Genomic DNA, 230,686 nt, shown 5'->3' on the forward strand with positions numbered 1-230,686 from the left:
GCGAAGATGGCGTTGAGCCGTTCGGTATAGTCCGCGAGATGCGGCAGCGGAACCGCGCAATCCTCGACAAAGGAGACCGGCTTGCCTTCCTGCTTCATCGACATCATGACGTTAAGGCCGGAGGTGCGGAAATCCGCGATTGCCGTCTGCGTCGCGGGTTCTATGACGTCGACCACACCACCCCATTTGCGCTGCGGATGGTTCCAGCCGAAGCCAAGGTCTGCCATCAATTCGGAAAGCCGCTTTAGCTTTTGCAGATTGTCGAGCTGATCCTCTTCCGCAAATTCGACGATCAGCAGCGCATCCGGATCGCCGCGCACGGTCGCCTCGATTACGGGCCGGAACAGCGCGATGTCACGCCCGAGCGCGATCATGGTGCGATCAACCAGTTCCACCGCGATCGGACGCAGCTTCACCAGATGTTGTGCCGCATCCATCGCTTCGTAAAAACTGCCGAAATGGCAGACACCCAGCACCTTGTTGCGGATCACAGGCCACAGCTTGAGTTCGACCTGCGTGGTGAAGGCCAGCGTCCCCTCGGAGCCGACCAGCAGATGCGCCATGTTGTTCGGCGCGTTGCGCGGCACCAGCGCATCGAGATTGTAGCCGCCGACGCGGCGCTGCACCTTTGGAAACCGCTCCGATATCTCGGCGGCCTCGCGCTCGCCGAGATCGAGCATGTCACGGAATAGCGCAAGCCCGCTCTGGGACGAGTTCACCCGCGCCAGATCCCGCGGGACCTCGCCGAAATGCAGAAGCGTGCCGTCGGCCAGCGCCGCATCCATCGATAGCGTGTTGTCGCGCATGGTGCCGTAGCGCAGCGAACGGCCGCCGCAGGAATTGTTGCCGGCCATGCCGCCGATGGTGGCGCGCGAGGCGGTGGAGACGTCGACCGGAAACCAGAGCCCGTGCTTTTTGAGCTGGCGATTGAGGTCGTCGAGCACGATGCCGGGCTCGACCACGCAGGTACGGTTCTCGACATCTAGCGAGAGGATGCGGTTCAGGTGCTTGGAGAAGTCGACGACAATCCCGCCGTTGACCGTCTGGCCGCACTGCGAAGTGCCGCCGCCGCGCGGGGTGACCATCAGGCCGTCATCGCGGGTGATCGCAAGCGCGCGCAGCGCCTCATCGATGGTACGGGGGATCACGACCCCGAGTGGCATGATCTGGTAAAACGACGCGTCGGTGGCGTAGCGGCCGCGGTCGATGGCGTCGAAAAGGACGTCGCCGGTCAGATCTGACCGCAGGCGTCGCTCGAGCATTGAGGCGTTTTTCATCCCAAATCCAAAGCGATCCAAGAGGGCTGTTGTAACCCCTCAACGGGATTATGCACTTTTTACAGGACGAATTACATTATGAATTCATAATCGGCAAGCTAGCTGCCCGCAGTCGCGGCTGCGGTGGCATCCCGTGCCACGGCCAGATGTTCAATGGCTGCGGCTCGCTTGTTGCGCAAGTGCTGGAACAGGATGTCGCTCAGCTCGCTTGCGGCGCGACGACGCAGCGCATCCAGGATCGCTTCGTGCTCGCGCATCGCTTCGCCCCAGCGCTGCCGCTTGCGCGCGAAATTGGCAGAATAGCGGACGCGGCGGATCCGGCCGGCAAAACTGGCGTAGGCCGCGCGCAGGGTCTCGTTGCGGGCGGCAGCAACGATACTCTCATGGATGCGCTGGTTGACCTGAAAATAGCCGGGCATGTCGCTATTGAGGTAGTGGCCGTACATCTCATAGTGCAGCCGCTCGATCGCGACGATTTCCTCGTTTGTGATGGCTTCGCAGGCAAGGCGTCCGGCGAGGCTTTCCAGGCCAGCCATCACGTCGAAAAGCTCCTCCAGATCCCGCTCGCTAAGCTGGCGCACGCGTGCGCCGCGGTTGGGAAGGAGTTCGATCAGGCCCTCCGCGGCCAGGACCTTGAGCGCCTCGCGCAGCGGCGTCCTGGAGATTCCAAGCATCTCGCAGAGCTGCCGTTCCGGAACACGTGCACCCTCTGGAATGTTGCCTTCGACGACGTAATCGCGAAGCCGCAGCAGGATTTCGCCGTGAAGCGAGGCCTCCTGGCGGTCGGACTGGGCGATCGGCACCCCGGCTTCGGGAATCGTGGATTTCATTTGCATAACAGTAGTTTGCGGAATCTGCGGCGTCGACGATCCAAATCGAATACCAAAATTAGATTGAAAAGACAAAAAATGAATGCAAAATGAGCTGCCCGTTGATCGAAACGGGCTTCCTGGGAGGTTATCATGCGGCAAGGACGGCATTTTCTGCAGATTCCAGGGCCGAGTCCGGTCCCGGACCGGGTTCTTCGCGCGATGGACATGCCCGTGATCGATCACCGCAGCGCCCAATTCGCCGAACTCGGGCGGGCGGTGCTGGAGGGTAGCCAGCGGATTTTCCAGACCGCTGGACCGGTGATGATCTTCCCGTCGTCAGGGACCGGCGCCTGGGAGGCCGCGATCGTCAATACGCTTTCGCCGGGCGACAAGGTCCTGATGGCGGAGACCGGCCACTTTGCGACCCTGTGGTGCCAGATGGCGGGCCGCTTCGGGATCGAGGTCGATTTCATTGCCGGGGATTGGCGTCGCGGCGCCGACCCCGCCCAGATCGAGGCGAGACTCACAGATGACGCCGAACACGCGATCAAGGCGGTGATGGTCGTCCATAACGAGACGTCGACCGGCGCCACAAGTCGTATCGCCAACATACGCGCCGCGATCGACCGGACCGGACATCCCGCTTTGTTGATGGTCGACACCATCTCCTCGCTCGGGTCGGTCGACTACCGGCATGACGAATGGAAGGTCGATGTCAGCGTCAGTTGTTCGCAAAAGGGTTTCATGCTGCCGCCCGGCCTCGGCTTCAACGCGATCTCGGAGAAGGCCCGCGCCGCTGCCAGGACCAACCGGATGCCGCGCTCCTATTTCGACTGGGAGGAAATGCTGAAGCCGAACGCGAAGGGCTTCTTCCCGTACACGCCGGCGACAAACCTGCTTTACGGGCTGCGCGAGGCGATTGCGATGCTGCTCGAAGAGGGGCTCGATAATGTGTTTGCGCGTCACCAGCGGCTCGCCGCAGCGACGCGAGCGGCGGTCAATCATTGGGGGCTGGAGGTGTTGTGCCAAGAGCCCCAGGAATATTCGCCTGTACTGACCGCCGTGCTGATGCCGCCGGGGCATGACGCCGATCAATTCCGTCAGGTCGTTCTCGACAACTACAACATGTCGCTCGGCTCAGGCCTGTCGAAGGTCGCAGGCAAGGTGTTTCGCATCGGCCATCTCGGTGAATGCAACGAGCTCACGCTGCTCGGTGCGTTGACCGGTGTGGAGATGGGCTTGTCGGTCGCAGGCGTACCGCACCGCTCCGGAGGCGTCGATGCCGCGATGAAGTATCTGGAGCGGCGTCCGCAAGGCAATTCCCCGGCGCATCTCAAGGTCGTCGGCAGCTAGCCGGCAGCTCGCGCCTGCCCGGGTGGGCGCCGCTCCAGCCCTGCTCCTTATGCATTGACGTGCTGCGTCCGGCGGGCGACAAGCCCGCCAAATGGTGATATTCGAGCGGCTCGAAACGCCAAGGTAATACCGGGAAGGACGCCCATGACCGTGCATACTGGAAGGCATTTTCTGCAGATTCCGGGACCGACCAACGTGCCGGACCGGGTGCTGCGGGCCATGGATATGCCGACCATGGACCATCGGGGTCCCGAGTTCGCCGAGGTCGGCCACGCCGTGCTGGCGGCCATGCAGCGGGTGTTTCGCACCAGGCAGCCGGTGATCATCTACCCGTCGTCCGGCACTGGCGCCTGGGAGGCGGCCCTCGTCAATACGCTGCAGCCCGGCGACAAGGTTCTGATGGCGGAGACCGGGCAGTTTGCCGTGCTGTGGCGCGGTATCGCCGAGAAGTTCAAGGTCGATGTCGATTTCCTGCCCGGTGACTGGCGTCACGGCGCCGACCTCGAGCAGATCGAGGCGCGGCTGTCGGCCGACAAGGCGCACAAGATCAAGGCCGTGTGCGTGGTTCACAACGAGACCTCGACCGGCTGCGTCACCCATCCGCAGGAAGTTCGCAAGATTCTCGATCGCGTCAATCATCCGGCGCTGCTGATGGTCGACACCATCTCCGGCCTCGGATCGCTGGAATATGAGCACGATGCCTGGGGCATCGACGTGTCGGTCGCGGGATCGCAGAAGGGCCTGATGCTGCCGCCGGGTCTCGGCTTCAACGCCATCTCGGAAAAGGCGCTCGCCGTGGCGAAGGCAAACCCCGCCATGCGCTCCTACTGGGACTGGCAGGAGGTCATCGCGATCAACAAGGCGGGCACCTGGCCCTACACGCCCGCGACCAACCTGCTGTTCGGGTTGCGCGAGGCGGTCAACATGCTCGAGGAAGAGGGCCTGGAGAACGTCTTCGCCCGGCACAAGCGCCACAGCGCCGCGACGCGCGCCGCCGCCAAGGTGTGGGGCCTCGAAACGCAATGCCAGGAGCAGGGCGCGCACTCGCCTGCGCTGACCGGCGTCGTCATGCCGGAAGGCCATGACGCCGATAATTTCCGCAAGGTCGTGCTGGAAAACTTCGACATGTCGCTCGGCACCGGCCTGAACAAGATCAAGGGCAAGGTGTTCCGGATCGGCCATATCGGGCACTTCAACGATCTGATGTTGATGGGCACGCTGTCGGGCGTCGAGATGGGCCTCGATCTCGCCAAGGTGCCGCACCGCGGCGGCGGCGTGCTGGCGGCGATGGAAGTGCTCAAGGGACGCGACGTCGTATCGATGCCGAAGGCCGCCGTCGCCTGAGACCATTTGACCGAAACAAAAACAGAGAGAGCTGCGATGAACGCTCCGGTAGCTGCGACCGAAGACCTGATTTATTCCGTCGAGGACGGTATCGCCCGGCTGACGTTCAACCGTCCGCAGGCGCGCAATGCGCTGACCTTTGCCATGTACGAACAGATGGCGGCGATCTGCGAAACCGTCAACAATGATCGCTCGATCAAGGCGATGATCCTGACCGGCGCCGGCGACAAGGCGTTCGCGTCGGGCACCGACATCTCGCAGTTCCGCGCCTTCAAGACCGCGCAGGATGCGCTCGACTACGAGGCGCGGATCGATCGTGTGCTCGGTGCATTGGAAGCATGCCGGGTGCCGACGATCGCGGCCATTGCCGGCGCCTGCACCGGCGGCGGCGCCGGGATCGCGGCGTGCTGCGACATTCGCATCGGCACCGAGGCGACGCGCATCGGCTTTCCGATTGCGCGCACGCTCGGCAATTGCCTGTCGATGTCGAATATTTCCAGGCTGGTTTCGCTGGTCGGCCCGGCGCGGACCAAGGACCTGATCTTCAAGGCGCGGCTGGTCGAGGCGCCGGAAGCGCTAGCGCTCGGGCTGCTCAATGAGGTGGTGCCTGATGTCGCGACGCTGCAGCGCCGCGCCGATGAAACCGCGAAGCTCGTCGCCAGCCATGCGCCGATCACGCTCGAAGTCACCAAGGAAGCGGTGCGCCGCATCCGGCGGACGCTGACGCGCGACGAAGGCGAAGACCTGATCCTGCGCGCCTATATGAGCGAGGATTTCCGCGAAGGAATGGACGCGTTCCTCAACAAGCGCACGCCGAACTGGAAGGGCAAGTAGCCGAACGGGGCGACAAGCGGTCAGAACCGCTCACTATGGTCTGGCAGCCTTTTTTGCCAGTTCCATGCCCAGGTCGAGCGCCGCGATACCTATTCTGTCTGAAGGGGTTGTGAGGCAACGTTGATCCATCCACGCAATGATCGCGTCGAAGTCGCCGCCACCAACCATGTCCCGTTCGCCGCTGATGTTCAGGCCGCTGATGAATCCAACCAGCCAGGATTCAAAGCTTCCTTTGACGACCGCATTCTTTTTGCGGTTGGTCCACGCCGTGCAGGTTTGAGAACCCGCGCCGATGATTGAAGAACCGGCGTCCGCGGCGGTGGCAAGACAGGCCAGGAGCAAACCAATCGCGAACGCCTTCATGCTTCCTCGCCGGCGCGTCATTCGTCGGTTCGCAGCATGGCAGGACGGCTACGGCTTCTTGAGGCAAAGACCGACGGCCGGACCGGTGCCGCACTTAGCGCCATCGGGTGCACCGCCAGACGGGCAGAACACCGACACCAGGTTTTCATTTGCATCGCAACTGACCTCGCCGCTCGCCTGAACCGATCTGATGGAAGCGCTAGCCGGTCCGGGATCGCCTTTTGCGCCGGGGGCGCCCTGCGGTCCTTGTGGCCCTTGGGGACCCTGTGGCCCTTGAGCGCCCTGTTGTCCTTGAGGGCCCGGCACGCCTTGCAAGCCCTGCGCGCCCTGCGGCCCGGCTGGTCCTTGAGGGCCGGCATCCCCCTTCGGTCCCGGATCCCGTCCGCACCCGGCGAGGGCTATCGTCGCGCCCACGAGGACGGTTATCAAAATCCTTCTCATTCAGCTTCTCCCCCTGATTTACCTTGTAGCGTGCATTAAATGGGCCCACTCACAGCCATGCAACGGAAAAGCGGCGAGATTGAATCGGCTGTACGTAGCTACGAACCTCCTGCGGGAAAGGTTTGCGCCTCATGCGAAAGTCATAGGGCGGTACATTGCGGTGCAGCTTGAACTCTCGTCGGTTCGCTCGCAAGATGTGGCAAGCAACCAGCCAAGTCTGATTTTACAAAGTCTTGCAAATACATAGGGAAGAAACCTCGTGGGACAGATGCTGAAAGCCGCGGCCGCCTTGACGGCCATGATCGCAAGTACCCCGGCGCTTGCCGCCTGGGAGCCGACCAAGCCGGTTGAAATCGTGGTCGCGGCCGGCGCGGGCGGTGCGTCCGACCAGATGGCGCGGATGATGCAGGCGGCCATCCAGAAGAACAACCTGATGAAGCAGCCGATGGTTGTATCGCTCAAGGGCGGGGCGTCGGGCGCCGAGGCGCTGATGTACATGAAGTCGAGCGACGGCGATCCCAACAAGGTCCTGATCGCCTATTCGCTGATCTACATGCTGCCGCTGTCGGCGAAGATCCCCTTCAACTGGCGAGACCTGACGCCGGTGTCGGTCGTTGCGATGGATCAATTCGTGCTGTGGGACAATGCCGAGGGACCGAAGACGGTGAAGGACTTCATCGCGGCCGCCAAGGCGGCAGGCTCGCCGTTCAAGATGGGCGGCACCGGCTCCAAGCGCGAGGACCACGTGCTCACCGTGTTCATGGAGCAGAAGACCGGCGCGAAATTCTCCTATCTGCCGTACAAGTCGGGCGGCGAGGCGGCGACGCAACTTGTCGGCAAGCACACCGAGGCCAACGTCAACAATCCATCCGAAAATCTCGAGGTCTGGCGCGCCGGCCAGGTCCGCGCGCTGTGCGTGTTCGACAAGGAGCGCATCGCCTACAAGACCAAAGTCACCGAGACGCAATCCTGGAACGACGTCCCGACCTGCAAGGAGGAGGGGCTCGACGTGCAATATCTGATGCTGCGCGCGATGTTTCTGCCCGGCAAGGTGACGCCGGAGCAGCAGGCGTTCTACGTCGACCTGTTCCAGAAGGTGACGCAGACGGCGGAGTACAAGGAGTATATGGAGAAGCAGGCGCTCAAGCCGATCTTCCTCACCGGCAAGGACATGCTGAAGTTCCTTGAGGAGGACGACAAGCTCAACACAGCGCTGATGAACGAAGCGGGCTTCGTCGCGAAATAGGCCGATCGTTATTTGTCGGCAGGACCGTATCCCGCGATCCTGCCGAGAACGTTTTCGATCTCGGCCTTCGGCAGCAGGCGCGGTGTTCCGATCTGCAGGCAGCCGTGATATTGCCGGGCCAGCGTTTCGACTTCGACGGCAAGCCACATCGCTTTCGAAAGCGATGCGCCGACCGCAATCATGCCATGGTGTTCCAGCAGGCAGGCCAGCCGGCCTTCCAGCGCGCGCACGGCGTGCTCCGAAAGTTCCTGCGTGCCGAAGGTCGCATAGGGCGCGACGCGGATGGTGTCGCCGCCGGCACACGCGATCATGTAGTGGATCGGTGGAATTTCCAGGCCCATGATGGCGAGGATCGTCGAATAGATCGGGTGGGCATGGACTACCGCATTGATTTCTGGCCGGGCTCTCAGGATGTCGAGGTGAAATCGCCACTCGCTCGACGGCCGCTGGGCGGCATCGTGCGAGCCATCCAGGCCCATGAATACGATCTGCTCGGGCTGCATCGCCTCGTAGGGCGTGCTGGTCGGCGTGATCAGCAGGCCCTCGCCATGGCGCAGGCTGATATTCCCTGATGTCCCCTGGTTGATGCCGAGCGCATTCATGCTGCGGCAGGCATCGATGATCGACTGGCGTTTTTCCCGGTCCTTCATGGTCGGCATTTGAAGACCCCTTGCAACCGCGCGACAATGCTTGATTATTGCGCCGCAGTATAGTCGAACATCTTGCGTGAAATCCTGACTGGGAGAAGTCATGACGCGTGCCGTGCTTGGCATCATCGGCGGATCCGGCATCTACGACCTGCCGGGGCTGGAGGACGTCCGCGAGGAGACCATCAAGAGCCCCTGGGGCGAGCCGTCCGCAGCGCTGACGCGCGGCGTGATCGGAGGCTTGCCGATCGTGTTCCTGCCGCGGCACGGCAAGGGGCACGTGCTGTCGCCCTCCGACATCAACTACCGCGCCAATATCGACGTGCTGAAGCGGGCGGGAGTTACCGACCTGGTTTCGCTGTCGGCCTGCGGCTCGTTCAGGGAGGAACTGCCGCCCGGCACATTTGTCCTCGTCGATCAGTTCGTCGACCGCACCTACCGGCGCGAGAGTTCGTTTTTCGGCAGGGGCTGTGTTGCCCATGTCTCGATGGCGCATCCGGTGTCGCCACGGCTGCATGTGCATCTGGCGGCGGCCGCCAAGGCCGAAGGTATCGCCGCGGTGCAGGGCGGCACCTATGTGTGCATGGAAGGCCCGCAGTTCTCCAGCCTCGCCGAGAGCCTGACCTACAAGGCGCAAGGCTATTCGGTGATCGGCATGACCAACATGCCCGAGGCCAAACTCGCCCGCGAGGCCGAGATCTGTTACGCCAGCGTGGCGATGGTCACCGATTTCGATTGCTGGCATCCCGATCACGACGCCGTCACCGTGCAGGATATCATTCGCGTGCTGAACTCGAATGCCAGCAAGGCCAAGGGGCTCGTCGCGCGTCTCGCCAGGGATTTTCCGCGCGAGCATGAGCCGTGTCCTGTTGGATCGGACAAGGCGCTCGACACCGCCTTGATCACGGCGCCGGAAGCGCGCGATCCGCGGCTACTCGCCAGGCTCGATGCGGTGGCGGGGAGGGTGTTGAACTCATGAAGGTCGACGGCCGACATTTTCGCAGCATCTGGCTCGAGGACGACGGCTGGACGGTCGGCGCGATCGACCAGCGGCGATTGCCGCATGAATTCGTGGTGGCGCGCATCGCAAGCGCGGAGGACGCGACCGAGGCCATCCGTTCCATGCTGGTGCGTGGCGCGCCGCTGATCGGCGCTACGGCGGCTTACGGCATGGCGCTCGCCATGCGTACCGACGCTTCCGATGCGGCGCTAGACCGCGCCCATGCCATGCTGCTGGCGGCGCGGCCGACGGCGATCAACCTGAGATGGGCGCTGGATGGGATGGCGCGCATGCTCCGGCCATTGCCGACGTCCGAGCGGGTCGCGGCGGCCTACGGGCGCGCTGTCGAAATCGCCGAGGAGGATGTCGCAATCAACCAGGAGATCGGCCGGCACGGTTTGGCGCTGATCGAGCAGATCACGGCGACGAAGCGGCCCGGCGAGCCCGTCAACGTCCTGACCCATTGCAACGCCGGCTGGCTTGCGACGGTCGACTGGGGCACGGCGACGGCACCGATTTATCTGGCGCATGATCGCGGCCTGAAGGTTCATGTCTGGGTCGACGAGACCCGGCCGCGCAATCAGGGCGCTTCGCTGACCGCCTGGGAACTCGGCCACCACGGCGTGCCGCATACGGTGATCCCGGACAACACCGGCGGCCATCTGATGCAGCACCGCATGGTCGATCTCGCGATCGTTGGCACCGACCGGGTGGCCGCCAATGGCGATGTCTGCAACAAGATCGGGACCTACCTGAAGGCGCTCGCCGCGCGCGACAATGGCGTGCCGTTCTATGTTGCACTGCCATCGCCCACCATCGACTTTAGTATCGATGACGGCATCAGGCAGATTCCGATTGAGCAGCGCAGCGCCGACGAAGTGGCGAACATGACCGGCCGCACCGCCGATGGGCGCGTCGAGACCGTGCGCGTGGTTCCCGAAGGCTCGCCTGTGGCCAACTACGCCTTCGACGTCACGCCGGCACGGCTGGTGACGGGATTGATCACCGAACGCGGCCTGCTGCGCCCGGAGCGTGCTGCACTTGCGAGCGCATTCCCGGAGCGCAGCGCGGGACATTGACGCCGGCGACGTCGGCACGTATCCCCGTTCGGGTCTGTCGTATCGGGGGTCACCGTCGCCATGTCCAATACCGACATCGAAATCGTCGTCGAGGATCCGACCGCACCCGAAGCCGACTCGCCTGCGGTGACGAGCGTTCGCGCGGCCGACGTCGTCATCTGCCTCCTGTTGCTCGCGCTCGCAACGACACTCGGGTACGACAACTGGCGGACGGGAGCCGGTTGGGAATCGACCGGCCCGCAGTCCGGCTACTTTCCGTTTTATCTCTCGATCATCCTCGCCGGCGCCAGCCTCTATGGTCTGGTCGCCGCGTTCCTGTCGCGCAGGGAGGCTTCCGAGGTCTTCGTGACGCGGGCGCAGCTTCGCCGCGTGATGGCGGTGTTCGTGCCTACGGTGCTGTTCTGCCTCGCCATGCAGTTCCTCGGGCTCTATGTCGCGAGCTTCCTCCTGATCGCCGGCTTCATGCGGATGGTCGGCAAGATCGCGCTGTGGAAATCGTTGCTCACCGCCTTCGTGTTCACCGCCGTGATGTTCGTCACCTTCGACATCGCCTTCGACGTCATCATGCCAAAGGGTCCGCTCGAAGCGGCGCTCGGCCGCTAACGGGTCGGTAGGACGCATCTGATGGAAGCCTTGTAATGGAAGCCTTGTAATGGAAGCCTTGTAATGGAAGCCTTGGGCCTCTTGATGCATGGCTTCGCCGTGCTGCTGACCTGGAAAACACTGCTGCTGATGATGCTCGGCCTCGTGCTCGGCATTTTCGTCGGCGTGCTGCCCGGCCTCGGCGGCCCGAACGGCGTGGCGATCCTGCTGCCGCTGACATTCACGATGGATCCGACGTCGGCGATCGTGATGCTGTCCTGCATCTATTGGGGCGCGCTGTTCGGCGGCGCCATTACCTCGATCCTGTTCAACATCCCCGGCGAGGCCTGGTCGGTCGCGACCACCTTCGACGGCTATCCGATGGCGCAGCAGGGCAGGGCGGCGGAAGCGCTGACCGCGGCCTTCACCTCGTCGTTCATCGGCTCGCTGGTCGCGGTGATGCTGATCACGTTCCTGGCGCCGATGATTTCCTCCTTCGCGCTGAAATTCGGGCCGCCTGAATTCTTCGCGGTGTATCTGCTCACCTTCTGCTCTTTCGTCGGCCTCGGCCGCGAAGCCAAGCACAAGACTGTGATTTCGATGTCGCTTGGCCTCTTGCTCGCCGGCATCGGCATGGACACCGTGTCCGGGCAGTTGCGCATGACCTTTGGTTCGGCGGAGCTCTTGCGCGGCGTCAACTTCCTGGTCGCCGTCATCGGCCTGTTCGGCATCAGCGAAATCCTGCTCACCATGGAGGAGCGCCTCGCGCTGCGCGGCCACGCCGCCGGCATCTCCCTGCGCGTGGTGCTGTCGGTGTGGAAGGATTTGCCGAAATACTGGGTGACGCTGTTTCGTTCTTCCTTCATCGGCTGCTGGCTCGGCATCACCCCGGGTGGCGCGATTGCCGCGTCCTTCATGGGCTACAACCTCGCCAAGCGCTTCTCCAAGGACCAGGACAGCTTTGGCAAGGGCCGCATCGAAGGCGTGTTCGCGCCGGAAACCGCGGCCCATGCTTCGGGCACCGCGGCGCTGCTGCCGATGCTCGCGCTCGGTATTCCCGGCTCCGGCACCGCGGCGATCCTGCTCGGTGGGTTGATGGTGTGGGGTCTCAATCCGGGTCCGTTGCTGTTCGTCGAGCACAAGGATTTCGTCTGGGGCCTGATTGCGTCGATGTATCTCGGCAATGTCGTCGGTCTCGTGCTGGTGCTGACGACGGTGCCGATCTTCGCCTCGATCCTGCGCGTGCCGTTCGCAGCGGTCGCACCGATGATCGTGGTGTCCTGCGCGATCGGCGCCTACGCGATCCAGAACGCGATGTTCGATATCTGGCTGATGCTGGGCTTCGGCGTCGTCGGCTACGTATTCAAAAAAATCGGCATTCCTCTGGCGCCGTTCACGCTGGCGCTGGTGCTCGGCAACCGCGCCGAGGATGCGTTCCGCCTGTCGATGATCGGCTCCGGCGGCGACATGAAGGTGTTCTGGTCGAACGGTCTCGTCGGTTCGATCACGACACTGGCGATCGTGCTGCTGTTCTGGCCCGTCATCGATTGGGCGTTCGGCAGCGTCACGCGCATGTTGCGGCCGGCGAAGGCGTAGCGGTCCGGACGGACATTTCGCCGTCATTGCGAGCGAAGGGAAGCAATCCATAGCGCCGCGTGGGATAGATGGATTGCTTCGCTGCGCTCGCAATGACGTGGATACAGTTTCGCGTTCTCGCGGCGCGATGCGCCCGGAGTTTTGCATCTCGGTTAGCCCTCCTGAACTTAGAGGGCGCAGGGAAGACCGGGGGCACGCTGCGCCCGCGGTCTCGCGTGCAATTGCGCACAGAGAACGCGCACACGGGCATACAGGTTCAGCGGAAACACTCCGGCCTTCCGTGCGCAGTGGCTTTACGGCTTATAGCGAGCTCCCCGGTGAACGGCTCTTTCGCTACCGTCGCCCGCGAGAGGCGTGCCTCTCGCGAACTTGACGCACGGCAAAAGCCAAGCTTCTCAAGGTCCAGCGCATCGACAAAAGCGTCTCGACAAAAGCGTCAATGGCCCGAACCGGATTGTCGCGATCCACGTAGTCTTCAACACGCGCAGGAAGAAGGCTCGGCTGGTTCCGGTCAACACCGGTCTTGAAGGTATGATTCGTCATCAGTCGAATCGTACACTCGTTTGCCCAGCCGGCCGGGATTCTTGCCCAGTCTCGAAGCGAAACCCATCAATTATTGCGCGGAGGCGTGATGGGTTTCGCTGCGCTCTACCCATCCTACGCACGGTCCATTTGTGACAATGCGATGACATCACGATTCATCTGACAGAAAGACGAATCTATGATGTCTGGGGTAACCACTGACACTCGACACCCGCCGGACATGGTTTCATCCAAGCATATGAATCGTCACATTCCATTTTCATCTCATCGCGAATACCGGTTTTACCAGGGCCTGTTGGCCATCGGTGTCGCCAACGGTATTCAGGCCCTAAATTTTCTCGGTGATCGATTCCTGAGAAAATCTCACGCATCGGGTGGGATCGACGAGTTGTACAGGCACTCGGTCAACAGTGCCTTTTCTCCCAAAGAAGCCTTTCTGGTCACGGGGGCGCCGCACGCCTCCGCCTATTATCCTCGGGATTTTGCCTGGTTTTATCCCGATGTTCTCGATCCCGAGACCATCATGGGTTCCGAGGATGCCGTCCGCCGGGTTCGCTTGCTCGAAAAAGGCGTCCGGCTGCTGGTGGAGGCTGTCCGCGCCAATGTCGTCACGACGACCATCGTTCCCGCGGGAGGCGACCGGTACATCGGCGTCAATTACTTCTCGCTGCCGTCGGACACGCTGTTGGGCATCCTCGCAGGCCTGGAACAAATCGTGCGTGCGGACCAAAGGGCATCGCCGTTTTTGGCGATGTCACAGGGCGCTCATGCCGGCCGCTTGTTGCTTGCCGAATATCGCGAGGATCTGAAGAACGCGATATTTCAACTCGCGGAAGCGTTGGAGCCGTTCGAGGACGGCGGCGTCGCGGCTTTGCTGTGCGACGTCACCGCACCGCGTTCCGCGGCAACCGATACCCGTGCCGAACGCAGGCGCTTTGTCACCAATGCATGCGTCTACGCGACCTTTGTGCGCGGCATACGGTTGGGGGTGATCGACCGGATCGAGCTGGAAGGGCTGCTCGGACGCGAGCTTTCGCAATACAAGACGGAGCTGCTCGGGTTGTTCGGCAAGCCTGGCTATGTCAGGCATGCTCTGGACTTAAGGAGCGAACCGGCGGCGTCTTGCATTGCGCTGGATTTCGTCAATGTGCATCAGGGATTTTGGGATCTGAGCGAAGCGGGCGAACGCGCGCTGTTCGCAGCCACGACGGATCTGATACTTGGCGAGCCGCGGTTTCGAATCCCGGATACATCTCACTTCCTGGTATCGGTGGATAATCCGCAGAACAAGATGATCCACAAGATTGCGGCTCCGGCCTACCAGGGGCGTTCTTGCTGGCCGACATTCAACGTCGAATTTGCCGATCGCATGCTGGACTACGATGAATGTTCTGGCACCGACAAGTACCGGTCCTGTGCCCGCGATATATTGAGGGACATTCGTAGCGCGACCGAAACGCACGGCGGGTATCAGGAACTGCTGTCGGAAAAGGGACAAAAATATCGCACTTGGGCCTATCAGAGCGCAGACGCCCACTCCTGGTTTCCGCGTTTTCTGTCGGTCTGGCGGCGGGCATTCGGGACGTCGCTACTTGACGGGAGCTAGACCGCCTCATTTCTTGTCGAGATTTGCGCCGCGCGCCAGCGAGGCCGCAGTCTCAAGCCCGACGTGGCGCACGAGCGGGTCGGCATGGCGATGAACCAGCCACCATTGCCCGCCTTGCCTGCGATAGACTTGCGTCACACGAAGGGACCAATCCTGGTCTGGCAAACCGCCGACCTCGCCGTGTTGACGCTCAATCATCGCAAGAACGACCAGATCGTCCGACGTATAGGACTGGACAAGTTCGAGCTTGGCGTCGCCGTTCCCAAAGTAGCTGGCGAGCCGCGCCAGCCGCTCGGGACTCATGTCGAAGCCCCGGCTGGCTTCACCGCCAAATGGCTGCATCAGTGTAAAATCTCCTGCGATGCGCACCAGACCGGACCATTTGTCCATGTCGCCACGCATGAAAGCCGAAGCCTGGGCTTCGGTCTTCCTGACCAGATCGACAAGTTCCTGCTCCGAACCTGCCGACGTCGGCTCCTGCGCGGCGCTGGCCGACAGCGGCATTGCGAGTGCGGCCTTCAGCGCCAAGCGCCTCCAGCAGTTCAGTTTGAACATTCGGTATCTTTCCATTCGGGTTGGGCCGGCAACCGGCCGGCGGTGCTGCCCAAATCCCATTTCAATGATACTGAATCCAGTGATATGATTTCAGCATTATGCTGAACCAGACTGACCTTTCCCGGATCGATCTCAACCTGCTCGTGCTGTTCGAGATCGTCTTTCAGGAGCGGCATGTCGGCCGATCGGCTGAGCGGCTGCATCTTTCGCCGTCCGCCATCAGCCATGGACTCGGCCGCCTGCGCGCGCTGCTTGGCGATCCCTTGTTTCTCAAGACTCCGAAGGGCGTTGTTCCAACGGAGCGTGCCTCCCAGCTCGCCGCGTCGGTGGCTGAAATTCTCGCGCGTGTCCGCGGGGTCGTCTCGACAGCTACGCCGTTTGATCAGCGGCATTCGACGCGCCGTTTCGTCATCGGCGCGCCGGATGGAATTTCGTCGGTCATCCTGCCTTCGCTGTTGGAGACGTTGCGGGAGGTGGCGCCGGGCGTCGACGTGGGTATCCGGCAGCTATTACCGACGCAAGGCTTCACCGCGCTTCATCTGGCGTGGAGGGATGCGTTGAAGGAGCTCGAAGACCGGACGATGGATATCGCGATCATTCCGTTCGACGATATTCCGGTCCGTTTCCATAAGCAGAAGCTCTACGAGGAGGAGTTCGTCATCGCCGTCAGAAAGGGGCATTCGTTCCAGCGAAATCCGACCCTCAAGCGCTACTGCGAGATGGAGCATCTCGTCGTTTCGCATACCGGTGATGTTACCGGATTCGTGGATGTTGAACTCGCCAAGAAAAGCCTGACGCGGCGCGTCGCCCTGACCGTGCCAAACTTCATTTTCGCGCTTTCGGTGCTGGCCGAAACCGAGATGGTCTCCGCGCTGCCGCGACGGTTTATCGAGATCCATGGCGCCCGGTTCAATGTCTTCGCCGTCAAGGCGCCGCTGCCGCTGCCGCGTTTCTCGATCAATGTCGTCCTTCCGAAAGTGGCGATGATGGATGCGGGCCTTGCGTGGCTGGTCCAGTTGTTGGGACAGGTGCGAACGGGAAATGACAGGTCGTTCGTTCTTCGGTCGGGCAAGCGCAATCGCAGCATGCACAGCTAATGGGCAACTGCTCGCTAGTGGTGCGTTCGATAAAGGCGTGCCGTGATCCGCATCGGCGAATAACGGGCTGACAATACGACTGATTTTCTGCAGACCGATCGCCAGCCGGCATTGTACACAATGGCACGCGCCTTGCTTGACTTCTCTTTAAGAGTTCTCTCGTTCGGGGCGCGTACGTCATGGCGAACTCAGCAAAGCTCAGAGCGGAGCCGGGACCGATCGAGCTCGACTGGGCGGCGACCGCGCTTCTCATCATCGACATGCAGCGCGATTTCATGGAGCCGGGCGGCTTCGGCGAGACGCTCGGCAATGACGTCAGCCAGCTCGCGCGGGCGGTGCAGCCGATCGCAGCGGTGCTGGCTGCGGCGCGCGCGGCCGGCATGTTGGTCGTTCATACCCGCGAGGGCCATCTGCCCGATCTGTCGGACGCGCCGCCGGTCAAGGTCGAGCGCGGCCCGCCGTCCTTGCGTATCGGCGATCCCGGGCCGATGGGGCGCATTCTCATTCGCGGCGAGGCCGGCCACGACATCATTCCCGAATTGTATCCGCTCGACAGCGAGATCGTGATCGACAAGCCGGGCAAGGGCGCGTTCTACGCCACCGAGCTCGGCGAGGTGCTGCAGCGCTACGGCATCGAGAATTTGCTGGTCTGCGGCGTCACGACAGAGGTCTGCGTCAACACCACCGTGCGCGAAGCCAACGACCGCGGCTATCGCTGCGTGGTGCTGGCGGATGGTTGCGCATCCTACTTTCCTGAGTTTCACGAGATGGGCCTGAAAATGATCAAGGCCCAGGGCGGCATTTTTGGCTGGGTCTCCGACTCGGCCGCGGTGCTGGAGGCGCTTTCACTGGAGATTCCAAGAACGGCAGCAGCGGGGGCATAACGATGAGCACGAGTGCGACAGGAACATCAGGCACATCCACTTTCAAGCCGGTATTGTGGACACCCGGCGACTGGAACGCGCTGTTCGGCTTCGGCACCAACATTCTCGTCAACATGCTGGTGCTGACCGGGCTGTTGCGCTTCGTACTGAAGATGCCTGACTCGATCGTCTTCGGCCGCATCCTGCCGGCGCTCGGCCTGATGATGTGCCTCTCGACGTTCTATTACGCGTATCTCGCCTACAAACTGGCGCAGAAGACCGGCCGCAGCGACGTCTGCGCGCTGCCATCAGGCGTCAGCGTCCCGCACATGTTCATCGTCACCTTCGTGATCATGCTGCCGATCACGCTGAAGACCGGCGATCCCGTCAAGGGGTGGTCGGCCGGCCTGGTCTGGGTGTTCTTCCAGAGCTTTATCCTGATGATCGGCGGCTTCATCGCGCCCTATATCAGAAAGATCACCCCGCGCGCGGCGCTGCTCGGCACGCTCGCGGGTGTCTCAGTCACCTTCATCTCGATGCGCCCGGCGCTCGAAATGTACATGACGCCGCAGATCGGGCTGGTGTGTTTTGCCATCATCCTGGTGAGCTGGTTCGGCGGCGTGAAATACTGGAGGGGTATGCCGGCCGGCCTCGTCGCCATTGCGGTGGGTATGATCATCGCCTGGGGTTCGAATCTGTTCGGTCTCGGCCTCGGCAGTTTGAGCCTGAAGGGCGTCGGCGATGCCTTTGCGAACTTCGGCTTCTCGGTGCCGTTGCCGGCCATCGGCCACGTCTTCTCCGGCTTCGAATTCCTCGGCATCGTCCTGGTCACGGCAATTCCGTTCGGCATCTATGACCTCGTCGAAGCCATGGATAATGTCGAAAGCGCGGAAGCGGCCGGCGACGAATATCCGACCACGCGCGTGCTCACTGCCGACGGCGTTGTCAGCCTGATCGGCTGCCTGATGGGTAATCCCTTCATCAACGCGGTCTATATCGGCCATCCCGGCTGGAAGGCGATGGGCGGGCGGATCGGCTATTCGGCGGCGACCGGCCTGATGGTGGTGCTGCTGTCGTGGTTCGGTATCATCTCGGTCTTGCTGGCGCTGGTGCCCGTGGTCGCGATCTCGCCGATCCTGCTCTATATCGGCATGCTGATCGGCGCGCAGGCGTTCCAGACCACGCCGGTCAAGCATGCGCCGGCGATCGTGCTGGCGCTGACGCCGCATCTCGCTGCCTGGGCGAAACTGCAGATCGACACCATGCTCGGCTCGACGATCACGGCGGCGCAGGCGGTCGGCGGTCTCGCTGCCGACAAGGTCGACGCGGTCAAGTCCGCCGCAATATCAGCGCTGCCGCAGCAGGGCGTGCTCTATCACGGCCTCGAAGTGATGGGCGGCGGCTCGATCCTCGCCGGCCTGGTGCTCGGCGCGATCGGCGTGTTCGTGATCGAGCGTGATTTTCTTAAAGCATCCGCGTTTGCGCTGGCCGGTGCGGTCATGACCTATTTCGGTTTCATGCACGGCGAAGCCATCGGCATCGGCGGCGGCCTCGGCGTCACGCCGGGCGTCGCGCTGGCCTATGCGGTCATGGCGGCAGGTCTGTTCGCGCTGGCGAAGACCAGTCCAGGTGTCGACTACTCGCATGCGGAGGTCGCAGCAGCCCCGGCCGAATGAGGCGTGGTGGGCGGCCTCGTAAAGATACGCGCACCATATGGTCTGACATGAGACCTGGTCTCGAGGCGCGCCAGCGTGCGTTTCGAAGGCCGCAACAATGCGGTTGCAATCTCATCCAAATAATGTACGATTTGTACATTAAAGGTTGCGCCGGTTACGCGCGCCGACAAGGGTGACGATATGGCGACCAGCGGTGATTATCAGGTCTTCCACGCCGGAGACGTTTTGCTGCAGTCGGGCGTCGTATTCCCCTCGTTGCGTCTTGCCTACAAGACCTATGGCACGCTGAACGCGCGGAAGGACAACGTGATTGTGTATCCGACGTCCTTCAGCGCGCAGCACACCGACACGGAATGGCTGGTGCAGCGCGGCGGCATCCTGGATCCGGAACGCTTCTTCATCGTCATTCCAAACCTGTTCGGCAACGGCCTGTCCTCGTCGCCATCCAATTCGGAAGTGACGCCGTTTCCAGCCATCAGCTATCACGACGCGGTGGCGGTCCAGCGCCGCCTTCTGGTCGAGCAGTTCGGGATTTCGACGATCGCGCTGGTCTACGGCTGGTCCATGGGCGGCATGCAGGCGTACCATTGGGCGGCGTGCCATCCCGACATGGTGGAGCGGGCGGCCATTGTGTGCGGCAGCGCCAGATGCTCGCCCTATAATCACGTATTCCTCGAGGGCGTGAAGGCCGCGCTCACCGCCGATCCCGCGTTCAGGGACAGTCGTTTCGTCGCCAGGCCTGCCGCTGGCCTGCGCGCTATGGGGCGCGTCTATGCCGGATGGGCGATGTCGCACGCCTATTACCGGGACGAGGTGTGGCGCGATTACGGCTTCAGCTCGCTGGAAGATTACCTGGCGCGTTCCTGGGATGAAGCCTTCTCGCGCCGTGATGCCAACGATCTGCTGGCGCAGATCGGCATCTGGCAGCGCGGTGATATCAGCCAATGTCCGGAATTCGGCGGCGACATGGTCCGTGCGCTCGCGGCGATCAAGGCACGGGTTCTGCTGATGCCGGGGCAGACGGACCGCTACTTCGATGTCAGCGACAACGAGGAAGAGATCGGCCGGCTCGTCAACGCGAGGTCAGCCGAACTGCATCCGATTCCCTCGATCCACGGACACCGCGCCGGAAATCCTGTCAACAATCCCGCGGATCGCGGGTTCATCACTGCCGAAATATCGACGCTGCTGCAGAGTTGAAATCCTGGGAGGCGATTGCGACCATGAGCACTGCCATCACTGCAACGGGAGAGAAGCCGCTGAATTCGGCCGCGCTCCGCGAGCTATCGGCGCGATCCGACCTTCAAGGTATCGTTCGCGCGGTCAGCCACTACGGCGCCATCGGCATTTTCGGTACGCTGATCTGGCTGGTGTCCTCGACCTACGGCCTGGCCTGGGCGTTGCCGCTCATCGTCGTGCAAGGTTATTTCGTCGCCTTCCTGTTCATGGTCGTGCACGAGACCGCCCACAAGACGGCGTTTCGGAGCCGCGCGCTCAATCTCGCATTCGGTCATCTGTCTTCATTCGCGATCGGACTGCCTTACGAATATTATTGCCTGTTCCACTGGGACCACCATCGCTACACGCAGGATCCGGATCGGGATCCGGAACTGCTTGTTGGCCCGATCCCCGCCTCGGATACGCAACTCGCAGTCGCCTATACCGGTCTTCGACAGGTCGCTTTCCGGGTAGGGCTGATGCTTCACCATGCCTTTACCGGCAAGGCCTCCGCTCCCTGGATCCCGGAAGGCAAGCGCCACATCGTCGTGAAGGAAGCGCGCCTCTATGTCGCCTTCTATGTCGTGCTGCTGCTCGCGTCGCTCACGCTGCATACGGCGCTTCTGCTCTGGGTGTGGATCGTCCCGCTGATCGTCGGCCAGCTATTCCTGCGACCTTATCTCTACGCCGAGCACACCGGATGTGAACGGACGCGCAGCGCCTTTCAGAACACCCGCACCACCTACACCGGCATGCTCATGAGATGGTTTGCGTGGAACATGCCCTATCACGTCGAGCACCACGCTTATCCTTCGATCCCGTTTCATGCGCTGCCGAAGCTGAACCGGATCGTCGATGATCAGATCGTTTTCCGGGGGCAGGGCTATCGGGCCGTGACGCGGGAGACGTGGGCGTGGTTCCGCCGCGCGCGAGCTGACGCGGCCGGCGGCGTCAGCGGTTCTTGATCATCAGCAGGGTGTCGACGAGATTGCGGGCATGTGCCGGCGAGATCGGCTTGATTCCGAAGATGTAGCGGTAGAACAGGCTGCCATAGATCGCGTCGTACAGGTCCTCCGGCGTCCCGGTCGCGCCAATGCTTCTGTCCTGCTGGCCGGCGGCGATCAATTCGACCAGGGCGGTTCTTCGATACCCGAGATAGCGCTCGTAGAAAATCTCCGCGGACCCTGTGTTCGAGATGCATTCGGAGATCACCGCGAGCTGTACCCTGCCGAACTCGCCCAGCAGCGCCTTCGCATAAGCCGCGGCGTGGCTTCTCAGGCGTTCCGCCGGCGCGCCGGTGGCCGGCAGCGGCAGCATCAGCGAGGCATGGTTCAGGAACGCATCTATCAGCAAGGCCTCTCGCGATGGCCACCATTTGTAGATGGTCATCTTCGAGACGTTGGAATGCCGCGCAACAGCATCGATACTGGTGGCGGCGAGACCCGTAGTCGCCATCAGCGTGTAGGCGCTTTGCAGAATGGCGTTGGTGGTCTCGGCAGAACGGGGGCGACCACGGCGGGTTGCCGCCGTATCGCTGTCTGCTTCGCTTCTGCCCTTCGCCATGTTCCGGCTTCCCCGATGCAGCACGACTGGCGCTGCCGGCTACGCCGCGACAAACGCCAGCATCGTGCCGTTGCCCTCGGCTGGTGGCACCACAATGCCGCCTGCGCTTTTCACGCCGGCTGTACCCAGCGCCTTCTCCGCCGCGGCGACATCGGCCACGATCACAAGGCCTGCGCCGCCGCGTTCCGGCAGGCCGGCCAGCGAAACGCCGGGATAGCGCTTGCCGAGCTGACCTTTCGTCAGAAATACGAAGTCCGCGCGGTCGCCACCCGAGGGCACCGCGATCGCGCCATCGGACTCGTTGCGTACCTCGCGGTCGATCAGCTTCGACAGATGAGCGGCCTCCTTGGCCGGCTCCGGCGCAACCATCAGCACCTGCTTCAAGCGCTTCGCGCCGTTGGCATGCTTCATCAGTTCAGGAATCCAGACCGTCTCGCGCGTCTTGTGCTGGCAGGCAAAGATACGCACGCCGCCCGGCGCTTCCACCGTCGGCCATTGAAAGGTCCGGAACCTGGCTTCGGATTCCGTGCCATCAGGCAGCGTCACCGGCCGCTCGAAATCCGTCGGGCCAACGGGGACATAACCACGCGCGAGAATTTCTTCCGCGCCCCGCGCCGAATCCACGGCGGTGAAGGCGATACGCTCGATGCCTTCGCCGTTCTTCTCGATGAACGCCCGCGCCGGCTCATTATGTTCCGTCGGCCGGAGCACGCCGAGCAATTCCATATAATCAGGGTCGAACATGATGGTGTAGTTGCCCGATCCCATATGCGCGCTGTGGGTGCCGCGCGGTGACACGGTGAAGCCCAGCCGCTTGTAGTTCTCGGCTGATTTGTCGAGGTCCTTCACCATGACCACGGCGTGATCGATTCCGATGACGTTTTTGAGTGCCACTTCTTGTTTCCTTGAGCTTGATTAGCTGACTTAAACTAAGCAGAACGATCAGTTGCCTGCAAGAAAGGATCTTCCTCCAAGAGCGGGCCTCGCTCGTCTCGACCCTGCGAAGAGCGGGGATGCGGAGCTGCTACACCGCCGCCGTCTCGTGCTCCCTTGCAAACTCCCCGCCCGGGATGGAGTCGAGCAGCGCCCGCGTGTATGCGTGCTGCGGATTGCCAAACACTTCGCCCGCCAGCCCGTGTTCCACCACTTCACCATCCTTCATGACGGCCACGAGGTCGCAGATTTGCGCGGCAACACGCAGGTCGTGCGTGATGAAGACGATCGACAGCCCGAGCCGTGCGCGCAATTCCGCAAGCAGCTTCAGCACCTGCGCCTGCACGGAGACATCGAGCGCCGAGACCGGCTCGTCGGCGACCAGTACGTCCGGCTTCAGCGCCAGTGCCCGCGCAAGGCCGATGCGCTGGCGCTGGCCGCCGGAGAATTCATGCGGATAACGGTCGGCGGAGGAAGGATCTAGTCCGACGAGCGCGAACAGTTCCTTCGCATCCGCAATCGCCTGCGCGCGCGGCGCGCCGTGCACGATCGGGCCCTGCGCCACCAGCTCGGCCGCCTTGCGGCGCGGATTGAGGGAGGCGAACGGGTCCTGAAACACCATCTGTATATGGCGCGTCTCGCGGCGGACTTTTTCACGCGGCATCTTCGCCCAGTCGCTGCCATCGAGCACGATCGACCCGGCATCTGGATCGATCAGCCGCACGATGCAGCGCGCCAGCGTCGATTTGCCCGAGCCGGATTCGCCGACGATGCCGAGCGTGGCGCCGCGCGGCAGCTTGAGCGATACGTTCTTCACGGCCGGCGTCACCCGCGTGCCGCGCCCGAGAAAGCCGCCGGTGCGATAGGTCTTCGAGACATCCGTGATCGTCAGGATGTTGTCGGCGGCCAGCGGGCGCGGCGGCGGCGCCTTCAGCGGCGGAACGGCGGCGATGAGCTGTTTGGTGTAGGCGTGCCGCGGGCGGTGCAGCACGTCCGCCGTCGTGCCCTGTTCGACGATGACGCCGTGCTGCATCACCACGACGCGGTCGGCGATCTCGGCGACGACCCCGAAATCATGGGTGATGAACATGACCGCGGTTTTTCGGCGCTGCTGCAGGTCGCGGATCAGTTTTAGAATTTGCGCCTGCGTCGTGACATCGAGGGCAGTCGTAGGCTCGTCGGCAATCAGCAGCTTCGGATCGAGCGCCAGCGCCATCGCGATCATGGCACGCTGGCGTTGGCCTCCCGACAGCTCATGCGGATAGGCCTTTGCCGCCACCTTGGGATCGGGAATGCGGACGTCGGCGAGCAGGGCGAGTACCTTGGCGCCGATCTCCGCCTTCGACAGTTCGGTGTGAATCGAAAACATTTCCGCGATCTGGTCGCCGATGGTGCGCAGCGGATTGAGCGCCGTCATCGGCTCCTGAAAAATCATCGCAATGCCGGCGCCGCGCACCTCACGCATGTCGGCAATTGTTGCCGCGCAGAGGTCGCGGCCCTCGAACATCACCCGGCCGCCGTCGATCGTCACCTCGTTGGGCAACAGCCGCATGACGGCGTTGGCCATCATCGACTTGCCGGAGCCGGATTCGCCGACCACGCAGAGGATCTCGTTCGATGCGATCTCCAGCGACACGTCCCTGAGCGCATGTGTCCGGTCCGCGCCGCGGGGCAGGCGGACGCTCAGGCGATCCAGCGAGAGGATGGCTTCGGTCCCGCTCATCGGCCCTTCAGCCTCGGATTAAGCGCATCGTTGAGCCCCTGGCCGACCAGCGACACCGCGAGCACGGTGACGAGGATGGCGATGCCGGGGATCGCCGAGACATACCATTGCACCCGCAGCACGTCGCGGCCGAGGCCGATCAGGTTGCCCCATGACGCCACATTGGGGTCGGACAGCCGCAGGAAGGCCAGCGCGCTTTCGAGGAGTATCGCGACCGCCATCACCACGCTGGCGTAGACGATGACCGGAGGCAGAGCATTGGGCAGGATTTCGCCAAAGATGAGCTGGATGTTTTTCATGCCGAGCGTTCGTCCGGCCTGGACGAATTCGCGGTTGCGCAAGGACAAAAATTCCGCGCGGGTCAGCCGCGCCGGCGCCGGCCACGACACCACGCCGACTGCGATGGTGACGGTGGTGAGCGTCGAGCCGAACACGGCGACCAGCACCAGCAGCAGCACGAAGTTCGGTAGCGTCTGGAACGCCTCGGTAACCCGCATCAGTACATTGTCGACCCAGCCGCCGTAATAGCCGGCGAAGGCGCCGACCAGGATGCCGATCAGGATCGCAATCGCGGTAGCGACGCCGCCGATCAAAAGCGATATCCGCGCGCCGTAGAAAATTTGCGCGGCGATATCGCGCCCCGAATTATCGGTGCCGAGCAGGAAGCGCGGATTGGCGAACGGCCAGATCAGCGGGCGGCCGGCGAGCGCGAGCGGATCGCGCGGATAGAGAAAGCCGGCGGAGATCGCCATGGCGATCACGATTAACAGCAGGATCAGGCCGGCGACGGCGGCGGGGCTTCGGAAATAGCGCTTGACCGCATCCATCGCTTCAACCCGCCGTAATGCGCGGATCGAGCCGCGCATAAATGAGGTCGACGACGAAGTTCACGATGATGACGAGCAGCGCGGAGACGAACACGATTCCGAGCAGTGTATTGAGGTCGCGCTGCACCACCGATTCATAGGCGAGGCGCCCGAGACCCGGCAGTGAGAACACGCTTTCGACCACTACCGATCCGCCCAGCATGGTGCCCGCCTGCAGCCCGATCAGCGTCACCATCGGCAACAGCGCATTGCGCAGCACGTGCCGCGTCACCACGCGCGTCTCGTCGAGGCCCTTTGCACGTGCGGTCCGGACATAATCGAGGTTGAGCACTTCCAGCATCGAGGCGCGCATGATGCGCAGGTAAATCGCCAGAAAGATCAGCCCCAGCGTCAGCGTTGGCAGCACCAGATGGCTGGCGATATCGAAGACGCGCCAGATCCCGGTCCGCACCGTGCCGATGTCCTCGAAACCGCCCGGCGGCAGCCATTGCAGGTAGACCGAGAACACGACAATGGCCATCAATCCAAACCAGAACGAGGGCGTGGCGTAGAAGATCAGGCCGAGCGTCGAGATCAGCGTATCCGGCCAGCGGTTGACGCCGCGGGCGGCGATCACGCCGAACACGAGCCCGAAGAAGAACGCGAACGACAGCGACGCCGTCATCAAGAGGATCGTCGGCGGCAGCCGTTCCAGAATGACCGAGGCCACCGGCTTGCCGTAGATCGAGGAGAAGCCGAGATCGAGCCGCACCAGCCGCCACAGATAATTGCCGAGCTGGGCCGGGATCGAGAGGTCGAGCCCATAGAATTTTCGCAGCTCCTTGGCGGTCGCGGCGTCGCCGCCGCCCATCTGCGCCATCATGGCGTCGACGGTATCGCCCGGCGCGAACTGCAGCAGCAGAAACACGCCGATCAGGATCAGTATTAGGGTCGGGATCGAGGCGGCCAGCCGCCGCCCCGCAAGGCCAAGGATGCGCATACACCTATCTTGTCGGATATCGGGTTAAGCCGAAAGCCAAAGATCGTGCCAGCTCGTCGAGCCCCAGCGCGGGGTGTTGGAGTGGTTGCGTGCCTTCGCCGTAATCGTGGTGACGAAGATCTGCTCGATCGGCATCCAGACCGGGAGCTCCGTATTCACTTCCTTGACGAACTGGGCGTAGAGCGCCTTGCGCTTGGCCGGATCGACTTCGGTCGCGGCGTCGTCGATGGTCTTGTCGACCGCCTTGTCTTCCCAGCCCCACTGGTTGGTCCAGGGCGCGCCCTTGGGCTGGCCCGAGCGATACCAGACCGTGGTCGAGACGGCGGGATCGTTGCGGTACTGGTGCCAGCCGGTGGCGAGATCGAAGGCATGTTCGTCATAGACCTGCTTGAGGAAGCCGCCGCCGTCGTTGCGCACGATATCGACGGGGATGCCGATTTCACCCAGTGACTGCTGGATGAAGGTCGACCACAGCGAGATGTCCTCACCCCATGGCGCGGGAAGCAGTTTGACTGAGAAGCGCGTGCCGCCACGGGCTGCCTTGAAGCCGGCTTCGTCCAGCAGCGCTGCGGCCTTGGCCTTGTCGTACGGGTATTGCGGCGTGTTCGCACCCGGATAGAAGTCGGCCGAGGTCGAGGGGATCGGCCCGGTGCCGAGCTTGGCGAAATCGCCGAGAAAATTGTCGATGAAGAACGGCACGTTGATCGCATGCGCGATCGCGCGGCGAACCCGGATGTCGGACATTTCCTTGCGGCGGAAGTTGAACTCGAGTGTATTGGTGCGCGCGTTGCCTTCATTGCCCTTGGTGGAGACGATGAAGCGCTTGTCCTTGCCGAGCCGCGCGAGATCCGAGATCGTCAGCCCGGAGAACGGCGAGTAATGCAGTTCGCCGGCCTCCATCTGTGCCGCAGCCGCAGCGCGATCGGTGATCACGCGCCAGACGATCCGGTCGAGATAGGGCGCATTGGGGCGCCAATAGTCCGGGTTACGGTCGGCGATGACATATTGCCCGCGCTCATATTTGACGAACTTGAACGGGCCGGTGCCGACGGGAGCGAGGTTGGTCGGGTTCTGGCGGATATCGCCGCTCTCATAAAGGTGCTTGGCCGAGATGTAGCCGAGGTCGGGCAGGGCGCGGAGCAGCAGGTTCAGCGGCATCGGCCGCTCATACCTGAAGATCGCGGTCTCGGCGTCCGGCGTTTCGACCGCGGTCAGGAAGAGCTGCAGCGTCGATCCGTAATTGAGGATCTTCTTCCACATGTTCATGGCGGTGAATTCGACGTCGGCCGAGGTGAACGGCTTGCCGTCGTGCCAAGTGATGCCCTTGCGCAGCTTGAACGTCACCGTCTTGCCGTCGGGCGAGGCCTCCCAGCTTTCCGCGAGCACGCCGACCGGCTGGCCGTTGGCGTCGAGATCGACGAGGTTTTCCTGGATCTTGCCGCCAATGATGTAGACGCCGGTGGAAGCCTGGATGCTCGGATTGAGCTGGCGCTGCTCGGCGCCGTAATGGACGTTGAACACGCCGCCCTTGCGCGGGGTTTCCTGGGCAAAGGCCCGCATCGGATTGATCACGTTGGCCGCGATGGCCGCCGACGTCAGCAGCGCGGTGCGGCGATTGATCTCAAGGCGCGTCAAATCCATGCGAAGTCTCCAGACACACTATTGATGGCGAACCGTTCACGCGTCCGCCTTGCGAGGGATGTTACGATGGAACGGGAACGCGAGTCATTTTCTAATCGCGATGTGAAGCGGAAAATCCTTCCTGAAAACAACGTGCTCAGCGCGTCATCGGCCTGCTCGTTTTCTCGCTAGGGTGCGAAATCAAGGCCCGTCAGAATAGAGGCACGGGCTGCCCGGCAGTCTGAGATTGTCCGGAAAGGGGCCCTCAGGAGTGGCGGAATCCCCCTAAAATAAGGCTCCGCACGGCTTCGGAGGCCTAAAAACCAGCCAAAATTGGACGAATCAGTGCAACTCGATTAGCGAGATAGTTGTGCAGAATGTCGGAAACCCTGTTTTTTAGGCGGTTTCCGCCATATCGTCGCCTGTGCCAGAATCAATGGAGCAACCATGGCTACCCAAATGTCTAAGTCGCAGCTGATCGAGAAGATCGCGACCACCACCGAAGTTTCGAAGAAAGAGGTCAAGGGCGTGATGGAAGCGCTCGTTGACGTCGGCCACAAGGAGCTCAAGAAGAACGGGGTATTCCTCGTCCCCGGCTTCGCAAAGTTCGTCGTGGTCAAGAAGCCCGCGACCAAGGCTCGGAAGGGCACCAACCCCTTCACGGGCGAGGAAATGATGTTCAAGGCCAAGCCGGCCCGCAAGATCGTCCGGGCCCGCCCGGTCAAGGCCGCCAAGGACGCGGTTTAAGAATCTCTCTCTCCCCGTTCTTCACGGGGTCGAGACGAGCGAAAGCTCGCTCTTAGAGGGTTGGGGTGAGGGGCTGCCTCCGCAACTTCGCTAGCAGAGGTGCTCGCGGAGAGTCCCCCTCACCCGAAATTCGCTAGCGCGAATTCGACCTCTCCCCGCACGCGGGGCGAGGTAACCTCAGTGTGCCGCGCCGTTTGCGCCCGGTCCCGCTACACCACCGGCGAACGGCCGCCATCGACATTGATGGCCGTGCCGGTGATGAACGATCCCTGCTCGGAGGCGAGGAAGCAGGCCAAATTGGCGAATTCCTCCGCCGTGCCGATGCGCCCCAGCGGGATACCCTTGGCGAGGTTTTTGGCGAACACCTCAAAATCCATGTCGGCGCCTGCGCCGCGTGCCGCTTCACCCACTGATCGCTCATGATCAGGCCGACCAGCATGGCATTGACCAGGATGTTGTGCTCGCCGCCTTCGCCAGCCATCACCTTGGTCAGCGCCATGCCGGCCGCCCGCGATACCGAGGTAGGCGCCGAGGATGCCACCGGCGCCTTGGCGTAGGTGTTGAGCACGTTGATGATGCGGCCCCATTTGCGCGCCTTCATGCCCGGCCAGACCAGCCTGGAGAAACGGATCGCAGCAAACAGTTTGAGGTCGAGGTCTTCCTGCCAGGCTTCGTCAGAGATGTTTTCGAACGCCATCGTCCGCGCCGTGCCGGCGTTGTTGACGAGAATATCGACCGGGCCGAGATCGGTTGTGATCTTCTCATGCGCCTTGGCAATATCTGATGCCTTCGAGACATCGCAGATATAGTCGCGAACCGCGAGGCCTTCCTTGGCCAGCAATTCCCGCGCGGCTTTCAGGTCCTGCGCGCCGCGCGCCAGCATCGCGACCTTGGCGCCCGAGGCGGCGAACTGCCGTGCGACGGCGAGCCCGATTCCCTTGCTGCCACCGGTGACGACGGCGACGCGATCTTTCATCGTGACTTGCATGGTGTTCTCCCGGTCGCGGTCTTCCCTGCCGCTGGTTGAGCCGACGCCGATGATCGGCCGATAATGCCATCTTGGTTCCGCGGGCCGGCATGATCAAGCGGCCTGCGGGTGAGGGCAGGTTCGCGCTTCACGCATCGAAGGGCCGGATCGCGCCGCTCGCGGGCGATGACGAGCCCGTGAGTGCCGGAAATACCATCCGGTTCGGAAGGCGTCTTGAAAAAGGATTTTTCCCGTTTGCCACCGCCGGGAATGGCATCGTTGCTATTTTCGGAAACGTCTTGCGGGCCGAGGTGGCCGGGCCGAGATCAAACAGAACAAACAATGGAGTCCAGGAGACCACCATGGGCCTGCAACAAGCAAAACTCGAATCGCTTCCCTTCGTCACCGCCGAGCTGAACTATCTCGCGCCGACCCCGGGAAAGCCCCGCACGTACGCCTTCGATCCGCCGCCGGGCGAACCCAAATCCACCGCGCTGCCTGAACCGCATAACGTCCCGATCTTCGATGCTCGCCTGATCGCCGGCAACCTCTCCTTGGACCGCGAAGGCTTTGCGTTGGTGCGCCATCCCACCATCGTCAAGGATTTCTACGACGACAAGGAAGTGAGGAGCGTCTACTACCCCGCCGTGGAGGCCTTCCTGAAGGCGACGCTCAAAGCCGACCGCGTCTTCATCTTCGACCACACCGTGCGCAAGCGCGTCGATGGCGCCGCCGATATCAGGGGCGCCGGACCGCGGCAGCCGGCCACGCGGGTCCATGTCGACCAGACCGACATCTCGGGTGCCAACCGCGTTCGCGAGCACCTTCCCGACGAGGCCGACGAACTCCTGAAGGGGCGCGTGCAGGTCATCAATGTCTGGCGGCCGATCCGCGGTCCCTTGCGCGATACGCCGCTTGCGATGTGCGACGGCCAGACGGTGGAGGCGGGCGATCTCATAGCCTCCGACCTGATCTATCCGAACCGCAGCGGCGAAACCTATTCCGTAAAATACAACCCGAACCATCGCTGGTACTACATCCCGGAAATGAGGACCGACGAGGCGTTGCTGCTGAAGTGCTACGATTCCGCAACCGACGGCCGCACGCGGTTCGGGCCGCATACCGCTTTCACCGATCCGACCACGCCCGCCGACGCGGCCCCCCGCGAGAGCATCGAGCTGCGGACACTGGTGTTCCACAAGAGTTGATCGGGCAGTCTCGCCGGATTCGCGTTCCCACCCTGTTGGTGATACCTCGCGCCCCCAAGACAATTTTGGGCGAGACGGCTTATGGACGGCAAGGCCGATGACGCGGATAGCAACATCCGCGCGCTGATTCGGCGGTGGCGATGGCGGTATCGCGCTGGTCCCGAAACAGCCGGCGGCGCCTGCCGACCCGTCTTCGCGGCCTGATCGCGCTGTCGCTGGTGTCGCTCGCGGCCTCGCTGGTGCTGCGGGGATTGTGGGGCGGCCCATGGCTGATGGAGATCAAGGCGCTCAGTCGCATCGAGGCGGGCAATATGCTCGGCCCGTTTACGCTCGCGCTGATCGCAGGCCCCGTGCTGACGGGGATTCTCGATCGCTGCATCGGCCATCGCCGTGAAGTGTTGGCCGCCACGCATTGCCTTGCCGCGTTGCTGCTCGCGCTGATGGCCGCCGGCGCGCCCCATTATCCGCTGTCCGAACTGCTCGGCGTGAAGGCCGTGCCGGTACAAATCGACGGCGCGCTGTTCGTCCTGATCGGCATCGCCATCTCGACGCAACCCTTGCTCTACGGCATGACGCGGCAACTCGTGGACGCGCAGAATGCCGGCAAGGCCTTGTCTGCGATCAATCTCGCCTTCTTCCTCGGCGCCGCGCTGATGCAATCGACGATCGGCATTGTTGCGAGGATCTTCGGGCTCCCCGCCGTGCTGCTATTCATGGCCGCGACCTTGATCGTCGGAACGATCGTGTTTCTGATATATACTAGGACGGGTAGAGCCAACGGGTCGCGCGAATGCGCGCCCCGTTGGCTCTACTCGTCCTGCCGGCTATGGGTCTGCCCCAACATTTGAGTTCAACAACCGGATTTTGCGCGCTATCATCACTTCCGCTGGGTTGGCGTCACAAGCTTCCGCGAGCTTGGCTTTCGAGGCCATGTCGATGCAAACAACAACAAAAGCCAGACGTATTGTATCGTTTCTCGCCGCCGCGCTGGTATGGGCTTCAGCGGCCACGCAGCCGGTCCACGGCGCTGGCGTTACCGACACCGAAATCCGCATCGGCAACATCATGCCCTATACCGGGCCGCTGGCCGCTTTCGCTTCGATCGGAAGGGCGGAGGCCGCCTATTTCGACATGATCAATGAGCGCGGCGGCATCAATGGGCGCAAGATCAGGTTCATCTCCCGCGACGACAGCTCAAATCCGAGAACGGCGGTCGAGCACACCAGTGAACTGGTCGAGCAGGAGCGCGTGCACCTGATGTTCGGATCGTTCGGCACGCCGAGCAACCTGGCGACGCGAACCTATCTCAACGAGCGGAGCATCCCGCAGCTCTTTGTCGCTTCCGGCGACGAAGAGTGGGCGCACCCGAAGCGATTTCCGTGGACGATGGGCTGGCAGCCGACCTTTCGGGCCGAGGGGCGGATTTATGCCAATTACATCCAGGCCGCCTATCCAAGCAAGAAGATCGCCGTGCTGTGGCAGAACGATCAGTTCGGCCGCGATCTGTTCCGGGGATTGCAGGAGGGGCTCGGCCTCACCGCCAACATGATCGTGGCCGACATCGCCATTGATGCGGACATGTCAATCGATAGCCAGGTTGACATCCTCAAGAACTCCGGGGCCGACGTGCTTGTGCTCAATTGCGCGCCGCCGATCTCGGCGCGTGCCATCCGCAGAGCGGCCGAGCTGGATTGGCATCCCGTCCTACTGCTGGTCAATGCGGCAGCTTCGATCGCCAACGCGCTGCGACCGGCGGGGCTTCAGAACGCCGTCGGCGTAATCTCCACCTCGTTTCTGAAGGATGCCAGCGACACCGCCTGGAAGGAAGATCCCGCCATCAAGGGGTGGCTCGCGTTCATGGACAAATATTATCCCGACGGCGACAAGGAGGATAGCTACGCCATCTTCGGCTACGCGGCGGCCGAAACCCTGGTCCAGGTGTTGACCCAGTGCGGCGACGACCTGTCGCGCGAGAACATCATGCGGCAGGCGGCGTCGCTGAGGAATTACCAGAGTCCGGTCGTGCTTCCGGGAATTGTGATCAACACCGGTCCGGCCGACTTCCACCCGATCAAGCAGATGCGGCTGGTGCAGTTCGACGGCAACACCTGGCAGCCGATCGGCGACGTGATCGAGAGCGCGTTCGCGAGCGCGCCGAATGATAACTGAGCGCGGGCATCGTTCCTTCCCAGCCCTGAGAGCGTAGGGTAGGCAAAGGCGCGTTTGCGCCGTGCCCACCATCTATCCACACGCGTTGCCGGGAATGGTGGGCACGCTTCGCTTTGCCCACCCTACGAAGTCTGAGCGCGCGCCTACTTCTTCTGCCCGTAATTCAGCAGCCCACCCTGGCTCTTCGGCGGATGGGCGCGCAGGCCTTCCTCGTTGGGTTCGGTGCCCCAGCCCGGGCGGTCCGGCATGATGAGATGGCCGTCGACGATCTCAGGCACGTGCGTGAACAGCTCGTGGTCCCACGCGAGCCGGTCGATGTCGGTTTCCATGATGCGCAAGTTCGGCACGGCGGCCGAGAAATGTGCGTTCATCATGGTGCAGAGATGGCCGTAGAAATTATGCGGGGCGACGTTGACCTCAAAGTGCTCGGCGGCGGCGGCGATCTTCATCGATTGCCAGACCCCGTTCCAGGGCGTGTCGATGATGGCGACGTCCATTGCCTGTTCGTTGAAGTAGGGCAGGAACTCGCGCAGGCCCAGCAGCGTCTCGCAGGATGATATGGGGTGCGGGCTCTGGCGGCGGATGTAGCCGAGCGCCTGCGGGTTGAAGGTGTCGATCTCCACCCAGAACATATCCATGTCCTTGATGGTGCGCAGGATCTTCAGATAACCCTCGGTCCTGGCGTTGAAGTTGAGGTCGAGCAGCAAATCGACATCGGGCCCGGCGCCGTCGCGGATCGCTTCCAGATGCATGCAGAGGTTTCGCAGCACCGTGCGATCGACGTTGATCTCGGGCTCGAACGGCGAGCCGAAGCCCGGCCGCCAGCCCTGCGGCTTGCCGTCGGTGTAGACGAAGATGTTGGTCTTCATCGCCGTAAAGCCTTTTTCGCGCACCTCGTTGCCGATGGATTTGACGCCGTCGAGATCGGTAATCGCAGGCTTGAACCAATCGGGATGATTGATGCGCCAGGTCGCGCAATGCGACCAGTAGACCCGGATGCGGTCGCGGATCTTGCCGCCGAGCAGCTCGTAGCAGGGCACGCCCAGCGCCTTGGCCTTGACGTCGAGCAGCGCGTTCTCGATCGCCCCTAACGCCAGCGCCACCACGCCGCCGGCGGCCGGCCGCGTCGCGGCAAACAGTTCCGCGTAAATCCGCTCGTGCTGGAAGGCGTTCTTGCCGACCACGCGCGCCCCGAGACGCTCGATCGCCGCGGTCACGCCCGGCGCGCCAAAGCCCTCGTCGTACTCGCTCCAGCCGACGATGCCGTCCTCGGTCAGGATCTTGACGAAGTGATAGTTGCGCCAGCCGGCGTCGCAGGCGAGCGTTTCGACGCTTCTTATGGTGGTGGCCTTTTTCATGTTTCCTGCCCTAGGCTTGTTGTTGTCGTTGGCCGATAACAACAATGATTGGCGGGGCCCGTCAATCGCAGGACAGCGCATAAGGCAGAGCATGGCCTGCATGGTTCGAGACGCGCGGCGTTGCCGCGCTCCTCACCATGAGGGTTTAACCTTCCGCCCAGTCCCAGACCTCATCCTGAGGAGCGGCGCTTGCGCCGCGTCTCGAAGGATGAAGCCACCGACGGTGCAGGAGGCTAAGCCGCCGGCGGAAACAACGTGGGCTTCCGCCGCTCGAACACCTGCCGCCCGTTCTTGAAGCCCATCAGCATGTCGGGCAGTTCCGCAATCGCGTTTGCGCCGCTGTCCGTATCGAGAATGATCAGGTCCGCCGGGTTGCCCGGCCCGATGCCGTAATCCCGCAAGTTCATCAGCCGCGCCGGCAGCTCGGTGACGAGGTCGAGGCAGGCGTCGAATTCGCTGATACCGGCATGTGCGACATTGGCGTAGAAATTCGCCATCCGCAGCAGCGAGGCGTCGCCGAACGGCGTGAACGGATTGAGCACATTGTTGGTCGCGACCGAACACAGCACGCCACTTTCGACGAGCTTGTGCGCTACCGTCAGCCCGCGTGGCGCATTATGCGTGGCGTCGCGGCCCATCAGATAGAGATCGGTCGCGGGCAGCACGGTGACGGCGACCCCCGATTTGACCAGCCGCACAGCGGCGGCCTTCAGGCGCTCCGGCGGCAGCGCCGACAATTTGGTGGCGTGACCGATCGCTACGCGGCCCTGGTAATTGCGCCGTTCGGTCAGCCGGCAGACCTCTTCGAGATGCCACCACGACGGATCGAGATCGAAGTCGAGATGCAAATCGATATCGACGTCGAACTCCTGCGCCAGACCGAAGATTTTTTCGAGATGCGCGTTCGGATCGGTGTCCATATAGGGACAGCCGCCGATCGCCTCGCCGCCGTCGCGCAAGGCCGCAATCAACAGCGCTTCGGCGCCGGGATCGTTGGTCAGCCCTTCCTGTGGAAACACGCAGACCGAGAGATCGAGCGCCCAGGCATAGTCGCGCTTCAGCGCCTTCACCGCCTCGAAGCCGCGCAAGCCGATGCGCGGATCGATCTCGACATGGGTGCGCATCCGGGTGGTGCCGTGCACGATGGCGCGCTCGATCACTTTTGCGCCGCGTGCGTAGACGTCCTCGACCGTGAATTCGCGCTTCATGGCCGCGACCGCGGCGATGGCCTCAGCCACGCTGCCATGGTCGTGGCCGCAGCGGCCGAGCAGGCAGGCTTTATCCAGATGGATATGGGTATCGACGAAGCCGGGCAGGGTGAGCTTGCCGCCGACCTCGATCTCGGCCGCTTCGCAGGCGAGCCGGGGTTCGATGGCGGCGATCCGCCCGCCGGCCACGCCGATATCGACCGGGGTGGCCGAAAACCGGGTCCTGGCGTTGCGGAAGATCAGATCAAAGGCGGTTTTTGTGTTCATCGCGCAGCGGGGTTGGAGGATTCCTCACCCTAACGGAAGGGCGTTCCCGAGGCAGCTCCAGATTGTGTGCAGTTTTGAGGCCGTATTGTTCAAAATATATGCATGCAATTTAGAGGCTCGATTGTAGAGTCCGGCCGTCAGGAGAGATCGCCATGTCCATTGCCGCCAAAGCCGACCCCAAGAACGACGTCAAGGAAATGTCTGATGCCGAGGTGGTCGAGGCCTATCTCACGGCGTCGATGATCCCGGACCCCGAGGCGGCCGCCGCCTACATGAAGCCCGGCACGATCATCACCTTCACCGGCGGACGCGCGTTCGATCATCCGCGCGGGCCGACCGGCTTCAACGCGCGGCGCTATCGCTGGGTCAAGAAGCAGATGGACCGTTTCGACGTCTGCCCCGGCGCGGACGAGACGATCGTCTACAGCATCGGCACGCTCTATGGCGAGTGGCTTGACGGCACGCCGTTCGAAGGCAACCGCTACGTCGACCGCTTCGTGGTCAAGGGCGGCCAGATCGTGAAGATGGACGTCTGGAACGACAGCGCCGAGCGCATTCTGGTGCAGATGGGGATCGAGGCGTGAGGCTTGCCATCGGGGCTTTCATCCTTCGAGACGCGCGCTATGCGCGCTCCTCAGGATGAGGTTTTGGATCCTCATGGTGAGGAGCGCGGCAACGCCGCGCGTCTCGAACCACGAGGCCACCGGCGTTGCCACAGGGAAATGCTACCTCGCCCTGACCACCTTCGGCATCTTCACCACGCGACCACCGTCGCCTTCCTCCGCATAAGGCGCCAGAATATCCAGCAGATCGCGGCCGCGCTGCGGGGCAGGGGCTACCAGTGCGCGATTGGCCACCGAATCCAGGTGGCTGTGCATCAGGCTCATCACCTTGGCTTCGTCGCCCTTGACGAGTGCGGCGATGATCGCGCGGTGCTCGTTGATCGCGCACTCCGATGAATGCGGGCGGCTGTAGAGCGACAGCGTCAGGCAGCAGCGGTAGGCGACCTCGCTGACGTAACGCACCAGGATCGGGCTGTTCGTCATATTGGCGAGCAGGATGTGAAATTCCGTCGCGAGCCTGATCGATACCGCGTCCGAACCGTCGCGGGCGCGGTCCTCGGCGTCGACATGGGCGTTCAATTCGGCGACCTGGCTCTTGGTCAGCTTGCCGGCGAGCTGGCGCACGACGAGGCGCTCGAGCTCGATCCGGATGTCAAAAGCATCGCGCGCTTCCTGCCAGCTCGGCGTCGCCACCACGGCAATCCGGTTGCGGCGAAGCTCGACGAGGCCTTCCGCCGCCAGTTGTCCCAGCGCATGGCGGGCGATGGTGCGGCTGACGCCGAAGCGTTCGCCAAGCGAATCCTCGGGCAGCTTCGCGCCGGGCTCCAGCGCCTGCTCGATGATGGCGCGGCGAAGCGCGCGGCAGATCATGCCGACCTTGTCGGACGGTACGGCTGACTTGCTGGCGGAGCGAGGCGCCATCGGCGAATCCCTGAGACGTGCTTCGAATGGCGCTCTCTTATCACAATTGTGTAGCAATTGAGCGCCTCAATTGCATGCAGTTTGAGGGCGAATTGCACAAAAGGAATCCGGCAGTTTCGGCAGTCATTCGCGGGATCCTTGATTTCAAAGGCAAGTTTTGCTGGCATCCGGCTTGCATGCACTTCCAGCCATGATGCGCATGCAACCAGATTCCGAGTTTCAGGGGTCGCCGGTCCCGGCTTCCGCCGCACCCGTCGCCATCGAGCTGTCCGAGGCCTCGGTCACCTTCGGCCGCGGCGCCCGCGCGGTGCCGGCCCTTGCCACGACAACGCTGCGGATGGCGGACGGCGAGTTCGTCGCCCTCGTTGGACCATCCGGATGCGGCAAGTCCACCATCCTGCGGCTCGTGAGCGGGCTGGTGCAGCCATCCACCGGTGTCGTCATCGTCGGCGGCCGGGAAGTCGCGGCGCGTGCCTTGCGGGTCGGCATGGCGTTCCAGAACCCGACCATGCTGCCGTGGATGACGATTGAGCGGAACATCATGCTGCCGCTCAAGATCGTCGAGCCGTTCCGCTCGCAATTCCGCAAGCTGCGCAAGACCGAATTCCGTGACAAGGCCAATGCGCTGCTGGAACAGGTCGGCCTCAAGGGTTTTGGCAACCGCTATCCCTGGCAACTCTCCGGCGGCATGCTTCAGCGCGCCAATCTCTGCCGGGCGCTGATCCATGAGCCGCGCATGCTGCTGCTCGACGAGCCCTTCGGCGCGCTCGACCAGTTCACGCGGGAAGAGCTGTGGTCGATCCTGCAGGACCTCTGGATCGCCCACAAGCCGACCGTGCTCCTGGTGACGCATGACCTGCGCGAGGCGGCGTTCCTCGGCAGCCGCATCTGCGTGATGAGCGCGCGCCCCGGCCGCATCCTCGACGACAGCCGCGTCACCTTCGCCCGCCCGCGCACGGTCGCGATGACCTTCGAGCCTGACTTCGTCGCGCTCAATCAAAAACTGCGCGCGTTTATCGAGGATGCCAGAACAGCATCCAAAGACGCCTCGGCAGCACAGGGAGCGGCCTGACCATGCCCGATCTCGATTATCGCCAGAAGGCCTGGTCGGCCGCATTGATCGTGCTGTTCTTTGTCGCCTGGGAATTGTTCTGCCTGATGACGGGAATGTCCGACCTGGTGTTGCCGCGCCCGTCGCAGGTGTTCGCCACCCTGTTTGAGAAGTTCCCGATCCTTTGGCCACATATCCTGCAGACGCTGGCGACCACGATGATCGGCTTCGTGCTCGGCGTTGGCCTTGGCGTCGTGCTGGGCGCTGTCATCGGCGTCTCGAAGACAGCCTATGACACCGCCTATCCGCTGCTGGTCGGCTTCTCGTCGATTCCAAAGGTCGCGGTGGTGCCGATCTTCGTGCTGTGGTTCGGCTCCGGCTCGGTGCCGGCGGTGCTGACCGCGCTCTCGATCTGCTTCTTCCCGATCGTGGTCAACATCGCGACGGGCCTCGCCACCACCGAGCCCGAACTCGAAGACGTGCTGAAGGCGCTCGGCGCCAGCAAGCTCGACATTCTCTGGAATGTCGGGTTGCCCCGCACCATGCCGTTCTTCTTTGCGTCATTGAAGGTCGCGATTTCTTACGCCTTTGTCGGCGCGGTGCTGTCGGAAACCGTCGCCTCGAACCGCGGCATCGGCAACGTCATGATGACCGCGTCCTCCAACTTCAACGTGCCGCTGGTGTTCGCCGGCCTGTTCGTGCTCGCCGGCCTCGGCGTCGCGCTCTACGTGATCTTCTCGGCGATCGAGGGACGCGTCACCGGCTGGGCCACCCGCAAGAACGACGTGATCGCGACATGAAGAGATTTTTCGCCGACGCCATCCAACCCTTGATCCAGGAGACCATGATGTTAGCCAGAGTGAGCGCCGCGCTGTTGGGAGTTGCCTTGTTCGCCGGCACCGCCAACGCCCAGGAAACGACGATCAAGTTCACCCTCGGCTGGAAGACGCAAGGCAGCGATGCCGCGTTCTTCTATGCCAAGGACCACGGCTTCTTCAAAGCGGAAGGCCTCAATGTCGTGATCGACCAGGGCGAGGGCTCCGGCGCCACGGTGACGCGCATCATGTCGGGTGCCTATGACGCCGGCTTCGGCGACGTCAACGCCATCATCCAGAACGCCTCGACCAAGCCGCAGGATGCCCCGGTCATGGTCTACATGATCTGGAACCAGCCGCCGTTTGCGATCGTGACCAAGAAGACCAGCGGCATCAACACCATCAAGGATTTCGAGGGCCATACGCTCGGCGGCGCGCAGGGCACGCCGACCACGCGGCTGCTGCCGGTGTTTGCGCAGAAGAACAAGCTCGAAGGCGAGAAGATCAAGATCTCCAACATGGCGCCGAACCTGCAGGAGCCGATGCTGATCAAGGGCGATATCGACGCCGCCCTGGTGTTCAACATCACGAGCTACTTCAACCTTGTGCTGAACCGCCAGGATCCCGACAAGGACTACAAATGGTTCCAGTTCGGCGATTATGGCCTCGACCTTTATTCCAACGGCGTGATGGTCTCGCGCAAGCTGCTCGCGTCCAATCCGAACGCCGTCGCCGGCCTCGTCCGCGCCGTCAACAAGGGCATGATCGCGATCGCCAAGGATCAAAATGCCGGGATGAAAGCCGCTGTCAATTACGACAATCTGATCAATGTCGACGTCGAAAAGCGCCGCCTGCAATATTCCTTCGACAAGCTGATCGTCTCGCCCGAGATGAAGGAAATCGGCGTCGGCGACGTCAAGGACGACCGCATGGCCCGCGCCATCGGCATCATCGTCGAGGGTTATCAGCTCGCCCGCACGCCGACGCCCGCGGAAATCTTCTCGCGCGAATTTTTGCCGCCGCGCGCGGAGCGGGAGCTGGTCTATACGGCGAACTAAAGGGCAGATACCCTTGCCGTCATTGCGAGCGAAGCGAAGCAATCCATACCTCTGCACGGGGAAAGATGGATTGCTTCGTCGCTTCGCTCCCTTGCGCAAACGCTTCGCGTTTGTCGCAGGCAATGACGGAGTGCTATCGTGACCACGGAAGTTGCCGCACGCAGCCTGTTCTCCGGCCCTGACCGCGGCCTGCTCGAAAACGTCGTGCTGCAGTACGACAATGGAATCATCACCGATATCTCCACCGGAGCGCCTTCCGCCACAAGCCCGCGCTCCCTCGTGCTTCCGGCCTTCGTCAATGCCCACGACCATGCGCGGCCGACCGCGTCCTCGTTCGGCGCGGTCGGCATGCCGCTGGAAAGCTGGATCCTGCGCTCCGCGCTCGGCACGCCGGTCGATCCCTATCTGACCGCAGCCTCTGCCCTGGCGCGTTCGGCGCGGGCCGGCTGCGCGGCGATGATGATCCATTACACCCGCCCGAGCGGCACGATGGCGCTGGTGGAAGAGGCCGGCGCGATTGCGCGCGCAGCGTCCGACGTTGGCATCCGCATCGCGTTCGCGCTTGCGGTGCGCGATCAGAATCCTGTCGTGTATGGCGATGAAGAACCGGTTCTCTCCAACCTTTCCAAAGACGATCGCAGCACGATCGAGCAAATGTTCGTCCGCGCGCCGATGTCGCCGCAAGCCTATATAGAGCTGACGGATGCGATTGCCGCGGCCATCGCAGGGCCGAAGGTGGATGTGCAGCTCGGCCCGGCCGGCGTGCAGTGGTGCTCAAAACCGCTGCTGGAGGCGGTGGCGGAGAACTCCGCGCAGACCGGACGCCGTATCCATATGCATCTGTTGGAGACCATCTATCAGCGCGCCTGGGCGGACCGGCATTTTCCTGACGGTATCGTTCGCTACCTCCGCGACATCGGCTTCCTGTCGGACCGGCTGACGCTGGCGCATTGCATCCATGCCCGCCCCGACGAGATCGAGATGATCGCGGCCTCCGGCGCGCGCATCGTCACCAATTTCTCCTCCAATCTCCATTTGCGCTCCGGCCTCGCGCCGATCGCCGCCGCGCACAAATGCGGTTGCGCCATCGCGGTCGGCGTCGACGGGCTGGCGCTCGACGAGGACGACGACGTGCTGCGCGAGATGCGGCTGGTGCAGATGATGCACGGCGGCTTGGGCTTCCAGCGGACCTGGACCACTCCCCAATTCCTCGGCCTCGCGATCGCCAATGGCCGCAAGGCGACGGGCGCGCCCGGAACCGGCGCGCTGGTCGCCGGCGCGCCGGCCGATTTCGCCACCATCGATCTGGATCGGCTCGACCGCGACCAGATCATGCCGGTCGATCCGATCGACCTCCTGTTCGCCCGCGGCAATGCGTCGTTGCTCCGCGACGTGGTCGTGGACGGTCGGCGAATCGTCAACGAAGGTCGCTGCACCGGCGTCGATCTTCCGGCGATCGAGCACGAGTTGCGCGGAATCTACCGCGCCAACGCAAGGCATCTCACGCCCTTCCAGTGGGTCTGGCCGCCGCTGTCGGCGTCGCTGCAGAACTGGTTCGAAGCCCAGCTCGATTGCCGGTAACGCGCTAAGCACCTCATCCTGCTGTGTGAATTCCGTGATGTGGAACGAAATTCCACTTGCACAGAATCCCGGCAAAGGTTTCATGTTCAGCAACAAGAAATTGAACCGCGGCCGTATCGTGCTGCCGTTGGTGTATGGGGAAGCACGCGGGGGCGAGGTGAGCCGGTTACCCGTTCATTTCGCGCCGGTGCCTGAACGGAAACGTCGATGTCCTTCCACAAGCTGCTGATCGCCAACCGCGGCGAGATCGCCATCCGCATCGCCCGCGCGGCGGGCGACGCCGGCCTTGCTACCGTAGCGATCCATTCCGCCGACGATGCGCAATCGCTGCATGTCCGCGCCGCCGACGCGGCCTGCGAAATCCCCGGCCGCGGCGCGCGGGCCTATCTCGACATCGAGGCCGTGATATCGGCCGCCAAGGCGACCGGATGCGAGGCGGTGCACCCAGGCTATGGCTTCCTCAGCGAGAACGCCGCGCTCGCCCGGCGCTGCATCGAGGAAAGCATCGTCTTTGTCGGGCCGTCGCCGGAGGCGCTCGACCTGTTTGGCGACAAGGCGCAGGCGAAGGCGCTGGCCAAACAATGCGGCGTGCCCATCATCGAGGGCACCAGCGGGCCGACCAGCCTGGAAGAGGCAAGGGCCTTCCTGGAATCTTTAGGGCCCGGCGGCGCCGTCATGATCAAGGCGATCGCCGGCGGCGGCGGCCGCGGCATGCGCATCGTCGACGACACGGGCAAGCTGGAGGAGGCCTATGCGCGCTGCCAGTCCGAGGCGATGGCGGCCTTCGGCAGCGACGGCGTCTATGTCGAGCGCCTGATCCGCAACGCCCGCCACATCGAGGTGCAGATCATCTGCGACCACTACGGCGCCATCAGCCATCTCTGGGAGCGTGAATGCACCATCCAGCGCCGCAACCAGAAACTCATCGAGGTCGCGCCGAGCCCGTCGCTCAACGACGCCTTGCGCGGGCGCATCATCGATGCCGCCAAGGAACTCGCCGCCGCCGCCAACTACGACAATCTCGGCACCTTCGAATTCCTCGTCGATAACGACGCCAAAACCAGCGACCAGGCGTTCGCCTTCATCGAGGCCAATCCGCGGCTCCAGGTCGAGCATACCGTCACCGAGGAAGTGCTCGGCCTCGATCTCGTGCAGTCGCAGCTCGCGGTCGCGGCCGGCGCTACGCTGGGTTCGCTCGGTCTGGCGCAGGCCTATATCCCAAAGCCGCGCGGCTTTGCGATGCAGCTCCGCGTCAACATGGAGGTGATGGACGAGACCGGCGGGACAAAGCCCACCGGCGGGACGCTGGCGCTGTTCGACCTGCCGTCCGGCCCCGGCGTTCGCGTCGATACGTTTGGCTATTCCGGCTACCGGACCAGCACCGCCTTCGACTCGCTGCTCGCCAAGGTCATCGTGCATTCGCCGGGTGGCAACTGGACCGACGTCGTGCACAAGGCGACGCGGACGCTGCGCGAGTTCCGCATCGGCGGCGTTGCCACCAACATCCCCTTCCTGGCGGCGATTTTGGCGCATCCGGATTTTGTCGAGAACCGCGTCAGCACCGGCTTCATCGAGGCCCATGTCGCTGATCTCGTCGGCGAAGCCAGAGCGACCGCCGAGACGGCGCTGATCGAATCCGGCGTCGCGGCCGACGACAGCGCGCCCATATCGGAAGCCGCGGCTGCCGGATCGGGGCCGGCAGGCTCAGAGCCCGTTCCCGCGCCGCTGCAGGGCACGATCGTGGCGGTTGACGTCAGGGAAGGGGACCTCGTCCGGCCCGGGCAGCAAATCGCCGTACTCGAATCCATGAAGATGGAGCATCTGGTGACGGCGCCGCATGGCGGCAGGGTGACGAAGGTCGCGGCGGAAGCCGGCGTGACGCTGATGCAGGACGAGGCGATCCTCTATCTGGAGCCTGCCGAGATCGACGCCCACGATGTGGCAGAGGAAGAGGACGTCGATCTCGATCACATCCGGCCCGATCTCGCCGAACTGATCGAGCGCCACGCCATTACACTGGATGAAAACCGCCCCGCCTCGGTCGAGCGCCGCCGCAAGACCAACCAGCGCACCGCGCGCGAGAACATCGCCCAGCTCGTCGATGAAGGATCCTTCGTCGAATACGGCTCGCTCGCCATCGCTGCCCAGCGCCGGCGCCGCACGGTCGACGATCTCATCCGCAACACGCCGGCCGACGGCCTGATCTCCGGCGTCGCCACCGTGAACGCAGAAAAATTCGGCGCGGACGCTGCCCGCTGCATGGTGATCGCCTACGACTACACCGTGCTGGCCGGCACGCAAGGGCATATGAACCACAAGAAGATCGACCGCATGCTGGGCCTTGCCGAGCAATGGCGGATGCCGCTGGTGTTTTACGCCGAAGGTGGCGGCGGCCGCCCCGGCGATACCGACCGGCTCGGCATGACCGGCCTCGACGGGCCGTCTTTCGTGCAGTTCGCAAAGCTCTCAGGCCTGGTGCCCGTCATCGGCGTTGTGTCCGGCTATTGCTTCGCCGGCAACGCCGCGATGCTCGGCTGTTGCGATGTCATCATCGCGACGATGAACGCATCGATCGGCATGGGCGGCCCCGCGATGATCGAGGGCGGCGGCCTCGGCGTCTATCACCCGGCTGAAGTGGGGCCCGTGTCGTTCCAGTCGCCGAACGGTGTCATCGATATCCTGGTCGAGGACGAGGCGGAAGCGACAGCTGCTGCGCAAAAGTATCTGTCGTACTTCCAGGGCGCGGTTACCGACTGGAAGGCGCCGGACCAGCGCCTGTTGCGGCGGGCGATCCCGGAAAACCGCCTGCGGGTCTATGATATCAGGACCGTCATCGATCTTCTTGCGGACGAAGGTTCGGTGCTGGAAATCCGCCGGGATTTTGGCGTCGGCATGATCACCGCCTTCATCCGCATCGAAGGAAAGCCGTTCGGCCTGATCGCCAACAATCCAAAGCATCTCGGCGGCGCGATCGATGCGCCGGCCGGCGACAAGGCCGCGCGCTTCATGCAGCTCTGCGATGCCTTCGACATTCCAATACTATCGCTGTGCGATACGCCGGGCTTCATGGTCGGTCCCGAAGCCGAGAAGACCGCGATCGTGCGCCATGTCGCGCGCATGTTCGTGACCGGCGCGAGCCTCACCGTGCCGCTGTTCGGCATCGTGCTGCGCAAGGGCTATGGCCTTGGCGCGCAATCCATGATCGGCGGCGGCTTCCACGCCTCGTTCTTCACGGTGGCCTGGCCGACCGGCGAGTTCGGCGGCATGGGGCTGGAAGGCTATGTCCGGCTCGGCTTCCGCAAGGAGATGGAAGCGATCGAAGACCCCGTCGAGCGCGAGGAATACTACCAGGCCAAGGTCGACGAGCTCTACGCCAACGGCAAGGCGGTCTCGATCGCCTCCGTGCTGGAGATCGACGAAGTGATCGATCCCGCCGACACGCGGCAGTGGATCATGGCCGGCCTGCGCTCGGTGCCGAAGCCGGAAGTGCGTACGACCAAGAAGCGGCCGTGCATTGATGCGTGGTAGCGGAGCGCCGTAGGGTGGGCAAAGGCGCGTCAGCGCCGTGCCCACCATCTATCCGCAGTAATCCCTGTGAATGGTGGGCACGCTTCGCTTTGCCCACCCCACGGATTCTCGGCGTCATTGCTGTCGATGTTCACTAATTCGCTGATTGGATCGCGGTGGCCTTGGTAGCGGCGAAGGCCTTGGGAGTTTGCCCTGCCAAGGCCTGATGGGGCCTGTGGTTGTTGTAGTAGATCAGGTACTCGAACAGTTCGTTGGCGAAGTGGTCGAGATTGTCGAAGGTGGCGCCCTCGATGACGTCCTCATCGAGCGTGCGCCAGAAGCGTTCGACCTTGCCGTTGGTCTGCGGCCGATAGGGCCTGGTGTAGCGGTGTTTGATGCCGAGCTCGAGCAGCATGGCCTCGAACGGATGCTCGTCCGGCTTGGTGCGGGCGGCGAACTCGGCGCCGTTGTCGGACAGGATTTCGGTAAAGACGAGCCCGTAGGTGACGTTGAGGGTGTTGATCATTTTCAGGGTCTTGAACATGACCGGCAGCGCCTTCTTGGAGGTCAGGACCTCGGCCCAGGCCAGCCGCGAGCAACTGTCGATCAGGCTGACGATGTAGGCCGTGGCCGGGGGTGGCGCGAGAAACATATCGCGCGGCAATTGATGCAGATCGACGTGGCCGAGCTCTCCGAGCTTGTCCTTGATAATGCGGCGTTTCTCCTCGCGCATCGCCGGCGTGCGGCGGTTCAGCCCATAGCGTGTCAGCACCCGATAGATGGTCGAGGGCGAGGGTATCGTGTCGCGCCGCTCGCGCAAGACGGCATGGATCTCGTAGCGGTTCATACCCTTCTGCCGGCATGCAACGATCTCCGCCTCGATGCCCTCTGGCTCGCGCCGTTCCCGCCATTTGGGTCCACGGCGGCGCGGCAACAAATCTGCCTCATCGCCGCTCTGCAGATAGCGGTTGTAATACTTGCGGAACGTCTGCGAGCAGGTTCCGTGGTGGCGGTAGAAATCCCCAACCCGCTTGAACAGCTTCGACCGGCCCGCCTTTACCGCCTCGTACTCCGGGATCAGGAACCGCCACTTCTGCAGGTAATTGCGTTCAATCGTCCGGTCATAGCTGTTATCGCGCATTGGATCGTCCTCCAGAGGAGCGATCCAATCAGCGAATTAGTGAACATGCACAATTGCGAGCGAAGCGAAGCAATCCACGTTTCCACTTGCGGCACTATGGATTGCTTCGCTGCGCGCGCAATGACGGTGGACGGCTGCAAGGCCGTCATCCCCGCAGCCGTCATCGTCCGCCTTGTGCGCAATTGCGCACTGGGGCGGACGATCCAGCATTCCAGAGACGGCAGTGATAGAACCGATAAGCCGCGGCGTATTGAATACCCCGCCTTCGCGGGTATGACAGGGCGTTGGACGGCTAGGCCGCGCGCGTCAACCGCTACCCCAGCCGCAACTCATCATACCCCTTCGCCGCCACCTCGTCGCACCTTGCGCGATACGCCGGCGCGCTGCCGCTGTAGCGGGCGACGATGCGCGTCTGCTTGCCTTCGACGTTGGAATTTATGCCGGTCATCCAGGAGTTGACCTCGTTGGACAACAGCCCGACGCCGAGCGCTTTCACATGATCGGTCCAGGAGGCAACACCCTCCGGCGTCGCCTCCAGCCGCGTCAGCTTCCTTTCCATCGCGAAACGAATGAGCCCCGTCACCCAGTCGACGCTGTATTCAATGCTGCGTGGAATGTTGCCCAGCGCAGTGTGCGGCCCCATCAGCATCAGCATGTTCGGAAATTCATGGACCATGATGCCGAGATACGTCTCCGGCCCTTGTCTCCATTTGTCCTTCAGTCGCGCGCCGCCAGCGCCCCGAAAATCGATCTTGTCGAAGCTGCCGGTGATGGCGTCGAAGCCGGTGGCATAAATGACGATGTCGAATTCGTATTCCCTCTCGCTGGTCCTGATGCCCACAGGCGTAATGCGCTCGATCGGCGTTTCCGTGATGTCGACAAGCTCGACATTGTCCTGATTATAGACCTCATAATAAAAAGTCTCGAGCGGCAGCCGCCGGGTGCCAAAGCCGTGATTCCTGGGGATCAGTTTTTCGGCGACTGCCTGATTCTTCACCCGTTGCCGGATCTTGCGCGCGACAAAATCGGAGATCGTCGCGTTCGCCTTGCGGTCGATCAGGATGTCGCGGAAATTGCCCTGCCAGATGCCGAAGCCGCGCTCGCCGTAAAGCTTTTCATAAAACGCCTCGCGCTCCTCGTCCGACACCTCGAACGCGCCGCGCGGGTCCGGCGTATGCAGGAAGCAGGCAAAGGTCTCCTGGCACCGGGCGAACATCTCCGGATAGCCTGCCTTGATCTTCGCTTGCGTCTCGGCGTCGATCTTGCCGTTGTGCAGCGGCGCACACCAGTTCGGCGTGCGCTGGAACACGGTGAGATGGCCGACTTGGCTCGCAATGGTCTGGATGGTCTGCACGCCGGTCGCGCCGGTGCCGATCACGGCGACGCGCTTGCCGGTGAAATCGACGGGCTCCTTCGGCCATCGCGCGGTGTGAAACGACGCGCCCTTGAAATCGTCGCGTCCCTCGATCCGCGGCAATGTAGGGGTCGACAGCGGGCCGATCGCCGTGATCAGGAACCGGGTGTTGAAGCGGCTGCCGTCTTCGAGCGTAACGCTCCAGCTTCGCGAGCCCTCATCGTAAACCGCTGCCGTCACCCGGCTGCGAAACTGGATATCGCGGCGCAGGTCGAACTTGTCGGCGACATAATTGAGATAGCGCAGCGTCTCCGGCTGGCCGGCGAAATGCTCCGACCACTCCCATTCGGCCAGCAACTCCCGGGAGAACGAATAGCCGTAGGAGTAGCTTTCGGAATCGAAGCGCGCGCCGGGATAGCGGTTCCAGTACCAGGTGCCGCCGACGTCGGTCCCCGCCTCGAACACGCGCACGCGAAAACCCTGTTCGCGCAGCCGGTAGAGCTGGTACAGGCCCGACATGCCCGCGCCGATGATGATGGCGTCGTAGTCCGAAATCGGCGTCGCTCCTGTGCTCATGGTTTGGTGCAAGGCTATCCCGTCTTGCCGCCGCGAACAAACCGGTATCGAGGCGCGGCAGGGTTGCAGGTTTGTCCGACTAAGCCCGCCTCACGCAGCTTTACTGCCGGCCGCATCTGCCCCTATCGTGAAGCCGAGATCGCCCTTAGGCGACGTAGTTCAGGGAGCGAAGCGAACCACAATGAATGATCCCGTTGACGTCCTGATCATCGGCGCCGGCGCATCCGGCGCGGCGGTGGCATGGAGCCTGGCCGACACCAAGATGCACATTCTCTGCCTCGACCAGGGGGGCTGGATGAACCCGTCGGAATATCCGAGCACGGGGCGCGACTGGGAAGCAAAATTCTACGGCGATTGGTCGAGCAGCCCGAACATCCGCGGCCGGCCCGAGGACTATCCTGTTAACGACGACAACTCGCCGATCAAGGTCGTGAACTTCAACGGCGTCGGCGGCTCGACGGTGATGTACACCGCGCATTGGCCGCGGCTACACCCTTCCGATTTCAAGGTGAAGACGCTCGATGGCGTCGCTGATGACTGGCCGATCGATTACGACGCACTCACCCCGTTCTTCGAAGAGAACGACCGGATGATGGGCGTCTCGGGGCTATCAGGCGATCCGCTTTCGCCGCTGACGCACCCGCCGATGCCGCCGCAGCCGCTCGGGCTTTCCGGCCCACTGATCGGCAAGGCGATGAACAAGCTCGGCTGGCACTGGTGGCCGTCGGACACCACGGTCGCGACGATGGATTACGAGGGAAGGGCGCGCTGCATCAATCTCGGCCATTGCACGCCGGCCTGCGCGCAAGGCGCAAAGGCCTCCACCGACATCACCTATTGGCCGCACGCGATCCGCGCCGGCGTCGAGCTCAAGACCCATTGCCGCGTGCGCGAGATCCTGACCAACGAGCACGGCATGGCCTCCGGCGTCGTCTACTACGACAAGGATGGTGTTGAGCAGTTCCAGCCGGCCGAGGTCGTCATCATCGCTTGCAACGGCGTTGGCACGCCGCGGCTGCTCTTGAACTCGGTCTCCGGCCGCTTCCCGAATGGGCTCGGCAATTCATCCGGCCTGGTCGGCAAGAACCTGATGTTTCATCCCTATGCGCAGATCTACGGTTTTGTGAAGGAGCCGACCGACAGTAACCGCGCGCCGCCGACGTGCCTGTGGAGCAAGGAGTTTTACGACACCGACCTGTCGCGCGGCTTCGTCCGCGGCTACGGCATCCAGTTCGGCCGCGGCGCAGGGCCCGTGTTCGAAGCGGTGGCGAGCGAGCAGAAAGGCATTTTGCCGTGGGGCGCGGATCATCACCGCGTGTTCCGCAGGCTCAACGGCCATCGGCTTGCGGTCTCCGCGATCTGCGAGGATCTGCCCGAGGAGCATAACCGCGTCACGCTCGATCCCGTGCTGAAGGACAGCCACGGCATTCCCGCGCCGAAGATCGACTACACGATCAGCGAGAACAGCCGGAAGATGATGGAGCATGGACTGGCGCGCGGCCGCGAGATTCTCGAAACCGCCGGCGCCACCGATATCTGCATCAACAACCCGATTCCGTGGGGCGGCTGGCATCTGCTCGGCACCGCGCGGATGGGCACTGATCCCGCGCGCTCCGTGGTCAACGAATGGGGCCGCTCGCACGATGTGAAGAATCTCTTCATCGTCGATGGCAGCGTGTTCGTGACATCAGGCGGCGTGAACCCGACCTCGACCATCCAGGCGATCGCGCTCTATGTCGCCGACCAGATGAAGCAACGCCTTGCCAACCTCTTCGATTGAGACCGCCATGTCCGCAGCAAACATGTCCCCAGCAAATCAACTGACCCCGGCCCAACGCGATGATCTCCGCACCGTCGCTGCGATGATCGTTCCCGCCAGCGACGAGTACAAGGTGCCCGGCGCGGACGATCCCGCGATCCAGGCCGACATGCTGGCGACGCTCGGCCGCGACACCGCGCGGGTCAAGCAGGCGCTCGATCATCTCGCGCGTCTCGCCGGCCAGCCCCTGGCCGAACTCGATACGGCCAGGCGCGAGGCGATAGCGAACGAGTTCCGCGCCACCGGAGGCGCCGCGGCAGCGACGCTCGTCCGCGTCGTGCTGCAATGCTATTACCGTGACGACCGGGTGTTGCGCTCGCTCGGGTTGGAGCTTCGCGCACCATTCCCCAAGGGCTACACGCTGGAGGAGGGTGACTGGGCGCTGCTCGATCCGGTCAGGGCAAGGTCGGGGACGCTCAGGCGGGCGCCGTAGCAGGCCAGCCTTGCGGCGAACGCGGACATCTTGCGCATACGGTTCCCGGCCACCATCTGATGAGCCGAAGGAATCTCGCCATGTTGGATTTTACCTCAGATATCGCCGATGACGGGCCGTCATCGCGAACGGCCGAGCCTGCCCGGGACAATGACCGGGTCTTGCTCGATGCCTATTCCAATGCCGTGATCGACGTGACCGAGCGCGTCGGCCCAGCCGTCGTGCGCGTCGAGACGGGGCCGAAAGTGCGCAGCGTGCGTGAGCGTGGCGGACTTGGCTCCGGCATCGTGATCTCGCCCGATGGTCTCGTGCTGACTAACAGCCATGTGGTCGGGTCATCGAAAGAGATCAGGCTGCGCGACATCGAAGGCTTTGTCACCGACGCGCATGTGTTGGGTGTCGATCCCGATACCGACCTCGCGCTGCTGCGGGCCGATGGCGCGCGCGATCTGCGCTACGCCTCGCTGGGCAATTCCAAGAGCCTGCGCCGCGGCCAACTCGTGGTCGCGATCGGCAATCCGCTCGGATTCGAATCGACGGTGACAGCCGGCGTGGTGTCGGCGCTCGGCCGATCCATCCGCTCGGTGAGCGGACGTACCATCGAGGACGTGATCCAGACCGACGCCGCGCTCAATCCCGGCAATTCCGGCGGGCCGCTGGTGTCGTCGGCATCTGAGGTGATCGGCATCAATACTGCGATCATCAACGGCGCGCAGGGCATCTGCTTTGCGGTCGCCAGCAACACCGCGCAGTTCGTGCTGTCCGAGATCATCCGTCACGGCTACGTCCGCCGCGCCTATATCGGCGTCGCCGGACAGACCGCGCCGATCCCGCGGCGTCACGCGGTGGTCGCCGGCGTCGACAACAAGATGGGCGCGCTGCTGGCGCAGATCGAGCCGGATAGTCCGGCGGAGAAGGCGGGGCTGCTGCCCGGCGATGTCGTTGTCAGGTTGGACGGCATCGAAATCAACGGCGTCGACGATCTGATCCGCGCCCTCGACCGCGACCGCATCGGCCGCACGCTCGCGATGGACGTGCTGCGAATGGGAAGGTTGCGCGCGATCGACGTCCATCCGGTGGAGCGCAAGCCGGCGGGGAGGTAGTAAGGACTATATCAGCTGGCGCTGCTTCCCCTCTCCCCTTGTGGGAGAGGGTGGCGCCGAACGAAGTTCGGCGACGGGTGAGGGGTCTCTCTCCGCGGATAGAGACCCCTCATCCGGCGCTGCGCGCCACCTTCTCCCACAAGGGGAGAAGGAAAGAAGCGAGACTACTATTGACGCAACGCCGCCAGCAACTCGTCCGGCGCTTCGGCCATGATCATGTGGCCAGCCCCTGGAACGACAACGGTGCGCGAATTCGGCGTCGCTGCCGCGAGAGTCTTGCCGGCCTTCGCGGGCGTCATCATGTCACGCTCGCCGAGAATGAAGGTGGCGGGCACCTTCACCTGCGCGGCGGCGGCGAGCGCGTTCTGATACGAGTTGCAGGCATTGAGATCGTTGTACAGCACGCCCGGCCGCGTTTGCTGCAGCACGCGCTGCGTGCCCTGGTGCATCCACAGTCCCGGCGCGAGGCTGCCACCGAGTTCGGCCTTGAAGCCGAGACCCCAGATCGAGACCATGTCGATGGCATCGGGATTGTTGAACTCCGCGGCCTTGAGCAGATCGGGCCCCACCGTCATCGCGGCGGCGGTGCCGATCAGGCTGAGGCCGGATACCTTCTCCGGATGCCGCGCGGAAGTCTCGAGTGCGATCAGCGAGCCCATCGAATGCCCGACCAGCTTGGCCTTCGGCGCGCCGGCCGAGTCGAGCAGCGCCGCGGTCCAGTCGGCCATGTCGGCGATGGTCGGCAACGGCGCGCCGGAAGAACGGCCGTGGGCCGGCAAGTCCGGCGCCAGCACTGAATAGCCGTGATGCGCGAACCAGCGGCTGTGCAGCGCCCAGGTCGAATGATCAAAACCCGCACCATGCAGCATCATCACCGCAGGCAGCGACGGATCGAACGGACGGCCGCCGGTGGCAACGAAGACATCAGCACCATTGACGGAAAGCTGCATGGTTCAAACCTTCTGCGATGCGCGAAGCGCCTGGCCGAGATCGTCGATGATATCGGAAACGGTTTCGATTCCGACCGACAGCCGCACCAGCTCCTCGCCGACGCCTGCGGCCTTCAACTGGGCTGCGTCCATCTGCTGATGCGTGGTGCTGGCGGGGTGGATGACCAGCGTCTTGGCGTCGCCGACATTGGCAAGGTGGCTGATCATCCGCAACGATTCGATGAATCTCTTGCCCGCCGCCCGACCGCCCTTGATGCCGAAAGAGACGATCGATCCGGCGCCCCGCGGCAGCAGTCGCTTCGCGAGCTGATGGTCGGGATGATTCTCAAGCGCGGGATGCAGCACCCAGTCGACGGCCTTGTTGGCGGTCAGCGCTTCGAGCACCGCGAGCGTATTGCTCATGTGGCGCTCCATGCGGATGCCCAGCGTCTCGACGCCCTGCAACAACTGGAACGCATTGGTCGGCGACAGGCAGGCGCCAAAATCGCGCAAACCTTCCGTGCGCGCGCGCATGATGAAGGCGGCCTGGCCGAACTGCTCGTCGAAAACGATGCCGTGATAGCCGGCATAGGGTTCGGTGAGCTGGGGGAATTTGCCCGAGGCGTGCCAGTCGAACCGGCCGCCATCGACGATGACGCCGCCGATCGCGATGCCGTGGCCGCCGATCCATTTGGTCGCCGAGTTCATCACGATATCGGCGCCGAGCTCGATCGGGCGGCTAAGAAACGGCGTCGCAAAGGTGTTGTCGATCAGCAGCGGAATTTTGGCGTCATGCGCGATCTGGGCGACATCGGGAATATCCAGTACCTCCAACCCGGGATTGCCGATGGTCTCGCCGATCACGAGCCGCGTATTCGACTTTATCGCCGTGCGGAATTCATCGAGGGCACGCGGCTTGACGAAGGTGGTGGTGATGCCGAAGCGTGGCAGCGTGTGGGCGAGCAGGTTGATGGTGCCGCCGTAGAGCGAGGAGGAGGCGACGATGTGATCGCCGGCATTGAGCAGCGTCGCGATCGCCAGATGCATTGCGGCCATGCCGCTCGCCGTGCAGATCGCGCCGACGCCGGCTTCGAGCGCGGCGAGGCGCTCCTCGAGCACCGCCGTCGTGGGATTGGAAATGCGCGTGTAGATGTGGCCGGCGCGCTCGAGGTTGAACAGCGCGGCGGCATGGTCGGAATCCTGGAACACGTAGGAAGTCGTCTGATAGATCGGCACCGCACGGGCGCCGGTTGCGGGGTCCGGGCGCTGGCCGGCGTGCAGGCTCAGGGTTTCGAAAGCAGGCGGCTTGGGTGCGGGCATGCGGGGCTCGTCAAGTCGATAGGTGGCTGGAAATTGATATTTGTGGGTTCAGACGTGCACGGGAGTGCGGACGCGGCCGGCATTCCCGAACACGCGCAGATAACGCTCGACCTCGGACGCGGAGCCGGTCGCCTTCTCGGGATTGTCGGACAGCTTGACCGCCGGCCGTCCATCGACCGAGGTCACCTTGCAGACCAGCGAGATTGGATCGAGATCGGCGGAACCATCGGGCGCGCAGCCGACGAAATCATTGGTCAGGTTGGTGCCCCAGCCGAACGAGATACGGACGCGTCCCGCGAAATGGCGATAGGTCTCCTCGATCGAGTCGACGTCCATGCCGTCGGAGAAAACCAGCAGCTTCTCCCTGGGATCGCGGCCCTTCTGCTTCCACCACTTGATGATCTCCTCGCCGGCCGTGATCGGCGGCGCGCTGTCCGGGCGAAAGCCGGTCCAGTCGGCGAGCCAGTCCGGCGCGTCGCGCAAAAACACCTTGGTGCCGAAGGCGTCGGGCAGCGCAATCAAAAGATTGCCGCCATAGGTGTGTCGCCACTGATCGAGGATACGATAGGGCGCCCAGCGCAATTCCTCGTCGGAATTGGCGAGCGCGGCTGCGACCATCGGCAATTCATGCGCGTTGGTTCCGATCGCTTCGAGATCGTTGTCCATCGCCAGCAGCACGTTCGAGGTGCCGGTGAACGAAGGTCCGAGTCCCTCCTTGACCGCCTCGACGCACCAGCGCTGCCAGAGGTGGCCGTGGCGGCGGCGGGTGCCGAAGTCCGACAGCCGCAAGCCTTCGAGCTTGCGCAGCCGTTCGACCTTGGACCACAGCTTGGCCTTGGCGCGGGCATAGAGCACGTCGAGCACGAAGCGTCCCTGTCCCTTGGTCGCCTGTCGCGAACGCAGCTCGTTCATGATCGCAAGCGCCGGGATCTCCCACATCGTGGTGTGGGTCCACGGCCCATGGAAGTGCAGTTCGTACTGGCCGTCGACCTTGTTCAATTCGTATTCAGGCAGGCGAAAGCTGGCGAGCCAGTTGATGAAGTCGGGCGAGAACATCTGGGTCTTGCCGTAGAACGTATTACCCGCGAGCCAGATCAGTTCCTTCTTGGTGAAGCGGATGGTGCGGGCATGATCGAGCTGCGCGCGCAGTTCGCCCTCGTCGATGATCTCGGCAAGGCGGACCTGCTTCGTGCGGTTGATGACCGAAAAGGTAACGCGCTGATCCGGATAGAATTCGCGGATCATCTGCAGCATCAAAAGCTTGTAAAAATCGGTGTCGAGCAGGCTGCGCACGATCGGGTCGAGCCGCCAGCCATGGTTATAGGTTCGGGACGCAATGTCGGTAACTGCCATGGCGGAACTCTACCGTGCCAGGGGCCGCCCAACCAGTGGGTTTTGGCGGCGGCATGGCAGCTCAGCGCGCTATTCCTGCCGAATCCGTCCGACCGCCGCCTGGATACCGGTCCAGGCAGGCTTGTCCGGGGCGAATTGCCGCCGCAGATAAGCGGCCAGTTCCGCGACCTGGCCGTCGGTCAGGCTGTCCTTGAAGGCCGGCATATAGCCGAGGTCGGTTGCGGCCGGCTTCGCGATGCCATGCAGGATGAGCTGGATCAGATTATCAGGCACGGCGCTCTGCAGATTGCTGTTCAGCGCCAGCGACGGCCGGCTGCCGAACAGCGGCGCGCCGCCGACTTCGTGGCACACCGCGCAGGCGCCCTGATAGAGCCGGGCGCCGGTGCTGGAGGCTGCCGACGCGCGCGTGCCGGTCGAGGATTCCAGTCTCGCGGCGAGCGCTTGCTGCGCCGCGGGATCCATGGAGGTCTCATTGAACGAAGCGAGATAGACCGACATGGCGCGGATATCCGAATCCGGAAGTGCTGTGAGCTCCTTTACGACGGGCGCCATCGGCCCGGCGGCGACGCCGTGAAGCCGCGACTCGCCGGTTCGCAGGTAAGCGTAAAGCTCACCCTCACTCCACGGGATCGGCGCCTGCGACAGCGACGTCAGCGCAGGAGCTTCCCAGCCTTCCGCAAATCCGCCGGCGAGATAGGCGTTCGCCCTCTCCGCGCCCAGTGCATTGCGCGGCGAATGGCAGGCGCTGCAATGGCCGAGGCCTTCGACGAGATAGGCCCCGCGATTCCATATCTCGGATTTCGTCGGGTCGGCCTGGAATAGAGTCGGTTTGTGGAACAGCGCGTTCCACCCCGCCATCAGCGGACGAACGTTGAACGGAAACGCCAGTGCATTCTGCGGCGCCTCCGCGCGCACCGCAGGCTGCGCCATCAGATAGGCGTAGAGCGCCTGCATGTCGGCGTCAGTGGTCCTGGCGAAATGCGTGTAGGGAAATGCCGGATAGAGATGCCGGCCGTCGCGATGGATTCCCTCCCGCATCGCGCGCTCGAAGGCGGGATAGGACCACGCGCCGATTCCGGTTTCGACATCGGGCGTAATGTTGGTCGAATAGATCGTACCGAAAGGCGTAGGCAACGGCTTGCCACCGGCGTTGAGGATACCGTTCGCCGAGGTGTGGCAGACCGCGCAGTCACCGAGGGCGGCGAGTTGCTGGCCGCGGGCGATGGTCGCGGCCGAATAGACCGAGGCATCGGGCCGCACGATCGGCGCGATCGCGCGCCACGGCAAAACGGCGGCGCCGATACCGATCGCGGCGGCGCACAGGGCTGCGGCTGTCGCGAACACGCCGCGGCGTCCGGCAAAAGGATTTTGCCACCTGTTCAGGTCGGGCTGCGGCGCGGATGTCGGCGACGGCAACGCTTCCGGTGCATGCTGTTCCTCGCCGTGCAATCCCCGCAAGATACGTTCCGGCGTGAACGGCAATTCGCGAAAGCGCACACCCGTCGCATCAAAGATGGCGTTGGCGATGGCAGCCGCGCTGGGGACGGAGGCGGACTCACCGACGCCGAGCGGCGGCTGGTCCTGCCGCGGCAGCATCAGCACGTCGATCTCGGGCACCTCCGGGAATTTGATGATGGGGTAGGCGCCCCATTCTCGCGCCGTCACCGACGTGCGATCGAACGACACTTCCTCCATCAGCGCGCGGCTGGTCGACTGGATGACGTTGCCGTGGATCTGGTGGCGCACGCCTTCCGGGTTGATCATCAGGCCGGAGTCCTGTCCCGCCACGACGCGCGTCACGCTGACATCGCCGGTCGCCTTGTTGACGGCGACATCGGCGATCCACGCCGACCACGCCGCGCCATAGCCCGGAAACTTGCTGTGCACATAGAGAGCGTAGGCAAAGCCGCGCCCACGAACGATGTCGCCTTCGGCTTCCGGTTCCCGCCGTACCGGCCGTGGCTTCCAGCCGGCGCGCTCGGCGACCGCATTGACGAGATCGATCGCGCGCGGGTCCTTCAGATAGCGCAGGCGGTACTCGATCGGGTCGACGCCGGCTTCATCGGCGCATTCGTCGATCCAGGACTCATGCGCAAAGGTGTTCGGCAGCGCCGAGACGCCGCGCAGCCAGGAGGCGCGCACGATGGGCGGCATGTCGTTCGCTATTACGCGCAGGTTCTCGTAGTCGTAGGGCGGGATCGCGGTGCGGTCGCCCATCTCGAAAATTACTGGTGTGTGCGGGATGGTGCCGGTCAGCAGCAATGCCAGCGTCGGCGCACCGTTCGATGGATAGCGCGTGGCAAAATCATAACCGGCGACGCTGCCGTCGGCGTTCAACCCGCCATTGACATCCATCAACTGTGCGGTGCCCTTTGGCTCCCACGCATGTTCCTGCTCACGCGTCAATTGCACGCGAACGGGCCGGCCGACGGCGCGCGACAGCAGCACCGCGTCGGCGGAAACGTCATCGGCGCAGTTGCGCCCGTAGCAGCCTGCGGCCTCCATCCGGATCACCTCGATCTCGGCTTCGCGGCGATGGATCAGCCGTGCCAGCTCGGTGCGCAGATGGTGCGGGTTCTGCGTGCCGGACCAGACCCGCGTCAGATCCTCCTGATAATCGGCAACCGCGCAGGAAGGGCCGATCGAAGCGTGCATCTGGTACGGCCAGATGTAGGTTCGCGGCATCGGCTTCGCCGCACCGGCAATCGCCGCGTCGACATTGCCCTTGTCGATCAGCGTCCGCGGCGTCGACGGATTGGCACGCAGCGCGGTCTCGATGTCCTGCAGGTCGGGCAGCGTCGGCACCGGCTTCCAGGAAACCTTCAACTGCGCTGCGGCCTTGATCGCATTTTCCTCGCGCTCGGCGACGACGCCGACGAAGTCGCCGATCCTCACAACGGCGACAAGTCCGGGGATGTCGCGCACGGAGGACTCGTCGACCGCGATCAGGCTGTTGCCGATGAAATCACCGACATCGACGCCGGCATAGGGCGGACGAACGACGCGGCCATGCAGCATGCCGGGCACGCGCATGTCGTGAACGTAGACCAATTCGCCGGTTGCCTTCGCCGGCAGATCGACGCGTGGCACGGATTGGCCGACAATGGTGTAGGCATCGACAGACTTCACGGGAACATCATCGGCCAGTTCAAGCTGGATGGTCTCGCCCACAATCAGTTCGCCATAGCTGACGCTGCGGTTGTCCTTGCCGCGGACCAGGCCGTCCTCGATGACGAGTCCTTCGACCGGAAGCTCCAGCCGCTCCGCCGCACGTGCGATCAGGAACTGCCGTGCCTGCGCAGCGGCCTTGCGCAGCGGCACGGCGGTGATCTGGATCGTTTCGCTCGCGATCGTCGCGCCTTGATTGGGCACCAGCGACGTATCGCCCAGCACGACGACGACGCGCGCAAAGGACACGTCGAGTTCCTCCGCGACGATCTGTCCGAGCGCGGTGCGAATGCCGGTGCCGAGATCGACATGGCCGTTATAGGCGGTGACCGATCCGTCGGCGGTGATCCTGATGAAGGTCTCGAACTTGACGGCTTCGACGGGGGAGGCGGGACGAACGACGGACAGCGTGCCCTGCAGACGTTCGCGATCCTCGGTCGTGTCGGGAGCCGTCATCACGCCTGCGCCTCAACGGCACGGCCTGCGGCCCGCATCGCCGCACGCATGATCTCGACATGCGCGCCGCAGCGGCAGAGATGATGGCGCAGCGCTTCCAGCACTTCATCGTCCGACGGGTGAGGGGAACGCAACAACAAGGCCTTGGTCGCTATGATCATGCCGTTGAGGCAGTAGCCGCATTGCGCGGCCTGTTCGCGGATGAAGGCCTGCTGCACGGGATCGGGATGCTCGCGCGTGCCGAGACCTTCGAGCGTCACGATGTCGCGCCCGGTGCAGCCCTCGATCGGGATCACGCAGGAGCGCGCGACGACGCCGTCGATCAGCACCGCGCAGGCGCCGCATTCGCCGAGACCGCAGCCGTATTTCGGTCCGTTCAAGGCGAGGTCGTTGCGCAGGACGTAAAGCAATGCGGTGTCGGGCGCGGCGTCGACATCCCAGGTCTTGCCGTTGACGGTGAGGCGCATCGTGCTCTGCGTCATGCTCTCCTAAGCCTTCGTTGCGCTGCAAACTACGCGCTGGACGCTGCCGAAAGATACCGTTTGTGTACAAACGTGCAAGCCGCACGATCCGCGCTGCAGTGCGCTGCTCGCTTTATGATCAGAGCGGCGAGGCAAATGAGGTATTATGCGGCAAGTCGGGCCTTTCGCGGCAGGGGCCGCTTGACAGCGTTTCCGTCCGCGCGCAACATCATTCGTATACGAACAAAGTGATCGGGCCGCGAGGAAGCGGCTCCGATCGGCGCCTTCTCGACTGCAGGCTTGTTCATGACCGATGCGACCGTCGCCAGTGGCGACAAGATCCGCTGCGATGCCTGTCCGGTGATGTGCTACATCAAACCGGGCGCGGCCGGCGCGTGCGATCGCTATGCCAATCACAACGGTGAACTGGTGCGCGTCGATCCGCATATCGTGCTGGAACAGACGGTATCGCATGGCGGACGGTTGGTGCCGTTCCAGGCCGGCGGCGGCGATTGGGATGGCAAGATCGTCCACGAACCGAACGTGTTCGTGACCGCCATCGGCGCCGGCACCACATACCCGGATTACAAGCCCGCGCCCTTTATCGTGTCCTCGGAGATCGATGGCGTCGACATGGTCACCGTCGTGACCGAGGGCATCTTCAGCTATTGCGGCGTCAAGGTGAAGATCGACACTGACCGCTATCTCGGCCCGGAGACGGCGACCGTCCGCGCGGAAGGCGAGGCGATCGGCCATGTGACGACCAGCGAATACGGCTCGCAGATGCTCTCCCTCGGTGGCGTGCATCATCTGACCGGCGGCTCCAAGAAGGAAGGCCGTGTCACCTGCGACGCGCTAATGGACCTCTCCAACTGCAAGCCGGTGGAACTGACGATCGATGGCGGCGCTACCGTCGTGGTGCAGGCCGGTTATCCCCCCATCGTCAATGGGGTTGCCGAAGAGCGCATGCGGGTGGGCTGCGGCTCGGCGACGATCGGCATGTTCGCCAAGCAATGGCATGGCAAGGTCGATGAAGTCGTGGTTGTGGACGATCACATCACCGGCGTTCTCTCGGAACACCAGGCCGGCAAGCTGCTCGATATTCCCGATACCGGGATCAAGATGAAGGGGCGGCGCTCGACGCCGGGCCGTTATTTCCAGGTCGCCGATCCCGGCACCGGCTGGGGCGGCACCAATATTTCCGATCCGCTGTCAGTGCTGGGGCCGTTCAATCCAAAGGAAGCGCGGCCCGGCCTCACCATGCTGATGGTCTCGACCACGGGCGAGCACGCGGCCTATTACGAGCTTGATGAAGCGCTGCGTCCGATCGAAAAGCAGATGCCGCCCGACCTTCGGTTCTCGGTCGAGCGTATCCAGGAAAATTGCGAGCCGGCGCTATGCACGGTGCTGTTCATGGGCGGCGCCGGCGGCTCGCTGCGTGCTGGCGTCACCGACAATCCGGTGCGGCTGACGCGCTCGGTCAAGGATGCACTGACGCGGGTCACCAGCGGTGGCGCACCGGTCTATGTCTGGCCCGGTGGCGGCATCACCTTCATGGTCGACGTCACGCAGATGCCGGCGGGTGCGTTCGGCTATGTGCCGACGCCGGCGCTGGTGGCGCCGATCGAGTTCACGCTGCGGCTCTCGGATTACGCCGCGCTTGGCGGGCACATGGATCACGTGCGCCCGCTGGCGTCGTTGCGGGATAACACCGAGCTCCGTCCGATGCCTTACATCCCGGGACGGCGCACATGAAACGGCTGCGGCAAATCGCGCTTCTTCCTGACGGCAAGCGGCTGCATTTGCAGGACGGTCCGATCGATCTGGTCATCAAGGCGAAGGGCAGGGAAGGCGATGTGCGCGCTGCGTATGAGGCGGCGGCGCGGCGCTTTACCGGCCTGCTGGATGAACTCTGCGAGGAGTTGGTTGAGCTCCGAATGGCCGCCGATCCGATTCGATGCCCACTGAAGGGCGTCGTCGCGCGCCGCATGCATGCGGCTGTCGTGCCGTTTGCGACCGAAGAGTTCATCACGCCGATGGCAGCGGTGGCGGGGAGCGTCGCGGAGGAGATTCTCGGCGCGATGCTTGCCGCCGCACGGCTCGACCGCGCCTACGTCAACAATGGCGGTGACATCGCGCTGCATCTCGCCGGCGGCGAGCAGTTTACCGTGGGCCTGATGGATCGGCCCGACCGGCATGGCCTGATGCGAACGATTGACATCGACGCCGACGATCCGGTGCGGGGCGTCGCGACCAGCGGGCGGCACGGCCGCAGTTTTTCGCTGGGGATCGCGGATGCCGTCACCGTGCTGGCGAAAACGGCATCTCAGGCAGATGCCGCCGCCACGATCATCGCCAACACGGTCGATCTGCCCGACCATCCCGCGATCATCCGTTGCCCGGCGAACGAACTGCAGCCCGATAGCGATCTCGGCGCGCGTCTTGTTACCCGCGATGTCGGCGTGCTCGGGGAGAGCGAAATCGACGACGCATTGAGGGCAGGGGTGAGCCGGGCACAGCAATTGCTTGCGGCGGGATTGATCGAAGGTGCGGCCTTGCGTCTACTAGGCGAGACGGCCGTGGTGGGTGCAACAGGGATCAAGGCAGGCGCGCCGGCGTTTCATGGAAGCACACTGGAAGGAACAGCGCATGTTTGATCGGGAGCGAGGCTGACAATGGGTGCGATCATTCGCAAAATCGTCACGGTGGTCGAGGAGACCCATCTCGAGATGGGTCAGAAGGTTGCGCCGCCGACCCGGCGCGCAGCGGCGATCGCCGTGATTGAGAATCCCTTTGCAGGCCGCTACGTCGAGGATCTCTCGCCGTTGATCGAAATCGGTGAGGAGCTCGGCGATCTACTTTCCAAAAGAGCGGTGGCGGCGCTCGGCATCGACGGCGCCATGGCGCACAGCTACGGCAAGGCCGCAGCCGTCGGCGAAAACGGCGAACTGGAACACGCGGCCGCGATCCTGCATCCGAAGATGGGCGCGCCGGTGCGGAAAGTTTTGAGCAAGGGCGCAGCGCTGATCCCGTCGTCGAAGAAGCGCAGCGGTCCCGGAACGACGCTGGATATTCCGCTCGGTCACAAGGACGCAGCCTTCGTGCGCAGCCATTTCGACGGCATGGAGGTGCAGATCAACGATGCGCCGCGCGCCAACGAGATCATGGTGGCGGTTGCGGTTACCGACAGCGGCAGGCCGTTGCCTCGCGTCGGTGGACTGACGGTTTCGGAAGTCAAAGGCGAAGACGGTTTAAGATAGTTTCACAGTACATTGGAGGTAGGGATGCGACGTAGACACGTACTTGGAGCAGGTTTGGCGATCGCGGTTGCCGGCATGGCCGGCAGCGCCATGGCACAGAGCGAGATCAAGATCGGCGAGATCAACAGCTATTCGCTGTTGCCTGCCTTCACCGAGCCCTATCGCAAGGGCTGGCAGCTCGCGGTCGAGGAGGTCAACGCCGCGGGCGGCATTAACGGCAAGAAGCTCGTCGTCATCTCCAAGGATGACGGCGGCAAGCCGGCAGACGCGCAGACCGCGGCCAACGAACTGGCCTCGAGCGAGAACGTGGCGATGCTGACCGGCACGTTTCTCTCCAACATCGGTCTGGCCGTCAGCGATTTCGCCAACCAGAAGAAAGTATTCTTCCTGGCGGCAGAACCTTTGACCGACGCCATCACCTGGTCCAAGGGCAATCGCTACACATTCCGGCTTCGTCCTTCCAACTACATGCAGGCGGCGATGCTGGTGGAAGAAGCCGCCAAACTGCCGGCCAAGCGCTGGGCGACGATTGCGCCGAACTATGAATACGGCCAGTCGGCGGTGGCGGTATTCAAGAAGCTGATGTCGGAAAAACGTCCCGACATCCAGTGGGTCGACGAGCAGTGGCCGCCGCAGGGCAAGATCGACGCCGGTCCGGTGGTGCAGGCGGTTGCCGCAGCCAACCCTGAGGCGATCTTAAATGTCACCTTCGGCGCCGATCTGGTCAAGCTCGTGCGCGAGGGCAACACGCGCGGCCTGTTCAAGGGGCGCTCGGTGGTCTCCTTCCTCACCGGCGAGCCGGAATATCTTGATCCGCTGAAGGACGAGACGCCGGAGGGATGGATCGTCACGGGTTATCCCTGGTACGACATCAAGACGCCGGACCATGACAAGTTCCTGAAGGCCTATCAGGCCAAGTACAGCGATTATCCGCGGTTGGGTTCGATCGTCGGCTACCAGACCATCAAGGCGGCCGCGGCAATCCTTGCGAAAGCCAATTCGATCGATCCGGAGAAGCTGATTGCAGCGACCGAAGGTCTGTCGATGCCGTCGCCGTTCGGCGAAATCACCTTCCGCAAGATCGATCACCAGTCGACGCTTGGCGCCTATGTCGGCAAGACCGCGCTGAAGGACGGCAAGGGCGTGATGGTGGACTCGGTTTACCGCAAGGGGGCGGATTATCTCCCTGGTGATGCGGAGGTTGCCAAGCTGCGCCCGAAGGATTGAACTTCTCTCTCCCTCTCCCCGCCCTTCGCGGGGTCGAGACGAGCGAAGCTCGCTCTTAGAGGGTTGGGGTGAGGGGCTCTCTCCGCGAGTCCTATGCAAGTCGATAGACCTGTACCCCCTCACCCGGATCGCAGGAGCGATCCGACCTCTCCTCGCAAGCGGGGCGAGGTAAAGCGACCACCAACCCGGACCGCCCATGGCCTTTTACTTCGTTCAGTTCCTGACCGGTCTCGCCAGCGCGGCGTCGTTGTTTCTGGTCGCGTCGGGGCTGTCGATCATCTTCGGCGTGACGCGGATCGTGAATTTCGCCCATGGCGCGTTCTACATGCTCGGCGCCTATGTCGCGTTCACGCTGACCGAACGTTTCTCCGGCGCGCTCGGTTTTTGGGGCAGCATCGTCGTTGCGGCGCTAGTCGTGGCCGTCGTCGGCGTGCTAGTCGAGATGGTACTGCTGCGGCGGATCTATCATGCGCCGGAACTGTTCCAGTTGCTCGCGACCTTCGGCCTGACCTTGATGGTCCAGGATATCGTGGTGCTGATCTGGGGACCCGACGATCTGCTCGGCCGCCGCGCGCCCGGCTTCAAGGGCGCGGTCGATTTCTTCGGACAGAATATCCCGAGCTACGATCTGTTCCTGATCGGGCTCAGTCCGGTCGTGCTCGGCGTGCTCTGGTTGTTGTTCCAGCGCACGCGCTGGGGCGTGCTGGTGCGCGCGGCAACGCAGGACCGCGACATGGTGGCGGCGCTCGGCGTCAATCAGAAATGGCTGTTCACCAGCGTGTTTGCGCTCGGTGTCTTTCTCGCAGCCCTCGGCGGCGCGCTGCAGATTCCGCGCGATGCCGTGCATCACGCGCTGGACCTGCGCATCATCGTCGACGTGTTCGTGGTGGTGGTGATCGGCGGGCTCGGCAGCATCATCGGCGCCTTCGTCGCCGCCGTGCTGGTGTCCGAACTGAACGCCTTCGGCATTCTCATATTCCCGAAAATCTCCATCATCCTGGTATTCCTGGTGATGGCGGTCGTGCTGATCGTGCGGCCATGGGGCCTGTTCGGCAAGCCGGAGGCCGCCGCACGCCGCACGCCGGGGCTGACCGTCAATCCGTGGCGACCGCTGACCTCGGGCGAGCGGCTGATGTCGATCGGCGCGCTGGTCCTTGCGGCCATGCTGCCGCTGTTCGCAGGAAATTACGCGCTGACCGTCGGCTCGGAGATTGCGATCTTCGTGATCTTTGCCGCGAGCCTGCATTTCCTGATGTCGGTCGGAGGGCTCGCCTCGTTTGGACATGCGGCCTATTTCGGCCTTGGCGCCTATGGCGTTGCGTTCCTCGCCAAGGCGGCGGGACTGCCGATGATCGTATCGCTGCTGCTGGGCCCCTTGCTGGGCTTGCTCGGTGCAGCCGTGTTCGGCTTCTTCGCCGTGCAACTATCCGGCGTCTATTTCGCGATGCTGACGTTGGCCTTTGCGCAGATCGTCTGGTCGATCGCGTTCCAGTGGGTCACGGTAACCGGCGGCGACAACGGCATTTTGGGCGTCTGGCCGGACAAGTGGGCCGCGGGCCCGGCCAGTTTTTACTGGCTGTCGCTTGCGATCGCCGCGCTCGCGGTGACGGTGTTGCGGGTGATCGTATTCTCGCCGTTCGGTTTCGCGCTGCGCGCGACACGGGACTCGCCGCTGCGTAGCGAGGCAATCGGCATCAACGGCAAGCGCGTGCAATGGACGGCCTTCGTCATATCAGGCACGGTCGCAGGGATCGGCGGCGCGCTGTTCGCCTATCTGAAGGGAAGCGTCTTTCCGGACAGCCTCGGCATCTCGCTGTCGGTGGACGCGCTGGTCATGGTGCTGCTCGGCGGCGTCGAGACGGTTTCCGGCGCGGTCATCGGCGCCATCGTGTTCAAGGCGGCGAACATCTGGCTGGTCAGCCCAGACCGATCTCTCCAAGCTGGTGCTGGGTGGCTTCATCGTGCTGATGGTGGTGGCGTTCCCCAAGGGAATCGTCGGCACGCTGGAGGCGATCTGGAATCGCCGGCGATCCTCCGACGACAAGAAATCTGCACTCGCCACCTCCCGGGTAGAGGTTGCCGAATGAGCATGGTCCCCACACTGCTGTCGGTTCAAAATCTCAGCAAGTCCTATGGCGGCGTCCATGCCGTGCGCAGCGTTTCGTTCGAACTGCGCGCGGGCGAAATCCTCGCGCTGATCGGCCCCAACGGCGCCGGCAAGAGCACGTGTTTCGACATGCTCAACGGACAGAACACACCGGACAGCGGCCGGATCACGCTGCTCGGCGAGGAGACGGTCGGCCGGAAGCCGCGCGCGATCTGGCGGCTCGGAGTCGGGCGTACGTTCCAGATCACCGCGACGTTCCCGACCATGACCGTGCGCGAGAACGTGCAGGTCGCGCTGGTGTCGTATGGACGGCAATTGTTCAATCTCTGGGGCTCGACCGCGAGTTACGCGCGCGAGGAGGCCGGCCGGCTGCTCGATCTCGTCGGCATGGGCGCCTATGCCGGGCGTCCGTGCGGCGAGCTGGCCTATGGCGATCTGAAGCGGCTGGAGCTTGCCATCGCGCTCGCCAACCAGCCGAAATTATTGCTGATGGACGAACCGACCGCGGGCATGGCGCCGCGCGAGCGGATCGAGTTGATGCGGCTGACCGCGCGCATCGCCTGCGAAAAATCGATCGGCGTGCTCTTCACCGAGCACGACATGGACGTGGTGTTCGAACATGCCGACCGCATCCTGGTGCTGAACCGCGGTAGCCTGATCGCCGAAGGCTCGCCGGAAGAGGTCCGCGGCAACCCGCAGGTGCGCGCCATCTATCTCGGCGAAGGCCTGGTCTACGACGCACGTCACCGCGAGGGAGCCGGCGCATGAAGCTGCAGGTCGCCGATCTCAACAGTTTTTATGGCCCGGCGCATATCCTGTTCGATATCGCGCTCGAAGTCGGCGAGGGCGAGGTGGTGGCGCTGCTCGGGCGCAACGGCGCCGGCAAGTCGACCACGTTCCGCTCTATCGTCGGCCTGGTCGAGAATCGTTCAGGGCGGATTGTCTTCGAAGGCAAGGACGTCTCGCGCGAGCCGACGCATGCGATCGTGCGCGGCGGGCTCGGTTATGTGCCGGAGGAGCGGCGCATTTTCACCGACCTGACGGTCGAGGAAAACCTCGAAGTCGGCCGCCAGCCGAAACGGCCGAACGCGCCGCAGTGGACGCGCGAGAAATTGTTCACGCTGTTTCCAAATCTCGGCGAAATGCGCAACCGCCCGGGCGGACGCATGAGCGGCGGCGAACAGCAGATGTTGACCATCGCACGGACGCTGATGGGCAATCCGTCGCTGGTGCTGCTCGACGAGCCGTCGGAAGGGCTGTCGCCAAAAATCGTCGAGCAGATGGTAGAGGCCATCCTCGCGATGAAGCGAGAAGGCGTCAGCATCGTGGTCTCGGAGCAGAACCTGCATTTCGCGCGGCTGATCTCCGACCGCGCCTACATTATCGAGCGTGGCAAGATCTGCTTTGGCGGCACGATGGCAGAACTCGACGCGCGGCCGGACGTCCGGGACGCGCATCTGTCGCTGTAGCTGGTAGCAAGGGAAGGGGCGGCAAAATGGGGAGGAGTGTTTCGCCGAAACGAGCGGTCAAGCCTGCGCGGCCGTCTTACATTCTCGACGAGCAGATCGGTTTCATCCTGCGCCAGGTCTGGCAGCGCCACGCCACCATCTTCGCCCGCGAGATCGGCATCAACTTGACGTCGGCGCAATGGGCGGCGCTTGCAAAACTGACCGAGACCGGACCGTGCTCGCAGAACCTGCTCGGACGGCTGACGGCGATGGATGTTGCGACCATCAAGGGCGTGATCGACCGCCTCACCGCGCGCGGCCTGACCGAGACCAGCCCGGACCCTGAGGACGGCCGCCGCCTGCTGGTGAGTCTCACCCGCGCCGGCCAGCAACTCGCCGAAAAAGCCGCGCCGAACGCGCTCGCGATCTCGCGGGAGACGCTGGCCCCGCTGGATGCCAAGGAGCGCGAGACACTGATCGCGCTGCTCGAGAAGCTGCGTTGAAGGCTCTCGGCCGGCGCTAGATTACGCTGAACAGCAGCGCAATAGCGCCCACCAGGATGAGGCTGACGGCCCAGGTCGTATCCAGATTGAACCAGCTCTGCGATATGAATTTGAGACCGAGATAGCGGTAGGCGAGCCACGCGCAGCACCCGCCGGCGGCGATCATCGCGGCAGCGTGGACAATGGCAACCAGAACGGCCATGCCGAGATTGGCGTTAATGAGAGTACCGGCGGCCTGGTGGCCGCTGTCGAGTTCCGTTTCCCGGCAGAGCCCGAGATAGATCGGCACCAGCATCAGCGCCGCGCCGTGGGCGAGTGCCACGGCGAACGACCAAAGCCCCAATTGCGCCGGCGATATCCGCGCCAGGACTCTCGGATGGCGCCGGTTGGCAAGCCGGTAAAGACCGAAGGCGATGACGAGGAGGCTGGCGCCGATCTGTATCGTGCGCTGCCATTCGACGACGGCAACGAGCAGCGCGAAGGGCAGGATCACCAGCAGCATCGCGAGCAGGTGGCCGGCCGTGAGCGGCCAAAGCGCGGCCACTAGCGCCCGCGGACTCTTCTCCATCAACCCGGCCGAAACGGCGAGCGGCCACCCCATGCCCGGGTTGACGCCATGGTAGAGGCCGCTCGCGATGACAGCCAGCCAGAGCCACGCAGGTGTCCAGTCGGCTGCACTCAAATTCAAACCGACGGATAGCAGAATGAATCCGTCGAACAGTCACCACCGTCGAGCCGAACCTGGTGTGACCGGTATCCGTCGGGGAAATTGACCCAGTAATCCCTAGCCAGGTCGAGACCACCGTCCGGCTTCGCATTGGCCATCACCATGGCGCCCGGGACACCATCGGGATAGAACTGGTTGTCCCACGTCGAGTACAGCGAGTTGGTCCAGTACACCCGCTTGCCGTCGCGGCTGATCTCGACCATCTGCGGACCGCCTCCAAAGGCCTTGCCGTTCGGATGCGGCGTGCGGCGCGTGATGCCGCCAATGTGTACCGAGCCGGCAAGCTTTGGCTTTCGCGGGTCTCTGACATCGTATTGACGCATCTCGCCGGTGCCCCAGCAGGCGACGTAGAGGAATTTGTCATCCATCGACAGGTCGATGTCCGTCACCAGCGGCGGCACTGCGCCAAAGCCCTGCAGCAGCGGCGGCAATTGCTCCTTCGGCGCTGCCTCGGGCGGGATCGTCGCCGTCTTCTCGACGTGAAACTTGCCGCCCTCGCGCCACCAGGTCCAGATCGAGCCTTCGAGATTTGTGGTGTCGACCACGGTGCCCAGAAAGCCGTACTCGCGAACCGGATCATGCGCGGGACGCACTTCCAGCCCCATCTGATGATTGGCCCCGAGATCGATCGTCTGCACGTTTCGCCGGGCCCGTAGATCCCAGAAGTGAATATGGTGACCGTACTTGTTCGAGAGCAGATCCTCCGGCACGATTCCGTTCTCGAACTGCGGCGGCAACCCCCACTCGCTCGTCACCATGTAGTCGCGTGGCAGGTTCCACCAGAAATCATAGTGCATTGTCTGGGAGCCGCGATCGATCTCCCACCGTCCGAGCACCTCGAATGTCTCGCAATCCATGATGAAAACGCCGGGCGGTCCGTCGGTACCGTTCTTGCCACCGCCGCCGAGCGTAGAGACATAGATGCCTTCCGGCCCGCAATGAACGGTGTGGGGCCGCGAGTATCCGGTCTTTTTGAAGATTTCCTCCGGCTCGATGATCTTGTGGATCGCCGCCTTGGTGGGATCCGGCTTCGTATCGACGATGTAGATGCGGGAAGACCGCATGCCCGGGATGATCAGATAGCGGCGCTCGAGGAAGGCGTGTCCGGTGAGCGGCGATAGTGACGACGAGCAGGCGTTCCAGCCGAAATGGTGAAACTCGTCGCCCTTGTTCGGCATCGTCACGGTGTGAACGACCTGACTGTAGCTCTGGGAATTCGGATTGACGTCGATGACTGCGAGTGCGTCCGGCTTTGAAGAGTCCGGGCTGAGCAGCACGGTGTAGGCGAAGCTCTCCGGCGGAGCTTCCATGGCAAGCTTTGGCGAAGCGTGAAACGTGGGGTCGGGCCGAATGTTCATCGTACTGCCTCCCTGTTTGCCTCGATGAATGGCAACACGGCTCAGCGGCATGCAGCAGCCAGAAATACCCGGCGCGTTAAGTTCCTCTCGCGAGTGCCGCCGGCCGGGTTTGCGCAATCGACCATACACCCCAATACGGCAGGCGAAAATAACGATGGTGCGACCGATCCGCGCCGCGTCAGCGCGGCTTCGATCATCGCCATTCCGCTCGCGACCATTTTGCAGGACGACGCCCTGCGTCGTCCGCGCTCCTTCCCCCGCGCAATCGATCGAGCGTTGACTTGATGTGCGCCGCCATATTGGCGCGCCTTGTAAAATCATTGTTACTATTGACGTCACAGCAGCTGATTTGATAACACTGTTATCATGAGCAAACCCGCAACCGCCGCAAAGGACTGGTCGGACGTCGTGAGGGGGGCGAAGCGCGAGCTTCTGCTGCGCGCCGCGCGCGACGAATTCGCCGAGCAGGGGCTCGAAGGCGCCACCATGCGCGGCATCGCGGTTCGCGCCGGCTGCACGACGGGCGCGATCTATCCGCTGTTCGACAGCAAGGAGGCGATCTATGCCGAACTGCTGAATCAGTCGCTGGCGGCGCTCGATGCCTGCGTCGCCCAGGCCGTGGCTAAAGCGCGGACGCCGGAAGCGCAGGTCGAGGCGGCCTGCGGCGCCTTCCTGAACTACTACCTCGATCATCGCTTCGAGATAAATCTGGGCCTCTATGCGTTCCGCGGCCTCAAGCGGCTCGGCGTCGGCAAGCCGTCGGATGAGGAACTCAACCAGGCGCTTTGGAAGGTGCTGGAACGCATCGCGGTGCCGCTGACCGAAGTGCGCGGCCTCAAGCCTTCAGAGGTTCGGCCGTGGGTGGCGCTGCTGACCAGCCAGATGATCGGGGCGCTCGTGCTGCAGATCGCGGGCCGGCTGGATTTTCTGCAAACCGGCGCGCAAACGTTGCTTCGCATGATGCTGGCGCAATGCCTTGCGTCTGCGGCGCCGAAGAACGCGAAGGCCGCACGCAAATCAAAACAGTAAGGGAGTAAGCGAAATGGTCCGGATCGAAAAGCAGGGCGCGGTGTGGACCGTCATCCACAGCCGGTTTGCGGAAGCGCGTAACGCGATGGATCCCGCCAGCGCGGACGCGCTGGCGCAGGCCTTCAGAGAATTTGACGCCGACGGCTCCGCCAGCGTCGCCGTGTTGTGGGGCGAGGGTGGTGCATTCTGCGCCGGCTGGGATCTCAAATTTGCCAGCACGCTGTCCGATCGCGAGGCCTTTCAGCGCCATGTCGCCGATGGCCTGGCGTTCCCGACCGGCGCTAACCCTGCGCCGCGCGGTCCGCTAGGACCGACGCGGCTGGAATTGTCGAAGCCCGTGATCGCCGCGGTGGAGGGGCCGGCCGTGGCCGGCGGCATGGAGCTCGCGCTGTGGTGCGATATCCGCGTGATGGCCGAGAGCGCCTATTTCGGCGTCTATTGCCGCCGCTGGGGAATCCCGCTGCTGGACGGCGGCAGCGTGCGTCTGGCACGCCTGGTCGGCCAAGGCCGCGCGATGGAAATCATTTTGACAGGACGCAAGGTGCCGGCGGACGAAGCGCTGCGCATCGGCATGTGCGAGCAGGTGGTCGAGAGCGGTGGCGCCCGCGCCGCGGCGGAAGCGATGGCGCGCGAGATCGCGCGGTTTCCGCAAGCGGCGGTGCGGGCTGATCGGCGCTCCGTGGTCGAGACGTATGGTTTGTCAGTTCGCGAAGCCTTGCGTCAGGAATGGACCAACGGCGTCGAAGCCATCTTCAAGGAAGGCGCCAGCGGCGCCGCGCGCTTTGCAGCCGGCAAGGGCCGCCACGGCGACTTTGCCAAGATCTGATCTTTTTCCTGGGGAGCCGCACATGGCCAAAGTCCTCTACGAGCGCGACGGTCGCATCGCCCGCATCACGCTGAACCGGCCGGAAGTCATGAATGCGATCGACGACGAGTTGCCGGACGCGCTGGCGGACGCGGTCGCGCGCGCCGACAACGATCCGGGCGCGCATGTGATCGTGCTTGCGGGGGCGGGCCGAGCGTTCTGCGCCGGATATGACCTGACGGCCTACGCCTCCGGCGACAAGGCCAATCGCTATACGCAGGAAATGCCGTGGGATCCGATGAAGGATTACGCTGCCATGTCCGACAATACCAACAAGTTCATGAGCCTGTTCCGTTCCAAGCGGCCGGTGATCTGCAAGGTGCACGGTTTTGCGGTGGCCGGCGGCTCCGATATCGCACTCTGCTCCGACTTGATCGTGATGGCGGAGGATGCGCGCATCGGCTATCCGCCGGTTCGGGTCTGGGGCTGTCCGACCACCGCCATGTGGGTCTATCGGCTCGGCGCCGAAAAGGCCAAGCGGATGCTGTTCACCGGCGACAAGATCACCGGGGTCGAAGCGGCGGCGCTCGGCCTCGTGCTGAAAGCCGTTCCGGCCGACAGGCTCGACGACGAGGTCGACGCGCTCGCGCACCGGATGGCGACGGTGCCGCAGAACCAGCTCATGATGCAGAAGCTGATGGTCAACCAGGCGCTCTACAACATGGGGCTGATGGGGACGCAAATGATCGCGACCATGTTCGACGGCATTACCCGGCATTCCCCCGAGGGGCTGAACTTCAAGCGGCGGTCGGAGGAGATGGGCTGGAAGCGCGCCGTCGACGAGCGCGACCAAGGTACCTTCGACTGGACCACCAATCAGCCGATCACGCAAAACAGGTAATTCGAAGCGCAGCGATGCGCGATGCAAGTCGGCGGAGAGTTCTGCCCTATTTGACCGTGATGGTAATTTTCTGCGAGACCACCGGAGGAACGTGCGGGTAGTGTTCGGCATCGCCGAGCACGAGCTGAAGCGTGTACTTGCCGGGTGGAAGTTCGATCCGGGCTTCGGTCTGACCCGCCCCAAAATGAAGATGTGACTTGTCTTGCGGGATCGGCTCGTTCGGATTGAGCGGCTCGTTCACATTGACCAGAAGATGATGATGGCCGCTGTTTGGATAATTATCGCCGGCGTGGGTCACGCCCATGTTGCGCAGACCAAAGCGGCACCAAAATCCACCTTTGATGGACGCGCCGTTCTGCGGCCAAACGAAATAGAGAAGGGCATCCTTCGCTGCGGGCTTTCCCTGAGCGCACGCAGCGAACGGCAGGCCAGTGAGCGCTGCTGACAGAGCGATCCACTGCATCACCTTCATGACTGCCTCTCACGCTCCTTAGGGGGATAGTGCGACACGGAACCCGTGGGTGGGATATCGCACGTTGGTGTCATAGCTGCCGCGGCTTGACGTCCGAGCATAGTCTGAGTCTTTCCTCCATGAGCCGGAACGGATCACGTGCGAGGGACATGCATTCTCGACCCACGCTGATCCGTCCGCCGGAGCGCCTTGATAATTTCTGTGCCAGCAGTCTTCGACCCATTGATCGACGCCGCCGCCCATATCGAATAGCCCAAACGGATTTGGCTTCAGGCTGCCGACCTTGACCGGCTGATCGACGGCTGGAATGTCGCTGCAGTTCTTGCAATTGACCATGCCGGGCTGAAGCTGATCGCCCCACCAAAACTTGGTCTGCGTGCCGCCGCGCGCTGCATATTCCCATTCGGCTTCGCTCGGCAGCCGATACGGCTTGCGGGTGGTTTCCGCAAGCCACGCGACATATTGCTTGGCGTCGCTCCAACTCACGTTTGCAACCGGCGCATCGTCCTTTCCGCTCGCCGTGAATCCGCATGCCTTTGCAGCGGCGCATGCGTTCCACTCCCGCACGGAGACGGGAAATTTCCCCATCGCAAACGGCTTGACCGTCACCTGACGGACCGGCTTTTCCGAAGGATCTTCGTTGCTGCCCATCGTGAAGCTGCCACCCCTAAGTGAAACCATCTCGGGCTCTCGAACCGAGGCGGCTGCCTGCGTCGTCGGTGGGGTCTGGGGAGCGGCGGGAGATGCCGACGGCGCTGGCGGCGCCGCCTGTTGTTGAGCTGGCGCAACGGAAGGCGAGGGTTGCGGCGTCGCTCGTTGTTTTGCGGCAGGCGCAGGCGCCTTCGGCGCTTCCGCCGGAGATGAAACAGGAGCCGACGCCTGTTCTGTCGCCTTGCGAGGCTGCCCCAGCATGTACCAGAGAGTGCCGCCCGCAATGATCAGTAATGCAAGAACGAGCAGAAGGGCCAGGATCCTTTCGCGTCGCCTCCGATTCTCGTGCAGTGCGGCTGGGTCGGGAAGCACGCGATAGACCCGCACCGGGTCGGTGATGTTCTTGACATGGCGATCACCGAGCGACTCGTATCCGCAAACCAGCTTGTGCTTTATCTGCTCGTAGATGCCGCCGGAGATATAGACTTCGCCGGGCTGGGCTATGCCTTCAAGCCGCGTGGCGATATTGACGCCGTCGCCGTAAACGTCGTCGGTTTCGATGATGACATCGCCAAGATTGACGCCAATTCGATACTCGATCCAATGATGCTTCGGCAGTGCCGCGTTGCGTCCCACCAGATTTTGTTGAATCACGATGCTGCAGCGGACGGCTTCGACAGGACTATCGAAAATCGCGATGAACCCGTCGCCGGTGGTTTTAACGAGTCTGCCGTGATGTTCCAGGATGCTGGGTTCGATGAGATCGCGCTCGATGCGCTTGACACGGTTGTGCGTGCCTTCTTCGTCGATCTGCATGAGGCGGCTGTAGCCGGAGATATCGCCTGCCACGATGGCCGCAAGGCGGCGCGGCATTGGTTCGCGCGGTGGCGCGCCAAATCGACCTGACTTGATGTCACGAATCTGGGCCATGGCTCGGATTGTTCCAAGAGCTGTAAATGACAGCGTGAGGCAAACAATCTTTCCAGCGGCCAATAGGGTAGCATATTGAGGGTATGTCGCAAGCGAGCGCGCGACGGCCACGAATGCGTGGAACCGTCACTGATAGCGGTCGGACTGATTTCGACCAACCACCGGTATGTATCGATCGGATACTGTGGCACGCTTACCCGCATCGAACGAGCGGGTTTCATTCAACGCTAGCGTGCGTAGCTCAATCCCGTCCCGGCCATTTGGCGCGATAGCGGATTTCGCTGCCGTCGCCGTTGGCTCGCCATGGTCCAAGCTCCGAAGCGTGCGGCGCCTTGGCCGACAGGCCGATGAGGTAAAGCCGGTCGGGCTGGTCTTTGACCTTGATCTCCAATTGCCGGTGCGCGGTGCGGAACGCCAGTTCGACGTCGCCCGCGATCACCGGCCTGTCGCCGTCGCTACGGAACTGGTTGAAGCGGGGCTCACCCGGCATGCGGTTAATGTTGGTCTGCAGTTCGATCGCCATCTCACGGGCGGAGTTCGGCAATGCCGCTCCGGCGGGGAGGCGCACCTCGAAGACGAGAAGCGGATTGGCTGCATTCGGATTAAGCCAGGGCGTCGCCGTCGTGACGGCGTAAACATAGTAGGACGTGCCGGCTGCGATGCAGAGCGCGACGACAACGGCAAGTGCCTTCAGGCTGTTACGGAGAAGTGTGCCGGTATTTTCTCCGCCGCGCAGCCGCGTCGCCAGCGCCGTGCCGAGGACGAGACCCGCGATCGCGCCAAGGGGCGCGAGCAGCAGCAGCGCCAGAATACCCGACGTGATGGGGTCGGCGCGGTTTCCGAAGCCGACCAGCTCCAGGATCAGCAGTGTGGCGATAAAGCCTGCGACCGCACCGACGACCCCGCCGGCGACTTGCAGCGAATTCTTCACGTATCCCTCGATGACCAGAGCCAATAGACTGCCATTAAGGCAGCCCGGCTTTGTCGGGGCTGGCCGGCAATTCGTTCATCACTTTCGAGGCTTAACGTAACTTTTTCAGATACGCCCTGTGCACATCAATGCCCGATGATAATCTCCGGCACCTTTCCGGCCGGCGGCGTATTGCGGCTGCGCTGGGTGCGGACGATGCCGTCGATGATGGTCATGCCGATGCCGGGGAGGTCGCCGAGCTGAACGCTCTCGAGAATATTCTTGCCGGGCGAATGCTGCGCCTTGTCCATCAGGACGAAATCTGCGGAACGTCCGACCTCGATGATGCCGCAATCCAGCTCCCGCATGCGCGCGGTGTTGCCGGTCGCAAGGCAGAAGGCGAGTTCGGCGGGCAGGTCGCCAAGCGAGGACAGCATCGACACCATCCGCAAGATGCCGAGCGGCTGCACGCCGGAGCCGGCCGGTGCGTCGGTGCCGAGAATGACGCGATGCAGGTCACCCATCTCGCGCGCGATGCGCAGCGTGAACAGCGCCGAGCGCTCGTTGCCGTTGTGAACCAGCTCCAGCCCGCGCTTGCAGCCCTCGCAGATGCAGCGGATCTGGTCGTCGGGCAGGGCCGTGTGGCCACCATTGATATGGCCGACTACGTCGGTGTCGGCCTCCAGCACCACGTCCTTGTCGATCAGGCCGGAGCCGGGAATTGACGGCCCGCCGGTGTGGATCGTGCTCTGGATGCCGTATTTGCGCGCCCAGCCGACCATTTTGCGCGCGGTCGGGCCGTCCTTGACGCCGCCCAGGCCCACCTCGCCGAGCAGCTTGACGCCGGCCGCGGCCAACTCCTTGAAGTCGTCTTCCACCATCTCGCATTCGATGACCGGCGCGCCGGCATGAACCTTCACGCCGCCTGGGCGCAGCGTCCAGAATGCGCGCTGCGCAAAAATCGCCATCGCCTTCAGGCCCACGACATCGCGGGGACGGCCGGGCATGTGCACCTCGCCTGCCGAGATCATGGTGGTGACGCCGCCATGGAGATAGCTGTCGATCCAGTTGGTCTGGTTCTGCCGCGGCGTCCAGTCGCCGGCGACGGGATGAACGTGGCTGTCGATCAGGCCGGGCGCGACGGTGGTGCCGTTGGCATCGACCACGGTGGTGGCGCCCTCGGTGTTGACGTCCTTGAAGCGGCCGATCGCGGTGATCTTGCCGTTCTCGGCTACGATCGTGTCGCCGTCCAGGATCGGCTTCTCCAGGGCCCCCGACAGCAGCAGCCCGATATTGCGGATCACCAGCTTGCCCGGGCCGGTCGCCTGGGGTGCATCGTGGGCCATGGTTTTTCCTTTTGGTTCAATGCCTTCGCCGGACATTCTGCCCGGCTTGACGATCGGATCAAGCTGGATTATTCATTCGTATACGAATGATCGTATACAAATGATTTGAGCATCGCAATCGGCCTCCAGCGACGGGATCGGCAAGATGAGCAATTTCAACCAGGAAAGCGTGCTGAGCGTCCATCACTGGACCGACACGCTGTTCAGCTTCACCACCACGCGCGATCCCTCGTTCCGTTTCCGTAACGGCGAGTTCACCATGATCGGATTGAAGGTCGGGGAGAAGCCGTTGCTCCGCGCCTACTCGGTCGCCAGCGCCAATTACGAGGACCGGCTCGAATTCTTCTCGATCAAGGTGCCGGACGGCCCGCTGACCTCACGCCTCCAGCACTTAAAGCAGGGCGACGAGATCATCGTCAGCCGCAAGGCCACCGGCACGCTGGTCATCGACAACCTCAAAGACGGCCGCAACCTCTATTTGATCGGCACCGGCACGGGCTTGGCCCCGTTCCTTTCCGTGATCAAGGATCCCGAGACCTATGAGCGCTTCGAGAAGGTGGTGCTGCTGCACGGCTGTCGCCGCGTCGCCGAACTCGCCTATGGCGAGATGATCACCGAAAAGCTGCCGAACGACGAGTTGATCGGCGAATACATCCGCAACCAGCTGCTCTATTACCCGACCGTGACGCGCGACCCCTTCCGCAACCGCGGCCGTATCACCGATCTCATCAACTCGGGCAAGCTGTTCGCTGACATTGGCCTCGCCTCGCTCGATCCCGCGCATGACCGCGTCATGATCTGCGGCAGCCCGGCGCTGGTGACGGATACGCGTGCGCTATTGACGGGCAGGGGCTTCGTCGAAGGCAATCACGGCGAGGCCGCGCAGTTCGTGGTCGAGAAGGCGTTCGCGGAGCGCTAAGCGCTGACCGCTTGCAAAGTTACGGTCGCACTGCCGGCGTTTCCATCGGCATGCCCCGCGCGCGCGACATCAAGTACAATTCCAACTCGACCAGTTCCGGTGCGCCGTAATCATAGGCCTGCGCCCGGATGCCGGTGATGCAGGCGCGCAGGCGCCGCTGCAGCGATCCCAGCGACTGCCATTCCAGCCGGTAGAGCGGGTAGCCGGTCGGGTGTCCTTGCGTGATTGCGGAACCCGCGAGCCGCTTGTCCCAGTTATCGTCATGGCAATTGGCGCAGCCGAGATTGAGCTGGCCCTGCCGCTGCATGTAGAGCTCGCGTCCTTTGGCTATGAACGGCGCGAGCTGTGGGTCGGTGCCGGTTTCGATTCGCACGCCTTGCGACTGCCGTGCGATGAAGGCCGTGAGCGCCAGCAGCTCGCGGCTCTCGAAAGGCAACGGCGTCGCCTGCTGCTGGCTGGTGCGGCACGAATTGATACGCTGCTCCAGATCGACAGGGCGGCCAGTTGCCTTGTCGAGGGCTGGATAGCGGGCGGCCACGCCCTTCATGCTGGTGCGGGCATCGTCGTGGCAATCGGCGCAGGCCTTGTTGGCAGTGCCAGCCTTGCGCTTCCAAAGCGCCTCGCCGTCGAGCACCCAGAGCATGCCGGGATTGGCGGTATCCTCGTCCTGCATCGCTTTGGTGTCCGGCTTCATGAAGTCGTAGCCGGAGCGGCGTTCGGCTTGCGGGATTTCGGCGGCGGCAACGGCGCCCGCCATCAATAGGGCGGCGGCTATGGCGCCGACACGCCTCATTCGACGGATATCGAGGCGGAAGCGGTTTCGGAAAACCCCTGGTCGCCGGTCCATTCGAACTCGAACTTGCCGCTCTCCGTCGCGGTGGTGAAGAAGGTAATGAAGGGGTTGGCGGCGATTGCCGGAAACAGGTCGGTGCGGAAAATCTCGTTGCCGTTGAAGCGGCACGTAAAGCTCGTGATGATGTTGCGCGGCACGACTTCGCCTGAAGCTTTATGGCGATAGCCGGTTTCCATGATGTGCGACATCAGCGTCTTGATCTCGATAATGTCGCCGCGTTTGGCTTTCGCTGGAACGTTGATCAGTGCCGAGGTCATCAGATCACCTCCTCGGTGCAGGCCGCCAGCGTCACCACGACGTCAACGCTGGCCGACCAGAACGACCCGTCCGAGAGCTTTGCGATCGCCACGATCTTCTGGCTGTCGGCGAGACGGATGCGGGTCGAAACCTGCGCGCGGCCGTTATGCGGACTGAGATGGAAATTGGCGATGTTCGGCTGCGGATTCTTTTCGTTGAAGACATGGATGCTCCGGACATGATCCTCCGGGGCCATCGGGTGCGCGACGGTGACCGTCATCGGTACGGTGTTGCCGTTCTCGACCAGCGGCGGGATGTCGAGCTTGACCTTGCCGGACTGCACCGCCGCGCCGCCGGTGACGTTCTGGATCGCCGACGCCAGCATCGCGGGCGTCGCCTCGGCGGGACGGACAATCACGACCGGGAGCGCGCCGAGCACGGCCGCGCCACCGGCGAGGCCGAGGAACTGGCGGCGTGATGAATTTGGTAGTTGCTGCATCATTGCTTCCTATTCGCGCAAGCTTACGAGATACGCCACGATATCCTCGATCTGTTCGGCCGACAGGATCGGCTTGCCGCGCCACAGCGTCCCGAGGCGATCGAGGCCGTCCACGCGGTAATAGGACGGCATGATGGTCGCGGCATTGAGACGGGACGCGTCCACCAGCCGGAGCCGAAGCTGACCCTCGGACGCGCGGCTGCCGGAACCGGAAAGATCAGGCGCCAGGTCGCCCTGGAATTTCTGTTCGGGAAATGGGCCGCTGTGGCAGAGGATGCAAGTGCTGGAACGTTCGACGACGAGGGCCCGCCCGCGCGCTGCATCGCCGGCCGCGCCCGTAAGTGAAAGCGGAATGGCATCGCCGACGACCGCGTAGCTGCGAAGTTCCTGCGCGGCGGTACCGCCGGGCAGGGCAAGGAGCGCTCCAGCGAGGATCGGAGCCGTCATGCGATGCGTGCGTCTAGCCAAAGACTTCCGCCGTTACGGTCGAAAACCAGGATTGCGCATAGTCGGCCTCGCGCGCGCGGAACTCGCGTGGCGCATCCGCCGGGCTGACGCCGCCGGCACCCTCGACGTCGGCCAGCAGCCCGTTCTTCGGCTGGTAGACGCCGGCGATCGAGATGCCATAGTCCGGGGCCGCCAGGCTGTAGCAGGTATTGATCAGCTTTGGCGTGGCGGGCGATCCGCCTGATAGCAGCGTGGCAATCGCGCGAGCGCAGGCCTTGGCCTGCGCATTGGCCGAGAATGCGGATTTAGGCATGCCGCCGGCGAGGCAGGCATCGCCGACGACATGGATGTTCGGCGCCGATTTGGACTCGAAGGTAACGGGATCGATCGCGCACCAGCCGGTGTTATCGGTCGCGCCGGCGATTGTGGCGATGCGGCCGGCCCGCTGCGGCGGAATGACGTTGGCCACCTGGGCAGTGTGGTTGCCGAAATCGGTGATCAGGGTATTGGTCGCTGGATCCACCGCGTTCACCTTGCCGCCCTGCGACAGCGATACCCATTCTATCATTCCCGGATAGAGCTCCTTCCAGGCATTCTGGAACAGACGCTGTTTGGAGAAGGTGTCCTTGGCGTCGAGGATGAGCAGTTTCGAGCGCGGCTTTTTGCTCTTCAAATAATGCGCAATCAAACAGGCGCGCTCATAAGGCCCCGGCGGGCAGCGAAAGGGATTGGCGGGAGCTGCGATCACCACCAGGCCGCCATCGTCCATGGCCTCAAGCTGCTTGCGCAGCAACAGCGTTTGTTCGCCGGCTTTCCAGGCATGCGGCATCTTCGCGGTGGCGGCTTCGTCATAACCCTGCAGCGCGTCGAAACGCAGATCGACGCCGGGAGACAGCACCAGCCGGTCATAGGTGAGCGAGGTACCGTCGGCGAGCCCGACGGTCCGGGCCGCTGCATTGACGGCCGTTGCCGCCTGCGCCACCACGGTCAAGCCGCTGGCGGCGATCTTGTCATAGCCGAATTGCTGCGCCTCGAGTGAACGCAGTCCGGCAATGACATTGTTGCTGAACGGGCAGGCGGTGAAGGTCCGGTTCGGCTCGACCAGCGTGACCTGTAATTTCGGCTCAATCTGTTTCAGCGCCCGCGCACAGCTCGCGCCGCCAAAGCCGCCGCCGATCACGACCACGCGTGCCGTCGATTGCGCGAACGTCGGCGGCGGAAACGCCGCCGTCGCTGCGGCGCCCGCACCGACGCGGCAGAACTCCCGGCGGCTGATGCGATGCGTGATCTCCATGCCGGCAGCCCTCATTTCTGTGCCGCGAGCCACGCCGCAATCGCGCGCGACTCCTCGTCGGTGAAACCCTTGGCGATCCGGTTCATGACCGTGGCGGGAAGCGAGCCGTCGCGAAATTTGGTCATCGCCGTTGCGATATCGCCGGCGTCGCGGCCATACAGCCGCGAAATCGACGAGGCGGTTGCTCCCGTGGAATGGCAGCCGGAGCAGGACGCCGCGCCGGGCGGCGGGTCGGAAGCCGCAAGCAACGGCTCATACCACGCCGCGACCGTGGCAAGCGCGATGGCGACACGCAACGCTTTCATCGGCAATCTCTCGATGGGGAAAACGGCGGCCCCGGGGGCGAGGCCGCCGTCCGTTATTGTCAGGCGAACGTGATGTTCTGGTCCCGCAGCGGCACCGAACGGATGCGTTTGCCGGTGGCCGCGAAATAGGCGTTGAGCACCGCGGGTGCAGCGACACCGATGGTCGGCTCGCCGACGCCGCCCCAGAAGCCGCCGCTCGGCACCATCACGCATTCCACCTTCGGCATCTCCGCAATCCGCATCGAGTTGTAGGTGTCGAAGTTGGTTTGCTCGATCTTGCCGTCCTTCACCGTGCAGCCGCCATAGAACAGGGCGGACAGGCCATAGACAAAGGAGCCCGCGATCTGCCGCTCGACCTGCGCCGGGTTGACGACGTAGCCCGGATCGGTCGAGGCGACGATGCGATGCACCTTGATCTTGCTGCCTTCGGTGACGGAGATTTCGGCGGCGCCCGCGACATAGCTGCCATAGCCCATCACCTGCGCAATCCCGCGATAGACGCCTTGCGGCGCGGGCTTGCCCCAGCCGATCTTCTCGGCCACGGCGTTGAGCACGGCAAGGTGCTTCGGATGCTTGCTCATCAGCTTGCGACGGAATTCCACCGGATCCTGGCCGACCGACTGCGCCAGCTCATCCATGAAGCATTCCATATAGATCGCGTTCTGGTTCACGTTCACGCCGCGCCAGAAACCGGGCGGGACGTGGGGATTGCGCATGGAATGCTCAACCAGCAGATTCGGCACGGAGTAGCCGATCGCCGCGTCGCCGGAAGGACTCAGGCCCTGGAATGCGGCCGTATCCATGCCGTTTACCAGCGCCGCCGGACGCACCGTGTACAGGATCGATTGACCGGACAATCTGACGTGCAGCGCCGTGAGATTGTTGTCGGCATCGAAGGCCCCGGTCATTTTGCATTGCGTGACCGGATGAAACTTGCCTTGCGCCATGTCCTCTTCGCGCGACCACAGCAGCTTGACGGGTGTGCCCGGCATCTGCTTGGCGATCAGAACTGCCTGCCGGACGTAATCGGTCATGCCGCGCCGGCCAAAGCCACCGCCGAGGATGAGCTTGTGCACCTCGCACTTTTCGGCCGGCAACCCCGACGCTTCCAGCGTGGCGGCAAATGCCGCTTCGCCGTTCTGCGTACCGCACCAGACCTCGCATTTGTCCGGCGTATAGAGCGCCGTGGCGTTCATCGGCTCCATGGTCGCATGGTTCTGGTAGGGATAGTTGTAGACCGCCTCGACTTTCTTGACGGCGCCGGCAATCGCGGCCTTGGCGTCGCCGTTCTGGTTGCCGATATAGGCCGGCTGGGAATTATCGAGGCCTTCGGCCAGCCATTTGGCGATCGACTCGCTGGAGACTTTGGCGTTCTCGCCTTCGTCCCAGACGATAGGTAGCGCGTCGAGCGCGGTCTTGGCGTGCCACCAGGTATCGGCAACGACGGCGACACTGCTGTCGCTGACGCGCACGACCTTCTTGACGCCCTTCATGCCCATGACTTTGGCTTCGTCAAAACTCTTCAGCTTGCCGCCGAAGACGGGACAATCCTTGATCGCAGCATTGAGCATGCCGGGCAGCTTGACGTCGGCGCCGTAGATCATCGCACCCGTCGTCTTGTCGACGGTGTCGAGCCGCTTGACGCCCTTGCCAATGATCTTCCAGTCCTTCGGATCCTTCAGCTTCACCTCGGCCGGCGGCTCGAGCTTCGCGGCGGCTTCAACCACCTTGCCGTAGGTCGTGGTCTTGCCGGACGGCGTGTGGGTGATGACGCTGTTGGCCGCGGTGCAGTCCGAGGCCGGCACCTTCCACTCGTTGGCGGCGGCCTGCACCAGCATCATCCGCGCGGTGGCGCCGCCCTTGCGGACATAGTCCTGGCTGGAGCGGATGCCGCGGCTGCCGCCGGTCGAGAAGTCGCCCCAGGCGCGCTTGCGTGCGACACTTTGACCCGGCGTCGGATATTCGGTGACGACCTTCGACCAGTCGCATTCGAGTTCTTCAGCGACGAGCTGAGCGAGGCCGGTGAGGGAGCCCTGTCCCATCTCCGAGCGGGCGATGCGAATCACGGTGGTATCGTCGGGGCGGATCACCACCCAGACATTGACTTCCGGCGAGCCGTCGGCGGCGCGAACCACGGTCGGTCCGCCGAAGGGAATATCGAGGCCGATCGCGAGGCCGGCGCCGGCGGCAGCCGTGCCGATCACAAAGCCGCGGCGAGTGAGTTTGGGCATGACGTGCTTGTTCATGGTGTCCCCCTCAAGCGTTCGCGGCGGCGTGGATCGCCTCGCGGACCTGTTGGAAGGTCCCGCATCGGCAGATATTGGTGATGGCCTCGTTGATGTCCTCGTCGGTCGGCTTCGGCTTCTCCTTGAGAAGGGCGGCAACCGCCATGATCATGCCGCTCTGGCAATAGCCGCATTGCGGCACGTCGTTCGCCACCCAGGCCTGCTGCACTTTGTGCAGGGCGCCGTTGCTGGCGAGCCCTTCTATCGTGGTGATCTGCTTTCCGGCTGCTTCGCTGACCGTCATGCCGCAGGAGCGCATCGCGACTCCATCTACATGCACGGTGCAGGCACCGCATAGTGCGATGCCGCACCCGTATTTGGTGCCGGTCAGTCCAACATTTTCCCTGATCGCCCAAAGCAGTGGCGTGTCGTCTTCGACGTCCACATTGATTGTTTTGCCGTTAATTGTGAGGTTTGCCATCGCGTATCCCCTGTTCGTCTGACCCATCGGTCGAGACTCGGCGCAATCTGGCCTGCAACCTGGAATCGTTCAAATCAAGAAAATGCGTGGTTACGGTAGGGAAGAAAGCCGATCCGCCGGTGTTGCGTGTGCTCGTCGCATGGCTGTCATGTCCATTCTGCATCCACGGCCAGACGCAGGAAACCCATCAGGCTCCCAAGCGCGGCAAATCCCCGCACCGAGCATCAGCGCCACCGTCGCGCCGTCGTGACCGGCGATGGCAAAGCAACAGGGCCGTGAGCGCTGCACCGCAATCTCGAAATCGCTGGCGCCGTCGTCCAAACCGCTATGGTTTGCCGCCCTTGAAGGCGTCGAGAATCTCGGCGCAGACGGCCCCCGACCGGGTGCACCAGGCACGCTGCGCCGCCGCCGCTCCCGTTCGCAGCGCTTCAATGATCAACGGCTCGGGATTTGAATCGATCGTGACGCCGTTCTGGCGCATGCGTTGATAGTTCTCATCCAGCCGGGTCGACAAAGCGAGCCACAATTCGCTCTCGGTTTGACGGCTGGCGGCATCGACCGCGGCTCGCATGTCCGGGCTCAAACCGTCATAGGCCGCCTGATTGACGCTCGCGATCGAAAGCGGCAGCGAATAGGTGATTTTGCTGAAACGGGGCAGATATTCCCAAAGCTTGCGGCCAGCGCCGCCGTCTCCCGACGACAACACCGCATTGATGCTGCCATCGACCAGTTTCGGCATCGTGTCCGCGAAACTGATCGATGCGGCCTTGGCGCCGACGTTTAGGAATACTTCGGTTGAGGTCCTGTCATAGGTGCGAATGGCAAGCTCCGCGAGGTCGGGCGGTGACGTCAGCGCCGTCTTCGACCAAATGCCTGAGGGCGGCCAGGGCGTCAGATAAAGCAGCCGCAGGCCTTTCTTCTGCAGCGCCGCCGCAAGATGCGGCCGCGCGATGTCGGCAAGGCGCTTGGCGTCGGCGGTCGACGTCACCAGAAACGGCAGCGAGGGTAGCGCAAAGATCGGGTCTTCGGCCTCGAGCGCGCCGGCGAACGCATCGCCGGCCTGCACCCGGCCTTCCGCAATCGCGGCGAGCATGCCGGCCGATTTGATGCCGGCCTTGGCATCGAAGCTCGGCCTGATCTCGAGTTTGCCTGCGCTGGATTCGGCGACCTATTTTGTGAAGGCCGTCAGGCCAACGCCCGGCATCGCGTTTTGCGGGTATTCCGTTGGCATGTCCCAGACGGTCTGGGCTTGAAGGGCGGCCGGAAACAGCAAGAGACACGCGCCGGCCAGCATACTGAGAAGTCGCAACTCGTCCCCAAACCCATCGCGTCGGCCCGATCGCCGGGCGATGACGGTCATGTACTATGCGGAGCACCCACGGCCAAACGCAGGAAACTCATCACGCTGCCGAGTGCAGCAAACCCGGCGCCGAGTGCCAATGCAAGCGTCGCGCCATCATGGCCGGCGAGGGCAAAGCACAGGGCCGCGAGCGCAGCGCCCAGGGTTTGTCCGGTCAGGCGTGCGGTGGCGACAATGCCGCTCGCGCTTCCACTGCGGTGTGGCGGCGCGCTCGACATCAGTGCTCGCAAATTGGGCGTTTGGAAGAATCCGAATCCGATCCCGCAAATCACGGTGCGCCAGACGATGTTGGCAATGCCGGGATCCGGTGGCAGCGTTGCGAGCAGCGCCATGCCAATGCCGAGCAGCACCAGCCCGATGCCGCCGAGGATGCCGACGGGATAGCGGTCCGACAGCCGGCCTCCGATCGGCGCCATGATCGCCACCACCAGCGGCCAGGGCGTCATGAAGAAGCCGGTCTCAACCTGGGACCGGTGCAGCACGTCCTCGAAGTAGAAGGGCAGCGAGACGAAGGCCAATCCCTGTACCGCGAACGTACAGACCGAAGTGGCCGCCGACAGCGCGAACATAGGTCGTCGAAACAGATCAATCGGCAACATCGGTGCCGGATGGTTCGCATCTCTGCGGGTCATCATCCATCCGAGCAGCAATGCAGCGCCAAGCTCCAGTCCGACCAGGGCGGGATGGGCCTGATGCGCCGCGCTGCCGATGCCGATAATGAAGAGCCCGAGGCAGCTTGCGGTCAGCGCCGCGCTCGCAAAATCGAACGCGTGCTTCGCGCGCGGTGTTTTCGGCAAGGTCTTCAGGCCGATCCAGATCGCGATCACGCCGAAGGGGATGTTGATGGCAAACAGCCACGGCCATGTTCCGATCGCAAGGATTGCGGAGGCAATGGTCGGCCCGAACGTGAACGCCGTTCCGACCACCAGCGCGTTGTGGCCGAAGCCGCGGCCGAGCATATGGGTCGGGTAGACGAAGCGGACCAGCGCCGCATTTACGCTCATGATGCCGCTGGCGCCTAACCCCTGCAGCGCGCGTGCCGCCGTCAGGCCGGGCAACGACCACGCGAAGGCGCAACCGAGCGAGGCCAGCGTGAACAGCAATAGGCCGCCGAGATAGACCCGCCGATGGCCGACGATTTCGCCGAGCGCGCCGAGCGGCAGCAGCGTCGCAACCAGGGCGATCTGATAGATGTTGACCACCCAGACCACGTCGGCCGGGCTGACATGGAGGTCGGCCGCGATGGCGGGAAGGGCCACGTTGGCGATCGCCGTATCCAGCGAGGCCATCGCCAGCGCAGTAAAGATCGCCGCGACCGCCCAACGCCGGAGTTTCGGGGGCAGGCCGTCGATTGGCGCGGGGGCGGGCGGCTTTGCGGTCGTATCCAGTGACATCAGGTCGGGCTCTCCACGCCGGGGGGCGGTCGCGCCCGCTGCGGCGTGTACTACGGACGCGGCACAAGCCACAGGCACACCGCTGCATGATGCGTATGCGAAGCGATGGCGGATCTGAAAAAAGGTCCTCCGCGCCATATCCGCGCGCCGACTTTCGGATACCTTTCCGCGCGCCGCGCGATCGACTAGGCTTCCCGCGCATCGCGACCGCAATTCCATAAAAAGACGGTCGGCGGCGAGGGGAAAACGCGTTGAACGGACAGACGAGCCGGCGCAGCGAAGTCATGCATAGCGCCAGTGAGGGGCAACGCGCGTGGGCCGGCTTGTGGGTCACGCTCCTGCTGGCGATCCTCGGCTTTCTGGTTATCTATCCGATCCTGATGCTGCTGCTCGGCGCGCTCACCGACACCAATCCGGTGGTCGAGGGCATCTCGCTCGGTCACCTCTCGGTCATCAACTTCCTCACCGTGCTTGCGAACCCGAATGTCGCGGAGGCGTTGGCGAATACGTTGATCGCTTGCGGCGGCGGCACCCTGATCGCGGTTGTGATCGGATTGTTGTTTTCCTGGATCGTCGTTCGCACCAATACGCCGTTCAAGGGGGTTATCGCGGCAGCGAGCATCCTGCCGTTGTTCGCGCCGCCGCTGGTCGCGGGCGTCGCATGGGCGATCCTCGGTTCGCCAAAGACCGGCCTGATCAACACCATGTTCAAATGGATCGGGCTCGACTGGCGTGTCGATTTCTATTCGATGTGGGGCCTGGTGTTCGTGTTCGGCATCTACTACGCGCCCTATGTCTACATGTTCACCGCTTCGGCGCTGCGCAACATGGACCCCAGCCTGGAAGAGGCCGCCGAGATTTCCGGCGCTAGCGCGTTTGCGACACTGTTCACGGTGACGTTTCCGCTGATCATGCCGGCGATCGTCTCGGGAATGCTGCTGTCGTTCATCGTCATGCTCGGCATCTACGGCATCCCCGCGGTGCTGGGCGCGCCGACCAACCTTGCCGTGCTGACCACCTACATATTCAAGCTCACCAACTGGTCGCCGCCGCTCTACAATACGGCCGCCGCGGTTGCGATCATTTTGATGGTCGTCACCGGCCTGCTCGTGTTCCTGCAGCAGAAAGTGCTGAGCGGCCGCAGCTACACCACCGTCGCCGGCAAGGCATTCCGTCCGCGCAGCCTGGATCTCGGGCGCTGGCGCTGGTTCACCTTCGGCCTCGGCATCGTCTATCTCCTGATCGTGGTCGTGCTGCCGTCGCTCGCGCTGATAGTCGCAGCGTTCCGCAAATTCATGTTCATCCGCGACGTCGCCAGCCTGTTCGATGCCAGGCAGTATTCCCTGATGCATTTTCAGAGCATCTTCGACAATCCGCTGACCATGCGCTCGATCTATAACTCGGTCGAGGTCGGCATCATCACCGCCGTGGTCGGCGGCGCGCTCGCCTTCGCCATCGGCTACACCATTCACCGCACCCAGGTGACGGGCCGGCGCTGGATCGACGTGATATCGACCCTGCCGGTCGCGATTCCCGGCCTCGTGGTCGGCGTCGCCTATCTCTGGGCATGGATCGGCATTCCGGGCGGGCTCTACGGCACGATCTGGATCCTGGCGCTAGCGTTCATCGCGCGCTTCATGCCGGACACGGTCAAGGCGTTGTCGACCTCATTCCTGCAGATTCATCGCGAGCTCGAGGAAGCCGCCTGGGTCTGCGGCAAGGGCATGCTCGGCACCATCAGGACGATCGTGCTGCCGCTGGCGCGGCCGGGCGTGGTCGCCTCGATGACGCTGTTGTTCGTGCTGGCGATCCGCGAACTCGGCTCGTCGCTGTTCCTCTACACCAGCAACACCATGGTGATGTCGGTGCTGTTGCTCGACTATTACGAAGGCGGAAACCTTGGAAAGACCGCCGCGTTCAGCCTGGTGCAAACCGTTCTGCTCGGCGTTCTCATCGGCGGCGCCAACTGGCTGTCGCGCGGTGCGGCGCAGGGCAGTGTCGCCCGAACCGGATAACAAGACGAAGGGGAGGATTGGCTATGACTGGAAGGATTTTCACCAACCTTGCCGCAATCGCCGGCATCACCGGTCTTGCGCTGACTTGGAGCGCTGCGGCACAGGCGCAGGAGTTCGGCTCGCCCGAATTGATTGCCGCCGCGAAGGCCGAGGGCAAGCTGGTGTTCTACACCGCGAATTTCGCCGAAGTGGAACAGCAGGTCATCAAGGCGTTCAACAAGCGCTTCCCCGAGATCAAGGTCGAGATGGTACGCGCGCCGGGCGGACAGCTCATCACGCGCGTGAAGACCGAGGCCGCGGCCGGCAAATTGATCGCCGACGTGGTCGATCACTCGGACCGCGCGCTGATGCAGCCGATGGCGGACATGTTCCAGGATTACGCACCACCGAACGCGGCCGACTACAATCCCGACGCGCAGATCGCGCCCCAGCTCTGGCCGCGCGCTACGCTGGTATGGTCGATCGCCTACAACACCGAACTGGTCAAGAACCCGCCCAAGGCCTGGATGGACCTCACCAAGCCCGAATACAACAAATTGACCGGGCAGGTGATTGCGCCATCAGGCGGCACCACATGGACGCGGGTGATGTTCGAACGGCAAGTGCTCGGCGAAGATTATTGGGCCAAGCAAGCGGCAACCCGTCCGGTGCTGTATCCATCGGGCGCGCCGATGTCGGATTCGCTGGTTCGCGGCGAAATCGCCATGGGGCCTTTGCTCTACAACGCGATCTATCCAAAGCAGAAGGACGGCGCGCCGATCCAGATCTTCTTTCCGCCGGAAGGCGCGCCGGTCAATCCTTATGCCACGGGCATTCCGAAGACGGCCGCGCATCCCAATGCTGCAAAACTGTTTCTGAACTGGTGCCTGTCGAAGGAGGGGCAGACGTTCATGATCAAGGAACTCGGCAACCTCACATCGCTGAAGGTGCCGCCGGCCTATCCGGAAGGCTTTGATCCCAAAGTCGTCAAGGTGTGGTTTCCCAAATTCGACGAGTATGTGAAGCTCCACACGGCCTGGGTGGCCGAGTGGAATAAGACCTACGGTTACGGGCAATGATCGTCGCATCAGGGAAATCATTGAACCGATGACGGCAACCCTCGAAGTCACCGACCTGCGCAAGCAGTTTTCGATCGGCCGGCCGGCGATCGACGGCGTCAGTTTTGCCGTGCCGGCCGGCGAGATCGTGGTCCTGCTCGGCCCCTCCGGCTGCGGCAAGACCACGACGCTGCGCTGTGTTGCGGGGCTTGAGCATCCGACATCGGGCGAGATCAGCATCGCCGGCAAGGTCGTATCGTCGCCCGAACGCGGCATTCTGGTTCCGCCGCGTTTGCGCGAGCTCGGCATGGTGTTTCAGTCCTATGCAGTATGGCCGCATATGACTGTGCGGCAGAACGTGGTCTATCCGCTCAAGCACCGAAAGTTTTCGCGCGCCGACGCCCGCCGCAAGGTCAACGAGGCGCTCGAACTGGTCGGGCTGTCGGAATATGCCGAACGGCCGGCGGTCGCATTATCAGGCGGCCAGATGCAGCGCGTGGCGCTGGCGCGCAGCATCGTCTACCGGCCGCAATTGCTGCTGCTCGACGAGCCCTTGTCGAACCTCGATGCCAAGCTGCGCCTGCGGCTGCGCGACGATCTTCGCGTCATCCTCAAGCAGACCGGGATGACGGCGCTGTATGTCACCCATGACCAGGCCGAAGCGGTCGTGCTGGGTGACCGCATCGGCGTGATGCGCGACGGCAAGCTGTTGCAGATGGATACGCCTGACGCGATCTATAACCGTCCAGCGGACTTGTTCGTCGCCAATTTCACCGGCGCGACCAACGAACTGGCGGGTACGCTGGTGTCGCGCAACGGCGCGTTCGGCACGGTCGATTTTGGCGAGGGACGACGGGGCGAGGTGGCTTTGCTGCATGCACTCGGCCCAGATGAGAAGGTGCGTATCGCGCTGCGACCGGAAAACATCACCATCGGCCAGCATAACGGCGCCAATATCTTTCCCGCCCGCGTCCTCGACCGCCGTTATCAGGGCACGCAGACGGCCTATGGCATCGAGCTGTTCGGCCGGCGGCTGGAGGTGGTTGAACTCGGCACCGCGGCCCGGCATCAGGTGGGCGTCGAGACCCAGGTTTCACTGCCGAAGGAGAGTTGCTGGGCCTATCGCGATACCGGACCTGTGGCGTATGAGTAACGGGCTCAAGCGCTAGGGCTCAATCCCAGGCTCGCATAAATCCGTCGCGCATAGGCGCCGAATTCATCCGTGGTCTTGATCGGCAACGCGCGCGGGAACGGCAGCTCGATCGGGAAATATTCCGCCATCCGCGCCGGGCCTGCGGTGAGCACAGCGCAATGCGAGGCGAGGAATACGGCTTCCTGGATCGAGTGCGTCACGAACAGGATGGTCTTGCCGCTCTCGCGCCAGATCCGCAGCATTTCGAGGTTCATCTGTTCGCGGGTGAGCGCGTCGAGCGCACCGAACGGCTCGTCCATCAGGATCAGTTTTGGGTCATGGATGAAAGCGCGCGCAATCGCTGTGCGCTGCTGCATGCCGCCGGACAATTGTTGCGGGTATTTGTCCTCGTAGCCGGCGAGGCCGACCAGGTTGAGCAGATCGCGGGCGCGGGCCCGCGCGGCCTTCATGGGCAGGCCGACGATCTCGGCCGGCAGCAGCACGTTGTCCAAGATGGTACGCCATTTCAGCAGCAGCGCCTGCTGGAACACCATGCCAATGTCGCGGGCCGGGTCGAACGGAGTCTTCGAATTGCCGATCTTGATCGTGCCGCCGTCGGCGTCATGCAGCCCGGCCAGGATCTTCAGCACGGTGGTCTTGCCGCAGCCGGAGGGGCCGACCAGCGAAACCAGCTCGCCTTCCTGCACGTCCATGGTGACGTCGGAGACGGCGAGGAACTCCGCGCCCTTGGAACGATAGACCTTGCGGACGTTCTGCAGGCTGATGAAAGGCTCGTCGGCGCTCATGCCAGCCATTTCTGCAAATTGTCTTTTACGAAGGCGTCGTCGGAGAGATCGGCATGCTCGCGGCAGACGCGGTCGATCTCCTGCATCTGGCCCGGGCTAAGCCCCTCCGCGGGATCGAGACACCAGAGGCCCTGCATCAATCCTTGCCGCCGCAGGATTTCATGGCAACCGGCGATGCAGCCGTGAAAATTGTTGGCGACGTCGAAGAACGCGCCGTTGCAATCGGTCACACGTGCATCGAGCGCCAGCAGGTCCGCCGGCACGCTGTCCTTGCCGCGCGCCGCCTTGCACATCTCGAACTGCTTGATTGCACTCGCGGTCCACACCGACCAGTGCCCGAGCAAGCCGCCCTTGAAATAGGCGCGGGTGGTGACGCCCTTGTCGCGCAGGTCGAAGGGCAGCATGAGGTCGAGCAGGATGTGATCGTCATTACCGGTATAGAGCGCGACGCGGTCAAGCGCGCCGGCGGCCGTCACGCCGCGCAGCACGTCGAGCGTCCGGTAGCGGTTGAAGGGCGCGATCTTGATGGCGATGACATTGTCGATGGAAGCGAAGCGGCGCCAGAAATCAGCGCTGAGGATGACGCCGCCGACGGCCGGCTGCAGGTAGAACCCGACCAGCGGAATCTCGCGGGCCACTGCCTCGCAATGGGAGATGATCTTGTCCTCGGATGCCGATTTCATCGCGGCAAGGCTGAGCAGCCCCGCGTGATAGCCGATGCCAACAGCGGTTTGCGCCTCGGTGATGGCCTGCTGGGTCGGGCCGGCGAGGCCTGCAACCATTGCGACCGGCCGCTTGGTCCATGAGGCCGCGGTCTCGGCCGCCAGCTCCAGCACCGGCCGATACAGGCCGACGTCGCGGATGGCAAACTGCGTGGTGTGGACGCCGACAGCCAATCCTCCGGCGCCGGCATCGAGATAATAGCGCGTCAAGGCGAGTTGATGCCGGACGTCGAGTGCGCGGTTGGCATCGAGCGCGAGCGGATGCGCCGGCAACACAGTGCCGTCGGCGATCAACTTCCGAACGTCGGCTTTGATTTCGCTATGATGCATCGCTGCTATTCCTATCCAAATTCCGGTCCCGCGACGGCGAACGGCAATTCCGCCGACAGCATGGTGGCGCGGCCGAAGCGCATGCGTTGAAACGGCCGTTCGATGTTCCAGCCCGAGCGGACGAGGCCGTCCAGAAATTCGTCCTGGGAGTGAGCGGCATCGATCAGCCATGGGCCGGCCTCGGAGCTAACGATGGCATCTATCAACGCCAGCGCTTGATCGGTCCGATCGGCCAGCAGTGGCCCGATATGCCGCGCGGTGCGTCCATCCCGGATCAGGGCCATCGCCTGGGTACGGGACACAACGCAGGAGCCAGACCGCACGGCGAATTCCGACAGCAATGTGCTGCGGTCGAATCCCATGGCGCTGGCATCACGCACTATCAATGCCTCGAGGTCGCCGGCCGAAAGCTGCTCTGTCGCTTTGGCTTCGCGGGGCCTTGCCAGCCGCAGCCGCCGCAATTGCAGCGTCGGTGTGAAGCCGAGAGGACCGTAGACGGCGGCACCGGCCGGCGTCGCGTCCAGCCAGGCCGTCAGGCCGCGCCGTTTCGCCACATCGAGGCAGGCATCGACGAGCCTCGTCGCAATGCCGCGGCGGCGAAAGTCCGCGGTCACCAGCACCATGCTGATCCAGGCATTGCCCGCCGAGTAGGGCAGCAGCGCTGCAGTCGCCACCAACCGCGCGCCGTCGCGCATACCGAACACAACGCCCTTGCTCAGGAAAAACCGCCAGTCGGCCTCGTTCTGGTTCCAGCCCGCTTCGGTCGACAGCGCCAGCCCGGCCTGTGCGTCGCCGACACCGAGCTCGACGATGTCGAGTGGCTCAATAGCGGCCATCGCGCACCTCGTATTTGGTGGGCTTGCCGAGGCTCGGCATCGATCGCGATACCCAGTCGGCGGTCCAACTGATGAGTTGCTCGGTATCGACGATCGGCAGGCCGAACAGTTTTACGGCCTGTGACGTATCGGTGAGCCAGGCCGTGGGCTCTTCGTTGCCGACAATGATGGGAGCGCGGCCAAAGCGTTGGCCGAACTTCGCGGCAAGATCGCGCACGGCAAGTATTTCGTGGCCGCTGACATTGATCGGCGAGGTCGGCGTATCGCAATGCGCCAGACACCGCAGCGCCTGTGCGGAAGCGTCGCCCTGCCAGATGAAATTGACATGGCCGAGGCTGACGTCGATCGGCCTGCCCTGCAGCACCTTGCTGGCGATATCGTGCAGCACGCCGTAGCGCATGTCGATCGCGTAGTTCAGCCGGAACAGCCGTCCGGGCGTCGAATACTTCTTCGAGAAATACTCGAACATGCGCTCGCGCCCGACGCAGGATTGCGCGTACTCGCCGGGCGGATTGGGCGCCATGTCCTCGTCCGAGCCCTTGCCGCTGACTGGCACGAACGGATAGACGCAGCCGGTGGAGAACGCGACGATGCGCGAACTCGCAAAGGCTTGCGCGACCAGGGCAGGGACGTGCGAATTCATCGCCCAGGTCAGCGAGAGATCGCCCTCGGCGCCGAATTTTCGCCCGGCCATGAAGACGATATTCGGAGCCTTCGGCAGCGCCTTGATGGCGGCCTCATCGAGCAGATCGCAATTGATTGTCTCGACGCCGCGCGCCTGCAGCCACTCCTTGACGGCGGGATCGCTGAAGCGGGCGACACCGATCACGCGACGATCCGGCACTGCGGCTTTCGCGAGACCCGCCAGCGTCGGCCCCATCTTGCCGGCGACACCCAAAACCATAATGTCGCCGTCGACCTTGCGGAGATCATCAATCAGTGCCTGGCTCGGGCGGCACAGCAGTTTGTCAAGCGCGGCGATATCGGCAATCGTTGCGGGCAGGGTGTCGCGCGTCAGCAGCATGTTTCTTCCTTTGTTACTGCAGCCGGATGTCACGGACGACGAACATCCGCTCCAGGCCGAGCACGAGCCCGTACAGCGCCACGCCCAGCAATGTCAGAAGCACGACAGCCATTACCATCGCGGGCGTATCGAGCGAGGACTGCACCTGGATCATGAGATAGCCGAGCCCGCGCTCGGAGGCGATGAATTCGCCGACGATCGCACCGGCCACCGCCAGGATCGCGCCGACCTTCATTCCCGAAAACACGTAAGGCAGCGCCCCCGGCAACTGGATCTTCCGGAACAGCGTCCACCGCGAGCCGCGCAGCGATTTCACGAGATCAAGCAAATCGGGCTCGACCTCGCTCAAGCCGCGCGCGGTCGTGAGCAAAATCGGAAAGAAGCAGATCGAAAACGCGATCAGGATGTTCGGGAATATCCCGTAGGAGAACCATACGATGAACAGGGGACCGAGCGCCACTTTCGGAATCATGTTCAACGTCACGAACAGCGGCAGCAGCAACAGGCTGATCAGCGGCGACCAGGTGAACATCACGGCCAGCATGATGCCGACCAGCGCACCAAGGCAGAACCCGCCGAGAATTTCGATGGCCGTCACCGCGAGGTTGGAAAGCCACGCATAGCTGGGCGAGCCGAGCGTCGCGACGGTCGCGAGCGGCGAGGGCAGGATGAATTTCGGCACCTGGAAGGCGTCGACCAATACCTGCCACAACACGATCACAGCCAGATGCACGATCAGGATGATCGCGAAAGACCGTGCCGATCCGCCGTCACCGCTGAACACCGTGCACTCCCTTTAGACGCGCAGCCGGTTCCCGGCCGCGTGGCGGCAATCTATCGCGGCCTTTCCCGGTAATCAACCATCTGGTTGATTAGGGCCGCAGCGAATGCATCACCAGATCCACCACATGCTTGCGGCGGGCCTGCCGGGCGGCCCGGCTCGACAGGTCCTTGCCGAAGATCGCCGACAGCGTCGGCGTGTTCGAAAAGTAGAAATAGCTGAGCCCGGCAATCGAGATATAGAGGTGCACCGGGTTGATACCCTTGCGGAATATGCCGGCCCTCACGCCCTCGCCGAGAATAGTCGAAACCAGGCTGACCAGCGGTGAATGCATCGCTTCGAGCTTTTGGGAGCCGCGCACGTGCCGGGCGCCGCCGCGGTTTTCGTCGTTCAGCAGCACGATGAAGTCAGGGTGTGCCGCGAGGTGATCAAAGGAACTCTCGATCAGCTTCTTGATGGCCTGTTCGGGCGGCAAACCCTCGAGGTTGAGCTTGCGCTCCTGGGCGCGGATCTCCTCGTAGACCCATTCGAGGACCGCCAGATAAAGCGCGTCCTTGTCGCCGAAGTAGTGATAGACGAGCTGCTTGTTGACACCCGCCCGTGCGGCGATCTCGTCGACCCGGGCCCCGGCAAGGCCGCTGTTGGCGAACTCGCGTCGCGCCGCAGTAAGCAATTTTTTGCGGGTTGCGGCCGGATCGCGCCGCTGCGGCTTGGTGTCGTCGATACGTTTTTTGGGCATTTCCAACCAAATAGTTGACAAGTCGTCTGGTCCCTTGTTGCATTGGTAGCGTCACGGGAACGCGGCGACAAGATCGGGTTGCAGAACGAGGAGGGTGCAATGAAGGCTTTGCGAATTGCGGGACTGGCGCTTGCGCTGGCTCTACCGGCCGTGCCCTGCGCCGCGGCCGAATCCGTCAACCTGATCCTGAACTGGACGCCGACGGCGGATCATTCGCCTTTTTACTACGCCAAGTCGCAAGGCTGGTACGAGAAGGCCGGCATCGACCTCACGATCGAGGTCGGCAAGGGATCCGGCGTTTTCCTCGCTGAAGGTCGGCTCCGGCGGCTCGCCGTTCGGCATCGCCGATCTCGCCACCATGCTGGTGGCGAAGAGCAAGGGCGCCGATGTGGTGGCGCTGATGAGCATCTACGCCAACACCGGGCAGACCTTCTACTGGCTGAAGAGCTATGGCGTGAACGGGCCGAAGGATTTTCCGAACCACAAGATCGGCAATCCGCCGGGCGACGCCTCGCGGGTGATGTGGCCGGCCTTTGCCAAGGCCGCCGGTATCGCGCCTGACTCGGTGAGCTTCGTCAATGTCGGCCCGACCGCAAAGATCGCGGCGCTGAAGAGCCACACTGTGGATATCATCAGCGACTTCTACAATGAGCACGATCTGAAGGTGATCGAGTTCGGTGCCGATCTCGGTTACGTCAACTGGAAGGATATCGGGCTGAACCCCTACGGCAATTCGCTGATCGTCAACGGCGCTTATTTCGCGAAGAACCCGAAACTGGTCGAGGAGTTCGTCAAGATCAGCCAGAAGGCCTACGCCGCCTGCGTCGCCGACGTCGCGCCCTGCCTCAAGGCACTGCTCGACCAGGCCTCCGGCCTCGACAGGGAAAACCAGCAGCGCCAATGGGAGCGCATTAAGTTCCTGATGACGGACGATTTCACCACGACCAAAGCGCTGGGCTGGATCGACGCCGAGCGGATGAAGAAGGACTACGAGCTGGTGCAGACCTATCTCGGCATGGAAAAGCCGTTCGATGTGAACACCGCATTCTCGGTCAAGATGCTCGATACGTCGATCAAGATGGATGCCAGCAAGGTCAAGAAGTGAAAGGTGGATGGGATCTCCGCCGTCATTGCGAGCGAAGCGAAGCAATCCATCGAGCAGCGCAGGCAGTGTGGATTGCTTCCGCCTTCGCCCTGCGAGCTACGGCGGACAAGTCGTCGCCGAGCCTGTCATCGGGCGCGCATTCGCGCGACCCGTTGACTCCTCGCAATGACGTTGAGGTGCGACGATCATTGACGGCTCAGCCGTTGTCGTCGTGGCCCTTGCCCAATTCCTGATCGAGCCGTTCGCATAATGTTGCGAGAAGGCGGCGGGTCTTCGCGAACTCCTCGGCGCTGATTCCCCTGGCCAGGGCATTTGCCCATGGCGCCTGTAACCGGCTCGCGGAACCAAAGGCATCTGCTCCCCGTTTCGTCAGCGCAACGAGATGCGCGCGGCGATGGTGCGGGTTGGGGCGCAGCTCAACGAGGCCATCTTGCCGCATCTCGTTGACGATGCGCTGAACGCCTTGGCGATTGAGTCCCATGTTCCGCGCCAGCCACGCCACCGGTTGCGGGCTCGGCGCCAAAGCGATGGCGCCCAGCACCTGCCAGCGTGCGCTGGTAAGGCCGAGATCGGACACAAGGCGGTCGCCAGCCGTGAGCAGGCGCCCGTTGAGCCGGAACACCGCAAGGACCAGGCCGGTCAGGGCGTCGCCGCCGGGCGTGTGTCGTTTGGCTATCATTGACAAATAGTAGTCAAGATGACAATATATTGTCAATATGTAATGTGGAGTGAGTCATGTTTGTGGGACAGCTTGCGACGATTGTCGCCGCCGCGTTCGCCGGGGCTGCGTTTTACGTCAATTTCGCCGAGCAGCCGGCGCGTCTCGGTCTCGATGACCGAGCCCTCTTGAAGCAGTGGAAGCTAAGCTACGACCGCGGCCTTCAGATGCAGGCGAGTGGCGCGGTCATTTCAGGCGTGCTCGGGCTGATCGCCGCCTGGCTGACGCAGGATTGGCGCTGGATTGTCGGCGCTGTGCTCATTCTCGCAAACTGGCCCTATACGCTGTTGGGCATCATGCCGACCAACCGCGCGTTGAAGGCGATTGTCGAGGAGGACGCCGGCTCCCAATCACGCGCGCTGATCGTGACGTGGGGAGGCCTGCACGCAGTCAGAACGGCGCTCGGGATCGCGGCGACGCTGGCCTACCTCTGGGCACTCAATTAGCGACAGGATCGGCGGTGCCTGCCAACCCGTGTCACTGCAGCGCCATGCCCGAGGTCGCGATCACTTTCGTCAGCTTCTCGTGGTCCGCCTTCATCAGCGTGGCCAGATCGGTAAGCGGCATCGGCTTGCCCGGGATGTTGGCGACCGCCAGCTGACGCTGCACCTCCGGATTCTGCAGCGCCTTGTTGATGCCGTCGTTGATCTTGCCAACGATGGCATCGGGCGTTCCCGCCTGAACATAGATGCCGTACCAAGGTACATAGGTGGCTTCCGGAAATCCCGCTTCCGCGATCGTCGGCACGTCAGGCAGGTCGGTGACACGCTTGTCCGTCATGACGGCCAGCGGCTTCACGCTCCTGCCTTGATGTGCGGCAATGCCAGTTCGAGCGAGACGATCTCGAAATGCATCAGGTTCGTCATCAGGTCGATCAGGGCCTGCGGCTGGCCCTTGTAGCCGACATTGGTCAGCTTGATGTTGGCGGCCTGGAACAGTTTTTGCGCGCTCAGGTCGATGGAGGAACCAGTTCCGGGATTACCGAAATTGAGTTCGCCCGGCTTCCTGCGCGCGATCTCGACGAATTCCTTGATGGTGCTCGCCGGCATCGATGGGTGGACCAGCGCCACGCTCTGATTCCAGGCGGCGAGGCCAACGCATTTGAGGTCCTTCAGCGCGTCCCAGCCGGCGTCCTTGTAGAGCGTCGGGTTGACCAGCGCCGCCGGGCCGGTGACGAGCCAAGTGTAACCATCAGGTTCGCTGCGCGCCACCGAGGCCGTGCCGATATTGCTGTTGCCGCCCGGCCTTGCCTCGACGACGACCGTCTGTTTCCAGTCGCGGCCGACCTGTTCAGTCACGGTGCGCGCGACGATGTCGACGATGCCGCCGGCGGGGTAGGGCACGATGATGCGGATCGGGCGGTTCGGATAATTGCTCTGCGCCTGTGCGGCATTGGCGAGCAGCATGGCAGAACCCACGGCGAAGCCCAGCACGGTTTTGATCCGGCGCATTCTTCCCTCCCCATATTTTACGCATCGTTCGAGCGATGCGCTTGCCCCTCTGGCGGGGGTATTCAGTCGTTGGCCACCAGCGAGCGGATGCTGCGCGCCAGGCCCAGCATGCGGGGGCCGCATTCGCGCTCGATCTGTTCGGCGTTAAAACGAAACGAGGGAATGCCGCAATTGACGGAAAGGCAGTCGCCCGACGGCGTGCGGTACAGCGGCGCGGCGACGCCGAAGATTTCGCGCCGCCATTCGCCGAGCGAGATCGCAAAGCCGCGCTCCTTGCAGAGCTCGACATCCGGCAGCGTCAGTGCCTGCACATAGTCAGCTTCTTCCGGCCGCTCGGCCTTCACGTTCGCCACATAGGCGTCGAGCTCTTCCTTGGTGAACAGCGACAGCAAGGCGCGGCCGACGGCGGTAGGCGCCAGCGAACTGGCAAAGCCGACATCCGGCAAATGCGTCACGGCGTCGGTGGTGCGCAGCGTCTCGACATAGATGAAGTCGAGGCCGAACGGCATCGCGATGGAAACCGTGCCCCCGGTGTAGGCGGCGAAATCGCGCATTAGGGGCCGCGCTAGTTGCCGCACCTTCAGCGCCGACAGCACGGGATAGGCGGCGGCGAGAATGCCAAGCCCGAGCTGGAAGCGTCCTTTGGCATCGCGCTTGAGATAGCCGAGTTGCGCCAGCGTGTAGGTCAGCCGCGACACCGTCGGCCGCGACAGGCCGGTATGCAGCGCGAGGTCGGCGTTCGACAGCGAGCCGCTACGGTTGCGGAACGCCGCCAGCACGTCGAGCCCATGCGCCAGCGTAGTCGCGAAGGAGGGATCTGCCTGGTCCTCCGGCATCCGGGACCTTGGGGGATCAATACTGGAAATCGCTGCCATGGTCGAAATTTGGTCATGGTTCCCTAATTCTGTCAATATATCGAAATGAATTTGCATATCGTGTCGATATACGCTTAGGTTTCGCCTCAAAAGGACGGGAGGCGACATGGATTTCGATCTTTCCGGTCGATCGGAGGCATGGCTTAAGAAGCTGCAGGCGTTCTTCGACCACGAAGTTCTGCCGCGCCACCGCGCCTGGCTTGCTCACGTCGCCAAGGGCGAGGCCGCGCCCTTCATGGGCGACCTTCAACGCAAGGCGCGGGCGGCAGGGCTGTGGAATCTCGGCCTTCCCGAACTGTCCGACGATGAGCCCGGCACCCGGCTTTCCAATCTCGAATATGCGCCGCTGGCGGAAATCATGGGCCGGCTGTTCTGGGCGCCTGAAGTCTTCAACTGTCAGGCGCCCGACGTGCCCAACATGATCGCGCTGCAGAGTTGCGCCACTTCCAAGCAGAAGGCGCGCTGGCTGCAGCCGCTGCTGGAAGCCAAAACCCGCTCGGCCTTCGGCATGACGGAACCTGACGTGGCTTCATCCGATGCCACCAACATCGCCACGCGGATGGTCCGCGACGGCGATGACTACGTCATCAACGGACGCAAATGGTTCATCACCGGTGCGGCGCATCCGAAATGCAGCTTCCTGATCGTGATGGGCGTGACCGATTCCGGTGCCGACCGCACCGGTCGCCATTCCTGCATCATCGTGCCGATGGATACGCCGGGCGTCCGCCTGGTGCGGCGGCTGCGCTGGATGGGATGTGAGGATCATGTCGCCCCGATCGGAGAGCTTGCCTTCGATAACGTTCGCGTACCCCGCGCCAACCTGCTCGGCGCCGAGGGCGAAGGCTTCAAGGTCGCGCAAATTCGGCTGGGGCCGGCCCGCATCCATCATTGCATGCGTTCGATCGGGCTCTGCGAGCTTTTGATCGAACTGATGATGGTGCGTTCATCGGAGCGCTCGGCCTTCGGACGCGCTGTGATCCAGTACGACACCGTGCAGCGTTGGATCGCGGAGTCCCGCGTCGAACTCGAACAGGCGCGGCTACTCGCCTATCGCTGCGCGTGGCGGCTCGATCAGGCCGGCCACCAGGACGCCTGGCGCGACGTGTCGCTGATCAAAGTCGCAGTGCCTGCGATGCTGCAGCGGATCGCCGACCGCGCCATGCAGGTGTTCGGCGCGATGGGCGGTTCGGATGACACGCCAATCCATCAGGCGCTGGCCTGGGGGCGTCTGCTGCGCATCGGCGACGGCCCCGATGAAGTCCATCTGCGCCAGATCTTTCGCATGGAGCCGATGCCGTCATGGTCGATTGCAAACTCGCCCTATCTGTCCGCACATCCGTCCTGAGCGGGTGGTAAGACAGAAACGTTTCGCAATTTTTGAAAGGCGTCTTCGGATGACGATCACAGATCAACCCCGGGCCGCGCAGAACGCTTCGATCGACAAGGAACGACTGCGCCAAAAGTATCTGGAAGAGCGCAACAAGCGACTCCGCGCCGACGGCAACGACCAGTATCTCCGCGTCGCGGGGCAGCTAGCGCATTATCTCGACGACCCCTATACGCCCGTCACCCCGCGCGATCCGAAGACCGACCATGTCACCTTTGCCTTTATCGGCGGCGGCTTTGCCGGGCTCGCCACCGCCGCGCGCATGTCGGAAGCCGGCATCAAGGATGTCAGGATCATCGAAAAGGGCGGCGACTTCGGCGGCACCTGGTATTGGAACAGGTATCCGGGCGCGCAATGCGATACCGCATCGATGGTGTATATGCCGCTGCTCGAAGAAACCGGCCACATGCCGTCGGAGAAATATGCGCATGCGCCGGAAATCCTCGCGCACTGCCAGCGCATCGGCAGGCAATACGGCCTCTACGAACACGCGCTGTTTCACACCGAGGTCGTAAGCCTCGATTGGGACGAGGCAAAATCGCGCTGGACCATCCGCACCAATCGCGGCGATGCCTTCACCGCGCAGTTCGTCGGCATGGGTACCGGGCCGCTGCACGTGCCGAAACTTCCCGGCATCGAAGGCATCGAGTCCTTCAAGGGGCACTCGTTCCACACCAGCCGCTGGGATTACGATTACACCGGCGGCGACCCCAAGGGCGCGCTGATGGAAAAACTGGCCGACAAGCGCGTCGGCATCATCGGCACCGGCGCCACCTCCGTGCAGTGCGTGCCGCATCTCGCGCGCGCCTGCAAGGAGCTCTATGTGTTCCAGCGCACGCCGTCCTCCGTCGACGTCAGAGCCAATGCGCCGATCGATCCGAAATGGTTTTCGCAGATCGCGACGTCAGGCTGGCAGCAGCGCTGGCTGGAGAACTTTACCGCCAACCAGGCCGGCGGCTCCGCGGAAGAAGATCTGGTGCAGGACGGCTGGACTGATTTGTCGCGGCGTATTCGCGCCAGGGTCATGGACCTGCCGCGTGAGCAGCGCACCCCGGCAAACATGCTGGCGGCGTTCGAGGATTCCGATTTCGAGAAGATGGAGGAAATCCGCGCGCGGGTCGACGCCATCGTCGGCGACCGCGAGACGGCCGCAAAACTCAAGGCCTGGTATCGCCAGCTCTGCAAGCGGCCGTGTTTCCATGATTCGTATCTGCAGGCCTTCAACACGCCGGGCACGTATCTGGTCGATACCGACGGCAAGGGCGTCGAGCGCATCACCGAGAACGGCGTCGTGGTTGCGGGCAGAGAATACAAGCTCGACTGCATCATCTACGCTTCGGGATTTGAGGTCGGCACCGAATACAAGCGGCGTGCCGGCTTCGACCTGACCGGTCGCGGCGGAGTGAAGCTGTCGGACCACTGGGCGTCGGGCATGCGTACCAAGCACGGCATCCACGTCCATGGTTTTCCGAATGCATTCTTCGTCCAGCCGACGCAGGGCGCCAATCTCATCTCCAACGTGCCGCATAATCTGACCGAGGCGGCGAAGACGATTGCGCTGATGATCCGGCATGCACAGGCGAACGGTTTTAAGGAGATCGAAGTCACCAGGGAAGCCGAGGACCGATGGGTTGAACTGCTGCTGACCGGCGCCGGCCTCATGATCGGCTCACCCGATTGCACGCCGGGCTACTACAACAATGAAGGGCGCGAGCCCGTTCCGGCGGCCAAGCTCAATGTCGGCCATCCGGCGGGGGCCATGGCCTATTTCAAATATATCGACGGATGGCGCAACAGCGGCCAGTTCGAGGGGCTGCAGTTCCGCTGACGTCGTTTTCGATTTTTGTTTGCGCAAGGGAGTACACAACAATGAGCCAACCAGCTGCGATTGAAATGCCCAAGGAATCCCCGAAGGAGGCGTCCGCCTCCGTCATCGCCCAGCATGCGGCGACGCTGAAGGCGCTGCCGTTCTCCGACGTCAGGGATTTCGACGACGCCGCGCGCGGCTTCCTCGGCACGGTGGAGAACGCCAAGATCACATCGCCGCAGGGCAGGGTGGTCTGGACTCTGGAGCCCTACGGCTTCCTCTCTGCGGAACAAGCCCCGCCGACCGTCGATCCCAGCCTATGGCGGCAGTCTCGGCTCAACATGCATCACGGCCTGTTCGAAGTGGTGCCCGGCGTCTATCAGGTGCGTGGGCTCGACATCGCCAACATGACGCTGATCGAGGGCGACAGCGGCGTCATCGTGGTGGATACGCTGACCTCGATCGAGGGCGCGCGCGCCGCGATGGAGCTGTACTTCCAGCACCGTGGCAAGCGGCCGGTCGCCGCCGTCATCTTCACCCACACCCACACCGACCATTGGGGCGGTGCACGCGGCGTGCTCGACGACGAAACGCTGGCCGGCGGCGAGGTCCCGATCATCGCGCCCAATCTATTCATGGAGCACGCGGTCTCCGAGAACATCATCGCGGGGCCGGCGATGCTGCGTCGCGCGATGTACCAGTTCGGGCCGCTGCTGGCGAAGGGCGTACGCGGGCAGGTCGATTGCGGGCTCGGCAAGACCATGGCGGCTGGCGCTGTCGCGCTGCTGCGCCCCACCGATCTGATCATCGCGACCGGCGACAAGCGAACCATCGACGGCGTGGAATTCGAATTCCAGATGGCGCCGAACAGCGAAGCGCCGGCGGAAATGCATTTCTTCATCCCGCGTTATAAGCTTTTGAACCTCGCGGAGAACTGCACGCACAATTTCCACAATCTGCTCCCGTTCCGCGGCGCCGATGTGCGCGACGCACTGGCGTGGTCAAAATACCTCGGCGAAGCGCTGCAGATGTGGGGCGGCAAGGCGGATGCGATGTGCGGCCAGCATCACTGGCCGGTCTGGGGTCACGAGCGGATCGACACCATGATCCGCCAGCAGCGCGACCTCTACAAATTCGCGCATGACCAGACCATCCGGCTGATGAACCATGGGCTGACGGCGAGCGAAATCGCGGAGACCATCCGCTTGCCGGCGAGCCTCGAGGGCGCCTGGCACGGCCGCGGCTACTACGGGCATATCAGGCACAATGTGAAGGCTATCTACCAGAAATATCTCGGCTGGTACGACGCCAATCCGGTCAATCTCGATCCGCTGCCGCCGGTCGAGTCCGGCAGGAAATATGTCGAGTATATGGGTGGCGCGGATGCGATCCTGGCGCGCGCGGCCAAGGATTTTGCCAACGGCGAATTCCGCTTCGTCGCGCAAGCCGTGAGCCATCTGGTATTCGCTGATCCCGACAACCAGGCGGCGCGCGCGATGCTGGCCGACACCTTCGAGCAGCTCGGCTATGCCTCGGAAAGTTCGACCTGGCGCAACGCCTATCTGTTCGGCGCGCAGGAATTGCGGCAGGGCATGCCGAAAGTGCCGCCGCGTTCATCGATGCCGCGCGAAACGCTGGCCGCGCTCCGCACCGAACAGCTCTGGGACGTGCTCGGCGTGCGCCTCAACGGCCCCAAGGCTGAAGGCACGCGCATCGTGCTGAACTGGAATTTCACCGACACCAACGAGAGCTTCGTTCTCAATCTGGAGAATTGCGCGCTGACCTATGCCTCCGGCGCGCGAGCCGCCGCTGCCGACGCCAGCTTCACGCTGTCGCGCGGCGTGCTCGACGAAGTGATCGCCAAGCTGACGACGTTCCCGGAAGCGGTCGGCTCCGGCAAGATCAAGGTCGTCGGCGATCCGGCGCGACTCGGCGAACTGATGATGCTGATGGACGAATTCCCGCGGATGTTCGAGATCGTCGAGCCGAAACGGACGGCGGTGAGTTGACGGCGGCGTAGGGTGGGGCAAAGCGAAGCGTGCCCACCATTCATCGGCAAACTGCCTCGAAATGGTGGGCACGGCGCAAGTGCGCCTTTGCCCGCCCTACGGTCGTGCAATGACGGCGATCTTTGTCACGCTACTCCGCGCTGCTGACCAGCTTGATCCGCGGCTCGGCTTCCTCCATCAGGCCGCGATAGGCGGCGAGATAGTCGAGCGCCATGCGGCGCGCGGTGAAGCGGACCTCGAACTGCTTGCGGATGGCGGTGCGGTCCAGCGCGGCAAGACGGTCGACCACGGCAACCGCGCTGGTCTCGTCTTCCACGACGAAGCCGGTGAGACCGGGGTCGATGATCTCCGGCACCGATCCGCGGTTATAGGCAATCACCGGCGTGCCGCAGGCCATGGCTTCGATCATCACGAGGCCGAACGGCTCCGGCCAATCGATCGGGACAAGGAGGCCGATCGCGCCGCTGAGGAAATCGGATTTCTCGCGGTCTGAGATCTCGCCGATATATTCGACCAGCGGGTTGGCCTTGATGAGCGGGGAGATCAACTCATCGTAATAATCCTGGTCGGCGCGATCGACCTTGGCAGCGATCTTGAGCGGAATGCCGCATCGGGTCGCAATGCGGATGGCACGATCCACGCCCTTTTCCGGCGCGATCCGGCCGAGCACCGCCAGATAGGACGGCTGCACCGGCTGCGGCGTCAGCAAATTCTCCGGCAGCCCATGGTGAATGGTGCGCACCCAATTGGCCTGCGGCACCGGCCGGCGCTGCGCGTTGGAGATCGAGATCACCGGAACCTTGGAGAAGGTGCTGAATACCGGCTGATGCTCCGGCAGGTCGAGCCTGCCGTGCAGGGTGGTCAGGAATGGCGTCGGCTGCCGGTAGAACAGCGAGAATGGATAATAGTCGAGATGAAAGTGGAGAAAATCGAACTCTTCATCGTCGCATTTTTGCCGCACACGCTCCAGCATCACCATATGCAGTGCGTTGGGGTCCCGGACCGAGCCGTCGAGGCGCAGCGCCTTCGGCCACGTGGCGTCGAGTTTCGCCGAGGTGCGGGAATCGCCGCTGGCAAACAGTGTGACCTCGTGTCCCAATGCCACAAGTTCCTCGGTCAGCCAGTGCACCACCCGCTCGGTGCCGCCGTACAATTTGGGGGGGACAGCCTCCGTCAGCGGGGCGACCTGCGCGATGCGCATGTTTGCGTCTCCTGTTTGGAATGGTGGTTGAACAAAGCCCTCAGCCCACGATCGACACCGGCGTGTCATTAGCGGGAACGTTCCCGCATCTGCGAAGTTCCCTTACTCAGCACATCTTGCTTCCTCCACACGACTGTCTTGCTGATGCCATTTGACACAAACACAGTTAGGACTGTCTCGATGCTGCAGAATTGTTGCGCAGTGATGGCCATGCGCACGGAAACCCGAAGCGGCATTCTTCACGTCGTCGTGTGCGACACGCGTTAGGGATTCTCGTTCACTCTCAACAGGTTTGCGGAACTCATGGACAATCTTTCAGGATATGTGCGACGGCCGTTTCCATTCGTGCTGCGCTATCTGCGCCAGCGTCGCGCGGCCCATGTGGTCATCGTGTCTGCCGTTGTTGCAGCAGTTGCCTGCTCGGTGGGCACGCAGTATGGCGTGAAGAATCTGGTCGACAGCCTGACGGCCGGTTCGGCGCACGCGAACAGCGTATGGCTGGCATTCGGTTTTCTCATGTCGCTGATCGCGGCAGATAATTTGCTGTGGCGGGTCGCAAGCTGGACGGCGAGCTTCACCTTCGTCGGCGTCACCGGCGATCTCCGCCGCGACATGTTCCGCCATCTGACCGGTCACGCCCCCAGCTACTTCTCCGACCGGCTGCCGGGCATGCTGACGAGCCGTATCACCGCGACGTCCAACGCCGTCTTCACCGTTGAAAACATGTTCGTCTGGAACGTGTTGCCGCCGTGCATCGCGACCGTCTCGGCGATACTCCTGATCGGAACCGTCAGCCTGGCGATGTCCGCGGGGCTGATCGTCATCGCGGGTATCATGTTGATGGCGATGTTCCACCTCGCCGCGGCGGGCAAGCCGCTGCATGACGACTTCGCTGACAAGGCGGCCGCGGTGGACGGCGAGATGGTCGACGTCATCAGCAACCTGCCGCTGGTCCGCGCCTTCTGCGGCCTCAGCTACGAACACGATCGCTTCGACGCCACCGTCGAGCGGGAACTCGACGCCCGTGGCCGCAGCCTTCGCTATCTCGAGAAGCTGCGGCTGCTTCACGCCGTCGTGACAATCGCGTTGACGATCGCGCTGCTGGCGTGGGTCATCACGCTCTGGCAGCAGGGCGCAGCGACCACCGGCGATGTCGTGCTGGTCTGCACGCTCGGGATTTCGATCCTGAGCGCGACGCGCGACCTTGCGGTGGCGCTGGTCGACGTGACCCAGCACGTCGCCCGCCTGACCGAAGCGATCGCGACCCTGTTGCTGCCGCACGAGTTGAAGGATCATCCCGAGGCCGAGCCGCTGGTCCGCAGCGGCGCCGCCGTCGCCTTCAACAACGTCGCGTTCCACTATCCCGGCGGCGTCCAGGTGTTCGAAAAGTTCAACCTGCGCATTCAACCGGGCCAGCGGGTCGGACTGGTCGGTCATTCCGGTGGCGGAAAATCCAGCCTGTTCGCGCTGCTGCAGCGGTTCTACGACATCCAGCGCGGCAACGTCACGATCGACGGCCAGGACATTTCGCGGGTGACGCAGCAAAGCCTGCGCGAGGCGATCTCGGTGGTGCCGCAGGACATCTCGCTGTTCCACCGCTCGATCATGGAAAACATCCGCTACGGACGGCCGAACGCGACCGACGACGAGGTGCTGCGTGCGGCGATCGCGGCGCGTTGCGATTTCATCGAGAATCTCCCCGAGGGCATGTCGACCATGGTCGGCGATCGAGGAATCAAGGTCTCCGGCGGGCAGCGGCAGCGCATCGCCATCGCGCGTGCCTTCCTGAAGGACGCGCCGATCCTGTTGCTGGATGAAGCGACCGCTTCGCTGGACAGCGAATCCGAAGAGGCGATCCGCGAGGCGTTGTCGCGGCTGATGCGTGGGCGTACCGTGATTGCCATCGCCCATCGTCTCGCCACCTTGCGCAATTTCGACCGCGTGGTGGTGCTACAGGGCGGGCGGATCATCGAAGACGGACCGCCGGATATTCTCGTGCAGGGAAGGGGCCCCTACCGCGAATTGGTCGCGCGCGAACTGGGTCGCCTCGCCAGCCATGCGGCCTGATCTGCGGCAGTAGCGTTTGCGTCCCGATTGCGTCCATCGCCACGCACGAAAATCGCTTGAGGTGCAAATGACGGCCGAAGTCACTCAACTGATCGCCATCGAGGCTGCCGAACACGTCGCGGAATCGTCGTTCTACATTCCGATGACGGGCCCGGCGACGCGGCCGCGCTGCTCGCTCAAGCACGACGACACCTTCATCGTACTGGACAGCCATGGCGATATCGGCGCCTCTGCCGGCGGGCCCGATGGCCTGTTCAACGCCGATACGCGTTATCTCGCCCGGCTGGAGATGGTGCTCGACGAAGTCCAGCCGCTGTTGCTCGGCTCCAATCTGCGCGACGACAATTCGGCGCTGACCGTCGACCTCACCAATTCCGACGTGTACCGCAACGGCAGGCTGGCGCTGCAGAAGGATACGCTGCACATCGTGCGCTCGATTTTCCTGTGGCGCGGCACGGCCTACCAGCGCATCGCCCTGCAAAATCACGGCGACCGGCAGGCAAGCTTCGATCTAACGTTATTGTTCGACAATGATTTCGCCGATTTGTTCGAGGTGCGCGGCGAGCGCCGGCCGCGCCGGGGAGTGGGCTCCAGCCGGTTGCTCGGCCCCGCCGATGTCGTGCTGGAATATAGCGGGCTCGACGGCCAGGTCCGCATTACCGCCCTGCATTTCGAGCCGCGCCCGACACGGCTCGCCGTCCACTCGGCGACCTTTCATTTCGAGCTGGAGCCGAAGGAAGCGACCGCATTGTTCGTTGCGGTATCCTGCAACAAGCCGATCATGCACAAGCCGGCGCCGTTCTTCCGCGGCCTGTTGGCGCACCGTCGTGAGATGCGGCGCTCGACATCGGGCGCGGCCAGCATCGAGACGTCGAACGATATCTTCAACGAGGTGCTGTGCCAGGCAATGGCCGACCTCAACATGCTGATGACCGAAACGCCGCAGGGGCGGTACCCCTATGCGGGCATTCCCTGGTATTCGACCACGTTCGGCCGCGACGGATTGATCACCGCGCTGCAAATGCTGTGGGTCGATCCGCGCATTGCCCAGGGCGTGCTGCGGCGGCTTGCCTTCTTCCAGGCCAAGACCACAGATCCGCTCGCCGACGCCGAGCCCGGCAAGATCCTGCACGAGATGCGCGGCGGCGAGATGGCCGCGCTGCGCGAGGTGCCGTTCGCGCAGTATTACGGCAGCGTCGATTCCACCTCGCTGTTCGTTCTGCTGGCCGGCCTTTACGTCGAACGCACCGGCGACGACGAAACGCTGGCCGAACTGTGGCCGGCAATCGAGGCGGCGTTGCAATGGATCGACGGCCCCGGCGATCCCGACAAGGACGGATTCATCGAGTACCAGCGCGCGACCGAACAGGGGCTTGCCAACCAGGGCTGGAAGGATTCCTTCGACGCGATCTTTCATGCCGATGGGCAACTCGCCGAAGGCTATATCGCGCTGGCGGAGGTTCAGGGATATGTCTTTGCCGGCAAGCGGCTGGCGGCGCGCTGTGCCCGGCGCCTGGGAATGATCGATCGGGCGGCGCAGCTCGAATCCGCGGCGCTTCTCCTTGCCGAGCGCTTCGAGGCGGCGTTCTGGTGCGAGGAACTCGGCACCTACGCCGTGGCGCTCGACGGGGCCAAGCGGCCGTGCAAGGTGCGAACGTCGAATGCCGGCCAGCTTCTCTTCACCGGCATCGTCCGGCCCGAGCGTGCGCGGCGGGTCGCGGCCGATCTGATGAGCCAGAAATTCTTTTCGGGATGGGGCATCCGCACCGTGGCGCGCGGCGAAGCCCGTTACAACCCGATGTCCTATCACGACGGATCGGTCTGGCCGCATGACAATGCGCTGATCGCGCTCGGCTTCGCGCGCTATGGCCTGAAGCATTGCGTGGCGCATCTGTTCAAGGGCCTGTTCGATGCCGCGAGCTACATGGACCTGCGGCGGCTGCCGGAATTGTTCTGCGGATTCCCGCGCGAGCGGCGGCGCGGACCGGTGCTCTATCCCGTCGCCTGCGCGCCGCAGGCCTGGGCCAGCGCGACGCCTTTCAGCCTGCTGGAAGCGGCGCTCGGCCTCGAATTCGATGCCGCGCGCGGCGAAATCCGTCTGCGCGATCCACGGTTGCCGGAATTCCTCAACGAAGTGCTGTTGCGCGATCTGCGGCTCGGACCTTCCAGCGTCGATCTGAGGGTTCGCCGTCACGGCGATGAAGTGTCGCTCGAGGTGGTGCGGACACGCGGCCAGATCCAGGTGTCGATCGTATTGACGCATTAGAAGCCATGCGCGGGTCGTGCATCTAGGAGTCAGGAGGCCACATGCGCATTGGTATTCTCATTCTGTGTTTAATCGCTGGATTAGCCGGCGGTCCGCCAGCTTCTGCGGCGGAGGACACCGGCGCGCCGCAAGGTAGCCGCACTGCGCCACAGGACGCAGCGAAGCCGCCGGACGCCGCAAAGGAGCTCGTGCCTCCGCCGTCGGTCACCGTGATTGGCGCCAGGGATGCCCACGGCATTCTCGGCCGCGAAGTTCGCAGCGCGGCGAACGAAGATATGGGGCGCATCGTCGATGTGATCGTGGATCGTGAAGGCAACGTGCGCGCGGCCGTGATCGATTTCGGCGGTTTTCTCGGCGTCGGCAGCCGGAAGATCGTCGTCGACTGGGGCGTGCTGCGTTTCGGCCGCGTTGCCAACAAGCGTGACAGCATCTCGCTCGAGCTGACCAAGGCGCAGGTCGCGGCGGCGCCCGAATACAAGGAGGACGCACCGGTCATCGTTCTCGGTGCAGCCGGCCGTCTGCAGCCATGGGATTTCGATCACTAGCGCATGATCCGGAAAAGTGGATACCGGTTTTCCGGGAAGATCATGCGCAAATGAGAAGGAGACGTGACCTGTTCGCGCGTCCATCCCAATCGATTGAGCGGATTGACGACGATCGCCATGGGCGATCCGCCGGTGGGGGCAATGTTGTGCCGCTGCCGCCTGCGCCCGGCGGCAGGCCAAAGCCGTCGCGCGAAAGCCAGCGCGGCCTCGACTGGTTCATCTTCTTTCTCGCCGACGTTCAGACCGGCTTCGGCCCGTTCATTGCGGTCTATCTGACTACGCAGAAATGGACGCAGGTCGAGATCGGCTTTGTGCTGTCGATCGGCGGCATCATCGGCCTGCTCGGGCAGATGCCCGGCGGCGCTATCGTCGATTACGCGCGTTCCGAGCGGCTGGTGGCGGGCCTGGCGGTCGCCACCATCGGCTGCGCCGCGCTGGCCTATGCGTTGTGGCCGATCTTTCCGGTGGTGACGGCGGCGGCCATTCTGCATGCGCTGGCGAGTTGCGTGCTGGGTCCGGCGATCGCGGCGATCAGCCTCGGTCTGGTCGGGCCGTTCGCCATCGGGGAGCGGCTTGGGCGCAATGCCCGCTTTGCATCGCTGGGCAACGGCTCGGCGGCGGCGCTGATGGGCGCGACCGGTTACCTGTTGTCGAGCCAGGCAGTGTTTCTCGTGACCTTCATGCTCGCGATTCCGACATTGCTGGCGCTCTCGCGCATCCGCGAGCAGGAGATCGACGTCGCTCAAAGCCACGGCGCCGTCGTGCGGGAGGTTCCCGATAAAGAGGCCACCAGCGTTTTCCATCTGCTGCGTCAGCGTCCGCTGCTGATCTTTGCCGGCGGCGTGCTGCTGTTTCAGCTCGCGAACGCCGCCATGCTGCCGCTGATGGCCGGCGTCGTCACCATGCGGTCCAGCCAATGGGCGCCGGTGCTGATCGCAGCCTGCATCATCGTGCCGCAGGCCATCGTCGCGCTGGCTTCGCCCTCGGTCGGCCGCAAGGCGCAGGCGTGGGGCAGGCGGCCGCTGCTATTGTTGGCGTTCGGCGCGCTGGCGATCCGTGGCCTGCTGTTTGCGGTTGTCAGCGATCCTTATCTATTGGTTGCCGTGCAGGTGTTCGACGGCATCACCGCGGCCGTACTTAGCGTGATGGTGCCGCTGATCGTGGCCGATGTCGCCTTCGGAAGCGGCCACTTCAATCTGGCGCTAGGCATCGTCGGCACCGCGACCGGCATCGGCGCGTCATTGAGCACGGTGCTGGCGGGCTATATCAGCGACACGTTTGGTAGCAGCATCGCGTTCACCGGGTTGGCCGGGATCGCAGCCTCGGGCCTGACAGTGATCTGGCTGTTCATGCCGGAGACCCGGCGGGTTGAGTGAGCGTGAGGCGCGCGGTCAATAGCGCCGCGATGGCTAGCGACGCGCCGACGCCGGCGACGCAGGCGGTCCATCCGAAACGGTCAAACAATTGGCCCAGCACGGCACTGCCGACGAGGCCGCCGAGAAAATAACAGGCAAGATAGGTTCCGCTGGCAATGCCGCGGTTGTCGCGGGCCGCTTGGCCGACGAAGCCGGTGGCGCAGGCCTGTGCGAAGAACGTGCCGACGCCGACCAGTACCATGCCGGTCAGGACCGCGGGCAGATGCCAAGACAGCAACAGCGGCAGGCCCAATGCAGCGACCGCAAGCGCGCCCCAGATCGCCGGCCGCGTACCGAAGCGCGCCACCGCCCTGCCGGCGAACAGCGTGGTGACGACGGACGGCGCGAACACGAAATAGACGAAGCCGAGATCCATTCGCCCGAGCGACAGCGGCGCGCGCACCAGCACGAAATTCACGAAGGTGAAGGTGCCGATAAAGGCGAACAGGATGCAGAAGCCGATGGCAAAGGCCGAGCGCAGCGCCGGGTTGCGCCAATGCTCGAGCGTCGCAGCGAACGGCGATTGCACTGTCGGCATCGCGTGCATCGGTTTGACGCGCTGGATGGTGAAGTAGACCAGCATCGCGCCGGCGAGATTGAGCAGCGCGAAGAAATAGAAATTCGAGGCCAGCCCGAGCGTATCGACGACGGCGGCCGACACCAGCCGCCCGATCAGGTTGCTGGCGACATTGCCGGTGATATAGGCTGCGAACGCGCCGCCCGCATCCATCTGACTGCATTGCTCGCCTAGATAGGCCAGCGTCAGTGCAAAGGCCGAGGCCATGCAGAGGCCCTGCGCGACGCGAAGGACCGTGAACACGGTGAGGTCGGGCGCGCTGGCCAGCAGCAGCGTGGGGATCGCGAGCAGGACCAGGCTTGCGAGAATGCCGAAGCGGCGGTCGATATGCGGGCTCAGGACCCCGACCACGAGCCCCGCGACCGCCATGCCCATGGTGCTCGCGTTGACCGCAAAGCCCATTGCGGCGGGGCTCACGTTGTAATGCCGGGTCAGTGAGGGAAGGATCGCCTGCGTGGCGAACAGGTCGACCACGGTCAGGAACGCCGTGAGGCCGATGACGAGGGACCGCAGCACCACGCCAGGCGAATGACCCTGCATTTCCATCGCTTGAGGTTTCATCCGCGCGGAAATACCGGTCATGGCGCTTCTCACTACTACGCTTGAAAAAGAAGGATGTGACGGCTGGGGGTGTGGGGCGACACGCGGGATCCCAGGCCGTCACATCCGTTAACGAACGTCGGGTGGCGCTCGTTACAGCTCCTTACATGTTGTGGTCGTGCGGATCCTTGCGGACGTCGCCGACATAGAGAATGACGGTCTCCTTGCCGAGGTTCTTCCACCAATGCGAGGTGCCGGCGACTTCCGGCCTGATCTCGCCGGCCTTGTGCACGATCGGATCGGCGCAGTTGCTGGCGTATTCGACGATCTCGCCCTGCTGGACGTAGATCAGCGCGGGACGGTCATCATGGCTGTGCCAGGGCACGATGCCGCCCGGCTCGATCGTCAGCTTGCGGAAGCGCAGCTCGCGATCCCTGATATTGGCCGGCTGCTTCTCGAGGTTGATCGCGCCAAGCGTAACGTCGGTGACGCCGACCGGCTTGTGGTCGACCATCGGACGAACGTTGGGCTGCATCTTGCCGACCGGGCACTCGCCCGCAATGGCAGTCGAGCTGGTCGCAACCGAACCAGCAATCATTCCAGCGAGTGCGAGGCCTTGCCAGATTGTGCGTGACGCGACGTTGGATGTGGACATGCTGTGCTCCTCTGTTTTCTGTCTTGCCTTGAGATTCGCCTTGGCCTCGAACGATCTGGCCGGCTACGTCATCACCATCAGGGAAACCGCGCACGAGAGGAAATGCCGGTTGGCTCTTGACTCCATAGCGCCGCGCTATGCGGCTAACCGTGGCCGAGCATGTGCTTGATGTCGGAGGAGAACGTCGGATAGGCGTAAACATTTTCCCGGATCTGGCTAGCTGTGATGCCGAAGCGCATCGCCAGTCCGAAAATATTCACGAGCTCCTGGCCAGAATGCCCGACGAAATGCGCGCCGAGAATGTGGTCGGTCGATTGATCGACGATCACCTTCGACCACGCGACAGTCTCGGCATAGGTTTTGGCGGAGAACCAGTCGAGCATTTCGTTGGTGTGAACGTCGATGGAAAAGCCTTTCTGCCTGGCTGCAACCTCCGTCAGGCCGACGGAAGCGAGCGGCGGCACGGTGTAGACGGACGTTGCCATGCTGGCGTAGTCCGGGCTGTATTTCGGGCCTTCGACGATGTTGCGCCCGACGATGTCGCCCTCATAGGTCGCGATCGGCGACAGTTGCGGCGAGGTTGGCACCGCGTCGCCGCAGATATGGACGTTCGGGTTGGAGATCGAGCGCAAATGGCTATCGATCGCGACGCGGCCATTGGCGTGCTCGACCTGGCCCGCAGCGAGATCAAGCGTATCGACGTTGGCGACGCGGCCCGCGCCGTTGACGACGCGTTCGGCCTCGGCGGCGTGCTCGGTGCCGTTATAACAGAAGACAACGCGCAGGCGGCCGTTCGCCTTTTCAATTCGCTTGACGCTGACGGCGGTCCTGAAGCGGATGCCGATCCGCTCGCTTTCGGTCTGCAGGCGTGCGACCGCATCGGCGTCCATGGCCGGCAATAGCTGAGGCAATGCTTCGAGAATCGTCACTTGCGCGCCGGCGCGCGCATAGACGTGGCCGAATTCCAGCGCGATCACGCCGCCGCCGACGAAAATCACCGAGTCGGGTAGTTCTCGTTCGCTCAGCATCTCGTCGGAAGTGATCATCAGTTCGGCCCCCGGAATCGACAGCGGTCGCGGCTTCGATCCTGTCGCGATCACGATGTGTTTCGCCTCAAGCCTGCGTCCTCCGACGCGGACGCTGTTCGGACCAGCAAACGCGCCGTGGCCCTTGATGACCTCGACATTGCGCCTGGCCATCGAGCGGGCGAGGTTGGCCGGAATGTCCTTGATCATGTCTTTCTCACGGTCGATCAGCGCCGCCCAGTCGAGCTTCGGCTTGCCGATGGCAATGTGATGGATGGAGGCGCGTTCGATTTCGTGCAGCGCGTGGCCGGCGGCGACCAGCACCTTCTTCGGCGTGCAGCCCCGGTTCGGGCAGGTGCCGCCGAGAAGATCGGCCTCGATCATCGCGACCGACATTCCGGCGCGCCGGACCGGTCCGGTCACGCCGATGCCGGCGTTTCCCCCACCCAGAATGACCACGTCGAATTTTTCCGGCGTCATCGAATGTACCCCTCTGCTGGCAGCATTGATGCGATCAGGCCGCGCCCGCTGGCGCAACCTGATGAGGTTTACGGGAGGCGAGCCGACGCTGTTACCTGGTCGTAATGGTCGAGGTGATCGAGCCCACCACCTTGGTCGCCATCTCGAATTGGGCTGTGCGATCCCGGATGTTGTGGCGCCTGGCGATCCATTCGAAATCGGTCCATACCGCCCAGACATCGCCATGGTCGTCCTGCGTCAGCAGCAGGCGGACCGGCCAGTCGAGTCCGGCATTCGGATTCGAGGTGATGAACTGCGTCCCGAGTGGGGGATTGCCGAACACCAAAAGCGTCGAGGGACGCAGCTTGATGCCGGCGTCGGCCGCGAGCTTCGACTGATCGATCTGCGTGAAGAACTTGATGCCCTTGGCAGCGATGTCGGCCTTGATGCGGGTGATCGCTTCGGCCATCGGCACCGCGCTCTTGACGCGGACGACACCATCGTCGCTGTCGGCCCGCGCGGTGGAAGTGACCGAAAGGACGAGGAATATCAGGAGCAGCGAGGTGCAGAAATTCGCAACGCGGGTGGTCAAGCGACGGGTCATGGAAAGCCTCCTGTTTGCGCATGCCCTCCGCAGGCTTTCCAGCACAGGATGAGCGCCGGCGCCGGCAATAGGAAATGCGCAACTGCTCTCAAGTCGATAGCGCTCGGCTATTGGTGCCGCTCAATACGCGGCGGCTATCGAACCGATTGTGCAACGGTATTTCAAATCCGGGGCAGGGCGGCCTCTGATGGGTCAGCGCCCGATTGGCGGGCGTCATCATCCATTCAGAGGAACCGCCATGAAAACCCTTTCCAAGACCCTGATTGCCGCTGCGGCGTTTGCCGCCATCGCCACCACGGCCTTCTCGCAAGTTCCCTGGGAATTCAATCCGGGCATGGCCTACATGTATGCCGGCCCAGGCAAGATGTCGGCGATGGCCATGGCGGCGACGCCGAAGAACCACGATGCGATGATGAAGAACGCGAAGAAGGTGCCGAGCAACACCGTGTTCTTCATGGACAAGGGACAGCTCTATTCGGCCTCGGGCATGCTCGACCCGACCGGCAATTTCTATCTGCCTTGAGAAAGGCCTGAAACGCTTGGGCCGCCCTTGCGGGGCGGCCCGAACCGGAAAATAATACTGAGATGCCGGAGCACGCCATGACGACAACGTTATCGCCCGCCAACGCCGAACGTCTCAAGGAGGCATTCCAGCGATGCCGCGACATGGAAGGCACGTTGCGCGAGCAGCTCGAAGCCTACGCCGCGGCGGGTCAGGACATCTTTCCGGCCTATGGCGAAGCGGTCGACCGGCTTGTGGCGCGGCTCAATGAGAACGGCGGCGGCGAAAACGCGCCGCGGCCGGGCGAAGTGATGCCGCCGTTCCTGCTGCCGGACGAGACCGGCCGGCTGGTCAGCCTGAAATCACTGACCGACCGCGGTCCGGTCGCGGTGATGTTTTATCGCGGGCATTGGTGTCCATATTGCCGGCTGAATGTGCGGGCGGTGATCCAGGCCCAGGACCGGATCAAGGCCCTGGGCGCGCAAACGGTTGCGATCATGCCGGAGACCCAGGCCTATGCCGAGAAATTCAAGTCCGAGGCGGAAGCGCCGTTTCCGGTCTTGACCGATCTCGACAACGGCTACGCGCTGTCGCTCAACCTTGCGATCTGGCTCGGCAGCGAAATCCAGCGGCTGCTGTCATACCAGGATATGGCGAGCTTCCAGGGCAATGACGGCTGGGTGTTGCCGATCCCGGCGACCTTCGTGGTCGGCCGCGACGGATTGGTGAAGGCCCGCTTCGTCGATCCCGATTTCCGCAAGCGCATGGAAATCGACGATCTCGTCGCTGCGCTGAAGAGTGCGAGCGAAGAACGGTAGCGCGGGCGACTTGGCTTTGTGGTGCGCCGTCAAGCGTGGCTCAATCGTAGTTCACCTTTGGAAAGAAATCGCCTCGGCCTTCAGGTGTCATGTCGAGAAGACCCCAGAGCGGATCGGCGAGATCACCAGCACGATGGTGCTGGTTGGGAGCGGGTGGGGCAAAGCTCATCTCAGAGCCCCAGAAGTGCCTTATCGCGCCGTTTTTCTTTCTGAATACGTTGAAGATTGTTTCGTCCCAGTTGTCGCCGTCCGGAACGCGATGTTGCGTGCGCATTCCCTTGGAAAATTTTGACGTGTCGCCAAAGTAGTCCGCGTCATAGCTGTTGCCTGCGGTCGAAAGTAGCGAGAGGTGTTCCCAGCCTCTTTCGTGTGCCCAGGCGGCGAGACGCGCGATTGGCGACTTGGCGACGATGTGGAGCGCAGCGCGTTCGCCTATGTGTCGCGCGGCGCCCTCTATCCCATCGAGCAAATGGGTGCAGCCTGGACACGGCAATTCGCGTTCGGGGCCGTACATGAAGCTGTACAAAATGAGCGTGTCGTGTGGACCGAACAGCTCGGACATCCTCACTTTCTCCGGCATGCTCGTCTTGCCAATCCACTCAAAGACGTAGTCCTCGGGTACCTCACCGCCGGGCGGCAGCGCGCGACGCTTCGCCGCAACGGCCTCAATCTGCGCCCGAAGGGCAATCTCGTCATCCAGAAGCGCGTTTCGGGCGGCTCGGTATTCGGCGCTTTCATTGGGGTATTGGATATGCTCCATGGCTCTGCTCTCGGACGCTGAGGGTTCGATATTAAACTCGCCCCGGCAACCAGAGTTCCCCCCATCGCGCCGCCTGCTATGCTGACGTCAGCTTTTGCGGTCACCAGGAGGCACGAAACAAGATTTGCAGCAAACGGCCGCGAAGGACTTGATCCGATGCCGGCCGGACCGCCGCACGGAAAAATTGTCCCTTTAGAAATCACCTAATCAAACGGTGGGCCCGTTGCCGCGCGATATGACGCTTTGCTAGCTTCGCGGCATGACCTTCGTTGGAATTGCTTTAGCAAATTTGAGGGCGGCCAAGACGCGCAATCTCCTGCTGGCTGTTGCGTTCTTCTTTGCCTTTTGCCTTTTCGGCGTCCTGACTGCATTTGAGCAAGCCTTCAATGCGGAAGCCACTACCGATGCAGGTCGATTGATAACCGTCAACAAGCTAAGCTTCATGCAGCCTCTACCGGCGACACATTTTGGCCGACTGCTGGGTATCTCGGGTATTGGTGAAGCGACTTTCGCGAGCTGGTTCGGCGGTTACCACCGCGAGCCCAAGAATTCGCTCCATGCATTCGCAGTCGATCCAGCGACCTACTTGGAAGTCTATCGCTCAGACATCCTGCTTTCCGAGTCTGAAAAGACGAGATTCAAACAGGATCGTCTGGCGCTTCTCGTCGGTGAAGCTATGGCTGCGAAATGGGGCTGGAGGGTCGGAGATACAATTCCGGTTCTGAGCCGTTCCATTGTTCAAAAGAATGGCTCTCGTTCTTGGCAGTTCACGATTTCAGGTATCTTCAAGGGCGGATCAGCCCAAGTCGATACCAACTTTATGTTTCTACGCCATGATTATTTCAATGATGCTCGCGCCATTAGCCAAGACACAATTGGCTGGATTGTGCTCCGCCCGCTTCCCGGTGTTGACAGCCAGTCGCTCAGCAATGCGATCGATCGAGAATTTCTCGTTGATCCTGCCTCGACCGCAACGGACACCGAGCGCAGCTTTAACAGAAGCTTTGCCGCACAGCTTGGCAATGTCGCGCTGATGACGTCACTTGTAGTTGGCGCTTCTCTGCTCACCTTGCTGATGATCGTTGTCAACACGGTCATGATTTCGGTGCGCGAGCGTCGCAAGGACATAGCCGTATTGAAGGTGTTGGGATTTTCGCCGGCGCGGATTGTCTCAATCTATTTTGCTGAAGTGTTGATTGTCGCAACCTTTGGAGGGATTGCCGGAATGGTCGCGGCCTTCGGAGCCATAAAATCGCTCGGCCCGATGCTGACTCAGATCGCTCCGGGAATGGCTCTCTCGGTTGAGGTATTGACGATTGCATCTCTGCTGATTGCCGTAACCTCCTTGCTGGCAGTCACGGCTCCTGCGGTCTTTGTTTTGCGACTGCCCGCGCTCTCATCGTTGCAACGCTCTTAAATGGCCTGACCGACGGGGGTGTATTCGCCGGCGTCCTTCAGCGTGACGCAGCCTATGACGAGGTCCTAGCGGATTGAAAACCCTGGACGCCCGCGGCCTTGCCGATGAATTGCTGCCAGTCGGCGCCACGCAGCATGCGCATCACGGCGGACGCCACCGCCGTCCGCTCACGCCCGGCAACGCCGTAGAGGTTCACGGTCCGCCGCGCATCCAGTCCCTCGACATTGGCACGCTTGAGCGTCGGCGGGATCGAGGCGGTGTCAGGCACCACGGCGACGCCGATATCGGCTTCCAGCAGTTCGATCAAATCGCGTTCGGAGGCGATCTCATGGCTGCGATCCACATCGAGCCCATGTTCGCGAAGCGAGCTGTTTACTCGCGCGCCATGTTCGCAATAGTTACGCGACAGCAATTGTTCGGTGCGAAGATCGACGAAGTCGATTTTCTCGCGCGCCGCCAGCGGGTGGTTTTTGTTGACGACGAGCTGAAAGTTTTCCGTGAACAGCGGCCAGGTGTCGAGCCGGTCCCACTCCTCGCTGATCTCGGCGGCAATGCCGAGCTCGGCTTCACCCTTCTTGAGAAACTCAGCGACTTCGCGGGCGTTGCCGCGCAGAAAGCGGAACTCCAGACGATTGAACATCCGCTTGATCTCGTCGAGATGCGGAATCAGCAGCGACAGGTCGACGGAATGGGTCAGCGCAATCCGGAGCGCACCGACTTCGCCGCTCTTGAAGGACGAGGCAAGTTCGCGCGCCCCTGTCGCCGCCTCGTAGCATTGCTTGAGCAGCGGATGCATGCGCTGGCCGAGTTCGGTCAATTGCGCGGCGGGGCGCTCGCGGCGAAACAGGTCGCCGCCGAGTTCGGCTTCCAGTTGCTTGATGGCCCGCGTCAGCGACGGTTGCGTGACGTTGCACTCATCGGCGGCGCGCGTGAAGTTGAGCACACGCGCGACCGCAAGGAAGTAGCGAACCTGATGCATCTCCATGGCCGTGTCCCGGTCTGTCGTGGATCAAAGCTACTCGATTGCGCCCCCTTATGACTACCCAAACCGCGATAGCGTCCGCGTATGGTTTTGGAAGCCAAACGGCATTTCCTCAGACGAAGGCTGCCGGGCAGGGTGAGGCGGAGATGGTCAGCGTAAGGCGCTGAATCCCCACCCGAAAGGACGGCCATGAATATTCAGCTCAAAACGCCAGGTGTGGCGGCTCTGCGGCCGCTGACAGGCAAGGTCTCACTGGTCACGGGTTCGACCAGTGGTATCGGGCTCGGGATTGCCCGCGCGTTGGCGGAAGCCGGCTCGGCGGTGGCGCTGAACGGTTTTGGCATCGCGGCCGAGATCGCCCGGACCAAAGACCAGTTGGCCGCCGATTTCGGCGTCGAGGTCAGCTATTCCGCCGCCGACATGACGAGCCCGGAGGCGATCGCCGAGATGATCGCGGCTACCGTCGCCAGTCATGGCCGGCTGGATATTCTGGTCAACAATGCCGGCATCCAGTACGTCGCGCCGCTCGACCAGTTTCCGGTCGAGAAATGGAATGCGATCCTGGCGATCAACCTGTCGTCGGCGTTTCACACCACGCGGCTGGCGCTGCCGGCGATGCGTCAGAACAAGTTCGGGCGGATCATCAACATCGCCTCCGCGCATGGATTGGTCGGCTCGCCCTTCAAGGCGGCCTATGTCGCAGCCAAGCATGGCATCGTCGGCCTGACCAAGGTGACTGCGCTGGAGACCGCCGAGGATGGCATCACCTGCAATGCGATCTGCCCGGGTTATGTCTATACGCCGCTGGTCGAAGCACAGATCGACAGTCAGGCCAGGGCGCACGGCATTTCCCGCGAGAAGGTCATTCACGACGTGTTGCTGGCACAGCAGCCCAACAAGCATTTTGCGAGCGTCGAGGAACTGGGCGCGCTGACGGTCTTTCTCGCCAGCGAGGCAGCAGCCTCGATCACGGGCACGGCGTTGCCGGTCGATGGCGGCTGGACTGCACACTAAAGTCCGAGGGAGCGTGACATGAAAGACGTTCAGGACATCGGTTCTTCGCCGAACTTGCGATCGCTGGCCAGGTCCGAGCCGGGTCAGGTCGTGCTGGTGCTGCAGGGTGGCGGCGCGCTCGGCTCCTATCAGGCCGGCGTCTACCAGGCGCTGCATGAGGTCGGCATCGAGCCGGACTGGATCATCGGCACCTCGATCGGCGCCATCAACGCCAGCCTGATCGCCGGCAATGCGCCGCAGAACCGGCTGCCGCGCCTGCGCGAATTCTGGAAGAAGATGGAGCAGAATCCGATATGGAGCTTTCGTGACATCTTTCCGGGCTTCAACGAAAAGCTTTCTTACTGGTCGACGGTGACCAACGGCATTCCCGGTTTCTTCCGGCCCAACCCGCTGGCCCATGCCGGCGACAGCTATCCGCTCGGCGCCGACAATGCCGGCTATTATTCGACCTCGCCGCTGGAGCGGACGCTGACGGAGTTGGTGGATTTCAATCTGGTCAATCAATGCACGCCGCGCCTGACGGTCGGGGCCGCCCATGTCCGTACCAGCCAGATGCGCTATTTCGACAGCCGCGATGGCGAACTTGGCGTCAGGCACATCATGGCCTCGGGCGCGCTGCCGCCGGCCTTCCCGGCGGTGCGCATCGACGGCGAACTCTATTGGGACGGCGGGATTCTATCGAACACGCCGACGGAGGCGGTGTTCGACGACAATCCGCGCAAGAACTCGCTGATCTTCGCCGTGCATCTTTGGAATCCGTCCGGCGCCGAGCCGACCACGATGGCGGAGGTGCTGAACCGCCACAAGGACGTGCAGTATTCGAGCCGTATCGCCAGCCACATTGCGCGGCAGCAGCAGGCGCATCGGCTGCGCCATGTCATCAACCAGCTCGCCGCGCGGTTGCCTGAGTCTGAACGCAACAGCGAAGCGGTGAGGGAGCTCACCGGTTATGGGTGCCCGACCCGGATGCATGTAGTGCGGCTGCTGGCCCCGCAGCTCAGCCGCGAGGACCACACCAAGGATATCGATTTCAGCCCGTCCGGAATCATGCAGCGGTGGGATGCCGGTTACCGCCACACCAGGTCGGTGCTCGAAAAGAAGCCCTGGGTCGGCGAGTTCGATCCACTCTCCGGCGTCATCCTCCACGAGCAGATGGAAGTCATGCCGGAAGCGGCGGAGTAGGCGACATCACGCGATGATGGAAGGCGCGATCGTCTTGCGATAGAGTGCGCTGTAAAGCGCGGCCGACAGATCCCAGCTAAAGGATCGCGCCATCGCGCTGCGCCGCATCGCGTCGAGGCGGTCCTTGGCGCGGAAGGCGTCGAACGCGCGCCTGACGCCGCCGAGGAAAGATTCCGCCGATGGTTGCGGAAACAGGAATCCGGTTTCGCCGTCCTTGATGGTCTCCGCCAGCCCGCCGGTCTGGTGACCGATCGGCAGCGATCCGAACCGTTGCGCATACATCTGGCTCAGCCCGCACGGTTCGAACCGCGACGGCATCAGGGTGAAATCGCTGCCGGCAAAAATCCGCCGCGCCTGCGCATCGTTGAAGCCGATGGTGACGCCGATCGCATCCGGCCGGCGGCGGTGTGCGTTGACCAGTGCCTGTTCGATCTGGGCCTCGCCGCTGCCGGTCACCACGATCTGTCCGCCGGCCTCGATGATTTCGTCGGCCGCGGACAGGACGAGATCGACGCCCTTCTGGTGCACCAGGCGGGCAACCAGGCCAAACAGCGGGCCGCGCGACAGCGCCATGCCAAACTGCTTGCGGACGTAGTCGGCATTCGCCTGCTTGCCTTCCCAATCGCCGGGGGCGAAGGTCTGCGCCAGATGCGCGCAGGCGCTGGGATCCCAGCTTTCGTCGATGCCGTTCAAGATGCCGGTCAGTTGCGCGGCGTTCGAGCGGCGCTGCAGCAGACCTTCCAGCCCGCAGCCGAGTTCGCGCGTCGTGATCTCCTTCGCATAGGTGGCGCTGACGGTGGTCAGATGCGAGGCATAGACGAGGCCGCCCTTGAGGAACGAGACGTGGTCGTAGAACTCGAGCCCGTCGATGTGGAAGGAGCTTTCGGGCGCGCCGATCCGGCGCAGCGAGTCCGGCGGGAACAACCCCTGATAGGCGAGGTTGTGGATGGTCAGGATCGAGGGGACCTTTGAGCCTCGCCATGCCAGATAGGCCGGCGCCAGCGCGGCCTGCCAGTCGTTGGCATGGATCAGGTCTGCTGCCCAATTCTTGTCCAGGCTGCCCGCGGCAAGTTCCGCGGCGGCGGATGCGAAGCGGCCGAACCTGATGTCGTTGTCCGGCCAGTCGCGCCCCGATTCGTCGCCATAGGGATTGCCCGGCCGGTCATAAAGCTGCGGGCAGAGCAGGACGTAGACCGGCAGACCATCCTTGGTCGCTGCCCGCCCGAGCGAGCAGGCTGGCATCGCCGCCAGAGCGGGGCATTCTCCAACGATTTCAATGTGGGTGAACTGTTCGATGATGTCCCGATAACCGGGCAGCATGACCCGGACGTCACTCCAGCGGCGCAGCGCCCGGGGTAGCGCCGCGGATACGGCAGCAAGCCCGCCCACCCGGACAAAGTCATCCATTTCAGTGGTGACGAACAAGACCTTCAAGACAAGCGTCCTCGTACCAGCCGCAATGATACTCCAGCCTCAATGAGACTGATGCAAGAATGGGTCCAACTTCCATGCATGTTTACAACGCGCGCTGCAGGCCATCGTTCCTGGCGAACTACTTTCCTGTCGACGCTGCACAATTTAGGGTCTCGGCCGCCAACCAAAACGAATGGCCGCAAAAGGCCTAAGGAGTTTCACGCGATGACCATAGCCGGCAATGATCAGAGGAATTTGACAGGCAGCTTCACAGGCCTGCGGGTCCTCGATTTCTCCACCACGATTGCCGGCCCCCATTGTACACGAATGCTCGCCGATATGGGAGCGGAGGTTATCAAGATCGAGACCGAGGAAGGCGAGACGATGCGGACCCGCCCGCCAGTGCGGAATAATTGCTCGACCGCCTTCGGCCAGCTCAATGTCGGCAAGAACAGCCTGGTGCTGGATTTGAAGTCGCCCGAGGGATCGGAGGCGGTCCGCCGGCTGGTTGCGACCGCGGATGTGCTGGTGGAAAATTTCCGTCCAGGCGTGATGCGGCGATTGAAGCTCGACCATGCCTCGCTGCATGGGCTCAACCCGAAGCTGGTCTATTGCTCGATCTCGGGATACGGCCAGACCGGGCCGTCGGCCGAGCTGCCGGCCTATGCGCCGGTGATTCACGCTGCCTCGGGCTATGAGATGGCGCATCTGGCCTACCAGCCCGGACGAAGCCGGCCGGACTATTGTGGCATCTATCATGCCGACGTGCTCACCGGCGTCTACGCGTTCGGCGCCATCTCGGCGGCGCTGTATCAGCGCAACACAACCGGGCAGGGCCAGCATATCGACGTCTCGATGCTGGAATCCATGCTGAGCCTGACGCTGAACGAACTGCAGTGGTCGCAATTCGAGGTGAAGCCGACGCAGCGGCCGATGTTCGGCCCGATCGAGACGACGGACGGCTACGTGATGATGGCGATCGCCAGCGAGAAAACTTTTCAGAGCCTGATGCAGGTGATCGGCCATCCGGAGTGGGTGAGCGATCCGCGCTTTGCGAAATATTCCGACCGCCGGGAAAACTGGACGAGCCTGATCGAAGGCGTCGAGGCATGGTCGGGCGCGGTGACGACCGGGCAGTGCCTCGCGGCGCTCAACGCGCACGGCGTTCCCTCATCGGCCTATCGCACCGTTGCTGAAGCGCTGCGCGATCCGCAGATTGCCCATCGCGGCGCACTGGCCGAGGTCGAGGACGGCGGCGGCACCTTCAAGGTGCTCAACCTGCCGTTCCGCATGTCGGGCGCCAACGTGTCGGCGGCGCGACGCATGTCGACGCTCGGCGAGCACACGCGTGTCTACCTGAAGGAGACCGGTCTGTCGGAGGATGAAATCGCAGCCTTTGCCGCAAAAGCGCAGGTAGCCGCGCGCGTCTGACGGCGCGCTCCGCATAGCGAAACATGAACCTGCGGCGTTTCATCCGCGGGTCGCGAACGGCCTTGCCCGCGACGGAAATTCCAGACAATCTTGCCGCAGCGATCACGATCCGGAATGCCGGACGGATGACACATCGGAGGGAACATCAATGAAAGCGGCGATCCGTTCGAGCGCGCTCGCGCGAATATTTCTTGTGGCGGGATTTGGCGTGGCGTTGTCGGCAATGCCCGCCACCGCACAGAAAGCGGGCGGCAGCATCACCGTCGGCCTCGAAGTCGATATCCCCGGTTTCGATCCACTGAAGGTCGGCGTGTACGACACGGCGGTGGAAACCGCGGCGGCTGCGATTTTCGACACGCTCGTTGCGCTCGATGACAATGGCAAGCCGGTGCCAAAGCTGGCGTTGTCCTGGACGCATTCGGACGACTACAAGACCTGGACCTTCAAGCTACGGCCCGGTGTCAAATTCCACGACGGCACGCCGTTCAATGCGCAAGCGGTCAAGGAGAACTTTGATCGGCAGAAGGATCCGGCCAACAAGTGCCGCTGCGCCTTCTATATCGCCTACGTCAACAATGTGCAGGCTCCCGACGAACTGACGGTGGTCTATAATCTGAATGATCCGCAGGTGAACCAGCCTGCACTGATGACCATTCAGAGTTCGAACAACGTAGTCCACTCGCCGACGGCGTGGAAGACCAAGGGCGACGACTACAATCGCAACCCGGTCGGCACCGGTCCCTTTATTCTGAAGTCATGGACCGCGGGCGACCGCATGGTGCTGGAAAAGAATCCGGACTACTGGAACAAGGGCCATCCCTACCTCGACCGGATCATCTTGAAGCCATTGCCGGATGCGCAGTCGCGCTTCGCCAGTCTGCAGTCGGGCGAAGCCGACATCGTCTGGGATGACGAATACGACGCTGACAACATCATGAAGGCGCAAAAAGACCCGAAGATGAAGGTGCACACCTACGCCGGCTCCGGCGCGCAGGTTTACGCCATCAACACCAAGGCGCCACCTCTCGATGATGTCCGCGTGCGCCAGGCATTGGTGATGGCACTCGACCGCAAGAAGATGTCGCAGGCGATCACCAATGGCCTCGCGAAGCCCGCGAGCAACCCCTATGGCGACGGTTCCTGGGTCAAGTGCAAGGACGATGGTGCGCTCCCTGAAGACCTCGAGAAGGCGAAGGCGCTGATCAAGGACTACGGCAAGCCGGTCGAGTTCAAATTGATCGTCACCGCGACGCCGCGCGGCCGCACCATCGGTCAGGTATTGCAGCAGTTCTGGAAACGGGCGGGCGTCAATGCGGAGATTGAGCAGATCGATCAGGCATCGTTCCCGCCACGCGCCTTCATGCGCCAGTTCCAGGTGATAGGGTGGCGGATCGTCGATCTCGCCGATCCCGATCCGCAGATGTTCGCCAATTTCCGCACCGGCAGCCCGGTCGCGCTCGCCAATTTTTCCGATCCGGAACTCGACCGGTTGCTGGACCATGCACGGGTCACGGCCGATCCCGAAAAGCGGATCGAAGATTATTGCGCCGTCAGCCGCATCGTGAACAAGGAAGCGATCTGGTTCTGGACTTTCCAGAACACCTACTATGCAATTTCCACGTCCAAGCTGAAAGGCTTGCCAAAAATCTATCACGGAGTGATCGACGTATCGGACACCTGGCTGGAATAATCTTCCATGCTGTTCTTTGTCGCGCGCAGACTTCTGTACCTCATCCCGGTCCTGATCGCCGTATCGCTGTTGACGTTCTTCATCGCGTCGCTGCTGCCGGGCGATCTCGCCTATGTGATCCTCGGCGATCAGGCGACGCCGGAGAATGTCGCGGCGCTGCGCAAGGACATGGGGCTCGATCAGCCGGTCTGGATCCGTTACTTCAGCTGGCTCGGCAACATCCTGCAGGGCGATTTCGGCCGATCGTTCCGCACCGGGCAGGCCGTGCTGCAGGCCGTGACCGAGCGGCTTCCGGTGTCGTTCGAGCTGATGATTCTGGCCGAGATCATGGGCCTCGTCATCGGCGTTCCCCTGGCGATCGTCTGCGCCGCCCGCAGCGGTAGCGCGTTCGACCGCTTCATGACCGGCAGCGCCTTCGCCATGCTTTCGGTGCCGGCCTTCCTGTCGGCGATCCTGCTGATTTACCTGTTTGCGGTGGAGCTGCGCTGGTTGCCGGCGACGGGCTACGTGCCGTTTGCGGAAGACCCGGCTGCAAACCTGCGCTTCATGGTGCTGCCCGCGCTGACGCTCGCGCTTGCCGAATGGCCCGGCATCATGCGTGTGCTGCGATCGGACATGATCGCAACGCTGCAGGAAGATTATATCGCGCTGGCGAAAGCCAAGGGACTGAAAGCCTCACGCATTCTGTTCGTGCATGCGCTGAAACCATCGTCGCTGACGCTCGTTACGATAACCGGCATCAATATCGGGCGATTGATCGGCGGTACCGTTATCGTGGAGACGATCTTCGCGCTGCCGGGGATCGGTCGGTTGCTGGTTGGCGCGATCTATACTCGCGATCTCATCATCCTGCAGGGGGTCGTGCTGATCGTTGCCGCCGGCTTCGTGATCATGAACTTCATCGTCGATTTGCTCTACGCCGTCCTCGATCCCAGGATTCGTCATGGCCACGCTTGAACTCACCATCGACGAAGGCGTCGCGGCGCAACCGGCAAAGCGCGGACGCCGATTGGGGCTGCTGTTCTGGATGGCGATCGGCTGGATGATCTTTATGTTCACGGTCGCGATCCTTGCGCCAGTGTTGCCGCTGCCGAGCCCGACCGACATGGACATGCTGGAACGGCGAGCTCCGTTCTCTATGGAGCACTGGCTCGGAACCGACGGTCTTGGCCGCGACGAACTCTCAAGGCTCGTCTACGGCGCGCGGATTTCGCTCGTGGTCGGGCTGTGCGCGCCGATGATCGGGCTCACCATCGGCGGCGCGCTCGGCATGCTGGCGGGCTACTTCCGTGGCCGGTTCGAGTCCGTCGTGGTCGGCAGCATGGACGTGCTGCTGGCGTTTCCGCCCCTGATCCTGGCGCTGGCTGTGACCGCCTTTCTCGGGCAGTCGATCCTCAACCTCACCTTCATTCTCGGTGTGCTCGGCATTCCCGCCTTCATGCGGGTGGCGCGGGCGGCGACGCTGACGCTGGCACGTCGTGAATTCGTCATCGCGGCACAGGCGTTGGGAGCGACGCATGCACGCATCCTGTTGCGCGAACTATTGCCGAACGTCATCCTGCCACTGTTTGCCTTCTTCCTGCTCGGCGTCGCCGTTACCATCGTGGTCGAGGGCGCCTTGTCGTTCCTCGGCCTCGGTGTGCCGCCGCCTATTTCGAGCTGGGGCAGCATGATCGGGGAGGGGCGCGAAAGCCTGGAGGTCGCGCCGAGGCTCGCCTTCCTTCCGGCAATCGCGATGTTCCTGACCGTGCTCTCCTTCAATCTCATCGGCGATACGCTGCGTGCGCTCACCGATCCACGTCAGGGCGTGCTGTGACCGGAAATACCCTGCTTTCCGTCGAGGACGTCCTGGTCGACCTGCCAACTCCGCGCGGCAATCTGCGCGCGGTGGATCATGTCGATCTCACCGTTGGCGCTGGCCAGACGCTCGGCGTCGTCGGCGAATCCGGCTGCGGCAAGACCATGCTGTCGCGGGCGATCCTGCAATTGCTGCCGAAGAAGGCAAAGCTCTCTGGCCGCGTGATGTTCGACGGGCAGGACCTGCTGCAGCTCTCACCGGAGAAACTGCGCAAGCTGCGCGGGCGCTCGCTGGCGGTCGTGTTCCAGGATCCGATGACCTCGCTCAACCCAGTGCTCACGATCGGCACCCAGTTGATCGAGACGCTGCAGGAGCATCTCGAACTTGACGACGCCGCCGCCACCAGGCGCAGCGTCGAATTGCTCGCGGCGGTCGGAATCCCCGCGCCCGAGCAGCGACTGGCGCAATATCCGCACCAGCTTTCCGGCGGTATGCGACAACGCGTGGCGATTGCGATCGCGCTGTCGTGCGAACCGAAACTTCTAATCGCCGACGAGCCGACCACCGCGCTCGACGTGACGATCCAGGCGCAAATTCTCGACCTCTTGGCGCGCGAGCAGCGCCGCCGGCACATGGCGATGATCCTGATCACCCACGACCTCGGCGTCGTCGCCGGCCGCACTGATGAAGTCGCCGTCATGTATGCCGGCCGCGTGGTCGAGCGTGCGCCGACGCCTGCGTTGTTCAAGAAAATGCGGATGCCCTATACCGAAGCGCTGCTCGCGGCGCTTCCCAGGCTCGATGCCGCGCCCCACACGCCGTTGCCGGCTATATCGGGGCGTCCGCCCGATCCGACCCGTCCGCTGCAGGGGTGCTCGTTCTCGCCGCGCTGCCGCTATGCGGTGGCGCGCTGCCGGATCGAGAAGCCGCCGCTCGAGGCGGCGGAGACGAGCGCGCACCAGTTCGCCTGCTTCCACCCGATCGAGATCCATGCGGAGGCGGGCGCATGATGCAGCAAGCCGTGTCGGCCGTTTCAAATGAGCCGCTGCTCGCCGTCAACGATCTGGTCGTGGAATATCCCGTCGGCGCCAAGATCGTTCATGCCGTGTCCGGAGTATCCTTGCAGATCGCCCGCGGCGAGACGCTGGGTCTGGTCGGCGAATCCGGTTGCGGAAAATCGACGCTCGGCCGGGCGGTGCTGCAGTTGCGCCGGCCGACCGCGGGGCGCGTGCTGTTCGACGGTCACGATCTCACGACGATGCAGGGCGATGCCCTGCGGCTGATGCGCCGGCGCGTGCAGTTGATCTTCCAGGACCCTATCGCCTCGCTGAACCCACGCCGCAGGATCGGCGACATCGTCGCCGAGCCGCTGGTGATCGCAGGCGTCAAGGACCCGGAGGAGCGCGAGCGGCTCGTTCACGAGGTGCTGACCGCCGTCGGGCTTGATCCGACCCTGGTGGTGGGACGGCTGCCGCATGAATTCTCCGGCGGGCAGTGCCAGCGCATCTGCATCGCGCGCGCGCTCATTCTCAACCCGGAGTTCATCGTCTGCGACGAGCCGGTCTCCGCGCTCGACGTGTCCATCCGCGCCCAGATCCTCAATCTGCTGGAGGAGATGAAGGGCCGGTTCGGCCTGACGCTGTTGTTCATCGCGCACGATCTCGCGGTGGTGAAGGCGGTCAGCGACCGCGTGGCAGTGATGTATCTCGGCCGGCTGTGCGAGGTCGGCCTCTCCGAACAGCTCTTCGCCCGGCCGGCGCATCCCTATACCGCGCTCTTGATCGAGGCGATCCCGGTGCCGGATCCGGACGTCCGCCCCACCGAAACCGTGCCGGTGGGCGAGCCGCCATCGCCGATCGCGCCGCCGTCCGGCTGCCGGTTCCGTACCCGCTGTCCGCGTGCGGATCAGCGATGCAGCGACGAGATGCCGGAACTGCGCGCCGTCGCGCCGGGCCAGTTCGTGGCTTGCCATCATCCGCTGATCTGACTGCCGCCCGCGTTTGTCTCGATTGGGTAGACGTGGCAATGTTCGCCCGCGAGAAATGCCTGTGCCAAGAACAAGAATGACGGGAGAAAAGCCATGAAGAGTTTTCAGGTCGCCGAGTTCAACGCACCGCTGAGAGAGGTGGATCAGGAGACGCCGCAGCCGACGGGCACGCAGGTGCTGATCAAGGTGAAGGCGGCCGGCGTCTGCCACAGCGACCTTCACATCTGGGAAGGCGGCTATGATCTCGGCCATGGCCGCAAGCCGCTGTCGCTGAAGGACCGCGGCGTGTCGCTGCCGCGCACGATGGGGCACGAGACGGTCGGCGAGGTCGTGGCGTTCGGGCCCGACGTCACCGCCGCCGACAAGGGCGACCTCAAGGTCGGCGATATCGCGCTGGTCTATCCCTGGCTCGGTTGCGGCAAGTGCGCGACCTGTGTGGGCGGCGACGAGAACATGTGCGTCGTCAAGCCGAACTCACTCGGCGTCTATTGCGACGGCGGCTATGCCGATCACATGACGGTGCCGAACCCGAAGTACCTCTTAAACCTGAAGGGGCTCGACCCCGTTACCGCGGCGCCCTATGCGTGTTCGGGTGTGACGACCTATAGCGCGCTGAAGAAAGTCGAGTTCGCCTTCAATTCGCCGATCGTCATCTTCGGCGCCGGCGGACTTGGCCTGATGGCGCTGTCGCTGCTGAAGGCGATGGGCGGCAAGGGCGCCATCGTCGTCGACATCGATGCGCGCAAGCGCGAAGCCGCTGAAGCGGCCGGTGCGCTCGCCACCGTCGACGGCAAGGCGCCGGATGCGCTGGAGCAACTGGCGAAGGCGGCCGGCGGACCCATTCGCGCCGTGATCGATCTCGTCGGCAACGCGCAGACTACCCAGCTCGGCTTCGACTGCCTGACCAAGGGCGGCAAGCTCGTCATCGTCGGCCTGTTCGGCGGCGGCGCGCCTTGGGCGCTGCCGCTGATCCCGATCAAGGCGATCACGATCCAGGGCAGCTATGTCGGCAATTTGCGCGAGACCGAGGAATTGCTCGAACTCGTTCGCAACAAGATGATCGCGCCCATTCCCGTCACGACGATGCCGCTCGCGAAAGCCAACGAAGCATTGACCGATTTGCAGAAAGGCAAACTGGTCGGCCGCGCCGTGCTGACGCCGTAGCCTCCGTCATTCCGGGGCGATGCGAAGCATCGAGCCCGCAATCTCGAGATTCCCCGATGCGCAATTGCGCATCTGCGGTCTGGTCCTTCGGACCATCCCGGAATGACTACTCAACTAAGGAACTCCCATGTCCGCAAACAACGCGCTCCACATCGCCGTGCTCGGCGGCGATGGCATCGGCCCTGAAGTGATGGCGCCGGCGCTGGAAGTCCTGCGCAGGATCGAGGCGACATCGGACCTCAAATTCCGCTTCACCGATGCCCCGGCCGGCGCCAACAATTATCTGGCGACCGGCAAATCGATGCCGGACAGCACCGTGCGGCTGTGCGAGGAAGCGGACGCCATCCTGCTCGGCGCCTGCGGCCTGCCTTCGGTGCGCTACCCTGACAATACCGAGATCGCCCCGCAGATCGAACTGCGCTTCCATTTCGACCTCTATGCCGGCGTGCGCCCGGCGCGGCTCGTTCCGGGCGTGCCGAGCCCGATCGTCGGCGCCGACCAGCGCGGCATCGACCTCGTGCTGATCCGGGAATCGACAGAAGGCCTGTTTGCCTCGATGGGCAAGGGCGTGGTGACGGATACCGAGGCGCGTGAGACGCTCGTGATTACGCGCAAGACCTCGGAGCGCTTGTTCGAGTTTTCGTTCCGCCTCGCCGAACGCCGCAAGGCGCGCGGCAAGGCCAACGGCGGCTTGACATGCGTCGACAAGGCAAACGTGTTCAGGGCGTTCGCGTTCTTTCGCGAGATGTTTGATGACGCCGCCAAACGCCATCCCGGCGTCAAGGCCGATCGGCTCTATGTCGACGCCTGTTCGCTCATGCTGGTGAGGCGACCTTGGGACTTCGACGTCATGGTGACGGAGAACATGTTCGGCGACATTCTCTCCGACCTCGCCGCCGGCCTGATCGGAGGTCTGGGCATGGCCCCCTCAGCGGATATCGGCGACCGCTACGCCGTGTTCCAGCCCTGCCACGGCACCGCGCCCGATATCATGGGGCAGGGCAAGGCCAATCCCACCGCGATGATCCTGTCGACCGCGATGATGCTGGACTGGCTCGCCGACAAGCATGGCCTCGAAAGCGCCGCTGAAGCCGGCGAGCGCATCGAGCGCGCGGTGGACAAAGCCTATGCCGGCGGAATCAAGCCGATGGAATTCGGCGGCAGCAACGGCACGGCGGATATTACGAGGGCGGTATTGGCGGCGTTGTAGCCGGGCTACGGGATGACCGATCTCACTTCCCCTTGAACTGCGGCTTGCGCTTTTCCATGAACGCCGTGCGCCCTTCACGAAAATCCTCGCTATCCATGCAAGCCATGCCGATCTTCTTGATCGCGTCCATGTCGCGCTTGCTTTCGTCCTTCAACACTTCGGCAATCGTGATCTTGGCGGCCTTGATCGCCAGCGGCGCGTTGCCGGAGATGGTGCGCGCGATTTCCATGGTGGCGTCCCATAGTTCCGCATCCGGCAGCACGCGGTCGACCAATCCGATCCGCAAGGCTTCCGCAGCCTCGATCCGCATGCCCGTATACATGATCAGCCGCGCCCAGGATGGCCCGACCAGCGAGACCAGATGCTTGAGGCCGTCATAGCCATAGGCGATGCCGAGCCTGGCGGCGGGAATGCCGAACTGGCTGTTGTCGGAGGCGATACGGATGTCGGTGAGCATGGCGACCTGCATGCCGCCGCCGAGGCAGAAACCGCGGATGCAGGCAATCGTCGGCTTGGGATAACTCGCGAGCAGGGCGCGCTGCGCCTCGCTCCGTTTCGAATATTCCTCCGAGGCCGCCGCATTGTGGCGGGTCTTTTCAAACTGGCTGATGTCGGCGCCCGAGACGAAGGCCTTGTCGCCGGCGCCGACCAGAATTATGACGCGGACGTCGGGATTGTCGCGCAGTTCGACCAGCGCTTGGCCCAGGCCCTCCCACATCTCGAGCGACATCGCGTTGCGCTTGTCGGGATTATTGAAGGTGATGATTCCGACGCCATCGCGGATACTTTGCAGGATCTTGCCGTCGGCATGGGGTGTTTCGGCGTTCTTTGGGGTGTCTAGCATCGAAGTGTCCAGTCCATTTCAGGAATCAACAAAGGGGGCCGAAATTCGCCTGGGCGCAGGCTGGCCGCGCCTGCAGTCTAGTCCACCGCGCCGCGACGCGTGGGTGTTTCTTTCGATCACCTCATGCAGTGGCTTGCCGTTGTGAATCAGGGTCGGGATAACGCCGAGCGGATTGATCTTCAGATATTCCGGCGAATGATGTTCCATCCTGGCCATGTCGACCTCATGGCCTTCATAGGCGAGGCCCTTCTCCGCGAGGCACGCTGGACGCGGCGCGAAGCGCTCAAGCGCCAGCCGTGGTGAAGGATCGTCATGGTTGCCTCCCGGACCGGAACAGCCGATGGCTGATCATGCAATCCGGAACAAGCTAATGGCAGTTTCGGCGGAGCCGTCGACACCGGATGGCCTCGCGGCTTACATCAAGACCGGGATCGAGTGCTGGGCAATGATAAAAAAATCGGGCGCCACGTTCGAATAGCAGAAAATCTTTTCAACGGCCCGCGCCCGCGAGGCCTGAGATTCAGGGTTCTAGGTATCAGACGACCGAATTCCGCCAAAGATGATGGCGTTGCGCTGATCTTTTCCGGCCAGATCAAGATCTCTTCCGGCCAGATCAGCATGTGGCCTAGCGCAGCAACAGGCTACCCGGCGATTTCTCGCGTTGATTAATCGGGTCCGCGGTGCTGCGATCCAGGCGCGATAATGCCTAGCCCTCGTTGGCGGCGATCGATTCCATCAAGGACACCAACTGACGTTGTACGGTCTGGTCCTTGATCTTGCTGTAGGCACGCAACAGCCTCAGGCTGAACGCGCTGTCCAGGAACAGCAGGCTCTCGACTTCCCGCGCCTTGCCGTCGCCGTCGTAGAAGAACGTCACGGGCACGTCGAGCGCGGTAGCGATTTGCTGAAGACGAGCTGCGCCGACACGATTGACGCCCTTCTCGTACTTCTGGACCTGCTGGAAGCTCACGCCGAGCTTGTCGCCGAGCTCCGCTTGAGAGATTTTCTGTTCCACGCGCCGCAGGCGAATCCGCTTGCCCAACTCGATATCGGGTTTGCCGGCGCTGCGCTGTTTCATCTTCTTCGCTGCTGATCTGTTCATTCTGGTTTTACCGTCCTTCAATCGGGAAACCCTGGCAAAAGTAGGTCAGAGGTTCATCCGCATTTGCCGTGTTTAAAGTCAGTCCAAACCGTGAGGTTGTAAAGTGAACCACGGGAATCCTGAGATATTACTGGATGGTAGCCAAACGCATGCGCGTATTGGAAGCATCCTGATACCGGCGCCGCCACCCACTTAAAGCTGTCGGCACCCGGGGCGAATTTGGCGAAAAGCCCCGCCCTCTACATTTGACAAAATATTCGACAAACCACAACCACCGCGAGTTCAAAGGACACAGATTTTGGCCGGCATACTTACTGCGTAGCGCTTAAGCACCGGATTTTTACGGGGTTTGCCGGCCAAAAAGGCGATCGCTCACAGCGCGTGCCGGCTCCACATCGGCGTGCAACGCGTGAAATGCCAGCGGCAAGTGATGCCTGACAGAACGCAGCAACGTTCAGTTCCGGTTTTCGGATCAAGCGTGACGGGAAATTGCGGCAAGCCGCGTGCTTGCACGTCATCCGCGCCTCTGACGGAGCGGGCCAGACCCGACATCGCGCAACATTTGCGGCATGTCGGTTGCCTGCGCAATGAACATCGCCGTCGGCGTCAGATGGAATCGCGAGATGTTGCCTCGGCAACTATTATGCCGGGATCGTGACGCGTGCTTGCGGCTATTTGCGGATGGGACACCGGCTCGGCCCGCGCCTCCGAGGCGGGATTTGCCGAATGATTGCAATCATCGGCCCGGCGTCTGCGGCCTATTGGCCTTGGGTACTGCTTAAATTGGCTTCCACAGCCGCGCTGTTTTGCATACGCTTTGCGGTAGTGGCCGCGTCGTCGGCCAGGCCAAAGTCCCGCTTACAAGGGATGGGCATTACAGGGGAGGAACGCCATGAAGCGAAGAACCGTACTTGCGGGCCTTGGTGCGACGGCGGCTGCCGGCGTCTTGGGCATGCCGTCGATCCTGCGGGCGCAAGCGCCCGTCACGCTCAACGGAGCCGTGCAGTTCAACGACGACCACGCCTTCACCAAGGCGCTGACCCGGTTTGAAGAACTGGTGAAGAAGTATTACGGCAAGCCCGTCAACTTCACGCTGCACAAGAATTCATCGCTTGGTCTCGAGAAGCAGTATTTCGAGTACATGTCGCAGGGCAAGGCGGTCGATTACGGCATCGTCTCGCCGGCCCACATGTCGACCTTCGCCAAGGCGGCGCCGTTTATCGATGCGCCCTTTGTGTTCAAGGGCATCGAGCACATGAACAAGGTCGTCGAGAAGAATATCCTGGCGCCAGTCGCCGATGAAATCGCTGTTAAGGCCGAGGTGGTGCTGATCGGCTATGCCGGCGGCGGCATCCGCAACATCTTCGCCAACAAGCCGCTGAAGAACCTCGCCGATCTCAGGGGTCTCAAGGTGCGCGTGCAGGGCGCGCCGATCTGGTCGAAGACGTTTGCCGCCGTCGGCATGAGCCCGACCGTGATCGCCTACAACGAAGTCTACAACGCCATCCAGAACGGCGTGATCTCGGCCGGCGAAAACGAGGCGGCCGGTGTCGAGGCGATGAAGTTCTACGAAGTAGCACCGCACCTCAGCCTGACGCAGCACGCGGTATCGATCCGGCCGATCTGCTTCTCGGTGAAGACGCTGAAGACCCTGCCGAAGGATCTGCAGGACGCGATCATGAAGGCCGGCAAGGAGGCCGGCGACTACGGCCGTCAACTGGAGTCGAGCGAGGAAGTCGTCAAGCTCGACACGCTGGAGAAGGCCGGTAAGCTCAAGCGCGTTTCGTTCGAGGAGCGCGACGCCATGAAGAAGCTCGCCGATCCCGTGATGGCCACCTACGCCAAGGAAATCGGCGCCGAGGGCATCTTCGAGAAGATCAACGTCGCCTGAGAATTGTCGCCGCCCGCGCGGCAGGAAGTCGGGGCAAGCCAGATCGGCTTGCCCCATTCTGTGATCGCTATCCCTCCGGAGCCATGATGACTGAAATACCAATGCCGCCGAACCCGTCGCTATGGCGTCGAGCGACGGCGGCCTATGCAAAATTGCTGGAAGTCCTGCTCGCCGCCTGTGTCGGCATTCTGGTCATTCCGGTCACGTTGCAGATCATCTCGCGCTACACGCCGTTCATTCCGTCCTACATCTGGACCGAGGAGATGGCGCGGTTCATGTTCGTCTGGACCATCATGATCGGCGCCATGGTCGGCATCAGAGAGTCGCAGCATTTCGAGGTCGACGTCTGGCCTGACCTGTCGCGACGAGGCGAGGCCATGGTGCGGATTCTCGCGCGGCTGGGCGTGCTGGCGATGGCGGTGGTGTTCGTGTGGGCCGGGCTCGAATTCACGCGGTTCGCCTGGAACCGAACGTCGGAACTGGCGGACCTGCCGCTCTGGATGATCCATGTCGCATGGCCTGTGGCCGGGGTGACGTGGATCGTATTTGCGGGTGAGCAGATACTTGATGAAGCGCGGGTTGTGCTTGGGGCAAGACGATGAGCGGCAATGTTCTTTCTGCCGGACAGGCCGCCATGGTCCTGTTCGGGGTCTTCGTCGGCCTGCTCATCATTCGCGTGCCGGTCGCCTTTGCGCTCGGCCTTGCCTGCGTGCCGATCCTTTTGACCGAGCCTCGCCTGTCGATCATGACGCTCGCGCAGGAAACCTTCAACGCCTACAATTCGTTCATCCTGCTGGCGGTGCCGTTCTTCCTGCTCACCGCCAACCTGATGAGCATCGGCGGCATCACCGACCGCCTGGTCGCGTTGTCGCGCTCGATGGTCGGGCACTGGCCGGGGTCGCTGGCGCAGATCAACGTCGTGCTGTCGGTGTTCTTTGCCGGCATCTCCGGCTCCTCCACCGCGGACGCGGCGAGCCAGTCCAAGATCTTCATCGACGCCCAGACCAAGGAGGGGTACGACCTCTCGTTCTCGATCGCCATCACCGCGGTCTCCGCCGTGCTCGCCGTCATCATCCCGCCCTCGATCCTGATGATCGTGTGGGGCGGGCTGATCTCGACCTCGATCGCCGCGATGTACCTCGCCGGTATCGTGCCGGGATTGCTGATCGCCGGCGCGCAGATGGCGACGGTGCATGTCTATGCCGTGCGCCGCGGCTATCCGACCTATCCGAAGGATAGCTGGCGGGACATGTGGTGGGCGATTCTGCGGTCGATACCGGCGCTGACGACGCCGTTCATCATCGTCGGCGGCATTTTGCTGGGATGGTTTACCGCGACCGAATCCGCCTGCGTCGCGGTGCTCTATTCCGTTGCGCTGTCGACGTTCTTCTACCGTGAAACCGGCGCGCGCCAACTCTACAAGGCGTTGCTGGACACCGGACGTCTCGCCGGCGTCGCGCTGTTCTGCATCGGTACCGCGAGCGCCTTCGGCTGGCTATTGGCCTATTACAGGATTCCGCAGGAACTGCTGGCCAACGTCTCGACCTGGGGCATGGGCGCGATCGGGGCCGGCTTCTTCATCTCCTTCTGCTTTCTGGTGGTGGGCTGTTTCCTCGACGCTATTCCGGCGATCATCATCGTCGGTACCGTTCTCGAACCGCTGGCGAAATCGGTCGACCTCCACCCCGTCCAGTTCGCGATCATCTCGATCGTCTCGCTGGCCTTCGGGCTGGTGACGCCGCCCTATGGCCTGTGCCTGATGATCGCCTGCTCGATCGCGGGCGTGCGGCTGCGCTATGCGCTAAAGGACACGGTGATCATGCTGATACCGATGATGCTGGTGCTGGCTGCATTGATCATCTGGCCGAGCGTCTCGCTGTTCCTGCCGCGGCTGATCGTGCCGGAGATGCTTAAGTAGCTATTCTTCCCGGTCGAGCGCGCAAGTCACGGTGTAGATGACGCCGCGCGGCAGGAAGTCGACGGTCGCTTCGCCGCCGAGCTGGTCGCGCGCGCTGCGCTCGATCAGCCGCGAGCCGAAGCCGCGCTGCACCGGCGCCGTGACGGGCGGGCCGCCTGCCTCGGTCCAGATCAGCCGCAGCTTGCGCCCATCGCTCTCCTCGAGGATCTCCCAGTCCACCGCGACGGTGCCGGTGTCGTTCGACAGCGCGCCGTATTTGGCGGCGTTGGTTGCGATCTCGTGCACGATCATCGACAGCACCACGGCGAGCCGCGGCGATAGTGGAACCTGCGGTCCGAACATCCGCGCCCGTTCCGGATTGTTGAGCAGATAGGGCTGCAGCACCCGCGCAATCACTTCCCGCAGCTCCGCGCCCTGCCATTTTTCCTGGCTCAGCAGATTGTGCGCCTCCGCCAGCGCGCCGAGCCTTCCCTCGAACTTCTCGCGCTCCGCCCGACTCGCGCTGCGGAACGTCTGGGTGGCGATCGACTGCAGGACCGCGAGCGTATTCTTGACGCGGTGGTTGAGTTCCTCGATCAGGAGATTGTGAAGCATCTCGCCGCGGGCGATCTGGGTCGCCATCCGCACCGCAAAGGCGAGGCCGACCATCAGCAGGACAGCGCCCATCACGCTTGTTATCGCCAGGTTGCGCCAGAGCGGCGCGATCAGCGAGCTTTCGGCCACGCCCGCGGCAACCGTCCAGCCGGTGAGCGAGGAACGGGCAAAGCTCGTAATCAGCGGCACGCCCTCGAGCGATACCGTCGGCACGGTGGTTTCGGGGTTGTGGGACATTTCCGCATAGAGCGAGGGCGATGCACGCTTGCCGACGGTCTCCTGCGGGTTCGGCACGCGTGCGAAATTGGTGCCTTCGCTGTCGAAGATCGAGATGGTCCAGTCCTTGCTCGGCCGCTGCTGCTCGATCATGGCCTGAAAAATTTCGATCGGCGGACTGAAGGAGATGTCATAAAGTACCTGGTCATTCTGGATGACAGGTACTTCGACCGTCACGATCAGCCGTTGCTTCACCGACCCGAAGAACAGGTTGGAATAGACCGGCTTCCTTTCCGCGAACACCTTTTCGACCATGGCAAGGTTGTTGCGTAATGGCAGGTTTGCCGTGTCCAGGGTGAGCGAGGAGAACACCTGGCGGCCTTCGCGGTTCGCCACCAGCACGATGCCGCCTTCGCCATACTGGTCGAGGAAGCCCTGGCAGATGCGGCGGAATCCTTCGATATCTCCGTCGCGCAGTTCGTTTGTCAGCGACAACATATGGAGCGCGCCGGTGATCCGCTGCATCTCCGCGTCGAGTACGAGGCGAACGCTGCGCACGGTTTCGAGCACCCGCTGGGTCGCGTTATTCCGGTCCTGCTTGTAATTGTTGTAGACGATGCCGGCCGCGAAAATGATCAGCGGCAGCGTGGTTCCCGCGACCAGCAGGGCGAGACGCACTGGCAATGAAGGTTTCGGCAACGCAAGCCCCGGGTCGGCGCCAATCGGCCGAAGCATAGGAGAAGCCGCTGAATTTCGCCAAGGATATTAGAGGTATGTAAATCCGCTCGACAGGGCGCCGAAGTTCCGTGGCGGTCGCCTTGGCCGCGGAACCCTGGAATGACCGTGTGTCTCAGAGATTGCTGTCGGTGATGGCGGCATACACCATGGTGCGCAGTTCGCGCCGCAACGGATAGGCGCTCGACGGCAGCACCTGCGTCATGAAGATCATGATCAGTTCTTCCACGGGGTCGATGAAGAACGAGGTCGTCGCCGCGCCGCCCCAATTATATTCGCCGGGGCTGCCGGCAATGAGTGTCTGCGAGGGGTTCATGGTGACGGCGAAGCCCAGACCGAAGCCGATGCCATTATAGGCAGCTTCGGAGAATAGCGAACGCGACATCGCCGGCAGGTCGGCGCCGCCGGGCAAATGGTTCGACGTCATCAACTTCAAGGTCTTCGGACCGAGCAGGCGGACGCCGCCCAGCTCGCCGCCATTGAGCAGTGCCCGGCAGAAGGTGAGGTAGTCGGCTGCGGTCGAGCACAGGCCACCGCCACCGGAAATGAACGAGGGCGGCGACAGAAACGAACTTGTGGCCGGGTCGTCCTGCAGCGTCAATTTGGCCTCGCCGGCAGTCATGCCGATCTGCACGCCGGCCGAATAACACGCCGCGAAGCGATGCGCCTTGTCCTTTGGCACGAAGAAATCGGTGTCGTTCATCCCGAGCGGATCGAGGATACGTTCCTTGAGGAACTGTTCGAACGGCTTGCCGCTGATCAGGCCGATGAGATAGCCGACCACGTCGGTGGCGACGGAGTAGTTCCAGGCTTCGCCCGGTGAAAACTCCAGCGGGATCTTTGCGAGGTCGTCGATCATGGTTTGCAGCGTGCCGGCCTTGACCACTTCGCCGATCTTGGTCTCGCGATAGGCGGCATCGACATTGCTGCGCTGCTGGAAGCCATAGGTAAGCCCCGAGGTGTGGCGCAGCAGGTCCACGATCAGCATCGGCCGCGCCGGCGGGCGGGTCAGGAACGCCGGGTGGGTGCCGGCCACGAACACGCCGAGGTTCTTCCATTCCGGAATGTATTTGTGGACGGGCTCGTCCAGCGCGACGCGGCCTTCCTCCACCAGCATCATGAAGGCTACGCTCGTGAGCGGCTTGGTCATCGAATAGATGCGGAAGATCGTGTCGTCCTTGACCGGCGCCTTGCGCTCGAGGTCGGCAAAGCCCTGCACGGTCGAATGCACGATCTTGCCGCGGCGGTAGACCAGGAGCTGCGTCCCCGGGAAGCGCCCGCCGTCGACATAGCGCTGCTTCAGGTGATTTTCGAGGCGATCGAACGCCGCTTTCGACATTCCGGCTTGCTCGGGCGAGGCAGGAGTGGGGGCTAACATCGGGACGAGTCTCCGGCTGGCTATTGGCAGCCTTGATAGCCGAAAAGTGTGCTCCGTTCCAACCAGCCGCGCTTACCCGGCGTGGGACGCTGGTATAGGCTGACGCCAACCCTCGTTTATTCCGCAGGACAGCAAAAATGCGCCAATTCAGCGAAACCGAACTGACCGCCGCCGTAATCCGCAGTTTCGACGATACCCCGGATCCGCGCGCCAAATTCCTGCTGCAGGAACTGGTGAAATCGTTGCACGACTATGTCCGCAGGACCGATCTCACCTTCGAGGAGTGGGAATATGCAATCGACTATCTGACCCGGACCGGCCAGAAGTGCACCCCGATCCGGCAGGAGTTCATCCTGCTCTCCGATGTGCTTGGCGTGTCGATGCTGGTCGATGCCGTCAACCACCGGGAGCGCGAGGGCGCCACCGAGACCACGGTGCTCGGCCCGTTCTATGTCGGCGAGCACAAGGTGAAGCCGCATGGCACCGACATCTCGGCCAATCTCCCGGGCGAGCGGATGTTCGTGCAGAGCCGCGTCACCGACCTCGAAGGCAAGCCGCTGGCCGGCGTGCCGGTGGACGTCTGGCATGCCGATGATGACGGCTTCTATGATTCCCAGAAGGCTTCCTACGCGACGGAGGGGCCGTCCTCGCGGGCGCGCTTCATCACCGATGCCGACGGACGGTTCTTCTTCCGAACCATCCTGCCATGCAGCTATCCGATCCCAACCGACGGTCCGGTCGGCGAGATGATCGTGCAGACCCGCCGCCACGCGATGCGGCCGGCCCATGTGCATTTCCTGGTCGACGCGCCCGGCTACCAGCCGCTGATCACGCATGTCTTCATGGATGGCGACAAATATCTCGATTCCGACGTGGTGTTCGGGGTCAAGGACGAGCTGGTCGCCAAAATCGAAAAGCGGACCGATCCGACGATGCCGGACGGCAAGCCGGCGGGCACCCCGTGGCACCTCATGACCTACGAATTCCGGATGAAGCCGGGCGGGGGAAGTGCGCCGAAACCGATGATGGCGAAGGCCACCGAGGACGCTTAAGGCAGCCAGTATGCAGCCTGCCCAATTCTTGTGCGGCGCACAAGAATTGGGCGAATCGCAAATTTAGAATGCGAATAACGGTTCCGGACATGGCGCGATATTCCGCCGCATCCGACGCGTACTTAATTGATAAAACTAGATTTTTTGCGATGCAAAAGGCTTGGCACGAAGCTTGAATAGCTTGTGTCGACGCCATTGAAGCCGTCCCTCGAGACCACTCATCCGAATTGTGTCGCCACCATTCCGGGGCCTTCCTGGAACGCGCCCTTCTGCGCCTAGCGCGGTGACCCCAATCGGACGGCCCCGTTCACGCACTGACGCAAAAGGACAATGATGCCCATGACGAAACCCACCAATCCGACCTCACGCCGTGGTCTCAGCCGCCGCCAGCTCCTGAAGGCGGCCGGCGGTACAGCGGCCCTGCTCGCCGCCGCCAGGCTGAATTTCCCCGCCGGCGCGTTCGCGCAAGGTGCGGGTCCGGAAGTCACCAAGGCGACGCTTGGGTTCATCGCGTTGAGCGATGCCGGACCGCTGTTCGTCGCCAAGGACAAGGGCTTCTTCGCTAAGCACGGCATGCCCGATGTCGAGGTCGCCAAGCAGGCATCTTGGGGTACGACCCGCGACAACCTCGTCCTCGGCTCGGAAGGCAACGGTATCGATGGCGCGCATATCTTGACGCCGATGCCCTACCTGATCTCGGCCGGCAAAGTGACGCAGAACAACGTTCCGACGCCGATGTACCTCCTGTCGCGTCTCAATCTCGATGCGCAGTGCATCTCGATTGCCAAGGAATATGCCAACCTCAAGATCGGTACCGACTCCTCGCCGCTGAAGGCGGTGTTCGAGCAGAAGAAGGCTGCTGGCAAGGCGGCCAAGATCGCGATGACCTTCCCGGGCGGCACGCACGATCTCTGGATTCGTTACTGGCTCGCTGCCGGTGGCATCGACCCCGACAAGGACGTCGAGACCATCGTGGTGCCGCCGCCGCAGATGGTTGCCAACATGAAGGTCGGCACCATGGATGCGTTCTGTGTCGGCGAGCCCTGGAATCTGCAGCTCATCAACCAGGGGATCGGCTACACCGCTGTAAACACCGGCGAGCTCTGGAACAAGCATCCGGAGAAGTCGCTCGGCATGCGCGCTGCTTGGGTCGACAAATATCCGAAGGCGGCCAAGGCGATCCTGATGGCTGTCATGGAGGCGCAGCAATGGGCCGACAAGGCCGAGAACAAGAAGGAACTCGCCACCATCATGGGCAAGCGGCAGTGGATGAACTGCCCCGTCGAAGACGTCTACGACCGCTCCGCCGGCAAGTTCGACTACGGCATCCCCGGCAAGGTGGTCGAGAACTCGCCGCACATCATGAAGTACTGGCGCGACCATGCCTCCTATCCGTTCCAGAGCCACGATCTCTGGTTCATGACCGAAGACATCCGCTGGGGCAAATATGAAGCGGGCTTCGACAGCAAGGCGCTGGTGGCGAAAGTCAACCGCGAGGATATGTGGCGCGATGCGGCTAAGTCGCTCGGCGTTGCCGCGTCCGAGATCCCGACCTCCACCTCGCGCGGCAAGGAGACCTTCTTCGACGGCAAGGTGTTCGATCCGGAAAACCCGTCTGCGTATCTGAAGTCCCTGTCGATCAAGCGTGTTGATGTCTGATCAAGCCCGGGCCGCGCGCTGGATGCGGGCGGCCCGCTCATTGAAACACGGAGATACAATTTCAATGTCGATGCCCGCGATCAAAGCCGAAGCCGCCGCGGTGGCCATTCCGACTACCTCGAGCACCTCGCCGAACACGGCGGCGCCAGTGGTTACGATGACGCCGAAGCAGGCGCCCCGTGCCGAGAAGTACATCAAGATGGCGAAAGAGGCCGCGGTGCGCGTCGTGCCGCCGCTGGTCGTGATTGCGCTGTTGATGCTGTTCTGGGAGCTGGTCTGCCGCCGCACCGGCTCGACGCTCCCGCCGCCATCGAAAGTCTTCAAGGACACCAAGGAACTGATCCTCGATCCGTTCTTCGATAATGGCGGCATTGACAAGGGCCTGTTCTGGCACCTGTCCGCCTCGCTTCAGCGCGTCGCGTATGGTTACTCGATTGCCGCCATCGTCGGTATCGCGCTCGGCACGCTGGTCGGCCAGTCGGTGTGGGCGATGCGCGGGCTCGATCCGCTGTTCCAGGTGCTGCGTACCATCCCGCCGCTGGCATGGCTGCCGCTGTCGCTCGCCGCGTTCCGTGACGGCCAGCCCTCGGCGATCTTCGTCATCTTCATCACCTCGGTGTGGCCGATCATCATCAACACCGCGGTCGGCATCCGCAACATCCCGCAGGATTATCGCAACGTCGCAGCGGTGGTGCAGCTCAACCCGCTGGAGTTCTTCTCCAAGATCATGATCCCGGCGGCGGCGCCCTACATCTTCACGGGTCTTCGCATCGGCATCGGCCTGTCCTGGCTTGCCATCGTCGCGGCTGAAATGCTGATCGGCGGCGTCGGCATCGGCTTCTTCATCTGGGACGCCTGGAACTCCTCGCATATCAGCGAGATCATCCTGGCGCTGTTCTATGTCGGCATCATCGGCTTCGTGCTCGACCGCCTGATTGCGGGAATGGCGAAGATCGTGACCCGCGGCACCGCACTGAGCTGAAGGAAACATATCATGCAGGCCTATCTGAAGCTCGACCACATCGACAAGACCTTCACCCGCGGCAACGCCACCACCGAGGTGCTGAAGGACATCAACCTGACGATCGAGAAGGGCGAATACGTCTCGATCATCGGCCATTCCGGCTGCGGCAAGTCCACGCTGCTCAACATCGTCGCCGGCCTCACCGACACCACCCAGGGCTGCGTGCTGCTGGAGAACCGCGAGGTCAATTCGCCGGGGCCGGACCGCGCGGTGGTGTTCCAGAACCACAGCCTGCTGCCATGGCTGACGGTCTATGAGAACGTCCGGCTCGGCGTCGACAAGGTGTTTGCCTCGACCAAGACCCGCGCCGAGCGCGACGCCTGGGTGATGCACAATCTCAATCTGGTGCAGATGGCCCACGCCAAGGACAAGCGTCCGTCCGAAGTGTCCGGCGGCATGAAGCAGCGCGTCGGCATCGCCCGCGCGCTCGCGATGGAGCCGAAGGTGCTTTTGCTCGACGAGCCCTTTGGCGCGCTCGACGCGCTGACCCGCGCGCATCTGCAGGATTCGGTGATGGCGCTGCACCAGAAGCTCGGCAACACCATCCTGATGATCACCCATGACGTCGACGAGGCCGTGCTGCTGTCGGACCGCATCGTGATGATGACCAACGGTCCGAGCGCACGGATCGGCGAAGTGCTGGAAGTGCCGCTGGCGCGTCCGCGCAAGCGGCTCGAGCTCGCGACCAACCCCGGCTACCTCAAGTGCCGGCAGCGCGTGCTCGAATTCCTCTACGAGCGGCATCGCTTCGTCGAAGCGGCGTAGCTGCGTTATTCGCGTGTTGGCGGTGAACTAATGTTCTCGCCGCACGACCAACTGGATTGCCCTTAACACGCGAGGAGAGTTTCGGTGAATCCAACACAAATCAACCTGGTTCAGGAGAGCTTCGCCAAAGTCGCTCCGATTTCGGAGCAGGCGGCCGTCATATTCTACGATCGTCTGTTCGAAGTCGCGCCAACGGTGAAGGCGATGTTTCCCACCGACATGAAAGAGCAGCGCAAGAAGCTGATGGCGACGCTGGCGGTGGTGGTGAACGGGTTGAGCAATCTTGAATCCGTGTTGCCGGCCGCGAGCGCATTGGCAAAGCGTCACGTCAGCTATGGCGCCAAGCCGGAGCACTATTCCGTCGTTGGCGGCGCGCTGTTGTGGACGCTGGAAAAAGGGCTCGGCGAAGCCTGGACGTCCGAAGTCGCCGACGCCTGGACCGCGGCCTACGGCACGCTGTCCGGTTACATGATCTCCGAAGCCTACGGCGGTGCCCAAGCCGCCGAATGAGGATGCACCATGAGCGAACCGCTTGTCATCGTCGGCAACGGCATGGCCGCTGCCCGCCTTGTCGACGAATTGGCCAAGGTAGCCCTTGGCCGCTACGCCATAGCGGTGATCGGCGACGAGCCACGGCTCGCCTATAATCGCGTGCTGTTGTCGTCGGTGCTGGCCGGCGAGACCACCTCGCAGGACATCGAGCTGCGGCCGGCCTCCTGGTGGCGCGACCGCGGCGTCACCCTGAAATATGGCTGCACGGCCACCGGGGTCGATGTCGGCCGCCGCGAACTCAAGATCGAGAATGACGAGAGCGTTCCGTTTTCGAAACTGGTGCTGACCACGGGCTCGTCGCCGCTGCGGCTCAACGTGCCGGGCGCCGACCTTGCCGGCGTGCATACGTTCCGCGACAGCCGCGACGTCGATTTGTTGCTGACGCTGGCTGCGCAGAAGAAGCGCGTGGTGGTGGTCGGCGGCGGGTTGCTGGGCCTCGAAGCGGCTTATGGGCTTGCCAAGGCCGGCGCGCCGGTGACGCTGGTGCATCTGATGGACCGCCTGATGGAGCGCCAGCTCGATGCGCCCGCGGCCGAACTTCTGAAATCCCTCGTCGAGCGCAAGGGGATCGAAGTCCTCCTCAACGCCAACACCGCGCGGATCCATGGCGTGACGCGCGTCGAAGGTGTCGAACTGGTGGATGGCCGCCTGATTCCGGCTGACGCCGTGATCTTCGCGGCCGGCATCCGGCCGAATATCGCCCTGGCAAAGGAAGCGGGGATATCAGTCAACCGCGGCATCGTGGTCGACGACCATCTGCAGACCGGCGCACCCGATGTATTTGCGATCGGCGAATGCGCCGAGCATCGCGGCATCTGCTACGGGCTGGTCGAGCCGGCCTATGAGCAGGCGAGGGTGCTGGCGCGGCATCTCGCCGGGCGCGAGGCTTCCTATGCCGGCAGCATCGTTGCGACCAATTTGAAAGTCTCCGGGGTCAGCGTGTTCTCCGCCGGCGATTTCATCGGCGGCGACGGCAGCGAGAGCATCGTGCTCTCCGATATCAATCACGGCACGTACAAGAAGCTGGTGATATCAGGCGGGCGATTGACCGGTGCGGTCCTGATCGGCGATGTCGGCGACGCGCTCTGGTATCTCGAACTGATCCGCACGCGGCAGCCGACGCAAAGAATTCGCGCTGACATGATGTTCGGCCGCTCGCTCGCGATCCGTTCGGAAGCTGCATAATCCGGTTGCCGCCATGACCGCCATCGATCCCGATCTACGCACCATCAGCACCACCTGCGCCTATTGCGGCGTCGGCTGCGGTATTCTGGCGACGCCGGACGGGCGGGGCGGGGCGGCGATATCGGGCGATCCCGCGCATCCCGCCAATTTCGGCCGGCTGTGCTCGAAGGGATCCGCGCTCGGCGAGACGCTCGGCCTGACCAACCGGCTGCTCTATCCGATGATCCGCTGCGGCAAGGGGATCATGGAGCGGGTGGCCTGGAGCGACGCGCTCGACCATGTCGCCCACAGATTCCAGCACATCATCGCGCGCGACGGCCCCGGTGCGGTTGCGTTCTATCTCTCCGGTCAGTTGCTGACCGAGGACTACTACGTCGCCAACAAGCTGATGAAGGGCTTCATCGGCAGCGCCAATGTCGACACCAATTCGCGGCTCTGCATGGCCTCATCCGTTGCCGGCCACCGCCGCGCCTTTGGCGCCGACACGGTGCCGGGCTGCTATGAAGATCTCGACGAGGCGGACCTCTTGGTGCTGGTCGGCTCGAACGCGGCTTGGTGTCATCCGGTGCTGTACCAGCGCATGCTCGTCAACAAGCAGCAGCGCGGCGCGCGGATGATCGTGATCGATCCGCGCCGGACCGATACCGTCGGCGATGACGATTTGTTCCTGGGGTTGAAGCCGGGCACCGATACCGCGCTGTTCAGCGGGTTGCTCGTTTACCTCGCCGACAACGGTGCGCTCGATCGGGATTACATCGAGCGCTACACTTTTGGCTTCGACGACGCGATCGCCCGCGCGCGCAGCATGGCCGGCAGCGTCAGTGCCACCGCGCTGGCGACCGGCCTCTCCGAGCAGGACGTCGCGGCATTCTTCCAGATGTTTGCGAGCACCGAGCGTGTCGTCACGATGTATTCGCAGGGCGTCAACCAGTCGGCGCAGGGCACCGACAAGGTCAACGCCATCGTCAACTGCCATCTCGCGACCGGGCGGATCGGCAAGCCGGGCGCGTCACCGTTCTCGCTCACCGGGCAGCCCAATGCGATGGGCGGCCGCGAGGTCGGTGGGTTAGCCAACCAGCTCGCCGCCCATATGGGATTTACGCCGCCGGATATCGATCGCGTGCGCCGGTTCTGGAAGGCGCCGCGCATCGCCACCCATGAGGGGCTGAAGGCGGTCCAGATGTTCGAGGCCATCGCGCGCGGCGAGATCAAGGCGCTGTGGGTGATGGGTACCAATCCGGCGGTGTCGTTGCCGAACGCCGACGGTGTTCGCGAGGCGCTGAAGAAGCTCGAGCTGTTCGTGGTTTCCGAAAACGTCATCTCCAACGACACGGTCGACGTAGGCGTGCATGTGCTGCTGCCGGCGCAGGCCTGGGGCGAGAAATCCGGCACCGTGACCAATTCGGAACGTTGCATCTCGCGGCAGCGGGCGTTCCTCGGTTCGCCCGGCGAGGCACGGCCCGATTGGTGGATCATGGGCGAAGTGGCCAGACGCCTCGGCTTCGGCGCCGGCTTCGACTTCCATTCAGCGGCCGATATCTTTCGCGAGCACGCCGCGCTCTCGGCTTTCGAGAACGAGGGCGCGCGCGACTTCGACATCGGTGCACTGCAATCGCTGTCGGATAGCGATTTCGACGCCATGGTGCCGGTGCAATGGCCGGTTCGGCAAGGCAACGAGCCGCAGGCGCGCTTCTTCGCCGAGGGCGGATTCTTCACCAACGATTTCAAGGCCCGCTTTGTCGCGCCGGAAATTCCCGCGTTGCGGACCGAGACCACGGCGGCACGGCCGCTGCGGCTGAACACCGGCCGCATCCGTGACCAGTGGCACACGATGACCCGGACCGGCGAAAGCCCGCGGCTCGGCCAGCATTTGCCGGAGCCCTTCGTCGAAGTTCATCCTGACGATGCCGCCAGGCACGGGCTCGCCGACGGCGACTTCGCGCGTGTTACCACCGACTACGGCCAGTGCACGCTTCGCGTCATCGTCAGTGAACGCCAGCAGCGCGGCATGCTGTTCGCGCCGATCCACTGGAGCGAGGCCAACGCGACCGGCGCGCGTGTCGGTTCGCTGGTGGCGCCCATCACCGATCCGTTCTCCGGCCAGCCCGAGAACAAGGCGACGCCGGCATCGATTACGCCTTACGAATATGTCTTTCGCGGCTTCGCGCTGTCGCGCAAGCCGCTGGCTTTGCCTGAGCACGCCTGGAGCGCCCGCGTCGCCGTCAGTGGCGGTCACGGCTACCTGTTTGCCGACAATGCCGATCTGGCGGGCTGGCAATCCTGGCTGAAATCATTCACGACGGACGATCTCGCCGAATACAAGGATTTCGGCGGCGGCGTCTATCGCGCGGCGTGCTTTAGCGGCGACCGCATCGAGACCTGCCTGTTCATCGGGCCCGCGCGGGACGCCGGCGACTGGAACGTCGTGAAAGGGCTGTTTGCCGCAGATACGCTCGGCACCGATCAGCGCCGCATGCTGCTGTCGGGCAAATCGATGGATGGCCTTGCGAATGCCGGCCCGATCGTCTGCGCCTGCTTCGGCGTCGGCCGCAATACCATCTGCGATAGCATCGCGGCCGGCGCGCGTTCGGCGGCGGATATCGGTGCCAGGCTGAAAGCAGGCACCAATTGCGGCTCCTGCATTCCGGAGCTGAAGCGGTTGATTGCGCAGGCGGGGCCGGGCGATCCCGCGCAGCGGAAGCTGGCGACGGCGAATTAGAATTATCCGCCGTCATTGCCTGCGACAAACGCGAAGCGTTTGCGCAAGGGCGCCACCGGGTCGCGCGAACGCGCGCCCGATGACAGGCTCCGCGACGACTTGTCCGCCGAAGCTCAAAGAGCGAAGGCGGAAGCAATCCATGCTTCCCCAGGCGGAGAGGAGGGTTGCTGCGCTGCGCTTGCAATGACGCGTCCCGTCTCCCTCGCCCCGCGCAATCTTCGGGGCTCAGCCACGTCGGAAGATGCCCGCTAACCGGACATCGACAGGCATGCCAAAACCGACGCGAATGACCCAACTCGGACATGGGGCCTAGCCTGACAACGGCTCGACATGCTTTGATGACAATCAGAACCCATGCCTGAAGCCGACTGCGACGTTGATCTTGTCGCCAAGTAATCCACTACCCGTATTTTTCCAAGCGTAACCCACATTGCCATAGACGAAGTTACCTGCGCTCCATTCATAAGTCAGGCCGGTTGCGACCTTGGGAGTGATCCACGTGTAGTCGAACGCGTCACGGTAGCGCACCTCAAACATGTTCCACGTCCATTGCGAATTGAGCTTCAGGTCGCCGGCTAGATACAAAGCATAATAATACGCATTGGCGGTGCTGCTCGTTCCGAGCTCCGTTGCACCTCCGGTATTGCCGATTGCGACAGACGGCTTCAAGGTGAATTTGTCAAAATTGAATCTGTATCCGACCGAGCCCTCAACATAATTTTGGTAAGTATTGTCGTTCTTGACCGTCACCTGAAACAAACCGCCTACAAACCAATTGTTTGCGAAGGCATGGGTGACGCCGAGTTTTACCTCGGTGTCGGCATAACTTCCGGCGGCGTGAGAGCTGTCCGAAAGTGCATAGAATTCCGGACTGGCTTCAATGCCAATCGTCGTCGTCGCCCAAACGCTCGCCGCGCGCGGTGGATTGACAGGGGCAAGATCGGCAGCCGTGGCCGGCCGCGAGACCACGAGCGCGATTACCGCAATCCACAAGTCAGTGCGCGTCCGTATCCGGATCGACGAGCCCTGGTATTGTTTGGTAGCCGTCATGAAGAGCACCTGCATGGTTGCCAACTCCACTCACGACAGGCAGCGCCAGCAAATAGGTCTGCACAGCATACTTAAGGTCCAGATTACAGCTCGCGCCTTGATCTGTGTCAATCTAGCGCTTTGGCTTTGTATTAGGGGATTTCCGTTGTGCATCACTTCCGCAGGAGGGGCTTCTTCCACGAGTTCGACTCGCGGTGAGTCCTAAGCCGCTGGGTGACGTTTGCCTTAATTTATTTGCAAAAGTCTTTTTGGGATGACGAGCGAAGATTTCAGGGACGCCGACGCGCGTGTTGCACGTGACGACGTAAACCTTGCTGTGCGACCAAATTGCCCACGAACATGCCTCAGCATGGATTGAATGCTTTTGTGTCGTTTCATTAAAGGAAGGACATCCCATGCACCCGGCACATGCCCGCCTATCCTGAGAATGTGCGTTCACCGGGGTAGACCGGAAGTCGCCGTGGTCCGGCTAAGCCGACGCGAATGGCCCACAGCAGACCACCCGGCGTGTCCTACTCCTGTTCGACCCGCGAGAACCGAAAATTGCAGCGGCTCGCACCGCCAGCCAGCGTTTGTGTCCGTTCCAAGCGAATGCCACGTGTTGCATAGGCCTCGAAATCTAGCCCGCAAATGTGCGGCAGGATTTCTTTATCACCGTGGCGAGCAGCGAACTTGCAAAAGCCGCAGGCCTTGTAGTCGATGCCGAAGTCAAAGCTGTCGCCGGGGCCGGACTCGACGAAATCGTAGACGAAATCCTCCGGATATTCTTCCGCGTGACTTTTTACCGCCTGCTCGCGCAGCAAGGCTTGGTTCTCTCGAGACATGAACTGACGGCCCGAAGCGAGCCGTTCGGCTTCGGGCACGGTTAGTAGCTGCGCCTTGTAGCTCTCTCGCTCGATGTCGCCGATTACTGGCAGCGCCACGCGGTGTCGCCTGAGCACGCGGCCGATGGCCATAAAGCCCATCAAACGCATGAAGAAATCGCTCATGCGGCTGGCGGCGCCTCCGACATAAGGCATCTGGGTGAGCACAATCTCGTACTCGTCCATTACCTCCCGCCTGATCCTGTCCACGTCAGAGAGTTGCGCTCGGTCGCGCAGCATCGCTTCGGCAATGTCTAGGCGTTGGAGCATCGCGGCTTCCATTGCGCCGCGATGCGCCTCGTAAAAGGAATGAATTTCAGCCATAGGATATCCTCGCCTGATCAGCCCCTGAAGCCCGGTCCGCGTTTCATTCCGCGGCGATCGCCTCGATCTCCAGCAACCATTTTCCGTCGACGGTTTCAGCGATCATCACGGTGGACGCGGGTTCGTTTCCCTCCAGCATCTTGCGGCGAATGGCGCGGTTGGCCACGACCTGGCTTCGGTCGGTCAGGAACGTATTGACCTTGACCAGATGCTCGACGCCGAGGCCGGCGGCGGCGAGCACCTCGATGACGTTGCGCCAGGCTTGCTCGCATTGCGCTTCGAAACCTTCGGGCACGCTGCCGTCAGGTTTTTCCGGCACCTGGCCGCTGACGAACAGCAGCCGGCGATGCTGGCCAAGTTCCAGCCCCATGCTGTAGCCGCTGGAAGGCGCGTGGACGCCTGCGGGATTATGGCGGATGATGTGAGCCATGTCAGATTATCTCCTGTTGGATGAATTCCAGCGCCAGACCATGTGACGCCGCGGGCGGAACGAGCAGCACGGCGCCGGCAACTTCGAAGGCGACGCCATTGTCTTTCAATACCCGCCTGGTCGCATCCAGATCGGTGACCGCCAAACGCGCGGCGCAAAAGCGCGGCGAAGTATTGCTGGCTACGCCCGGCAGACGGCGCGCCATTTCGGCCGGACCGAGCACGGTGATCCGATCGCCGCTTTCGCCGACCGTCAATCGCCCGGGCGCAAGCTCGGCTGCGCTTTCCGTGAAGCGCTCGAAGAAACCGCGATGCTCCGCCGGCTCCGGCGCCGACATCACGACCTCGATCACGCGCAAGGCGCCGTTGGGGTGGCGCTGATAGTCGGGCTTCCAGAACAGTTCCGGCGGGTGACGCTGCTGGCAGGTGAAGAAGGCGATGGCGGGCATGGCGGGATCGGTGGCGAAGGCCAGTGAAAACTCAAGGCGAGCCGTGTCTCCGCCCGGCAGCACCGTGTCACGGCCAAAATCAAACGGCGCATAGGCGCCGATGTTATGGGCCTTGAAGCGCGCCGCATCGGCATGGGCGTCGGCGCTGTGCAAAGCCAGCATCGACATTCCTTCCGCGGTGGCAAGAAAATCCCGGTTATGGGCGGCGAAGCTGAATCTATCAGGCGTGGCCGGCGGCACCGCCGCATCATCGGTGACGGCCAGAAGTTCCAGAAAATTGTTCCCGAACATCGCGAGGCGATTGCTCGTTCCGAACGGATGCACGCCAGTCGGCGTGAGATTGAAACCGAGCGTTTGCCAATCCAGCGCAGCCTGCGCCAGTTCGTGGACACAAATGACGAGATGATCGATTAGGCGTGGCATGGGATCTCCGGATTGCAGGCCGACCGTAACCGGCGGCGGCACCGCGGGGCAAAGCATAGTTGCTGCAGGTGTGCGCAAGAAAATCTATTGCAAGGCCAGCGCTTATCAGTGACAAACTGGACGGCGATGACCTACATCCTTCCCCCACTCAATGCGCTCCGCGCGTTCGAAGCCGCCGCGCGGCATCTCAGCTTCAAGCTGGCCGCGCATGAGTTGCATGTGACGCCTGCCGCCGTGGGGCAGCAGGTGAAGGCGCTGGAAGCGCGCCTGGGCGTCCGCCTGTTCGAACGGCTGCATAAGCAGCTCGTCCTGACCGCAGCCGGCCAGGCCTATCTGCCGGAAATTTCCGACGGCTTTCGCCGGATCGCCGATGCGACCGCGCAATTGAAGCCGGTGGGCGCGGTGCTGCTACAGCTCGGCGTGCACGGCAGCTTCGATCTGCGCCGTCTGGAACTGGAGGCGTTTCGCGCAAGCCACGCGGAAATCGGCTTGCGGGTGCTGCAGCCCGCCGGCCTGCACGAGTTGATCGAAGGCAAGGTCGATGTGCTGATAGCGCGCGGGCTCGGCCACCATCCGGGCTACCGCTGCGACCGCGTGACGGAAGGATCCGGGCTCGGCGATTGGCTGATTGCGCCTGCCGGCACGGCGGACTGTCCCGAGATATCGAGTTTCCGCGATTGGCTGCGCGCTCTCCCGGTCGAGAATTCGCTCGCGCTGCATCGTCGTCGTGTGGTCGGCATCGTCAGAAGTTGAGGTCATCTTGAAACAGAAAAAATTCGGCACAGGCGGCCCCGACGTATCCGTGATCGGGCAGGGCACCTGGTATCTCGACCGCGGCGACCGCAAGGCGGCCGTTGCGGCGCTGCGCCGTGGCATCGACACAGGCATGACGCATATCGACACCGCCGAGATGTATGGCGACGCGGAGCTCGTGATCGCAGACGCGATCGCGGGGCTGCCGCGTGAAAAGCTGTTTGTGGTCTCCAAGGTGCTGCCGAGCAACGCCTCGCGGCGCGGCACCATTACCGCCTGCGAGCGTTCGCTGAAGCGGCTGAAGACCGATCATCTCGATTGCTACCTGCTGCACTGGCGCGGCTCGTATGCATTCGAGGAGACGGTGGCGGCGTTCGACGAACTGGTGAGAAGCGGAAAGATCCGCTCCTGGGGTGTCAGCAATTTCGACGAGGACGATCTCGACGAACTGCTCGATGTCGCGGGCGAGGGCAAAATCGCCTGCAACCAGGTGCTCTACCATCTGCAGGAGCGCGCCATCGAGCACGCGGTGATTCCGTGGTGCGAGCAACACGGTGTCGCCGTCGTCGCCTATTCGCCGTTCGGTCATGATGATTTTCCGTCCGCACGCAGCAAGGGCGGCGAGGTGCTGCAGGCGATCGCCGACGCGCACAAGGCGACCGCGCGTCAGGTAGCGCTGGCGTTTCTCACGCGGGCAGCTTCGGTGCTTGCAATTCCCAAAGCCTCGAGCGCGGAACACGCGGCGGAGAACGCCGCCGCCGGGGATCTGAAACTGAGCGACGCCGAGATCGCCGCACTCGACAAGGCCTTTCCGCGCGGACCCAAGCCGCGCGGCTTGCCGATGCTCTGACGGAACACCGTCCTTAACAAAGTGTTGCAATTGCCCCCTCAGCGCATATCCGCATCCTGTTTTCGGACCTAGTCGCGTCGGGCTATCTGGTGTTTTTTAAATCCTCGCCCGAGTCGATCATTACTGCCTTCGAGAATTGCCGTGACACCGCCCCCCGCCGCAGCCGCGAGGCTGGACAGCGCTCCGTTACCTTTGCCCGAGAAGAAGAAGTCCGCCGCTCCAGCTGCGCCCGCGCGCGCCGACCGCCCGTTCAAGGGCATTGCGCTGGTGCTGGCCTCGACGATCTTTCTCGGCACCTCCGACGTGACGGCAAAGTATCTCTCGGCGACACTGCCCTCGATCGAGATCGCCTGGATCCGCTTCCTGGTGTTCGCGATGATCATGACGCCGGCGATGATGCCGGGTTCGCCATTGTTTGCGCTGCAAACCAACCGGCTCGGCCTGCATCTGATGCGCGGTGCGGCACTGCTGGGCTCGTCGCTGTTCTTCATTTCCGGCCTGCGGTTCCTGCCCATAGCGGAAGCTTCCGCCACCGGTTTCGTCGCGCCGCTGTTCGTCACGGCGCTGTCGATCATCTTTCTCGGCGAAAAGGTGGGCCTGCGCCGCTGGATCGCCACGGCAGTGGGCCTGATCGGCGTGCTCATCATCTTGCGCCCCGGCACCGGCGCGTTTCATCCCGCAGCATTCTTTCCGCTGGTCTCGGCGCTGGCCTGGGCCTGCACGCTGATCATGACGCGGATGATGAGCGGCACCGAGCGCGCCATCACCACCATGACCTATTCGTCGATCGCCGGCCTACTCATTCTCTCCGCGCTGGTCCCGTTCGTCTGGGTGACACCGACCTGGCACGACATCGCCTTCGGCATCCTGATCGGCGTTGCCTCGACCGCGGGGCAGTGGATCGTGGTGCTGGCGTTCCGCTATGCGGATGCGTCCGTGCTGGCGCCGTTCTCCTACACGCAATTGCTGTGGGTCAGCGTGCTCGGTTTCCTGGTGTTCGGCGAAGTCCCTGACGCCTACACCATCACCGGCGCCGCCTTCATCGTCGCTAGCGGCCTCTACACCGCCCATCGCGAGCGGGTCCGGCGCTCGCAGCTTCTGGCTGTCTCGGGCGAGCCGTCGCCGAACGCCTGATATTGCCTCCGCTTATATCGCGCGCCGTGTGACAATCCAGTCATGAAAAACGTGGCGAGAGCGCCACAGTTGCGGCGGAAAACGTCCATTCTTCTGGCCAAATCAATGGATTGTCGCTGCAACCGTAATTCTACGGTGGAACCCGTGCTACCTTAAGTTCAAGACGGCGCCGCAAGAGCGCTGGGGATAATGGGGTTCGGGCGTTGTATCTTCAATTGCTACGGTCGGTGCGAAGCCGAAATTGTCGGCATCTGGCTGCGCGGGCGGCCGGCGTGTCGGCGCTTTTCGTTGGCCTGTGTCTGTCGTCGGCGCCCGCGAACGCGGCATGCGCGCCCGATCCGGCGTCGAGCGGCCAGACCGTCACCTGTGGCGGCAACACCCCGGCGGGCTTCCAGGCCGGCGCCGGCGTCGATAACCTCACCGTCAACGTGCTGTCCGGGGCGATCGTCAGCGACGGCGGCGGTGGCGTGATCATCGGCGTCAACGACTTCAACACGGTCACCAACAGCGGCACGCTCACCGCCGGGCCATCGAGCACCGGCATCTTCGCCGGCGTGAACAACACGATCGTCAACGCCGCCTCCGGCGTCATTACCCTCGGCGACAATGGCGTCGGCATCTTCGCCGCCGGCAACAGCACCGTGACGAACGCAGGCCAAATCACGATCGGCGACGCGGCCGGACTGGTGGCCGCCATCGTTGCCATCAACGACGACAACACCGTCAGCAACCTTGCCGGTGCAACCATCACCGTCGGCCTCAACGCCGACGGCATCCTGATGCAGGGCGATCGCGCCATCGTCAACAATGCGGGCACGATCAACGTGACCGCTTTCGGTGCCGCCATCGACGTGTTCGGCGACGATGCGCTGATCACGAGCAATGGGGTGATCAACGCCGGCGACAACGCGGCCGGCATCTCCGCGCAGGGGGACGGCGCCCTGATCACCCATTTCGGCACCATCAATGGCGGCATCGCAAGCGCCGGCGTTGCCTATAACGGCTCGTCAGGGACGATCAACAACAGCGGCCGCATCCTTCTCGGCGACGATGCCGTCGGCATCATCGTGTTCGGCGATTCCAACACCATCACCAACAGCGGCACCATCACGGTCGGGAACGGCGTCGCCGTCGGCATCGACGTCAGCAGCAGTTTCGCCGGCAGCAATTCCATCATCAACACCGGCACGATTAATGTCGGCGCGGGTGCGACGGGCATCCTCGTCAGCGGCACCGGCACCGTTTTCAATTCAGGCACGATCAACGCCGCGGCCGGTTCCGCGGCGATCGAGTTCTGCGGCGGCTGCGGCATCGCCAACGTGCTGACGCTGGGGCCGGGCAGCGTCATCAACGGCCTCGTGCTCGGCACCGGCATCGACACGTTCCAGCTCGGCGGCACCGGCAAGGATACCTTCAACCTCAGCCTGATCGGTGCCGGCCGGCAATATGACGGTTTCACGACCTTCAACAAGATCGACAGCTCGAACTGGACCGTCACCGGCACCGGCACGCAGGACTGGAACGTCCTTGGCGGCACGCTCTCGGTCAACGGCACCATCAGCGGCCTCGTCACCGTCAATGCCGGCGGCACGCTCGGCGGCACCGGCACGATCAACAATGTTTTCGTCAATGGCGGTGTGCTCGCGCCGGGCAATTCGATCGGCACCCTCAATGTGGCCGGCAGCCTGACATTCTCGGCGGCGTCGAGCTACATGGTCGAGATCTCGGGCACTGGCAGCGATCTGACCCTCGTCACCGGCGTGGCGACCCTTGGCGGCGCTTCCGTCGTGGTCGTTCCGAGCGGCACGGTGGCGAAGCAGTACACGATCCTGACAGCGGGGAGCGTGCCCGACACGTTCAACCCGGTGGTTACTGGCGTTTCGTCCAACCTGAATCCGACGCTGAGCTACGACGCCAACAACGTCTATCTGAATTTCGCGCTGAATTACGGCGGCGGCCTCAACGTCAACCAGCAGAACGTCGCCAATGCGCTGACCAATTTCTTCAATGCCACCGGCGGCATTCCTGCAGGCTTCGCGTCGCTCTCGCCGGCCGGCCTGACGCAGGTCTCCGGCGAACTGGCGACCGGATCGCAGCAGGGCACCTTCGACGCGATGAACCTGTTCCTGTCGCTCATGACCGACCCGTTCGTGGCGGGCCGCAATGACGGCTTCGGTGGCAATGCAGGCGCGATCCCGTTCGCCGAAGAGAGCGCGCCCGGCTATGCCGTGAAGAAGCCGCGCGCGGCGCGCGATGCCTTCGGCAAATTCCCGACCAAAGCGGATGTCGCACGCAACGACCTGTTCGATCAGCGCTGGAGCGTCTGGGGCGCAGCCTTCGGCGGCGGCAGCAACACCTCAGGCAATGCCGCGCTGGGATCGAACGACGCGACCGCCCGCGCATTCGGTTTTGCTGTTGGCGCCGACTATCGCCTCTCGCGCGATACGCTGGCGGGTTTTGCGCTCGCCGGCGGCGGCACCAATTTCAGCGTCAGTGGTTTCGGCTCCGGGCGCTCGGACCTGTTCCAGGCCGGCGCCTTCATTCGCCACAACATCGGCGCGGCTTACATCACCGCCGCGGCGGCCTATGGCTGGCAGGACGTGACGACCGAGCGCACGGTCACGGTGGCCGGCTTCGAGCGCCTGCGTGCCCAGTTCAATGCCAACGCGTATTCCGGCCGCATCGAGGGCGGCTACCGTTATCTGACGCCGTGGATGGGCATCACGCCCTATGCCGCTGGCCAGTTCACCACCTACAGCCTGCCGGCCTATGCCGAGCAAGTGCTGGCGGGCGCCGGCACCTTTGCGCTGAACTATGCCGCCAAGGATGTCACGGCCTCGCGCACCGAACTCGGCGTGCGCGCCGACAAATCCTTTGCCGTGCCGAATGGCATCCTGACCCTGCGCGGCCGCGCCGCCTGGGCGCATGATTTCAACACCGACCGCAACGTCACGGCCTTGTTCCAGACGCTGCCGGGCGCGGCCTTCGTCGTCAACGGCGCGGCGCAGGCGCATGACTCGGCGCTGGTCACGGCGGCTGCCGAGATGAAATGGCTGAGCGGCTGGTCGGCGGCGGCCATCTTCGAAGGCCAGTTCTCCAACGTCACCAATTCTTACGCCGGCAAGGGTGTTGTACGTTACGCGTGGTGATCCCCGATAGCGCTTTCGAGCGAAGTGACCCCGGTTCGCGTTAAGAAAACGCGTCAAAACAAAAATCTAGAGCTTCGGTTCTGATGCAATCAGAACCGAAAATGCTCTAGGGTGAAAGAAAATCACCGGGAGGATCTTTCGTGCGCGCAGCCATTTTCCGCAACGGGGAAATTGTCGTCGACGAGATGCCTGAGCCCAAACCGGGGCCCGGCATGGTGCTGGTGAAGTCGCTGGCCTGCGGCATCTGCGGTTCCGACCTGCACGCGCGCAAGCACGCGCACCGCATGGTGGAACTGGCAAAACACTTTCCCGGCCGCAAGCCGATGGACCTTTCGCGCGACGTCGTGTTCGGCCATGAATTCTGCTGCGAGGTGCTCGACTATGGTCCGGGCACGACGCAGAAGTTCAAGCCCGGCACCAAAGTCTGTTCGCTGCCGGCGCTTTTGACCACGGAAGGCCCACAGGGCATCGGTTATTCCAACGACAATGTCGGCGCCTATGCCGAGCGTATGCTGCTCAGCGAAGCCTTGCTGCTCGAAGTCCCGAACGGCCTCGCCGCCGAGCACGCCGCGCTGACCGAGCCGCTCGCGGTCGGCGTGCACGCGGTAGCAAAAGCCAATATCAAAGGCGGCGAGGTGCCGCTGGTGATCGGCTGCGGCCCGGTCGGGCTTGCGGTCATCGCGGCGCTGAAGATCAGGGGATTGCACCCGATCGTCGCCGCCGACTATTCGCCGGCCCGCCGCGCGCTCGCTGAAAAGCTCGGCGCCGACGTGGTCGTCGACCCTGCGCGCACGCAGCCTTATGCGACGTGGGCCGAACATGCCCAGATGTCGCCGGAAGAAAAGGCCGCGCGCCCGCCGCTGCAGGCGTTGCTGCCGGCGCTGAAGCCCGCGCTGATTTTCGAATGCGTCGGCGTTCCCGGCCTGATCCAGCAAGTGTTCGAAGGTGCGCCGCGCGACGCGCGCATCGTCGTGGTCGGCGTCTGCATGGAAACCGACCGCTCCGAGCCGATGCTCGGCATCCTCAAGGAGCTCAGCGTTCAGTACGTGCTGGGCTACACGCCGGAGGAGTTCGCCTATTCCCTGCGCCTGATCGCGGAAGGGCAGGTCGATGCGGCCTCGATGGTGACCGCCAGCGTCGGCATCGACGGCGTCGCCAAGGCGTTCGCCGATCTCGCCAACCCGGAAGCTCACACCAAGATCATCGTCGAGCCGTGGCGGTGAATATCGTTGGAGTAGCGTAGGGTGGGCAAAGCGAAGCGTGCCCACCATTCAGCCTGCGAACACCAGAGAGATGGTGGGCACGCTGACGCTTTGCCCACCCTACGGGCCACGGGCCGGCCCTCACTGCGTCGCCCGGTGCCTTGGGTACTCTAGCTGCATCGCGACGAAATCGGTGGTGCGCGTTCCGTAGCGGGCGGTAATTTCCTGCAGCGCGTTGTCCAGCGCTTCCGCTGGTTTCCGATCGCCAACAGACGGCAGCAGCCGCTCCGCTGGCCAACTCGTCGCGACCTCATCGGGCAGGATACGAATGCCGTTGCGGCTTTGTTGGGCGCCGGCTGCGCGTGCGAACGTCACCGCCTGCGAGCGATAGGTGCGCGACCACGCGTCCGCAACGAGCGCCAGCGACACTTCGTCTACGCCTTCCTTGAGTTCGATGCCGAACCGCTCGTGCGCCCAGAACGCGGCCGTATTGCCGATCGCCGTCAGCGCGAACGGACGCGTGAAGCGAAACTCGTCGCTTTCATGCCGCGCGTCCCAGTCGGCGAGGCCGATATCGCGACCGACAGCGCGCGCCTTGTCGCGGCCGGCAATGGCCTCGATCAGCGCCAGCGACATCGGCATCGACGCCGTGATGCCGGTCGTCGTCGCCACGCCGTCATCGACCACCAGCCGCCGGTCTTCGACATAGCGCATCGTGGGATGCTTGCCGCGCAATTCCTTGACGGAATACCAGTGGGTGGTCGCCCGCTTGCCATGCAGCAGTCCGGCGTCGCCGACCACCTTGGCGCCGACGCAGACGCCGATGATGATCGCCTTTTTGGCCGACTGATTCCTGATCCATTGCAGCGCCTCGGGATCGTCGTCGCGGCTCATGGCGGGAACGATGACATAGTCGGCGCCGTCGGGATGCCGCGCATCGAACGCCGCTATGGTCGCCTGCGGTTCGATCTTCAACGCCGGAAACAGCGTCATCGGGCCGGGGCGGGTCGCCAGCGTCACGACGTCGGCGACGTCGGCGCGCTTGAGGATGCCGTAGGGCATCAGGTAATCGGTGGTTTCGGTGGCGTCGTTGATGCCGATGATAGCGATCAGCGGGCGCTGCCGCTTCGGCGGCTTCAGCGCCAGGACCGTCGCGTCACGCTCGTCTTGCGTGATCGCCGGCGGGGTTGCGACGGATGGCGCCGCTGGCAGTGAAAGAATCCAGGCTCCGCCGATCACGGCGGCAAGTGCGATTGCGCCTATCGCGCTCCACAATACACGTCGCGAATTCATGGTTTGCTGGCCCGCGTCTCACTCATTTCAATCGACTCCAATTCTACTGCCGCGATGATCTGTCTGAAATGACGTAAATCCGGCGAAAACGGCCATGCATCGCGGAACTGCGGCGACGGGTTCCACGACGCCAGACTTGTTTACGCTCACCATGAACGGCGACCGGGACAGGCGGGATCCTCCCGGTTTGCGGGAATGTCCATCCGGTGCGAAGGCGATTGTCTGATGCCGCGCGACGCCACAGCTTTGCGGGCAAGCATCACGGCCTCTGGACAAGGAGGGTTTCATGCCATCGGACAGACGTATGTTTTTGAGCGCAGGCCTGGGCGTCACAGCCGCGCTCGCCAGCGGGCTCACGACATCGGCGCAAGCGGTCGATCGTCCGCAGCTTTCCGGCAATGTCAGCCTTGACCCGGAGGTTCGCGCCGCAGCGGCCCATGATTTCGGCCGCCTCATTCACCGGCAACCACGCGGCGTACTCAGGCCCGCATCGGCTGCCGACATTGCGAGCCTGATGCGCTGGGCCAAGGGCGAGGGCGTCAAGGTGGCGGCGCGCGGGCAGGGCCATTCGATCTACGGCCGCGCGCTGGTCAGCGATGGCATCGTGGTCGATATGGGCGCGATGAACTCGATCCGCGATATCAAGGCCGATCGCGTCGTGGTCGATGCCGGAGCGTCGTGGAAAGATCTGCTGGATGCGACATTGGCGCAGGGGCTTACGCCGCCGGTGCTGACCAACTATCTCGGCCTCTCGGTCGGCGGAACGATCGCGGTAGGCGGCATCGGCGCGGCGTCATCCAGGCATGGCATGCAAACCGACAACGTCATCGCATTGGATGTGGTGACGGGCGAGGGGAATGAGGTGAGCTGCTCGGCGGCCAAAAATCCCGATCTCTTTGACTCCGTCCGCGCCGGCCTCGGCCAATGCTGCATCATCACGCGGGCGACGCTGCGCCTGGTCCGCGCGCCCGAGCGTATCAGGCGCTTTCAGCTCTTCTACCGCGATTTCCCGTCGCTGGCGGCGGACCAGCGGCGCGTCCTGTCGGAAGGGCACTTCGACCAGTTGCAGGGGGCGGTTCTTTCCGATGGAAGCGGCGGTTGGCGGTATCAACTCGATGGCGCGGTAGCTTATGTGAGCGGTTCGGCGCCCGACGACGGGGCCGTGCTTTCCGGATTGTCCGATGAGCGCGGCGCCGCCGTCATCGCCGACCTGACCTATCACGAGGATGCGCTAGCGTTTGGAAAGTTCGAAGATCTGCTGCGGTCGAAAGGCCAGTGGTCGAACCCGCAGCCCTGGCTGTTGACGTTCCTGCGCGGTAGCAATGCCGAACGGGTCGCCGGCGACATCCTGGCGAGCTTAAAGGGCGACGCGGTCGGTCCGTTCGGGCGGATAACCTTTTACCCCTTGCTCACGCGGGCGTTTCACACGCCGCTGGTTCGCTTGCCGGAGGAAGACATCGTCTTTGTCTTCAATCTCATTCGCATCCCGCCATCGAACGATGCGGCGGCGGCGGAGCGGATGGTCTCGGAAAACCGCACGCTGCACGATCGCATTCGAGAAGCCGGCGGCGTTCAGTATCCGGTTAGCGCCTTTGCCATGTCGCCTTTCGACTGGGAGATTCACTTTGGATCTGGCTGGCCAAAGCTTCGCGAGGCCAAGCAGCGCCATGATCCCGGCCATCTGCTGGCGCCTGGCTATAATGTATTCTGACGCGCAGGCGTTTTGCGGGGGTCCTAAAGCAGATCGGTCTTCAGGCTGCTCGTCAGAAAATCGACGAACCGCTGGACGCGTTCCAGCGGCGCCCGCGTCGGCGGCCAGACGAGCTGGATCGGCATGCCCTCGGTTTCAAATTCCGGCAGCACGATTGCAAGCGCACCCTGCGCGACGAGATCGTTGATTTGCCATAGTGGTAGCAGCGCAAGGCCGGTGCCTTCGCTCGCGGCCGCGCGGATCGAAGCGGCGCTGTTCGAACGAAAGCGACCATGCACCTTGACCGACTGGAGCTGGCCGTCGATGCGAAACGGCCATTTGTCGATTACGTCAGTGGCGGCCCGCAGAATGCAGGCGTGCTGTTCGAGATCGTTTGGGTGCTTCGGCCGGCCGTGTTCGGCGAAATAGGATGGCGCGCCAACGATAACGACGCGCAGTGAATGCAATCGACGCGCAATCAGGGATTCATCCATGGAGTCACCGATGCGCACGGCAATATCGAGGCCGTCGGCAACGAGATCGGCCTGCTCGTCGGAGGCCCGGAGTTCGACATCCACATTGGGATAGAGATTTAGAAATCGGCTGACGATCGGCGCCACATAGGATGACGCAAACAGGATGGGCGCACCGACTTTCAACGGACCAGAAATTTCGCCGCGCAGGTTGGCCGCCTCGGCCCGCGCTTCGATGATCGCTGCAACCGCCGGCTTGATGCGCTCGTAGAACACCCGGCCGGCCTCGGTCGGTTCCGATCGCCGCGTGGTGCGTTTCACGAGTTCGACGCCGAGGGCGCGCTCCAGCGTCATCAGCGACCGGTTGAGGGACTGCAACGGGCGCCGAAGATGCCGTGAGGCCGCCGCCTGGCTGCCCTTCTCGATAACAGCCAGGAAGGCTTCGAGGTCGTCCAACCGTTCCAATTCGATATACCGCGTCTGATATACCGCCCCTCGGGATGGTGGAGCGAGCAAGCAGCAATTGCAAGGTCCCACGATTGCTGCGAACTGATTTGCTTTGCGCGCAAGCACAACTTCGTGCAGCGGTCTGCGACAAACTGGCACGACGGGCAAATCAGTCAAAACCTGTCCAGTCCTCTTTGCAAAAATATTCCGCTTTCGTTCTCACCCAAATCACTCGCATAACTCCGCCCGTCTCACGGCAGATGAGGGGCGCTCGCGATCGTCACGAACGTGCAGTGAGATGCGATGGACGCAGAAGGCGCGCTAGACGTACGCGCCTGATGCGTACGGCGAAGTCGTGTGGTTCGGGCGCCGCGGTGCTGGCGCTAAGTTGGCGGTTGCGCATCGATCCTATTGGATCGAGCGCGGTGTCCCGCCGGCGATGGTGGCAAGAAAGCCGTTCACCAGGAAGAGCACGAAGTAAGCCGTAAAGCCATTGCGCAGGGAAGGCCGGAATGCTCCCGCTGCCCTGTATGCTCGTGTGCAGTTTTGTTTGTGCAAATCGCACGCGAGACCGCGGGTGCAGCAAGCACCCGGTCTTCCCTGCGCCCTCTGACAAAGAGGGCAGGAAGTCGATAGCAAACCTCGGGCGCCATGCGCCGCGAGATCGCGAAACTGTATCAAGGTCATTGCGAGCCAACGGGTCGGCGCGAAGCGCCGCCCGATGACAGGCTCCGCGAAGCAATCCATGCATCCGTTATGCCGTGAAATGGATTGCTTCGCATCGCTCGCAATGGCGTGGAGAGTGTCGTGTCACACCGGCAGCGCGATCGAATACTTCACCTGGCTCAGCGCAAAGCTCGACTCGATCGAGGCAATACCATCCAGCCGTGTCAGCTTGTTTTTCAGAAATGCTTCATAGGAGGAGAGATCGGCGGCGACGACGCGCAGGAGATAGTCGCGGTTGCCGGTCATCAGGTAGCATTCCAGCACCTCGTCCCATTTCGAAATCGCTTTCGCAAACCGGTTGAGGTCCTCTTCCTTCTGCCGCGCCAGCTTGATCGAGATGAAGACGCTGACATGGAGCCCCAACGACTTCTGGTCGACGGTCGCGATGTAGCGCGTGATGACGCCGCGCTCTTCCAGAAGCTTGACCCGGCGATGGCAGGGCGACACGGACAGGCCGACCTTGTCGGCGAGCTCCTGCATGGTCATGCGGCTGTCGGATTGCAGCAGGCCGAGAATCTTGCGGTCGATGGCGTCGAGGGGAGGCATTGGGATGAACTCTTGGCTTGGAGGGCGTTTGTGGGAAATTATCCCAATATTGGGCGGTATGTCGCAGGAAATTGAGAAATTTGGCACCTCGCCGCCCGCTAAAATCGGCGCATACTGATCCTGTCCGGAGCATGGCTATGCCCATCGAGCCCGCACGCCTCGAACTGTTGTCCGCGCTGGCGGCTAAGGTCCTCTGGCTGTCGTCGTGGATGATCCATCACGCCAATCACGTCAGGCCGAATGTCGATGGTCTGAAGGTCGGCGGCCATCAGGCCTCGTCCGCCTCGCTCGCCAATATCATGTCGGCGCTGTATTTCTCGGTGCTCCGTCCGCAGGACCGCGTCGCGGTGAAGCCGCATGCGAGCCCGGTGTTCCACGCCATCCAGTATCTGTTCGGCCATCAGGCCTGCGAGAAGCTGGAGAATTTCCGCGGCTACAAGGGCGCGCAATCCTATCCCTCGCGCACCAAGGATGCCGACGACGTCGATTTCTCCACCGGCTCGGTCGGTCTCGGCGTCGCGCAAACCCTGTTCTCCTCGCTGGTGCAGGACTATGTCACCGCGCATGGCTGGATGAAGGATCGGCCCGAGGGACGGATGATCGCGCTCGTCGGCGATGCCGAGATGGACGAGGGCAACATTTTTGAGGCGCTGCTGGAGGGCTGGAAGCACGGCCTGCGCAACACCTGGTGGGTGGTGGATTACAACCGCCAGAGCCTCGATGCCGTCGTGCGCGAAGGGCTGTGGGCGAAGTTCGAGAGCATGTTCCGAAATTTCGGCTGGGAGGTCGTGATCGTGAAATACGGCCGCCTGATGCAGGCGGCGTTCGCCGAACCCGGCGGCGAAGCTTTGCGGCGTTGGATCGATAATTGCCCGAACCAGATGTATGCGGCGCTGTGCTTCCAGGGTGGTGCCGCCTTCCGCAAGCATTTGCAGGACGACATCGGCGATCAGGGGCAAATATCGCAACTGATCGATCGTCGCAGCGACGACGAACTGCTGGCATTGATGTCCAATCTCGGCGGCCACGACATGGCCAGCATGATCGAGGCCTTTGAAGCCATCGATCACGACCGGCCCGTCTGCTTCATCGCCTACACCATCAAGGGTGTCGGCCTGCCGATGCAGGGCCACAAGGACAATCATGCGGGCCTGATGACGGTCGCGCAGATGGAGAAGTGGCGCGCCGCGCAGAACATCCGTCCTGGCCATGAATGGGACAGGTTCGAAGGCTTGTCGCAGCTGCCGGCCGAGCTCGAAGCATTTCTGACGGCAGCGCCCTTCAACCAGGAAGGCCGCCGCCGTCTCACTGCGCCCGTGATCGACGTTCCGCAACAGCTCGCCTTCAAGCCGGCGGCGCAGATGTCGACCCAACAGGGCTTTGGGCTGGTGCTCAACGAGCTCGCGCGCGGCGACAGCGAACTGGCCGCGCGGATCGTCACCGCGTCGCCCGATGTCACCGTCTCGACCAATCTCGGCGCCTGGGTCAACCGCCGCGGCTTGTTTGCCAAGGCCGAGAACCACGATCTGTTCCGGCAGGAGAAAATCCCGTCGACCTTCAACTGGGATTATTCGCCCAGGGGTCAGCATCTGGAACTCGGCATTGCCGAGATGAACCTGTTCATCATGCTCTCGGCGCTGGGGCTCTCGCATCAGATCAATGGCGAACGGCTGTTGCCGGTCGGCACGCTCTACGATCCCTTCATCGAGCGCGGCCTCGATGCGCTGAACTACGCCTGCTATCAGGACGCCCGCTTCATGGTGGTGGCGACGCCGTCCGGCATTACGCTGGCGCCGGAGGGCGGTGCGCATCAGTCGATCGCCACGCCGCTGATCGGCATGGCGCAGGATGGGCTGGCCTCGTTCGAACCGGCCTTTGTCGATGAACTTGCCGTGATCATGGGATGGGGTTTTCGCCACATGCAGCGCGAAGCCGGCGAGGGCGGTTCCGTGTACTTGCGGCTATCGACCCGCACGCTGGACCAGCCGCAGCGCATCATGGCGCCGGAGCTGCAGAGCGACATCACCGAGGGCGCCTACTGGCTGCGCCAGCCGGGGCCGAACTGCGACATCGTGATCGCCTATACCGGCGCGGTGGCGCCGGAGGCGATCGAGGCGGTGGGCTTCATCGGCGAAAGCCACCGCGACGTCGGTTTACTGGCGGTAACCTCGGCCGACCGGCTGCATGCCGGATGGTCCGCCGCGCGGAATTTGCGGCGCGACCGCCGTGGCATCCAGTATCTCAGCCATGTCGAAAAGCTGCTGGCGCCGTTACCGCGTGATTGCGGCATCGTGACCGTGATCGACGGCCATCCGGCCGCGCTCGGCTGGCTCGGCAGCGTGCGCGGCCACCGCCTCGAGGCGCTCGGCGTCGAGCAGTTCGGCCAGACCGGTACAATTGGCGACCTCTACCGCCACTACGGCATCGACGCCAACGCCATCATCGATGCAGCGGAAAGCCTGACCGTCGGCGCGCCGGTGCGGCACCGCAAGATGGCGGTGTGATCTTGTTTACCCGCCCCTGGAGGGGGCGGGTCGACGAACATCTTGCGAAGCGAGATGTTCGTCGGGGTGGGGTGACGGTCTCTCCACGTCCAACAGTGCCCGCGCGGAGAGACCGTCACCCCACCTCGGTTCGCATTGCATGCGAACCGATCCACGAGCGAGCTTCGCTCGTCTCGGACCCCTTCAGGGGAGGATACGAAGAACGCCGCACCTTGCCACCGTCGCGCCGGTGATCTTATATCCAGCGCCTGCCGCATCGCGGCACCCCGCATATGGCGGGTTCAACTGCCCTGGCTTTCGTGCAAGGATGCCTGCCGAACGCTACCGTTCCCCCTCCATTGCTCCGAGATAAAGAGGTTTCCGATGGTCAATCGCATGCAATTCTACATCGATGGCGCCTGGGTCGATCCGGCCGTCAAGAAGTCCACGCCCGTCGTCAATCCGGCGACCGAAGAAGCGATGTACGAAGTTGCGCTCGGCTCCAAGGCCGACCTCGACAAGGCCGTGGCCGCCGCCAAACGCGCCTTCGTGACCTATTCGCAGACCAGCCGCGAGGAGCGCATCGCGCTGTTCGAGAAGATCATCGAGATCTACAAGACCCGCATGAAGGACATCGGCGCCGCCGTGTCCGACGAGATGGGTGCGCCGCTGCCGATGGCCGAACGCCTGCAGGCCGGTGCCGGACTTGGCCACATCGCCTCCACGCTCGAAGTGCTCAAGAACTATCATTTCGAGGAAAACGTCGGCACTGCCGTCGTGGTGCGTGAGCCGGTCGGCGTCATCGGCATGATCACGCCGTGGAACTGGCCGCTCAACCAGATCGCCTGCAAGGTCGCGCCCGCACTCGCCGCCGGCTGCACCATGATCCTCAAGCCCTCGGAATTCACGCCGACCTCGGCGTTGATCTTCGCCGAAATCCTGCATGAAGCGGGCGTGCCGAAGGGCGTGTTCAACCTGCTCAACGGTCTCGGGCCCGAAGTCGGCGCCGCGATGGCCGAGCATCCTGATATCGACATGATCTCGTTCACCGGCTCGACCCGCGCCGGCGTCGACGTCGCCAAGCGCGCGGCGCCGACGGTGAAGCGCGTCAGCCAGGAACTGGGCGGCAAGTCGCCGAACGTCATCCTCGAAGGCGCCGACCTCACCAAGGCCGTCACCGGCGGCGTGATGCACATGTTCAACAACTCCGGACAGTCGTGCAACGCGCCGTCGCGGATGATCGTGCCGCTGTCGAAGATGAAGGAAGTGGCCGCCATCGCCAAGGGCGTCGCCGACAAGACCAAGGCGGGCGATCCGCGCGCCGAAGGCACCACCATCGGCCCGGTCGTGTCGCGCATCCAGTGGGACAAGATCCAGGCGCTGATCAAGAAGGGTATCGATGAAGGCGCGACCCTCGTCGCCGGCGGTCCCGGTCTACCCGAAGGCGTCAACAAGGGCTTCTATGTGCGCCCGACTATCTTCGCCGACGTCACCAACGACATGACGATTGCCCGCGAAGAAATCTTCGGACCCGTGCTGACCATCATCGGCGCCAAGGATGAAGCCGATGCGGTGAAGATCGCCAATGACACGCCCTATGGTCTCGCCGGTTACGTCTCCGGCGATACGGTGGAAAGCGCGCGCCGCGTGGCCCGCCAGATCCGCGCCGGCAACATCAACCTGCAGGGCGTGCCGAACGACCGCACCGCGCCGTTCGGCGGCTACAAGCAGTCCGGCAACGGCCGCGAGTGGGGCAAGTACGGCCTTGAAGAATATCTCGAGGTGAAGGCGGTCGCCGGCTACAACGCCGCGTAAATTGATGCGGCGCTCGCGCCGATCGTGAAAGATGCCGGCTGCTGAAAAGCGGCCGGCATTTTTTTGACCAGAATCATCGTCAGGCTAAGACACGTCGATGCCGACACGGCGACGATGCAACAAGAAAAGACGGAGGATGCCCGTGAAGAAAATCGTCGTTGCGCTCGTCGCGCTGCTGCCGCTTGCCGGGACAGTGCAGGCCCAGACCGTCAAGGATCTGCTTGAGACGCTCAAGGTAAAGTGGAACACACCAACCGAGCCGTTCAAGATGATCGGCAACGTCTATTATGTCGGAACCGACGGCCTGGCATCCTACGTGATCACGTCGCCGCAGGGCCATATCCTGGTGGATACGGTGATGCCGGAGGCAACGTCGCAGATCAAGGCGAACATCGAGAAACTGGGCTTCAAGATCACCGACATCAAATACCTCGTCAACACCCATGCGCATATCGATCACACCGGCGGCCTTGCCGAATTGAAGCAGGCTAGCGGTGCCCAGATGGTCGCGGGCGAAGCCGACAAGCCGTTGCTCGAAGGCGGCTACTATCCGGGCGCGCAGGAAGATACGGCGCTCAATTTTCCGCCGGTGAAGGTGGATCGCATGGTGCGCGAAGGCGATAGGGTCAAGATAGGTGACGTCACGCTGACCGCCCGCGAAACCCCCGGTCATTCGCCGGGCTGCACGAGCTGGGAATTCTCCGTCAGGGATGGCGACGCAACGCGATCCGTCCTCATTTTCTGCAGCGGCACCGTGGCGCTGAACCGCCTCGTCCCCAACCCGACCTATTCCGGGATCGTCGCCGACTACCGGAAGACGTTTGCACGGGCGAAGGACATGAAGGTGGATGTGCTGCTCGCGCCGCATCCGGAAATGTACAGGATGCAGGACAAGCGTGCCCTGATCTCGGATGGCGCGCCCAATCCATTCGTCAATCCCGGCGAGTTCAACGACTATGCCGCGACGCTGGAGAAGGCGTTTGAAGACGCGCTCGCCAAGCAGACCGCCGACGCACAGGAAAAGAAGGGGTGAGGCGGCGCTGAAGGGCGCGCGGACCTATCCTCCCGGTGCGCCCTGCGTGTTCACGTACAGCGCGTAGATCGACTGGCTCGCGGCCATGAACAGGCGGTTGCGCTTCACGCCGCCGAAGCAGAGGTTGGCGCAGCGTTCGGGTAGCGCGATGCGGCCGATCATCACGCCATCGGGGGCGAACACGACGACGCCGTCGAGTTCGGGATCGCCCATGCCCCAGCCGCACCATAGGTTGCCGTCGATATCTATTCGAAAACCGTCCGGCGTGCCTGGTCCGGCATCGACAAACACGCGCTTGTTGGAAAGCTTGTCGCCGGAAGGCGAGACGTCATAGGCGAGGATCTTGCGGTTCGGCACGCCGCGCGACTCGATGACATAGAGGATTTTTTCGTCGGGCGAGAAGGCGAGCCCGTTGGGCCCGAGAATGCCTTCGGCGACGATGGTGGCCTTTCCGGTCGCGCCGTCGATCCGGTAGACGTTCATGTCGATCTCGGGCTCGGCCTTGTAGCCCTCGTAATTGCCGAGCAGGCCGAATACCGGGTCGGTGAACCAGATCGAGCCGTCGGATTTCACGACCACATCATTGGGCGAATTCAACCGCTTGCCGTCGAAGGAATCCATCAGCACCGTGATCGATCCGTCATATTCGGTGCGGGTGACGCGGCGGCCGCCGTGCTCGCAGGTGACCAGCCGTCCCTGACGGTCGCGGGTGTTGCCATTGGCGAAGTTGGAGGGCTTGCGGAAGATGCTGACCGCGCCGGTCTCCTCTTCCCACTTGAGGATACGCTGGTTCGGAATGTCGCTGCAGAGCAGATACCGCCCGTCGCCGAACCACACCGGCCCCTCGGCCCAGCGCAGGCCGGTGGTCAGCCGCTCCACTGCCGACAGCTTCAGCCAATATTTCTCAAAGCGCGGATCGAATGCATGGATGGCCGGATCGGGATAATAGGTGGCTGGGCGCCAGCCGGCTGAGTGCGATGCTGCATCGGACATTTGCTGTTCTCGTTATTGCGTTCCCTGAGCGTTTGAGTTTGCTATCATTCCCGGCTAATGACCGCAAATCGGTCGAGAGATAAGAGGAACGAAATGCCACGCATATTGATGACCGGCGCCGCCGGCGGGATCGGCACATCCTTGCGCAAGCTGCTGCCGCCGATCTATCCGGACCTGCTGCTGAGCGATCTGAAGGCGCCGGCCGATCTCGGCAAGGACGAGAAATTCAAGGCGGCCGATCTCGCCGACATGTCGCAGGTCGAGGCGATCTGCGAAGGCGTCGACGGCATCCTGCATTTCGGTGGTTATTCGGTCGAAGGGCCCTGGGATTCGATCCTGCAGTCCAACATCATCGGCGGCTACAACCTGTTCGAGGCCGCGCGGAAAAAGGGCGTCAAGCGCGTGGTGTTCGCCTCGTCGAACCACGCAGTCGGCTTCTACCCGCGCCACCACCGCATCGGCACCGACGTCACCGCGCGTCCCGACAGCCGCTATGGCGTCAGCAAGGTGTTCGGCGAAGCGGTCGGTGCGCTCTATGCCGACAAGCACGGGCTTGGTGTCACCTGCATCCGGATCGGCAATTTCGGCGAGATGCCGCTCGATCATCGCCGCCTGTCGATCTGGCTGAAGCCGGAAGATCTGGTGCAACTCTGCCGCATCGGGCTCGATCATCCCGATATTCATTTCGAGATATTCTACGGCGCCTCTCATAACGAGCGCGCCTGGTGGGACAACCATCGCGCCTATGAGCTCGGCTACCGGCCGACCGGCCGCGGAGAGGACTTCCGCGAACACGCCATGGCCGAGCAGGCCAAACTGAAGCCGGATCCGGTCGGCGATTACTACCAGGGCGGCACGTTCTGCAGCATGGAGTTCGACGGCGACAAAGACCGCATCGTGGACTGGAGCAAGCGCTAGCGCTTGCCCTCATCCACTGGCAATGCGGCCGAGATAGTCCGACTTGCTGTACTGCATGTGATCGACGCAGAGCTGCGCCAGTGCCCAGCTGTCGCGGCCCTTCAATAGCTCGATCATCAATTCGTGCTGGCGGCGGGATAGCGCCAGCCCCTCTTTGTCGGCGAGATTCTTGGCGCGCATCGGCAGCGTCAGGTTCATGTAGTCCTGCAGCGAACGCACCAGATACAGGTTGCCGCAGGCGCAAAACAGCGCGACGTGAAAGGCGTCGTTGGCCTCGTGGATGCCGCGCAAATCCTGCGCATCGGCCCTGGCGCAGTATTGCCGCTGCAATTCGTTCAACTGCTCGATCAGGCTGGCGGGAGCGGGCAGGGCGATCATCAGTGCCGCCTGCCGCGCCAGCATTTCACGCACCTCGTAGATCTGGCGCACTTCCTCGGCCGAATAGAACCGCACCGTGGCGCCGATGTTCTTCTCGCGCAGCACGATGCCCTGGCGTTCGAGCTGGAATAGCGCCTGACGGACGAAATGCCGGCTGGCGCCGTAGCGCTGCATCAGCGTATCTTCGACCAACCGCGAACCCGGCGCGAAGCGGCCGAAGATGATGTCCTCTTCCAGCCGGCGGATGACCTCGGCCTGCTCCTCCTCACGCGTCGGCGAGGAAATCTCGGTCAACGATTCCTGGGGCTTCATCGCAAAGCCTCCCAGCCGGACAGCCGATAGCAATCCTCGACCAGCCGCAAGGTCTCGAGATTGTCCTGCGGTGCCGTCTCGAAGGGCGAGGCGTCGCGGAGCGATTTCACGAAATGCGCGATCGTCCGGTTGTAGGACTCCTGGTATTCAGTGGCGAGATCGTAGTTCTGCTCGCCGGGAGATTCGCCCGAGCATGTCAGCGATGGCCCATCGAGTTTGATGGCGCCCTTGTCGCCGAGAATCTCCAGCCGGTCGACCTGCACGGCTGGATGCCCATGGGCGGCGAAGCTTGCAAAGACAACGACGCCCGCGCCGTTGGCGGTTCGAAGCTGGATCACCGCGCCGTCCTCGCCGACGAGTTGCTCACTCGAGCGCGAGAGCTGCGCCGCGGTCACCTGCAGCGGCCCGAGCAGCATGCGCAGCGTATCGAGATGATGGATCAGCACCTCCGCGACCAGCATGCGCCGTTCACCACGCATGAAGGGCTGCCGCTCCAGCGCCGGGCAAAGTCCGTCCGAGCCCGGCAACACGCCCGACGTCAGCAGTGTCAATTGTGCCTGCTTGACGTTGCCGATGCGTCCCTCACGCAGCCATGCCGCGGCATCCCGGTAATAGCCGCGAAAGCGCCAGTTCTCATGCACCATCAGGCGCGTCAGGTCCTCGACCTCTGCGGCGAGGTCGGTTGCCTCCTGCAGGTTGGGCGCGAGCGGCTTTTGGCAAAGTACGGGCAATCGCTTAGCGGCAGCGAGCCGCACCAGCGGCGCGTGCATTTCGCGGGGAGCTGCGATATCGATGGCGTCAAGTTCGGCTGCCGCCAGCATCTCTTCGGCACTGGCGTAGGTCTGCGGGATTTCGAACTCGTTCGCGCGCCGCGTGGCATTTTCGCTGGAGGGATCGGTGACCGCCACGACGCGGGCTTGATCTGATATGCTCGCCCAAGCGATGAGATGATGACGGCTCACCATGCCGGCGCCGATCAGGCCAATGCGCAATGGTTGGTTCATGGACACACGGTTCCGATCATGGCCGGGAAGTCAGCACGCGTTCGCATTATTGTCAATAATATCGCGCTGGATGCGGCAAGAAGCGCCGCATCCGCGCCAAATAATCAAACATTGACAATAATCCGGCGCACTTCTTAAGTGGGCGTTCACGACGACAGGAAGCAAGAAAATGGCCGACGGACTTCGCAAGGGACTGACGAGTTATGGCGATGCTGGCTTCTCGCTGTTCCTGCGCAAGGCCTTCATCAAGGCGATGGGTTATTCGGATGATGCGCTGAACCGGCCGATCGTCGGCATCACCAATACCTACAGCGACTACAATCCCTGTCACGGCAACGTTCCGCAGATCATCGAAGCGGTGAAGCGCGGCGTGATGCTGTCAGGCGCGATGCCGATGGTGTTCCCGACGATTTCCATCGCCGAGAGCTTTGCGTTTCCGACCTCGATGTATCTGCGCAATCTGATGGCGATGGACACCGAGGAGATGATCCGCGCCCAGCCGATGGACGCCGTGGTCGTGATCGGCGGATGCGACAAGACCTTGCCGGCGCAGATCATGGCCGCCGTCAGTGCCGACCTGCCGACCGTCGTTATTCCGGTGGGGCCGATGGTGGTCGGGCATCACAAGGGCGAAGTTCTGGGGGCGTGCACGGATTGCCGGAGGCTGTGGGGAAAATATCGCGCCGGCGAAATTGACGACATTGAAATCGAAGCCGTCAACGGCCGGCTCGCGCCGTCGGTCGGCACCTGCATGGTGATGGGCACCGCCTCGACCATGGCATGCATCACCGAGGCGCTCGGTCTGTCGCTGCCGATGAGCGCGACGATCCCGGCGCCGCATGCCGAGCGTTTTCGCTCGGCGGAGGCGAGCGGCAGGGTAGCGGCCGTGATGGCCAAGGCCAAGGGACCAAAACCCAGCGAATTGCTGACGCAGGCCTCATTCCAGAACGCGCAAGTGGTACTACAGGCGATCGGCGGCTCGACCAACGGGCTCATTCATCTGACGGCGATTGCCAACCGCACCAAACACCGCATCGATCTCGAAGCGTTCGACAAGCTCGGCCGCGAGGTGCCCGTGTTGATCGACCTGAAACCGTCAGGCGAGCATTACATGGAGCATTTTCATCATGCCGGCGGCGTGCCGAAATTGATGGCGCAACTCGGCGATCTCATCGATCTCGATGCCAAAACCATTACGGGGCAGACGCTGCGCGAGGTCGTCGCCGACGCCGAGGAGGTGCCGGGGCAAGACGCCATCCGTCCGCGCGACAATCCGATCAAGAGCGAAGGCGCGATGGCGGTGCTGCATGGCAACCTGGCGCCGCGCGGCGCGGTCATCAAGCAATCGGCGGCAAGCCCGAAACTGCTGCAGCATACCGGGCGTGCGGTGGTGTTCGAATCCGTCGAGGACATGACGCTGCGGGTCGACGATCCCGATCTCGACGTCAACGCCGATGACGTGCTGGTGCTGCGCAATGCCGGCCCCAAGGGTGCGCCCGGAATGCCGGAGGCGGGCTATCTGCCGATCCCGAAGAAACTCGCGCGTGGTGGGACCAAGGACATGGTGCGGATATCCGACGCACGCATGAGCGGCACCGCGTTCGGCACCATCGTGCTGCACATCACGCCGGAATCCGCCGTGGGAGGTCCGCTGGCGCTGGTGAAGAACGGCGACATGATCTGTCTCGATGTCGCGAAACGCAGCATCGATCTGCTGGTCGACGAGGCGGAACTGGCGAAGCGCCGCGCGGCGCTGGCTCCGGCCGTCGCGCCCGATTGGGCCAGGCGCGGCTACGCGCACCTGTTCAACGAGACGATTCTGCAGGCCGACGAGGGCTGCGACTTCGATTTCATGCGCGGGCAGGGGAAGGACTAAGCGATCAGAACCGCCGTCGTCGCTGCGAACGCAGGGACCCATACGCCGCGGCCTCAGTTGCGTTGGGAGACGTCAGCCATCTTGCCTTTATCGATAGGACAACGCGGTATGGGTCCCTCCGTTCGCAGGGACGACGGCGAAGAATGCTAGTTCTCTTCCCCAACGCTCCACGTCGTCTCACTTCGACTTGCTGGTGAACTTCTTCACCGCGACGCGGAAGTCGTCGGTCTGCATGGCGTCGATGATCTTCGCTTCCTCGGCATCGAGTTGCTGCCTGGTCGGTGTAACCGCGGCCTGATAGACCAGCGACTTGGTGCCGGCGATCGCCGCGGGCGGATTCTGCGCCAGCCGTTCGGCGAATTTGCGCGTCTCTGCCTTCAACTCTGCCGCTGGAACGACGCGGGCGACCAGACCCCACTCATAGGCCTGCTGCGCGGTAAAACTGTCTTCGGCCAAAAATATCTGCAACGCGCGGCGGGTGCCGACGGTGCCGACCATGCCGACCGTGCTGCCGCCGTCCGGCGAGACGCCGATCTTGGCATAGGCCGGTGTGAAGCGGGCGTCGTCGGCGGCAATGCAGAGATCAGCGACGAAGGCCAGCCCCATGCCGGCACCGGCGGCGGAGCCGTGGACGCTGGAGAGCACGATCTTCGGCATCCGCCGCACCGTCTCGATAAAGGCGTGGTAGTGCTTCAGCAACTCGCCGACCACGGGCGCGATGGTATCGTTGGCGGCGGCAGCGCCGATGGTCTGCAGATCGCCGCCGGCCGAGAAGGCACGGCCTTCGCCCGCGATGACAAGCACGCGGATATCGTCGTTGCCCTCGACCTCGCGGCCTAGCTGCTCGAGCTTTTGCGCGATCGACAGATTGATGGAATTGAAGGCCGCGGGCCGGTTCAGGGTGATGGTGGCAATCGGACCCTCGATCCGGAGCAGGGCAGGGGCGCTGGCGGCGGTATCATCTGACGTCGGCATGGCTGGGCCTCGGCTCGGAACGGAGGCCAGCATTTAAATAGCAGAAGGTAAGAGGTGACAATCCCCGGCCAAGCCTGCAAAATGCCTGGCAATCCTTCCCCCTGGGCGATGGCGCTCTTGCGTCTGTTCGCGCCATGAGGTCAGATAGGGCCTGTCATCGTTCGGAACGGACACGAGCGCCGCTTCCAAGGGACGAGACAGGCAAGCCAAAATCAGTGGAGAGGAAACGACATGGGTCATTCCCGTGCGCTCGAACGTAGGATGTTCCCATGACGGCAGGACCGGTTGTCATCATTGGCGCGGGCCACGCGGGCTTTCAGCTTGCGATGTCGCTGCGCCAGCACGGCTTTTCCGAACGCATCGCGCTGTTGAACGATGAAGGCCATCTGCCGTACCAGCGGCCGCCGCTATCCAAGGCCTACCTGAAGGGGACCGGCGGACCCGACAGCCTGATGTTCCGCCCGGAAAAATTCTATCATGACCAGACCATCGATCTGATCGCAGGTCGCGCGGTATCGATCGACCGCGCCGCGCGCAAGGTGCGGCTCGCCTCCGGCACTTCGCTCGATTACGGCCATCTCGTGCTGGCGACCGGTGCGCGCAATCGCCTGCTCGACATTCCCAATGCCAATCTCGACAGCGTGCGCTATCTGCGGACGCTCGACGAGAGCCAGTCCCTGCGGGACTACATTGGCCCGGGCCAGCGCGTCGTCGTGATCGGCGCCGGATTTATCGGCCTCGAATTTGCCGCGACCGCGCGGGCCAAGGGCCTCGAAGTCGACGTCATCGAGCTCGCGCCGCGGGTGATGGCGCGCGCGGTGACCGCGGAAATCTCGGAGTACTTTCAATCGCGGCATATCTCGGCCGGTATCCGGATTCATCTCGGCGTACAGGTCACCAGCATCGAGAGCGACGGCAGCAAGGTTACCGGCGTCAGCCTCAGCGACGGGCGGCATATCAAAGCCGATCTGATCGTGGTCGGCGTCGGCGTCCTGCCCAATGTCGAACTGGCGGCGGAGGCAGGGCTGAAGGTCGCGGCCGGCATCGTGGTCGACGAGCATTTGCTGACCTCCGATCCGAACATCTCGGCGATAGGCGATTGTGCGCTGTATGCGAGCCCGCGGTTCGGCGGCTCGCTGCGGCTGGAGTCGGTGCAGAACGCCACCGACCACGCGCGCTGCGTCGCGACCCGGCTCACTGGCGATGCCAAGCCCTATGACGGCTTGCCCTGGTTCTGGAGCGATCAGGGTCCCGACAAGCTGCAGATGGTGGGACTGACCACCGGCTATGATCGCGTGGTGGTGCGCGGCGATCGCGCGCAGGGGGCGTTCTCGGCGTTCTGCTACAAATCCGGGCAACTCGTCGGCATCGAGTCCGTCAATCGCGCCGGCGACCACATGTTCGGCCGGCGCCTGCTTGCCGCCCACGGATCGATCACGCCGGAGCAGGCGGCGGATGCGAGTTTTGATTTGAAGCGCGCGCTGACATAAGTCGGTAAGCGGAGCGCGAGCACGTAGCCCGGATGGAGCGAAGCGAAATCCTCGCTACGGGTGCAGGGCGTCCGCCACCTCGGCCGCTGTCGGCATCGACGGCGCGGCGCCCATTCGCTGCACGCAGATCGATGCGGCGGCATTGGCGTATTCGAGCGCGTCGCGGATCGCCTTTCCATTGGCAAGCTGGGCTGCGAGGGCGCCGACAAAGCAATCGCCAGCGCCGGTGGTGTCCACCGCCTTCACGGCACGCCCCGCAATCAGCGAGGGCTCGCCGCCCCTGAGCGCGAGCACGCCGCGCTTGCCCAGCGTGACGCAAATGGTCTTGTCGGCACCGGTCGGCAGGCGCCGCGCTGCTTCAATGAAACGTTCGGGGGCGTCGGTATCGGCCAGCGCAGTGCCGGCGATAAACCCGAGCTCGGTCTCGTTGAGGATCATGATGTCGACGAGTTCGAGCAATTCCGGCCCGCAGGCCGTCGCCGGCGCCGGGTTGAGGATGGTGGTCGCCCCGGCCGCGCGCGCCCGTTTGAAGAAGGCGCCGATCGTCGCTTGCGGAATTTCGAACTGGCTGACGGCGACGTCGCCTTTGGCCAGCACGGGGGCGGCGACATCCTCGGCACTGACCAGCGCATTGGCGCCGGGCACAACGACGATGGTGTTGTCGGCGTCGGCGATGGTGATGATGGCCGTCCCGCTATGGATCCCGGCGATGTCCTTGACGAGCGCGAGGTCGACGCCTTGCGCGACGAGGAACGTCCGCAATTGCTGCCCGAAGGCATCTCGGCCCAGCCGGCCGATCAGCGCGGTTGTTGCACCCAGCTTCGCCGCGGCGACCGCCTGGTTCGCACCCTTGCCGCCCGGAAAATAATGCACGGCGTTGCCGGCGACGGTCTCGCCGACCTTCGGATGCCGGTCGGCGGTTGCCACCACATCCATGTTGATGCTGCCGGCGACGAAGACGCGTCCCATGCGTTACCCCTGCTTCGCCGGTCAGGCGCTCTGCCGAAACTCCTGCTTGACCGCGTCGATATCGCCGAGCGACGGCAGGCCGGCCTCGTTGCCGAGGCGCTGGATCTTGTAGGTCGAGGCGGCGCGCGCAAACTCGAAATGATCCTGCCAGCTTTTAGCGGGATGGCTGAGATAAGAATAGACATAGGCGCCGTGGAAAACGTCGCCTGCGCCATTGGTGTCGATCACGCGGTCGCGCGGGATCGGCAGCGCGGGCAGGCGGCGGATCGCGCCGGTCTCGTCATACCAGAGCAGGCCTTGCTCGCCCATGGTGACGCCGCCGACCCGGCAGCCGCGGCTCTTGAGATAGTCGAGCATGGCGTCCGGCGTCTTGTCCATCTGCTCGCACAGCCGTTCGGCAACGATGGCGACGTCGATGAATTCCAGCAGCTCGTGGGTGTTGGTGCGCAGGCCGCCGCCATCGAGCGACGTCAGAATGCCGTCCTCGCGGCAAAGTTTGGCATAATGGATTGCGGCGTCCGGCTGGTGGCCGTCGATGTGCAGCGCGCGGCAGCCCTTCAAGTTCAGCATCGGGAAGGGATGGATGTGCTCGTCGTCGCGGCAGCGCACGATGGCGCGTTTGCCGTCTTTCGGCATGATGAACGACAGCGAGGAGGAGTTGACCTTGCGCGGATGGATCGAGATTCCGTATTTCGCGCTCATGTCCTGAAACATGCGGCCGAGCCAGTCGTTCGCCACCGTTGCGATCAGGTCGGGCACGATGCCGAGTTTGGCGCAGCAGAATGCCGCGGTGACGGCGTTGCCGCCAAACGACACCGCATAGGCGGACGCCACATGTTTTTCGTCGCCGGTCGGCATGTGGTCGGTGATGAAGGTAACATCGATATAGGTCTGTCCGATGAAGAGAGCCTGCATTCGTTTTCCGTCATGAGCTGATGGGTGGTCCCGGCCCGGCGCCGCTACATTAGCACCGGTTATCGGATGCATTCGCTGAAATTATTCGCAACCGTGCCGTCTTTGCAGCTTGAGATGGGAGTATGAGGAGACTACGACCGTTCTTAGACTAGTCCTTGGGGCTATCGCCAGCATCCGCCGATAACGGCGAACCGCTGCCTGGGGTTCCTGACGGTGCAACAAAAGGGGGCAAGGATGACCGTTTATTCCGGTCCGGTGTTCGACATGGCTGTTAACCAGTTCGGTGTCATCGCCAACCATCTCGAAATCCCGATGGACGAGCGCGACCGCATCCTGATGCCGAAGCGGGCCATCACAATCTCCTGTCCGATCCACCGCGATGACGGCACGGTCGCGGTATTCGAAGGCTACCGGGTGCAGCACCACCTCACGCTGGGCCCGACCAAGGGCGGCACGCGATTCGCGCCCTCCGTTGACATCGGCGAGGTCGCAGCTCTTGCGATCTGGATGAGCTGGAAATGCGCGCTGGTCGGGTTGCCCTATGGCGGCGCCAAGGGCGGCGTCAATGTCGATCTCTCCACCATCTCCAAGCGCGAGCTGGAGGCGCTGTCGCGGCGCTACATGCAGGAGATGATTCCTTTCGTAGGCCCGCATACCGACGTGATGGCGCCTGACATGGGCACCAATGAGCAGGTGATGGCCTGGTTCATGGACACTTATTCGATGTACCAGGGCCGCACCGTGACCGAGATTGTCACGGGCAAGCCGGTATCGTCGGGCGGCACGCTCGGCCGGCGCGAAGCGACGGGGCGCGGCGTCGCCTATCTTGCCAGGCGCGTGCTGAAGGAGCTGTCGGTCAATCCAGGCACCGCGACCGCTGTCATCCAGGGCTTTGGCAATGTCGGCTCCTATGCGGCGCTGGAGCTGCATCAATACGGGTTGAAGATCATCGCCGTCAGCGATCACACCGGCGCGCTGCACGATCCGGCCGGGCTCGATATTCCCGCGCTGATGCGGCACGCCAGCACGCATGGCAGCATCGCCGGTTTCTCGAACCAGTTGGCCTTCGATCCCGAGCAAATCCTGACGCTGGCCTGCGACGTGCTGGTGCCGGCGGCGATGGAGCGGGTTATCGATGCCAGCGTCGCGGAAAATCTCAAATGCCGCGTGCTGGCCGAAGGCGCCAACGGCCCGACCACGCCGGAGGCCGATCTGGTGCTGGAGAAGCGCCAGGGCGAAGTGTTTTTGATCCCCGACATCCTCTGCAATTCCGGCGGCGTGGTGGTCAGCTACTTCGAATGGGTGCAGGATTTACAACAATTGTTCTGGGAGGAAGAGGAGGTGACGCGGCGCGAATACGCCATCCTCGATCGCGCCTTCGACAGCATGTTGACGCGTGCCAAGGCGGACAATATCCCGCATCGTACAGCGGCGATGGCGATCGGGGTGGAGAAGGTCCGCGCCGCCAAGAACACGCGAGGCCTGTTCCCGTGATTACCGGCCTCGATCACGTCGTCGTTCTCACCGGCGATATCAATGCGGCCTCCACCGCTTACCAGACCTTGTTTGCCCGTGCGCCGGCCTGGCAGAACAGCGGCGAGGGCGCTGACCGTGTCCTGTTTACGCTCGACAACACGACGCTGGAATTGATGGCGCCGAGTGGCGAGGGCGCCAATGCGGAGCGTATTCGCGCTGTGCTGGCTGCGCAGGGCGAGGGGCTCGCAAGCGTCTGCTTTCGAACCAGCGACATCGCCAGGATGCATCGCAGGCTTGAGCGGCTCACTCTGAAGCCGGACGCGATTGCCGACGTCGAAAGCCAGGACGCGATCTCAGGTGCGATGCTGTCATGGAAGCGCACGCGCGCGGCAACGGAGGCCACGCGCGGCGTCCGCCTGTTCTTCCTCGAGCGCGACAAGGAGCGACCGCTGTCGGTGCGAACCACGACCGGATCGATCACGGCGATGGATCATGTCGTGGTCTCGACGTCGGACCCCGAGCGGGCCGCAGCCCTCTATGGCGCGCGGCTCGGCCTCGACATGGCGCTCGATCGTTCGCACCCGGATTGGGGGCGGCTGATGTTCTTTCGCTGCAGCGACTTGATTGTCGAGGTCACCCACCGGCCGGGGAGACAGGCCGATACATCGCAGGACCGGCTGCGCGGCCTGTGCTGGCGCGTCTCCGACATCGACGCCACCCACGCGCGGCTGGCTCAGGCCGGCGTCGACGTCTCGGAAGTCCGCACCGGCCGCAAGCCGGGGACGCGGGTCATGACGGTGCGCAGCGGGACGTGCGGCGTCCCGACGCTGCTGGTGCAGCCGTCCGTGGGGAAGGACGCGTGAGGCGAGGTTCACCCTCCCCTGGAGGGTCCCTCCAGGGGAGGGTGGGGAAACGCGGCGCGATTCGTTCTCAAATCGCGCCATGCGTGCTACAGCAGACATCATGTGTCTACCGGGCGATTGATTTGGCAAAGGCAAAACGCGTTCAGAAATGGCAGCGCGACCCCGAGGGGATGCGGCTTCGCATTCTCGAGGCCGCCAAGCAGGAATTCGCCGCCCACGGCCTGGCCGGCGCACGCGTCGACCGCATCGCGGCCAATGCCGGCGCCAACAAGCGCATGCTGTATTACCACGTCGGCAACAAGGAAAACCTCTACCTCGCGGTGCTCGAAGGCGCCTATGAGAAAATCCGTTCCGAGGAGCGCGGGCTCGATCTCGAACATCTCGATCCGCCCGAGGCGATCGAACGGCTGATCGACTTCACCTGGAACTACTTCCTCCGCAACCCGGAATTTCTGGCGCTGCTCAACACCGAAAATCTCGCCAAGGCGCGCCATCTGAAGCGCTCGACCAAGGTCAAATCGATGCATTCGCCGTTCGTCGAGATGATCCGCACGGTGGTGACGCGCGGCGTCGAAAGCGGCGATTTCCGCGTCGCGGTCGATCCGGTCCAGCTCTACATTTCGATCGCAGCGCTGTGCTTCTTCTACCTCTCCAACAGCGCCACGCTTTCGGTGATCTTCGGCCGCGACCTCCTGAAGAAGGAGGCGAGGGACGAGCGCCTCGCCCACATGGTGGCGCTGGTGCTGGCGGCGCTGACGGGCAAATCGACGGCGGATTTCGGCAAGCCGGCATTGCCCGGCGTGCGAGCACCGGCGCATCAGCCGGTTTAGCTGTCGTTCCTGCGAAAGCAGGAACCCCGAGCGTGAGCGCAATTGCGCTCATCGCGGCGCCGCGGCCCCGCGGCCCCTCGAAGTCAGGCGGTAGTCTTTGATCCTGCAGTAACAATTGACGCCGGTGGCTATGGGTTCCTGCGTTCGCAGGAACGACCGCGGGAGTGCAAATTGCCGCACGAAAACCCGCTTGCCAGTATTTATCCAACGGGTTAATTTCTACCCAGAAAAGACGATCATCAGGGAGCGGGACGTGGCGGAGCTGAAGCGCGAGAGTGGCTTGTCGAAAGCGCTGAACGCGGCGTGGGTGCGGCCGTTTTTGTTCCTGCTATTCATTGTGGTGGCCTGGGATCTGACCATCCGCCTGTTCCGGATTCCCGCCTACCAGATCCCCGCGCCCGGCGATGTCGTGGCCGTGCTGTGGACCGATTGGCCTGAGCTGCTTCGGCAAGCCTGGCCCACGACCTACGCCACCCTCTGTGGCTTCCTGCTGTCGGCGATGTTCGGCATTCCCGTCGCCATGCTGATTGCGGGATCGAAAACGGTGGAAAGCTACGTCTATCCGCTCCTGGTGTTCTCGCAATCCGTGCCGAAGATCGCGATCGCGCCGCTGTTCGTGGTGTGGTTCGGTTTCGGCATTATCCCGAAAGTGATTTCGGCGTTTCTGCTCGGGTTTTTCCCGGTCGTCGTGTCCGCCGTGCAGGGCTTCAAGTCGGTCGACCCTGACATGGTAGATCTCGCGCGCGCGATGCAGGGCAGCCGCTTCCGCGTATTTTGCGCCGTCAACCTGCCGCATGCGATGCCCGCGATCTTCTCCGGGCTGAAGGTCTCCATCACGCTCGCCGTCGTCGGCGCCGTGGTCGGCGAATTTGTCGGCTCCAATTCCGGCATCGGCTATGTGCTGCAGCGCTCGATCGGCACCTTCGACCTGCCGACGATGTTTGCAGCTCTCGTGATTCTCGCGCTGCTCGGCGTGGTCCTGTTCTGGGCCGTCGACCGCATCGAACGCCTCGTGATCCCCTGGCATGTCAGCCAGCGCGAGGACATCATTTTTGCTTCGTAACCCAAACCAGAAAGCGACCCGCCTCAAGGGCCGCACCAACACCACCGGGAGGAAGACCATGATACGAACGATAGCGGCGATCTCCGCCGCCTTGATCTGGACCGCGCTTTCAGTGCTGCCCGCATCGGCCGCCGACAAGGTCGTGCTGATGCTGAACTGGTACGTCTATGGCGAGCACGCGCCGTTCTATTACGGCAAGGCCAAGGGCATCTATGCCGCCGAGGGCATCGACCTCGAAATCCAGGAAGGCCGCGGTTCGGCGGCGACCACGCAGGCCGTGGCGGCCAAGACCGCCAATTTCGGTTATGTCGACGTGCCCACGATGATGCGCGCGGCGGTGAAGGGTGCGCCGATCGTCGCCACCGGCGTGCTGCTGCAGACCAGCCCGATGTCGGCGATGGGCTTTGTCGAAAAGAACATCAAGAAGCCCGAGGACATCAAGGGCAAGACGGTGGCGATCACGCCCGCCGATTCCATGACGCAGATCTGGCCCTTGTTCCTGAAGAAGACCGGCCTGAAGGAAAGCGACTTCCAGACAGTGGCCGGCGATGGCCAGACCAAGCTGAACGCCGTCATCAACGGCCAGGCTGACCTTCTGCTCGGCTATGTCATGGACCAGTCGATGAAGATCAAGGACGCCACCGGCAAGGACGTCAACGCCATCAAGTTCGCCGACTACGGCATCAACATGGTCTGCTCGGGCGTCGTCGCGAATACCGATTTCGTCAAGGCCAACGCCGATCTGGTCAAGCGCTTCATGTCGGCGACCACGAAGGCGGTTGAAGCCGCCGAGAAGGATGCCAAGGGAGCGGCGCAGTCGATCCTCGACGCCAACCCGAAGGGCGGCAAGATCGAGACGCTGACGCAAGGCTTTGAACTGACGATCCCGCTCTACCGCACGGCTGAAACCAAGAACAAGCGGCCGTTCCAGGTGACCGACCAGAACATGACCGACACGGTCAACCTGATGGTCGAATATGGCGGGCTGGATGCCAAGGCCAAGGATAATCCGAAAGCGTTTTACACCAACGACTACCTGCCGCAGGGCGGTTCGTGAGGGGCCTTTGAAGATTCTATCGTCGTCCCCGCGCACGCGGGGACCCATAGCCACCGGCCTGCGTTGTTGCAGAAGGTCTCTTCCCCGTGTCCGAACGAAAGGACACGGCGTTTGGGTCCCTGCGTTCGCAGGGACAACGGGCTGTGGGAGACTCTCCCAAATGGAATCAGCTGAATGAATCCCGCGACCAAACAAACCAACGCCGAGCAGCCAGGCGCGCATCTGCGCCTGGTGTCGGATCGCGCTGGCGGCGCCGCGCCCGGCATCACGCTGTCCGGCGTCTCAAAAACCTATCGCTCGCGCGACGGCGATGTGCCGTCGCTGCGGCCGCTGGATTTCCACATCAACGAGGGCGAGTTCTTCGTCGTGGTCGGTCCATCCGGCTGCGGCAAGTCCACGCTGCTGAAGATGATCTCCGGTCTGCTGGCGCCGTCGACCGGCGAAATCCTGGTCGAAGGCGAGCAAGTCACAAAACCGCACGGCAATGTCGGGATCGTGTTCCAGAACGCGCTGCTGCTGCCCTGGCGCAACATCCTGTCCAACGTGATGTTGCCGATCGACATGAAGAAATTGCCACGCGACGAATATTTGCCGCGGGCAAAGGCGCTGTTGAAACTGGTCGGCCTCGAAGGCTTCGAGAAGAAGCTGCCGTGGCAATTGTCCGGCGGCATGCAGCAACGCGCCTCGATCTGCCGGGCGCTGGTGCATGATCCCAAGATCATGCTGATGGACGAGCCGTTTGGCGCGCTCGACGCCATGACGCGCGAGAAGATGAACGTCGAGCTGATGCGCATCCAGCGCGAAACCGGCAAGACCGTGCTGCTGATCACGCATTCGATCCCCGAAGCCGTGTTCCTCGCCGATCGCGTGCTGGTGATGACCGAACGTCCCGGCGCGATCGCTGCGATCTATGACGTGCCGCTGCCGCGCCCGCGCTCGCTGGATGCGATGGCCGATCCCGCCTTCACCGAACTGGTGCAGCGCATTCGCAAGCATTTTTTCACCCAAAGCGCGCTGGATTGAGAGCTGGCCTGATGTCGTATCGCTTGGCCGTAAAGGACATTGCCTTTTTTGAACGCCCGGTGACCTTTGCCCGGCCGTTCCGGTTCGGTGCAGTCGTCATCAACGCGACGCCGCAGGCTTTTGTGCGCGTCGAGATCGACGTCGAAGACAAGGGCAGGGCCATCGGCGCCAGCGCCGAGCTTTTGGTGCCGAAATGGTTCGATAAGCGGCCTCATCTTGCGCCGGAGGAAACGGTCGCGGAGTTACGCCGCTCGCTGCTGATCGCGCGCGAGCTCTATCTGGCGCATTCCGGCTTCGAGACCGCATTCGGCTTGCACGCAGCCTGCATCGGCGCGCAGGTCGAGGCTTGCGCTGCGGAGGACATCCCGCCATTGGCTGCGGCTTACGGACCGGCTGAAATCGATAAGGCGATCCTGGATGCGTTGCTGCGCTGTGCGGGGGTAAATTTCTTCGATGGCATGGCTGCCAACGTCGCCGGCATCGATGCGCGCCTGTCGCGCGATCTTGGTGACAATGACGTGTCGCAGTTTCTCGGAGGCCGCAGGCGGCTGGAGCGCGTGGCGATCAGGCACACGGTCGGCATGGATGACAAGGTCGAAGGCGAGGGCGGTGTCGCCGACCTCAGAGAAAACGCCGGGGCGCGTTATTTCAAGCTCAAGCTCAACGGCGATCCCCCGCATGACGGGGACCGCCTGAGCCGCATCGGCAGGGAACTTGCCACACTGCCCTATGATCACCGCGTCACGCTTGACGCCAACGAACAATATGCCGATCTGGCTGCCCTGGGCGCATTGGTCGATCGGCTCGAGTGCGACGCCGCGCTGCGGCCGATCGCGCAAAAGCTGCTCTATATCGAGCAGCCGATGCCGCGCGACATCACCCGCCAATCGCCGCTCGGCGCACTGGCGCAGCGTGATTTCATTGTCGACGAGGCCGACGATTCCTATGACGCGTTCCCGGTGGCCCGGGCACTCGGCTATCGCGGCATTTCGTCGAAATCCTGCAAAGGCATCTACAAGTCGGTGATCAACGCCACGCGCGCGGCAAAGTGGAGCGCAGCCGGCGAGAAATGCTTCATTGCCGGTGAGGATCTGACCTGCCAGGCGGGCCTTGCGGTGCAGCAGGATCTCGCGCTCGGCGCGCTGATCGGCGTCATCCATGCCGAACGTAACGGTCACCATTACGTCGACGGCTTTGGCGATACGCCGGCCGCCGAGGCGGAAGCGTTTCTTGCAAGCCATCCCGATCTCTACGCTCGCGACGGCGGCAAAGTTCGTCTCGCTATCCATGACGGCGATCTCCTGACGGGATCGCTGACCACACCGGGCTTCGCCACGGCCACGCATCCGGACTGGTCCGCGATGTCGCCGCTCACGCAGCCCACAGCCAGAATTCCCTTGGAGAAAGCAGTATGACGACCAAACGCCTCGGCCTGATCATGAACGGCGTGACCGGCCGGATGGGGCTCAACCAGCATTTGATCCGCTCCATCATTGCGATCCGCGACCAGGGCGGCGTGGTCCTCGCGAACGGCGACCGCATGCTGCCCGACCCGATCCTGATCGGCCGCGACGCGGATAAGGTGGAGCGGCTCGCCAAGCGCTTCAACGTCGAGCGCTGGTCGACCGATCTCGACAAGGCGCTGGCCGACAAGAGCGATACGATCTTCTTCGATGCTGCCACGACGCAGGCGCGCCCCTCGCTGCTGACCAAGGCGATCAATGCCGGCAAGCACGTCTATTGCGAGAAGCCGATCGCGACCAATCTCGATGAGGCGGTGGCGGTGCTGCGGCTCGCCAACGCCAAGGGCGTCAAGCACGGCACGGTGCAGGACAAGCTGTTTTTGCCGGGCCTGAAGAAGCTCGCTTTCCTGCGCGATTCCGGCTTCTTCGGCCGCATGCTCTCGGTGCGCGGCGAGTTCGGCTATTGGGTGTTCGAGGGCGGCTGGCAGGAGGCGCAGCGGCCGTCGTGGAATTATCGCAGTGAGGACGGCGGCGGCATCATCCTCGACATGGTCTGCCACTGGCGCTACGTGCTGGACAATCTCTTCGGCGAAGTCGAGAGCATCTCCTGTCTCGGCACCACTGATATCCCCGAGCGTTTCGACGAGAAGGGCAAGAAATACACGGCGACCGCCGATGACTCCGCCTATGCTACCTTCCGCCTCAAGGGCGGCGTGATCGCGCACATCAATATGTCCTGGGTGACGCGGGTCTACCGCGACGACCTCGTGACCTTCCAGGTCGACGGCACGCACGGCTCCGCGGTCGCTGGCTTGACCGATTGCGTGATCCAGGCCCGGCAGGCGACGCCGCGCCCGGTCTGGAATCCGGACGAAAAGCGCACCCATGATTTCTATGCCGACTGGCAGAAGGTTCCCGAAAACGTCGCCTACGACAACGGCTTCAAGGAGCAGTGGGAGATGTTCATCCGCCACGTCTGCGAGGACGCGCCCTATAAATACACGCTGCTGGAAGGCGCCAAGGGCGTGCAGCTTGCCGAATGCGCGCTGCAGAGCTGGCGCGAGCGGCGCTGGATCGACGTCGCCCCGATCAAGGTGTGAGGAGGCCCACCCATGAACAAGCCCGTGCTGCCGATGTCGTCGCTGTCACTGAAGCTGCCGACGGCGGATCGCTCGATCGAAACCTATCGCCTGGCGGCGTCGCGGACATTTCCGGCGAAGCTTGAAGGCACGCTCAATCGCGTGGCGTTCTCGGCCGCGCATGTGGTGGCGGATCCGCTGGCCGACAACGATCCGTGGCTGACATCCGCAATCGACTGGGACCGGACCATTGCGTTTCGCGAGCACGTCTGGGATCTCGGCCTCGGCGTTGCCGAGGCGATGGATACCGCGCAGCGCGGCATGGGGCTGGACTGGCCGACCTCGCTGGAACTGATCCAGCGCTCGGTGAAGGCGGCGAAGGCCAAGGGCAATGCGCTGGTGTTTTCCGGCGCCGGGACCGATCACCTCGCCGTGGAGGATGCCAAGTCCATCGATGACGTGATTCGCGCTTACGAGGAGCAGATCGCGGCGGTCGAGAAGGCCGGCGGCCGGATCATCCTGATGGCGTCGCGAGCGCTGGCAAAGCTCGGTCGCAGCGCGGACGACTACGCCAAGGTCTATGACCGCGTGCTCGGCCAGGTTCGCGAACCCGTGATCATCCACTGGCTCGGCGACATGTTCGACCCGGCGTTATCAGGCTATTGGGGCACGGCCGATCTGGACAGGGCGATGGACACGGCGGTTGCCATCATCAACGCCAACGCCGCCAAGGTCGACGGCGTAAAAGTCTCGCTGCTCGACAAGCAGCGCGAGATCGACATGCGCCGGCGGCTGGACAAGAACGTCAAGATGTATACCGGCGACGACTTCAACTACGCCGAACTGATCGCCGGCGACGACAAGGGCTTTTCGCACGCGCTGCTCGGCATCTTCGATGCCATAGCGCCGGCGGCGTCCTATGCGCTGTCGCGGTTGGCAGCCGGCGACGAGGCCGGCTTCCACGACGTGCTGGGGCCGACGGTGCCGCTGTCGCGCCACATCTTCCGGGCGCCGACGCGGTTCTACAAGACCGGCATCGTGTTCATGGCCTGGCTCAACGGCCATCAAGACCATTTCACCATGGTCGGCGGGCAGGAGAGTACGCGCTCGACGCTGCATCTGGCCGAACTGTTTCGGTTGGCCGACAAGGCCGGACTGCTCTCCAACCCTGAAATGGCGACACGGCGCATGAAGACGGTGCTGGCAACCCGCGGCATCGAGCCCTGATGCGCGATTTTTCTGCTGATCATCGCTGGCTCTCGCTGAACACGGCGACGGTCCGCAAGCAGGGCGATCTCACAGCCATTATCGACGCCTGCGCGCGCCATGGCATCCGGGCCATCGATCCCTGGCGCGATCAGGTCGCTTCCGTCGGGCTCGAGCGCGCGGCGCGCGCGGTACGCGACGCCGGGCTCGAGCTGTCGGGCTATTGCCGCGGCGGCATGTTCACGGCGGATGCGGCGCACCGCGTCGAGGCGCGCGACGACAATCGCCGCGCCGTCGACGAAGCCAGGGCGTTGGGCGCGCCTTGCATCGTGCTGGTCGTCGGCGGGCTGCCGCAATATTCGCGCCCGGGAAGCGTTGCCTCGAAAGACATCGTGGCCGCGCGGACGCAGGTCCATGACGCCATTGCGGAGATGCTGGAATACGCGAAGCAGGCCAGCATGCCGCTCGCAATCGAGCCGCTGCATCCGGCCTATGCAGCGGACCGTGCCTGCGTGAATACGACGAAGCAGTCGCTGGATATCTGCGACCAGCTCGATCCGCAGCGCACCGGCGCGCTCGGCGTTGCGCTCGACGTCTATCACATCTGGTGGGATCCGGAATTGATGCCGCAGATCGCGCGCGCGGGAAAGGATCGCCTGCTCGCGTTTCACGTCTGCGACTGGCTGGTGCCGACCAAGGACATCCTCAACGACCGCGGCATGATGGGTGACGGCGTCATCGACATCACATCTGTCCGATCGGCGGTCGAGGCGCAGGGCTTTGCCGGCTATTCCGAGATCGAAATCTTCTCCAACGACTGGTGGGGAAGGCCGATGGACGAGGTTTTGCGGACCTGCATCGAACGACATCGCACGGTCGTTTAGCGAGGGTCGATCGAATCGGCCTGCTCGTTGTCTCAACGGCGGACGGTGTTGTCTCGTATGTGAACTGCCACGCGTCCTCTTTTCTGATAGCGTAGCGCCAGGAGACAGCGCACGGTTCCAGATTTAACCTTTTGCGCGGCTATTTAGATTAACAAAGGGTTACCGTTGCGCCCCCGCGAACTCCGGCGCTAGCTACGCCGCACGGAGAACGTCTCCGCGAGCGATGAGCGACAACATGAAAATCCTTTACGCAATTGCGACCCTCACCCTGCTGTCGACATCGGCGCAGGCCTGGCAGGTCGTGGAACGCTGCACCTACAGCAAGTTCTATGGCCAGATGTGCACAACGTCCTACCTGGACGATCCGCCGCGCAACGCGGCGCAGGATCAGGAAGACGAAAAGGCCAGGCGCGCCAGCATCGAAAAGTGGGAAGCGTTCTGCAAGCCGAAGCGCACCTATGACGATGAAGGCGTCGTCCGCCTGGTTTACGCCCGCAAGGGCTGCGAGTTCGGCCGCAGCGAATAGCGCGCTTTCGCTCCTCGCGACCAGCGATGCGCATTTCCGGGCCTGCCGGCTCGATGAATTCCGGCGCCTTGTCGCGGCGGAAAGACCGCTAAATCTTTATCGACCAAATTGCGGCCCGGTTAGTCACGCCGCTTTACGCCGCCTCAATGCTTGTCGGGCATTCCTGACGTTCGGCATTCAGTTCAAGAGGCAGGGTCCATGCGCGTCTTCATCGCAATCTCGATCGTCGTTGCTTCGGTATCGTCCGCGTCCGCACAATTCGCGATGGATCACGGCCATGCCGCGGACGCCGCCCAGGCCGCTCGCGCGGCGCGGGCTGCCGCGGATGCCAAGGCCGCGGCCATCGCCTCCGGCGCGCCGCTGCTTCCGAGCCAGCAAACCAATTTCTACGTCGGCAGCAGCGGCACCGTGAAGATCGCGCCCCGGACCGGGGAAGAACTGAAAGCTGATGAAGCCGCCCAGGCCGCCTGGAAGGAACGCTGCCGGCCGACCGTGGTCGAAGACCGCGAGGGCTTGCGCCGCGTGAGATATGCCGAACGGGATTGCGATCTCTCCCGCTTCAACACCGCCGGGAACTAGAACTCCCGCGCATTAGGGCAGAATCGTGCGACGTGCTGCGAACCGGCAGTCCGGTTTCGGCTAGGCCCTCCCAGGTCAAAATGCTAGAGCTTCCCCAACAACCGTTGGGGAAGCATGACTTTCACTTCCTGGCAGTTCGGCGTCTTCGTCGCGATCGCATTTGCGGCCTATTACCTGCCGGCCTTGCGAGCGTTTCAAGTCCAGCTGCTGGTCTTCGCCAGCCTGTTCTTTTATGGGTATGGCCAGCCGGAACTGCTGGCGCTGCTGGCGGTCGCGGTTTTCGGAACCTACCTCTTCCTGATCCTGGCGTTGCGAAACCGGCGAGCCTGGCTTCCGGTCGGCATCGCCTTCAATCTCGCGCTGCTCGCGTTCTTCAAATACAAATTGCTGTTCATCGATCCGGCGTCCCCCAGCCTGGTGGACTTCGCGCCGCTTGATTTCCTGCTGAAGCTGCCGCTGCCGATCGGCATTTCATTTTTTGTCTTTCACAACATCAGCCTGCTGGTCGATCTGACCCGGCAGAAGGCCGCGCCGCCGACGCTAACCGGCGTCTTTCTCTACATCATCTTCTTTCCGCAGCTCGTGTCGGGTCCGATCACGCGCGCGGAAATGTTTATGCCGCAGATCAAGCCGAAATATTTCGCGGACATTCCCTTCGTCGAGGCCGCGAAATGGATCCTGACCGGGTTTTTCTTCAAGCTCTACGTGGCGAACAACCTCAATGAAATGACGTCCTTTATGAGCTTCCCGCTCTACGAGACGCTGCAGACCCAGGATCGCTGGTTGCTCGTTTTCCTCTACAGCTATCAGATCTACGCGGACTTCTTCGGCTATTCCGCGATTGCGATCGGGCTTGCTCTCCTGTTCGGTTATCGCCTGCCGATCAACTTCAATCTTCCCTACATTTCGACCTCGTTCTCTGAGTTCTGGACGCGCTGGCACATCTCGCTATCGAACTGGCTGCGGACCTATCTTTACGTTCCGCTCGGCGGCAACCGCCATGGCGTATGGCGGACCTATTTGAACCTGATGATCGTGATGGGATTAGGCGGCCTCTGGCATGGCGCCGGCCTCAGCTATCTGATGTGGGGATTGATGCACGGCCTGCTGCTGGTGCTGGAACGCCCTTTGATGCCGCGACTGGCTTCGATCGACTTTGCGGTGTTTCGGGCGGCCCGGATGACGGTGGTCTTTGTCTGCGTCACCATGCTCTGGATCTTTTTCAAGCTGCCGAACTTCGATCATGCGGTCGGCTACCTCGCGGGCATGTTTACGCCGAGCACGAATCCCAACCCGACGAAGTTGTTCTATAGCCTGGCGCTGCTCTATTCACTGCCGGTCGTGATTCAGCATCTTGGTTTCCGTCTGCTGTTCGAGGGAAGACTTCGCTGGGTGGAGCCATATCTCTATGGTTCGATGGCTGCGCTGATGTATCTGGAGGCCGGTCCCGAAACGTCGTTCATCTATTTTCAGTTCTAGGGACGAAAAAAGCGTGTCTGCGGTTCGATGGTTGGTAAAATGCGGTGCTGCCGCGGCGATTGTCTTGATCGCCTGCGGCTTCGCCACCGTGCGCTTCGGCAGCGGGCTGCAGATGCCGGCGACGACGACGCGGGACGGCACCCTGATCACCCTGAGCCGCTACCTGCGCGAGCCGGTGCCTGACATCGTGCTGGTGGGCAGCTCGATCACGTTCCGCCTCAAGGAAGAATATTTCGCAACGCGCGGCTTGCGGAATCTGGCGCTTGCGGGAGGCTCTCCGGTCACCGGGCTGGAAATCGTTGCGAACCAGCCGCGGCTCCCGCGGTTCATTCTGGTCGAGGTGAATGTTCTCGCTCGCTCCACCGATACCGCTCTGGTCGAACGGTACTCACGCGGCGACACTGAGCCATTTTTCTTTCGCCCGGTCAGGGCCGCGGTGGCGGCGTACGAGCAGCGGCTCCACGCCCCTCGTACGCACGAGCAGGTCGCGCTCGACCTGCGCCGACTGGTTGGGCAGCAGCCGAGCAATTTCGACAACCGGATCTATGTCGATCGCGCGCTGCAGCAGCTCAATGCGGAGGATCCGACGGATGCCGCTCGGTTCAACGTGAAACGAATTGAGGAATTGGTCCAGGTAATGGAACAACGCGGCGCGCGGGTATTCCTGTTCGAGCTAGCTTTTGCCGAGCCGATTGAAGGATCGCGATATGCAGCGACCACGCGGGAAATAATTCACGCCGCCTTTCCGGACTCGAATAGATGGTTGCCGATCGAAGTGAATAGAAGCGAGCTGCGCTGGGCGGACGGCGTTCATCTCGACGAACGCTCTGCGGTAATTGTGGCGCAGGCGATGGAACGCGCTCTGGCATTGGCGCGCACGGTGAGGTAACGGAGCAAGGCTAGTCGCCCTGTCTTCACCGAAAAAGCCGGAGGCTGCGGCGTTATCGTGGTTGAGCTAGGAAGGCGATGATCTTTTTTCTATCGTCGCTCGATGAGAGGCCACCATACGGCTTCATGCTGTTGCCGGGTACGACCTCATCGGGGTTTGCGATGAAGCGATCAAGCTTGTCCTCATCCCAGACGAAGCCTGCCTCTTTCATTGCGCTGGAAAACCCATAGTCCGGCAGCGATCCTGCTTTGCGTCCAATAATTTTGTGCAGGTTGGGACCGAGCCGATTATCGCCCTCTCTCACGATGTGACAAGTTCGACAGGCATTGTTGAACGCCTGTTGCCCTGAGGCGTCCTCCGCTCCTTGTGATGCCTGGGGCAGGGCGGAAGGTGATGCAAGCATGCACGCCATCCCGCTCAATGCGCCTATCAGGAGCATCCGGTTACGGTGCCGCGTAGGTGTATCTGGCCGACTGGACGAAGGCAGGGCGAGAAGCGTGACAAAGTGCCATTTCCTCATTCGATCCTCATAAGGATTGAGTTTCGCTCAGGGGCTTGCGACCTGCGGCAGTGTATTGAAGCGCGCCTTCTGTTCGCTGCTCAACGTGGCATAGAACTTGTCCAATGCGTCCTGTACCCACTCGGCTGCCTCGAGCATGGCCTTGAGCCGCTTCTCCATCGCGTCCAGCCGCCCGACCGGCGTAAGCGGCACGTCGTCCGGGCAGGCAGCTTGCAGCCCTGCAACCGCCTTCTTGGTCACGTCGCTCAAGCGGTCAAGCGCCTCCTTTTGCTCGCCCGCCGGCCGTACGACAGCCTCGATCCGTTCGATCGGCAGCTGGGTGAGGCTGGATTTCGGATCGCCGCAAGCCTCGGCCTGAGCATTTGCCTCCTGCTGCGGCTGCTGTTGCGAACGGTCGCCGACGTTCGGGCCGAGCGCGTTGAAGCGCGCCTTTTGTTCGTCATTCAGCGAATTATAGAACTGCTCGAGTGCCGGCCGCACGATCCTTACCGCCTCGAGCGTTGCGCTGACGCGGTTTGTCATCGCCCGCAAGCGACCGGGTGGCGTCATCGCATAGGAATCGGCGCAGGATTCCTTGAACACATCGGCAGCCTTTGCTGCAGCGGCCTTCAATTCGTCGAGCAGGGCGCGCTGCTCGGGCGTCGGCTGGACCGCGCGCGTGATCTCCGCGATCGGCCAGGCGGTCACGCCCTTATCCGGATCTCCGCACAATTGCCGGAGAGTCTGCGGGCTCACGCTTGCGCGTCCGCGCGCTCGAAAATCGGTGATCGCCGCGCCAGGCTCCGGATATCGGGCGTAGGCGGAATACGGGCTGTCCGTACCCCAGAAAACCGTGTCGACGAAGTCGTCGTAAGCGTAGGCCCAATAGCCGGGGTCATAGGCGTAGGGCCAGAAGGTGTAACTGAAGATGTCGGAATAGGCGTAGGGCCAGAATACCGGGCCGAGCCAGGCCACAAACGCTGCGCGGTGGCCGCGTCGCCAGGCATGGCGGGGAGCCCAGCCGTTCTCGCGGGCCATGAGCGCGGTTCGGGCTTGCAAGGCATCATTGCTGCGGAACTGCGCGGCAAACCGTCCGCGGGCTGCAGCCTGCGCGGCGGCAGTAGCGGCGGATCGTTGTTCAGCCGAAGGCGGTGGTGCCAGCCGCTGCAGCCGCGCCTGATCGGTCTGCTGCAGGCGCTGTTCGCGCTGGAGCACCCGGTTCTGCGTCTGCAACAACCGTTCCTGTGCGCGCTGCGCCCGGAGACCTTCCGGCTTTTGAGACTGCAATTGCTGCACGCGCTGCTGCAGGCGATCGATGCGGTCCTGGCGTGCTGTGCTCTGGCGCGACAGCATGTCACGCTGCCGCTCCTGCACAATTTGCTGTCGCTGCTGGACGCGCTGCTCACGCTGCTGGGCGCGCGTCTCGATCTGCTCCTTTCGCGACGGCCCCGCGCCCGCGGCGGGCGATGTGCGCGGGCCAGATGGTGTGGCGATGCGCGATTCCGGACGTCCCGTCATGGCCGGTCGCTGCGGCGGTGCGGCACGATGGATTTCGGGTCGTGGCGCTGCAACGCGCGGTGCGGCTGGTCGCGGCGGCCCGGCGATCCGCGGGGCTACGTGCGGAGCCATGGCTGGACGCTGCGGCGCGGGAGCCGCACGGAACGCCGGTGCGGCGGGTCGCGCCATGGCTGGAGGCGCTGCAGGACGAGCCATCGCGGGCGGTGCCGCTGGGCGGGCCATCGCCGGCGGTGGTCCCGTTGGACGGGCCATAGCAGGTGGTGCTGCCGGACGGGCTGCCGGCGCAGCCACGCCGCCTGGGCCATGACCTCTTCCTTGTTGGGCGAACGAGCCGGTGCTCACCGCAATCGCGGAGACACCAAGAAAAAATGCTGCAGCGCGAGCGCATGGCGAAAGCATGATCTCAACTCCCTCATGCTTCGTCGCCCGGAAATGCCAACGCGCAAGCGCAGAAATCGTTCTCTTTTGTTTTGATTTGCATTGCGGTGTTGCGACGCAGGTGCAGTTCGTCTGCGGCGCTAGCCGACCGTGCAAGGCACGCTGAGAAAGCCGCGAAAGCGCACCCGGCCGCCACGGACCGGTTCGCCGGCGAGTGCATAATCCGGAAAGCGCGCGAGGAAGCGCGAGATCGCGATGGCGCCCTCGAGCCGCGCCAGCGCCATGCCGGCGCATTGATGCGCGCCGGTGCCGAAGGCCAGATGCCGGTTCGGCGAACGGCCAATGTCGAAACGTTCGGGATCGGCGAATTGCGCGGGATCGCGGTTGGCGGCGCCGATGCACAGCGTCACCGGCGTGCCCGGCGGCATCGCGATGCCGCCGAGTTCGAACGGCTCGACCGTCATGCGGTTGCCGAGCTGGTTGGAGCTTTCGAACCGCAGCATTTCCTCGACCGCGGTCTTGATCAGCGAAGGGTTCTCGATCAGCCGCCGTTTCTCGCTGGCGTGGTTCGACAATGCCACCAGCCCGTTGCCGATCAGATTGGTGGTGGTCTCATGGCCGGCATTGAGCAGGAAGATGCAATTGTGTAGCAGCTCCTTTTCGGTCAGCCGCTCGCCATTGTCTTCGCCCTGGATGAGCCGGGTCAGCACGTCGCGGTCGGGATTGCCGGGCTTGGCCCGCCGCCGGGCCACCAGTCCTTCGAGGTACGACAGGAAGTCTCCCACCGCCTTGTTGCCGCGGGCGAACGCGTCCGGGCCGATCACCGGCTCCAGCGCGCCGAGGATGGCCAGCGACCAGTCGCGCAAGGGCTCGCGCTCGTCTTGCGGGACGTCGAGCAGATTGCCGATAACTTCGATCGGGATCGCGGCGGCGAAATCGTCGATCAGGTCCACCTTGCCCTTGGCGGCAATGGCGTGGAGCAGGCGGTCGATCAAGCGGATCAGATCGGGCTCCATGCCGGCGATCGCGCGCGGCGAGAGCGCACCCATGATCAGGCGGCGGACGCGGGTGTGGGCGGGGGGATCGTTGAAGACGAGGCTCGTGGTGTGGTGCTCGTAGAGCAGGGAGGCGCCGTATTTCGGCGAGAACTCCTTCTTCTTGTCCGATGAGAAAGCTTTGGTGTTCTTGTAGGCCGCAACCAGGTCGTCGTAGCGGGTCAGGAAATACGAGCCGTTCGGCAGCCGCTTGACCGGATCGGTCTCGCGCAGCGCGCGATAGGTCGGGTAGGGGTTGGCATAGAACTCCGGCGTCAGCTTTTCGAGGTCGAAGGTGGCCGCCAGTTCGCGCGCATCCGAATTCATGGCCCGCCATACTCCCTGGGAAGATTAAGTAAGCGACCGCCAAATTAGTCGCATTTGCAACTATCTTAAATGCCGTGCCCAAGGCGTCAAGCCGGAGCGCAGCTTCCGGCCCCGCACCATCAGCGGCGCGTTCGGGTTGCGGCTGATCCGGGATGAACCGGCAAGGTGAGCGCCGGATTCCCGGAAAAACGGTGCTCGAACAAGGCGATGAAGCTGTGTCTTTGACGTCACCCCGCGACAGAATTCGCTTGGTGCGCTGCAATAGATCCTTGACTTCGTCAAGGTGAGTGATTACTCACGCCCGCATGTCTAGCCTGCGTATGACCAGTGACTTGCGGCGCCAATTGATCCTGAGCGCTGCCAAGCGATGCTTTGCCCGTAACGGCTTTGCCGGCACCACGACCAAGAGCGTGGCGGCGGCCGCGGCCATTTCGGAAGGGCTGTTGTTCAAGCACTTCCCTTCCAAGGCCGCGCTCTACGCCGAAATCCTCGCGGAGGAGTGCGAGGCCGATCCGGACTTCGCGCATCTGCTCGACCAGGAGCCTTCAACTGCCACACTGGTCGAACTGGTCAAGGGCATGGTTGGCCATTTCATGGAAGTATCCGACGGTTCGGACCAGGAGGAAGCGCAGCGGCTGCGGCTGATGACGACAAGTCATCTCGACGATGGCGAGTTCGCGCGTCTGCTCTACGACAAGATCGGCGGCCTGATCGGGCCGGTATTTAGAGCATCGATCGAAAGCGCTGTAGCGGCTGGCGATGCGTCGCGGATCGGCAGCGATCCGCTCAACCTGTTCTGGTTCGCCCACCACACCGTGCTGATGGCGGCGCTCTCGCGGCTTCCCGCCGTGCCCTGTCTTTCCTACGGCAACGCCGCCGATCTGGAGCGGCAGCTTTGTCAATTCATCCTGCGCGGCATCGGACTTACCGAAGCCGCAATTGCTTCTCATCTGGACGGCGAGCTGTCACCGAATTCGGGACAATCGGTAACTGCAGAAAGTGCATGACATGAATATCGTGACTGAACCCAAACTTTCGGGCAAGCCGATTAGCGACAAGTCGCACAAGCGGCCGGTCCGGTTGGTGCGCTGGTTCATCGTTGTGGGGACGCTGCTGGCCCTGCTGGTCGGCGGCCTGGTCTGGTTTAACTATTTCCGCGGCAAGATGATCGCGCAGTTTTTCGCGAACAACAAGCCGCCGCCGGTAAGCGTCAACGTCGCCACGGCGAAGTCGGAGACCATTCCGAACCTTCTGACCGCGGTCGGCGATCTCGCCGCCGTGCATCAGGTCAACGTGACTTCCGACGTCAACGGCCGCATCACCGACATTCAGTTCACGGCAGGCGCCAGCGTGAAGGCGGGCACGCCGTTGGTTCAGCTGTTCGACGGTCCGGAGCAGGGCGACCTTGCCAACTTCAAGGCCCAGCAGCGCGTGGCGCAGATCTCGCTGGATCGCGCCAAGCAATTGGCCGAGCGGCAGGTCGGACCGCAGGCGACGGTGGATACGGCGCAGGCTGCGTTCGATCAGGCCAGCGCCGGCATCGCCAAGACGGAAGCCATCATCTCGCAGAAGCTGGTGCGGGCGCCGTTCGATGGCGAACTCGGCGTTCGCAAGGTCGAGGTTGGACAATATCTGACCGCCGGCACGCAGATCGTCTCGCTGACCGATCTGTCGGCGCTGTATGCGAACTTCACCGTGACGGAAAAGGATTCCGGCCAGCTCAAGGTCGGCCAGATCGTTCGTATCGCGGTCGACGCCTATCCGGGCCGCACCTTCGAGGGCAAGATCACCACCATCGAGCCGCAGATCGCCACCGAGACGCGCAACATCCGCGTGCAGGCGACGATCCAGAACCCGGATCGGATCCTCAAGCCCGGCATGTTCGTTACCACCACCGTGGTGCTGCCAAACAAGCCGCCGGTCATCACCGTGCCCGAAACCGCGGTCGACTACACGCTCTATGGCGATTCGGTCTACCTCCTCAGCGAGAAAAAGGAAGAGGACGGCAAGACCAGCCTCACGGTGACGCGTACCTTCGTGCAGACCGGCAACCGCATCGAGGGACGTGCTGAAATCCTGAAAGGGTTGAAGGACGGCGACCGTGTCGTAGCCCTGGGCCAGCTCAAGCTGCAATCGGGATCGGCCGTGACGGTCTCGAACGAGCCGGTGCCGCCGATACCGGCGAAGCCGCCACGCTACTAACTGACGATCGCGCGGCCCGCGGGCCGCGCTGATGACAAGGCGGGCAACGGTCCTTGAGATGAGGCCGTGCCCGGAAAAATGCTGAACTCAGCGGGATAATTTTGCGATGGCCTTAACCGATATTTTCATCAAGCGTCCGGTCCTGTCGGTCGTCGTCAGCCTGCTGATCCTGCTGATTGGTCTGCGGGCCGCCAGCGTATTGCCGATCCGGCAATATCCGAAACTGTCGAACACGGTGGTCAATGTCACCACCGTCTATCCCGGCGCGTCGGCCAACCTGATTCAGGGTTTCATCACCACGCCGATCGAGCAGGCGGTCGCCTCCGCCGAGGGCGTCGACTACATCACCTCCTCGTCCGTGCAGGGCACCAGCACGATCCAGGTCTACGTCAAGCTGAACTTCGATCCGAACCAGGCGCTCACCGAAGTTCTCGCCAAGGTGAACTCGGTCAGATACCTGATCCCGAAGGAATCGAACGACCCGATCGTGACCAAGACGACCGGCCAGACCACGGCCGTGATGTATCTCGGATTCTCCAGCGACGAGCTCTCGGGATCTGCGATCTCGGACTACCTCACGCGCGTCGTCCAGCCCGTATTGTCGACGGTTGACGGCGTGGCGTCGGCCGACATTCTCGGCGGGCAAACGTTTGCGATGCGGCTGTGGCTCGATCCGGTGCGGATGGCAGGCCGCGGCGTGTCGCCAAGCGACGTCTCGGCGGCGATCGCCGCCAACAACTTCCAGGCCGCGGCGGGTCAGTCCAAGGGCTATTTCATTGTCTCGAACATTCAGACCAACACCGACCTGCGGAACCTCGAGCAGTTCAAGAAGATGATCGTCAAGTCCAAGGACGGCGGCTTCGTGCGGATCGAGGATATTGCAACCGTCGAACTTGCCGCCCAAAGCTCGGATGCGAGCGTCGCGTTCAGCGGCGAGCGCGCGATCTTCATCGGCGTGCAGGCGACGCCGCAAGGCAACCCGCTGACGCTGGTCAAGGGCGTGCGCGCGCTGTTTCCGGAGCTCGAACGCAACCTGCCGCCATCGATGAAGATGAAGGTGGCCTACGATTCCACCAAGTTCATTCAGTCATCGATCGACGAGGTGAAGAACACGCTGATCGAGGCCGTGTTGATCGTCGTGGTCGTGATCTTCCTGTTCCTGGCCTCGTTCCGCTCCGTCATCATCCCCGTGGTCACGATTCCGCTGTCGCTGATCGGCGTCTGCAGCCTGATGCTGATGATGGGTTTCACTTTCAACCTGCTGACGTTGCTGGCGATGGTGCTGGCGATCGGGCTCGTGGTCGACGACGCCATCGTGGTGGTGGAGAACATCCATCGCCATCTGGAGGAAGGAAAAACGCCGGTGCAGGCGTCACTGCAGGGCGCGCGCGAAATCGTCGGTCCCGTGATCTCGATGACGATTACACTCGCTGCCGTGTACGCGCCGATCGGCTTCCTCGGCGGCCTGACTGGTTCGCTGTTCCGCGAATTCGCCTTCACGCTGGCGGGCTCGGTGATCGTATCGGGCGTGATCGCGCTGACGCTGTCGCCGATGATGTGCTCGGTCTTATTGAAGAGTGCCGACGAGGGGCGGTTCGCCAGGCTCGTGAACCGCGTGTTCGGCGCGATGACGCGCTGGTACGGCCGTCAGCTCGACCGCTCGCTCGACTATCGTCCGATCACCGGCGTGTTCGCGCTGACGATCCTCGGCCTGGTGGGATTCCTCTATATGAACACGGCCAAGGAACTCGCTCCCGAAGAGGATCAGGGCATCGTGTTCTCGGTGACCAAGGCGCCGAAATACGCCAACATCGACTATGTCGACTTCTACGGCGAGAAGCTCGACAAGGCGTTCGCCAAATTCCCCGAAACCGACCTGCGCTTCGTCCTGAACGGCATCAACGGGCCGCAGGGCGGCATTGCCGGCATGCTGTTGAAGCCGTGGGACGAGCGCGAGCGTTCCTCGATCAAGCTGAAGCCGCTGGTGCAGGCGGAGATCGCCAAGATTGAAGGCGTCCAGGCGTTCGCGTTCAACCTGCCGCCGCTTCCGGGCGGGCCGGGCGGTTTGCCGGTGCAGATGGTGATCAACTCGACCTCCGGCTTCCAGGTTGTCTACGAGGAGATGAACAAGCTGAAGGCTGCTGCACGCAAGAGCGGCTTGTTCATCGTGTCCGACTCTGACCTCGATTTCAATCAGCCGGTGGTGCGCGTCTCCGTCGACCGTTCCAAGGCCAGCGATCTCGGCATCAACATGGCGCAGGTCGGTGCCACGCTGCAGACGCTGCTGGGCGGCAATTACGTCAACCGCTTCAATCTCGAAGGACGGTCCTATCAGGTGATTCCGCAGGTGCCGCGCGGCATGCGGCTGTCGCCGGAATCGCTCGGCGGTTACTACGTCCCGACCAACACCGGGCAGTTGGTGCCGCTGTCGACCATCGTGTCGATCGAGACCGCCACCGATCCGAACTCGCTGACGCATTACAACCAGCTCAATTCCGCGACCTTCCAGGCGGTGCCGATGCCGGGCGTGACCGTCGGGCAGGCGGTAGACTTCCTGGAGGGTGAGGCGAAAAAGTTGCCCGCCGGTTTCGGCCACGATTATCTGGCCGATTCCCGCCAATATGTGCAGGAAGGCAACCAGCTAGCGATCACCTTCGGCTTCGCGCTGATCATCATCTTCCTGGTGCTGGCGGCGCAGTTCGAGAGCTTGTGGGATCCGCTGGTGATCATGATCAGCGTTCCCATGGCGATCGTCGGGGCGCTGATCCCGCTGTTCTTCGGCATGGCCACCATCAACATCTATACTCAGGTCGGGTTGTTGACGCTGGTCGGCCTCATCACCAAGCACGGCATCCTGATGGTCGAGTTCGCCAACGAGCTGCAGCTCAAGGAAGGCCTCGACAAGCGTTCGGCGATCGAGATGGCCGCCCGCATCCGGCTGCGTCCGATCCTGATGACGACGGCAGCGATGGTCACCGGTTTGATTCCGCTATTGACCGCGACCGGCGCAGGTGCGGCGAGCCGCTTCTCGATCGGTCTCGTCGTGGTCTCCGGCATGTCGATCGGTACGCTGTTCACGCTGTTCGTGCTTCCGGCGGTTTATGTCTGGCTCGCTACCGACCACCAGGCCAAGGCCGACTCGGAGCGGACCAAGGAGATTGCCGATTTCGATCTCGGGAAGACGGCGCTCAAGCCGACCTGAGCTCTCAGGCCCGCGAATAATCGCGAGCGGCGGCAGCGGAAATCGCTGCCGCCGCTTTTTTGTGCCGGCAGTCATGCGACCGGCGACGCCGCCGGCCCATGCATGCTAGGAAGAAAGAAACAGGGGAGCCAACATGACGAGCGACTTTGCAGCCGGCAACTACCGCTTCATTCCGGCCGTGTTTCAGTATTCCGGCGGGGTAGCGGCCAATCCCGGCTATGAAATCGAGCGGGTACGGTTCGACAAATGGGTGCCGCTGGCCGAGGGCTTTGCGCAGATCGCAAAATACATTCAGGCGGCGGGAAGGCCGCTGACATCGTTCTGTGCCTGCGAGCTGCGTTCACCGGCCGCCTTCACCGACGAAGGATTCCGCAATTTCAACCTGCACTACGTCAAGACGCTGGCGGAGTGGGGCGTCTATGACGGCAAGACCAATCCGGTAGCGCGCAGCAATGTCTGTCCGGAGATCGATCCGCCGGCCGAGCCGTCGTTTTATGCGTTTTCATTCACGCGGCCGAGCCAAAGCACGACGCCGAGCTTCGTCATCGCAGGCAGTGGCGAGTCGCAGGAAGGCAACGCGAGCTATGCGGAGCGCACGGTGCGTTACCGTGACATCAGCCCCGAGGGCATTGCGGAGAAGGTGCGTTACGTCGCCGGCGTGATGGAGCGGCGCATGGGCGAATTCGGGTTCGGCTGGAACGATGCGACGGCTGTGCAGACCTACACCATCCACGATTTCCACCATGTCTTTTCCGATGCCCTCGTTCGGCGTGGCGCCGCGCGTTCGGGGCTGACCTGGCATTTTGCCCGGCCGCCGGTGATCGATCTTGCGTATGAGATGGATTGCCGAAGGGTGCTGCGGGAAGTGGTGATTTAGCGGTAGTCAGGTAAATTGCCCGTCATTGCGAGGAGCGAAGCGACGAAGCAATCCACCTTCCTTGCGGCGCTATGGATTGCTTCGCTGCGCTCGCAATGACGATCTTCCAGCGGCTACCGCTCCCGCGGATCCAGCGCGTCGCGCAGGCCGTCGCCGACCAGGTTGAACGAGAGCACCACGAGGAAGATCGCAAGCCCCGGCCAGACCGCCATCCAGGGCGCGTTGGTGAGGAAGCGCTGCGCGGCGTTCAGCATGCTGCCCCAGGATGGTGCCGGGGGCTGCTGGCCGAGGCCGAGGAAGGACAGCGCGGCCTCCGCAATGATGGCCGCGGCGATCGACAGTGTCGCCTGCACCAATAGCGCCGGCATGATGTTGGGAAGGATATGAAACAGCGCGATGCGCCACCGCGGGTTACCCATGGCGCGCGCGGCCTCGACATAGTCCTCGACCTTGACGCTCATCACCTGCCCGCGCGTGAGCCGCACGAAGATCGGTGTCGCCGAGATGCCGATCGCGATCATGGCATTGCCGAGGCTCGGCCCCAGAAACGCCGCCAGCGCAATCGCGAGGATCAGGAACGGGCAGGCCAGCATCGCGTCCGTGATGCGGCTGATCAGGGCGTCGATGAAGCCGCCGCGATAACCCGACAACAGGCCGAGCGGCACGCCAATGGAAAGTGCGATCCCGACCGAGATTGCGCCGGCCAGCAGCGAAGCCCGCGCGCCGTAGATCACGCGCGCGAGAATGTCGCGGCCGAGTTCGTCGGTACCGAACCAGTGCAGCGCGGAGGGCGGCTTGCGCACCAGCGACCAGCTCGTCGCGATCGGCTCGTAAGGCGAGATCAGCGGCGCAAACAGCGCGAGCAGGACGATGATTGCGATCACGACAAGGCCCGCCACCGCGCCCTTGCGCTTGAACAGGCGCCGCAGCGCGCGCCGCGCCGGGCTCTCCAGTTCGTCGGAAGCGGTCAGCTTGATCGCGCCGAGGGCAGCGTCGGTCATGGCCTAGGTCCTCAGCCGCGGATTGACGAGGACATAGGCGATGTCGGCTATGAGATTGAGCGTGATGTAGATCGTCGCCGTCGTCAACACGACGCCCTGCACGACCGCATAATCGCGGTTGAACACCGCGTCCACGATCAGCTTGCCAAAGCCCGGAATCGAGAAAATCTGCTCGGTCAGCACCGCGCCCGACAGCAGCGTGCCCAGTTCGAGCGCGCCCAGCGTAATGACGGGCGTCAGCGCGTTGCGCATCGCGTGCTTGAGGATGACCGAGCGTTCGGAAAGGCCCTTGGCGCGGGCGGTGCGGACGTAATCGCTTTCCAGCACCTGCAGCATGGCGCTGCGGGTATGCCGCATCAGGATGGCGGCGATCGCATTGCCCAGCACGAAGGCCGGCATGATGGTGGAGGCGATGCTGGCGCGCCAGTTCTCGGTCAGCGGCACATAGCCTGATGCCGGCAGCCAGCCGAGCTTGATGGAGAACAGGAAGATCAGCATGATGCCGAGCCAGAAGTTGGGCGTCGAGATTCCCCACAGCGCAAAGAAATTCGCGCCATAGTCCCAGGCCGTGCCCTTCTTGACGGCCGATATGATTCCCGCGGGGATGCCGACCAGGAAGGCAATGATGATCGCCATCGACGCCAGTTGCATCGTCACCGGCAGTTTCTGTGCGATCAGCTCGCGCACCGATACCTTGTTGCGCAGCGACTCGCCGAAATCGCCCGATAGCACGCCCTTGACCCAGTAGACATATTGCACCGGCACCGGCTGATCGAGCCGGTATTGCTGACGGATCTGCGCGATGACGTCAGGGTCGCGTTCCTCGCCCGCCATGACAAGCGCCGGATCGCCCGGCAGCAATTGCTGCAGCGAAAAAATCAGGATCGAGACGAAGAACAGCGTCGGGATCAGCTGGACAACGCGCCGTGCGAGAAAATTCAGCATGGCGCGTCCCCGGGCGCAGCAGCGTTCACTTCAGCTTCAGCCCGACCACACGCACCAGCCCGTCCGGCATCTGCTTGTAGCCCTCGAGCTTCGTCGTATGCGCGATCAGGATGCGGCGGTGATAGATATAGAGCAGCGGCTTTTCCTCCAGCACGATCTTCGCCAGTTTTTCATAGATCGCCTTGCGCTGCGCCTGGTCGGTGACAAGACGGCCGTCATCGAGCGCCTTGTCGGCCTCCTTGTTGGACCAGGCGCTGTAGTTCTGCGGCGCGTCGGTCTTCTGGAAGATGTAGGAGTTGCCGTCCGGATCGATCCGGCCGCTCCAGGCCAGCAGATAAGCCTGGTATTCTCCGGCTTCGGCCTGCTTCAAGGAGGTGGCGAACTCAGTGACCCTGAGCTTCATGTCGAAACCGGCCTCCGCCGCCATCGACTGGATCACCTGCGATGCCGCTTCGGTTTCAGCGCCTTTCGACACCATGAAGTCGACGCTGACCGGCGGCGTGACGCCCGCTTCCTTCAACAGCGCCTTGGCCTTGGCGATGTCGCGCTTCGGCACCGGAAAGGCTTTCTGGTAATAGGGATGATCGGGGTTGACCCACTGGTTTCCGGGCTTGAACTCGCCGTTGGACACCACCTGACTGATCGCGTCGCGGTCGAGCGACAGGTCGAGCGCCTGCCGCACCTTGGCGGACTGGCTGAGCGGTCCCTTGGCCTTGTCCTTGCCGACGTTCAACGTCACGCCCTGATAGCCGAGCTCGATCGCGGTGGACAATTTGAGTTTCGGATCGGTCTGCACCTCCTTGAGGTCCGTCGCGAGCACGCGTTCGATCAGGTCAAGGCCGCCGGATTTCAAATTGGCAAGCCGCACTGTCGCATCCACCAGCGGCAGGTAGACGATGCGGTCGATGTGGATACTGTCCTTGTTCCAGTAGTCCGCGAATTTCTCGAACACCATGCGGTCCTGCTGCACGCGCTCGACGAATTTGTAGGGACCGGCGCAAACCGGCCGCAGCCCGAACTTGTCGCCGGCCTCTTTTGCCGCCTTGGGCGATACCATCATTCCGGCGCGATCGGTGAGCTGTGCGACCAGCGGCGAGTAGGGCGCCTTCAATGTCAGCTTGATGGTGAGGGGATCGACGACATCGATACGATCGACGGCCGCCAGTTCCGGCTTTCGGAACGAGCCCGGAAATGTCAGATGCCGTTCCAGCGAAAACTTTGCGGCCTCCGCATTGAAGGCCTCGCCGTCGTGAAACTTGACGCCGGGCCTGAGCTTGATGGTGACTTCCTTGCCGTCGACCGAAGTCTCATGGCTCAGCGCGAGCTGCGGCACGATGTTGAGCTTCTCGTCGATGTCGAACAGCTTGTCGCAGAACGATGCGAACACGATGCGGCCGACATAGGTGCGGGCCATGGTCGGATCGAGGATATCAGGATCCTCGGCGAGCCCGATCCGCAACGTGGTCTGGGCCTGACCGATTGCCGGAAGCGACAGCAGCAGCGATGCCGCGGTGACTGCCAAACGAAAGATTTTCATGCTGCCATCCCCTTATCCACGATTACGCTGTTGGCCGTGTCCCTGATATACCAACCCCGGCGCGGCCTGCACCTTCCGTGCCGCCGCTGAAGGCGGCGACCAATTTTTCCAGCACCGGCGAAAAGCCGCCATCGGCGGGAACGATATTTTCGGGCGCCGGCAATTCTGTGGTGCGGTGACAGGCGGTGGCGTGTCCCGTGCCGTCGGCAAGCAGCGGCGGAATTTCAGTGCGGCAGCGCGCGATGACGTAGGGGCAGCGGGTATGGAAGCGGCAGCCGGCGGGCGGATTGAGCGCGCTCGGCATCTCGCCCTCCAGCACGATGCGGCTGCGTTTGGCCTGCGGCTTGGGCACTGGAATGGCTGACAACAGCGCGCGGCTATAAGGATGCCGGGGCGCTGCGAACAGCGCGTCGGCGGCCGCGGTCTCGACGATGCCGCCGAGATTCATCACGGCGACGCGGTCGGCGATGTGCTTCACGACCGCAAGATCATGTGAGACGAAGATGTAGGCGAGGCCGAGCCGGTCCTGCAGGTCGCGCAGCAAATTGAGGATCTGCGAACGGATCGAGACGTCGAGCGCGGATACCGGCTCGTCGCAGATGACCAGCTTCGGCTCCACCGCCAGCGCCCGCGCGATCGCGATACGCTGGCGCTGGCCGCCGGAAAACTCGTGCGGATAGCGGCGGGCGAAGCGCGGCTCCAGCCCGACCAGCCGCAGCAGCTCCTCGACCCGCTCGCGCCGGCGCGCAGCCGGCACCAGATCGTGCAGCGCCAGCGGCTCGGTGAGGATCTGGCTGACGGTCATGCGCGGGTTGAGCGACGCATAGGGGTCCTGGAAAATGATCTGCGCGTCGCGGCGGAAGGCGCGCAACGCGTTGGCGTCGAGCGCGCCGAGGTCGCGGCCTTCGAAGCGGACGGTTCCAGCATCCGGCTCGATCAGCCGCAGCACCAGCCGGCTCACGGTGGATTTGCCGCAACCGGATTCGCCGACCAGCGCCAGCGTTTTGCCGGCCTCGACGGTGAAGTTGACGCCGTCGACCGCTTTGACATAGGCGGTGGGTGTTCCGAACACAGAACGCGCGGCGACGAAATGCTTCACGAGGCCGTCGACTTCGAGAAGCGCGGTCATGACACCAGCCGCTCCAGCGGTGCACGGATGCAGCGCGAGGCGTGGCCCGTGCTCACGATGGCGAGCGGCGGCGGCGCGGTCACGCAGGTCTCGATAACAAAGGGGCAGCGTGCGGCGAAGCGGCAACCGGATGGCGGGTTCGCCATGTTGGGCACCATGCCTTCGATGGTCGCCAGATGTGCGGCTCGGCGGTCGAGCCGCGGGATCGAGCCGAGCAGGCCGACAGTGTAGGGATGCTGCGGATTGGCGAAAAGCTCATCGACCGGCGCGCGCTCGACGATTTCGCCGGCATACATTACCGCGACCTCGTCGCAGACCTCGGCGACCACGCCGAGATCATGGGTGATCAGGATGATCGCGGCGCCGCTGGCGGCTTTGAGTTCGCGCATCAGATCGAGGATTTGTGCCTGCAAGGTGACGTCAAGCGCGGTGGTCGGCTCGTCGGCGATCAAAAGGCGGGGGTCGCAGGCCAGCGCCATCGCGATCATCACGCGCTGGCGCATGCCGCCGGAGAGCTTGTGCGGATACTCGTCGATCCGCTTGTCGGGCGAGGGGATGTGGACGCGGCGCAGCAGCTCGATGGCGCGCTCGCGCGCCCGTCCCCGCGAACCGCCGCGATGGCGCAGGATCGTCTCGATGATCTGGTCTCCGATGGTGAAGCTCGGATTGAGCGAGGTCATCGGCTCCTGGAAGATCATCGCCAGCCGGTTGCCGCGCAGGTCGCGCAGGGTTTGGTCGGGCACTTCCAGCAGATCGAAGCCGTCGAAGCGGATCGAGCCGGAGACCTCGGCGGAATGTTTCGACAGCAGCCCCATGATGGCGAGCGAGGTTACGCTCTTGCCGCAGCCGGATTCACCGACCAGACCCAGCGTGGCGCCGTTGGCCACGCTGAGATCGACGCTGTCGACCGCGTGCGTGGTGCGGCCGTCGTCGCCGTGGAACACCACGCGCAGGCCCTCGATTTCGATCAGCGGACCTGCCGTCATGTCTTGCCCGCCAACGCCGCTTCGATGGTGGCGTCAATCACGGCGCGGTCGGTGATCCCGGCCGGATTCCTGCGCGTCGGCAGGAACGGGCGGAAATGCACCCAGCGCTCGCGGCTGACCTGTTCCAGCCGCTCGAGTTCGGCAAGCGGATCGGTATGGTCGTCGACGCGCAGGTCGAGATCGGACCATTCTTCTTCGCCCTGGATCACCAGCGCGGCCGATTGCTTGCCGCGCTTGTCGCCCCCGGCGGCTTCGCCGGCCTTCATGGCCACGATCAGCCGCTGCGCAAAGGGCAGGCTGGCATTGGCGATAAAGGCCTGCGCGGTATCGTCGAGCACGGAGGCGCCAGCCAGCATGTTGCCGGCAAGCGAAAAGCCGTCGCCCTGAATATGACCGCACCAGTCGACGCATTCGCTGCCGGTATGCGCGGCGATCCGGCCCTTGATATCCATGACATGAAGCTGCCGGGCCTCGCGGCCGTCGTCGGTGGCAATCAGCGTCTCCACCACCTCGCGGGGCTCGCGCCCTTCGCGCAGCAGTTTTACGCCGTCGATGCCGTAATAGGGATTGACCAGCGCCTGCGTCGCGACGCCGCCGATACCGGATGCGATATGCGGCACGCGCGCGCCCACCGCGAAAAATCTGGTCGCAACCGCAATACCAATTTGGCCGGTGAGCGAATCGCGGGCGATGATCGACCAGGTCATCTTGTCTCTTCTCTAACTATCGTCCGGCCGCGTAGCCCTGCATGCCCCTGGGATTGGCGGCAGCGCGGCGGCGGCGGCCAACTTTGGAAGCTGCAGTGAGGCGACCTTCCGACCAGTCGGGGCCGATCTCGACGACGTGGCCGCGGCCCTTCAGGGTATCGACGGTCGCCTTCGGCACGCGGTTTTCGACCACGAGCACGCCGGGACGTGCGGTGCGCGGCCAGAACGAGATCGGGAAGTGTTCGGAGTGCCAGGCCGGCGCGTCGATCGCTTCCTGCAGGTTCAGTTTGGCGTGGACGTGCCGCAGGAAGAATTGCGTGGTCCACTGATCCTGCTGGTCACCGCCGGGCGATCCCCAGGCCATGTACGGCTCGCCGTCGCGATAGCACATGGTCGGCGAGAGCGTGGTCCGTGGGCGCTTGCCGGGCGCGAGTGCGGCCGGGTGATCTTCCTCCAGCCAGAACATCTGAGCGCGGCTGCCGAGGCAGAAGCCAAGTTCCGGAATGACCGGCGAGGATTGCAGCCAGCCGCCGGACGGCGTTGCTGAAATCATGTTGCCGGCCTGATCGATGATGTCGAAATGCACGGTGTCGCCGCGCACCTCGCCGAAGCGGCCGACGGTCGGCTCGCCCGCGCCCATGGCGCCGACCGCTTCGCGGTCACCTTCGGCGCGGCGCAGCTTTACGACCGAGCCGAAACCTTCGACCGAGCCCGGGATGAAATCGAGCGAGGCCTTGTCCCTTGAGATCAGCTTGCGGCGTTCGTCGTTGTAGGCGTCCGACAGCAACGTCGCGATCGGAATTTCGGTGAATTTCGGGTCGCCATAAAACTTCTCGCGGTCGGCGAAGGCGAGTTTGGCGCATTCGATCTGCAGATGGATGAACTCGGGACCGGCGGGATCCAGCCCGTCGAGCTCAAAGCCCTTCAACAGCGCGAGCTGCTGCAGCATCACGGGGCCCTGGCTCCAGACGCCGGGCTTGCAGACGGTGTAGCGGCCATAGTCATACGTCAGCGGCGCCTCGACGGTCGGCTGCCAGCGCGCCATGTCGTCGGCCGAAAGCACGCCGCGATGCGGCGAGCCGCTGACATCCATCACTTCCTGGGTACGGCAGAACTTGTCGATCGCTTCCGCCACGAAGCCGTGCGACCAGGATTTTCGCGCGCGTTCGATCTGCGCAACGCGGTCGGAGCCGGCGCTTTCGGCCTCCTTCAGAATGCGGGCGTAGGTTTCCGAGAGTTTTTTGTTGGTGAATAACGTGCCGGGCCGCGGCACCTCGTTGTTCGGCAGGTAGACGGCGGCCGACGTCGTCCAGTGATTGCGGAACAATTTCTCGACGACCTGGATAGTCGCGGATGCGCGCTCGACCAGCGGATAGCCGTCGCGCGCATAGGCGATCGCAGGCTCGAGCACGTCGCGCAGCCGCATCGTGCCGTAGTCGCGAAGCAGCAGCATCCAGGATTCGAACGTGCCGGGCACGCAGGCGGCGAGAAGCCCGGTGCCGGGCACCATCTCCAGGCCTTCGCTCTTGTAATGCGCAATTGTTGCCTTCGCAGGCGCGGGGCCCTGGCCGCAGATCACCTCGGTGCGGCCGCGCTTGGTGTCGTGCACGATGATCGGCACGTCGCCGCCGGGACCGTTCAGATGCGGCTCCACCACCTGCAGCGTGAAGGCGGTGGCCACACCGGCGTCGAAGGCGTTGCCGCCTTTTTCCAGGATACCCATGCCGACCGCGGTCGCGATCCAGTGGGTCGAGGTGACCACGCCAAAAGTGCCTTCGATTTCCGGCCTTGTGGTGAACGGATCGGGATTGATGTTGCTCATGGGAGTCCGATGCGGTGCTGGTATCTTGATGCGGGCGCACTTGACCACAGGCGAGGCTGGATGCCAACCGCTGGGATGCCACGCATTGCACCCATCCCCGTGATCATACCAGGGCCGTGGTCTCAACCGGATGGTTGACGGCATGGCAGGCGACGCCGTCGATCAGGGCCGGCGCTTCCTTCCGGCAGAGATCGAACGCCAGCGGGCAGCGCGGGTTGAAGGCGCAGCCGGGCGGCGGATCGATCGGATTGGGGATTTCGCCCTTGACCGGGATCCGCTGGCGGCCGGACATCGCGAGATCCGGGACCGCCCCCAGCAGCATCTTGGTGTAGGGCATCCGGGGATTGGCGAACAGCTCGCGCCCTTCCGCAATCTCGACGATACGGCCGAGATACATCACGCCGATCCGGGTCGCCATATGGCGGACCACGGCGAGGTTGTGGCTGATGAAGAGATAGGTCAGGCCGAACTTGTCCTGCAGGTCGCGCATCAGGTTGAGGATCTGCGCCTGAACGGAAACATCCAGCGCCGAGGTCGGCTCGTCGCAGACGATGAATTCTGCCTCCGACGCCAGCGCGCGTGCGATCGCGATACGCTGGCGCTGGCCGCCAGAGAATTCATGCGGATATTTCAACCCGTCGTCGGGATGCAGGCTGACGACGCTCAACAATTCACCGACGCGCGTTCTGATATCGCGCTCGCCCTGGATCAGGTCGAAGGCGCGGATCGGTTCGGAGACGATGGCATCGACCCGAAAACGCGGATTGAGGCTCGCATAGGGGTCCTGGAAGATCATCTGGATGCGGCGGCGCAGCCGCTGACGCGCCTGTGCCTGCCGCGCATTTGTCATCGACACGCCGTCGATGATCACTTCACCCGAGCTCGGCGGCAGCAATCCCACCACCATCCGCGCCACGGTGGTCTTGCCCGAGCCGGACTCGCCGACGAGCGCAAAAGTTTCGCCCTTTTTGATATCGAAGGTCACGCCGTCGACGGCCTTCAAAAATTCCAGATGGCCGCCCTCGAGGACACGGTTGAGCCACGGTTTCGAGACGTCGAACACGCGGCGCAGATTTCTCACATCGACAAAGGAGGCCGTCATGCCGCGGTCTCCTTTGCGGTTTCGTTCGGCGCGGTATCGAAGAGATGGCAGGCTACGGCGTGCGAGCCGTGCTTGAGCGGTTCCGGCCGATCGACGCGGCAGCGGTCGAACGCGAAGGCGCAGCGCGGATTGAACGAGCAGCCCGGCGGGATCGCCGACAGCCGCGGCATCGAGCCGGGAATTTGCACCAGTCGCTTGTCCTCGCCGGCCAGCGTCGGGATCGCGCCCATCAATCCCTTGGCGTAGGGGTGCAGCGGGTTCTGCACCACGTCCTGCACCGGGCCGATTTCGGCGATCCGCCCCGAATACATCACCGCCACGCGGTCGGAGGTCTCGGCGATCACGCCCATGTCGTGGGTCACCAGCATCACCGCCGTGCCGTGATCGCGCCCGAGGCGTTTGATCAGCGAGATGATTTGCGCCTGCACGGAGACGTCGAGCGCGGTGGTCGGCTCGTCGGCGATGATCAGTTCGGGTTCGGCGCAGATCGCAAGCGCGATCACGACGCGCTGGCGCATGCCGCCGGAGAATTCGTGCGGATAGGCATCGATGCGTTTCTCGGGCGCGGGGATGCCGACCTCGGCCAGCAGGTCGATGGCGCGCTTGCGCGCCGCGGTCTCCGACAGATTCAGGTGGGTCCGGATCGTCTCGACGATCTGGTCGCCGATCCGGTACAGCGGATTGAGGCTGGTCAGCGGATCCTGAAAGATCATCCCGATGCGCTTGCCCCGGATGCGGCGGATTTCTTCCGGTGGCAGATGGTCGATCCGCATTCCCGACAGGTAGATCTCGCCGCCTGCGATGCGGCCGGGCGGATCGATCAGCCCGATGACGGCAAGCCCCGTGACCGATTTGCCGGCGCCGGACTCGCCGACCACGCCGAGCACTTCACCCTTGGCGATGTCGAACGACACCCCGTTGATCGCGCGCAGCGTGCTGCGGCGGGTGAGGAATTCCACCTCCAGGTTACGCACGGAAAGGACAGGAACGGTCATCGGAGCTTTGGATTGAGCGCGTCGCGCAGCCAGTCGCCGAGCAGGTTGATGGAGAGGATCAGTCCCGCCAGCGCTATGCCGGGGAAGGCGACGATCCACCATTCGCCGGCGAACAGATAGTTGTTGCCGATCCGGATCAGGGTGCCGAGCGAGGGCATGGTGTCGGGCATGCCGGCGCCCAGGAACGACAGCGTCGCCTCGGTGATGACGGCGAGCGCGAGGTTGATGGTGGCGATGACAAGGATGGGGCCCATCGTGTTGGGCAGCACATGCCGCAGCATGATCTTGGGCGCGGGCAGGCCGATCAGTTGGGCTGCCGCGACGTAATCCTTGCTCTTCTCGACCATGACCGAGCCGCGCACGGTGCGGGCATATTGCACCCAGAAGCTCAGCCCGATCGCGACCACCAGCACCGCCAGCGTACTCATGGCGTCCAGCCGGTTGCCGAATACGGACTTGGCGACGCCGTTGACGAGTAGCGCGATCAGGATCGCGGGGAAGGTGAGCTGCACGTCGGCGATGCGCATGATCAAGCCGTCGACCGCGCCGCCGACATAGCCCGCGATCAGGCCAAGCGTGATGCCGAGCGTCCCGGCAAAGATGACGCCGAGCACGCCGACCACGAGCGAGATCCGCAACCCGTAGAGAATGGCTGAAAATACGTCGCGGCCCTGTTCGTCGGTGCCGAGCAGGAACGGGCTCTGGCCATCGGCGGTCCACAGCGGCGAGATGCGCGAATTCATCAATTGAAGCTGCGCCGGATCGAACGGGTTCTGCACCGCGAGCTGCGATGCGAAGAGCGCCAGCAGAAAGAACAGGACGGTGACGGCGGCCGCCACCATGGTCATTCGCGAGCGGCGGAACGAATAGAAAATATCGCTGTCGAGCGCGCGCTTGATCCAGCCCGTGCCGGCGCGCGTCCGCTGCGCGCTCGGCTCTACTCGGTGGGGCACCACGGCATCGGACATCTTATGTCTCGCTTTAGGCCGGACGGCTGATGGTCGAGCGCAGGCGCGGATCGACGATGGTGTAGAGGATGTCGACCACCAGATTGATAGTGACGAAGATCAGCGACACCATCAGCAGATAAGCGGCCATAATCGGGATATCGACGTTTTGCACGGCCTGCACGAACAACAATCCCATACCCGGCCACTGAAAGACGGTTTCGGTAATAATGGCAAATGCAATTACCGAGCCAAACTGCAGCCCTGCCACAGTGATGACGGGAACCAGCGTGTTCTTCAGCGCGTGGCCGAAATGGATGGCGCGTGTCGTCAGGCCGCGGGCGCGGGCGAAGCGGATGTAATCGGTGCGGAGCACCTCGAGCATTTCGGCGCGCACCAGCCGCATGATCAGGGTCATCTGGAACAGCCCCAGCGTAACCGATGGCATGATCAGCGCCTTGAGGCCGGAAAAGGTCAGCAGGCCTGTCGTCCACCAGCCGATCCGCACCACGTCGCCGCGCCCGAACGAGGGCAGCCAGCCCAGCGTCACCGAGAACAGATAGATCAGGAGAATGCCGATCAGGAAGGTCGGCAGCGAGATTCCGATCAGTGACACCGCCTGGAAAAATTTTGTGAGAATGGTGTCACGCCGCAGCGCCGAATAGACCCCCATCAGGATCCCGAACACCATGGCGAAAACGGTGGCGCAGGCGGCCAGTTCCAGCGTCGCCGGCATCCGCTCCATCAGCAGGTTCGAAACCGGCTGGCGGAATTGGTAGGAGACGCCGAACTTGAATTGCGCGGCATTGGCGAAGTAGCGGGCGAACTGCACCGGCACGGGATCGTCGAGGCCGAGCGACTTGCGCACCGCCTCGCGCTCGGCCGCCGGCGTATCCAATGAGACGATCTGGTTGACCGGGTCGCCGGCAAAGCGGAACATCGAGAACGCGATGACGCCGACCGCGATCATGACGCCGATGGCCTGGATAGCACGGCGAAGAGTGAAAGCGAGCATGGATTCCTTTCACTGCTCTCTAGAGCATGCTTCAACTGAGTTGAATCATGCTCGTCGATCATCTTATTGTTTGAGCATGATCTTTTCGGAAAACCGGTACCCACTTTTCCGGATCATGCTCTAGGTGCGGCGGCGGACGTCGCGGTCGCCTCGAAAAGAAAAGTCCCGGAAGCCGCCAAGCCGCCGGGACCTGTTGTTGACGCCTGGCTAGTCCTGTTTGGTCGCCCAGTAGAGCAGGACCTGGTTGTCGGCGCGCTGGCTCAGCTTCACTTTCTTCGATACGCCCCACGCCAGCGCCTGCTGGTGCAGCGGGATATATCCAAAGTCCTTGGCGCCGATTTCGTACGCTTGCTTGATCAGGAGATCGCGTTTGGTCATGTCGGACTCCTGGAGCACCTTGTCGGTGAGTTCGTCGAGCTTCTTGTTGCAGTAGCCGCCGAGGTTGGCCTCGCCGCGGCTGGATTTCGGATCGTCACGGCAGCCCATGATGTCGAACAGGACGTTGTGGGAGTCGAGCGTGCCGGGTGTCCAGCCGAGCAGGTAGAACGAGGTCTGGTAGCCGCCGGGCTTCAGCACCTTGGCGAAATACTGCGCCTTGGGCTGTGCCAGCAGAGTTACCTTGACGCCGATGCGGGCCAGCATGCCGACGACCGCCTGACAGATCCCGGCGTCGTTGACGTAGCGGTCATTCGGGCAGTCCATCGTGACTTCGAAGCCATCGGGATAACCAGCTTCGGTCAGAAGCTTCTTGGCGCCGTCGGGATCAAGTTTCGGTCGCGTGAAGTCACCGGACAGCTTGAACAATTGCGGCGCGATCATCAGCGCCGAGGGTGTCGACAGGCCGCGCATGACGCGAGTCTTGATCAGTTCGATATCGACGGCCTTGAAGAAGGCCTCACGCACCTTGACATCCTTGAACGGGTTCTTGCCCTTGACGTTGGAATAGAGCAGCTCGTCGCGTACCTGATCCATGCCGAGGAAGATGGTGCGAAGTTCCGGTCCCTTCAGCACCTGGGCGTTGGCGCTGGAATCCACTCGCGAAATATCCTGGATCGGAACCGGCTCGATGACGTCGACTTCGCCCGAGAGCAGGGCGGCCACGCGTGTGGCGTCCGAGCCGATCGGGGTGAAGATGATTTCCTTGAGGTTATGTTCGGGCTTGCGCCACCAGTTCGGGTTGGCCTTGTAGACGGTCTTGACGCCGGGCTGATGGCTCTCGACGGTGAAAGGACCGGTGCCGTTGGCGTTGAGCGAGGCAAAGCTCGGCGTCGTTGCCGCGGCCGGCGTCGGGTCGACCGAATTGTTCGCCTCGGCCCATTTCTTGCTCATGATGTACCAGGTATCCCATTGCGAGTTGAGAATGGGATTTGGCGAGGTCAGGACGAAGTCCACCGTGTAGTCGTCGACCTTGACGACCTTGGCGTCGGTGGGAATGCGGGTCTGCAGGTTCGAGCCTTTTTTGCGGACGCGATCCGCCGAGAAAACCACATCATCGGCGGTGAAGGGGTCGCCGTTCTGGAATTTTACGTCCTTGCGCAAATGGAACCGCCAGCGGGTCGGCTCCGGCGTTTCCCAGCTCTCCGCCAAAGCGGGGATGATTTTCAAATCCCTGTCGCGGGCCACCAGGCCTTCGAAGACGTGTCCGAGATGCGCGTGGGTCGTGCTCTCGTTCAGCGTGTAGGGGTCGAGCGATTTGAGGTCGCCCTGGTTGGCGTAGCGCAGGGTCTGGGCCGATGCCGGCGCCATTGTGAGCGCGATGATTGAAGCCGTGGCCGCTGCAAACAAACTCCGACGTACCGACATCTGTTCGATTTCCCCGCTTTGATCAGCCATTTCCGCGACTGGCGGCTGATATTGCCGAGCCATGTTGCCAGAGTCCAGCCACCGCGCAAGCATCATTATCCCGCACCGCGTGCCGGTTTGCGCGGCGGTGCAGTATTGACTAGTTTCACCATAAGCCGTGCGCGCAAGCACGTTACATTGAACTTTCGGAGTGCCTGGATGGCGGAACTGAAGGCCGACGTACTCGTCCTGGGTGCGGGCATGGTCGGCGTGAGCGCCGCCTTGCACCTGCAGAAGCGCGGCCGGAACGTGGTTCTGATCGACCGGCACGAGGTTGCCGGCGAGGAAACCAGTCACGGCAATGGCGGATTGATCGAATGCGCCTCGGTCTTTCCTTACATGTTTCCGCGTGATCTCGGCCAGATCCTGCGCTACGCGTTCCTGCGTGCGCCGCAGGTGCGGTACCACTTCAGGGATTTGCCGGCTTTCCTGCCGTGGCTGACACGGTATTTCCTCGCCTCATCACCGGAGCGTGCACTGCACAGTGCGATGGCCGAGCTGCCGCTGATCCAGCGCAGCCTGATCGAGCATGAAGCGCTGATCGCGGAAGCCAATGTGCCGGAACTGTTGCGGCGGACCGGCTGGATCAAGCTGTTTCGCTCCGAGGCGACGCTTGCGGGCGCGGTGGGAGATCTGGAGCGTGCCAGGCAGTATGGGGTCGAGGGCGAGATCCTGGACACGGCGGCGATTATGGCGCGCGAGCCGCATCTGACCGGCGATTTCAGCGGCGCAATCCATTTTCCGGCGCCGGGCTTCGTGCCGGATCCCGGCGGCCTGGCCAAAGCCTATTCGGCGCTGTTCGGCCGCAAGGGCGGGCGATACCTTGTCGGCGACGCACGAACGCTCGAACAATCCGGCGGACGGTGGCGGGTGGCGACGCTGGAAGGCACGATCACCGCGCGCGACGTCGTCGTGGCGATGGGGCCGTGGTCTGATCAGATTTTTGCGCCGCTTGGCTATTCGATCCCGCTTCAGGTCAAGCGTGGTTACCATTTGCACCTCAAGCCGCGCGGCAATGCGGTTTTGAATCACCCCGTGCTGGACACCGATCTCGGCTATCTGCTGGCACCGATGAACCGCGGCATTCGCCTGACCACCGGCGCCGAGTTTGCCCACCGCGACGCGCCGCCGACGCCGGTCCAGGTCGAGCGGGCCCTGCCGCGGGCGCACGGGCTGTTCCCGCTGGGAGAGCCGGTTGACGCCGCGCCGTGGAAGGGCGCGCGCCCCTGTTTGCCCGATATGTTGCCGGTGATCGGCAAGGCCCCCCGCCATAGCGGGCTATGGTTCGATTTCGGCCACCAGCACCACGGCCTGACGCTCGGACCCGCAACCGGCCGCCTGCTGGCCGAAATGATGACCGGCGAGACCCCGTTTGCCGACGCCCGGCCTTTTGCCGTCGAACGTTTTGGTTGACCATACCGGACGATTGACGGGGGTGGAGGCGAGGTCTTGTCCTTGCGCGACGCGGGCCATCGTGGCGATACTGTCACAAGCCAGCAAAAGGAGCGGTCATGAAAGTTAACGTCGAAATCGATTGCACACCGCTGGAGGCCAGACAGTTCTTCGGGTTGCCCGACGTCTCGCCGATGCAGAACGCCGTGATGGACAAGATGCAGCAGCAGGTGATGGCCAATATCGAAAAGGTTTCGCCGGAATCGCTGATCCAGAGCTGGTTCACGTTCGATCCCAAAATCGCCGAGCGGTTCCAGGATATGTTCGTGACCATGGCCGGCCTCGGCGGCATGGGCAAGAAGGACAAGTAACAGTGGCCATCGCGGAAGGCGGCGTAGCGACGGGCGAGCAACGGCTACAGCCGCCGAGCCTCTTTCTGATGCTGGCCGAGGTGAGGGGCCTGTTCGAATTGAATTCGAGCCTCTTGCTGTCGCCGTTATTGTTGCGCGCGCCGAAGGGCGACGGGCATCCGGTGCTGGCGCTGCCGGGCTTTCTCGCCAGCGATCTGTCGATGGCGCCGATGCGGCGCTACCTGAAAGAACTCGGCTACGACACCCATGCGTGGAACATGGGTCGCAATCTCGGCGGCGTCGCTTCCAAGCGCGTTGCGTTGCGCGATCTTCTGCGGCGCATTCACGACCAGACCGGCCGCAAGGTCAGCCTGATCGGCTGGAGTCTCGGCGGCGTCTATGCGCGCGATCTCGCCCTGCAGATGCCGGACATGGTGCGCGCCGTGATCACGCTCGGCAGTCCGTTTGCCAATGACATCAGGGCCACCAATGCCACGCGGCTCTACGAGGCGCTGTCGGGGGAGGCCGTCGACGATAATCTGGAAATCCGCCAGGCGATCGCCGGTGACCTGCCGGTGCCGGCGACCTCGATCTATTCCCGTACCGACGGCATCGTGAACTGGCACACCAGCCTGCTGCGTCCTTCTGAGACCGCCGAAAACATCGAGGTGTACTTCGCCAGCCATATCGGGCTCGGCGTCAACCCCGCAGCATTATGGGCGGTGGCCGACCGTCTGGCGCAGTCCGAGGGGGAGTTTAAGCATTTTGACCGATCAGGGCCATTTGCCATTGCCTACGGCCCACCTGAAAATGCACAATCCTGAGCCAACGCCCTGAGCCAAGGGCATGATCCCGAAAGGTCCCGCCCGGCAATTGATGCAGGATGGTGAGAGGTTTTCGGATATGCTCCAATAACAAAGACATTCTAGACGCCAGAAGCGCCGCCAAGGCGCCGCGTTTTCTACTGCGGGAGGAAAATATGGCGGACGCCAAGAAACTGTCTTCGATGGACGCGTCGTTTCTGTATCTGGAAACGCCCGAGATGCCGATGCATGTCGGGAGCATGGCGATCTTCCGCCTACCGGAGAACTACAACGGCAACTTCTTCGAGGACTTCAAGGCGATGATCGCCTCGCGGCTGCACATCGCGCCGATCCTCAAAGCCCGTCTGGAAAAGGCCCCGCTCGACATCGATCATCCGTCATGGGTCGAGGACGACCAGTTCGATATCGACCGTCACATCTTCCGCGGCAGCCTGCCGGCGCCGTATGACCGCGCGACGCTCGAGCGCATCGTGGGCTGGATGCATGCCAAGCTGCTCAACCGCGCCCGGCCGCTCTGGGAGTTCTATGTCTTCGAGGGCATGAAGGACAACGAGATCGGGCTTTATTCCAAGATGCATCACGCCTGCATCGACGGCGGCGCGGGCGCGGCGCTGACCAACATGATCTACGATGTCACCCCGGTGCCGCGCGTGGTCGAGCAACCGATCCCGCAGGCCAAGGGCGGCAACGAGCCGCGCGACATCGCCGCCAACCTGATCGATTCCTACCAGCAACTCTGGCGCCAGCCCTTCGACGGCTCATCGACGCCGAAGACCCTCGACCTGCCGCGCTCGGGCAAGAGCGATCTCGGATCGATCCTGTTCGACAACGCCATGTTCCAGATCGAGAGCGCGGTGAAATTCGCCGGCAGCATTCCGGCGATGCTCAAGAGCGTCTCCGACGTGGTCGGCAAGATCTCCGATCCGAAGTCGCGCGACAGCATCGCCAGCATGGTTTCGCCGTCGACTATTTTGAACAAGGCGATTTCGTCGGAGCGCAGTTTTGCCGGCACCTCGATCTCGCTGTCGCGGGCCAAGGCGGTCGCCAAGCAATCCGGCGGCAAGCTCAACGATGTGGTGCTGGCGCTGTCTTCGGGTGTGGTCCGCCGCTATCTGTTGGAGCGGGGCGCCTTGCCGGCCAAGTCGATGACCGCAGCTGTGCCGATCTCGCTGCGCGAGGAGGGCAACACCGAGGCCAATAACCAGGTGTTCGGCATGATCTGCTCGATCGCCACCAATATCGAGGACCCGAAGGAACGGCTGGAGGCGATCATCGCGCAATCCACCAAGTCCAAGGAGATGTCGCATCCGTTGCGGGCCTTCATGCCGCAAGTCTCCAACGTCTCGATGCTTGGTGCGCCAATCCTGGTGCAGATTATGGCGCTGCTCTACAGCCGCTCGGACCTGTCGAACGTGTTGCCGCCATCGGCCAACATCACCGTGTCCAACGTACCGGGGCCGCGGCAGACGCTTTATGCAGCGGGCGCGGAATTGCTGCACATCTTCCCGGTATCGATCGCGACGCACGGGATCGCGCTCAACATCACCGTGCAGAGCTACCGCGACCAACTCGATTTCGGCTTCATCGCCGGCGCCAACATCATTCCCCATGTCCAGGTCATGTGCGACATGCTGCCGGTCGAATTTGAAGCGCTGGAGGAGGCGTTCGCACCGCCGCCGAGCATGACCCGCGCGGCTGAATAGGGTCTGGCGATGATTGAAATGCCGCCGCTGCAGTTCGCCCAGGTGAACGGTATTCGCATGGGCTATTACGAGGCGGGACCGAAGTCCGACACGCCGCCGCTCATCCTCTGCCACGGCTGGCCGGAAATCGCGTTCTCGTGGCGTCACCAGATCAAGGCCCTGAGCGAGGCCGGCATCCGCGTGATTGCGCCGGACCAGCGCGGCTACGGCGCGACCGACCGGCCCGAGCCGGTCGAAGACTACGACATAGAGCACCTGACCGACGATCTTGTCGGGCTGCTCGACCATCTCGAGATCCGCAACGCGATCTTCGTCGGTCACGACTGGGGCGGCTTCATCGTCTGGCAGATGCCGCTGAGGCATCTCGATCGCACCGCGGGCGTCGTCGGCGTCAATACCCCTCACATGGACCGCGCGCCGGCGGATCCCATCGAACTGTTCCGCATGCGCTTCGGCGACCAGATGTATATCGTGCAGTTTCAGGACCCGGCGCGCGAACCCGATCGAATATTCGGCAGCCGGGTCGAGCAGACCTTTGATGCCTTCATGCGCAAGCCGGTGCCACGCAGCGACACCGCGCCCGCAGACCAGCCGGTCGCCGGTGTTGGCGCCTCGCCCAGGCTCAACCTGGCGTTTCCGCAAATGATCGCCGGCTACGACGCCAAACATGATCCGCGCACGCCGATCCTGAGCCCGGAGGAAAAGAAGGTATTCGTCGATACCTTCACTAAAACCGGGTTCACCGGCGGCATCAATTGGTACCGCAATATGTCGCGCAACTGGCAGCGTTCGGAGTGGCTTGACCACACCGTGCGGGTACCGTCGCTGATGATCATGGCCGAAAACGATCACGTGCTGCCGCCATCGGCCGCCGACGGCATGGAGAAGCTAATTCCCGATCTGGAAAAATATCTCGTGCGCGACAGCGGCCATTGGACGCAGCAGGAAAAGCCGGATGAGGTCAGCGCCAAGCTGATCGAATGGCGTAGAAAAAGATTTGGGTAGGATGACGTTGTCATAGCGAGCATAGCGTTTCGCGCCGTCATTCCGGGATGCGCGCAGCGCAGACCCGGAATCTCGAGATTCCGGGTGCATCGCCCCGGAATGACAGCGTCAGGAGGTTAGGCAGGGAGACACTTCGAAAATGGCGGCCAGCAATAAACTAAACCCGATCCCGCATCCGCCGAAGAAGCCCGTCGTCGGCAACATGCTGTCGCTGGACCCCAACGCGCCGGTGCAGCATCTGGTGCGGCTCACCAAGGAGCTGGGGCCGATCTTCTGGCTGGACATGATGGGGGCGCCGCTCGTCATTGTCGGCGGCCATGATCTGATCGACGAGCTCTCGGATGAGAAGCGCTTCGACAAGGCGGTGCGCGGTTCGTTGCGCCGGGTCCGCGCTGTCGGCGGCGACGGGTTGTTTACCGCCGACACCAGTGAGCCGAACTGGAGCAAGGCGCACAACATCCTGCTGCAGCCGTTCGGCAACCGCGCGATGACGTCCTATCATCCGAGCATGGTCGATATCGCCGAGCAGCTCGTGAAGAAATGGGAGCGGCTCAACGGCGACGAGGAGATCGACGTCGTCCACGACATGACGGCGCTGACGCTCGATACGATCGGGCTGTGCGGCTTCGACTACCGCTTCAATTCGTTCTACCGCCGCGACTATCACCCGTTCGTGGAATCGCTGGTGCGATCGCTCGAGACCATCATGATGACCCGCGGCCTGCCGCTGGAAGGCCTGTGGCTGCAGAAGCGGCGCAAGACGCTCGCCCAGGACGTCCTCTTCATGAACAAGATGGTCGACGAGATCATTGCCGAGCGCCGCGGCAATGCGGAAGCCACTGATGCCAAGAAGGACATGCTTGGCGCCATGATGACCGGCGTCGACCGTGTCACCGGCGAGCAGCTCGACGACGTCAACATCCGTTACCAGATCAACACATTCCTGATCGCGGGCCACGAGACTACCAGCGGACTTCTGTCGTGCACGATCTATGCGCTGCTCAAGCACCCGGAAGTGCTCAAGAAGGCCTACGAGGAAGTCGACCGGGTGCTCGGTCCGGATATCGATGCGAAGCCGACCTATCAGCAGGTCACGCAGCTCACCTACATCACGCAGATCTTGAAGGAAGCACTGCGGCTGTGGCCGCCGGCGCCGGCCTATGGCATCGCGCCGCTGAACGATGAAACCATCGGCGGCAAATACAAACTGAGGAAGAACACCTTCGTCACCGTCCTGGTGATGGCGCTGCACCGCGATCCCAGCGTCTGGGGTCCGAACCCGGACGCGTTCGATCCCGAAAATTTCAGCCGCGAGGCTGAGGCCAAGCGCCCGGTCAATGCCTGGAAGCCGTTCGGCAACGGCCAGCGTGCCTGCATCGGCCGCGGCTTTGCGATGCATGAGGCGGCGCTCGCCATCGGCATGATCCTGCAGCGCTTCAAGCTGATCGACACCCACCGCTACCAGATGCACCTGAAGGAAACGCTGACGATCAAGCCCGACGGCTTCAAGATCAAGGTGCGGCCGCGCGCCGACAAGGATCGCGGCGCCTTCGCCGGCCGCGCGGCGGTGGCCGCGGCCGCCTCGAACGCGGCGGCGCCGCAGGCACGCGCTCGTCCCGGACACAACACGCCGCTATTGGTGCTCTACGGCTCCAACCTCGGCACCGCGGAAGAACTGGCGACGCGGGTGGCTGACCTCGCCGAGGTCAACGGCTTTGCGACCAAGCTCGGCGCGCTCGACGATTATGTCGGCAAGCTGCCGGAAGAGGGCGGACTGCTGATCTTCTGCGCTTCCTACAACGGCGCAGCGCCTGATAACGCCACGCAGTTCGTCAAGTGGCTGGACAGCGGCCTGCCGAAGGATGCGCTCGCCAAGGTGCGTTACGCCGTGTTCGGTTGCGGCAACAGCGACTGGGCGGCGACCTATCAATCCGTGCCGCGGATGATCGACGAGCAGTTGGCGGCGCATGGCGCGCGCAGCCTGTTTGCTCGCGGCGAAGGCGACGCCCGCAGCGACCTCGACGGCCAGTTCGAGAAATGGTTCGCGAAAGCAGCGCCCGCGGCGATGAAGGAGTTGGGCGTCGATTCCAGTTTCGCCCGCAGCGCCGACGACGCGCCGCTTTATTCGATCGAACCGGTGGCGCCCTCGGCCGTGAACGCGCTCGTTACGCAGGGTGGCGTCGCGCCGATGAAGGTGCTGGTCAATTCCGAGCTGCAAAACAAGACGGGCGCCAATGGTTCCGACCGGTCGACCCGTCATGTCGAGGTGCAATTGCCGCCCGGCATCACCTATCGCGTCGGCGACCATCTCAGCGTCATTCCGCGCAACGACCCCGCGCTGGTCGATTCCGTCGCGCGCCGCTTCGGCTTCCTGCCGGCCGACCAGATCCGGCTGCAGGTGGCGGAAGGCCGCCGCGCGCAATTGCCGGTGGGCGATGCCGTGTCGGTCGGGCGATTGCTGACCGAATTCGTCGAGCTGCAGCAGATCGCGACCCGCAAGCAGATCCAGATCATGACGGAACACACGCGGTGTCCCGTCACCAAGCCAAAACTGCTCGCCTATATCGGCGACGATGACGCGTCTGCGGAGCGCTACCGCTCGGACGTGCTGGCCCGGCGCAAATCGGTGTTCGATCTGCTGGAGGAACATCCGGCCTGCGAATTGCCGTTCCACGCCTATCTGGAAATGCTGTCGCTGCTGGCGCCGCGCTATTATTCGATCTCGTCGTCGCCCTCGGTCGACCCGGCGCGCTGCAGTGTCACCGTCGGCGTCGTGGAAGCGCCCGCCAGTTCGGGGCGCGGCGTCTACAAGGGCGTCTGCTCGAACTATGTCTCCGGCCGCCGCGTCGGCGACAGCGTGCATGCCACTGTGCGCGAGACCAAGGCAGGCTTCCGCTTGCCCGACGATGCTTCCGTGCCCATGATCATGATCGGCCCGGGTACAGGGCTTGCGCCATTCCGCGGCTTCCTGCAGGAGCGCGCGCACCGCAAGGCGCAAGGCGCCAAGTTGGGGCCGGCGATGCTGTTCTTCGGCTGCCGGCATCCCGAACAGGACTTTCTCTATGCGGATGAATTGAAGGCCTTTGCCGCCGACGGCATCACAGAGTTGCACACCGCGTTCTCGCGCGCCGACGGGCCCAAAACCTATGTGCAGCATCAGGTCGCGGCGCAAAAGGATCGCGTCTGGAGCCTGATCGAGCAGGGCGCGATCGTCTATGTCTGCGGCGACGGAAGCAAGATGGAGCCGGACGTCAAGGCCGCGCTGGTTGCGATCTATCGCGAAAAGTCCGGCGACGACGCCGAAGCCGGCCTGCGCTGGATCGACGATCTCGGCACCAAGAACCGTTACGTGCTGGATGTGTGGGCCGGCGGGTAGCTTCTTCATGGGGTGGGCAAGGCGCAGCGTGCCCACCATCTCTCCGAAATCGCCGGCGTCAATGGTGGGCACGCTTTGCTTTGCCCACCCTACGGTTCATCGCTGGCCGCGACATCGTGCAATCATGCTACAAGCTCCGGCATGATTCCCTGGGAAAAGATAGACACCGCGCGCATCCCCGGCACCGACGACGAACTCCGCCTGAAGCGGCGCGGCAAGGAGTTCTCCATCATGCTCGGCACCAACGAGCTGATGAACAGTCGACTCTCGGGCTCGGAGGCGGCGCTGGCGACGCTCGCGGCGAAGAAGATCGAAAAGATTGCAAAGCCGCATGTGCTCATCGGCGGCCTCGGCATGGGCTTCACCCTGCGCGCGGCGCTCGCCGTGCTCGGAAACAAAGCGCAGATCGTGGTGGCCGAACTGGTGCCCGCGGTCGTCGCCTGGGCGCGAGGTCCGATGGC

At 63.2% G+C, this 230,686-nt stretch carries 199 protein-coding genes and 6 pseudogenes (2 of these 205 running past the window's edge); 114 read left to right on the plus strand and 91 right to left on the minus strand.

The features are described from left to right. Both V1294_RS14065 and V1294_RS14070 read right to left on the minus strand, forming a co-directional pair. A pseudogene (locus tag V1294_RS14065) lies at positions 1-1,277 on the minus strand (FAD-binding and (Fe-S)-binding domain-containing protein); its annotated part reaches 1,700 nt to the left of the window's first position; the annotation flags it as partial. Positions 1,278-1,375: 98 nt separating this feature from the next. Next, on the minus strand, positions 1,376-2,107 hold the full coding sequence (locus tag V1294_RS14070) for a GntR family transcriptional regulator (protein WP_334504642.1): 732 nt from the start codon (positions 2,105-2,107) through the stop codon (positions 1,376-1,378). 132 nt (positions 2,108-2,239) lie between these two features. On the opposite strand from V1294_RS14070, the gene V1294_RS14075 reads away from it, so the two are divergent. The 3 genes from V1294_RS14075 (at position 2,240) to V1294_RS14085 (ending at position 5,620) form a co-directional block, all read left to right on the plus strand. Next, positions 2,240-3,442 (plus strand): pyridoxal-phosphate-dependent aminotransferase family protein, encoded by a 1,203-nt coding sequence (locus V1294_RS14075; protein ID WP_334497868.1) that lies wholly within the window; start codon positions 2,240-2,242, stop codon positions 3,440-3,442. 144 nt (positions 3,443-3,586) lie between these two features. Beyond that, on the plus strand, positions 3,587-4,786 hold the full coding sequence (locus V1294_RS14080) for a pyridoxal-phosphate-dependent aminotransferase family protein (RefSeq protein ID WP_334497870.1): 1,200 nt from the start codon (positions 3,587-3,589) through the stop codon (positions 4,784-4,786). A 36-nt stretch (positions 4,787-4,822) separates the two neighbouring features. Further along, complete coding sequence (locus tag V1294_RS14085; protein ID WP_334497872.1) at positions 4,823-5,620, plus strand: enoyl-CoA hydratase/isomerase family protein; 798 nt, start codon at positions 4,823-4,825, stop codon at positions 5,618-5,620. 33 nt (positions 5,621-5,653) lie between these two features. On the opposite strand, the gene V1294_RS14090 is transcribed toward V1294_RS14085, so the two are convergent. After that, a complete protein-coding gene (locus tag V1294_RS14090; protein ID WP_334482929.1) occupies positions 5,654-5,983 on the minus strand; it encodes a hypothetical protein in 330 nt (109 codons plus the stop codon). A 709-nt stretch (positions 5,984-6,692) separates the two neighbouring features. On the opposite strand from V1294_RS14090, the gene V1294_RS14095 reads away from it, so the two are divergent. Then, positions 6,693-7,670: a Bug family tripartite tricarboxylate transporter substrate binding protein gene (locus V1294_RS14095; protein WP_442895442.1), complete on the plus strand. Its 978-nt coding sequence runs from the start codon at positions 6,693-6,695 to the stop codon at positions 7,668-7,670. An 8-nt stretch (positions 7,671-7,678) separates the two neighbouring features. Here V1294_RS14095 and V1294_RS14100 read toward each other — a convergent pair whose 3' ends face one another. Further along, positions 7,679-8,329 carry a class II aldolase/adducin family protein gene (locus tag V1294_RS14100; RefSeq protein ID WP_334497876.1) on the minus strand — a complete coding sequence of 217 codons (651 nt, stop codon included), beginning with the start codon at positions 8,327-8,329 and terminating at the stop codon, positions 7,679-7,681. Between the two features lie 91 nt (positions 8,330-8,420). Between V1294_RS14100 and V1294_RS14105 the strand changes: the two genes are divergently transcribed. From V1294_RS14105 to V1294_RS14125, 5 genes are all read left to right on the plus strand, one after another. Beyond that, the gene (locus V1294_RS14105) at positions 8,421-9,296 is read left to right on the plus strand and encodes an S-methyl-5'-thioadenosine phosphorylase (protein WP_334482921.1); all 876 of its coding nucleotides are present in this window, start codon (positions 8,421-8,423) and stop codon (positions 9,294-9,296) included. Further along, complete coding sequence (mtnA, locus tag V1294_RS14110; protein WP_334497878.1) at positions 9,293-10,396, plus strand: S-methyl-5-thioribose-1-phosphate isomerase; 1,104 nt, start codon at positions 9,293-9,295, stop codon at positions 10,394-10,396. The genes V1294_RS14105 and mtnA overlap by 4 nt, the downstream gene beginning before the upstream one ends. A gap of 60 nt (positions 10,397-10,456) precedes the next feature. Further along, positions 10,457-10,999: a tripartite tricarboxylate transporter TctB family protein gene (locus V1294_RS14115; RefSeq protein ID WP_334497881.1), complete on the plus strand. Its 543-nt coding sequence runs from the start codon at positions 10,457-10,459 to the stop codon at positions 10,997-10,999. A gap of 63 nt (positions 11,000-11,062) precedes the next feature. Continuing rightward, complete coding sequence (locus V1294_RS14120; RefSeq protein WP_108514726.1) at positions 11,063-12,574, plus strand: tripartite tricarboxylate transporter permease; 1,512 nt, start codon at positions 11,063-11,065, stop codon at positions 12,572-12,574. 763 nt (positions 12,575-13,337) lie between these two features. Further along, positions 13,338-14,723: a hypothetical protein gene (locus tag V1294_RS14125; RefSeq protein WP_334497883.1), complete on the plus strand. Its 1,386-nt coding sequence runs from the start codon at positions 13,338-13,340 to the stop codon at positions 14,721-14,723. A gap of 6 nt (positions 14,724-14,729) precedes the next feature. On the opposite strand, the gene V1294_RS14130 is transcribed toward V1294_RS14125, so the two are convergent. Further along, complete coding sequence (locus V1294_RS14130) at positions 14,730-15,278, minus strand: YybH family protein (RefSeq protein ID WP_334497885.1); 549 nt, start codon at positions 15,276-15,278, stop codon at positions 14,730-14,732. Between the two features lie 98 nt (positions 15,279-15,376). Here V1294_RS14130 and V1294_RS14135 point away from each other — a divergent pair, with 98 nt between their 5' ends. The 5 genes from V1294_RS14135 to V1294_RS14155 all read left to right on the plus strand — a co-directional run bounded on the left by V1294_RS14135 (position 15,377) and on the right by V1294_RS14155 (position 21,097). Beyond that, a complete protein-coding gene (locus V1294_RS14135) occupies positions 15,377-16,375 on the plus strand; it encodes a LysR family transcriptional regulator (protein ID WP_334497886.1) in 999 nt (332 codons plus the stop codon). 179 nt (positions 16,376-16,554) lie between these two features. Continuing rightward, positions 16,555-17,259, plus strand: a complete 705-nt coding sequence (locus V1294_RS14140) for a cysteine hydrolase family protein (protein WP_334497888.1) — start codon at positions 16,555-16,557, stop codon at positions 17,257-17,259. Positions 17,260-17,261: 2 nt separating this feature from the next. After that, a complete protein-coding gene (locus V1294_RS14145) occupies positions 17,262-18,914 on the plus strand; it encodes a regulator (protein WP_334497890.1) in 1,653 nt (550 codons plus the stop codon). Positions 18,915-19,094: 180 nt separating this feature from the next. Further along, the gene (locus V1294_RS14150; RefSeq protein WP_334497892.1) at positions 19,095-20,114 is read left to right on the plus strand and encodes an alpha/beta fold hydrolase; all 1,020 of its coding nucleotides are present in this window, start codon (positions 19,095-19,097) and stop codon (positions 20,112-20,114) included. 23 nt (positions 20,115-20,137) lie between these two features. Further along, the gene (locus tag V1294_RS14155) at positions 20,138-21,097 is read left to right on the plus strand and encodes a fatty acid desaturase (RefSeq protein WP_334497894.1); all 960 of its coding nucleotides are present in this window, start codon (positions 20,138-20,140) and stop codon (positions 21,095-21,097) included. Here V1294_RS14155 and V1294_RS14160 read toward each other — a convergent pair. The 6 genes from V1294_RS14160 to V1294_RS14185 all read right to left on the minus strand — a co-directional run bounded on the left by V1294_RS14160 (position 21,084) and on the right by V1294_RS14185 (position 27,798). Then, a complete protein-coding gene (locus V1294_RS14160) occupies positions 21,084-21,695 on the minus strand; it encodes a TetR/AcrR family transcriptional regulator (RefSeq protein WP_108514706.1) in 612 nt (203 codons plus the stop codon). The genes V1294_RS14155 and V1294_RS14160 overlap by 14 nt on opposite strands. 39 nt (positions 21,696-21,734) lie before the next feature. Next, positions 21,735-22,589, minus strand: a complete 855-nt coding sequence (locus V1294_RS14165; protein WP_334497897.1) for a VOC family protein — start codon at positions 22,587-22,589, stop codon at positions 21,735-21,737. Between the two features lie 130 nt (positions 22,590-22,719). Next, the gene (locus tag V1294_RS14170; protein WP_334497899.1) at positions 22,720-24,351 is read right to left on the minus strand and encodes an ABC transporter ATP-binding protein; all 1,632 of its coding nucleotides are present in this window, start codon (positions 24,349-24,351) and stop codon (positions 22,720-22,722) included. Continuing rightward, complete coding sequence (locus V1294_RS14175) at positions 24,348-25,178, minus strand: ABC transporter permease (RefSeq protein WP_334497901.1); 831 nt, start codon at positions 25,176-25,178, stop codon at positions 24,348-24,350. The genes V1294_RS14170 and V1294_RS14175 overlap by 4 nt, the downstream gene beginning before the upstream one ends. Before the next feature lie 4 nt (positions 25,179-25,182). Next, on the minus strand, positions 25,183-26,157 hold the full coding sequence (locus V1294_RS14180) for an ABC transporter permease (RefSeq protein ID WP_108514700.1): 975 nt from the start codon (positions 26,155-26,157) through the stop codon (positions 25,183-25,185). A gap of 24 nt (positions 26,158-26,181) precedes the next feature. Continuing rightward, complete coding sequence (locus V1294_RS14185) at positions 26,182-27,798, minus strand: ABC transporter substrate-binding protein (RefSeq protein WP_334482898.1); 1,617 nt, start codon at positions 27,796-27,798, stop codon at positions 26,182-26,184. 426 nt (positions 27,799-28,224) lie between these two features. Between V1294_RS14185 and V1294_RS14190 the strand changes: the two genes are divergently transcribed. Further along, entirely contained in the window at positions 28,225-28,524 is a 300-nt protein-coding gene (locus V1294_RS14190) for an HU family DNA-binding protein (RefSeq protein ID WP_027536409.1), read from the plus strand. A gap of 209 nt (positions 28,525-28,733) precedes the next feature. Here the strand turns inward: V1294_RS14190 and V1294_RS37995 are convergent, their stop codons facing one another. Next, positions 28,734-28,901: an SDR family oxidoreductase gene (locus V1294_RS37995; RefSeq protein ID WP_442895443.1), complete on the minus strand. Its 168-nt coding sequence runs from the start codon at positions 28,899-28,901 to the stop codon at positions 28,734-28,736. A gap of 80 nt (positions 28,902-28,981) precedes the next feature. Then, positions 28,982-29,512: pseudogene (locus V1294_RS38000) on the minus strand (SDR family NAD(P)-dependent oxidoreductase); the annotation flags it as partial. Positions 29,513-29,853: 341 nt separating this feature from the next. On the opposite strand from V1294_RS38000, the gene V1294_RS14200 reads away from it, so the two are divergent. The 3 genes from V1294_RS14200 to V1294_RS14210 all read left to right on the plus strand — a co-directional run bounded on the left by V1294_RS14200 (position 29,854) and on the right by V1294_RS14210 (position 32,868). Next, on the plus strand, positions 29,854-30,699 hold the full coding sequence (locus V1294_RS14200; RefSeq protein WP_334497905.1) for a CmcJ/NvfI family oxidoreductase: 846 nt from the start codon (positions 29,854-29,856) through the stop codon (positions 30,697-30,699). Positions 30,700-30,839: 140 nt separating this feature from the next. Further along, a complete protein-coding gene (locus tag V1294_RS14205) occupies positions 30,840-31,547 on the plus strand; it encodes an MFS transporter (RefSeq protein WP_442895339.1) in 708 nt (235 codons plus the stop codon). A gap of 88 nt (positions 31,548-31,635) precedes the next feature. Next, on the plus strand, positions 31,636-32,868 hold the full coding sequence (locus V1294_RS14210; protein ID WP_334497907.1) for an ABC transporter substrate-binding protein: 1,233 nt from the start codon (positions 31,636-31,638) through the stop codon (positions 32,866-32,868). A 143-nt stretch (positions 32,869-33,011) separates the two neighbouring features. Here V1294_RS14210 and V1294_RS14215 read toward each other — a convergent pair whose 3' ends face one another. Next, entirely contained in the window at positions 33,012-34,226 is a 1,215-nt protein-coding gene (locus tag V1294_RS14215) for a mandelate racemase/muconate lactonizing enzyme family protein (protein ID WP_334497908.1), read from the minus strand. Between the two features lie 233 nt (positions 34,227-34,459). After that, the gene (locus V1294_RS14220) at positions 34,460-35,701 is read right to left on the minus strand and encodes an amidohydrolase family protein (protein WP_334497909.1); all 1,242 of its coding nucleotides are present in this window, start codon (positions 35,699-35,701) and stop codon (positions 34,460-34,462) included. A gap of 152 nt (positions 35,702-35,853) precedes the next feature. Here V1294_RS14220 and V1294_RS14225 point away from each other — a divergent pair, with 152 nt between their 5' ends. After that, a complete protein-coding gene (locus V1294_RS14225) occupies positions 35,854-36,285 on the plus strand; it encodes a nuclear transport factor 2 family protein (protein WP_334497910.1) in 432 nt (143 codons plus the stop codon). A gap of 141 nt (positions 36,286-36,426) precedes the next feature. Here the strand turns inward: V1294_RS14225 and V1294_RS14230 are convergent, their stop codons facing one another. Beyond that, positions 36,427-37,185: a GntR family transcriptional regulator gene (locus tag V1294_RS14230; protein ID WP_334497912.1), complete on the minus strand. Its 759-nt coding sequence runs from the start codon at positions 37,183-37,185 to the stop codon at positions 36,427-36,429. A gap of 193 nt (positions 37,186-37,378) precedes the next feature. On the opposite strand from V1294_RS14230, the gene V1294_RS14235 reads away from it, so the two are divergent. The 5 genes from V1294_RS14235 (at position 37,379) to V1294_RS14255 (ending at position 45,218) form a co-directional block, all read left to right on the plus strand. Further along, the gene (locus tag V1294_RS14235) at positions 37,379-38,257 is read left to right on the plus strand and encodes an ABC transporter ATP-binding protein (protein WP_442895340.1); all 879 of its coding nucleotides are present in this window, start codon (positions 37,379-37,381) and stop codon (positions 38,255-38,257) included. A 2-nt stretch (positions 38,258-38,259) separates the two neighbouring features. Next, entirely contained in the window at positions 38,260-39,036 is a 777-nt protein-coding gene (locus tag V1294_RS14240) for an ABC transporter permease (protein ID WP_334497916.1), read from the plus strand. Positions 39,037-39,083: 47 nt separating this feature from the next. Further along, positions 39,084-40,109, plus strand: a complete 1,026-nt coding sequence (locus V1294_RS14245) for an ABC transporter substrate-binding protein (RefSeq protein ID WP_334497918.1) — start codon at positions 39,084-39,086, stop codon at positions 40,107-40,109. Positions 40,110-40,247: 138 nt separating this feature from the next. Further along, positions 40,248-41,690, plus strand: a complete 1,443-nt coding sequence (locus V1294_RS14250) for an amidohydrolase family protein (protein WP_334497920.1) — start codon at positions 40,248-40,250, stop codon at positions 41,688-41,690. Positions 41,691-41,897: 207 nt separating this feature from the next. Continuing rightward, positions 41,898-45,218 (plus strand): carboxyl transferase domain-containing protein, encoded by a 3,321-nt coding sequence (locus V1294_RS14255; protein WP_334497922.1) that lies wholly within the window; start codon positions 41,898-41,900, stop codon positions 45,216-45,218. Between the two features lie 133 nt (positions 45,219-45,351). Here V1294_RS14255 and V1294_RS14260 read toward each other — a convergent pair whose 3' ends face one another. Together V1294_RS14260 and V1294_RS14265 are read right to left on the minus strand one after the other, a co-directional pair. Next, on the minus strand, positions 45,352-46,338 hold the full coding sequence (locus V1294_RS14260; protein WP_334494773.1) for an IS481 family transposase: 987 nt from the start codon (positions 46,336-46,338) through the stop codon (positions 45,352-45,354). Between the two features lie 313 nt (positions 46,339-46,651). Beyond that, a complete protein-coding gene (locus V1294_RS14265) occupies positions 46,652-48,268 on the minus strand; it encodes a flavin-containing monooxygenase (protein WP_334497924.1) in 1,617 nt (538 codons plus the stop codon). 181 nt (positions 48,269-48,449) lie between these two features. On the opposite strand from V1294_RS14265, the gene V1294_RS14270 reads away from it, so the two are divergent. The 3 genes from V1294_RS14270 (at position 48,450) to V1294_RS14280 (ending at position 51,623) form a co-directional block, all read left to right on the plus strand. Then, positions 48,450-50,048, plus strand: a complete 1,599-nt coding sequence (locus V1294_RS14270) for a GMC family oxidoreductase (protein ID WP_334497925.1) — start codon at positions 48,450-48,452, stop codon at positions 50,046-50,048. Between the two features lie 22 nt (positions 50,049-50,070). Then, complete coding sequence (locus V1294_RS14275) at positions 50,071-50,520, plus strand: hypothetical protein (RefSeq protein ID WP_334497926.1); 450 nt, start codon at positions 50,071-50,073, stop codon at positions 50,518-50,520. Between the two features lie 80 nt (positions 50,521-50,600). Then, positions 50,601-51,623 (plus strand): S1C family serine protease, encoded by a 1,023-nt coding sequence (locus V1294_RS14280; RefSeq protein WP_334497927.1) that lies wholly within the window; start codon positions 50,601-50,603, stop codon positions 51,621-51,623. Positions 51,624-51,790: 167 nt separating this feature from the next. Here the strand turns inward: V1294_RS14280 and V1294_RS14285 are convergent, their stop codons facing one another. The 5 genes from V1294_RS14285 to V1294_RS14305 all read right to left on the minus strand — a co-directional run bounded on the left by V1294_RS14285 (position 51,791) and on the right by V1294_RS14305 (position 59,331). After that, positions 51,791-52,573 (minus strand): alpha/beta fold hydrolase, encoded by a 783-nt coding sequence (locus V1294_RS14285; RefSeq protein WP_334497929.1) that lies wholly within the window; start codon positions 52,571-52,573, stop codon positions 51,791-51,793. Between the two features lie 3 nt (positions 52,574-52,576). Further along, positions 52,577-53,872, minus strand: coding sequence for an O-acetylhomoserine aminocarboxypropyltransferase (locus V1294_RS14290; RefSeq protein ID WP_334497931.1), 1,296 nt, complete (start codon positions 53,870-53,872; stop codon positions 52,577-52,579). Between the two features lie 48 nt (positions 53,873-53,920). Continuing rightward, a complete protein-coding gene (pncB, locus tag V1294_RS14295; RefSeq protein ID WP_108514656.1) occupies positions 53,921-55,225 on the minus strand; it encodes a nicotinate phosphoribosyltransferase in 1,305 nt (434 codons plus the stop codon). A gap of 69 nt (positions 55,226-55,294) precedes the next feature. Further along, positions 55,295-58,849: a molybdopterin cofactor-binding domain-containing protein gene (locus V1294_RS14300; protein WP_334497933.1), complete on the minus strand. Its 3,555-nt coding sequence runs from the start codon at positions 58,847-58,849 to the stop codon at positions 55,295-55,297. Beyond that, a complete protein-coding gene (locus V1294_RS14305; protein ID WP_334497935.1) occupies positions 58,849-59,331 on the minus strand; it encodes a (2Fe-2S)-binding protein in 483 nt (160 codons plus the stop codon). Before V1294_RS14305 ends, V1294_RS14300 begins: the two co-directional genes overlap by 1 nt. Before the next feature lie 285 nt (positions 59,332-59,616). Here V1294_RS14305 and V1294_RS14310 point away from each other — a divergent pair, with 285 nt between their 5' ends. From V1294_RS14310 to V1294_RS14345, 8 genes and pseudogenes are all read left to right on the plus strand, one after another. After that, on the plus strand, positions 59,617-61,065 hold the full coding sequence (locus tag V1294_RS14310; protein ID WP_334497937.1) for a 6-hydroxynicotinate reductase: 1,449 nt from the start codon (positions 59,617-59,619) through the stop codon (positions 61,063-61,065). Continuing rightward, a complete protein-coding gene (locus V1294_RS14315) occupies positions 61,062-61,967 on the plus strand; it encodes a UPF0280 family protein (protein WP_334497939.1) in 906 nt (301 codons plus the stop codon). The genes V1294_RS14310 and V1294_RS14315 overlap by 4 nt, the downstream gene beginning before the upstream one ends. Positions 61,968-61,985: 18 nt before the next feature. Next, complete coding sequence (locus tag V1294_RS14320; protein ID WP_334482846.1) at positions 61,986-62,570, plus strand: amino acid synthesis family protein; 585 nt, start codon at positions 61,986-61,988, stop codon at positions 62,568-62,570. A gap of 24 nt (positions 62,571-62,594) precedes the next feature. Further along, a complete protein-coding gene (locus tag V1294_RS14325) occupies positions 62,595-63,797 on the plus strand; it encodes an ABC transporter substrate-binding protein (RefSeq protein ID WP_334497941.1) in 1,203 nt (400 codons plus the stop codon). 196 nt (positions 63,798-63,993) lie between these two features. Further along, a pseudogene (locus V1294_RS14330) lies at positions 63,994-65,884 on the plus strand (ABC transporter permease). Further along, positions 65,881-66,672, plus strand: coding sequence for an ABC transporter ATP-binding protein (locus tag V1294_RS14335; protein ID WP_334497942.1), 792 nt, complete (start codon positions 65,881-65,883; stop codon positions 66,670-66,672). Before V1294_RS14330 ends, V1294_RS14335 begins: the two are co-directional and overlap by 4 nt. Beyond that, the gene (locus V1294_RS14340; protein WP_108514642.1) at positions 66,669-67,373 is read left to right on the plus strand and encodes an ABC transporter ATP-binding protein; all 705 of its coding nucleotides are present in this window, start codon (positions 66,669-66,671) and stop codon (positions 67,371-67,373) included. The genes V1294_RS14335 and V1294_RS14340 overlap by 4 nt, the downstream gene beginning before the upstream one ends. Positions 67,374-67,399: 26 nt before the next feature. Then, complete coding sequence (locus tag V1294_RS14345; RefSeq protein WP_334497945.1) at positions 67,400-67,855, plus strand: MarR family winged helix-turn-helix transcriptional regulator; 456 nt, start codon at positions 67,400-67,402, stop codon at positions 67,853-67,855. A 16-nt stretch (positions 67,856-67,871) separates the two neighbouring features. Here V1294_RS14345 and V1294_RS14350 read toward each other — a convergent pair whose 3' ends face one another. Further along, positions 67,872-68,537 carry a hypothetical protein gene (locus V1294_RS14350; RefSeq protein WP_334497947.1) on the minus strand — a complete coding sequence of 222 codons (666 nt, stop codon included), beginning with the start codon at positions 68,535-68,537 and terminating at the stop codon, positions 67,872-67,874. 2 nt (positions 68,538-68,539) lie between these two features. Beyond that, the gene (locus V1294_RS14355; protein ID WP_334497948.1) at positions 68,540-69,940 is read right to left on the minus strand and encodes a selenium-binding protein SBP56-related protein; all 1,401 of its coding nucleotides are present in this window, start codon (positions 69,938-69,940) and stop codon (positions 68,540-68,542) included. Positions 69,941-69,964: 24 nt separating this feature from the next. Here V1294_RS14355 and V1294_RS14360 point away from each other — a divergent pair, with 24 nt between their 5' ends. From V1294_RS14360 to V1294_RS14375, 4 genes are all read left to right on the plus strand, one after another. Next, complete coding sequence (locus tag V1294_RS14360; RefSeq protein ID WP_334482827.1) at positions 69,965-70,225, plus strand: hypothetical protein; 261 nt, start codon at positions 69,965-69,967, stop codon at positions 70,223-70,225. Between the two features lie 81 nt (positions 70,226-70,306). Then, positions 70,307-70,969: a TetR/AcrR family transcriptional regulator gene (locus V1294_RS14365; protein WP_334482824.1), complete on the plus strand. Its 663-nt coding sequence runs from the start codon at positions 70,307-70,309 to the stop codon at positions 70,967-70,969. Positions 70,970-70,982: 13 nt separating this feature from the next. Beyond that, positions 70,983-71,795: a crotonase/enoyl-CoA hydratase family protein gene (locus V1294_RS14370; protein ID WP_334482821.1), complete on the plus strand. Its 813-nt coding sequence runs from the start codon at positions 70,983-70,985 to the stop codon at positions 71,793-71,795. 22 nt (positions 71,796-71,817) lie between these two features. Then, positions 71,818-72,675, plus strand: a complete 858-nt coding sequence (locus V1294_RS14375) for a crotonase/enoyl-CoA hydratase family protein (protein WP_334482819.1) — start codon at positions 71,818-71,820, stop codon at positions 72,673-72,675. A gap of 46 nt (positions 72,676-72,721) precedes the next feature. Here the strand turns inward: V1294_RS14375 and V1294_RS14380 are convergent, their stop codons facing one another. The 4 genes from V1294_RS14380 to V1294_RS14395 form a co-directional block, all read right to left on the minus strand. Next, the gene (locus V1294_RS14380; protein WP_334482816.1) at positions 72,722-73,147 is read right to left on the minus strand and encodes a DUF4399 domain-containing protein; all 426 of its coding nucleotides are present in this window, start codon (positions 73,145-73,147) and stop codon (positions 72,722-72,724) included. 18 nt (positions 73,148-73,165) lie between these two features. Further along, positions 73,166-74,728 carry an SUMF1/EgtB/PvdO family nonheme iron enzyme gene (locus V1294_RS14385; RefSeq protein ID WP_334489827.1) on the minus strand — a complete coding sequence of 521 codons (1,563 nt, stop codon included), beginning with the start codon at positions 74,726-74,728 and terminating at the stop codon, positions 73,166-73,168. Between the two features lie 241 nt (positions 74,729-74,969). After that, positions 74,970-75,659 (minus strand): hypothetical protein, encoded by a 690-nt coding sequence (locus V1294_RS14390; RefSeq protein WP_334497949.1) that lies wholly within the window; start codon positions 75,657-75,659, stop codon positions 74,970-74,972. A gap of 125 nt (positions 75,660-75,784) precedes the next feature. Next, the gene (locus V1294_RS14395) at positions 75,785-76,984 is read right to left on the minus strand and encodes an amidohydrolase family protein (RefSeq protein ID WP_108514624.1); all 1,200 of its coding nucleotides are present in this window, start codon (positions 76,982-76,984) and stop codon (positions 75,785-75,787) included. Between the two features lie 145 nt (positions 76,985-77,129). Here V1294_RS14395 and V1294_RS14400 point away from each other — a divergent pair, with 145 nt between their 5' ends. Continuing rightward, entirely contained in the window at positions 77,130-77,903 is a 774-nt protein-coding gene (locus V1294_RS14400) for a ferredoxin--NADP reductase (protein ID WP_334497950.1), read from the plus strand. A gap of 19 nt (positions 77,904-77,922) precedes the next feature. Here the strand turns inward: V1294_RS14400 and soxA are convergent, their stop codons facing one another. From soxA to V1294_RS14455, 11 genes and pseudogenes are all read right to left on the minus strand, one after another. Next, positions 77,923-78,696, minus strand: a complete 774-nt coding sequence (gene soxA / locus V1294_RS14405) for a sulfur oxidation c-type cytochrome SoxA (protein WP_334497952.1) — start codon at positions 78,694-78,696, stop codon at positions 77,923-77,925. Continuing rightward, positions 78,693-79,013 (minus strand): thiosulfate oxidation carrier complex protein SoxZ, encoded by a 321-nt coding sequence (gene soxZ, locus V1294_RS14410; protein WP_334497954.1) that lies wholly within the window; start codon positions 79,011-79,013, stop codon positions 78,693-78,695. Before soxZ ends, soxA begins: the two co-directional genes overlap by 4 nt. After that, a complete protein-coding gene (locus tag V1294_RS14415) occupies positions 79,013-79,492 on the minus strand; it encodes a SoxY-related AACIE arm protein (protein WP_334497956.1) in 480 nt (159 codons plus the stop codon). Before V1294_RS14415 ends, soxZ begins: the two co-directional genes overlap by 1 nt. A 9-nt stretch (positions 79,493-79,501) precedes the next feature. Continuing rightward, a complete protein-coding gene (soxX, locus tag V1294_RS14420) occupies positions 79,502-79,939 on the minus strand; it encodes a sulfur oxidation c-type cytochrome SoxX (RefSeq protein WP_334497958.1) in 438 nt (145 codons plus the stop codon). 13 nt (positions 79,940-79,952) lie between these two features. Next, entirely contained in the window at positions 79,953-81,233 is a 1,281-nt protein-coding gene (locus V1294_RS14425; RefSeq protein WP_334497960.1) for an FCSD flavin-binding domain-containing protein, read from the minus strand. Positions 81,234-81,244: 11 nt separating this feature from the next. Continuing rightward, positions 81,245-81,538, minus strand: coding sequence for a c-type cytochrome (locus V1294_RS14430; protein WP_334497962.1), 294 nt, complete (start codon positions 81,536-81,538; stop codon positions 81,245-81,247). Positions 81,539-81,597: 59 nt separating this feature from the next. Beyond that, positions 81,598-83,784, minus strand: a complete 2,187-nt coding sequence (locus V1294_RS14435) for a xanthine dehydrogenase family protein molybdopterin-binding subunit (RefSeq protein ID WP_334497963.1) — start codon at positions 83,782-83,784, stop codon at positions 81,598-81,600. A gap of 10 nt (positions 83,785-83,794) precedes the next feature. Next, positions 83,795-84,244 carry a (2Fe-2S)-binding protein gene (locus V1294_RS14440; protein WP_334482790.1) on the minus strand — a complete coding sequence of 150 codons (450 nt, stop codon included), beginning with the start codon at positions 84,242-84,244 and terminating at the stop codon, positions 83,795-83,797. 325 nt (positions 84,245-84,569) lie between these two features. Further along, positions 84,570-85,400: pseudogene (locus tag V1294_RS14445) on the minus strand (TRAP transporter substrate-binding protein); the annotation flags it as partial. Between the two features lie 12 nt (positions 85,401-85,412). After that, entirely contained in the window at positions 85,413-85,604 is a 192-nt protein-coding gene (locus V1294_RS14450; protein ID WP_334497964.1) for a hypothetical protein, read from the minus strand. Further along, positions 85,601-86,998, minus strand: coding sequence for an MFS transporter (locus tag V1294_RS14455; protein WP_334497965.1), 1,398 nt, complete (start codon positions 86,996-86,998; stop codon positions 85,601-85,603). The genes V1294_RS14450 and V1294_RS14455 overlap by 4 nt, the downstream gene beginning before the upstream one ends. 251 nt (positions 86,999-87,249) lie before the next feature. Here V1294_RS14455 and V1294_RS14460 point away from each other — a divergent pair, with 251 nt between their 5' ends. The 3 genes from V1294_RS14460 to V1294_RS14470 are packed head-to-tail and all read left to right on the plus strand — an operon-like array spanning position 87,250 to position 91,203. Beyond that, the gene (locus tag V1294_RS14460) at positions 87,250-89,013 is read left to right on the plus strand and encodes an ABC transporter permease (RefSeq protein WP_334497966.1); all 1,764 of its coding nucleotides are present in this window, start codon (positions 87,250-87,252) and stop codon (positions 89,011-89,013) included. A 23-nt stretch (positions 89,014-89,036) separates the two neighbouring features. Next, positions 89,037-90,071: an ABC transporter substrate-binding protein gene (locus tag V1294_RS14465; protein WP_334497968.1), complete on the plus strand. Its 1,035-nt coding sequence runs from the start codon at positions 89,037-89,039 to the stop codon at positions 90,069-90,071. Positions 90,072-90,099: 28 nt separating this feature from the next. Further along, positions 90,100-91,203, plus strand: coding sequence for an ABC transporter ATP-binding protein (locus tag V1294_RS14470; RefSeq protein WP_334497970.1), 1,104 nt, complete (start codon positions 90,100-90,102; stop codon positions 91,201-91,203). Between the two features lie 5 nt (positions 91,204-91,208). Here the strand turns inward: V1294_RS14470 and V1294_RS14475 are convergent, their stop codons facing one another. The 6 genes from V1294_RS14475 to V1294_RS14500 all read right to left on the minus strand — a co-directional run bounded on the left by V1294_RS14475 (position 91,209) and on the right by V1294_RS14500 (position 96,420). After that, positions 91,209-91,997 carry an ABC transporter ATP-binding protein gene (locus V1294_RS14475; RefSeq protein WP_334482776.1) on the minus strand — a complete coding sequence of 263 codons (789 nt, stop codon included), beginning with the start codon at positions 91,995-91,997 and terminating at the stop codon, positions 91,209-91,211. Beyond that, on the minus strand, positions 91,985-93,040 hold the full coding sequence (locus V1294_RS14480; RefSeq protein WP_334497973.1) for a dihydrodipicolinate synthase family protein: 1,056 nt from the start codon (positions 93,038-93,040) through the stop codon (positions 91,985-91,987). The genes V1294_RS14475 and V1294_RS14480 overlap by 13 nt, the downstream gene beginning before the upstream one ends. Positions 93,041-93,051: 11 nt before the next feature. Continuing rightward, positions 93,052-93,876 (minus strand): GNAT family N-acetyltransferase, encoded by an 825-nt coding sequence (locus V1294_RS14485; RefSeq protein WP_334497975.1) that lies wholly within the window; start codon positions 93,874-93,876, stop codon positions 93,052-93,054. Then, on the minus strand, positions 93,863-94,900 hold the full coding sequence (locus V1294_RS14490) for an NAD-dependent epimerase/dehydratase family protein (protein ID WP_334497977.1): 1,038 nt from the start codon (positions 94,898-94,900) through the stop codon (positions 93,863-93,865). Before V1294_RS14490 ends, V1294_RS14485 begins: the two co-directional genes overlap by 14 nt. Positions 94,901-94,913: 13 nt before the next feature. Continuing rightward, on the minus strand, positions 94,914-95,684 hold the full coding sequence (locus V1294_RS14495; RefSeq protein ID WP_334482766.1) for an ABC transporter permease: 771 nt from the start codon (positions 95,682-95,684) through the stop codon (positions 94,914-94,916). 88 nt (positions 95,685-95,772) lie between these two features. Then, a complete protein-coding gene (locus tag V1294_RS14500; RefSeq protein ID WP_334497979.1) occupies positions 95,773-96,420 on the minus strand; it encodes a TetR/AcrR family transcriptional regulator in 648 nt (215 codons plus the stop codon). 99 nt (positions 96,421-96,519) lie between these two features. On the opposite strand from V1294_RS14500, the pseudogene V1294_RS14505 reads away from it, so the two are divergent. Further along, positions 96,520-97,525: pseudogene (locus V1294_RS14505) on the plus strand (ABC transporter substrate-binding protein). Positions 97,526-97,721: 196 nt separating this feature from the next. Here V1294_RS14505 and V1294_RS14510 read toward each other — a convergent pair. Beyond that, positions 97,722-98,204, minus strand: a complete 483-nt coding sequence (locus tag V1294_RS14510; protein WP_334497981.1) for a MarR family winged helix-turn-helix transcriptional regulator — start codon at positions 98,202-98,204, stop codon at positions 97,722-97,724. Between the two features lie 56 nt (positions 98,205-98,260). Between V1294_RS14510 and V1294_RS14515 the strand changes: the two genes are divergently transcribed. After that, the gene (locus V1294_RS14515) at positions 98,261-98,689 is read left to right on the plus strand and encodes a DUF1772 domain-containing protein (RefSeq protein ID WP_334497983.1); all 429 of its coding nucleotides are present in this window, start codon (positions 98,261-98,263) and stop codon (positions 98,687-98,689) included. Positions 98,690-98,720: 31 nt separating this feature from the next. Here V1294_RS14515 and V1294_RS38005 read toward each other — a convergent pair. Further along, a pseudogene (locus tag V1294_RS38005) lies at positions 98,721-99,817 on the minus strand (Bug family tripartite tricarboxylate transporter substrate binding protein). Continuing rightward, the gene (locus V1294_RS14530; protein WP_334497989.1) at positions 99,757-100,530 is read right to left on the minus strand and encodes an IclR family transcriptional regulator; all 774 of its coding nucleotides are present in this window, start codon (positions 100,528-100,530) and stop codon (positions 99,757-99,759) included. The pseudogene V1294_RS38005 and the gene V1294_RS14530 overlap by 61 nt, the downstream one beginning before the upstream one ends. 145 nt (positions 100,531-100,675) lie before the next feature. On the opposite strand from V1294_RS14530, the gene V1294_RS14535 reads away from it, so the two are divergent. Genes V1294_RS14535 through V1294_RS14545 form a run of 3 tightly spaced genes read left to right on the plus strand, consistent with a single transcriptional unit; the run spans position 100,676 to position 105,775 of the window. Further along, positions 100,676-101,917 (plus strand): acyl-CoA dehydrogenase family protein, encoded by a 1,242-nt coding sequence (locus V1294_RS14535; protein ID WP_334497991.1) that lies wholly within the window; start codon positions 100,676-100,678, stop codon positions 101,915-101,917. 49 nt (positions 101,918-101,966) lie between these two features. Beyond that, complete coding sequence (locus V1294_RS14540; protein ID WP_334497994.1) at positions 101,967-103,787, plus strand: flavin-containing monooxygenase; 1,821 nt, start codon at positions 101,967-101,969, stop codon at positions 103,785-103,787. A 41-nt stretch (positions 103,788-103,828) separates the two neighbouring features. Continuing rightward, positions 103,829-105,775, plus strand: a complete 1,947-nt coding sequence (locus tag V1294_RS14545) for an alkyl/aryl-sulfatase (protein WP_334497996.1) — start codon at positions 103,829-103,831, stop codon at positions 105,773-105,775. Positions 105,776-105,905: 130 nt separating this feature from the next. Here the strand turns inward: V1294_RS14545 and V1294_RS14550 are convergent, their stop codons facing one another. Beyond that, positions 105,906-106,976, minus strand: a complete 1,071-nt coding sequence (locus tag V1294_RS14550; RefSeq protein ID WP_334497998.1) for a glycosyltransferase family 4 protein — start codon at positions 106,974-106,976, stop codon at positions 105,906-105,908. A 303-nt stretch (positions 106,977-107,279) separates the two neighbouring features. Here V1294_RS14550 and V1294_RS14555 point away from each other — a divergent pair, with 303 nt between their 5' ends. From V1294_RS14555 to V1294_RS14565, 3 genes are all read left to right on the plus strand, one after another. After that, a complete protein-coding gene (locus V1294_RS14555) occupies positions 107,280-109,043 on the plus strand; it encodes an ABC transporter ATP-binding protein (protein ID WP_334482741.1) in 1,764 nt (587 codons plus the stop codon). 67 nt (positions 109,044-109,110) lie between these two features. Next, entirely contained in the window at positions 109,111-111,309 is a 2,199-nt protein-coding gene (locus V1294_RS14560) for an amylo-alpha-1,6-glucosidase (protein ID WP_334498000.1), read from the plus strand. A 41-nt stretch (positions 111,310-111,350) separates the two neighbouring features. Next, positions 111,351-111,854: a PRC-barrel domain-containing protein gene (locus V1294_RS14565; protein WP_334482737.1), complete on the plus strand. Its 504-nt coding sequence runs from the start codon at positions 111,351-111,353 to the stop codon at positions 111,852-111,854. On the opposite strand, the gene V1294_RS14570 is transcribed toward V1294_RS14565, so the two are convergent. Beyond that, positions 111,851-111,973: a hypothetical protein gene (locus V1294_RS14570; RefSeq protein ID WP_334482734.1), complete on the minus strand. Its 123-nt coding sequence runs from the start codon at positions 111,971-111,973 to the stop codon at positions 111,851-111,853. The two genes, V1294_RS14565 and V1294_RS14570, sit on opposite strands and share 4 nt — an antisense overlap. A gap of 27 nt (positions 111,974-112,000) precedes the next feature. Here V1294_RS14570 and V1294_RS14575 point away from each other — a divergent pair, with 27 nt between their 5' ends. After that, complete coding sequence (locus tag V1294_RS14575) at positions 112,001-113,230, plus strand: MFS transporter (protein WP_334498002.1); 1,230 nt, start codon at positions 112,001-112,003, stop codon at positions 113,228-113,230. On the opposite strand, the gene V1294_RS14580 is transcribed toward V1294_RS14575, so the two are convergent. From V1294_RS14580 to V1294_RS14595, 4 genes are all read right to left on the minus strand, one after another. Then, positions 113,202-114,428 (minus strand): MFS transporter, encoded by a 1,227-nt coding sequence (locus tag V1294_RS14580; RefSeq protein WP_334498004.1) that lies wholly within the window; start codon positions 114,426-114,428, stop codon positions 113,202-113,204. The genes V1294_RS14575 and V1294_RS14580 overlap by 29 nt on opposite strands. A gap of 121 nt (positions 114,429-114,549) precedes the next feature. Then, positions 114,550-115,041 (minus strand): cupin domain-containing protein, encoded by a 492-nt coding sequence (locus V1294_RS14585; RefSeq protein WP_334498006.1) that lies wholly within the window; start codon positions 115,039-115,041, stop codon positions 114,550-114,552. A 143-nt stretch (positions 115,042-115,184) separates the two neighbouring features. Next, entirely contained in the window at positions 115,185-116,546 is a 1,362-nt protein-coding gene (locus V1294_RS14590; protein WP_334498009.1) for a dihydrolipoyl dehydrogenase family protein, read from the minus strand. A gap of 91 nt (positions 116,547-116,637) precedes the next feature. Continuing rightward, positions 116,638-117,129 (minus strand): DUF302 domain-containing protein, encoded by a 492-nt coding sequence (locus V1294_RS14595; RefSeq protein WP_334498011.1) that lies wholly within the window; start codon positions 117,127-117,129, stop codon positions 116,638-116,640. A 238-nt stretch (positions 117,130-117,367) separates the two neighbouring features. On the opposite strand from V1294_RS14595, the gene V1294_RS14600 reads away from it, so the two are divergent. Together V1294_RS14600 and V1294_RS14605 are read left to right on the plus strand one after the other, a co-directional pair. Continuing rightward, positions 117,368-117,652 carry a hypothetical protein gene (locus tag V1294_RS14600; RefSeq protein WP_334482717.1) on the plus strand — a complete coding sequence of 95 codons (285 nt, stop codon included), beginning with the start codon at positions 117,368-117,370 and terminating at the stop codon, positions 117,650-117,652. A gap of 77 nt (positions 117,653-117,729) precedes the next feature. Next, positions 117,730-118,449, plus strand: a complete 720-nt coding sequence (locus V1294_RS14605) for a peroxiredoxin-like family protein (RefSeq protein WP_334482714.1) — start codon at positions 117,730-117,732, stop codon at positions 118,447-118,449. A gap of 40 nt (positions 118,450-118,489) precedes the next feature. Here the strand turns inward: V1294_RS14605 and V1294_RS14610 are convergent, their stop codons facing one another. Then, complete coding sequence (locus tag V1294_RS14610) at positions 118,490-119,209, minus strand: DUF899 family protein (RefSeq protein ID WP_334498013.1); 720 nt, start codon at positions 119,207-119,209, stop codon at positions 118,490-118,492. Positions 119,210-119,468: 259 nt separating this feature from the next. Between V1294_RS14610 and V1294_RS14615 the strand changes: the two genes are divergently transcribed. Continuing rightward, positions 119,469-120,626 carry an ABC transporter permease gene (locus V1294_RS14615; RefSeq protein WP_334498015.1) on the plus strand — a complete coding sequence of 386 codons (1,158 nt, stop codon included), beginning with the start codon at positions 119,469-119,471 and terminating at the stop codon, positions 120,624-120,626. 52 nt (positions 120,627-120,678) lie between these two features. Here the strand turns inward: V1294_RS14615 and V1294_RS14620 are convergent, their stop codons facing one another. Further along, the gene (locus V1294_RS14620; protein WP_334498017.1) at positions 120,679-121,611 is read right to left on the minus strand and encodes a LysR family transcriptional regulator; all 933 of its coding nucleotides are present in this window, start codon (positions 121,609-121,611) and stop codon (positions 120,679-120,681) included. 186 nt (positions 121,612-121,797) lie between these two features. Here V1294_RS14620 and V1294_RS14625 point away from each other — a divergent pair, with 186 nt between their 5' ends. Together V1294_RS14625 and V1294_RS14630 are read left to right on the plus strand one after the other, a co-directional pair. After that, positions 121,798-122,622 carry a 3-hydroxybutyrate dehydrogenase gene (locus V1294_RS14625; protein WP_334498019.1) on the plus strand — a complete coding sequence of 275 codons (825 nt, stop codon included), beginning with the start codon at positions 121,798-121,800 and terminating at the stop codon, positions 122,620-122,622. Positions 122,623-122,640: 18 nt separating this feature from the next. Continuing rightward, complete coding sequence (locus V1294_RS14630) at positions 122,641-123,804, plus strand: patatin-like phospholipase family protein (protein WP_334498021.1); 1,164 nt, start codon at positions 122,641-122,643, stop codon at positions 123,802-123,804. 6 nt (positions 123,805-123,810) lie between these two features. Here V1294_RS14630 and glgA read toward each other — a convergent pair whose 3' ends face one another. Beyond that, entirely contained in the window at positions 123,811-125,238 is a 1,428-nt protein-coding gene (gene glgA / locus V1294_RS14635; RefSeq protein WP_334482698.1) for a glycogen synthase GlgA, read from the minus strand. A 204-nt stretch (positions 125,239-125,442) separates the two neighbouring features. On the opposite strand from glgA, the gene V1294_RS14640 reads away from it, so the two are divergent. The 8 genes from V1294_RS14640 (at position 125,443) to V1294_RS14675 (ending at position 134,497) form a co-directional block, all read left to right on the plus strand. Continuing rightward, positions 125,443-126,648 carry a CaiB/BaiF CoA transferase family protein gene (locus V1294_RS14640; protein ID WP_334498023.1) on the plus strand — a complete coding sequence of 402 codons (1,206 nt, stop codon included), beginning with the start codon at positions 125,443-125,445 and terminating at the stop codon, positions 126,646-126,648. 148 nt (positions 126,649-126,796) lie between these two features. Next, on the plus strand, positions 126,797-128,338 hold the full coding sequence (locus V1294_RS14645; protein WP_334498025.1) for an ABC transporter substrate-binding protein: 1,542 nt from the start codon (positions 126,797-126,799) through the stop codon (positions 128,336-128,338). Positions 128,339-128,344: 6 nt separating this feature from the next. Next, positions 128,345-129,295 carry an ABC transporter permease gene (locus tag V1294_RS14650; RefSeq protein ID WP_334482690.1) on the plus strand — a complete coding sequence of 317 codons (951 nt, stop codon included), beginning with the start codon at positions 128,345-128,347 and terminating at the stop codon, positions 129,293-129,295. Then, positions 129,282-130,154 carry an ABC transporter permease gene (locus V1294_RS14655; RefSeq protein WP_334482688.1) on the plus strand — a complete coding sequence of 291 codons (873 nt, stop codon included), beginning with the start codon at positions 129,282-129,284 and terminating at the stop codon, positions 130,152-130,154. Before V1294_RS14650 ends, V1294_RS14655 begins: the two co-directional genes overlap by 14 nt. Then, complete coding sequence (locus V1294_RS14660) at positions 130,151-131,146, plus strand: ABC transporter ATP-binding protein (RefSeq protein WP_334498027.1); 996 nt, start codon at positions 130,151-130,153, stop codon at positions 131,144-131,146. Before V1294_RS14655 ends, V1294_RS14660 begins: the two co-directional genes overlap by 4 nt. Beyond that, positions 131,143-132,123 carry an ABC transporter ATP-binding protein gene (locus V1294_RS14665; RefSeq protein WP_334498029.1) on the plus strand — a complete coding sequence of 327 codons (981 nt, stop codon included), beginning with the start codon at positions 131,143-131,145 and terminating at the stop codon, positions 132,121-132,123. The genes V1294_RS14660 and V1294_RS14665 overlap by 4 nt, the downstream gene beginning before the upstream one ends. Positions 132,124-132,216: 93 nt before the next feature. Then, a complete protein-coding gene (locus V1294_RS14670; RefSeq protein ID WP_334498031.1) occupies positions 132,217-133,287 on the plus strand; it encodes an alcohol dehydrogenase in 1,071 nt (356 codons plus the stop codon). Positions 133,288-133,414: 127 nt separating this feature from the next. Beyond that, complete coding sequence (locus V1294_RS14675) at positions 133,415-134,497, plus strand: isocitrate/isopropylmalate dehydrogenase family protein (RefSeq protein WP_334498033.1); 1,083 nt, start codon at positions 133,415-133,417, stop codon at positions 134,495-134,497. A gap of 22 nt (positions 134,498-134,519) precedes the next feature. On the opposite strand, the gene V1294_RS14680 is transcribed toward V1294_RS14675, so the two are convergent. After that, a complete protein-coding gene (locus V1294_RS14680) occupies positions 134,520-135,341 on the minus strand; it encodes an enoyl-CoA hydratase (protein WP_334498035.1) in 822 nt (273 codons plus the stop codon). Positions 135,342-135,359: 18 nt separating this feature from the next. After that, positions 135,360-135,548 (minus strand): hypothetical protein, encoded by a 189-nt coding sequence (locus V1294_RS38010; protein ID WP_442895444.1) that lies wholly within the window; start codon positions 135,546-135,548, stop codon positions 135,360-135,362. Here V1294_RS38010 and V1294_RS14685 point away from each other — a divergent pair. Further along, positions 135,465-135,644: a hypothetical protein gene (locus tag V1294_RS14685; protein WP_334498038.1), complete on the plus strand. Its 180-nt coding sequence runs from the start codon at positions 135,465-135,467 to the stop codon at positions 135,642-135,644. The genes V1294_RS38010 and V1294_RS14685 overlap by 84 nt on opposite strands. Positions 135,645-136,047: 403 nt before the next feature. Here V1294_RS14685 and V1294_RS14690 read toward each other — a convergent pair whose 3' ends face one another. Beyond that, on the minus strand, positions 136,048-136,443 hold the full coding sequence (locus tag V1294_RS14690) for a helix-turn-helix domain-containing protein (RefSeq protein ID WP_028347342.1): 396 nt from the start codon (positions 136,441-136,443) through the stop codon (positions 136,048-136,050). 892 nt (positions 136,444-137,335) lie between these two features. Here V1294_RS14690 and V1294_RS14695 point away from each other — a divergent pair. The 3 genes from V1294_RS14695 to V1294_RS14705 all read left to right on the plus strand — a co-directional run bounded on the left by V1294_RS14695 (position 137,336) and on the right by V1294_RS14705 (position 140,252). After that, positions 137,336-138,334 (plus strand): TRAP transporter substrate-binding protein, encoded by a 999-nt coding sequence (locus V1294_RS14695; protein ID WP_334498040.1) that lies wholly within the window; start codon positions 137,336-137,338, stop codon positions 138,332-138,334. Positions 138,335-138,420: 86 nt separating this feature from the next. After that, positions 138,421-138,936, plus strand: coding sequence for a TRAP transporter small permease (locus V1294_RS14700; RefSeq protein ID WP_334482665.1), 516 nt, complete (start codon positions 138,421-138,423; stop codon positions 138,934-138,936). After that, the gene (locus V1294_RS14705; protein WP_334498042.1) at positions 138,933-140,252 is read left to right on the plus strand and encodes a TRAP transporter large permease; all 1,320 of its coding nucleotides are present in this window, start codon (positions 138,933-138,935) and stop codon (positions 140,250-140,252) included. The genes V1294_RS14700 and V1294_RS14705 overlap by 4 nt, the downstream gene beginning before the upstream one ends. Here the strand turns inward: V1294_RS14705 and V1294_RS14710 are convergent, their stop codons facing one another. Both V1294_RS14710 and V1294_RS14715 read right to left on the minus strand, forming a co-directional pair. Then, positions 140,253-141,761 carry a sensor histidine kinase gene (locus V1294_RS14710; protein WP_334498044.1) on the minus strand — a complete coding sequence of 503 codons (1,509 nt, stop codon included), beginning with the start codon at positions 141,759-141,761 and terminating at the stop codon, positions 140,253-140,255. Between the two features lie 151 nt (positions 141,762-141,912). Beyond that, positions 141,913-143,175, minus strand: a complete 1,263-nt coding sequence (locus tag V1294_RS14715) for a serine hydrolase domain-containing protein (protein WP_334498046.1) — start codon at positions 143,173-143,175, stop codon at positions 141,913-141,915. A gap of 137 nt (positions 143,176-143,312) precedes the next feature. Between V1294_RS14715 and V1294_RS14720 the strand changes: the two genes are divergently transcribed. The 7 genes from V1294_RS14720 (at position 143,313) to V1294_RS14750 (ending at position 152,131) form a co-directional block, all read left to right on the plus strand. Then, positions 143,313-144,227, plus strand: a complete 915-nt coding sequence (locus V1294_RS14720; protein WP_334498048.1) for an intradiol ring-cleavage dioxygenase — start codon at positions 143,313-143,315, stop codon at positions 144,225-144,227. A 339-nt stretch (positions 144,228-144,566) separates the two neighbouring features. Then, complete coding sequence (locus tag V1294_RS14725; protein ID WP_334498052.1) at positions 144,567-145,886, plus strand: CmpA/NrtA family ABC transporter substrate-binding protein; 1,320 nt, start codon at positions 144,567-144,569, stop codon at positions 145,884-145,886. Between the two features lie 64 nt (positions 145,887-145,950). Beyond that, complete coding sequence (gene ntrB / locus V1294_RS14730) at positions 145,951-146,868, plus strand: nitrate ABC transporter permease (protein ID WP_190241787.1); 918 nt, start codon at positions 145,951-145,953, stop codon at positions 146,866-146,868. Between the two features lie 12 nt (positions 146,869-146,880). Then, a complete protein-coding gene (locus tag V1294_RS14735; RefSeq protein ID WP_108514505.1) occupies positions 146,881-147,675 on the plus strand; it encodes an ABC transporter ATP-binding protein in 795 nt (264 codons plus the stop codon). Positions 147,676-147,759: 84 nt separating this feature from the next. Then, positions 147,760-148,185, plus strand: coding sequence for a globin family protein (locus tag V1294_RS14740; RefSeq protein ID WP_334498056.1), 426 nt, complete (start codon positions 147,760-147,762; stop codon positions 148,183-148,185). A gap of 9 nt (positions 148,186-148,194) precedes the next feature. Continuing rightward, complete coding sequence (locus tag V1294_RS14745; RefSeq protein ID WP_334498058.1) at positions 148,195-149,412, plus strand: NAD(P)/FAD-dependent oxidoreductase; 1,218 nt, start codon at positions 148,195-148,197, stop codon at positions 149,410-149,412. Between the two features lie 13 nt (positions 149,413-149,425). Further along, complete coding sequence (locus V1294_RS14750) at positions 149,426-152,131, plus strand: nitrate reductase (RefSeq protein WP_334498060.1); 2,706 nt, start codon at positions 149,426-149,428, stop codon at positions 152,129-152,131. A 345-nt stretch (positions 152,132-152,476) separates the two neighbouring features. On the opposite strand, the gene V1294_RS14755 is transcribed toward V1294_RS14750, so the two are convergent. From V1294_RS14755 to V1294_RS14770, 4 genes are all read right to left on the minus strand, one after another. Then, entirely contained in the window at positions 152,477-153,196 is a 720-nt protein-coding gene (locus V1294_RS14755) for a hypothetical protein (RefSeq protein ID WP_334498063.1), read from the minus strand. 497 nt (positions 153,197-153,693) lie between these two features. Then, a complete protein-coding gene (locus tag V1294_RS14760) occupies positions 153,694-154,368 on the minus strand; it encodes an L-2-amino-thiazoline-4-carboxylic acid hydrolase (protein WP_334498065.1) in 675 nt (224 codons plus the stop codon). 43 nt (positions 154,369-154,411) lie between these two features. Further along, entirely contained in the window at positions 154,412-154,798 is a 387-nt protein-coding gene (locus tag V1294_RS14765) for a RidA family protein (protein ID WP_334498067.1), read from the minus strand. Between the two features lies 1 nt (position 154,799). After that, positions 154,800-155,669 (minus strand): VOC family protein, encoded by an 870-nt coding sequence (locus tag V1294_RS14770; RefSeq protein ID WP_334498069.1) that lies wholly within the window; start codon positions 155,667-155,669, stop codon positions 154,800-154,802. A gap of 126 nt (positions 155,670-155,795) precedes the next feature. Here V1294_RS14770 and V1294_RS14775 point away from each other — a divergent pair, with 126 nt between their 5' ends. The 5 genes from V1294_RS14775 to V1294_RS14795 all read left to right on the plus strand — a co-directional run bounded on the left by V1294_RS14775 (position 155,796) and on the right by V1294_RS14795 (position 162,778). Beyond that, entirely contained in the window at positions 155,796-156,422 is a 627-nt protein-coding gene (locus V1294_RS14775; protein ID WP_334504644.1) for a LysR family transcriptional regulator, read from the plus strand. A gap of 7 nt (positions 156,423-156,429) precedes the next feature. Beyond that, positions 156,430-157,272, plus strand: coding sequence for an aldo/keto reductase (locus V1294_RS14780; protein WP_334498072.1), 843 nt, complete (start codon positions 156,430-156,432; stop codon positions 157,270-157,272). A gap of 192 nt (positions 157,273-157,464) precedes the next feature. Next, positions 157,465-158,406: a DMT family transporter gene (locus tag V1294_RS14785; RefSeq protein WP_417021273.1), complete on the plus strand. Its 942-nt coding sequence runs from the start codon at positions 157,465-157,467 to the stop codon at positions 158,404-158,406. Between the two features lie 272 nt (positions 158,407-158,678). Further along, positions 158,679-161,555, plus strand: a complete 2,877-nt coding sequence (locus V1294_RS14790) for an autotransporter outer membrane beta-barrel domain-containing protein (RefSeq protein ID WP_334498074.1) — start codon at positions 158,679-158,681, stop codon at positions 161,553-161,555. Positions 161,556-161,695: 140 nt separating this feature from the next. Then, positions 161,696-162,778 (plus strand): zinc-binding dehydrogenase, encoded by a 1,083-nt coding sequence (locus V1294_RS14795; protein ID WP_334498076.1) that lies wholly within the window; start codon positions 161,696-161,698, stop codon positions 162,776-162,778. 120 nt (positions 162,779-162,898) lie between these two features. Here V1294_RS14795 and V1294_RS14800 read toward each other — a convergent pair whose 3' ends face one another. Next, positions 162,899-164,050 (minus strand): DJ-1/PfpI family protein, encoded by a 1,152-nt coding sequence (locus V1294_RS14800; RefSeq protein ID WP_334498079.1) that lies wholly within the window; start codon positions 164,048-164,050, stop codon positions 162,899-162,901. A gap of 286 nt (positions 164,051-164,336) precedes the next feature. On the opposite strand from V1294_RS14800, the gene V1294_RS14805 reads away from it, so the two are divergent. Continuing rightward, on the plus strand, positions 164,337-165,761 hold the full coding sequence (locus V1294_RS14805) for an FAD-binding protein (RefSeq protein WP_334498082.1): 1,425 nt from the start codon (positions 164,337-164,339) through the stop codon (positions 165,759-165,761). Between the two features lie 23 nt (positions 165,762-165,784). Here V1294_RS14805 and V1294_RS14810 read toward each other — a convergent pair whose 3' ends face one another. Both V1294_RS14810 and V1294_RS14815 read right to left on the minus strand, forming a co-directional pair. Further along, on the minus strand, positions 165,785-166,669 hold the full coding sequence (locus V1294_RS14810; protein ID WP_334498084.1) for a LysR family transcriptional regulator: 885 nt from the start codon (positions 166,667-166,669) through the stop codon (positions 165,785-165,787). An 801-nt stretch (positions 166,670-167,470) separates the two neighbouring features. Beyond that, on the minus strand, positions 167,471-167,932 hold the full coding sequence (locus V1294_RS14815; RefSeq protein ID WP_334498087.1) for an Lrp/AsnC family transcriptional regulator: 462 nt from the start codon (positions 167,930-167,932) through the stop codon (positions 167,471-167,473). 137 nt (positions 167,933-168,069) lie between these two features. On the opposite strand from V1294_RS14815, the gene V1294_RS14820 reads away from it, so the two are divergent. From V1294_RS14820 to bla, 3 genes are all read left to right on the plus strand, one after another. Next, complete coding sequence (locus V1294_RS14820) at positions 168,070-170,436, plus strand: transketolase (protein WP_334498089.1); 2,367 nt, start codon at positions 168,070-168,072, stop codon at positions 170,434-170,436. Between the two features lie 363 nt (positions 170,437-170,799). Continuing rightward, complete coding sequence (locus V1294_RS14825) at positions 170,800-172,230, plus strand: aldehyde dehydrogenase family protein (protein WP_334498091.1); 1,431 nt, start codon at positions 170,800-170,802, stop codon at positions 172,228-172,230. A 142-nt stretch (positions 172,231-172,372) separates the two neighbouring features. After that, positions 172,373-173,263, plus strand: coding sequence for a subclass B3 metallo-beta-lactamase (gene bla / locus V1294_RS14830; RefSeq protein ID WP_334498094.1), 891 nt, complete (start codon positions 172,373-172,375; stop codon positions 173,261-173,263). A 24-nt stretch (positions 173,264-173,287) separates the two neighbouring features. Here bla and V1294_RS14835 read toward each other — a convergent pair whose 3' ends face one another. Beyond that, complete coding sequence (locus tag V1294_RS14835; RefSeq protein ID WP_334498095.1) at positions 173,288-174,256, minus strand: SMP-30/gluconolactonase/LRE family protein; 969 nt, start codon at positions 174,254-174,256, stop codon at positions 173,288-173,290. 93 nt (positions 174,257-174,349) lie between these two features. On the opposite strand from V1294_RS14835, the gene V1294_RS14840 reads away from it, so the two are divergent. Beyond that, the gene (locus tag V1294_RS14840; protein ID WP_334498097.1) at positions 174,350-175,174 is read left to right on the plus strand and encodes an NAD-dependent epimerase/dehydratase family protein; all 825 of its coding nucleotides are present in this window, start codon (positions 174,350-174,352) and stop codon (positions 175,172-175,174) included. 9 nt (positions 175,175-175,183) lie between these two features. Here V1294_RS14840 and V1294_RS14845 read toward each other — a convergent pair whose 3' ends face one another. Continuing rightward, positions 175,184-175,864: a GntR family transcriptional regulator gene (locus tag V1294_RS14845; protein ID WP_334498099.1), complete on the minus strand. Its 681-nt coding sequence runs from the start codon at positions 175,862-175,864 to the stop codon at positions 175,184-175,186. Further along, positions 175,861-176,868 (minus strand): Gfo/Idh/MocA family protein, encoded by a 1,008-nt coding sequence (locus V1294_RS14850; protein WP_334498101.1) that lies wholly within the window; start codon positions 176,866-176,868, stop codon positions 175,861-175,863. The genes V1294_RS14845 and V1294_RS14850 overlap by 4 nt, the downstream gene beginning before the upstream one ends. 169 nt (positions 176,869-177,037) lie before the next feature. Here V1294_RS14850 and V1294_RS14855 point away from each other — a divergent pair, with 169 nt between their 5' ends. Next, entirely contained in the window at positions 177,038-178,744 is a 1,707-nt protein-coding gene (locus V1294_RS14855; RefSeq protein WP_334498103.1) for an IlvD/Edd family dehydratase, read from the plus strand. Between the two features lie 177 nt (positions 178,745-178,921). Here V1294_RS14855 and V1294_RS14860 read toward each other — a convergent pair whose 3' ends face one another. After that, on the minus strand, positions 178,922-179,719 hold the full coding sequence (locus V1294_RS14860) for an enoyl-CoA hydratase/isomerase family protein (protein ID WP_334498106.1): 798 nt from the start codon (positions 179,717-179,719) through the stop codon (positions 178,922-178,924). A 269-nt stretch (positions 179,720-179,988) separates the two neighbouring features. Between V1294_RS14860 and V1294_RS14865 the strand changes: the two genes are divergently transcribed. Then, positions 179,989-181,209, plus strand: coding sequence for an NAD(P)/FAD-dependent oxidoreductase (locus tag V1294_RS14865; protein ID WP_334498108.1), 1,221 nt, complete (start codon positions 179,989-179,991; stop codon positions 181,207-181,209). A gap of 54 nt (positions 181,210-181,263) precedes the next feature. Here the strand turns inward: V1294_RS14865 and V1294_RS14870 are convergent, their stop codons facing one another. Next, positions 181,264-182,178, minus strand: coding sequence for a ribokinase (locus V1294_RS14870; protein WP_334498110.1), 915 nt, complete (start codon positions 182,176-182,178; stop codon positions 181,264-181,266). 21 nt (positions 182,179-182,199) lie between these two features. Next, complete coding sequence (locus V1294_RS14875) at positions 182,200-183,093, minus strand: sugar kinase (protein ID WP_334498112.1); 894 nt, start codon at positions 183,091-183,093, stop codon at positions 182,200-182,202. A gap of 234 nt (positions 183,094-183,327) precedes the next feature. On the opposite strand from V1294_RS14875, the gene V1294_RS14880 reads away from it, so the two are divergent. From V1294_RS14880 to V1294_RS14945, 14 genes are all read left to right on the plus strand, one after another. Further along, positions 183,328-184,587 (plus strand): Glu/Leu/Phe/Val family dehydrogenase, encoded by a 1,260-nt coding sequence (locus tag V1294_RS14880; protein ID WP_334498114.1) that lies wholly within the window; start codon positions 183,328-183,330, stop codon positions 184,585-184,587. Further along, positions 184,584-185,432, plus strand: coding sequence for a VOC family protein (locus tag V1294_RS14885; protein ID WP_334498116.1), 849 nt, complete (start codon positions 184,584-184,586; stop codon positions 185,430-185,432). Before V1294_RS14880 ends, V1294_RS14885 begins: the two co-directional genes overlap by 4 nt. 122 nt (positions 185,433-185,554) lie before the next feature. Beyond that, a complete protein-coding gene (locus tag V1294_RS14890) occupies positions 185,555-186,262 on the plus strand; it encodes a TetR/AcrR family transcriptional regulator (protein ID WP_334498119.1) in 708 nt (235 codons plus the stop codon). Positions 186,263-186,515: 253 nt separating this feature from the next. Next, the gene (locus tag V1294_RS14895) at positions 186,516-187,325 is read left to right on the plus strand and encodes an ABC transporter permease (RefSeq protein WP_334498121.1); all 810 of its coding nucleotides are present in this window, start codon (positions 186,516-186,518) and stop codon (positions 187,323-187,325) included. Positions 187,326-187,383: 58 nt separating this feature from the next. Beyond that, positions 187,384-188,382: an ABC transporter substrate-binding protein gene (locus V1294_RS14900; protein ID WP_334482584.1), complete on the plus strand. Its 999-nt coding sequence runs from the start codon at positions 187,384-187,386 to the stop codon at positions 188,380-188,382. A gap of 174 nt (positions 188,383-188,556) precedes the next feature. Continuing rightward, positions 188,557-189,405, plus strand: coding sequence for an ABC transporter ATP-binding protein (locus V1294_RS14905; protein ID WP_334482582.1), 849 nt, complete (start codon positions 188,557-188,559; stop codon positions 189,403-189,405). 11 nt (positions 189,406-189,416) lie between these two features. Then, positions 189,417-190,820, plus strand: a complete 1,404-nt coding sequence (locus V1294_RS14910; RefSeq protein WP_334498124.1) for a hypothetical protein — start codon at positions 189,417-189,419, stop codon at positions 190,818-190,820. Beyond that, positions 190,817-191,968 carry a Gfo/Idh/MocA family protein gene (locus V1294_RS14915; protein ID WP_334498126.1) on the plus strand — a complete coding sequence of 384 codons (1,152 nt, stop codon included), beginning with the start codon at positions 190,817-190,819 and terminating at the stop codon, positions 191,966-191,968. The genes V1294_RS14910 and V1294_RS14915 overlap by 4 nt, the downstream gene beginning before the upstream one ends. A 12-nt stretch (positions 191,969-191,980) precedes the next feature. Continuing rightward, positions 191,981-193,174: a dihydrodipicolinate synthase family protein gene (locus tag V1294_RS14920; RefSeq protein ID WP_334498129.1), complete on the plus strand. Its 1,194-nt coding sequence runs from the start codon at positions 191,981-191,983 to the stop codon at positions 193,172-193,174. Further along, positions 193,174-194,037 (plus strand): sugar phosphate isomerase/epimerase family protein, encoded by an 864-nt coding sequence (locus V1294_RS14925; protein WP_334498132.1) that lies wholly within the window; start codon positions 193,174-193,176, stop codon positions 194,035-194,037. Before V1294_RS14920 ends, V1294_RS14925 begins: the two co-directional genes overlap by 1 nt. Positions 194,038-194,272: 235 nt before the next feature. Next, positions 194,273-194,563, plus strand: a complete 291-nt coding sequence (locus tag V1294_RS14930) for a hypothetical protein (RefSeq protein WP_145963734.1) — start codon at positions 194,273-194,275, stop codon at positions 194,561-194,563. 198 nt (positions 194,564-194,761) lie between these two features. Next, positions 194,762-195,142, plus strand: coding sequence for a hypothetical protein (locus V1294_RS14935; RefSeq protein ID WP_334482568.1), 381 nt, complete (start codon positions 194,762-194,764; stop codon positions 195,140-195,142). Between the two features lie 114 nt (positions 195,143-195,256). Beyond that, positions 195,257-196,621 (plus strand): MBOAT family O-acyltransferase, encoded by a 1,365-nt coding sequence (locus V1294_RS14940; protein WP_334498134.1) that lies wholly within the window; start codon positions 195,257-195,259, stop codon positions 196,619-196,621. A 13-nt stretch (positions 196,622-196,634) separates the two neighbouring features. Continuing rightward, a complete protein-coding gene (locus V1294_RS14945; protein ID WP_334498136.1) occupies positions 196,635-197,510 on the plus strand; it encodes a hypothetical protein in 876 nt (291 codons plus the stop codon). 52 nt (positions 197,511-197,562) lie between these two features. Here the strand turns inward: V1294_RS14945 and V1294_RS14950 are convergent, their stop codons facing one another. Both V1294_RS14950 and V1294_RS14955 read right to left on the minus strand, forming a co-directional pair. Continuing rightward, positions 197,563-197,913 carry a c-type cytochrome gene (locus V1294_RS14950; protein WP_334482561.1) on the minus strand — a complete coding sequence of 117 codons (351 nt, stop codon included), beginning with the start codon at positions 197,911-197,913 and terminating at the stop codon, positions 197,563-197,565. Positions 197,914-198,057: 144 nt separating this feature from the next. Further along, the gene (locus V1294_RS14955; RefSeq protein WP_334498138.1) at positions 198,058-199,527 is read right to left on the minus strand and encodes a Spy/CpxP family protein refolding chaperone; all 1,470 of its coding nucleotides are present in this window, start codon (positions 199,525-199,527) and stop codon (positions 198,058-198,060) included. Positions 199,528-199,544: 17 nt separating this feature from the next. Here V1294_RS14955 and V1294_RS14960 point away from each other — a divergent pair, with 17 nt between their 5' ends. Continuing rightward, complete coding sequence (locus tag V1294_RS14960) at positions 199,545-199,781, plus strand: hypothetical protein (RefSeq protein ID WP_334498140.1); 237 nt, start codon at positions 199,545-199,547, stop codon at positions 199,779-199,781. A gap of 264 nt (positions 199,782-200,045) precedes the next feature. Here the strand turns inward: V1294_RS14960 and V1294_RS14965 are convergent, their stop codons facing one another. After that, the gene (locus V1294_RS14965; protein WP_334498142.1) at positions 200,046-201,266 is read right to left on the minus strand and encodes a cytochrome P450; all 1,221 of its coding nucleotides are present in this window, start codon (positions 201,264-201,266) and stop codon (positions 200,046-200,048) included. Between the two features lie 305 nt (positions 201,267-201,571). Between V1294_RS14965 and V1294_RS14970 the strand changes: the two genes are divergently transcribed. The 4 genes from V1294_RS14970 to cnbZ all read left to right on the plus strand — a co-directional run bounded on the left by V1294_RS14970 (position 201,572) and on the right by cnbZ (position 207,547). Next, entirely contained in the window at positions 201,572-202,273 is a 702-nt protein-coding gene (locus V1294_RS14970; RefSeq protein ID WP_108521890.1) for a TetR/AcrR family transcriptional regulator, read from the plus strand. Between the two features lies 1 nt (position 202,274). Beyond that, positions 202,275-203,468: an efflux RND transporter periplasmic adaptor subunit gene (locus V1294_RS14975; RefSeq protein WP_334482549.1), complete on the plus strand. Its 1,194-nt coding sequence runs from the start codon at positions 202,275-202,277 to the stop codon at positions 203,466-203,468. A 106-nt stretch (positions 203,469-203,574) separates the two neighbouring features. Further along, positions 203,575-206,670 (plus strand): MexW/MexI family multidrug efflux RND transporter permease subunit, encoded by a 3,096-nt coding sequence (locus V1294_RS14980; RefSeq protein WP_334498144.1) that lies wholly within the window; start codon positions 203,575-203,577, stop codon positions 206,668-206,670. 133 nt (positions 206,671-206,803) lie between these two features. After that, positions 206,804-207,547, plus strand: a complete 744-nt coding sequence (gene cnbZ / locus V1294_RS14985) for a 2-amino-5-chloromuconate deaminase CnbZ (protein WP_334498146.1) — start codon at positions 206,804-206,806, stop codon at positions 207,545-207,547. Between the two features lie 113 nt (positions 207,548-207,660). Here the strand turns inward: cnbZ and V1294_RS14990 are convergent, their stop codons facing one another. The 12 genes from V1294_RS14990 to V1294_RS15045 form a co-directional block, all read right to left on the minus strand. After that, positions 207,661-208,548 carry an ABC transporter permease gene (locus V1294_RS14990; protein WP_334498148.1) on the minus strand — a complete coding sequence of 296 codons (888 nt, stop codon included), beginning with the start codon at positions 208,546-208,548 and terminating at the stop codon, positions 207,661-207,663. A 3-nt stretch (positions 208,549-208,551) separates the two neighbouring features. Then, a complete protein-coding gene (locus V1294_RS14995; protein ID WP_334498150.1) occupies positions 208,552-209,493 on the minus strand; it encodes an ABC transporter permease in 942 nt (313 codons plus the stop codon). Positions 209,494-209,518: 25 nt separating this feature from the next. Continuing rightward, positions 209,519-211,030 (minus strand): ABC transporter substrate-binding protein, encoded by a 1,512-nt coding sequence (locus V1294_RS15000; protein WP_334498151.1) that lies wholly within the window; start codon positions 211,028-211,030, stop codon positions 209,519-209,521. 22 nt (positions 211,031-211,052) lie between these two features. Next, complete coding sequence (locus tag V1294_RS15005; protein ID WP_334498152.1) at positions 211,053-212,159, minus strand: ABC transporter ATP-binding protein; 1,107 nt, start codon at positions 212,157-212,159, stop codon at positions 211,053-211,055. Next, complete coding sequence (locus V1294_RS15010) at positions 212,156-213,145, minus strand: ABC transporter ATP-binding protein (protein WP_334498154.1); 990 nt, start codon at positions 213,143-213,145, stop codon at positions 212,156-212,158. The genes V1294_RS15005 and V1294_RS15010 overlap by 4 nt, the downstream gene beginning before the upstream one ends. Further along, the gene (locus tag V1294_RS15015; protein WP_334498157.1) at positions 213,142-213,852 is read right to left on the minus strand and encodes a DUF1028 domain-containing protein; all 711 of its coding nucleotides are present in this window, start codon (positions 213,850-213,852) and stop codon (positions 213,142-213,144) included. Before V1294_RS15015 ends, V1294_RS15010 begins: the two co-directional genes overlap by 4 nt. Before the next feature lie 16 nt (positions 213,853-213,868). Then, positions 213,869-215,674 carry a gamma-glutamyltransferase family protein gene (locus V1294_RS15020; protein WP_334498159.1) on the minus strand — a complete coding sequence of 602 codons (1,806 nt, stop codon included), beginning with the start codon at positions 215,672-215,674 and terminating at the stop codon, positions 213,869-213,871. A gap of 103 nt (positions 215,675-215,777) precedes the next feature. Continuing rightward, a complete protein-coding gene (locus V1294_RS15025) occupies positions 215,778-216,776 on the minus strand; it encodes an ABC transporter ATP-binding protein (protein ID WP_334498162.1) in 999 nt (332 codons plus the stop codon). Next, complete coding sequence (locus V1294_RS15030; RefSeq protein WP_334498165.1) at positions 216,773-217,771, minus strand: ABC transporter ATP-binding protein; 999 nt, start codon at positions 217,769-217,771, stop codon at positions 216,773-216,775. Before V1294_RS15030 ends, V1294_RS15025 begins: the two co-directional genes overlap by 4 nt. Then, a complete protein-coding gene (locus V1294_RS15035; RefSeq protein ID WP_334482517.1) occupies positions 217,768-218,739 on the minus strand; it encodes an ABC transporter permease in 972 nt (323 codons plus the stop codon). The genes V1294_RS15030 and V1294_RS15035 overlap by 4 nt, the downstream gene beginning before the upstream one ends. A gap of 13 nt (positions 218,740-218,752) precedes the next feature. Beyond that, entirely contained in the window at positions 218,753-219,733 is a 981-nt protein-coding gene (locus V1294_RS15040; RefSeq protein ID WP_108521857.1) for an ABC transporter permease, read from the minus strand. A 207-nt stretch (positions 219,734-219,940) separates the two neighbouring features. Further along, entirely contained in the window at positions 219,941-221,536 is a 1,596-nt protein-coding gene (locus V1294_RS15045; protein WP_334498168.1) for an ABC transporter substrate-binding protein, read from the minus strand. Positions 221,537-221,734: 198 nt separating this feature from the next. On the opposite strand from V1294_RS15045, the gene V1294_RS15050 reads away from it, so the two are divergent. The 7 genes from V1294_RS15050 to V1294_RS15080 all read left to right on the plus strand — a co-directional run. Further along, on the plus strand, positions 221,735-222,988 hold the full coding sequence (locus V1294_RS15050) for an NAD(P)/FAD-dependent oxidoreductase (RefSeq protein WP_334498170.1): 1,254 nt from the start codon (positions 221,735-221,737) through the stop codon (positions 222,986-222,988). 98 nt (positions 222,989-223,086) lie between these two features. After that, positions 223,087-223,338 carry a DUF6489 family protein gene (locus V1294_RS15055; protein WP_108521853.1) on the plus strand — a complete coding sequence of 84 codons (252 nt, stop codon included), beginning with the start codon at positions 223,087-223,089 and terminating at the stop codon, positions 223,336-223,338. 68 nt (positions 223,339-223,406) lie between these two features. Beyond that, entirely contained in the window at positions 223,407-224,141 is a 735-nt protein-coding gene (locus V1294_RS15060; RefSeq protein ID WP_334504646.1) for an esterase/lipase family protein, read from the plus strand. A 155-nt stretch (positions 224,142-224,296) separates the two neighbouring features. After that, positions 224,297-225,844, plus strand: a complete 1,548-nt coding sequence (locus V1294_RS15065) for a WS/DGAT/MGAT family O-acyltransferase (RefSeq protein ID WP_334482507.1) — start codon at positions 224,297-224,299, stop codon at positions 225,842-225,844. A 9-nt stretch (positions 225,845-225,853) separates the two neighbouring features. Next, positions 225,854-226,849: an alpha/beta fold hydrolase gene (locus V1294_RS15070; RefSeq protein WP_334498172.1), complete on the plus strand. Its 996-nt coding sequence runs from the start codon at positions 225,854-225,856 to the stop codon at positions 226,847-226,849. A gap of 139 nt (positions 226,850-226,988) precedes the next feature. Continuing rightward, entirely contained in the window at positions 226,989-230,225 is a 3,237-nt protein-coding gene (locus V1294_RS15075; protein ID WP_334498174.1) for a bifunctional cytochrome P450/NADPH--P450 reductase, read from the plus strand. Positions 230,226-230,366: 141 nt separating this feature from the next. Further along, positions 230,367-230,686: the start of a spermidine synthase gene (locus V1294_RS15080; RefSeq protein WP_334504648.1), read on the plus strand. 355 nt of this gene lie beyond the right edge of the window; only the first 320 of its 675 coding nucleotides appear in the window; the start codon lies at positions 230,367-230,369; its stop codon lies off the right edge, out of view.

The organism is Bradyrhizobium sp. AZCC 1678 (assembly GCF_036924765.1).
In the GTDB taxonomy this organism is placed as follows: Bacteria; Pseudomonadota; Alphaproteobacteria; order Rhizobiales; family Xanthobacteraceae; genus Bradyrhizobium; species Bradyrhizobium algeriense.

Coding starts and splice junctions, on each gene's coding strand:
- V1294_RS14070 (WP_334504642.1), bottom strand. CDS start 2,107: ATGAAATCCACGATTCCCGAAGCCGGGGTGCCGATCGCCCAGTCCGAC.
- V1294_RS14075 (WP_334497868.1), top strand. CDS start 2,240: ATGCGGCAAGGACGGCATTTTCTGCAGATTCCAGGGCCGAGTCCGGTC.
- V1294_RS14080 (WP_334497870.1), top strand. CDS start 3,587: ATGACCGTGCATACTGGAAGGCATTTTCTGCAGATTCCGGGACCGACC.
- V1294_RS14085 (WP_334497872.1), top strand. CDS start 4,823: ATGAACGCTCCGGTAGCTGCGACCGAAGACCTGATTTATTCCGTCGAG.
- V1294_RS14090 (WP_334482929.1), bottom strand. CDS start 5,983: ATGAAGGCGTTCGCGATTGGTTTGCTCCTGGCCTGTCTTGCCACCGCC.
- V1294_RS14095 (WP_442895442.1), top strand. CDS start 6,693: ATGCTGAAAGCCGCGGCCGCCTTGACGGCCATGATCGCAAGTACCCCG.
- V1294_RS14100 (WP_334497876.1), bottom strand. CDS start 8,329: ATGCCGACCATGAAGGACCGGGAAAAACGCCAGTCGATCATCGATGCC.
- V1294_RS14105 (WP_334482921.1), top strand. CDS start 8,421: ATGACGCGTGCCGTGCTTGGCATCATCGGCGGATCCGGCATCTACGAC.
- mtnA (WP_334497878.1), top strand. CDS start 9,293: ATGAAGGTCGACGGCCGACATTTTCGCAGCATCTGGCTCGAGGACGAC.
- V1294_RS14115 (WP_334497881.1), top strand. CDS start 10,457: ATGTCCAATACCGACATCGAAATCGTCGTCGAGGATCCGACCGCACCC.
- V1294_RS14120 (WP_108514726.1), top strand. CDS start 11,063: ATGGAAGCCTTGGGCCTCTTGATGCATGGCTTCGCCGTGCTGCTGACC.
- V1294_RS14125 (WP_334497883.1), top strand. CDS start 13,338: ATGGTTTCATCCAAGCATATGAATCGTCACATTCCATTTTCATCTCAT.
- V1294_RS14130 (WP_334497885.1), bottom strand. CDS start 15,278: ATGTTCAAACTGAACTGCTGGAGGCGCTTGGCGCTGAAGGCCGCACTC.
- V1294_RS14135 (WP_334497886.1), top strand. CDS start 15,377: ATGCTGAACCAGACTGACCTTTCCCGGATCGATCTCAACCTGCTCGTG.
- V1294_RS14140 (WP_334497888.1), top strand. CDS start 16,555: ATGGCGAACTCAGCAAAGCTCAGAGCGGAGCCGGGACCGATCGAGCTC.
- V1294_RS14145 (WP_334497890.1), top strand. CDS start 17,262: ATGAGCACGAGTGCGACAGGAACATCAGGCACATCCACTTTCAAGCCG.
- V1294_RS14150 (WP_334497892.1), top strand. CDS start 19,095: ATGGCGACCAGCGGTGATTATCAGGTCTTCCACGCCGGAGACGTTTTG.
- V1294_RS14155 (WP_334497894.1), top strand. CDS start 20,138: ATGAGCACTGCCATCACTGCAACGGGAGAGAAGCCGCTGAATTCGGCC.
- V1294_RS14160 (WP_108514706.1), bottom strand. CDS start 21,695: ATGGCGAAGGGCAGAAGCGAAGCAGACAGCGATACGGCGGCAACCCGC.
- V1294_RS14170 (WP_334497899.1), bottom strand. CDS start 24,351: ATGAGCGGGACCGAAGCCATCCTCTCGCTGGATCGCCTGAGCGTCCGC.
- V1294_RS14175 (WP_334497901.1), bottom strand. CDS start 25,178: ATGGATGCGGTCAAGCGCTATTTCCGAAGCCCCGCCGCCGTCGCCGGC.
- V1294_RS14180 (WP_108514700.1), bottom strand. CDS start 26,157: ATGCGCATCCTTGGCCTTGCGGGGCGGCGGCTGGCCGCCTCGATCCCG.
- V1294_RS14185 (WP_334482898.1), bottom strand. CDS start 27,798: ATGGATTTGACGCGCCTTGAGATCAATCGCCGCACCGCGCTGCTGACG.
- V1294_RS14190 (WP_027536409.1), top strand. CDS start 28,225: ATGGCTACCCAAATGTCTAAGTCGCAGCTGATCGAGAAGATCGCGACC.
- V1294_RS37995 (WP_442895443.1), bottom strand. CDS start 28,901: ATGGATTTTGAGGTGTTCGCCAAAAACCTCGCCAAGGGTATCCCGCTG.
- V1294_RS14200 (WP_334497905.1), top strand. CDS start 29,854: ATGGGCCTGCAACAAGCAAAACTCGAATCGCTTCCCTTCGTCACCGCC.
- V1294_RS14205 (WP_442895339.1), top strand. CDS start 30,840: ATGGCGGTATCGCGCTGGTCCCGAAACAGCCGGCGGCGCCTGCCGACC.
- V1294_RS14210 (WP_334497907.1), top strand. CDS start 31,636: ATGCAAACAACAACAAAAGCCAGACGTATTGTATCGTTTCTCGCCGCC.
- V1294_RS14215 (WP_334497908.1), bottom strand. CDS start 34,226: ATGAAAAAGGCCACCACCATAAGAAGCGTCGAAACGCTCGCCTGCGAC.
- V1294_RS14220 (WP_334497909.1), bottom strand. CDS start 35,701: ATGAACACAAAAACCGCCTTTGATCTGATCTTCCGCAACGCCAGGACC.
- V1294_RS14225 (WP_334497910.1), top strand. CDS start 35,854: ATGTCCATTGCCGCCAAAGCCGACCCCAAGAACGACGTCAAGGAAATG.
- V1294_RS14230 (WP_334497912.1), bottom strand. CDS start 37,185: ATGGCGCCTCGCTCCGCCAGCAAGTCAGCCGTACCGTCCGACAAGGTC.
- V1294_RS14235 (WP_442895340.1), top strand. CDS start 37,379: ATGCGCATGCAACCAGATTCCGAGTTTCAGGGGTCGCCGGTCCCGGCT.
- V1294_RS14240 (WP_334497916.1), top strand. CDS start 38,260: ATGCCCGATCTCGATTATCGCCAGAAGGCCTGGTCGGCCGCATTGATC.
- V1294_RS14245 (WP_334497918.1), top strand. CDS start 39,084: ATGTTAGCCAGAGTGAGCGCCGCGCTGTTGGGAGTTGCCTTGTTCGCC.
- V1294_RS14255 (WP_334497922.1), top strand. CDS start 41,898: ATGTCCTTCCACAAGCTGCTGATCGCCAACCGCGGCGAGATCGCCATC.
- V1294_RS14260 (WP_334494773.1), bottom strand. CDS start 46,338: ATGCGCGATAACAGCTATGACCGGACGATTGAACGCAATTACCTGCAG.
- V1294_RS14265 (WP_334497924.1), bottom strand. CDS start 48,268: ATGAGCACAGGAGCGACGCCGATTTCGGACTACGACGCCATCATCATC.
- V1294_RS14270 (WP_334497925.1), top strand. CDS start 48,450: ATGAATGATCCCGTTGACGTCCTGATCATCGGCGCCGGCGCATCCGGC.
- V1294_RS14275 (WP_334497926.1), top strand. CDS start 50,071: ATGTCCCCAGCAAATCAACTGACCCCGGCCCAACGCGATGATCTCCGC.
- V1294_RS14280 (WP_334497927.1), top strand. CDS start 50,601: ATGTTGGATTTTACCTCAGATATCGCCGATGACGGGCCGTCATCGCGA.
- V1294_RS14285 (WP_334497929.1), bottom strand. CDS start 52,573: ATGCAGCTTTCCGTCAATGGTGCTGATGTCTTCGTTGCCACCGGCGGC.
- V1294_RS14290 (WP_334497931.1), bottom strand. CDS start 53,872: ATGCCCGCACCCAAGCCGCCTGCTTTCGAAACCCTGAGCCTGCACGCC.
- pncB (WP_108514656.1), bottom strand. CDS start 55,225: ATGGCAGTTACCGACATTGCGTCCCGAACCTATAACCATGGCTGGCGG.
- V1294_RS14300 (WP_334497933.1), bottom strand. CDS start 58,849: ATGACGGCTCCCGACACGACCGAGGATCGCGAACGTCTGCAGGGCACG.
- V1294_RS14305 (WP_334497935.1), bottom strand. CDS start 59,331: ATGACGCAGAGCACGATGCGCCTCACCGTCAACGGCAAGACCTGGGAT.
- V1294_RS14310 (WP_334497937.1), top strand. CDS start 59,617: ATGACCGATGCGACCGTCGCCAGTGGCGACAAGATCCGCTGCGATGCC.
- V1294_RS14315 (WP_334497939.1), top strand. CDS start 61,062: ATGAAACGGCTGCGGCAAATCGCGCTTCTTCCTGACGGCAAGCGGCTG.
- V1294_RS14320 (WP_334482846.1), top strand. CDS start 61,986: ATGGGTGCGATCATTCGCAAAATCGTCACGGTGGTCGAGGAGACCCAT.
- V1294_RS14325 (WP_334497941.1), top strand. CDS start 62,595: ATGCGACGTAGACACGTACTTGGAGCAGGTTTGGCGATCGCGGTTGCC.
- V1294_RS14335 (WP_334497942.1), top strand. CDS start 65,881: ATGAGCATGGTCCCCACACTGCTGTCGGTTCAAAATCTCAGCAAGTCC.
- V1294_RS14340 (WP_108514642.1), top strand. CDS start 66,669: ATGAAGCTGCAGGTCGCCGATCTCAACAGTTTTTATGGCCCGGCGCAT.
- V1294_RS14345 (WP_334497945.1), top strand. CDS start 67,400: ATGGGGAGGAGTGTTTCGCCGAAACGAGCGGTCAAGCCTGCGCGGCCG.
- V1294_RS14355 (WP_334497948.1), bottom strand. CDS start 69,940: ATGAACATTCGGCCCGACCCCACGTTTCACGCTTCGCCAAAGCTTGCC.
- V1294_RS14360 (WP_334482827.1), top strand. CDS start 69,965: ATGAATGGCAACACGGCTCAGCGGCATGCAGCAGCCAGAAATACCCGG.
- V1294_RS14365 (WP_334482824.1), top strand. CDS start 70,307: ATGAGCAAACCCGCAACCGCCGCAAAGGACTGGTCGGACGTCGTGAGG.
- V1294_RS14370 (WP_334482821.1), top strand. CDS start 70,983: ATGGTCCGGATCGAAAAGCAGGGCGCGGTGTGGACCGTCATCCACAGC.
- V1294_RS14375 (WP_334482819.1), top strand. CDS start 71,818: ATGGCCAAAGTCCTCTACGAGCGCGACGGTCGCATCGCCCGCATCACG.
- V1294_RS14380 (WP_334482816.1), bottom strand. CDS start 73,147: ATGAAGGTGATGCAGTGGATCGCTCTGTCAGCAGCGCTCACTGGCCTG.
- V1294_RS14385 (WP_334489827.1), bottom strand. CDS start 74,728: ATGGCCCAGATTCGTGACATCAAGTCAGGTCGATTTGGCGCGCCACCG.
- V1294_RS14395 (WP_108514624.1), bottom strand. CDS start 76,984: ATGGCCCACGATGCACCCCAGGCGACCGGCCCGGGCAAGCTGGTGATC.
- V1294_RS14400 (WP_334497950.1), top strand. CDS start 77,130: ATGAGCAATTTCAACCAGGAAAGCGTGCTGAGCGTCCATCACTGGACC.
- soxA (WP_334497952.1), bottom strand. CDS start 78,696: ATGAGGCGTGTCGGCGCCATAGCCGCCGCCCTATTGATGGCGGGCGCC.
- soxZ (WP_334497954.1), bottom strand. CDS start 79,013: ATGACCTCGGCACTGATCAACGTTCCAGCGAAAGCCAAACGCGGCGAC.
- V1294_RS14415 (WP_334497956.1), bottom strand. CDS start 79,492: ATGCAGCAACTACCAAATTCATCACGCCGCCAGTTCCTCGGCCTCGCC.
- soxX (WP_334497958.1), bottom strand. CDS start 79,939: ATGACGGCTCCGATCCTCGCTGGAGCGCTCCTTGCCCTGCCCGGCGGT.
- V1294_RS14425 (WP_334497960.1), bottom strand. CDS start 81,233: ATGGAGATCACGCATCGCATCAGCCGCCGGGAGTTCTGCCGCGTCGGT.
- V1294_RS14430 (WP_334497962.1), bottom strand. CDS start 81,538: ATGAAAGCGTTGCGTGTCGCCATCGCGCTTGCCACGGTCGCGGCGTGG.
- V1294_RS14435 (WP_334497963.1), bottom strand. CDS start 83,784: ATGAACAAGCACGTCATGCCCAAACTCACTCGCCGCGGCTTTGTGATC.
- V1294_RS14440 (WP_334482790.1), bottom strand. CDS start 84,244: ATGGCAAACCTCACAATTAACGGCAAAACAATCAATGTGGACGTCGAA.
- V1294_RS14450 (WP_334497964.1), bottom strand. CDS start 85,604: ATGACCGTCATCGCCCGGCGATCGGGCCGACGCGATGGGTTTGGGGAC.
- V1294_RS14455 (WP_334497965.1), bottom strand. CDS start 86,998: ATGTCACTGGATACGACCGCAAAGCCGCCCGCCCCCGCGCCAATCGAC.
- V1294_RS14465 (WP_334497968.1), top strand. CDS start 89,037: ATGACTGGAAGGATTTTCACCAACCTTGCCGCAATCGCCGGCATCACC.
- V1294_RS14470 (WP_334497970.1), top strand. CDS start 90,100: ATGACGGCAACCCTCGAAGTCACCGACCTGCGCAAGCAGTTTTCGATC.
- V1294_RS14475 (WP_334482776.1), bottom strand. CDS start 91,997: ATGGCTGGCATGAGCGCCGACGAGCCTTTCATCAGCCTGCAGAACGTC.
- V1294_RS14480 (WP_334497973.1), bottom strand. CDS start 93,040: ATGCATCATAGCGAAATCAAAGCCGACGTTCGGAAGTTGATCGCCGAC.
- V1294_RS14485 (WP_334497975.1), bottom strand. CDS start 93,876: ATGGCCGCTATTGAGCCACTCGACATCGTCGAGCTCGGTGTCGGCGAC.
- V1294_RS14490 (WP_334497977.1), bottom strand. CDS start 94,900: ATGCTGCTGACGCGCGACACCCTGCCCGCAACGATTGCCGATATCGCC.
- V1294_RS14500 (WP_334497979.1), bottom strand. CDS start 96,420: ATGCCCAAAAAACGTATCGACGACACCAAGCCGCAGCGGCGCGATCCG.
- V1294_RS14510 (WP_334497981.1), bottom strand. CDS start 98,204: ATGATAGCCAAACGACACACGCCCGGCGGCGACGCCCTGACCGGCCTG.
- V1294_RS14515 (WP_334497983.1), top strand. CDS start 98,261: ATGTTTGTGGGACAGCTTGCGACGATTGTCGCCGCCGCGTTCGCCGGG.
- V1294_RS14530 (WP_334497989.1), bottom strand. CDS start 100,530: ATGCCGGAGGACCAGGCAGATCCCTCCTTCGCGACTACGCTGGCGCAT.
- V1294_RS14535 (WP_334497991.1), top strand. CDS start 100,676: ATGGATTTCGATCTTTCCGGTCGATCGGAGGCATGGCTTAAGAAGCTG.
- V1294_RS14540 (WP_334497994.1), top strand. CDS start 101,967: ATGACGATCACAGATCAACCCCGGGCCGCGCAGAACGCTTCGATCGAC.
- V1294_RS14545 (WP_334497996.1), top strand. CDS start 103,829: ATGAGCCAACCAGCTGCGATTGAAATGCCCAAGGAATCCCCGAAGGAG.
- V1294_RS14550 (WP_334497998.1), bottom strand. CDS start 106,976: ATGCGCATCGCGCAGGTCGCCCCGCTGACGGAGGCTGTCCCCCCCAAA.
- V1294_RS14555 (WP_334482741.1), top strand. CDS start 107,280: ATGGACAATCTTTCAGGATATGTGCGACGGCCGTTTCCATTCGTGCTG.
- V1294_RS14560 (WP_334498000.1), top strand. CDS start 109,111: ATGACGGCCGAAGTCACTCAACTGATCGCCATCGAGGCTGCCGAACAC.
- V1294_RS14565 (WP_334482737.1), top strand. CDS start 111,351: ATGCGCATTGGTATTCTCATTCTGTGTTTAATCGCTGGATTAGCCGGC.
- V1294_RS14570 (WP_334482734.1), bottom strand. CDS start 111,973: ATGGCGATCGTCGTCAATCCGCTCAATCGATTGGGATGGACGCGCGAA.
- V1294_RS14580 (WP_334498004.1), bottom strand. CDS start 114,428: ATGACCGGTATTTCCGCGCGGATGAAACCTCAAGCGATGGAAATGCAG.
- V1294_RS14585 (WP_334498006.1), bottom strand. CDS start 115,041: ATGTCCACATCCAACGTCGCGTCACGCACAATCTGGCAAGGCCTCGCA.
- V1294_RS14590 (WP_334498009.1), bottom strand. CDS start 116,546: ATGACGCCGGAAAAATTCGACGTGGTCATTCTGGGTGGGGGAAACGCC.
- V1294_RS14595 (WP_334498011.1), bottom strand. CDS start 117,129: ATGACCCGTCGCTTGACCACCCGCGTTGCGAATTTCTGCACCTCGCTG.
- V1294_RS14600 (WP_334482717.1), top strand. CDS start 117,368: ATGAAAACCCTTTCCAAGACCCTGATTGCCGCTGCGGCGTTTGCCGCC.
- V1294_RS14605 (WP_334482714.1), top strand. CDS start 117,730: ATGACGACAACGTTATCGCCCGCCAACGCCGAACGTCTCAAGGAGGCA.
- V1294_RS14610 (WP_334498013.1), bottom strand. CDS start 119,209: ATGGAGCATATCCAATACCCCAATGAAAGCGCCGAATACCGAGCCGCC.
- V1294_RS14615 (WP_334498015.1), top strand. CDS start 119,469: ATGACCTTCGTTGGAATTGCTTTAGCAAATTTGAGGGCGGCCAAGACG.
- V1294_RS14620 (WP_334498017.1), bottom strand. CDS start 121,611: ATGGAGATGCATCAGGTTCGCTACTTCCTTGCGGTCGCGCGTGTGCTC.
- V1294_RS14625 (WP_334498019.1), top strand. CDS start 121,798: ATGAATATTCAGCTCAAAACGCCAGGTGTGGCGGCTCTGCGGCCGCTG.
- V1294_RS14630 (WP_334498021.1), top strand. CDS start 122,641: ATGAAAGACGTTCAGGACATCGGTTCTTCGCCGAACTTGCGATCGCTG.
- V1294_RS14640 (WP_334498023.1), top strand. CDS start 125,443: ATGACCATAGCCGGCAATGATCAGAGGAATTTGACAGGCAGCTTCACA.
- V1294_RS14645 (WP_334498025.1), top strand. CDS start 126,797: ATGAAAGCGGCGATCCGTTCGAGCGCGCTCGCGCGAATATTTCTTGTG.
- V1294_RS14650 (WP_334482690.1), top strand. CDS start 128,345: ATGCTGTTCTTTGTCGCGCGCAGACTTCTGTACCTCATCCCGGTCCTG.
- V1294_RS14655 (WP_334482688.1), top strand. CDS start 129,282: ATGGCCACGCTTGAACTCACCATCGACGAAGGCGTCGCGGCGCAACCG.
- V1294_RS14665 (WP_334498029.1), top strand. CDS start 131,143: ATGATGCAGCAAGCCGTGTCGGCCGTTTCAAATGAGCCGCTGCTCGCC.
- V1294_RS14670 (WP_334498031.1), top strand. CDS start 132,217: ATGAAGAGTTTTCAGGTCGCCGAGTTCAACGCACCGCTGAGAGAGGTG.
- V1294_RS14675 (WP_334498033.1), top strand. CDS start 133,415: ATGTCCGCAAACAACGCGCTCCACATCGCCGTGCTCGGCGGCGATGGC.
- V1294_RS14680 (WP_334498035.1), bottom strand. CDS start 135,341: ATGCTAGACACCCCAAAGAACGCCGAAACACCCCATGCCGACGGCAAG.
- V1294_RS14685 (WP_334498038.1), top strand. CDS start 135,465: ATGCAGTGGCTTGCCGTTGTGAATCAGGGTCGGGATAACGCCGAGCGG.
- V1294_RS38010 (WP_442895444.1), bottom strand. CDS start 135,548: ATGGAACATCATTCGCCGGAATATCTGAAGATCAATCCGCTCGGCGTT.
- V1294_RS14690 (WP_028347342.1), bottom strand. CDS start 136,443: ATGAACAGATCAGCAGCGAAGAAGATGAAACAGCGCAGCGCCGGCAAA.
- V1294_RS14695 (WP_334498040.1), top strand. CDS start 137,336: ATGAAGCGAAGAACCGTACTTGCGGGCCTTGGTGCGACGGCGGCTGCC.
- V1294_RS14700 (WP_334482665.1), top strand. CDS start 138,421: ATGACTGAAATACCAATGCCGCCGAACCCGTCGCTATGGCGTCGAGCG.
- V1294_RS14705 (WP_334498042.1), top strand. CDS start 138,933: ATGAGCGGCAATGTTCTTTCTGCCGGACAGGCCGCCATGGTCCTGTTC.
- V1294_RS14715 (WP_334498046.1), bottom strand. CDS start 143,175: ATGTTAGCCCCCACTCCTGCCTCGCCCGAGCAAGCCGGAATGTCGAAA.
- V1294_RS14720 (WP_334498048.1), top strand. CDS start 143,313: ATGCGCCAATTCAGCGAAACCGAACTGACCGCCGCCGTAATCCGCAGT.
- V1294_RS14725 (WP_334498052.1), top strand. CDS start 144,567: ATGACGAAACCCACCAATCCGACCTCACGCCGTGGTCTCAGCCGCCGC.
- ntrB (WP_190241787.1), top strand. CDS start 145,951: ATGTCGATGCCCGCGATCAAAGCCGAAGCCGCCGCGGTGGCCATTCCG.
- V1294_RS14735 (WP_108514505.1), top strand. CDS start 146,881: ATGCAGGCCTATCTGAAGCTCGACCACATCGACAAGACCTTCACCCGC.
- V1294_RS14745 (WP_334498058.1), top strand. CDS start 148,195: ATGAGCGAACCGCTTGTCATCGTCGGCAACGGCATGGCCGCTGCCCGC.
- V1294_RS14750 (WP_334498060.1), top strand. CDS start 149,426: ATGACCGCCATCGATCCCGATCTACGCACCATCAGCACCACCTGCGCC.
- V1294_RS14755 (WP_334498063.1), bottom strand. CDS start 153,196: ATGCAGGTGCTCTTCATGACGGCTACCAAACAATACCAGGGCTCGTCG.
- V1294_RS14760 (WP_334498065.1), bottom strand. CDS start 154,368: ATGGCTGAAATTCATTCCTTTTACGAGGCGCATCGCGGCGCAATGGAA.
- V1294_RS14765 (WP_334498067.1), bottom strand. CDS start 154,798: ATGGCTCACATCATCCGCCATAATCCCGCAGGCGTCCACGCGCCTTCC.
- V1294_RS14770 (WP_334498069.1), bottom strand. CDS start 155,669: ATGCCACGCCTAATCGATCATCTCGTCATTTGTGTCCACGAACTGGCG.
- V1294_RS14775 (WP_334504644.1), top strand. CDS start 155,796: ATGACCTACATCCTTCCCCCACTCAATGCGCTCCGCGCGTTCGAAGCC.
- V1294_RS14800 (WP_334498079.1), bottom strand. CDS start 164,050: ATGAATTCGCGACGTGTATTGTGGAGCGCGATAGGCGCAATCGCACTT.
- V1294_RS14805 (WP_334498082.1), top strand. CDS start 164,337: ATGCCATCGGACAGACGTATGTTTTTGAGCGCAGGCCTGGGCGTCACA.
- V1294_RS14815 (WP_334498087.1), bottom strand. CDS start 167,932: ATGCCTCCCCTCGACGCCATCGACCGCAAGATTCTCGGCCTGCTGCAA.
- V1294_RS14820 (WP_334498089.1), top strand. CDS start 168,070: ATGCCCATCGAGCCCGCACGCCTCGAACTGTTGTCCGCGCTGGCGGCT.
- V1294_RS14825 (WP_334498091.1), top strand. CDS start 170,800: ATGGTCAATCGCATGCAATTCTACATCGATGGCGCCTGGGTCGATCCG.
- V1294_RS14835 (WP_334498095.1), bottom strand. CDS start 174,256: ATGTCCGATGCAGCATCGCACTCAGCCGGCTGGCGCCCAGCCACCTAT.
- V1294_RS14840 (WP_334498097.1), top strand. CDS start 174,350: ATGCCACGCATATTGATGACCGGCGCCGCCGGCGGGATCGGCACATCC.
- V1294_RS14845 (WP_334498099.1), bottom strand. CDS start 175,864: ATGAAGCCCCAGGAATCGTTGACCGAGATTTCCTCGCCGACGCGTGAG.
- V1294_RS14850 (WP_334498101.1), bottom strand. CDS start 176,868: ATGAACCAACCATTGCGCATTGGCCTGATCGGCGCCGGCATGGTGAGC.
- V1294_RS14855 (WP_334498103.1), top strand. CDS start 177,038: ATGGCCGACGGACTTCGCAAGGGACTGACGAGTTATGGCGATGCTGGC.
- V1294_RS14860 (WP_334498106.1), bottom strand. CDS start 179,719: ATGCCGACGTCAGATGATACCGCCGCCAGCGCCCCTGCCCTGCTCCGG.
- V1294_RS14865 (WP_334498108.1), top strand. CDS start 179,989: ATGACGGCAGGACCGGTTGTCATCATTGGCGCGGGCCACGCGGGCTTT.
- V1294_RS14870 (WP_334498110.1), bottom strand. CDS start 182,178: ATGGGACGCGTCTTCGTCGCCGGCAGCATCAACATGGATGTGGTGGCA.
- V1294_RS14875 (WP_334498112.1), bottom strand. CDS start 183,093: ATGCAGGCTCTCTTCATCGGACAGACCTATATCGATGTTACCTTCATC.
- V1294_RS14880 (WP_334498114.1), top strand. CDS start 183,328: ATGACCGTTTATTCCGGTCCGGTGTTCGACATGGCTGTTAACCAGTTC.
- V1294_RS14900 (WP_334482584.1), top strand. CDS start 187,384: ATGATACGAACGATAGCGGCGATCTCCGCCGCCTTGATCTGGACCGCG.
- V1294_RS14905 (WP_334482582.1), top strand. CDS start 188,557: ATGAATCCCGCGACCAAACAAACCAACGCCGAGCAGCCAGGCGCGCAT.
- V1294_RS14910 (WP_334498124.1), top strand. CDS start 189,417: ATGTCGTATCGCTTGGCCGTAAAGGACATTGCCTTTTTTGAACGCCCG.
- V1294_RS14915 (WP_334498126.1), top strand. CDS start 190,817: ATGACGACCAAACGCCTCGGCCTGATCATGAACGGCGTGACCGGCCGG.
- V1294_RS14920 (WP_334498129.1), top strand. CDS start 191,981: ATGAACAAGCCCGTGCTGCCGATGTCGTCGCTGTCACTGAAGCTGCCG.
- V1294_RS14925 (WP_334498132.1), top strand. CDS start 193,174: ATGCGCGATTTTTCTGCTGATCATCGCTGGCTCTCGCTGAACACGGCG.
- V1294_RS14930 (WP_145963734.1), top strand. CDS start 194,273: ATGAAAATCCTTTACGCAATTGCGACCCTCACCCTGCTGTCGACATCG.
- V1294_RS14935 (WP_334482568.1), top strand. CDS start 194,762: ATGCGCGTCTTCATCGCAATCTCGATCGTCGTTGCTTCGGTATCGTCC.
- V1294_RS14940 (WP_334498134.1), top strand. CDS start 195,257: ATGACTTTCACTTCCTGGCAGTTCGGCGTCTTCGTCGCGATCGCATTT.
- V1294_RS14950 (WP_334482561.1), bottom strand. CDS start 197,913: ATGCTTGCATCACCTTCCGCCCTGCCCCAGGCATCACAAGGAGCGGAG.
- V1294_RS14955 (WP_334498138.1), bottom strand. CDS start 199,527: ATGACGGGACGTCCGGAATCGCGCATCGCCACACCATCTGGCCCGCGC.
- V1294_RS14965 (WP_334498142.1), bottom strand. CDS start 201,266: ATGAATTCGGATGCGCGCGAACTGGCGGCCACCTTCGACCTCGAAAAG.
- V1294_RS14970 (WP_108521890.1), top strand. CDS start 201,572: ATGTCTAGCCTGCGTATGACCAGTGACTTGCGGCGCCAATTGATCCTG.
- V1294_RS14975 (WP_334482549.1), top strand. CDS start 202,275: ATGAATATCGTGACTGAACCCAAACTTTCGGGCAAGCCGATTAGCGAC.
- V1294_RS14980 (WP_334498144.1), top strand. CDS start 203,575: ATGGCCTTAACCGATATTTTCATCAAGCGTCCGGTCCTGTCGGTCGTC.
- cnbZ (WP_334498146.1), top strand. CDS start 206,804: ATGACGAGCGACTTTGCAGCCGGCAACTACCGCTTCATTCCGGCCGTG.
- V1294_RS14990 (WP_334498148.1), bottom strand. CDS start 208,548: ATGACCGACGCTGCCCTCGGCGCGATCAAGCTGACCGCTTCCGACGAA.
- V1294_RS14995 (WP_334498150.1), bottom strand. CDS start 209,493: ATGCTGAATTTTCTCGCACGGCGCGTTGTCCAGCTGATCCCGACGCTG.
- V1294_RS15000 (WP_334498151.1), bottom strand. CDS start 211,030: ATGAAAATCTTTCGTTTGGCAGTCACCGCGGCATCGCTGCTGCTGTCG.
- V1294_RS15005 (WP_334498152.1), bottom strand. CDS start 212,159: ATGACCGCGCTTCTCGAAGTCGACGGCCTCGTGAAGCATTTCGTCGCC.
- V1294_RS15010 (WP_334498154.1), bottom strand. CDS start 213,145: ATGACGGCAGGTCCGCTGATCGAAATCGAGGGCCTGCGCGTGGTGTTC.
- V1294_RS15015 (WP_334498157.1), bottom strand. CDS start 213,852: ATGACCTGGTCGATCATCGCCCGCGATTCGCTCACCGGCCAAATTGGT.
- V1294_RS15020 (WP_334498159.1), bottom strand. CDS start 215,674: ATGAGCAACATCAATCCCGATCCGTTCACCACAAGGCCGGAAATCGAA.
- V1294_RS15025 (WP_334498162.1), bottom strand. CDS start 216,776: ATGACGGCCTCCTTTGTCGATGTGAGAAATCTGCGCCGCGTGTTCGAC.
- V1294_RS15030 (WP_334498165.1), bottom strand. CDS start 217,771: ATGACCGTTCCTGTCCTTTCCGTGCGTAACCTGGAGGTGGAATTCCTC.
- V1294_RS15035 (WP_334482517.1), bottom strand. CDS start 218,739: ATGTCCGATGCCGTGGTGCCCCACCGAGTAGAGCCGAGCGCGCAGCGG.
- V1294_RS15040 (WP_108521857.1), bottom strand. CDS start 219,733: ATGCTCGCTTTCACTCTTCGCCGTGCTATCCAGGCCATCGGCGTCATG.
- V1294_RS15045 (WP_334498168.1), bottom strand. CDS start 221,536: ATGTCGGTACGTCGGAGTTTGTTTGCAGCGGCCACGGCTTCAATCATC.
- V1294_RS15050 (WP_334498170.1), top strand. CDS start 221,735: ATGGCGGAACTGAAGGCCGACGTACTCGTCCTGGGTGCGGGCATGGTC.
- V1294_RS15055 (WP_108521853.1), top strand. CDS start 223,087: ATGAAAGTTAACGTCGAAATCGATTGCACACCGCTGGAGGCCAGACAG.
- V1294_RS15060 (WP_334504646.1), top strand. CDS start 223,407: ATGCTGGCCGAGGTGAGGGGCCTGTTCGAATTGAATTCGAGCCTCTTG.
- V1294_RS15065 (WP_334482507.1), top strand. CDS start 224,297: ATGGCGGACGCCAAGAAACTGTCTTCGATGGACGCGTCGTTTCTGTAT.
- V1294_RS15070 (WP_334498172.1), top strand. CDS start 225,854: ATGATTGAAATGCCGCCGCTGCAGTTCGCCCAGGTGAACGGTATTCGC.
- V1294_RS15075 (WP_334498174.1), top strand. CDS start 226,989: ATGGCGGCCAGCAATAAACTAAACCCGATCCCGCATCCGCCGAAGAAG.